This window comes from Borreliella californiensis, from assembly GCF_014205885.1.
Lineage (GTDB): Bacteria > Spirochaetota > Spirochaetia > Borreliales > Borreliaceae > Borreliella > Borreliella californiensis.
This window is the reverse complement of the sequence record NZ_JACHFB010000002.1, coordinates 221,965-435,328: the sequence shown is the minus strand read 5'-3', so window position 1 is coordinate 435,328 and position 213,364 is coordinate 221,965. Positions and strand designations below refer to the sequence as shown.

201 protein-coding genes, 5 tRNA genes, 1 other RNA gene and 1 pseudogene are annotated in these 213,364 nt (G+C 28.1%); 79 read left to right on the top strand and 129 right to left on the bottom strand.

Annotated elements, in window-relative coordinates:
* Positions 1-185: 185 nt before the first annotated feature.
* Positions 186-767: a hypothetical protein gene (locus tag HNP67_RS04245; RefSeq protein WP_184125253.1), complete on the top strand. Its 582-nt coding sequence runs from the start codon at positions 186-188 to the stop codon at positions 765-767.
* A 127-nt stretch (positions 768-894) separates the two neighbouring features.
* Here the strand turns inward: HNP67_RS04245 and HNP67_RS04240 are convergent, their stop codons facing one another.
* Together HNP67_RS04240 and HNP67_RS04235 are read right to left on the bottom strand one after the other, a co-directional pair.
* Positions 895-1,923 carry a glycoside hydrolase family 3 N-terminal domain-containing protein gene (locus HNP67_RS04240; protein ID WP_184125251.1) on the bottom strand — a complete coding sequence of 343 codons (1,029 nt, stop codon included), beginning with the start codon at positions 1,921-1,923 and terminating at the stop codon, positions 895-897.
* A complete protein-coding gene (locus HNP67_RS04235) occupies positions 1,911-3,377 on the bottom strand; it encodes a UTP--glucose-1-phosphate uridylyltransferase (protein WP_184125249.1) in 1,467 nt (488 codons plus the stop codon). The genes HNP67_RS04240 and HNP67_RS04235 overlap by 13 nt, the downstream gene beginning before the upstream one ends.
* A gap of 145 nt (positions 3,378-3,522) precedes the next feature.
* On the opposite strand from HNP67_RS04235, the gene HNP67_RS04230 reads away from it, so the two are divergent.
* Complete coding sequence (locus HNP67_RS04230; RefSeq protein ID WP_184125247.1) at positions 3,523-5,316, top strand: phosphoglucomutase; 1,794 nt, start codon at positions 3,523-3,525, stop codon at positions 5,314-5,316.
* Between the two features lie 68 nt (positions 5,317-5,384).
* Here HNP67_RS04230 and trpS read toward each other — a convergent pair whose 3' ends face one another.
* The 3 genes from trpS to HNP67_RS04215 form a co-directional block, all read right to left on the bottom strand.
* Positions 5,385-6,419, bottom strand: coding sequence for a tryptophan--tRNA ligase (gene trpS / locus HNP67_RS04225; protein WP_184125285.1), 1,035 nt, complete (start codon positions 6,417-6,419; stop codon positions 5,385-5,387).
* Between the two features lie 20 nt (positions 6,420-6,439).
* Entirely contained in the window at positions 6,440-7,525 is a 1,086-nt protein-coding gene (locus tag HNP67_RS04220) for an AI-2E family transporter (RefSeq protein WP_184125245.1), read from the bottom strand.
* Positions 7,526-7,586: 61 nt separating this feature from the next.
* Positions 7,587-8,444: an HAD family hydrolase gene (locus HNP67_RS04215; protein WP_184125243.1), complete on the bottom strand. Its 858-nt coding sequence runs from the start codon at positions 8,442-8,444 to the stop codon at positions 7,587-7,589.
* A gap of 112 nt (positions 8,445-8,556) precedes the next feature.
* On the opposite strand from HNP67_RS04215, the gene cdaA reads away from it, so the two are divergent.
* Genes cdaA through priA form a run of 7 tightly spaced genes read left to right on the top strand, consistent with a single transcriptional unit; the run spans position 8,557 to position 14,862 of the window.
* A complete protein-coding gene (gene cdaA / locus HNP67_RS04210; protein ID WP_184125241.1) occupies positions 8,557-9,327 on the top strand; it encodes a diadenylate cyclase CdaA in 771 nt (256 codons plus the stop codon).
* A gap of 4 nt (positions 9,328-9,331) precedes the next feature.
* Positions 9,332-10,336: a CdaR family protein gene (locus tag HNP67_RS04205; protein WP_184125239.1), complete on the top strand. Its 1,005-nt coding sequence runs from the start codon at positions 9,332-9,334 to the stop codon at positions 10,334-10,336.
* A complete protein-coding gene (acpS, locus tag HNP67_RS04200; RefSeq protein ID WP_184125237.1) occupies positions 10,333-10,707 on the top strand; it encodes a holo-ACP synthase in 375 nt (124 codons plus the stop codon). Before HNP67_RS04205 ends, acpS begins: the two co-directional genes overlap by 4 nt.
* A gap of 4 nt (positions 10,708-10,711) precedes the next feature.
* Positions 10,712-11,551 (top strand): DUF2225 domain-containing protein, encoded by an 840-nt coding sequence (locus tag HNP67_RS04195; RefSeq protein ID WP_184125235.1) that lies wholly within the window; start codon positions 10,712-10,714, stop codon positions 11,549-11,551.
* A complete protein-coding gene (gene truA / locus HNP67_RS04190) occupies positions 11,552-12,292 on the top strand; it encodes a tRNA pseudouridine(38-40) synthase TruA (RefSeq protein ID WP_184125233.1) in 741 nt (246 codons plus the stop codon).
* On the top strand, positions 12,285-12,884 hold the full coding sequence (locus HNP67_RS04185) for a uracil-DNA glycosylase family protein (RefSeq protein ID WP_184125231.1): 600 nt from the start codon (positions 12,285-12,287) through the stop codon (positions 12,882-12,884). Before truA ends, HNP67_RS04185 begins: the two co-directional genes overlap by 8 nt.
* Complete coding sequence (priA, locus tag HNP67_RS04180) at positions 12,877-14,862, top strand: replication restart helicase PriA (protein WP_184125229.1); 1,986 nt, start codon at positions 12,877-12,879, stop codon at positions 14,860-14,862. The genes HNP67_RS04185 and priA overlap by 8 nt, the downstream gene beginning before the upstream one ends.
* On the opposite strand, the gene udk is transcribed toward priA, so the two are convergent.
* Together udk and HNP67_RS04170 are read right to left on the bottom strand one after the other, a co-directional pair.
* Positions 14,859-15,479 (bottom strand): uridine kinase, encoded by a 621-nt coding sequence (gene udk, locus HNP67_RS04175; protein ID WP_184125227.1) that lies wholly within the window; start codon positions 15,477-15,479, stop codon positions 14,859-14,861. The genes priA and udk overlap by 4 nt on opposite strands.
* Positions 15,479-15,853 (bottom strand): rhodanese-like domain-containing protein, encoded by a 375-nt coding sequence (locus tag HNP67_RS04170; protein WP_184125225.1) that lies wholly within the window; start codon positions 15,851-15,853, stop codon positions 15,479-15,481. Before HNP67_RS04170 ends, udk begins: the two co-directional genes overlap by 1 nt.
* Positions 15,854-15,981: 128 nt before the next feature.
* Between HNP67_RS04170 and HNP67_RS04165 the strand changes: the two genes are divergently transcribed.
* The gene (locus tag HNP67_RS04165; protein ID WP_184125223.1) at positions 15,982-16,947 is read left to right on the top strand and encodes a YitT family protein; all 966 of its coding nucleotides are present in this window, start codon (positions 15,982-15,984) and stop codon (positions 16,945-16,947) included.
* Here HNP67_RS04165 and HNP67_RS04160 read toward each other — a convergent pair.
* From HNP67_RS04160 to ruvA, 6 genes are all read right to left on the bottom strand, one after another.
* Complete coding sequence (locus HNP67_RS04160) at positions 16,944-17,921, bottom strand: RluA family pseudouridine synthase (protein WP_184125220.1); 978 nt, start codon at positions 17,919-17,921, stop codon at positions 16,944-16,946. The two genes, HNP67_RS04165 and HNP67_RS04160, sit on opposite strands and share 4 nt — an antisense overlap.
* Before the next feature lie 4 nt (positions 17,922-17,925).
* Complete coding sequence (locus HNP67_RS04155) at positions 17,926-18,438, bottom strand: hypothetical protein (RefSeq protein ID WP_184125218.1); 513 nt, start codon at positions 18,436-18,438, stop codon at positions 17,926-17,928.
* A gap of 7 nt (positions 18,439-18,445) precedes the next feature.
* Complete coding sequence (locus HNP67_RS04150; RefSeq protein ID WP_184125216.1) at positions 18,446-20,113, bottom strand: diphosphate--fructose-6-phosphate 1-phosphotransferase; 1,668 nt, start codon at positions 20,111-20,113, stop codon at positions 18,446-18,448.
* A 71-nt stretch (positions 20,114-20,184) separates the two neighbouring features.
* Positions 20,185-21,225 (bottom strand): tRNA preQ1(34) S-adenosylmethionine ribosyltransferase-isomerase QueA, encoded by a 1,041-nt coding sequence (queA, locus tag HNP67_RS04145; RefSeq protein ID WP_184125214.1) that lies wholly within the window; start codon positions 21,223-21,225, stop codon positions 20,185-20,187.
* Positions 21,200-22,243 (bottom strand): Holliday junction branch migration DNA helicase RuvB, encoded by a 1,044-nt coding sequence (ruvB, locus tag HNP67_RS04140; protein ID WP_184125212.1) that lies wholly within the window; start codon positions 22,241-22,243, stop codon positions 21,200-21,202. The genes queA and ruvB overlap by 26 nt, the downstream gene beginning before the upstream one ends.
* A 42-nt stretch (positions 22,244-22,285) precedes the next feature.
* Positions 22,286-22,879, bottom strand: coding sequence for a Holliday junction branch migration protein RuvA (gene ruvA / locus HNP67_RS04135; RefSeq protein ID WP_184125210.1), 594 nt, complete (start codon positions 22,877-22,879; stop codon positions 22,286-22,288).
* A gap of 70 nt (positions 22,880-22,949) precedes the next feature.
* Between ruvA and HNP67_RS04130 the strand changes: the two genes are divergently transcribed.
* Positions 22,950-24,095: a PQQ-dependent sugar dehydrogenase gene (locus HNP67_RS04130; protein WP_184125208.1), complete on the top strand. Its 1,146-nt coding sequence runs from the start codon at positions 22,950-22,952 to the stop codon at positions 24,093-24,095.
* 6 nt (positions 24,096-24,101) lie between these two features.
* Here the strand turns inward: HNP67_RS04130 and HNP67_RS04125 are convergent, their stop codons facing one another.
* Positions 24,102-24,833, bottom strand: a complete 732-nt coding sequence (locus HNP67_RS04125; protein WP_184125206.1) for a YebC/PmpR family DNA-binding transcriptional regulator — start codon at positions 24,831-24,833, stop codon at positions 24,102-24,104.
* Positions 24,834-25,739, bottom strand: coding sequence for a bifunctional 5,10-methylenetetrahydrofolate dehydrogenase/5,10-methenyltetrahydrofolate cyclohydrolase (locus tag HNP67_RS04120; protein WP_184125204.1), 906 nt, complete (start codon positions 25,737-25,739; stop codon positions 24,834-24,836).
* 150 nt (positions 25,740-25,889) lie between these two features.
* On the opposite strand from HNP67_RS04120, the gene HNP67_RS04115 reads away from it, so the two are divergent.
* The gene (locus tag HNP67_RS04115; RefSeq protein ID WP_184125202.1) at positions 25,890-26,528 is read left to right on the top strand and encodes a BB0027 family outer member beta-barrel protein; all 639 of its coding nucleotides are present in this window, start codon (positions 25,890-25,892) and stop codon (positions 26,526-26,528) included.
* Between the two features lie 7 nt (positions 26,529-26,535).
* Positions 26,536-27,585, top strand: a complete 1,050-nt coding sequence (gene bamB, locus HNP67_RS04110) for an outer membrane protein assembly factor BamB (RefSeq protein ID WP_184125200.1) — start codon at positions 26,536-26,538, stop codon at positions 27,583-27,585.
* Here bamB and HNP67_RS04105 read toward each other — a convergent pair.
* The 3 genes from HNP67_RS04105 to HNP67_RS04095 are packed head-to-tail and all read right to left on the bottom strand — an operon-like array spanning position 27,571 to position 29,615.
* Positions 27,571-28,002 (bottom strand): DUF188 domain-containing protein, encoded by a 432-nt coding sequence (locus HNP67_RS04105; RefSeq protein WP_184125198.1) that lies wholly within the window; start codon positions 28,000-28,002, stop codon positions 27,571-27,573. The genes bamB and HNP67_RS04105 overlap by 15 nt on opposite strands.
* The gene (lepB, locus tag HNP67_RS04100; RefSeq protein WP_184125195.1) at positions 27,992-28,633 is read right to left on the bottom strand and encodes a signal peptidase I; all 642 of its coding nucleotides are present in this window, start codon (positions 28,631-28,633) and stop codon (positions 27,992-27,994) included. The genes HNP67_RS04105 and lepB overlap by 11 nt, the downstream gene beginning before the upstream one ends.
* Before the next feature lies 1 nt (position 28,634).
* A complete protein-coding gene (locus HNP67_RS04095; RefSeq protein ID WP_184125193.1) occupies positions 28,635-29,615 on the bottom strand; it encodes a S26 family signal peptidase in 981 nt (326 codons plus the stop codon).
* A gap of 70 nt (positions 29,616-29,685) precedes the next feature.
* Here HNP67_RS04095 and HNP67_RS04090 point away from each other — a divergent pair, with 70 nt between their 5' ends.
* Complete coding sequence (locus HNP67_RS04090; protein WP_184125191.1) at positions 29,686-31,158, top strand: SUMF1/EgtB/PvdO family nonheme iron enzyme; 1,473 nt, start codon at positions 29,686-29,688, stop codon at positions 31,156-31,158.
* 11 nt (positions 31,159-31,169) lie between these two features.
* Positions 31,170-31,622, top strand: a complete 453-nt coding sequence (gene smpB / locus HNP67_RS04085; protein ID WP_184125189.1) for an SsrA-binding protein SmpB — start codon at positions 31,170-31,172, stop codon at positions 31,620-31,622.
* Positions 31,623-31,691: 69 nt separating this feature from the next.
* Here the strand turns inward: smpB and HNP67_RS04080 are convergent, their stop codons facing one another.
* The 6 genes from HNP67_RS04080 to HNP67_RS04055 all read right to left on the bottom strand — a co-directional run bounded on the left by HNP67_RS04080 (position 31,692) and on the right by HNP67_RS04055 (position 39,794).
* Entirely contained in the window at positions 31,692-32,231 is a 540-nt protein-coding gene (locus tag HNP67_RS04080; RefSeq protein WP_184125187.1) for a P13 family porin, read from the bottom strand.
* Between the two features lie 67 nt (positions 32,232-32,298).
* Complete coding sequence (locus HNP67_RS04075) at positions 32,299-34,179, bottom strand: DNA topoisomerase IV subunit A (protein ID WP_184125185.1); 1,881 nt, start codon at positions 34,177-34,179, stop codon at positions 32,299-32,301.
* Positions 34,179-35,978 carry a DNA topoisomerase IV subunit B gene (locus tag HNP67_RS04070; RefSeq protein WP_184125183.1) on the bottom strand — a complete coding sequence of 600 codons (1,800 nt, stop codon included), beginning with the start codon at positions 35,976-35,978 and terminating at the stop codon, positions 34,179-34,181. Before HNP67_RS04070 ends, HNP67_RS04075 begins: the two co-directional genes overlap by 1 nt.
* A gap of 16 nt (positions 35,979-35,994) precedes the next feature.
* Positions 35,995-36,741, bottom strand: coding sequence for a 1-acyl-sn-glycerol-3-phosphate acyltransferase (locus HNP67_RS04065; RefSeq protein ID WP_184125181.1), 747 nt, complete (start codon positions 36,739-36,741; stop codon positions 35,995-35,997).
* An 8-nt stretch (positions 36,742-36,749) separates the two neighbouring features.
* Positions 36,750-38,279 (bottom strand): pallilysin-related adhesin, encoded by a 1,530-nt coding sequence (locus HNP67_RS04060; protein ID WP_184125179.1) that lies wholly within the window; start codon positions 38,277-38,279, stop codon positions 36,750-36,752.
* Positions 38,280-38,291: 12 nt separating this feature from the next.
* Positions 38,292-39,794 carry a peptidylprolyl isomerase gene (locus tag HNP67_RS04055; protein WP_184125177.1) on the bottom strand — a complete coding sequence of 501 codons (1,503 nt, stop codon included), beginning with the start codon at positions 39,792-39,794 and terminating at the stop codon, positions 38,292-38,294.
* A 187-nt stretch (positions 39,795-39,981) separates the two neighbouring features.
* On the opposite strand from HNP67_RS04055, the gene HNP67_RS04050 reads away from it, so the two are divergent.
* On the top strand, positions 39,982-40,833 hold the full coding sequence (locus tag HNP67_RS04050; RefSeq protein ID WP_184125175.1) for a protein-glutamate O-methyltransferase: 852 nt from the start codon (positions 39,982-39,984) through the stop codon (positions 40,831-40,833).
* An 87-nt stretch (positions 40,834-40,920) separates the two neighbouring features.
* On the opposite strand, the gene phoU is transcribed toward HNP67_RS04050, so the two are convergent.
* From phoU to HNP67_RS04030, 4 genes are read right to left on the bottom strand one after another with little or no spacing between them, the layout of a single operon-like run.
* On the bottom strand, positions 40,921-41,592 hold the full coding sequence (gene phoU, locus HNP67_RS04045; RefSeq protein ID WP_184125173.1) for a phosphate signaling complex protein PhoU: 672 nt from the start codon (positions 41,590-41,592) through the stop codon (positions 40,921-40,923).
* Positions 41,593-41,602: 10 nt separating this feature from the next.
* Complete coding sequence (locus HNP67_RS04040) at positions 41,603-42,640, bottom strand: hypothetical protein (RefSeq protein ID WP_184125171.1); 1,038 nt, start codon at positions 42,638-42,640, stop codon at positions 41,603-41,605.
* Positions 42,637-43,038: a hypothetical protein gene (locus HNP67_RS04035; protein ID WP_184125169.1), complete on the bottom strand. Its 402-nt coding sequence runs from the start codon at positions 43,036-43,038 to the stop codon at positions 42,637-42,639. Before HNP67_RS04035 ends, HNP67_RS04040 begins: the two co-directional genes overlap by 4 nt.
* A gap of 25 nt (positions 43,039-43,063) precedes the next feature.
* Complete coding sequence (locus HNP67_RS04030; protein WP_184125167.1) at positions 43,064-45,511, bottom strand: chromosome segregation SMC family protein; 2,448 nt, start codon at positions 45,509-45,511, stop codon at positions 43,064-43,066.
* Between the two features lie 91 nt (positions 45,512-45,602).
* On the opposite strand from HNP67_RS04030, the gene HNP67_RS04025 reads away from it, so the two are divergent.
* Positions 45,603-46,148, top strand: a complete 546-nt coding sequence (locus tag HNP67_RS04025; RefSeq protein WP_184125165.1) for a ribonuclease HII — start codon at positions 45,603-45,605, stop codon at positions 46,146-46,148.
* Positions 46,149-46,169: 21 nt separating this feature from the next.
* Here the strand turns inward: HNP67_RS04025 and bpuR are convergent, their stop codons facing one another.
* Complete coding sequence (gene bpuR / locus HNP67_RS04020; protein ID WP_184125163.1) at positions 46,170-46,538, bottom strand: transcriptional regulator BpuR; 369 nt, start codon at positions 46,536-46,538, stop codon at positions 46,170-46,172.
* A 150-nt stretch (positions 46,539-46,688) separates the two neighbouring features.
* Between bpuR and HNP67_RS04015 the strand changes: the two genes are divergently transcribed.
* Positions 46,689-46,760 (top strand) — tRNA-Gly (locus HNP67_RS04015).
* Between the two features lie 84 nt (positions 46,761-46,844).
* Here the strand turns inward: HNP67_RS04015 and ssrA are convergent.
* Positions 46,845-47,206, bottom strand: a transfer-messenger RNA (tmRNA) gene (ssrA, locus tag HNP67_RS04010).
* Positions 47,207-47,318: 112 nt separating this feature from the next.
* Here ssrA and HNP67_RS04005 point away from each other — a divergent pair.
* Together HNP67_RS04005 and HNP67_RS04000 are read left to right on the top strand one after the other, a co-directional pair.
* On the top strand, positions 47,319-47,993 hold the full coding sequence (locus tag HNP67_RS04005; protein ID WP_184125161.1) for a queuosine precursor transporter: 675 nt from the start codon (positions 47,319-47,321) through the stop codon (positions 47,991-47,993).
* 76 nt (positions 47,994-48,069) lie between these two features.
* Positions 48,070-48,759 carry a queuosine precursor transporter gene (locus HNP67_RS04000; protein WP_184125283.1) on the top strand — a complete coding sequence of 230 codons (690 nt, stop codon included), beginning with the start codon at positions 48,070-48,072 and terminating at the stop codon, positions 48,757-48,759.
* On the opposite strand, the gene HNP67_RS03995 is transcribed toward HNP67_RS04000, so the two are convergent.
* Positions 48,756-49,412 carry a TrmH family RNA methyltransferase gene (locus HNP67_RS03995; protein ID WP_184125159.1) on the bottom strand — a complete coding sequence of 219 codons (657 nt, stop codon included), beginning with the start codon at positions 49,410-49,412 and terminating at the stop codon, positions 48,756-48,758. The genes HNP67_RS04000 and HNP67_RS03995 overlap by 4 nt on opposite strands.
* A gap of 81 nt (positions 49,413-49,493) precedes the next feature.
* On the opposite strand from HNP67_RS03995, the gene ung reads away from it, so the two are divergent.
* Positions 49,494-50,165, top strand: coding sequence for a uracil-DNA glycosylase (gene ung / locus HNP67_RS03990; protein ID WP_184125157.1), 672 nt, complete (start codon positions 49,494-49,496; stop codon positions 50,163-50,165).
* Between the two features lie 93 nt (positions 50,166-50,258).
* Here ung and secG read toward each other — a convergent pair whose 3' ends face one another.
* The 8 genes from secG to trxA form a co-directional block, all read right to left on the bottom strand.
* On the bottom strand, positions 50,259-50,621 hold the full coding sequence (secG, locus tag HNP67_RS03985; RefSeq protein ID WP_184125155.1) for a preprotein translocase subunit SecG: 363 nt from the start codon (positions 50,619-50,621) through the stop codon (positions 50,259-50,261).
* A gap of 17 nt (positions 50,622-50,638) precedes the next feature.
* Positions 50,639-51,400, bottom strand: coding sequence for a triose-phosphate isomerase (gene tpiA, locus HNP67_RS03980; protein WP_184125153.1), 762 nt, complete (start codon positions 51,398-51,400; stop codon positions 50,639-50,641).
* Position 51,401: 1 nt separating this feature from the next.
* The gene (locus HNP67_RS03975) at positions 51,402-52,583 is read right to left on the bottom strand and encodes a phosphoglycerate kinase (protein ID WP_184125151.1); all 1,182 of its coding nucleotides are present in this window, start codon (positions 52,581-52,583) and stop codon (positions 51,402-51,404) included.
* 19 nt (positions 52,584-52,602) lie between these two features.
* Positions 52,603-53,610: a type I glyceraldehyde-3-phosphate dehydrogenase gene (gene gap / locus HNP67_RS03970; RefSeq protein WP_184125149.1), complete on the bottom strand. Its 1,008-nt coding sequence runs from the start codon at positions 53,608-53,610 to the stop codon at positions 52,603-52,605.
* 72 nt (positions 53,611-53,682) lie between these two features.
* The gene (locus HNP67_RS03965) at positions 53,683-55,653 is read right to left on the bottom strand and encodes a tetratricopeptide repeat protein (protein WP_184125147.1); all 1,971 of its coding nucleotides are present in this window, start codon (positions 55,651-55,653) and stop codon (positions 53,683-53,685) included.
* Positions 55,650-56,429, bottom strand: coding sequence for a hemolysin family protein (locus HNP67_RS03960; RefSeq protein WP_184125145.1), 780 nt, complete (start codon positions 56,427-56,429; stop codon positions 55,650-55,652). Before HNP67_RS03960 ends, HNP67_RS03965 begins: the two co-directional genes overlap by 4 nt.
* On the bottom strand, positions 56,430-56,897 hold the full coding sequence (gene ybeY / locus HNP67_RS03955; RefSeq protein WP_184125143.1) for an rRNA maturation RNase YbeY: 468 nt from the start codon (positions 56,895-56,897) through the stop codon (positions 56,430-56,432).
* 83 nt (positions 56,898-56,980) lie between these two features.
* On the bottom strand, positions 56,981-57,334 hold the full coding sequence (trxA, locus tag HNP67_RS03950; protein WP_184125141.1) for a thioredoxin: 354 nt from the start codon (positions 57,332-57,334) through the stop codon (positions 56,981-56,983).
* A gap of 73 nt (positions 57,335-57,407) precedes the next feature.
* On the opposite strand from trxA, the gene HNP67_RS03945 reads away from it, so the two are divergent.
* Positions 57,408-58,124 (top strand): 16S rRNA (uracil(1498)-N(3))-methyltransferase, encoded by a 717-nt coding sequence (locus tag HNP67_RS03945; protein ID WP_184125139.1) that lies wholly within the window; start codon positions 57,408-57,410, stop codon positions 58,122-58,124.
* Between the two features lie 49 nt (positions 58,125-58,173).
* On the opposite strand, the gene HNP67_RS03940 is transcribed toward HNP67_RS03945, so the two are convergent.
* From HNP67_RS03940 to HNP67_RS03920, 5 genes are all read right to left on the bottom strand, one after another.
* A complete protein-coding gene (locus HNP67_RS03940) occupies positions 58,174-59,181 on the bottom strand; it encodes a PASTA domain-containing protein (protein WP_184125137.1) in 1,008 nt (335 codons plus the stop codon).
* Positions 59,182-59,244: 63 nt separating this feature from the next.
* The gene (gene fmt / locus HNP67_RS03935) at positions 59,245-60,183 is read right to left on the bottom strand and encodes a methionyl-tRNA formyltransferase (protein WP_184125135.1); all 939 of its coding nucleotides are present in this window, start codon (positions 60,181-60,183) and stop codon (positions 59,245-59,247) included.
* Positions 60,180-60,677, bottom strand: coding sequence for a peptide deformylase (gene def / locus HNP67_RS03930; RefSeq protein WP_184125133.1), 498 nt, complete (start codon positions 60,675-60,677; stop codon positions 60,180-60,182). The genes fmt and def overlap by 4 nt, the downstream gene beginning before the upstream one ends.
* Before the next feature lie 36 nt (positions 60,678-60,713).
* Positions 60,714-61,403: a hypothetical protein gene (locus tag HNP67_RS03925; RefSeq protein ID WP_184125131.1), complete on the bottom strand. Its 690-nt coding sequence runs from the start codon at positions 61,401-61,403 to the stop codon at positions 60,714-60,716.
* Entirely contained in the window at positions 61,400-63,178 is a 1,779-nt protein-coding gene (locus tag HNP67_RS03920; RefSeq protein WP_184125129.1) for an aminopeptidase P family protein, read from the bottom strand. Before HNP67_RS03920 ends, HNP67_RS03925 begins: the two co-directional genes overlap by 4 nt.
* Before the next feature lie 113 nt (positions 63,179-63,291).
* Here HNP67_RS03920 and HNP67_RS03915 point away from each other — a divergent pair, with 113 nt between their 5' ends.
* The 13 genes from HNP67_RS03915 to HNP67_RS03855 all read left to right on the top strand — a co-directional run bounded on the left by HNP67_RS03915 (position 63,292) and on the right by HNP67_RS03855 (position 77,845).
* Positions 63,292-64,182, top strand: coding sequence for an HAD family hydrolase (locus HNP67_RS03915; RefSeq protein ID WP_184125127.1), 891 nt, complete (start codon positions 63,292-63,294; stop codon positions 64,180-64,182).
* A complete protein-coding gene (locus HNP67_RS03910) occupies positions 64,183-65,424 on the top strand; it encodes an aminopeptidase (protein WP_184125125.1) in 1,242 nt (413 codons plus the stop codon).
* 14 nt (positions 65,425-65,438) lie between these two features.
* Positions 65,439-65,900 carry a divergent PAP2 family protein gene (locus HNP67_RS03905; RefSeq protein ID WP_184125123.1) on the top strand — a complete coding sequence of 154 codons (462 nt, stop codon included), beginning with the start codon at positions 65,439-65,441 and terminating at the stop codon, positions 65,898-65,900.
* A gap of 15 nt (positions 65,901-65,915) precedes the next feature.
* On the top strand, positions 65,916-67,388 hold the full coding sequence (locus HNP67_RS03900; protein ID WP_184125121.1) for a hypothetical protein: 1,473 nt from the start codon (positions 65,916-65,918) through the stop codon (positions 67,386-67,388).
* 7 nt (positions 67,389-67,395) lie between these two features.
* A complete protein-coding gene (locus tag HNP67_RS03895; protein WP_184125119.1) occupies positions 67,396-69,714 on the top strand; it encodes an RnfABCDGE type electron transport complex subunit D in 2,319 nt (772 codons plus the stop codon).
* Positions 69,711-70,271 carry a hypothetical protein gene (locus HNP67_RS03890; protein WP_184125117.1) on the top strand — a complete coding sequence of 187 codons (561 nt, stop codon included), beginning with the start codon at positions 69,711-69,713 and terminating at the stop codon, positions 70,269-70,271. Before HNP67_RS03895 ends, HNP67_RS03890 begins: the two co-directional genes overlap by 4 nt.
* 15 nt (positions 70,272-70,286) lie before the next feature.
* Positions 70,287-71,364, top strand: a protein-coding gene (gene prfB, locus HNP67_RS03885) for a peptide chain release factor 2 (protein WP_184125116.1) whose coding sequence is annotated in 2 segments (ribosomal slippage) — positions 70,287-70,342 and positions 70,341-71,364 — 1,080 coding nt in all. Because the reading frame shifts where the segments join, the coding sequence is not laid out codon by codon here.
* The gene (locus HNP67_RS03880; protein WP_184125114.1) at positions 71,346-72,755 is read left to right on the top strand and encodes a hypothetical protein; all 1,410 of its coding nucleotides are present in this window, start codon (positions 71,346-71,348) and stop codon (positions 72,753-72,755) included. Before prfB ends, HNP67_RS03880 begins: the two co-directional genes overlap by 19 nt.
* A gap of 36 nt (positions 72,756-72,791) precedes the next feature.
* A complete protein-coding gene (gene ftsY / locus HNP67_RS03875; protein WP_184125112.1) occupies positions 72,792-73,637 on the top strand; it encodes a signal recognition particle-docking protein FtsY in 846 nt (281 codons plus the stop codon).
* On the top strand, positions 73,634-74,662 hold the full coding sequence (locus HNP67_RS03870; protein WP_184125110.1) for a hypothetical protein: 1,029 nt from the start codon (positions 73,634-73,636) through the stop codon (positions 74,660-74,662). The genes ftsY and HNP67_RS03870 overlap by 4 nt, the downstream gene beginning before the upstream one ends.
* Positions 74,663-75,913, top strand: coding sequence for an ABC transporter permease (locus HNP67_RS03865; protein ID WP_184125108.1), 1,251 nt, complete (start codon positions 74,663-74,665; stop codon positions 75,911-75,913).
* Between the two features lie 4 nt (positions 75,914-75,917).
* Complete coding sequence (locus tag HNP67_RS03860) at positions 75,918-76,598, top strand: ABC transporter ATP-binding protein (protein ID WP_184125281.1); 681 nt, start codon at positions 75,918-75,920, stop codon at positions 76,596-76,598.
* Positions 76,595-77,845, top strand: a complete 1,251-nt coding sequence (locus HNP67_RS03855; protein WP_184125106.1) for an ABC transporter permease — start codon at positions 76,595-76,597, stop codon at positions 77,843-77,845. Before HNP67_RS03860 ends, HNP67_RS03855 begins: the two co-directional genes overlap by 4 nt.
* Before the next feature lie 9 nt (positions 77,846-77,854).
* Here HNP67_RS03855 and HNP67_RS03850 read toward each other — a convergent pair whose 3' ends face one another.
* Positions 77,855-79,153: a hypothetical protein gene (locus HNP67_RS03850; RefSeq protein ID WP_184125280.1), complete on the bottom strand. Its 1,299-nt coding sequence runs from the start codon at positions 79,151-79,153 to the stop codon at positions 77,855-77,857.
* On the bottom strand, positions 79,143-79,463 hold the full coding sequence (locus HNP67_RS03845) for a hypothetical protein (RefSeq protein ID WP_184125104.1): 321 nt from the start codon (positions 79,461-79,463) through the stop codon (positions 79,143-79,145). Before HNP67_RS03845 ends, HNP67_RS03850 begins: the two co-directional genes overlap by 11 nt.
* A gap of 179 nt (positions 79,464-79,642) precedes the next feature.
* Between HNP67_RS03845 and HNP67_RS03840 the strand changes: the two genes are divergently transcribed.
* From HNP67_RS03840 to HNP67_RS03830, 3 genes are all read left to right on the top strand, one after another.
* Positions 79,643-80,911: a cysteine desulfurase gene (locus HNP67_RS03840; protein WP_184125102.1), complete on the top strand. Its 1,269-nt coding sequence runs from the start codon at positions 79,643-79,645 to the stop codon at positions 80,909-80,911.
* A 208-nt stretch (positions 80,912-81,119) separates the two neighbouring features.
* The gene (locus HNP67_RS03835; RefSeq protein ID WP_184125100.1) at positions 81,120-81,545 is read left to right on the top strand and encodes an iron-sulfur cluster assembly scaffold protein; all 426 of its coding nucleotides are present in this window, start codon (positions 81,120-81,122) and stop codon (positions 81,543-81,545) included.
* Positions 81,542-83,077 (top strand): YifB family Mg chelatase-like AAA ATPase, encoded by a 1,536-nt coding sequence (locus HNP67_RS03830; RefSeq protein WP_184125097.1) that lies wholly within the window; start codon positions 81,542-81,544, stop codon positions 83,075-83,077. Before HNP67_RS03835 ends, HNP67_RS03830 begins: the two co-directional genes overlap by 4 nt.
* A 29-nt stretch (positions 83,078-83,106) precedes the next feature.
* Here HNP67_RS03830 and HNP67_RS03825 read toward each other — a convergent pair whose 3' ends face one another.
* The 14 genes from HNP67_RS03825 to murI all read right to left on the bottom strand — a co-directional run bounded on the left by HNP67_RS03825 (position 83,107) and on the right by murI (position 98,788).
* Positions 83,107-84,057: an L-lactate dehydrogenase gene (locus HNP67_RS03825; protein ID WP_184125095.1), complete on the bottom strand. Its 951-nt coding sequence runs from the start codon at positions 84,055-84,057 to the stop codon at positions 83,107-83,109.
* 125 nt (positions 84,058-84,182) lie between these two features.
* Positions 84,183-85,982: a translation elongation factor 4 gene (lepA, locus tag HNP67_RS03820; protein ID WP_184125278.1), complete on the bottom strand. Its 1,800-nt coding sequence runs from the start codon at positions 85,980-85,982 to the stop codon at positions 84,183-84,185.
* 25 nt (positions 85,983-86,007) lie between these two features.
* On the bottom strand, positions 86,008-86,994 hold the full coding sequence (locus HNP67_RS03815) for a hypothetical protein (protein WP_184125093.1): 987 nt from the start codon (positions 86,992-86,994) through the stop codon (positions 86,008-86,010).
* Between the two features lie 72 nt (positions 86,995-87,066).
* Positions 87,067-87,501: an ATP synthase subunit K gene (locus tag HNP67_RS03810; RefSeq protein WP_004790144.1), complete on the bottom strand. Its 435-nt coding sequence runs from the start codon at positions 87,499-87,501 to the stop codon at positions 87,067-87,069.
* A 16-nt stretch (positions 87,502-87,517) separates the two neighbouring features.
* Positions 87,518-89,344 carry a V-type ATP synthase subunit I gene (locus HNP67_RS03805; protein ID WP_184125091.1) on the bottom strand — a complete coding sequence of 609 codons (1,827 nt, stop codon included), beginning with the start codon at positions 89,342-89,344 and terminating at the stop codon, positions 87,518-87,520.
* Complete coding sequence (locus tag HNP67_RS03800) at positions 89,341-89,949, bottom strand: V-type ATP synthase subunit D (protein WP_184125089.1); 609 nt, start codon at positions 89,947-89,949, stop codon at positions 89,341-89,343. Before HNP67_RS03800 ends, HNP67_RS03805 begins: the two co-directional genes overlap by 4 nt.
* 2 nt (positions 89,950-89,951) lie before the next feature.
* The gene (locus HNP67_RS03795) at positions 89,952-91,256 is read right to left on the bottom strand and encodes a V-type ATP synthase subunit B (RefSeq protein ID WP_184125087.1); all 1,305 of its coding nucleotides are present in this window, start codon (positions 91,254-91,256) and stop codon (positions 89,952-89,954) included.
* Between the two features lie 21 nt (positions 91,257-91,277).
* Positions 91,278-93,005: a V-type ATP synthase subunit A gene (locus HNP67_RS03790; protein WP_184125085.1), complete on the bottom strand. Its 1,728-nt coding sequence runs from the start codon at positions 93,003-93,005 to the stop codon at positions 91,278-91,280.
* Positions 93,006-93,018: 13 nt separating this feature from the next.
* Positions 93,019-93,564 carry a hypothetical protein gene (locus HNP67_RS03785; protein WP_184125083.1) on the bottom strand — a complete coding sequence of 182 codons (546 nt, stop codon included), beginning with the start codon at positions 93,562-93,564 and terminating at the stop codon, positions 93,019-93,021.
* 9 nt (positions 93,565-93,573) lie between these two features.
* A complete protein-coding gene (locus HNP67_RS03780; protein ID WP_184125081.1) occupies positions 93,574-94,173 on the bottom strand; it encodes a V-type ATP synthase subunit E in 600 nt (199 codons plus the stop codon).
* 188 nt (positions 94,174-94,361) lie between these two features.
* A complete protein-coding gene (locus HNP67_RS03775; protein ID WP_184125079.1) occupies positions 94,362-94,748 on the bottom strand; it encodes a hypothetical protein in 387 nt (128 codons plus the stop codon).
* 5 nt (positions 94,749-94,753) lie between these two features.
* Entirely contained in the window at positions 94,754-97,096 is a 2,343-nt protein-coding gene (locus HNP67_RS03770) for an endonuclease MutS2 (RefSeq protein ID WP_184125077.1), read from the bottom strand.
* Entirely contained in the window at positions 97,086-98,009 is a 924-nt protein-coding gene (gene rsgA, locus HNP67_RS03765) for a ribosome small subunit-dependent GTPase A (protein ID WP_184125074.1), read from the bottom strand. The genes HNP67_RS03770 and rsgA overlap by 11 nt, the downstream gene beginning before the upstream one ends.
* Positions 98,006-98,788: a glutamate racemase gene (gene murI, locus HNP67_RS03760; RefSeq protein WP_184125072.1), complete on the bottom strand. Its 783-nt coding sequence runs from the start codon at positions 98,786-98,788 to the stop codon at positions 98,006-98,008. Before murI ends, rsgA begins: the two co-directional genes overlap by 4 nt.
* A gap of 163 nt (positions 98,789-98,951) precedes the next feature.
* On the opposite strand from murI, the gene asnS reads away from it, so the two are divergent.
* Positions 98,952-100,340 carry an asparagine--tRNA ligase gene (gene asnS, locus HNP67_RS03755; protein ID WP_184125070.1) on the top strand — a complete coding sequence of 463 codons (1,389 nt, stop codon included), beginning with the start codon at positions 98,952-98,954 and terminating at the stop codon, positions 100,338-100,340.
* A gap of 22 nt (positions 100,341-100,362) precedes the next feature.
* The gene (locus HNP67_RS03750) at positions 100,363-100,884 is read left to right on the top strand and encodes a hypothetical protein (RefSeq protein WP_184125068.1); all 522 of its coding nucleotides are present in this window, start codon (positions 100,363-100,365) and stop codon (positions 100,882-100,884) included.
* Here HNP67_RS03750 and HNP67_RS03745 read toward each other — a convergent pair.
* From HNP67_RS03745 to HNP67_RS03715, 7 genes are all read right to left on the bottom strand, one after another.
* A complete protein-coding gene (locus tag HNP67_RS03745; RefSeq protein WP_184125066.1) occupies positions 100,881-101,474 on the bottom strand; it encodes a phosphoribosyltransferase in 594 nt (197 codons plus the stop codon). The genes HNP67_RS03750 and HNP67_RS03745 overlap by 4 nt on opposite strands.
* 184 nt (positions 101,475-101,658) lie before the next feature.
* The gene (gene htrA / locus HNP67_RS03740; protein WP_184125064.1) at positions 101,659-103,083 is read right to left on the bottom strand and encodes a DegQ family serine endoprotease HtrA; all 1,425 of its coding nucleotides are present in this window, start codon (positions 103,081-103,083) and stop codon (positions 101,659-101,661) included.
* Between the two features lie 66 nt (positions 103,084-103,149).
* Complete coding sequence (gene map, locus HNP67_RS03735) at positions 103,150-103,905, bottom strand: type I methionyl aminopeptidase (RefSeq protein WP_184125062.1); 756 nt, start codon at positions 103,903-103,905, stop codon at positions 103,150-103,152.
* Positions 103,898-105,565, bottom strand: a complete 1,668-nt coding sequence (locus HNP67_RS03730; RefSeq protein WP_184125060.1) for a tetratricopeptide repeat protein — start codon at positions 105,563-105,565, stop codon at positions 103,898-103,900. Before HNP67_RS03730 ends, map begins: the two co-directional genes overlap by 8 nt.
* Entirely contained in the window at positions 105,552-105,983 is a 432-nt protein-coding gene (gene nusB, locus HNP67_RS03725; RefSeq protein ID WP_184125276.1) for a transcription antitermination factor NusB, read from the bottom strand. The genes HNP67_RS03730 and nusB overlap by 14 nt, the downstream gene beginning before the upstream one ends.
* A gap of 37 nt (positions 105,984-106,020) precedes the next feature.
* Positions 106,021-107,031: a peptidylprolyl isomerase gene (locus tag HNP67_RS03720; protein ID WP_184125058.1), complete on the bottom strand. Its 1,011-nt coding sequence runs from the start codon at positions 107,029-107,031 to the stop codon at positions 106,021-106,023.
* 79 nt (positions 107,032-107,110) lie between these two features.
* On the bottom strand, positions 107,111-108,307 hold the full coding sequence (locus HNP67_RS03715) for an acetyl-CoA C-acyltransferase (protein ID WP_184125056.1): 1,197 nt from the start codon (positions 108,305-108,307) through the stop codon (positions 107,111-107,113).
* Positions 108,308-108,444: 137 nt separating this feature from the next.
* On the opposite strand from HNP67_RS03715, the gene HNP67_RS03710 reads away from it, so the two are divergent.
* Entirely contained in the window at positions 108,445-109,809 is a 1,365-nt protein-coding gene (locus HNP67_RS03710) for a hypothetical protein (RefSeq protein WP_184125054.1), read from the top strand.
* A 3-nt stretch (positions 109,810-109,812) separates the two neighbouring features.
* Here HNP67_RS03710 and dnaB read toward each other — a convergent pair whose 3' ends face one another.
* The 6 genes from dnaB to HNP67_RS03680 all read right to left on the bottom strand — a co-directional run bounded on the left by dnaB (position 109,813) and on the right by HNP67_RS03680 (position 114,745).
* Positions 109,813-111,180: a replicative DNA helicase gene (gene dnaB / locus HNP67_RS03705; RefSeq protein ID WP_184125052.1), complete on the bottom strand. Its 1,368-nt coding sequence runs from the start codon at positions 111,178-111,180 to the stop codon at positions 109,813-109,815.
* 24 nt (positions 111,181-111,204) lie between these two features.
* Positions 111,205-111,702, bottom strand: a complete 498-nt coding sequence (gene rplI / locus HNP67_RS03700; protein ID WP_184125050.1) for a 50S ribosomal protein L9 — start codon at positions 111,700-111,702, stop codon at positions 111,205-111,207.
* Between the two features lie 17 nt (positions 111,703-111,719).
* Positions 111,720-112,010: a 30S ribosomal protein S18 gene (gene rpsR, locus HNP67_RS03695; protein ID WP_184125048.1), complete on the bottom strand. Its 291-nt coding sequence runs from the start codon at positions 112,008-112,010 to the stop codon at positions 111,720-111,722.
* A 14-nt stretch (positions 112,011-112,024) separates the two neighbouring features.
* Complete coding sequence (locus tag HNP67_RS03690) at positions 112,025-112,474, bottom strand: single-stranded DNA-binding protein (protein ID WP_184125046.1); 450 nt, start codon at positions 112,472-112,474, stop codon at positions 112,025-112,027.
* 11 nt (positions 112,475-112,485) lie between these two features.
* Positions 112,486-112,905 carry a 30S ribosomal protein S6 gene (gene rpsF, locus HNP67_RS03685; RefSeq protein WP_184125044.1) on the bottom strand — a complete coding sequence of 140 codons (420 nt, stop codon included), beginning with the start codon at positions 112,903-112,905 and terminating at the stop codon, positions 112,486-112,488.
* A 142-nt stretch (positions 112,906-113,047) separates the two neighbouring features.
* The gene (locus HNP67_RS03680) at positions 113,048-114,745 is read right to left on the bottom strand and encodes a PTS transporter subunit EIIC (protein WP_184125042.1); all 1,698 of its coding nucleotides are present in this window, start codon (positions 114,743-114,745) and stop codon (positions 113,048-113,050) included.
* 202 nt (positions 114,746-114,947) lie between these two features.
* On the opposite strand from HNP67_RS03680, the gene trhA reads away from it, so the two are divergent.
* Positions 114,948-115,649, top strand: a complete 702-nt coding sequence (gene trhA / locus HNP67_RS03675) for a PAQR family membrane homeostasis protein TrhA (protein ID WP_184125040.1) — start codon at positions 114,948-114,950, stop codon at positions 115,647-115,649.
* Here the strand turns inward: trhA and rseP are convergent.
* From rseP to HNP67_RS03595, 16 genes are all read right to left on the bottom strand, one after another.
* Positions 115,646-116,947, bottom strand: coding sequence for an RIP metalloprotease RseP (rseP, locus tag HNP67_RS03670; protein ID WP_184125038.1), 1,302 nt, complete (start codon positions 116,945-116,947; stop codon positions 115,646-115,648). The two genes, trhA and rseP, sit on opposite strands and share 4 nt — an antisense overlap.
* 19 nt (positions 116,948-116,966) lie before the next feature.
* Positions 116,967-117,830 (bottom strand): phosphatidate cytidylyltransferase, encoded by an 864-nt coding sequence (locus HNP67_RS03665; RefSeq protein WP_184125274.1) that lies wholly within the window; start codon positions 117,828-117,830, stop codon positions 116,967-116,969.
* Positions 117,820-118,512 (bottom strand): polyprenyl diphosphate synthase, encoded by a 693-nt coding sequence (gene uppS, locus HNP67_RS03660; RefSeq protein WP_184125036.1) that lies wholly within the window; start codon positions 118,510-118,512, stop codon positions 117,820-117,822. The genes HNP67_RS03665 and uppS overlap by 11 nt, the downstream gene beginning before the upstream one ends.
* 4 nt (positions 118,513-118,516) lie before the next feature.
* Entirely contained in the window at positions 118,517-119,071 is a 555-nt protein-coding gene (frr, locus tag HNP67_RS03655; RefSeq protein WP_184125034.1) for a ribosome recycling factor, read from the bottom strand.
* Positions 119,072-119,108: 37 nt separating this feature from the next.
* Entirely contained in the window at positions 119,109-119,948 is an 840-nt protein-coding gene (gene tsf, locus HNP67_RS03650; RefSeq protein ID WP_184125032.1) for a translation elongation factor Ts, read from the bottom strand.
* A gap of 3 nt (positions 119,949-119,951) precedes the next feature.
* On the bottom strand, positions 119,952-120,734 hold the full coding sequence (gene rpsB, locus HNP67_RS03645; RefSeq protein WP_184125030.1) for a 30S ribosomal protein S2: 783 nt from the start codon (positions 120,732-120,734) through the stop codon (positions 119,952-119,954).
* Between the two features lie 213 nt (positions 120,735-120,947).
* Entirely contained in the window at positions 120,948-121,226 is a 279-nt protein-coding gene (locus HNP67_RS03640) for a hypothetical protein (protein WP_184125028.1), read from the bottom strand.
* A gap of 20 nt (positions 121,227-121,246) precedes the next feature.
* On the bottom strand, positions 121,247-121,969 hold the full coding sequence (locus tag HNP67_RS03635; protein ID WP_184125025.1) for a hypothetical protein: 723 nt from the start codon (positions 121,967-121,969) through the stop codon (positions 121,247-121,249).
* A gap of 60 nt (positions 121,970-122,029) precedes the next feature.
* Entirely contained in the window at positions 122,030-122,641 is a 612-nt protein-coding gene (locus tag HNP67_RS03630) for a tetratricopeptide repeat protein (RefSeq protein WP_184125023.1), read from the bottom strand.
* On the bottom strand, positions 122,641-124,296 hold the full coding sequence (locus HNP67_RS03625; RefSeq protein WP_184125020.1) for a 30S ribosomal protein S1: 1,656 nt from the start codon (positions 124,294-124,296) through the stop codon (positions 122,641-122,643). The genes HNP67_RS03630 and HNP67_RS03625 overlap by 1 nt, the downstream gene beginning before the upstream one ends.
* 2 nt (positions 124,297-124,298) lie before the next feature.
* Complete coding sequence (cmk, locus tag HNP67_RS03620) at positions 124,299-124,964, bottom strand: (d)CMP kinase (RefSeq protein ID WP_184125018.1); 666 nt, start codon at positions 124,962-124,964, stop codon at positions 124,299-124,301.
* Entirely contained in the window at positions 124,948-125,697 is a 750-nt protein-coding gene (locus HNP67_RS03615; protein ID WP_184125016.1) for a pseudouridine synthase, read from the bottom strand. The genes cmk and HNP67_RS03615 overlap by 17 nt, the downstream gene beginning before the upstream one ends.
* Positions 125,684-126,451: a hypothetical protein gene (locus HNP67_RS03610; protein ID WP_184125014.1), complete on the bottom strand. Its 768-nt coding sequence runs from the start codon at positions 126,449-126,451 to the stop codon at positions 125,684-125,686. The genes HNP67_RS03615 and HNP67_RS03610 overlap by 14 nt, the downstream gene beginning before the upstream one ends.
* 14 nt (positions 126,452-126,465) lie before the next feature.
* Complete coding sequence (recA, locus tag HNP67_RS03605; protein ID WP_184125011.1) at positions 126,466-127,563, bottom strand: recombinase RecA; 1,098 nt, start codon at positions 127,561-127,563, stop codon at positions 126,466-126,468.
* Between the two features lie 13 nt (positions 127,564-127,576).
* On the bottom strand, positions 127,577-130,282 hold the full coding sequence (greA, locus tag HNP67_RS03600) for a transcription elongation factor GreA (protein ID WP_184125009.1): 2,706 nt from the start codon (positions 130,280-130,282) through the stop codon (positions 127,577-127,579).
* Between the two features lie 37 nt (positions 130,283-130,319).
* Positions 130,320-131,264, bottom strand: a complete 945-nt coding sequence (locus HNP67_RS03595) for a tetratricopeptide repeat protein (RefSeq protein WP_184125007.1) — start codon at positions 131,262-131,264, stop codon at positions 130,320-130,322.
* A 183-nt stretch (positions 131,265-131,447) separates the two neighbouring features.
* Between HNP67_RS03595 and HNP67_RS03590 the strand changes: the two genes are divergently transcribed.
* Positions 131,448-132,575, top strand: coding sequence for a tetratricopeptide repeat protein (locus HNP67_RS03590; protein ID WP_184125005.1), 1,128 nt, complete (start codon positions 131,448-131,450; stop codon positions 132,573-132,575).
* Between the two features lie 46 nt (positions 132,576-132,621).
* On the opposite strand, the gene hisS is transcribed toward HNP67_RS03590, so the two are convergent.
* Positions 132,622-133,992, bottom strand: a complete 1,371-nt coding sequence (gene hisS, locus HNP67_RS03585; protein WP_184125003.1) for a histidine--tRNA ligase — start codon at positions 133,990-133,992, stop codon at positions 132,622-132,624.
* A 132-nt stretch (positions 133,993-134,124) separates the two neighbouring features.
* Here hisS and HNP67_RS03580 point away from each other — a divergent pair, with 132 nt between their 5' ends.
* On the top strand, positions 134,125-136,014 hold the full coding sequence (locus HNP67_RS03580; RefSeq protein ID WP_184125001.1) for a penicillin-binding protein: 1,890 nt from the start codon (positions 134,125-134,127) through the stop codon (positions 136,012-136,014).
* A gap of 9 nt (positions 136,015-136,023) precedes the next feature.
* Here HNP67_RS03580 and HNP67_RS03575 read toward each other — a convergent pair whose 3' ends face one another.
* The 5 genes from HNP67_RS03575 to HNP67_RS03555 form a co-directional block, all read right to left on the bottom strand.
* A complete protein-coding gene (locus tag HNP67_RS03575) occupies positions 136,024-137,916 on the bottom strand; it encodes a long-chain fatty acid--CoA ligase (RefSeq protein ID WP_184124999.1) in 1,893 nt (630 codons plus the stop codon).
* 578 nt (positions 137,917-138,494) lie between these two features.
* Positions 138,495-138,803: a PG0541 family transporter-associated protein gene (locus tag HNP67_RS03570; RefSeq protein WP_184124997.1), complete on the bottom strand. Its 309-nt coding sequence runs from the start codon at positions 138,801-138,803 to the stop codon at positions 138,495-138,497.
* 1 nt (position 138,804) lies between these two features.
* Positions 138,805-142,017, bottom strand: a complete 3,213-nt coding sequence (locus tag HNP67_RS03565) for an efflux RND transporter permease subunit (RefSeq protein WP_184124995.1) — start codon at positions 142,015-142,017, stop codon at positions 138,805-138,807.
* Positions 142,018-142,035: 18 nt separating this feature from the next.
* The gene (locus HNP67_RS03560) at positions 142,036-142,983 is read right to left on the bottom strand and encodes an efflux RND transporter periplasmic adaptor subunit (RefSeq protein ID WP_184124993.1); all 948 of its coding nucleotides are present in this window, start codon (positions 142,981-142,983) and stop codon (positions 142,036-142,038) included.
* Between the two features lie 11 nt (positions 142,984-142,994).
* Complete coding sequence (locus HNP67_RS03555) at positions 142,995-144,230, bottom strand: TolC family protein (protein WP_184124991.1); 1,236 nt, start codon at positions 144,228-144,230, stop codon at positions 142,995-142,997.
* A 127-nt stretch (positions 144,231-144,357) separates the two neighbouring features.
* Here HNP67_RS03555 and yidD point away from each other — a divergent pair, with 127 nt between their 5' ends.
* On the top strand, positions 144,358-144,648 hold the full coding sequence (gene yidD / locus HNP67_RS03550; protein ID WP_184124989.1) for a membrane protein insertion efficiency factor YidD: 291 nt from the start codon (positions 144,358-144,360) through the stop codon (positions 144,646-144,648).
* On the opposite strand, the gene HNP67_RS03545 is transcribed toward yidD, so the two are convergent.
* From HNP67_RS03545 to fliD, 5 genes are all read right to left on the bottom strand, one after another.
* Positions 144,637-145,512, bottom strand: a complete 876-nt coding sequence (locus HNP67_RS03545; protein ID WP_184124987.1) for a glycine betaine ABC transporter substrate-binding protein — start codon at positions 145,510-145,512, stop codon at positions 144,637-144,639. The genes yidD and HNP67_RS03545 overlap by 12 nt on opposite strands.
* Positions 145,513-145,526: 14 nt before the next feature.
* Positions 145,527-146,426 carry an ABC transporter permease gene (locus HNP67_RS03540; protein ID WP_184124985.1) on the bottom strand — a complete coding sequence of 300 codons (900 nt, stop codon included), beginning with the start codon at positions 146,424-146,426 and terminating at the stop codon, positions 145,527-145,529.
* Positions 146,427-146,432: 6 nt separating this feature from the next.
* A complete protein-coding gene (locus HNP67_RS03535) occupies positions 146,433-147,551 on the bottom strand; it encodes an ATP-binding cassette domain-containing protein (RefSeq protein WP_184124983.1) in 1,119 nt (372 codons plus the stop codon).
* A gap of 159 nt (positions 147,552-147,710) precedes the next feature.
* Complete coding sequence (gene flaB, locus HNP67_RS03530) at positions 147,711-148,721, bottom strand: flagellin FlaB (RefSeq protein ID WP_002661938.1); 1,011 nt, start codon at positions 148,719-148,721, stop codon at positions 147,711-147,713.
* 125 nt (positions 148,722-148,846) lie between these two features.
* Positions 148,847-150,844, bottom strand: coding sequence for a flagellar filament capping protein FliD (gene fliD / locus HNP67_RS03525; RefSeq protein ID WP_184124982.1), 1,998 nt, complete (start codon positions 150,842-150,844; stop codon positions 148,847-148,849).
* Positions 150,845-151,019: 175 nt separating this feature from the next.
* Here fliD and nagA point away from each other — a divergent pair, with 175 nt between their 5' ends.
* Together nagA and nagB are read left to right on the top strand one after the other, a co-directional pair.
* Positions 151,020-152,225: an N-acetylglucosamine-6-phosphate deacetylase gene (nagA, locus tag HNP67_RS03520; RefSeq protein ID WP_184124980.1), complete on the top strand. Its 1,206-nt coding sequence runs from the start codon at positions 151,020-151,022 to the stop codon at positions 152,223-152,225.
* A gap of 27 nt (positions 152,226-152,252) precedes the next feature.
* Positions 152,253-153,059: a glucosamine-6-phosphate deaminase gene (gene nagB / locus HNP67_RS03515; protein WP_184124978.1), complete on the top strand. Its 807-nt coding sequence runs from the start codon at positions 152,253-152,255 to the stop codon at positions 153,057-153,059.
* Between the two features lies 1 nt (position 153,060).
* On the opposite strand, the gene HNP67_RS03510 is transcribed toward nagB, so the two are convergent.
* Together HNP67_RS03510 and secA are read right to left on the bottom strand one after the other, a co-directional pair.
* Positions 153,061-153,672, bottom strand: coding sequence for a superoxide dismutase (locus HNP67_RS03510; RefSeq protein WP_184124976.1), 612 nt, complete (start codon positions 153,670-153,672; stop codon positions 153,061-153,063).
* Between the two features lie 14 nt (positions 153,673-153,686).
* Complete coding sequence (gene secA, locus HNP67_RS03505) at positions 153,687-156,386, bottom strand: preprotein translocase subunit SecA (RefSeq protein ID WP_184124974.1); 2,700 nt, start codon at positions 156,384-156,386, stop codon at positions 153,687-153,689.
* 61 nt (positions 156,387-156,447) lie between these two features.
* On the opposite strand from secA, the gene HNP67_RS03500 reads away from it, so the two are divergent.
* From HNP67_RS03500 to alr, 6 genes are all read left to right on the top strand, one after another.
* Positions 156,448-157,584 (top strand): LIC_12708 family protein, encoded by a 1,137-nt coding sequence (locus tag HNP67_RS03500; RefSeq protein ID WP_184124972.1) that lies wholly within the window; start codon positions 156,448-156,450, stop codon positions 157,582-157,584.
* A 28-nt stretch (positions 157,585-157,612) separates the two neighbouring features.
* A complete protein-coding gene (locus HNP67_RS03495) occupies positions 157,613-158,041 on the top strand; it encodes a hypothetical protein (protein WP_184124970.1) in 429 nt (142 codons plus the stop codon).
* Positions 158,042-158,044: 3 nt separating this feature from the next.
* Positions 158,045-158,461, top strand: coding sequence for a hypothetical protein (locus tag HNP67_RS03490; protein WP_071891972.1), 417 nt, complete (start codon positions 158,045-158,047; stop codon positions 158,459-158,461).
* A gap of 157 nt (positions 158,462-158,618) precedes the next feature.
* The gene (locus HNP67_RS03485; RefSeq protein WP_184124968.1) at positions 158,619-159,335 is read left to right on the top strand and encodes a S2/P23 family protein; all 717 of its coding nucleotides are present in this window, start codon (positions 158,619-158,621) and stop codon (positions 159,333-159,335) included.
* A gap of 23 nt (positions 159,336-159,358) precedes the next feature.
* Complete coding sequence (locus HNP67_RS03480) at positions 159,359-160,033, top strand: S2/P23 family protein (protein ID WP_184124966.1); 675 nt, start codon at positions 159,359-159,361, stop codon at positions 160,031-160,033.
* Positions 160,034-160,080: 47 nt separating this feature from the next.
* A complete protein-coding gene (alr, locus tag HNP67_RS03475; protein WP_184125272.1) occupies positions 160,081-161,199 on the top strand; it encodes an alanine racemase in 1,119 nt (372 codons plus the stop codon).
* Here the strand turns inward: alr and HNP67_RS03470 are convergent.
* Positions 161,191-162,792: a hypothetical protein gene (locus HNP67_RS03470; RefSeq protein WP_184124964.1), complete on the bottom strand. Its 1,602-nt coding sequence runs from the start codon at positions 162,790-162,792 to the stop codon at positions 161,191-161,193. The two genes, alr and HNP67_RS03470, sit on opposite strands and share 9 nt — an antisense overlap.
* Positions 162,793-162,868: 76 nt before the next feature.
* Here HNP67_RS03470 and HNP67_RS03465 point away from each other — a divergent pair, with 76 nt between their 5' ends.
* Entirely contained in the window at positions 162,869-163,036 is a 168-nt protein-coding gene (locus HNP67_RS03465) for a hypothetical protein (protein WP_002657037.1), read from the top strand.
* A gap of 26 nt (positions 163,037-163,062) precedes the next feature.
* Here the strand turns inward: HNP67_RS03465 and HNP67_RS03460 are convergent, their stop codons facing one another.
* The 4 genes from HNP67_RS03460 to malQ all read right to left on the bottom strand — a co-directional run bounded on the left by HNP67_RS03460 (position 163,063) and on the right by malQ (position 169,389).
* Positions 163,063-164,811, bottom strand: a complete 1,749-nt coding sequence (locus tag HNP67_RS03460) for a hypothetical protein (RefSeq protein WP_184124962.1) — start codon at positions 164,809-164,811, stop codon at positions 163,063-163,065.
* A gap of 79 nt (positions 164,812-164,890) precedes the next feature.
* Complete coding sequence (locus HNP67_RS03455; RefSeq protein ID WP_184124960.1) at positions 164,891-165,877, bottom strand: calcium/sodium antiporter; 987 nt, start codon at positions 165,875-165,877, stop codon at positions 164,891-164,893.
* Positions 165,878-165,904: 27 nt separating this feature from the next.
* Positions 165,905-167,749 carry a putative glycoside hydrolase gene (locus HNP67_RS03450; RefSeq protein WP_184124958.1) on the bottom strand — a complete coding sequence of 615 codons (1,845 nt, stop codon included), beginning with the start codon at positions 167,747-167,749 and terminating at the stop codon, positions 165,905-165,907.
* A gap of 119 nt (positions 167,750-167,868) precedes the next feature.
* Entirely contained in the window at positions 167,869-169,389 is a 1,521-nt protein-coding gene (gene malQ, locus HNP67_RS03445; protein WP_184124956.1) for a 4-alpha-glucanotransferase, read from the bottom strand.
* A 140-nt stretch (positions 169,390-169,529) separates the two neighbouring features.
* On the opposite strand from malQ, the gene HNP67_RS03440 reads away from it, so the two are divergent.
* Positions 169,530-170,699, top strand: coding sequence for an OmpA family protein (locus HNP67_RS03440; RefSeq protein ID WP_184124954.1), 1,170 nt, complete (start codon positions 169,530-169,532; stop codon positions 170,697-170,699).
* Between the two features lie 9 nt (positions 170,700-170,708).
* On the opposite strand, the gene HNP67_RS03435 is transcribed toward HNP67_RS03440, so the two are convergent.
* Positions 170,709-171,086, bottom strand: a complete 378-nt coding sequence (locus tag HNP67_RS03435; RefSeq protein WP_184124952.1) for a TraR/DksA family transcriptional regulator — start codon at positions 171,084-171,086, stop codon at positions 170,709-170,711.
* A gap of 165 nt (positions 171,087-171,251) precedes the next feature.
* On the opposite strand from HNP67_RS03435, the gene infA reads away from it, so the two are divergent.
* Positions 171,252-171,473, top strand: a complete 222-nt coding sequence (gene infA, locus HNP67_RS03430; protein ID WP_002556767.1) for a translation initiation factor IF-1 — start codon at positions 171,252-171,254, stop codon at positions 171,471-171,473.
* Between the two features lie 47 nt (positions 171,474-171,520).
* Here infA and HNP67_RS03425 read toward each other — a convergent pair whose 3' ends face one another.
* From HNP67_RS03425 to mnmE, 10 genes are read right to left on the bottom strand one after another with little or no spacing between them, the layout of a single operon-like run.
* The gene (locus HNP67_RS03425; protein WP_184125270.1) at positions 171,521-173,524 is read right to left on the bottom strand and encodes an SH3 domain-containing protein; all 2,004 of its coding nucleotides are present in this window, start codon (positions 173,522-173,524) and stop codon (positions 171,521-171,523) included.
* A complete protein-coding gene (locus HNP67_RS03420) occupies positions 173,518-174,105 on the bottom strand; it encodes a tetratricopeptide repeat protein (RefSeq protein ID WP_184124950.1) in 588 nt (195 codons plus the stop codon). The genes HNP67_RS03425 and HNP67_RS03420 overlap by 7 nt, the downstream gene beginning before the upstream one ends.
* Positions 174,087-175,073: a vWA domain-containing protein gene (locus tag HNP67_RS03415; protein ID WP_184124948.1), complete on the bottom strand. Its 987-nt coding sequence runs from the start codon at positions 175,071-175,073 to the stop codon at positions 174,087-174,089. The genes HNP67_RS03420 and HNP67_RS03415 overlap by 19 nt, the downstream gene beginning before the upstream one ends.
* Positions 175,070-176,071: a vWA domain-containing protein gene (locus HNP67_RS03410; RefSeq protein WP_184124946.1), complete on the bottom strand. Its 1,002-nt coding sequence runs from the start codon at positions 176,069-176,071 to the stop codon at positions 175,070-175,072. The genes HNP67_RS03415 and HNP67_RS03410 overlap by 4 nt, the downstream gene beginning before the upstream one ends.
* Positions 176,058-176,963, bottom strand: coding sequence for a hypothetical protein (locus tag HNP67_RS03405; RefSeq protein WP_184124944.1), 906 nt, complete (start codon positions 176,961-176,963; stop codon positions 176,058-176,060). The genes HNP67_RS03410 and HNP67_RS03405 overlap by 14 nt, the downstream gene beginning before the upstream one ends.
* A 3-nt stretch (positions 176,964-176,966) precedes the next feature.
* The gene (locus tag HNP67_RS03400; protein ID WP_184124942.1) at positions 176,967-177,842 is read right to left on the bottom strand and encodes a DUF58 domain-containing protein; all 876 of its coding nucleotides are present in this window, start codon (positions 177,840-177,842) and stop codon (positions 176,967-176,969) included.
* Positions 177,843-177,856: 14 nt separating this feature from the next.
* The gene (locus tag HNP67_RS03395; RefSeq protein ID WP_184124940.1) at positions 177,857-178,849 is read right to left on the bottom strand and encodes an AAA family ATPase; all 993 of its coding nucleotides are present in this window, start codon (positions 178,847-178,849) and stop codon (positions 177,857-177,859) included.
* A 56-nt stretch (positions 178,850-178,905) separates the two neighbouring features.
* Positions 178,906-179,532, bottom strand: coding sequence for a 16S rRNA (guanine(527)-N(7))-methyltransferase RsmG (gene rsmG / locus HNP67_RS03390; protein WP_184124938.1), 627 nt, complete (start codon positions 179,530-179,532; stop codon positions 178,906-178,908).
* Positions 179,529-181,394: a tRNA uridine-5-carboxymethylaminomethyl(34) synthesis enzyme MnmG gene (gene mnmG / locus HNP67_RS03385; protein ID WP_184124936.1), complete on the bottom strand. Its 1,866-nt coding sequence runs from the start codon at positions 181,392-181,394 to the stop codon at positions 179,529-179,531. The genes rsmG and mnmG overlap by 4 nt, the downstream gene beginning before the upstream one ends.
* A 2-nt stretch (positions 181,395-181,396) precedes the next feature.
* Positions 181,397-182,791, bottom strand: a complete 1,395-nt coding sequence (gene mnmE, locus HNP67_RS03380; protein WP_184124934.1) for a tRNA uridine-5-carboxymethylaminomethyl(34) synthesis GTPase MnmE — start codon at positions 182,789-182,791, stop codon at positions 181,397-181,399.
* Positions 182,792-182,874: 83 nt separating this feature from the next.
* Here mnmE and HNP67_RS03375 point away from each other — a divergent pair, with 83 nt between their 5' ends.
* From HNP67_RS03375 to csrA, 5 genes are read left to right on the top strand one after another with little or no spacing between them, the layout of a single operon-like run.
* On the top strand, positions 182,875-183,369 hold the full coding sequence (locus tag HNP67_RS03375; protein ID WP_184124932.1) for a flagellar protein FlbF: 495 nt from the start codon (positions 182,875-182,877) through the stop codon (positions 183,367-183,369).
* Between the two features lie 11 nt (positions 183,370-183,380).
* Positions 183,381-185,264, top strand: coding sequence for a flagellar hook-associated protein FlgK (gene flgK, locus HNP67_RS03370; RefSeq protein WP_184124930.1), 1,884 nt, complete (start codon positions 183,381-183,383; stop codon positions 185,262-185,264).
* A gap of 2 nt (positions 185,265-185,266) precedes the next feature.
* Positions 185,267-186,538 (top strand): flagellar hook-associated protein 3, encoded by a 1,272-nt coding sequence (locus HNP67_RS03365; protein ID WP_184124928.1) that lies wholly within the window; start codon positions 185,267-185,269, stop codon positions 186,536-186,538.
* Between the two features lies 1 nt (position 186,539).
* On the top strand, positions 186,540-186,941 hold the full coding sequence (fliW, locus tag HNP67_RS03360; RefSeq protein WP_184124926.1) for a flagellar assembly protein FliW: 402 nt from the start codon (positions 186,540-186,542) through the stop codon (positions 186,939-186,941).
* Entirely contained in the window at positions 186,935-187,180 is a 246-nt protein-coding gene (csrA, locus tag HNP67_RS03355; RefSeq protein WP_014023437.1) for a carbon storage regulator CsrA, read from the top strand. The genes fliW and csrA overlap by 7 nt, the downstream gene beginning before the upstream one ends.
* Here the strand turns inward: csrA and tsaB are convergent.
* The 6 genes from tsaB to infC all read right to left on the bottom strand — a co-directional run bounded on the left by tsaB (position 187,164) and on the right by infC (position 189,845).
* The gene (tsaB, locus tag HNP67_RS03350; protein WP_184124924.1) at positions 187,164-187,817 is read right to left on the bottom strand and encodes a tRNA (adenosine(37)-N6)-threonylcarbamoyltransferase complex dimerization subunit type 1 TsaB; all 654 of its coding nucleotides are present in this window, start codon (positions 187,815-187,817) and stop codon (positions 187,164-187,166) included. The genes csrA and tsaB overlap by 17 nt on opposite strands.
* Entirely contained in the window at positions 187,810-188,223 is a 414-nt protein-coding gene (tsaE, locus tag HNP67_RS03345) for a tRNA (adenosine(37)-N6)-threonylcarbamoyltransferase complex ATPase subunit type 1 TsaE (protein WP_184124922.1), read from the bottom strand. Before tsaE ends, tsaB begins: the two co-directional genes overlap by 8 nt.
* On the bottom strand, positions 188,220-188,480 hold the full coding sequence (locus HNP67_RS03340; RefSeq protein WP_002556785.1) for a hypothetical protein: 261 nt from the start codon (positions 188,478-188,480) through the stop codon (positions 188,220-188,222). The genes tsaE and HNP67_RS03340 overlap by 4 nt, the downstream gene beginning before the upstream one ends.
* A 213-nt stretch (positions 188,481-188,693) precedes the next feature.
* Complete coding sequence (gene rplT, locus HNP67_RS03335; RefSeq protein ID WP_184124919.1) at positions 188,694-189,041, bottom strand: 50S ribosomal protein L20; 348 nt, start codon at positions 189,039-189,041, stop codon at positions 188,694-188,696.
* A gap of 20 nt (positions 189,042-189,061) precedes the next feature.
* Positions 189,062-189,262 (bottom strand): 50S ribosomal protein L35, encoded by a 201-nt coding sequence (gene rpmI, locus HNP67_RS03330; RefSeq protein ID WP_184124917.1) that lies wholly within the window; start codon positions 189,260-189,262, stop codon positions 189,062-189,064.
* Positions 189,263-189,284: 22 nt separating this feature from the next.
* Positions 189,285-189,845, bottom strand: coding sequence for a translation initiation factor IF-3 (gene infC, locus HNP67_RS03325; protein ID WP_184124915.1), 561 nt, complete (start codon positions 189,843-189,845; stop codon positions 189,285-189,287).
* A gap of 202 nt (positions 189,846-190,047) precedes the next feature.
* On the opposite strand from infC, the gene HNP67_RS03320 reads away from it, so the two are divergent.
* Positions 190,048-190,701: a hypothetical protein gene (locus HNP67_RS03320; RefSeq protein ID WP_184124913.1), complete on the top strand. Its 654-nt coding sequence runs from the start codon at positions 190,048-190,050 to the stop codon at positions 190,699-190,701.
* A gap of 1 nt (position 190,702) precedes the next feature.
* The gene (locus HNP67_RS03315; RefSeq protein ID WP_184124911.1) at positions 190,703-191,443 is read left to right on the top strand and encodes a hypothetical protein; all 741 of its coding nucleotides are present in this window, start codon (positions 190,703-190,705) and stop codon (positions 191,441-191,443) included.
* Positions 191,444-191,455: 12 nt separating this feature from the next.
* On the opposite strand, the gene HNP67_RS03310 is transcribed toward HNP67_RS03315, so the two are convergent.
* Entirely contained in the window at positions 191,456-192,268 is an 813-nt protein-coding gene (locus HNP67_RS03310) for a TatD family hydrolase (protein WP_184125268.1), read from the bottom strand.
* Positions 192,265-193,404 (bottom strand): tetratricopeptide repeat protein, encoded by a 1,140-nt coding sequence (locus tag HNP67_RS03305; protein ID WP_184124909.1) that lies wholly within the window; start codon positions 193,402-193,404, stop codon positions 192,265-192,267. The genes HNP67_RS03310 and HNP67_RS03305 overlap by 4 nt, the downstream gene beginning before the upstream one ends.
* Before the next feature lie 337 nt (positions 193,405-193,741).
* On the opposite strand from HNP67_RS03305, the gene prfA reads away from it, so the two are divergent.
* Genes prfA through HNP67_RS03285 form a run of 4 tightly spaced genes read left to right on the top strand, consistent with a single transcriptional unit; the run spans position 193,742 to position 199,892 of the window.
* The gene (prfA, locus tag HNP67_RS03300; RefSeq protein ID WP_184124907.1) at positions 193,742-194,815 is read left to right on the top strand and encodes a peptide chain release factor 1; all 1,074 of its coding nucleotides are present in this window, start codon (positions 193,742-193,744) and stop codon (positions 194,813-194,815) included.
* Positions 194,816-194,817: 2 nt separating this feature from the next.
* Positions 194,818-195,678, top strand: coding sequence for a peptide chain release factor N(5)-glutamine methyltransferase (prmC, locus tag HNP67_RS03295; RefSeq protein WP_184124905.1), 861 nt, complete (start codon positions 194,818-194,820; stop codon positions 195,676-195,678).
* A complete protein-coding gene (gene spoT / locus HNP67_RS03290) occupies positions 195,635-197,638 on the top strand; it encodes a guanosine-3',5'-bis(diphosphate) 3'-pyrophosphohydrolase (RefSeq protein WP_184124903.1) in 2,004 nt (667 codons plus the stop codon). Before prmC ends, spoT begins: the two co-directional genes overlap by 44 nt.
* Entirely contained in the window at positions 197,628-199,892 is a 2,265-nt protein-coding gene (locus HNP67_RS03285; protein ID WP_184124901.1) for an RNA polymerase beta'' subunit family protein, read from the top strand. Before spoT ends, HNP67_RS03285 begins: the two co-directional genes overlap by 11 nt.
* Positions 199,893-199,898: 6 nt before the next feature.
* Here the strand turns inward: HNP67_RS03285 and HNP67_RS03280 are convergent, their stop codons facing one another.
* Positions 199,899-200,984, bottom strand: a complete 1,086-nt coding sequence (locus tag HNP67_RS03280; RefSeq protein ID WP_184124899.1) for a D-alanine--D-alanine ligase — start codon at positions 200,982-200,984, stop codon at positions 199,899-199,901.
* A gap of 1 nt (position 200,985) precedes the next feature.
* A complete protein-coding gene (locus tag HNP67_RS03275; RefSeq protein ID WP_184124897.1) occupies positions 200,986-202,512 on the bottom strand; it encodes a UDP-N-acetylmuramoyl-L-alanyl-D-glutamate--2,6-diaminopimelate ligase in 1,527 nt (508 codons plus the stop codon).
* A 114-nt stretch (positions 202,513-202,626) separates the two neighbouring features.
* Here HNP67_RS03275 and HNP67_RS03270 point away from each other — a divergent pair.
* From HNP67_RS03270 to HNP67_RS03235, 8 genes are all read left to right on the top strand, one after another.
* A tRNA-Cys gene (locus tag HNP67_RS03270) sits at positions 202,627-202,699 on the top strand.
* An 84-nt stretch (positions 202,700-202,783) separates the two neighbouring features.
* Complete coding sequence (locus HNP67_RS03265; protein ID WP_184124895.1) at positions 202,784-204,022, top strand: hemolysin family protein; 1,239 nt, start codon at positions 202,784-202,786, stop codon at positions 204,020-204,022.
* Between the two features lie 48 nt (positions 204,023-204,070).
* The gene (hflK, locus tag HNP67_RS03260) at positions 204,071-205,006 is read left to right on the top strand and encodes an FtsH protease activity modulator HflK (RefSeq protein ID WP_184124893.1); all 936 of its coding nucleotides are present in this window, start codon (positions 204,071-204,073) and stop codon (positions 205,004-205,006) included.
* The gene (gene hflC / locus HNP67_RS03255) at positions 205,007-205,978 is read left to right on the top strand and encodes a protease modulator HflC (RefSeq protein WP_184124891.1); all 972 of its coding nucleotides are present in this window, start codon (positions 205,007-205,009) and stop codon (positions 205,976-205,978) included.
* Between the two features lie 293 nt (positions 205,979-206,271).
* A tRNA-Phe gene (locus tag HNP67_RS03250) sits at positions 206,272-206,344 on the top strand.
* Between the two features lie 25 nt (positions 206,345-206,369).
* Positions 206,370-206,439 (top strand) — tRNA-Phe (locus tag HNP67_RS03245).
* Between the two features lie 22 nt (positions 206,440-206,461).
* Positions 206,462-206,534, top strand: a tRNA-Phe gene (locus HNP67_RS03240).
* Between the two features lie 28 nt (positions 206,535-206,562).
* Positions 206,563-208,113, top strand: a complete 1,551-nt coding sequence (locus tag HNP67_RS03235) for an HD-GYP domain-containing protein (RefSeq protein ID WP_184124889.1) — start codon at positions 206,563-206,565, stop codon at positions 208,111-208,113.
* 3 nt (positions 208,114-208,116) lie between these two features.
* Here HNP67_RS03235 and rsmD read toward each other — a convergent pair whose 3' ends face one another.
* Complete coding sequence (gene rsmD, locus HNP67_RS03230; protein WP_184124887.1) at positions 208,117-208,686, bottom strand: 16S rRNA (guanine(966)-N(2))-methyltransferase RsmD; 570 nt, start codon at positions 208,684-208,686, stop codon at positions 208,117-208,119.
* Between the two features lie 52 nt (positions 208,687-208,738).
* On the opposite strand from rsmD, the gene HNP67_RS03225 reads away from it, so the two are divergent.
* The 4 genes and pseudogenes from HNP67_RS03225 to HNP67_RS06880 form a co-directional block, all read left to right on the top strand.
* A complete protein-coding gene (locus HNP67_RS03225) occupies positions 208,739-209,575 on the top strand; it encodes a UTP--glucose-1-phosphate uridylyltransferase (protein ID WP_184124885.1) in 837 nt (278 codons plus the stop codon).
* Positions 209,562-211,307, top strand: a complete 1,746-nt coding sequence (locus tag HNP67_RS03220) for a BB_0208 family protein (RefSeq protein ID WP_184124883.1) — start codon at positions 209,562-209,564, stop codon at positions 211,305-211,307. The genes HNP67_RS03225 and HNP67_RS03220 overlap by 14 nt, the downstream gene beginning before the upstream one ends.
* A 26-nt stretch (positions 211,308-211,333) precedes the next feature.
* Complete coding sequence (locus HNP67_RS03215; protein WP_184124881.1) at positions 211,334-212,101, top strand: tetratricopeptide repeat protein; 768 nt, start codon at positions 211,334-211,336, stop codon at positions 212,099-212,101.
* Positions 212,094-213,364: pseudogene (locus HNP67_RS06880) on the top strand (hypothetical protein); the annotation flags it as partial. The gene HNP67_RS03215 and the pseudogene HNP67_RS06880, both read left to right, overlap by 8 nt.

The following is a 213,364-nucleotide window of genomic DNA, read 5'->3' as shown; positions in this document are numbered from 1 at the left end:
ATCTATTTTTTTCTATATTTATACTATTAAATAATATTATAAAATATTATTTAATAGTATAAATATAGAAAAAAATAGATAGATAGAATAGAAAGGATAAAAAAACAAATCAACCTAGAAAAAACCTGTTAATTTGTATATACTTATACTATTAATTACCATAAATAAAGCAACTTTTACTACTAATGAAATATACTGCTATATTATCCATTTTTTTTTTATTAATAAATAGTGTTAATTTATTTTGCCTTCAAAATAAATTAACTACTTCTCACTGGGAATTCCCTAAAGAGGATATTATAAAAAAAAACTTAAAAATAGGTATAATTTGCCATAATTACATAAATCCTATCTTTTATAATGAAAACTATAAATACATTCCCTTTATAGGAATATTGACATCTTATAATGAATGGATTGAAATACAATTCAGTCCCATAAATTTTATTACCATCCCAATAAATAAAGACTTTATTTCAAATACTTATTTCAATTTAGCTTTCACTATTTACATTGCTAAATATTCAATTTTGACTGATACGCTTACCATAAAATTCTTCATTGGAACTCAAATCGATTTAACCCTAAGAACTACTATATTTATAGGAAAAACAACTAACGCATTTCTCTATCCAACTCTTCCCATAATTGCCTTCAAATTTGAAATTGATTTCATACCTAATAACTATAGCATTTACTATAAATTATCAACTTCTTTTAAAGAATTTATTCTTTTAGATCTAGGAATTTCTATATTTATACCATAAAAATTTAAACACCTTTGTCATTTTTTTAATAATTTCTAACAAAACAAGAAATTACATAAATTATTGAAATTAGCTATTTAATCAACAAATTGCCAAAGACCAAAACCAAATCTTTAAAACAATTTCACTAGGGAATAAGAACTATATTTATACCTGAACTTAAAGACTTCTTAATAGCATTTTCAATATTAGAAAAACTTCTTGTAATTGCTCCCATATCATAAGAATCTGTCATCATAATACTAGTAATATTTAAATTATCCCTTATAATATTAACAATACTTCTAGACATACTAGTTATATCTTTAGAAATTTTAGGAACATTTACATGACCAATCATAATAAATCTAGCAGCTTTACCAAAAACAAATGGAACAAAATTATTTAACATTAAAAAACTTTTACTATAAGGCAAAAACGCTAAATATTTGTGTGTATCTGTAGTTGTTCCTCCTAATCCAGGAAAATGTTTGATTGCCGAAAATACCCCATAATTCTGCATCCCATCAATAAAAGCTTCTACCATAAGTCCAATATTATAAGCGGAATATCCTCCAAATGTCCTATTTAGCAAAGGAGTATGTGGTACAAATTTTATGTCAGCAACTGGAGCCATATTCAAATTAATACCCAGTCTTCGCAATTGCTTAGCAAGAACTTCACCAATTTTATAAATAAGATGCAAATCTTTAACACCCCCTACGCGCTCCATGGCCGGAAAATTATAAACCCCCATTTTCTTATTTTCACTAGCCCTACTAACTATCCCCCCCTCTTCATCAATAGCAATAAAAATATCATGTCCAATATGACTCTTTATTGCACTAATCAATCCTATTGTCTGCTCAGCATCTTTTAAATTTTCTCTAAATAAAATTATACCAATTGGATTAATCTTTTTTATTCTATTAATATCATTGCTATTAAGACCTTGAACATTATTGAAATTTGTTAAATTTCTAATCCCAATAAATAAGTTTCTATCTTTTAAAATAGTTTGAAAATCTAATTCACCTAAAAATTTTATCAAATCTACAAGATCTGATTTATCCTTGTTAAAATATTCATAATCTATTTCTGGTAAAGATTCTATTGCAAATAAATTTAAACAAAAAAAGCTAAAAAATAAAAAAAATAGGGCTTTCAAAAAGTCCATTTATATAGCCCATAAAGCAAACCATAATCTTTTGATAACAAATTAGAAAGAGCACTAAAATTCTTAGCAGAATTATCGATCCTATTCTTATAACAATATCCACATCTATCTTCAAGATTACTATTAAGTAACATATCAACAAATAACTTTGCAGGAAGAAATCTTTTATTTCTATCAACCGCTAAAATTAATGGATTTTCCATTAATTTTAGCACTTCCCACGTTATTTGCTCAACCGAAATATATTTACCAATTTCTTTATCTTGCTCTATAATTCTAATGGGCATTTTTTCTATTATTTCATCAATATTTTTTATCAAATACTCTAAATTAAAAAGCCCGGTTGCACAATTAAATAACAGTCCATTACCCTTATTTTCAAAATCTTGCACAATTTCTGAAGAAATCCCCCCGCCAATATCAACACAAGTTAACCGATTTTCACCGTTTACTGCCAATATCCCTCCCTTAAAATCCGCCTTGCTTTTAAAACTAAATTCAAACCCAGAAGAACAATTGGTCAAAGCCATTACAGCAAGTGCTTTAAAATTAATTGTAAAGCCCATATTGTCAACATTGCCAATGTATATAAATCTTTTCCCAGACTCATAAAGCTTTAAATAAATATCTTTTAAAATTTTGAAATTTTGACCATGCCCGGCAGGCAAAGCCAAAATAGAATTAGCATTTTTATTATCTTTGAGAGTAAAATATTGATAATTAGAGCTATTCAATTTTTCATAACAATAAACTAAAGGTTGAACAGCTGTGAAAACATCTTCTTTTTTAAGAGAACAAAAATTTACACTTCTAATCAAATCATCCAAAAATAAATCATCCAAAAATTTTGAAATAAATTCATCCGTTTTGCAACTAGTCATTTGAAATATTGAGGGCTTGATCATTTTGCCATAAAAAGATTCATATCTTTTAGCAACCATTAAAAGATGCCTGATTTTCAAAGCCAAAAATGAAAATCCAAAACTACCATCTTTATTAATATAGGCTGGTGTTATCCCCTTTGGGAATTCTCCAAATTTTTCTTTAAATTCAAGTATTTTAGATTCATATAGCATATATAAATCCTCATTTAACGCCCTATTTTTAGTCAAATCAAAATAACTTGTTGCAGAACCCCCATTTAAAATTCCAAAAGAAAGATACGGGAAAAGCATTAGTCCTAAATTTTCAAGATCACAAGAAGAAAAAATATAACAATCATCTTCTTCTGAGCACAAAAATTTAGAAAAATCATGAAAATATTTTTTTAAATTATCTTCAACCAACCCTTTGTGAAACTTAAACCTCAAAATTTTATCTGAAATATTTAAAATATTTTCATGGCTATCGCAAGGAAAATATTTAATGGATTCAAAATTATTAATTCCTAACTCACCAGAATTAAGTTTTTCAAGTATCATTTCAGAAAAAATTTTATCAACTTTAACATTCACCAATTAAAACCAAAACCCTTAAAGAAAAGCTTATTAATATAACCCAAAAACCATATTTTTAAGTATAATAATATAAGTGACCATATTATTATGTTTATTAATTATAGCAATAATATGGCTAGAATATCAATGAGAAGAAATTTAAATGCTTAAACAATATTCACTTAACATGAAAAATTTTAAAAAAGCTTTTGATGAGATGATACTTTCTCCTTCAGGTTTTAGAAAAATTTTTGCAAAATCAAAATACGAAGATTCAATAGAAAACGAAATAAACAATGAAGATAAAGCGCTAATAGCACTAATAATCTTCACAATATCAAATTATTTTAAAAATGAACCTAAGCCCTACATTGGATTAGGATTAGATTCAAGACCAACTGGCAACATTATTGCAGAAATAACAATAAAAATATTAATAACAAACAAAGAAAAGATTAAGTTTTTTGGAATACTTCCGATAACTGAAATTTTAGCTTATACAAAAAACAGTAAAGATTCAAAGGGCTTTATTTACATCTCTGCAAGTCATAATCCAACAGGATACAATGGGATAAAAATAGGATTAAACGATGGTGGTGTACTAAATTCCGCAAAAACTCACGAAATAATAAAACAAATTAAAAACAATAGCCAAAATGAAAATCTAATAAACCATTTAATTAACACTCTAAACAAATTTGATGAAGACAAATCCCATTTAGAGAATTATAATAAAATAATAAAATCAGAAAGAAAAAATAAAAACCAATCTTACGAAACATATAAATTACTAATACATAAAATAGCATATGAAAACGACATTAACAATAAAAATATCGAAATTTTAAAAAAAAGAATACTAAAAAATCCAATTGGAATAATAGCAGAAATGAATGGAAGCTCTAGAATCAATTCAATAGATAAAGAATTGCTAGAATCTTTAGGATTGAAAGTAAAATTATATAATAAAGAAATAGGTATTTTTAAGCACAATATTATTCCTGAAGGAAAATCTTTAAATGAATGTAAAAAATTGCTACAAAATAAATATATACAAGACAATTCTTTTGAGCTAGGATACGTACCAGATTGTGATGGAGATAGGGGTAATCTAGTGTTTATAGACAAAGCCAATAACACTGCAAATATAATCGAAGCGCAAAAAATATTTGCACTTGTAGTAATTTCAGAGCTTAGCTATCTTCATTACATAGGAATAAAAAATAATGTAGCAATAGTAACCAATGATGCAACATCTCTAAATATTGAAAAAATTGCAAATTTTTTTAACGCCAAAGTTTATAGAGTAGAGGTTGGAGAAGCTAATCTAATAGAAATGGCGGATGATTTAAGGGCTCAGGGATTGATTGTAAAAATCTCAGGAGAGGGATCAAATGGAGGCTGCATAATCCACCCTTCAAGGGTAAGAGACCCAATTACTACTTTGCTTAGTATAGTAAAATTATTAAAAATGAAAGAACTTTACCAAGTATGGTGTAAATTGTCTAAAAACTACTATAAAGAAAAGTACGACTTAAAAGATATTTTAAATACAACAAATTTTTATAGTAATGTAATAGTATCATCCAAGAAAGCCAATTTAACAAATCTAAAAATAAAAAATCAAGAAATTTTAAAAAGCAATTATGAAAATCTATTGATTAAAGAAATAAAAAGCAATAAGTTATTTCAAGAATTATCAGTGGTTGATTATGAAATCATTAACTATGAAGGCAAAATACAATCTAAGATTAGAACAGGAGATTCTTCGGGAGGATTAAAGGTATTGTTAAAAACTAACAAAGAAATTGTTGCAACCTTATGGATGAGAATCTCAAAGACAGAACCAGTAACAAGAGTACTCAGCGAAGTTATTTATGCAAAAAGAAACATTTTACATAAACTACTAGAATTTAATAAAAGATTAATAAAAAAGGCAAATCTACCTAATAATTAATATTGTTTGATTTAAATAATAAGTTAATTGTCAATATAAGTCTAACATAAAATCAATAATTTTCATTCTTAATTTTTAAATTTTTTCTCAGCACTACATTTTATTCCATTCCAAGTTTTTGAAAGTCCTATTAAATCCTTAACATCTTTTACTACTTTATTTGCAACAAACCTTGCCTTGCTTGTTCCATCAAAAATAATTTCATCAATGTAATCTTTTTTTTTGGATTCATAAAAACTTCTTTTATCCCTTATTGGTTTTAAAAAGCTATTCAAAGCTAAAAACAATTTTTTCTTAACCTCAACATCACCTACTTTGCCCTTCTTATACCTATTTTTAAGGTCCTCAACTTCTTCATGATTACTATTAAAAATACCATGATAAATAAAAACAGGATTATCTTCAACATTACCAGGAATATCTGCCCTTATTCTATTTGGGTCTGTATACATAGACATAATTTTTTTTTCTAACAAATTTTCATCATCGTTTAAAAAAATTGCATTATTAAGACTCTTACTCATTTTATTTTTACCGTAAATACCTACCAAAGGACGAGAATCCGTGAAAACAGATTCGGGTATTGGGAAAAAATTATTTTTGTACAAATGGTTAAACCTTCTTGCAAGTTCTCTTGCAAATTCAATATGAGATTCATTATCACGCCCAACGGGAACTAAATTTGCTTTTGTCATTAAAATATCTGCACTCATAAGAACGGGATATCCCAAAAGACCATAAGGAATCTCTTTAAGTCCAGCCGCAATGCTCATATCTTTTATACTTGGAATCCTTTGCAAGCGCGCAACAGTAACAATCATTGAAAATATTAAATGGAGTTCAAAAAGCTCGGGTATGGCTGATTGCAGATATATACTAACCTTATCAGGATTAATTCCACAAGCAAGATAATCTAAAACCATTTCCCTAACATTAAAAGGTATTGCATTAATGCTCTTCAAGTCGGGCCTTGTAGTCAAAGTATGCAAATCGGCTATAATAAAATATGTTTCATACTCTTCTTGAAATTTTAACCGATTTACTACAGATCCCACATAGTGCCCTAAATGAAGAGCACCAGTAGGCCTATCTCCCGTAAGCATAACCTTTCTTCTTTCCAAAATCAAATCTCCTTGCCTTTATCCGAAATGCTAACATTACTTAAGATCTCAGAACCACCTAAAAATACAGAAAAAGACTTAAGCCAACTTACATTGTCAACTATCACCTTTACAATCACAGTAAAAGGATAAGCTATTAAAAGACCCACAATACCCCAAAGCCATCCCCAAAAAAACAAAAAACATAATAGCAAAAATGGTGAAATATCAAGTCTTTTGCCCTGCATTTTTGGCTCAAGAATATTTCCAATCAACATTTGAATAGAAGTATTATATATAAAAATATAAAGCACTATATTTAAATTTGGATAAAATTGAATTAAAGATGTGATTACAATAAAAAATACAGCTAATATGGACCCAATACTGGGAATAAAATTAAAAACAAAAGAAAGAACTGCCCAAACAAGAGGAAAATCTTGTCCAAACAAAGTTAACCCAATAAATACTAAAATGCCTGTTAAACAGCTCACAAGAATTTTTATCCCCAAATATTTGCCAATTTGATTATTAATGGTATCTAAAGCTCCAATAAATCTAGTAGATATTGGCTTTTTAAAAGCTTTATCAAGCTTTATCCCAAAAACATGTATTTCTGAAAGCAAAAAATACAACAACAAAAAGACTATTACTAAACTACTTGTAAATCCAATTATCTCATTATAAGCTCTTGTTAGAAATGGATAAATATAACCAGAAAAATTCATATCATTAATAACAGAACTATCAACTTTATATCGACTGAGCACATCTTTCATAATAAATGCCAATTGATTTTGATAGTAGGGCAATTGCTTCATTAAAACAGTAACGCTGTAATAAACAAAACTAAAAATCAAATAAGAAAAAGAAAATAATAAAAAAAATATAATAAAAACTATTAAAAATTTGGGAACTTTAAATCTTGCTAAAAAAGTATAAACGGGATACACCAAAAATCCCAACACTATGGAAATAGCCAAAGGTTTAAATACGGCTTCTGCTATTTTAAAGGCCCCAATAAATATTAAAACTATGAAAATACAATAAAAAACAGATTCCACTCTCCAAGGCTTTAACCCTTGATTTGTATTTAAATCTTTAAGCATATTCCCCCTCTTTTCGTTTTTTAACTGCTTTTATCGACTAAACAAAAGTAAGTTAAATAACCTATACACTCAAGCAAATTTTCTCCATTATCCAATTATACAATTTAGTGCCCTTGCTATAATTGGCCTCAGCAAAATCTCCCACTCTATTCTCATAAAACAATTTTTTTGCATTCTTATCATTTCCATGATACACTGTTAAGGTATTTCTACAATGTTTTAAAATATTATTTAAGATTTCAAATGCCGGAATATCGCTAAATCCATCTGCAATGTAAAATATATTTTTAAAAGGAATTTGTCTTTTACTCTTTGGCACTCTCTCATTAATCTTCTCATAAGACCCTTTATTGATTTCAAAAATAACTCTAGTTTTTATTGTATGATCTACAAAGTAGCAAACACTGCTTAAAATCTTATTTTTAGAAAATTTATCATCTCTGAGTTCGTAAAAAGGCATCAAATAAGAATCTATAAACTCACATGCCCACACTTTGCTCACATAAGGCGCAACCTTGCTTCCCAAAATCATTTGTCTAAATCCACTTGAAACAATGTAAATTTTAACCTGCGAATTATTACCTTCTAACTTCTTATTTATTTTAGATATCTCATCAAATAAACCAATAACCCCTTCAAAAAATTTTAACTTAGCACCCAAATTAAATAATACTCTATTATCCAGTCTTTTAAAAAACCCCTCCCTTACGTAGGTTAAAAAATGGGATAAATATATCATTTCATTAGAAATTATATTATAACCATTTTGTTTATAAACATACTCTAAGCCTTCAACTTCTTTCCAAAAGGAACAAGAATCAACACAATACTCATCAAACAGTACTTGCTGCATATTACCATAAATAAGAGTATTATCAAAATCAAATATTAAAGCTATAATATTTTCTCTTTCATTCATAAATTAAAAAACAATTTAATTTAAATAATTACAACCCATGCTTATTTATATATTTTATATTATACTAATATAGGTTAATAAGTACAGTGTTTCCACATTGAGTAGAAAATTTATGATAGACATAAATGATTTAAATCAGATAAAAGATACTTTTTCAAGAACTTTAGATCTAAGCTTAATCAGCATCCTAGTATACTACGTATATAAAAACGTAATCAATTCTTATTCTACAAATCTATTAAAAGGAATGTTGATCATCATCTCTATAGGAATTATCTCATATTATTTAAATCTCTATACTATTAGTTGGCTGTTAAATTATATAGCCAATATATTACCAATAGCAATAGTCATACTTTTTAATCAAGAAATAAAAAAAATAATAATGCAAATTGGAAATTTCAATTTAGCCTTTAAGCTTTCAAATAAAAAAGAAGAAACTTTAAAAGTTATTTCTGAAATCCTAAAAGCAGTCAAACACCTGTCTGAAAACAAATCTGGCAGCCTGATATGCATTGAAAAAAAAATACAGTTGGAGCAAATAATAAACAAAGGAACTAAAATTGATGCGCTAATATCTAGTGAACTACTAATATCACTATTTGAGCGCGAAACTCCTCTTCACGACGGAGCTGTAATAATTAGTAAAAATAAATTAAAATACGCAGGCTCATTTTTACCATTATCTAATGTTGATTCTATTAGCAAAGCGTTTGGAACAAGACACAGAGCAGGGCTTGGGATTTCTGAAAATTCGGATGCAATAACAATAATAACTTCCGAAGAGACTGGGTCTATTTCTATTACAATCAATGCAAAATTGGAATACAATTTAAGCTTAAGTGAAATTAGAAATAAGTTAAATCTCGAGTTAATAGAGTAAAATAATGAAAATGGGCAAAAAATTAATAAATATAATAAAATTACTATTTGATGATTGGCAAAACAAAGCTATTTCCATTTTAATAGCTATTCTAATGTTTGTAGCATTTAATTTCAACAAAATAGAATCAATAACAACTGAAAAAGAATTCAAAATTATCTTGAATGATCAAATAACTCTTGGGAAAATGCCAGACTTTAGCAAAGTCAAAATTACAATAAAACTCAATAAAGATGATTTAAAATACCTTGATCTTAATAAAATAATATTATTTATTGAAGCATCAAACATAAAGATTCCTGGAAACTATAAGCTACCAATAAAAATAAAAAATCTTAACTCAATACACATTGCAGAATATAAGCTTTCAAAAACAAATATATTGCTAAATCTTGATAACAAAATCTCTAAATTAGTCAAAATAGAACCCAAGTTTAAACTTATAGAAAAAGATGGCAAGGGAGAATATTTTATTGCAAAATACAATATATTGCCTGAAAATTTATTAGTATATGGACCTGAACAAGAACTTAAAAAAATAAACACTATTCAAACCAACGTAAAAGAGTTTGACACAAGAACCCTATTTGTATCAGATTATCTTGAAGTAGTTCCACCAAATCCTCTAGTTATGTTTGAAAAAAGCCATGTGGTAGTCAATATTTATTTAAACAAAAAATATTCAAATACAACAATTAAATCTCCTAATCTTATTTTTAATAATCTTAAAAATGGCCTTGAAATTAAAAATAAAGAAAAAATAATAAACTCAGAAAACAAAATGTTTGTAAAAATAAAAACAAGACTTTCTGAAAAACAAATTAAAGCTCATATAAACAATCAAAATATAAGTCTTGCCTTTGATTTAGCAAATATAAAAACTCCCGGAATTTATAACATTGCTACAAATATAATTCTTAAAGAAAATATCAATGAAACAGAAATATATGATTATGAACCTAAAAAAATAAAACTAGAAATAATTGACAGCTCAGAGATCAAACCATGAAGTCAATAGGATGTGATATAATAAAAGTAGCAAGATTTAAAAATTTTTTAGAAAATAAAAAAAAAATGGAGAGGTTCTTTACAAATAAAGAAATTGAAAATTTTAAATTAAAAGGGGGCAACATTATAGAAAGTTTAGCTGGAAAATTTGCAGCTAAAGAATCTTTAATTAAAGCATTAAGCCCAATGTTGCAATATAAAATAAATTATACCCTTAAAGATATTGAGGTAATAAAATCTTTAAAAGGAAATGCAGAATTTCATTTGCATAATGAAATTGAAAAATTTGTAATAAAAATGAATTTAAAGCTATACCTAACAATATCCCATGAAAAGGAGTACGCTATTGCATTTGTAATAGTAGAAAATTAAATTCATGAAAAAAATATCATATTTTACAAAAGAAAAAATTGAATGCCCTGTATGCTCTTTTAAATTTCAAAAAGAAGAATTTTTGACTGGAAGTAGCAGATTAATAGCTGGAGAGTTAAAAATTGATCTAAAAAGAGAGTATATAAAAAACGACAAATATGGCATCATTTATCCTAGAATATATTCTGTAACAGTATGCCCAAAATGCTACTTTGCAGCATTTCCAAGCGAATTTAATTCAATCCCTAAAAATAAAAAAGAATTTTTGCAAAATAAAAAATCCGAAAGAAAAAAAATAGATACGATTTTTGACAACATGATCAACTTCAGTAAACCTAGGACATTAAAAGAAGGAGCTGCAAGTTATATTCTTGCCATGCTATGTTATGAGCATTTAGACAAGAATTACAGCCCCACGTTAAATCAAGCAAAATCAGCAATAAGAGCCGCTTGGACATTTGAAGACCTTGAAAAAGAAGAGCCAAACAAAAACTATAATTATCTTCAAAAAATATTTTATCACAAAGCTGCATATCTTTATAAACTAGTTATTGAAAAAGATAAAGACAATTCAGAACCTGTTAGCACATCAACCATATTTGGCCCAGATACAGATAAAAATTATGGCTATGACAGTGTGCTATACTTATCAGGTCTTCTAGAATACTTTTATGGGAACAAAGACAATAAGGAATACAGATACAAACAATTAAGCGACATAAAAACCACTCTTTCTAAAATAGCAGGCATGGGTAAATTTTCAAAAGAAAAGCCTTCAATACTTTTAGATAAAATCAAAGAAGTTTACTTTAAAATATCAAAGGAAATGAAAAATCTTAAATAAATGAAAAAAATACTGGCTGAAATCGCTTACGACGGATCTATATACCATGGATTTCAAATACAACCAACAAAGTCTACGGTTCAAGGAGAAATTGAAAAAGCTCTAATGAAAATCAACAAAAAAAAAGTAAAAATTCATTCATCTGGAAGAACAGATAAGGGCGTTCATGCAAAAAGACAAATAATAACTTTTGATATGAGTATTAATATTAAGCTAAACAATCTAAAAAAAGCTTTAAATGCAATATTATTAAAAAACAGTATAAAAATACTAAAGCTCAAGTATGTGAAAAATTCATTTCATCCACGTTTTAGCGCCCAAAAAAGAAAATACAGCTATTGTATATTAAACAGCGACAACTACTATCCCTGGGAAAGCTATCAAGCTCACTATGTAAATAAAAAACTAAACATAAGCAATTTAAACCAAATGGCTAAAACATTGATTGGCAACCACGATTTTACCACATTTTCATGCATAAAAGATAAAAGCAAATCTAAATTCAGGCATATACATTTTGCCAAATTTAAAAAAAGGGGGAAATATATTATTTTTGAAATAATAGGATCCTCTTTTCTGTGGAAAATGGTAAGGTCAATAATAGGCACAATGCTGGACATTGAAATAAAAAACGAATCGATTTCTACTTTTGAAACAATACTAAAATCCAAAAATAGAAACCTTGCAAGAACAACTGCACCTGCAAATGCTTTATTTTTAGACAGGGTTTACTATGAATAATAATATTTTAACTAAAAAACTTTTTTTACTTAAAATATTAACAAATAATATCGAAGGCAAAATTACAGAAAATTTTGAAGAAATAAACAATGAAATTAAACAAAAAATAGAAAAAGCTAAAAACACTAAAACTTATCAAAAAACCGAAAATAGCAAAGAACCTAAAAAATTACCCTTAGAAAACAAAAATTCAACAAAAATATTGCTAAATAATAACTTACAAGAAAAAAGTATAAACGACCATATCATAATATATGTAAGCAAAAACTATCTAAACGAACCTTCAAGGGACATTATAACAAAATGGTGCAAAAGCATAAACATACATAATTATAAAATAATAGATACTATTGAATCACTTAACTTAGAAATAAGCAACAAAAATCCTAAAGCAATTTTATCTTGCGAAGAAATAGATTTTTTCTTAAATCAACCGTTAAGAATTCAAATTGTAAGAGGAATAGAACTAAGATTTAAAGGCATTCCATTAGTTTTTACATATCTTCCTACAAATCAAATAAAAAATCCAGAATTAAAAAAAGAAATATGGCAAGATTTAAAAATAATAAAAGGCATAATAAAATATGGTTGAGCATTATAATTCAACTTATTACTATGAAATTGCAATAAATATTCCTTTAAATAAACTTTTTCTTTACAGATTCAACTTGAATCTAGAAATTGGAATAAGAGTAATGGTTAATTTTAATGGATCTAACAAAATTGGAATAATTATTAAAAAATATTTTGAAGACAAATTCAAAGAAAAATTTGAATTCAAAATAAAAGAAATTATTAAAATAATAGATACAACTAAAATAATAACAGAACACAACATTAATTTAGCACATTGGATTAGTAAAAAAACATTTTCGGGATTTGGAGAAACTTTATTCTTTGGATTGCCCAAAAATTCAAAATCTAAAAACAACTCCCAAACATTTTCTTCAATAAATGAGCATTCAGATCATAAAAAGCGCCTTCAGCTAAACAGTGAACAACAAAATATTTACAAAGAAATTATAGAGTCAGAAACAACTAATGTTTTTTACCTTTTTGGAATACCTGGATCTGGAAAAACTGAAATATTTATCAAATTGTGTGAATACTATTTAGCACTAGAACAACAAGTACTTTTTTTGATTCCTGAAATATCATTGGGATATCAAATAATAAAAAGAATAAAACATACATTAAATATGCGCCATAAAATTTATGAATATAACTCTAAAGTTCCAAATTCTAATAAAAATTTAATATGGAATAAAGTCAAAAATGGAGAAAGCTTGGTTGTAGTTGGCATCAAAAGTGTTCTAATGCTACCTTTCACCAAATTAAAATTAATAATTATGGACGAAGAACACGAAACTACATACAAATCTGAAAATATTCCAAGATTTCACTCAAGACATATATCATTTTTTTTGCAAAAAAAATTTAATGCCAAATTTGTAATGGGAAGCGCAACACCTTCTCTTGAAGCATACCATGCAATGAAAAATAACCAAATAAAAAAAATAATAATGCAAAACAAATTCTCTCAAAGCAAAATAGAAGATATAAAAATAATAAACATGAAAAAAGAACCTAGCACAATTTCATCAGAGCTGTTATACAGCATACAAAAAAGTTTAAATGAAAAAAGACAATCTTTAATTTTCATTAATAAAAGAGGATATCTAAAAAATCTCGAATGTAACGAATGCGGGCACACAATCTATTGTCCAAATTGCTCATTTGGATTGATTTACCACAAAAAAGAAAACAAACTTTTATGCCACTATTGTAGTTATAAAACAAAAACAGCAAGCCATTGTCCTCAATGCAAATCAAAAGACATTAAATACAAAACTTATGGAATTCAACTTGTTGAAAAAGAATTAAAAAAATTTTTGCCAAATGCAAAAATTGCAAGAATCGATTCCGATATTAGAAAAATAGAAAATATAGATTCAATAAATAAGTTCGAAAATAAAGAAATAGACATACTTATTGGAACACAAATAATCGCAAAAGGATTCAATTTTGAAAATATAAAAACACTAGGTATAATCAACGCAGACATTGGAATGGGACTACCTGATTTTAGAAGTAGCGAAAGAATTTTTACAACACTCTCACAAATTATGGGAAGAGCCGCAAGATTTAAAGATGACAACACAATTATTATACAAACAAAAAATCCCAATTATTACGCCATAAAATATGCTTATAAAAACCAATATGAACAATTTTACGAACAAGAACTAGATATAAGGAAAAAATTGAACTATCCTCCGTTTAACAAAATTATTAGAATTATATTTAGAAGTAAAAATGAAGAATCTGCTAAACAAAAATGTTGGGAATTTTTTGAAAAATCTAAAGAATTTTTGCAAGAAGGAATTGAACACTTAGGCCCATCAGAAGCTATTATGAAGAAAATATCTAAAAATTACAGATACAATATAATATACTTATCAAAATCCTACAGCCTGCTTGAAAAATTAGTTAACAATACAAAAGAAAAGGTAAAAAAGACAAATACTGTTTACATTGAAATAGATTATTATCCAATATCATTAATTTAGGTAAAATCTAGTCCCTCTTTACTTAAAGACTTAAGAAACGTTGAAAGCACATAAAGCGCTTTATCATTATGACCTCCCTCAGGAATAATAAGATCAGCATATTCTTTAGTAGGCTCAATAAACCTATAATAACCCCATCTAGTGGTGTTTAAATACTGATCAATCACCGACTCTACAGTACGTCCTCTTTTAGAAATATCTCTTCTTAAGCGCCTAATAAATCTAATATCATTTGGGGTGTCAATATATATTTTAAGATCTATTAAATTTCTTACTCTCTCTTCAACAAAAATCATAATACCCTCAACAATAATAACAGGTGTTGGAACAACCAAAACCGTTTTAAGCTGTCTTTTATGATTAATAAAATCGTAAAGGGGCATATCTATTGGACTATTTTTTTTTAAATATTTCAAATGCTCGTAAAACAAATTATTATCAAAAGCGTCTGGATGATCAAAATTTACCTTAGAAAATTCATGTTCATAATCACCCACGCTCTTATAGTAATTATCTTGAGAAATAAGGACAAATTCTGGAATAAATTCACTAATCTTGCTTACAACTGTAGTTTTTCCACTTCCAGAACCACCAGATATCCCAATAATCTTAGCCATCAACCAACTTCTTTTTTTTTCGTTTGTGGCATGTCTTTCAAGGTACCAGCCACAAACACATTCTTAAATCCCATACTTTTTAAAACTTTTTTAGCCTCGTAAGACTTATTAAAACTTTTACCATAAACAATTATTTGAGATTCAAAATCACCTAATTTATCCTTTTTAGCAAATAAATTATTAAAAGGAATGTTAATTGACTTCAAATAATGAGACTTACTATATTCTTTGGGAGATCGAATATCCAAAATTTTTGCTCCATTTTGGATTTTTTCCAACAAAAACAGATTAACTCTTTTCATCCTAAGGATAATAAAAAACCAAATATAAAAAAAAAGCAGAACTATTAATACTGTAAATCTTGCATAATTCATCGCCATAGTTTTATGAATATAATATCAAAAAATATAAAAAAAGTGAATAAAATTGTTTTTTTTGCAAAATTAATATAGAATTCAAGTAAATTACTAGCTTGTAGCTTAAAAGTAACTCTAACATTAAGATGAAAAAGAAAAAAAAGATACGTTGTCGTAGAATTAAAAAAAAACTCAAACTATTATTCATAATACTAATAAAAAAAATAAAGACTATAACTAAAAATCCCAAATTAATTTTTGATAGCACAATACAAATAACTTTAGGATCTGCACTAATGGCAATTTCCACCAATGTTTTGTATATTCCTCATGGACTTCTTAGTGGAGGGATTGGAGGCATTTCATTAATGCTACATTACCTGTTAAGCTTCAATTTAGGATGGACAATATTTGCATTAAACATACCCTTATTTCTTATTGGAATAAAATTTTTAAACATAACATTTATAATTCAAAGTTGGATTTCAATGGGATTATATTCTATTATCATAAACTACTCCCAGTTTTTACAAAATAAAATACATCTTAACGATATGATGCTTGTATCAATACTAGCTGGACTTATTTCTGGACTTGGGCTTGGGCTAGTATTTAAAGGCAAAGGATCTTCGGGGGGATCAGATATAATTGCTATGATTATTAAAGAAAAATATTCAATTAGCATTGGAACAACAAACTTCATTGTCAATCTAGCAGTATTAATACTTGCAACATTTTTCTTTAATATTGAAATTGCCCTTTACACACTAATAGCATCATTTGTTACATCTATCATGACAGACAAAACAAGCACTGGATTTGGCAATCAAAAAGCAATATTAATCATTTCAGATAAAGGAAAAGAAATTGCTTATCTTCTTACAAACAAGTTGAAATTAGCTGCTACATTAATAGGCGGAAAAGGGGCATGGGCAGGAACAGAAAAAACTATAGTATTTATAGTAGTTCCAATAATGCGTTTATCAAGAATTAAGTATATATCACAAAAAGTTGATCCAAATTGTTTCATTACTGTTATTAACACTAATGAAATTACTGGAGGCAAAATAATAACTGATCCAATCCCATTAAAACAAGAAATTTTAAATTAAAAATCTCTTAAAAAGAGAACCAAATTATCAATAATCAAATTCAATTCATCGCTCTTGTAAAAATTTGACAAAAAAATAACAAATCTTTTAGGAAATTCCGAAATGAATTTCCTAAAAGATTTGTTTCCAATATCAATTTCAAGCTTATAAGAATGAAGCATCAAAGTGATTTTTAAACTGCCGTCTACTCTGCCATAAACCTCATCTCCCAATATTGGAAAATTAAGATATTTCATATGAACCCTCAATTGATGAGTACGCCCGGTTTTAGGCTTTAAAGCTAAAAGAGAATATTCCCCAAAATTGAGCAACAATTTATATTCAGTTAATGCCTTTTTACCTCTATCTTTAGAAACACTAAATCTTTTCCTATTGTGCTTATCTCTATCTATAAAAGATTCAATACTTCCAAAAAAACTATTAAAATTACCCTTAACAATTGCAATGTAAACTTTATTTGTCCTTTTATCTTTAAACTGCTGAGCTAAAAATCTTAATGTGCTAATGTTTTTTGCACAAATTAGTACTCCAGAAGTATCTTTGTCTAATCTATGAACAATTCCAGGTCTAATTTTTTCTTCATTAAAATTAACTTTCAAACTTTTTATATGATATAAAAGAAAATTCACAACAGTATCATCCCAATGCGATATTCCAGGATGACTCAAAATTCCTTGTGGTTTATTTAAAACAATAACATTAGAATCTTCATAAATTATAGCAACGGGGATATTACTCGGCCTAAGGCAATCAATTTGACTACCTTCCTCGTCAAATTCAATTAGTATTTCATCGTCTTTAAAAACAGGCTTGGACAATTTTATCTTCAAAAATTTTCCATTACTCTTTTTAAACGCTTCTACATTTCTTCTTTTGATCTGACTTCTAGTAAAAGCCTCTAAATTGCTTGACAAGTAAAGATCTAATCTTAAAGCATTTTCTTTAACAATAAATTCTTTCTTAAGTCTTATCATATCATTAAAGAAAATAATCAATTAAAGCAATAGTTAATGCGACTATTGCTCCAATGGAAGCTGAAACAACAAATTTTTTATAAATCTCATCTTTTGAAAAACTAGGACCATTTGAAAAAGGATATGGAACGTAATTTGAGTTCATTCCACTATAAAAATAGTAGCCCACATCAAAAAAAAACAAGCTCAAAAATAAAACTATTGGGAAAGATCCAATACTAATAGCTGAAAATCTAAACAAATCTTTTGCTGATTTTGACTCAAGATCATTTTCAAGATTTAAAGCTTTATTCTCTTGAATATTTTTATAAAGAAAAGAATCGTCATTATCAGCAACAGACATATTATTATGTTTTTGATGAGAAACAAAATTGCCACTGAAAGTTGATTTGCCTTGCAATGACAAACTTTTAGCAATACCTAACTTTAAATAATTAAAATTTGGCTTGTAATAATCAAGTGAATTTGAATAAATATTCAAAACACTAAAAAGTAACAACAAGCTTCTAATAAGCATAAACTTTCTACTTTAATAATTCTAATTTTAAAGTCTCAGTTATTTCATCAACAATTTCAGAAGAACCAAAATACTGTACAGGACCTGGACATAAATACAAATTATTCAAAGCCCACTTATCACGATTTTTAACAAACTCTCTAAATGGTCTTCCTTCTAAATCAACTAGAGTTTTTTTTATAACAGGCTTTTTCTCTCCATACCTCTCTTCCATGTTCATAAACATTGTTAGAGGCACTCCTCCTGCAATCCAATCTGTTGGTTTTAAATTTAAATTTTTTATACAAGACATATAGCCTGTAAGACCATTTAAAATAAGAACAACAGCATTATATCCTAAGCTATAACAATAATCACTATCAAAATTAGAAGGAAAAGCACTTCTACCTTCATAGCCAAAGAAATGATCGACTGGGATAAAACTTCCCTTATATTCTCCACTTTTTTTCAACTCATTTAATCTTGATTGAACCATTTCAATAAACAATTTTTCAGTAGGAACTCTTGAAACATTAAAATTCCCATGGGGATCTCTTTCCAAAATTGAATTTACAAGTTCAAATTGAATAAACAAAGGCAAAGACAAATAAACTCTCTTCATATAATCACTAAGCTTGGCAACGAAAACTTCTTTCATCCCTTCAATATTAAGCCCCTTAAACTCACCTTCATTTTTATCAAAAATATCACATAATTCAACCATTAAAGACTTAACTTCTGGAATAAACTCAATCAGACCCTCAGGAACTATAACTATTCCAAAATTATCCCCATTTAAAGATCTCTTTAAGATAACAAATACCATTTCATCTACAATCTCAGACAAAGTTTTCTTTTTAGCCAAAACTTCTTCAGACACAATACAAATGTTTGGATGAGTTTTTAAAGCACATTCTAAAGCAACATGAGATGCACTCCTACCCATAAGTTTAACAAAATGCCAATATTTTTTAGTCGACATAGCATCTCTACACAAATTACCTATCAACTCAGAATAAATTTTTGTAGCAGAATCAAACCCAAATGAAATTTCAATATAATCATTTTTAAGATCAGCATCAATTGTCTTTGGAACTCCAATAACTTGAATATTCTCTCCCTTCTTTTTGAAATACTCAGCAAGAATAGCAGCATTAGTATTCGAATCATCACCACCAATAATAATAATCGCATTAAGATTGTTTTCTTTGGCAACAAATAGAGCTTTATTATAATGTTCTTCGGTTTCTATTTTTGTTCTTCCAGAAGATACAATATCAAAACCCCCGGTATTTCTATAAGAATTTACTAGGCTTTCAGTAAGTTCAATTTTGTCATTTTCCAACAGGCCCAAAGGGCCCCCTTTAAACCCAAAAATCTTTGAATTTGCATTAAATTTTTTTATTGCATCAAAAACACCAGATATAACATTATGCCCCCCAGGAGCAGGCCCTCCAGAAAGAATAATTCCGATATTTAAAGCTTTTGAAAAAGATAAATTGGACTTTCCTTCGGTAAAACTTACAATTGGCAACCCATAAGTATTCTTAAAAAATTCTTTTAAAGCCTGTCTATCTTGAATTGCTTCAGTCTTTTCTCTATAAACCAAGCTAATATTATTAAAATCTTTTTTTAAAATATTTGGCAATTTAGGAACATAATTTTGCCTTTCTTGCTTAAAAAGAGAAGTATTCATACATTTTCCTCCTAATGATTTAAGTTAAGCCTTATCATAACTTAAATATTAAAATAATTCACAACTAATATCTATATATGATTTAAAACTAACATAGCATCACCATAAGAAAAAAATTTATAACCTGTATTTATAGCTTCTTCATAAGAACTAAACACAAAATCTTTACCTGCAAATGAAGAAACCAACATCAAAAGTGTAGATTGTGGTGTGTGGAAATTTGTAAAAAGCATGTCGACAAACTTAAAACAATAGTTCTTGCCAGGATAAATAAAAAGATTTGTACTTTGCTGACCTGTTTTAAACTTCTTAAGTTTATTATCATAAGATGCCTCTAAAGCCCTAAGAGTTGTAGTGCCAATTGATAAAATTTTTTTACCAAAAAATTTCGCATTTTGTAGTCTTTTAGCCACACAATCTTTTATTAAAAAAGTTTCAAAATGCATATTGTGTTCTTCGACCTTTTTTGATCTTACGGGAAGAAAAGTGCCAAGCCCCACATGAAGAGTAATAAAATCATATTCAATATTGTTCCTTTCAAAAGCAAAAAACAAATCCCTACTGAAATGCAACCCTGCAGTCGCAGAAGCTGCAGAACCAACGTATTTAGAATAAACAGTTTGATACCGATCTTCATCTATTTTGTCATAATCTCTTTTAATGTAAGGAGGTATGGGAACAAAACCATGTTTTTCAAAATAATCTTCTCCAACATTAACATCAAATTTTAAAACAATCTCACTACTATTTTTTGACAAAATTTTACCTATCAATCCTTCAGGAAATTTGTAAAGATTTCCAACAATTTGTTTTTTAGACTTAGAAATAAGCGCAGTAAACAAATTAGTGTCAATTCTATCCAAAATTAAAAACTCAACATTACTGCCCATATCTGATTCTGCATACATTCTTGATTTTCTAACTTTTGAATTATTAAAAACAATAAAAATGTCGCTATTTATATATTTTAAAATATTGTTTACAGAATCTTCATGGTAAATTTTTTGCAATTTAGGATCTAGCACCATTAGTCTTGAAGATCCTCTTTTTTCACTTGGATATTGAGCTATTAAAGAATAGGGCAAGTTAAAATGAAACTCTTTGGTTTTCATTAAGACCATCCTCTTTCATCTCTAAGTTTAAGTGAAGATACGCAAACTCAGTAGCTTTGCGCCCTCTGTGAGTTCTACTGATAAATCCTTTCATAATTAAATAAGGCTCATAAAAGTCTTCAAGAGAATCTGCTGTTTCCCCTACAGAAATAGCTAAAGTGTCAACACCTACAGGCCCCCCATTAAATTTCAATATTAAACTTCTTAAAATATTTCTATCCTGCTCATCAAGGCCTTCTCCATCAATTCTAAGCATTTCAAGTCCAATTGAAACAATATCACCTGTAATAACCAAACTTCCGGTTACCTGAGCAATATCTCTTATTCTCCTTAGCAATCTATTTGCTATTCGAGGAGTCCCTCTTGAACTTCTTGCAAGAAGAAAAGCAGCATCCTCTTCTATTTCAATATTTAAAATAATAGAATTTCTCCTTATTATCTCAACAAGCTCTATTTCGCTGTAAAGTTCAAATCTTGCAGTAATTCCAAATCTCGCATAAAGTGGAGATGTTACTTTTCCCGGTTTAGTAGTAGCTCCAATCAATGTGAATTTTGGAAGTGGCATTCGAACAGTTCTTGCATTAGCTCCTTGCCCTATTACCCAATCCAGCTCATAATCTTCCATGGCAATACAAAGCATTTCTTCTATTATTGGCCTGAGTCTATGTATTTCATCAATAAATAAAACACTCTTTTCATCAAGACCTGTTAAAATTCCAATAATATCTTTGGGCTTGTCAAAAGCCGGAGCTGAAGTAATCTTAATCGAAGCATTCATCTCAAAGGCAATAATACTTGCAAGAGTAGTTTTCCCAAGACCTGGCGGACCACTTAAAAACACATGGTCTAAGGCCTCATCTCTTTCTTTGGAAGCTCTTATAAAAATACTAAGGGTTTCTTTAACATTAACCTGACCTTTAAAATCTTCAAAAACTTTGGGTCTAAGCTCATTTTCACCCTTATCATATAAATAATTTTCATTAGAGCTTAAAAAGCTTATATTATTTTCTTCTTTCATAAATACTCCTTAAAAACTATTTTTCTCTATAAAAACTAACAATTAATTCGACATTCTTTTTAAAACCTCCTTAAATAAAAACTGCTCCTTTTCAGAATCTTTTAAATTTGAAAATTCAACTAAATTGAAAGCCTCTCTAATCTTGATATTAACAATTTTTCTATCAAATCCCATACTAACAATTGATTCTTCTAATTCTTTAAATCTAAAAAGACTAGTAGATTCAAGCTCACTATTAATCAAAAGCTTGCCTTGAAGATGTAAAAACATTTTACCAGCCATTTTTTTGCCAATGCCTTTGATTTTAGAAACAAGCTCAACATCCTCTCTATCAATAGCCTCCTTAAACTCATTATACCTTATATGGGATAACACTCTTAAAGCGGCCCTTGGCCCTATCCCACTTACTCCAATAAGCTCCTTAAAGATTTCTCTTTCATCTGAATTCAAAAATCCAAAAAGTTTTAATTCATTTTCTCTCATATAAAGATAAGTAAATAGCTCTACTTTGTCTGACAAATTATAATTAGCAAGACAAAATGCACTAACTAAAAGCTCAAATTCAAAAACAGTAGTCATTAAAACCAAACTAGATTCTTTTTTTTCTATAACTTTACCATGAATCTTATTTATCATATAATTAAATTATATTACACAGAAACATCCAATTTAAAGCAAAAGCCTTAAGTAAAAAAAAGGACACTAAATGAACAATAAATTTTTAAATAGCTATTTTCAATTAATTACAACAACTATCTTCTTAATCTCATCTATAACCATAGCAGCAATAGAAACAACAAACACACTAAAAGTTCCAAATGGATTTAAAGTCGAAATTTTTTTAAACAATACAATTAAAAAACCCAGAGGAATCACAAGCGATCAAGATGGAAACATATTCATAGGATCTGGGAGCACTTTTGCATACCTTGTAACAAAGAACAAAAAAATTTATACCATAGCAAAAACCCTAGAAAAACCTATTGGCATTGCTTATTGGGATAACAAACTCTATATATCTTCTGTCAATAAAATATATGTAGTTGAAAATGTAAAAGAAGAAATTAATAAAAGCATAAAATCAAATAAAGACTATACATGGAAAATGCAAATTTTTTCACTTTTACCAAAAAATCATTCTAAAATGCATGCAGGGCGTTACATTAAAGTGGATCCTAAAAATAATAAATTAATGGTAAACATAGGATCCCAACACAATGCTGAAATTCCTCCAAAAAAAGAAGCAATAATCCTTAGCATTGATTTAAAAACAAAAAAAGAAGAAATAGTGGCTTTTGGAGTGAGAAACTCAGTTGGGTTTGATTTTCATCCAATCAGCAATGACATATATTTTAGCGACAATGGCCAAGACGGATTAGGAGACAACATTCCCCCAGATGAAATAAACGTAATAGCCGAATATAAAGAACATTTTGGATTTCCCTATGTTTTTGGGAAAAATCAAAAAAAAATTTACAGTTTGTATAACAAAGCACCCAAAAACACTAAGTTTAGCCCACCTATTTACGAACTTCCCGCACATGTAGCTCCACTTGGAATACACTTTTACCAAGGAAATAACTTCCCAAAAGAATATATAAATAAATTATTCATAGCAGAACACGGCTCGTGGAACAGATCTTCTCCTGTTGGCTACAGAATAACTACACTAGACATTGATTCTAAAACTAGAACAGCAAAAAATTACAAGACTTTTTTATATGGGTTTTTAAAACCTGATAACTCTAAATTTGGGCGCCCTGTTGATATAATCACATATTATGATGGTTCAATTCTTTTTACAGATGATTTTGGAAATAAAATATACAGAGTCTACTACGAAAAGATTTAAATAAAATTAACTTAATTCTTCTGGGACCTCCAAATTATGAATTACTTCCTGAACATCATCAAAATCTTCAAGCTTTTCAACAAGAAGAATTATTTTTTCTGCTTGCTCTTTATTTAAAGAAATTTTATTTTCAGGAATTAAAGCTATCTCTGCAACTTCTTCTTTAAATTTAGTTTTTAAAAAAGATAAAACTTTATCAAAATCATCAGGACTTGTTATAACTTCCGCTTCATTGTTTGAAACTAAAATATCTTCAACACCAACTTCTAATGCAAATTCCATTATTTCATCCTCACGATATTTTTCTAAATTGTAAACAATAAGACCCTTCCTGTAAAACATATATGAGACTGAACCTGGAGTACCAAGAGATCCTCCACCTTTTGCAAGAACACTTTTTACATCACTAGAAGTTCTGTTTTTATTATCTGTTAAGCATTTAATCATTAGAGCCACCCCATAAGGAGCATAGGCTTCATAAGTTATTTCAAAATATTCAACCCCTTCATTACCGCCAATACCCTTTTTTATTGCCTTCTCAATATTATCTTTAGGCATATTGGCAACTTTAGCCTTATTAACAGCTACCCTTAGTCTTGGATTAGATTCAATATCTCCCCCCCCTATTTTAGCTGCAATAGTTATTTCTCTTATTAACTTTGTAAAAATCTTATTGCGCTTTGCATCAAGAGCACCTTTTTTCCTCTTTATTGTTGACCATTTACTGTGACCAGACATTTACACCTCCACCAATTTTTCCAACCGATTTAAAACGTCAAACATCTTATTATTAATCAAATGAGCTTTAATTGTATTAAACATTAACATAAGAACCGTAACAGGACCTATTCCCCCCTTAACAGGAGTAATAAATTCAACACACTCTTTAATATTGTCAAAATCTGTATCACCTGAGAGAATTTTTCCGTTATCAGTCTCAATTTCAGAAATGCCAATATCAATCACATAAGGTTTTCCGCACAACATACTTTTATCTATTAACCTGGGTTTACCAACAGCAGAAATAACAATATCTGCTTGTCTTAAATAAACATCTAAATAAATACTCTTACTGTGACAAGTGATAACAGTTGCATCATAAGGTTTTGATGAGAGCAATATTGAAATAGGCCTTCCTACAAGAGGACTTCTACCAACCACAACAACCGTTTTTCCAGCTGTTTTTATCCCTTCATCTCGCAAAATCTTTAATACAGCAAGAGCTGTACAAGGAATAAATCCTTTTTTATCGCCCAAAATCATTTTCCCCAAATTAACAAAAGATAAGCCATCAACATCTTTTGAAGAAACTATGCCATTTAAAATAGAATTTAAATCCATACCTTTCAAAAGGGGCAATTGAACAATAATTCCATCTGTACTTAAATTTTTATTTTCTCTATCAATTACTTGTAAAATATCACTTTGAACAGGACTTGTAGAAAATTTAATTACTTCAACATTCAAGCCAATCTCTTTTGCAACTCGACTCTTGATTGAAACATAAAGCTTGCTTGCAGGCTCATTATTTGCTAAAATAACTTTTAATGCAATTTTATCTCTCAAGTCATGCTGCTTTAAGAATTCTTTGAGCATTAAATAATACTTATTCGCAAAATCTTTCCCATTAAATACAGTATTCAAAACATACCCCTTAAAACCCAACAAGATTACCTTAATATTATACTTAGATTGTCAATATAAGGAAAGCCAAATGACCAAATTTCAAATTGTAATTAAATTTATTTTCAACTATAATAAACAAGAATAATAATTTTAAAAGAATGGAGAATAATGAAAAAGTATCTTTTTATAACACTAATTGCAGTTTTGCTAATTGGTGTAAACATAAAAAAAATTGCGGCCGCAGTCAATATTGATAGGCATACAAACTCCACTTTAGGAATAGATTTAAGCGTTGGAGTTCCTATTTTTTACAACGACTTATCAAAAGCTTATCCCACTAATTTATATCCAGGAGGTATTGGGGCAATAAAATATCAGTACCATATTTTAAACAATTTGGCAATTGGACTCGAACTAAGATATATGTTTAACTTTGATATTAACCATTCTTTTAACATATTAAATCCAGATTCAAGCGTGGGTAAAATTTTTTATAGTGTACCTATTACATTTTCATTAAATTACATATTTGATATAGGAGAATTATTTCAAATTCCAGTTTTCACAAATATAGGGTTTTCTCTTAATACATATGGAGATAGAAACAATAATATTACAAATTTAAGAACTTTTGATGCACTCCCTACAATCTCTTTTGGATCTGGAATTTTATGGAACTTTAACTATAAATGGGCTTTTGGAGCAACAGCATCTTGGTGGATGATGTTTGAATTTGGAAATTCTGCTAAAATGGCACATTTTGCACTTATATCATTATCAGTTACAGTGAATGTAAATAAATTGTAGGATAAAAATGAAACAAAAATATGAAAACTATTTTAAAAAAAGATTAATTTTAAACCTATTAATATTTTTACTACTAGCATGCTCAAGCGAATCCATATTTTCCCAATTAGGCAATCTGCAAAAAATAAAACATGAATACAATATTTTAGGCAGTTCAAGTCCAAGAGGAATTTCTCTAGTAGGAGAAACTCTCTACATTGCAGCCATGCATTTATTTAAAAAAGAAAACGGCACAATTGAAAAAATTGATTTGAGCAATTCTTATGAGTTTATAAATGACATTGTAAATATATCTGGTAAAACCTATCTTTTAGCACAAAACAAACAAGAAGAACTAGAAGTTTGCGAGCTAAATGGAAAAGACTGGAAATTAAAATTTAAAAAACCGCTAAAAGCATATAAATTCTTAAAATCTGTGGGAAGAGATGGCGTAAAAGAAGCATATATTTTAGCTATAGATAAAAATAATCGTGAGAAAATTTTTGATCTACAAGGAGTTGACAAAACACCATCACAAACTACTGAAAATGACAAATTTTATCAAATATCAAATGAAGACAACTTAATTACAGGAAATTCACTTAAAATATGGCAAATGAATGCCAATACATACACAAACATAGACTATCAACAAGCCAAGGAAATAATGCCTATCATTAAAACAAACATTAGAGGTTTTTCTGAAACTTTAGTAATGACTGGTGGTTATAATAATTTAGATACAAAATTTAAAGTGTACTCAAGTGCAAATAATTACACAACACCAATATTTAATCAAGACGAAGTAGGCGAATTTAGTGGCTACTTTGCAAGAGAATTTAATGATGCAATATTAATCGGAAGTAATAATGGATTTGCAGAATTTGCAAAAAATAAAGAAGGGATCTTTAATCTACAAGCACCCTCAAAATCTGTAGAACCTGGAGCTTATAACGGATCTCAGCTAAGCAAAACGGGACTTAATGATATTATTCCCGTATCAAACAACACGATTTACATATTAACTCAAGGCAAGGGTCTGTGGAAATTGGAAAACAGAAAATTAACTAAAGAATAAAAAATAAAAATTCGTTATAAATTTCTCATATCTAGATTTATTAAAATCTCCATCATAATATTTTTTAATCTTAATTTTCAAATTGAAATTAATCTTAGATCTAAAATATAAATAATTTATATTATTCATATCAAAAATTCGACCCTCATCATTCATAACCTTAGCCTCAATATCTAAAAGAAGTTTGGCAAAAACAATATCTCGAGTAATCACAAGGCTATACCTATCTGCTGAATCCAAAATAAATGAATCAACATTGTCTACCACTTCCAAAGCAACATTTTCTGTTTTTTCTAAATTTAAAAACTTATTAGAAACTACAATAAGTTCTGATTTATTATGTAATATAAATTTTTGTAAAAATTTTACTATCTTAAAATTACAAGAATCAGCATCAACAAAAATTTTATTTAACAATCTTATAGTCCACTACCTTAAAGGCCAAAAAAGAAACAATAGCATTTTTATTAATAGGTCCAAATATTCTAGAATCATTTAAAACACTTAAATTGTCGTTTAGTAAAAAAAATTCATTTTTTTTTAAAGTAAAACACTTGATCACTTCGTCTGCATCTGTATTAAAAAAATTATTCAACTTATAATAGCTAACCAAATTGCCATTCAAATAAAAAAAATTTGTATCCTTTTTATTTACCAGAACATTTAAACCTCTAACATACACAGAATCACCCTGAACAGCTACTATTCTTGATACTTTATAGCTTGCTCTTTTAAAAATTTTATTTAAAAAAAAGAAATCTTTTATTAAAGTTAATAAAAAATTATTACTTAACCTAAAATCCTCATAAAGAACAATATCATTCATTTTCAATGGAATAAAAAAAGAAGTCATATGTGTTGCTACAAAAAATAAACTAGCATTTTTTGTTATTGTTGGCAACATCTCATTACTTTTAATCATAAAAATTTGCAAAACAAACTTTGTGAAAAAAAAATTTAACATTAAAAATGTTACAATATATTTTAAAAAAACTTTCCTTTGCTTTTTCCTCAAAAGTCTTTGCTCAAAAGTTAAATATGGAGCCACTTTAAATAAACCCTACTCTAGAAAATGGAAGATATATTATCAAGGTTCTTCCAAGCACTTTATTCTTATTGATTACTCCAAAAAATCGCCCGTCATGAGAATTATCTCTGTTGTCCCCAATTGGCAAAACATATCCATAAGGAACATAAATTCCACAATCTCTTATTATAGCTTTTTCCATATAATAATCAACATAAGGCATAAAAGCAGATAAATACTTATATTCCAATCTTTCAAACTCAAACCTATCAATCATTCTAACATCAAAAAAGGAAAAATCGGGAGTACTACTTAAATTTATATTTAACTGGCTTAGAGCAACAAACATAGCAAAATCACCATAAATCCCATAGTCCTCATTCGCCACAATTTTTTTAATTTTAAAATTTTTATCAACCAATTCCCAATAAGAATCTTCTAAAATAAAATTTTCCTCGCCCTCTCTTTTAATATAAGCTTTACCGTTATTAAATCTAACAATTTTACCATCTGCAAACACACCCCTTTTCACAAGAAACCTAACATTAGGATTGCCATATTCATCTCTATCAAGATCAATAAAAGATAACGTTAACATGTAAAGTATTCTTTGAAAGATATCAAAAAAAACACCCTTTGATTTATACTCTGGATTTTCAAAAATAATAATATCGGATTCTTCTGGGACTTTAAAACCATTAATCTTAAATAACCCTGGCAAAAGCTCAGGACCATAAGAAAATTTATCTACAAATAAAAAATCCCCTATTTGAAGAGCATTTTCCATTGAACCTGATGGTATTTTATAAGCTTGAACAAAATATTGATTTATCACTAATACAAAAATTGCTGCTGCTATAAAATCAAATAAAAAGTTAAGCAAAAACCCTCGTTTCTTAGCCCTTAATTTGCAAAAATACTTCTTTCTTTTTCTATATGTCAAATATTTCTCAACAATGTGTACCAAAAAAGATGCAAATTTATCCAATCTTCTTAAATACATAATCTAACCTCAAGAATTAAATCATACAAAATATTGACACTTATTTAAATACTTTTCTATACTTTAAAAGATGAAAGAGGTTGACGAGAATTCAAATATTGAGCTTTTTGAAGTTAAATTAAAGCCAATTCTAGGAGTAGCACCTAAGGTTTACATATTTCTTGCAACAATAATATTGCTTTTAAGTCTAGCATCAATTTTAATAATCATACCTAAGTTTAAAAATCCAGGAGCATATTTAAAAATAAATTCCAATATTGCAAACACTTACATATATTTAAACGAAAAATATATTGGCAGAACTCCACTTAACAAATATATAAATGCCACTGAAGGAATTATTAGAGCAAAAAGGATGGGATTTAAAACATACGAACAAAAGATAAAAATTCACAACAAATTTTTTGGAAGCTACAATTTGCAAGTAAATTTAGAACTGGTTGATCCTGAAAAGATTATTAAACAAAGACAAAAAGAGCTCTCTATAATGGTAAAAATAAAAAATACTAACGAAAATACAAAACTAATTCCTGTATTTTCATTAATATCTAGTGAACTCAAAGAACATCCTAAATACATTAAAAAATTTCTAAAAAATTCCATACCTTACTTAAATTCAATCGAAATGTTTAAGGATTTTCTAAATTCATATAAAGTTGTATATTCAATAGACCAAAACAATAGCAATCAAGAAGAAATATGGAACTCTTTGAAAACAAATTTTAATTTAGAAAATAGAGCTATCTTTTGGTTTTTAGAAAATTTAGATAAAGATTTAAAAATGCTAACAAAAAATGAACCATGGGTTAAAACATTAACCAAAACTTTAGACAATGAAAATATTCAATTAATTTCTAAAAATGAAAAAATCAATATAAAATTACCTGGATTTAAAAAAATAAATTCAAATAAAATCGAAAAAATTCAAAATTATGAATTAGATTCATTAGATTCTAAAAATATTTCACTAAAATCTACCTATAGTATAAAAGAATTTCTTATTCAAGAACAAAATGTTACAAAATACGAGTATCAAGATTTTTTAAAAGAAAATCCAAAATGGGCATTAAATAACAAAGAAAATTTAATTAAAGAACAACTTGTAGATGAAAATTATCTTAAAAATTTTAATCAAATAGGCTTAAATGAAGCTATCACGGGAATATCTTATTTCTCAGCAATAGAATACGCCAACTGGTACTCTAAAAAACTTCCCAACGGGTTTAAAGCAAGACTGCCTATATCACAAGAATGGGAATTGTACCAAAAAGAACCAAATAGAAACCCATTAAATATTAATGAAATATCAAAAAAAGTTGGATTTTGGAATTTAATGCAAAATTCATCCTTTAATGATATCGCAATATTCAAAAACGAAAAAGATTTTTATAACGAAAATTCAAATTTTTACTCATTGATAACAGAAATTAGAACATACTCTCATCAAAATAATAATTTACTCAATCCATCAACTAAAGCTTCTTTTTTGAAAAATTGGAGTTCTCCAAACATTGGTTTTAGGTTGATTGTATCAAAGGAATAAAAGGAATAGATTTGAACACAAACACTTTGATTCTTGAAAACAAAAAAGCTAAATTTAATTACTTTATTGAAGAGAAAATAAGTTGTGGAATAGTGCTAAAAGGAACTGAAGTAAAATCAATAAAGGCAAAAAAATTATCATTTAATAATAGCTTTGCAAGCATAAAAAAAGAAGAATTGTGGCTTGAAAACTTGCACGTATCAAAATATAAAGAAGGAAATATCTTTAATCATGATGAATTAAGATCTAGAAAACTTTTAATCAAAAAAAAGGAATTACAAAGGCTAAAAAAATTTAAAGAAAAAGAGGGATATACTTTAATTCCTATTAGTTTTTATTTAAAAAAATCAATAATCAAAGTAGAAGTTGGAATATGTAAAGGAAAAAAATTGTATGATAAAAGAGAAATACTAAAACAAAAAAGCATAAAAAAAGATCTTAGTAGAGAAATAAAATATAAATAAAAGCTCTTTTAATTACAATGAGCAATCACAATACAAAATTGCAATCACTCATTTCTGTAATAAATAAAATTAATAGCTTTTCTTGAAAGATAGTTCAAACCCAAGAGCACTTGCTTGACTCATAGCAATATCAAAGCTAGGCTCAAATCCTCCTAAAGCTACATTAAGGCTATTTTTTAGCTTCCTATTATAACTATTGGCAAATGTAAATGGAAGAATAATTTCTGTCAATCTTGTCACAGCCATAGTAACTACACCTGCCAATATAACTCCCTTACCCCAAGTCCATTGAAAAGCAGCTTTTTTGGCATTATTATCAAGAGCTTTGATATCCAAATAAGCTCCCGTAAGTATAAGTCCTATACCAACCGCATCAAATCCAAGAATAAGAGAACCTCCTAGAATATCACCTTGAGCAAAGGAGCCTATTCCAAACCCTAAAAATAGGTTCAATAAAAATGGTACAATAGGATCTTGCTTGCTAGTTTCATAAACCAAAAGTTTTTCTCCAGCACTCATACCAAACGCACCACTTTTAGAATCATCAGCTTGAGCAAAGCTAGAAAAAACACAAAAGGTTACCAAAACAAAAATTAAAAATTTATTCATAAAAACCCCTTTATTAAAACTGGTACTATGGTAGCATATTAATGAAATTAAAAAAAGGTTTTTAAAATTATTTAAATTTAACTTTTTTCAAATTATTACTTGAAATTCGCTTCCCAATAGAGCTTCTTGACTTCACCATAAAATTATCAATTTCAATTCTTTTAACAATGTCTTTATTTGTCAAAAATTCTACAAATTTGGGACTCAATGAAAAATCGACAAATTCATCATTTTCTCCCAAAAATTCATAAACTTTATCTGTAATAAATTTGTCTATTTTAAACCTTTTAACATAATAAAAATTGTCAAGTCTATTAAGATAAATTATTGAAAATATTTGCTCTTTTGAATTATTTATATCATAAATTAAAGCCCATACATTCTTTTTATCTATAAATGTTTTGTCTTCAATATTTTTAAGAACATAACTATTTTCTCTAAAAACTAATATTTTATCATAATAACTAGCATTCCCAATAAATTCACCATCAAAAAGACTAGTTCCTACAAAACCTTCTGCCAGGTTTAAATAAACTTTCATATTTTTTGTAGCTATTTCTTTTACATTCTTTGATTTGATTAAAGAAATTTTAGTCTTTCTTGGATGCTCTTTAGAATACTTTGCAAGTAATAAATCAATAAAGTTTATTGAATATCCTCTTATTGAAGAAATATTGCTATTTATACTCTTTAATTCTTTATTTAAAATTTTAATATCCTTGGAATTCTTATCAATATCAAAAAGACTTATTTTTCTAATTGGAATTTTAAGCAAATTTTCAACATCTTCTTTTAAAACTTCCCTTGAAAAATACTCTTTATACCTTAAAACCTCTGACAATATTATACTTACAATATTTTCTTCTTTAGAAATTGTTTCAAGAAACTTATAAATCTTTTTTTCAATAAAAATTTGTTCTAGTGTTTTATAAAATATCTTTTCAAGAATCTTACTTTTTTGCAATTCAAGTTCCATCTTTAAAATTTTTTGAAGATGGGCTGCATGAAACTTGACAAGATCTTTAATAGTATAGACAACAGGATATCTCTCACTAAGCAACAATAAATTAACAGAGATTGATATCTGACAATTTGTATAATGATACAACTTTTCAATCACTTCACTTGCATAAACACCTCGAGGCAAAGAAAGTTCTATGGCCACATTTTCAGCAGTAAAGTCATTAATGCTTGAAACTTTAATATAATTTTTTCTAATTGCTCTCTCAATCGAAGATATCAAACTCTCAGTAGTCTCACCAAAAGGCAATTCCCTTATTACAATTGTTTTTTCATCTATGGTTTCAATTTTAGCTCTAACTAAAACTTTACCATTACCATCAGCATATTCATTAACATCAACTATTCCTCCTGTTGGAAAATCAGGATAAATATTGTAATTCTCTCCAAGAAGCTCGCTCTTTACTGCATTTAAAATCTCATTAAAATTGTGAGGCAATATTTTAGCTGCCATTCCAACAGCAATTCCCTCACTTCCCTGAATTAAAATAACAGGAATTTTGGCAGGATAAAGCAAAGGTTCATTATTTCTTCCATCATAAGAAGATTCATAAATTGTTATCTCTTTGCTGTAAAGAACATCAAAAGCCAACGGAGTTAACCTACATTCAATATATCTAGAAGCAGAAGCAGGATCACCTGTAAACAAATTACCAAAATTGCCCTGCTTTTCAATAAATAGGTCCTTGTTAGCAATATTAACAAGAGCCTCATAAATTGATGTATCGCCATGAGGATGGTATTTCATTGTATTACCAACAACATTTGCAACTTTATGAAAGTTGCCATCATGCATTTCAAAAAGAGAATGTATAATCCTCCTTTGAACTGGTTTAAACCCATCAACAACACTAGCAATAGCACGATCTTTAATAACATAAGATGAATATTGTAAAAAATTATCTTTAAGTACAGTTCTAATATCCATTAAATCAAATTCTCCATAATAAAATTCCGCCTCTCAGGAGTATTTTGCCCCATATAAAAACCCAATTTCTCTTTTATTTCTTTAATATTAAAAAGGTCCACCTTTGTAAGCTTAATGCTATTAATATCAATAAAACCTTTAAATTCATTTGGAGAAATTTCACCAAGGCCTTTAAACCTTGTTACTTCACATCCCCCTTTAAGCTCTAGAATGGCTTTTTGCTTTTCTTCCTCAGAATAACAATAGATAGTGATTTTTTTGTTCCTAACCCTAAAAAGAGGAGTTTCTAAAATATACATATGACCATTTAAAATTAAATCTTCAAAAAAAGTCAAGAAAAAAGTTAACAACAAATTTCTAATATGAAATCCATCAAAATCTGCATCGGTTGCTATTACAACCTTATTGTACCTTAAATTTTCAATTGATTCTTCAATGCCAAGAGCTACCATCATGTTATAAAGCTCTTCATTTTTGTATATCTCAGATTTATTCTTTTCAAACATATTTTGAGGTTTTCCTCTAAGAGAAAATATAGCCTGAGTATAAACATCTCTACAAGACACCATTGAACCTGTTGCAGAGTCCCCCTCTGTTAAGAAAATCATGGTTTGTTCTGACTGCTTACTGCTGTCATTAAAATGAAATTTACAATCCTTAAGTTTGGGAATTTTAAAAGATATTTTTTTTGCTCTCTCTCTTGCTTCTTTTCTTACACTACTTAGCTCTTTTCTAAGTCGCTCATTATCAACTACTTTTTTCTCAATTAATTTTGCAAGTATTTTATCTTTATATAAAATCTCAGAAATTATCTTCTGTACTTCCTTTGCAACATTGCCCCTAGTTTCAACATTTCCAAGCTTATTCTTAGTTTGACTTTCAAATATTGGATCTTTAATTTTAACAGAAAGAGTTGCAACAAGTCCTTCCCTAATATCTGTTGAGGAATATGTTTTTTTAAGAAAATCGTTAATAGCTCTTACAAAGCCCTCTCTAAAACCAGTCTGATGGGTACCTCCATCGTTGGTATATTGCCCATTAACAAATGAAAAATAAGTTTCCCCATAATTATTTGTATGGGAAAAAGCAAATTCCAAAGTTTTACTAGAATAGTAAACAATATCATAAAGTAAATCATCACTTTTAATTTCTGAATTCAAAAAATCTAAAAGACCATTTTTAGATTCAAAAATTTGTTCATTATAGTTTATAATAAGTCCCTTATTCAAACAAACATAATGGAAAAATCTCCTCTTGAGAAAATCTTCACTATAAGAATATTTTCCAAATATTTCTAAGTCTGCTAAAAACTCAACATAAGTGCCATCTTTATCAGAAGATTTTATTTCTCTAGATTCCAATAATTTCCCCTTAGAAAACAAAGCCTCAAAAGATTTGCCATTTCTTGTTGATCTTACTAAAAATTTTGAACTTAAAGCATTAACTGCCTTAGTCCCAACCCCATTTAGCCCTACAGAAAATTGAAAAACATCATCATTATACTTGGCTCCAGTGTTAATAACCGAAACACTCTCAATAACTTTTCCAAGAGGAATTCCTCTACCATAATCCCTAATAGAAATAAGATTATCTTCTTTTTTTATAAAAATTTCATTTCCATAACCCATAATAAACTCATCAATTGAATTGTCTATTATCTCTTTAATTAAAACATAAATACCATCATCAATATTAGAGCCATCTCCCAAACGTCCAATATACATACCAGATCTTAATCTAATATGTTCAAGAGAAGATAAGGTGATTATTTTACTTTCATCATAATTTTGAGTCTTCATCTAAATCCTTGCTTAATTAAATTTTAATAGTTTTAATAGTTTCAAGCTTTTTAACTATTTGATCTCTAATAATACTGGTTAGATTCTCTTTTTCATACTCATTTAATTTTAAAATATCTATCAAAGGATGAATATGAATATAAACAGATAGCCCAGAATTAAAAATAATACTTTTAATAAAAAAGTTATTAGTATTATAAAGAGTGACAGGAAGAATTGATGTTCCTGTCTTTAATGCCATCTTAATTGCACCTTTTTTAAAAACCTTAGTATCCCCCCCTCTATTTCTAGTACCTTCAGGGAAAATTCCTATAGATCTGCCTTCTCTCATAACCTTTATTGCCTTAGCCTCAGCAGCAGCAGCAGATCTTATGCTCCTTCTATTAACAAAAATAACGCCCATAACAATCAAAACAATATTCACAAAAGGAACCCTAAGCAAAGAATGTTTTGCCAATATTACAAATGGACAGGCAAAAGTATAAATAAAAATTAAAGGGTCCATAGCCGCAATATGATTTCCCATTATTATTACATTGCTTTTTTTAGGAATATTCTCAGAACCCGTAACAATAATTTTAATTCCAGCAAGCCATAAGCTAATTTTAATGCAAGCCCGCATCATAATGAAACTAAGTCTAACAACATAACTCTCAAGTAAAAAAATTTTACAAACCAAGTAAAGAGGAAATAAAAAAAAAATTAAAATCAAAAAAAACAACAAAACATTAAAATAAGTTATAATACTTCTCAATATTTTCATAAAAACTATTATCCTATTTTTTCTATTCGCTCGAGCTTTAATTTTTGCCCTTTAACTAAGCTTACATCATCTTTTAAAATTTTAATAGGATTTAAAATGATTGTAGAAAATTTTTGCTTTTGAACAACTCTTTCATTATGCTCAAGAAAAAAAGATTCAACAAGTTTGTAACTACCCATGTCAATCTCATATTCAAGAACAAAATTATTTTTTAAAGGAAAAATATTAAAAATACCATAATAAATTTTATTCTCATCAATATAAGTTAAATGGGGGTAAGAAAAATCATAAATTTTGTCCTTATACACGTAATTTCCACTAGGAATAAAATAAACATCACTACCCCCTTTTTTAACATTTAAGACATTCTCATCAAATCTCTTAAATGCCCCCGAAAATCCACTATTATCATAAGAATTCGTACTAGTGTCAATTTTGATTTCAATATTTTCTTTATCTACAATTTTTATCCAAAAGTTGTAAACTATCAAATCTGAAAAAAGAGACTTTGCACTAACATTAAGAGTATTGTAAGCAGGTTTTGAAATATATTCAATCTTTGCAACTTCTTGAGAATTTTTTCTAAAAAGATTAATCTCGCTTGATTGCCTTTCAAAAGACAAGAATAAAACTTCCTCAATATCTCTGCTATGCTTTTTATTATAGCCATGAACATCATACCAAACTCCATGCAAAAATTTATAAACTTCATCTTTTCTTAAATTCTTTAAAGTTTTATAAATATTATTATCAATTTTACCAACTTTTTCACTCACAGAAGAAAGATAATATATGCCCTGAACATGAGAATATTCATATTTTTCAATCTTGCTGATTATTAAATCTTCCCCCACTTTTTCATATTTTTCTAAAGAAATAGAATAGCTTTCTCTTGATCTGTTTTCTTCATAAGCCGACGATCTTGCATACTTATTGATAAGAATAGTTCCATTAACTTTGTCAAAAAATATAGGCTTATAAGAAGAAACATCATTTAAAACAGATTTTTGAAAAACATACAAAACAGATTTATCTTTTAAAAATCCCTGAACAACTATATTGAAATCATAATCGCCTGTAATATCTTCAAGATACATGTTATAAGAATTTTTTGGATCAATATCTATTTGAGTTTTAAAAAGAATCTTTCCGACTTTAACTTTAGGATCAAAACCAATAATAAACAAATACGCATTAAGATTTGAAAAATTTTGAGCTAAAACCACCTGTTCAAAATACACATCTAAATTTAAATTTTCCTGCTGAACTAAAAGAATCTTATAACCTTTTAAATCTATAATATCTCCAAAAAAATCTTCCATTTTATTAACTTCTAAAACATTAGAATTTGGATTATCGATTCTGGAAGAAGATTTTACATCTTTATTAAAAACAATAAAATCTTTGCTCACTTTGGTACAAGCAAGCAATGTAAAAAAAAAGAATAAAAATAAAAATTTATAAAAATAATTATAAAACCGAATTAACGCTTTATCCTTACTCAGAGCAATTACACTAACAACCAAAACCTTTGTCATAAAATTCATTTCTTAATTTTGACTAAAGTTTTGCAAAGCAAAAAACGACTCATTAAAATTATTAACAAAATCTTTTTTATTTAGCAAAAAATCTGTAATCAAACCACTATTTGCAATGTTAAAATTGTCAATAAGTTTTTCATTTTTGATCTCTTCTTTGAGTCTATTAGATCTTTTTTTGGCTGACTTAAGAAAAAATAAATAAACTTTTTTATTTGCTACAAAAGGCTTAGACCAAGAATTTTCTTTTAATCCAAAAATAATACTATAAAAAGACTTGCTATTATTAAACTCAACCAACTCTTTTAAAGTATTGGGATAAATGTTAACATTATAAGATAAATTAACAATTTCTTCTTTTAAGCTAAGCTGATATTTTTCAAGAACTTGGCTTAAACTGCTAAATTTAACGTCACCAAGAAAATCATTTAGCTTATTTTCCAAATAACCTTCAATAACTCTTGGTTCATAAGTTTCAATGTAATTTTTAATAGAACTAATATCACGATCTGAATTTTTATCAAAATCATGAATATTACCAAATGCCTTATATATTTGATATTCATTTTTATTTCTAATCTTAATAGGCTTACTAAATTCACCTTCTCTTAAAGAAAAAATGGAATTTAGATCTTCTTTCTTTTCAACATTAAGATCTAAATCAAAATAATATTTATCCAAAGAAACAACGCCCTTGAAATTAGCTATATCATCTGAATAAAGCTTAGCAAGCTCTTCAAATGGGGTTTTGTTTAATAGCTTATCATAAGCATTCCGAGCATCATTCATATTTTTAAAACGAATAGACGCAAGCGATATACGTTTGAATAAATTTAAATTTTTCTCAGCATAAGATATTACCTCTTTATTAGAAAAATCCTGATAGGAAAGAGAAAGATATGAAATATGCCTTTCTACAGTGCTCATATCTTTAATCAGATCAAAAAGAGAATCGGGAAATATCAAATTACTATTTAAAAAAATTTTCACATTAGAAAACAATATATTTTCCACCATATCATCATAAATTTTAACTTTTTGATAATCAGAAACTTTATTATATCTTTTAGAACTGAAATTTCCACTAGAGTCTAAATATTCTGGAGATCTGAGTAGATTTTTATTCAGCATTTCCTTAGAAATATAAAAATTATATTTTTTTACTAAGTCTAAAAAAGCAAGATCCTCAACATATTTCATAAATGCCAAATACCAGGCATTATAATCTGTATTAATATTTTTAGCATTGCCCTGCAATCTAGAATAAAGATTTGAATAATATTTAACATATTTGGCAAACTTACTATCTTTTTTATAGTAAATAGGTTGACCTTTATAAGAACCAAATTTTAAACCCGATGAATGAGCATTATCAAATATCCCTGGAAGTAAAGGTGCAATAATAAATCCGAAAACAATTAAAATAAGAGCAAAAATACCCCACATACCAACTTTTTTTTCTTTAGATTCAAGCTCAAGTAAATCATTTTTGACTTTTCTACTTCTTTTTCGCATAAAACAACCCTTAATAAGTAAGCATACTAATAATTTAACTACTAAATTATCACAATTGAAAAATTATTGCAATTGAAATATCTAACTTAAGCTATACGCTTAAGTATTATAGAACTAAAAAAATATTTACATTTCTAATATAAAAACAAATCTCTCTGGATAAAAAGGAGAATAAAATCAAAAGTATATGAATATGAATCAAAACAAATTTAACCTTAATATAAATATAACTAAGGACGAACTTTTAAGATTAATAAAAATAGTTTACAACAATTTTGGAATCAATCTCAGCGAAAAAAAAAAGCTGCTAATTGAAAGCAGATTATCATCCCTTTTGAAAGTTAAAGGTTTTAAAAATTTTACTGAATACATCAACTTTTTAGAAAAAAGCAATGGGAATATTCAATTAATCGAATTAGTAGATAAAATATCAACAAATCATACCTATTTTTTCAGAGAATCTAAGCATTTTGATTTTTTAAATAATAAAATATTACCCAAACTTACTGAAAAAATATTAAACTCAGAAAACTCAGAAATTAGAATATGGTCAGCCGGCTGCTCAAGTGGTGAAGAGCCTTATACAATTGCAATGATACTAAAAGAATACATGGAACATAATAAAGTAAATTTCAAGGTCAAAATCTTAGCAACAGACATTTCAATTAGTGTTCTAAATGAAGCTAGTGAAGGGATTTATCCTGAAGATCGTATAATAAATTTGCCCAAATATTTAAAAACTAAATATTTAAATCAACTTCAAGATGACAAATTTCAAGTTAAAGAAATTTTAAAAAAAATGGTTTACTTTAAAAAATTAAATTTAATGGATGAAACATTTCCATTTAGCAAAAAATTTGACCTAATATTTTGCAGAAATGTTATGATCTATTTTGATGAAAAAACTAGAAACAACCTTGCCAATAAATTCAACTACTATCTTAAAAAGGGCTCTTATCTTTTAATTGGACATTCAGAAACAATCAGGGGAAACAAAAATCTTGAATACATAATGCCTGCCACCTATAAAAAGAATTAATGCTCATGAGCATTAATTCTTTTTATAATAAAATAAATTTTATATTACGTAAAATTTATTTAGCTAAAAGGTGTAAAAATAGTGCTGCTAAGTTAAGTTTACTTTTTCACCTATTCTAATAAAATAGAGCAATTCGCCAATTGTTGCTACATGATCGCCTACTCTTTCTAAGAAACTATTCAAAAATAAAATATTTATAAGATAATCCAAATTTTCAGGATTTTTTTTCATTGCATCAATAACAATACTTTTCTGCTTTGAAAATAATTTATCTATAATATTGTCATACTTAACTATCTTTAATATTTTGGTAAAATCTCCATCAAAATATGCGTCAAAAATATCAGACAACATTTCTTTAGCTGTATCGGCCATTTCTCTTAAAGGTTTAAAATACAGATTAAGAAAATCAAAATCATCTAAATCTGATTCAAGTAGAAGAACAACCCTTACAATCTTAGTGGCATGATCTGCAATCCTTTCAAGAGAACTTATTATTTTAATAATTGCTAAAATTTCTCTAAGCTCTGTAGCAACAGGATGCTCAGTAGCAATTATTCTTCCACACAAATCCTCGATATCGTACTGATAATCATCTATTATTTTTTCATCTTCATTGATTATTTTTTTAGCTAAATTTTTATCTTTAGATTCCAAGGCTATTAAAGAATCATCTATAATCTTAAGCACACATTCTTTCATATCCCAAAGATAATCTTTTATTATTTCAAGTTGTTTAGTAAGCCTTCTCCTTATCATATCGTATCTCCTAAAAAAACCGCTTTAAAAACAAATATCTTATCTTAGCTCTCTCATAATAATAACTAAAAGGGTAATTATCAATAACCAATTTATAGTAATACAAGGCCTTTAAAAAATCTTTATGCTTGCTCTCAGACTCATAAAGTTTTCCCAACAAATAACTATATTTGTCTGAAAAGCTTGAATTAATATACTTAGGAAAGTAAAGAGAACTAAAATTTAAAGCAAACTCATGCTCTCCCCTTGTTACTAAAAATTCAAAGATCTCAAGATAAATACTCTCAGAAAAATCAACATTCTTTTCAACTAAATATCTGGCGTTTTCCAAAACCTCTTCTTTAATATTTAATTCTATACCAAGCTTAATTAGATTAAAAACAATGCTGTGGAAGCACCTGTTCTTCAATTTCAAATAATTTTCATAAGACTTTAAATAATCCCTATTTTTATAATAAATTTCTGCCTTCAATAAAATATATTTATCGTCATTAAAATTATACTTATTAAGCAAATCTATTGCTCCTTTATAATCATTTATGTAAGATAAATTCAAAGCCCTGGCAATAATCTCTTTAGAGGTTACTCCATTAATACTATCCCTTCCAAGTTCAAGACTATTAACACTTCCAATGTTCTTGTCCTTGTTAGGGCCGACGCCGCTATGTGGAATTCCAACTTCAAACTTCTTTATAATTTTCAAGATAATTATTTTATTAAATTCACTTGAATCTTTAACATTTTGATAACTGAAAACCAATTTAATTTTGCCTTCTTTTTTAAAAGTTTGAAAAGTAAAAACAACGCCGTTATTATAAGATTCTCTAATCAACTTAATAAAAGCTTCATTTTCAATGCTTTTAATATAAATCCAAGACTCATCTTTAAAAGAAAGATTAAACTTTGAATTGGTATTTACATTAATATCTATCTCTCTACTACTAAAATCAAGCTCATATGAATCACCTTGACTTATAAAAGCCGGCTTAGAACAAACTTCAAAAACAATAAATAGCAAACTTATATAAATCAAATATATTTTAATCATTTGGAAATTTCTAAAATCTTATCTATTAATTTTTCATTCTCCTTCTCAATATCAACCCTAAATAAATTTTCCTTTTTAATCCAAAGATCCTTGAAAAAATTCTCATCAAGAAATTTATTTTTAATCAACCCATCAACAACCAAATTCTTATTTAAATTTTCATTTAAAAAATCAGGCCTTGGAATAAAAAAATCATCCATATTTAGACATTCATTTAAATCAAAATAAAAATCTTCCATATCAACTAATTTAACCTTAGCATCTAAATTGTCTTCAACAAACTTTTGAGATTTTTCTAACATTTGTGTTGCATAGAAATAAGTAATGCCCGAAACAATAAAAATCAAAAATATTAAGATTAAAAAATATTTTCTAAAACTAAACTTTCTGTCTTGCATGTTAATTTCCTTGAATCTAACTTAATTATATATTAAACACCCTGCTTTCACCATTATCAAGTGTAATACCTATTAAATTTTCACTACCCTCAGAAACATATACATTATGGGTTATTACTAAGAGTTGGATCTTTTTCCCCAATTCTTTTAAAAGTAAAGAAAGTTTTTTGCTATTCTCAAAATCAAGAGCCGCATCTATTTCATCAAGCATGCAAAAACAAGCGGGAGAATAATAATAAAGTGCAAATAAAAAAGCCATACTAACCAAAGTACTCTCGCCTCCTGAAAGCATATTATTGGTTTTGACGAACTTGTTTGAAAAATTTATTCTAATCTCAACATTATCAGTATTTTCATTATAAAAAAGACTGGCAGTTCCTTTAAAAATTTTTTTAAAAAAATAAGAAAAATTTTTATTAATCTCATCAAATGATTCTCTAAATTTTTTATAAATCTCATTTTTTATTTTTTTTTGAAGCTTTTGTAATGAATATTTTGAAAGCTTTAAATCTTCTACTTGTAAACTTACTTTTTCAAAACGATCCTTAGTTTCATCAAATTCTTTATCAATATTGAAAAATACATAATCACCCAGATTGATTGCATCGATCTCTTTGCACAACAACTCTCTGGTTGCAAGATCTTCTTCCAATTTAAATTTATCAGACATTTGATTAGAAATATTGAAATTTTCTATTTCGCTCTTAATACTTACATTAGAATTTAAAAGAAATTCGTATTCTGTTTGTTTTTTTATATATTCATAATAATTAGTTTTTTTAAAATCATTTAAAAAAACTAAAGAACTAAAATCTTCCTCCTTAAAAGGCTCGCTACTGAATTTTGAAGTACCAATAAGATTACTTAAATTAAGCTGGATATCGCTCTTTTCTATATTCAAATTCTCGAGCTTTAAATACAAATCTTTAAGCTCTTCATCAAGACTATTCTTAGATTCAAATAAAAATTCTAAATTACCATCTATAAGTTTAATTTCATCTAAATTTTTAAATTTAGAAAGCTCTATATACTCAAGCTCACCTAATACATCATTTAATTGAAGAGTCTTTTCTTCAATTAATCTCTCGATATTTGCTATCTCTTTGGCAAAATTCGATTTTAAAGCATTTTTTTCAAGCAAAAATTTTTTTAAATTAACATTTTGATCGAAAATAGGCTCAATTTCATCCCTCAATAAAGCCAAAAGATTCTCATCTTTACTTATATACTTGATTAAATTTACTCTAATCTCTTTAATATATTTTATACTCAATGATTCTTCAAAAAGTTTAAGGGAGTCTAATATATTCTCTTTTAATAAAACAAACTCTTCTGATTTGGCGCTCTTTAATACAGATACAATTAAATCAACAAGTTCAAAAAAACTTTTAGTATACCTATTAATCTCGTCACTTAAAGAAAAAAATTCATTTTTCTTTTCTTTAAGTAAACTATTTAATTGATATAAATTGTTATTTATAGAATTTTTCTTCTCTTCGGACTCAGATTTGCTCTTGACAAACTTATCTTCCAAATTCATCTTTAACTTCTTTTCTTGCTCTAATTTTTGAATTTTAATATCTAGCCCAAGAATTTTAGACTTCATAAACTCAAGATCTTTTTCTAATTCTTGAATATTATTGATAACATTTTTTTCTCTAAATGAATAAAATTCTAACTTTTCCTTAAAACTAGAAGACAAAAATTTACTCAACCCATCTAAATTTAATTCACCCTTCAAGACATTAAGATCAAAATTAATATTGAAAAGCTTTTTTAATGTTATTGTTTTTTCTAAAGCTTCTAATTTTTGACTTAATTCTTGATGTTTTTTTCTCAAAAGGTAAACATTTTTTATGTTGTTATACTTTTGCCTTAAATTTTCTTGCAGGGACAACAAGGATGACAAATTTTGATTAGACTGCTTAAAATTTTTTAAGGCCTCTTCTTCTTCAATTTTTAAAACATCTATTCCACTTGCCTGTTCAATTAAAGATTTGAGACTTACATTTCTTCCCAAAGAAATGTCTTCAACCTTACCTTGAGTTATAAACATATAAGGTGATTTTTTGAACTTAAACCTGTTCAAAAGTCTATTATAATCCTGAAAATTTAAAATTTTATTATTAAAATAATATTCACTTGAACCATCCCTATAAAGACGCCTACGAATATAAAAATCTCCTTCAAGTTCCTTTAAAGTCACTTTTTCAGAGTTACTGTTGCTAAAAAAAAGAGTTATTTCTGCAAAATTTGATTTTCCTAATTTTGAAACAGAAATTAAATCAGAAATATCTTCGACCCTTAAAAATTTTAAATTATCTTCTCCCATACAAAAACGTACAGCATCAATAAGATTACTCTTCCCACATCCATTAGGACCCACAATAAAACTTAAATTTTCACCTATTTCAAACTCTTGTCTATTTAAAAAAGATTTAAACCCTAAAAGCACTATTTTTTTTAAAACCAAACTAACTCCTAATTAAAATTAAAAACCAATTACTGATAAATCTACAATTTCATATTATAATAAATAAAAATATTTTAAAAAAAGGTCTATTATGATTTGCGGAATAGATGAAGTTGGAAGGGGCTGTATTTTTGGACCTATTCTAAGTGCTGCTGTAGTTTTCAAAAAAAAACCTAACTTTATAAAGGAATTGGATGATTCTAAAAAACTAACAAAAGAAAAAAGAGAGTACCTATCCTCATTGATACTTGAAAACTCATATTATGCATTTGCTGAAATTTCAAATGTAATAATAGAAAAAATAAATATTCACAACGCATCCCTACTTGCAATGCAAACTGCATACGAAAACCTAAAATTAAATTGCAACTTAGTTCTTGTAGATGGTAAATTTGTCCCCAAAATAACAGCAAAAAATGTAAAAGCAATAATTAAAGGAGATTCAATAATAGACGAAATAAAGGCTGCTTCAATTATTGCTAAAGTTAAAAGAGATAAACTAATGGATGAATACGATAAATTTTATCCATTATATTTACTCAAAAAAAATAAAGGATACCCCACAAAAGAACATAAAAATGCAATAAAGAAATATGGGGTTTTAAGCCTTCATAGAAAAAATTTTAAACTAATTTAAAAAAATAAAAATAATAAATATTTAATAATCCTTCTTTTTAAATCGACCGCCTGATAAATGAGATTTCTTATCAAATCTAGAATCGTCTAATTTAGATCTCTCTCCATATTCACCATACACTTTATTATGCCTTTCAGAAGAACCACCAGACCCTGTAGATACTTTCTGCTTAATAACCGCTATTGCTTTAAGCAAATTGGATTCAAACTCACTTATATTCTCTTCATATACAAAAATAGAATGTCTTTCAAAATCTCCACTTGGACTTCTTTTACTCTCTACAATATTTAAAAAATAATCTCCTTTTCTATTTTCCTTGACATTAAAAAAATAAGTTCTCTCAGACTCTGTAAATAGTTTCTCAGAGTATACTTCCCCTCTCTCTCCCATCAATTTCCTCCACACAAGTTTTTGTACTTGACTACATTTAAGTTAAATTAATTGTACTTATTTAAAAAAAAAATTACTAGCTAAAAATAACATTATAATAAATCTTATTGACATAAATTGATTTTTTTTATATAAGTAAATTATTGTATTGCGTCCTTCGTATAATGGCTATTACCTTAGCCTTCCAAGCTAATGATGTCGGTTCGATTCCGATAGGACGCTTAAAATAATGTCTTCACGTTTTCTAAATTCAGCGATGCTTTTTAAGAATAAGAATTATTATATTAAAAGGATAAGCAAAGAAATAAGTGGAGATGGCGGGAATTGAACCCGCGTCCTAAAAACAATACTATAAGCTTCTACAAGCTTATCTAGTATTTTATTAAGCAATATGGTTTGGAAATACTAGCAAACCGCCAAATTGCTCTCAAGTATAAAAGTCCCTAAAAATCACCTTGAAAACATTTTTAAGCAAGCTTCGATGTCAAAAAGAGTATAAGTGAACCTCAAAGCCAAATTCAACAAAACCCTCTGCTAACTTAAGCAGCCATTACAAGATTTGAGCTTGTAAAGTTATTATTTTTTGCATTTATTTTAGAAGTTTTAAGAGATTCCCTCTGCCTGCAACTTACAATATTAGCATTTTTAGTCAAATCCAAAACATCCCCTCATATAGGGCCACTATAACATAATTTTAAGAAAACAACAATACTACCTTATTTGAAAAAAGTAAGCTAAAATTTTATAATAAAAAATCCGATATTAGTAAAAGGTAATTTTATGTTTAATGAAATTTTATGGTTTGCCATGCTACTTACTACTTATTCATTTTTAATTATTGTGTCCCTTTTTTTTAAAAAAAACGGATTATTTGCATGGGTTGCAGTAGCAATTATTATAGCAAACATTCAAGTTTTAAAACAAATTACAATATTTGGAATTAATGCTACATTGGGCAACATTATTTATGCATCATCATACATTGCAACAGACATTCTCTCAGAATTTTATGGGAAAAAAACTTCAAAAAAAGCCGTTTATATTGGATTTATTAGCTTTATTGTCTTTGCAGTATTAACAAATGCACAAATTCACTTTATATCAAATAGAACTCAAGAAAATTTTAAAAGTTTAGAAAACATTTTCTCTTCAATACCAGCTTTACTATTAGCCTCTCTCACTGCATACCTAGTATCCCAATTAAACGACGTATATCTATATCAGTTTATTAAAAAAAAATTCCCTAAGTTTTTATTTATTAGAACCAATGGATCAACATTAATAAGTGGCTTAATAGATACAACAATTTTTGTAGGCATAGCAACATATTTTAAAGTATTTCCAAGGCAAGCTTTCCTAGATATAGTAATTTCCACATATCTAATTAAAGGTTTAGCGGGAATTTTGGGAACGCCTTTTATATATTTTGCAAAATATATAAAACTTCAAAAATGAAAAAGTTAATTTGCATAAATAAAAAACTTTATCTGAGGTAATTAATCTGATACAATTAAATGTCATGAATAAAGATATGTTTGATTTAAGCTTGTGGATAGGAATGTTTCTATTTACATACATAACATTGGGAATTCTTTACCGATTTTTCGGAAAATCCGGACTTTTTTGTTTTAACGCAATTATTTCTACAATATCAAATATTATAATATTAAGAAATTTAAAAGCATTTGGAATGTCCTTAAATTTATCAGGCATTACTTTTTTATCGGCATCATTCTCTTTAAACTTAATGATAGAAAAATACAGCAAAAAAGAAGCAACAAATTCAGTGATATTAAGCCTTTTGTTAAACATAACTTTCACAATTATGATTAATTTTATGATATTATTCAATCATAATAAATTAGACACCTCAGATATTCATTTTAAAATACTGTTTAATAACTTTACATACATTTTAACAATATTAATTGGAACGTATGTATTTTTTCTATCCCAATACATAAACATTTTACTATATAATTATTTTAAGCAAATAAAAATAAAATCTTTATGGATAATTCACCCTTTATCAAGACTAATTTCTGGATATCTGGCTAATTTGCTAGTTTCAATATCTATAAATACAATACTTAAATTCTACCCTGAAACAAAAAATATCGAGCTTACAAGAGGCTCTCTAATTATTACATTAATAATAATTGCAATCGATACCATTTTTTATCTATTTCTAAATTCTTGGAAAAAAATAAAAGAGGTTTAAGGATTAATAAGATTTTCAATAAATTGATAATTTTTAACAACTTGTCTATAATATTTTAATCTCAAATTTGATTTTTCAACTTCATTTAACAAGTAATCAATGCTACTTTTTCTTAAGCGAATCAATAAAGAATACATGACTATAGCAACAGCTACAGAAATATTATAACTTTGAGTAAATCCATACATAGGTATTTTTACATATAAATCAGCAGCCTGCAATACTTCTGCACTAAGCCCTGTTAATTCAGTCCCAAAAAATACCGCCATTTTATTATTAATTGCAAAATTTTCAAGATTTATTGATCTGGGATTCAAAGATGTGGCCACTATACTATATCCATCAGACTTTAACTTATCAATTGCAAACTTAGAATTTTTATACTTATTTAAATTTATCCATTGTGAAGATCCTAAAGTAACATCTGGATTTAAAGTATGCTTATTCTTTTTTTCAATAACATGAACATCACTAAGTCCTAAAATTTCGCCTGTTCTAATAGTAGCACTTGCATTTTGAGACTGAAAAATGTCTTCTAACACAAATGTTAAATAATTAGTGCGAATACTTAATACTTTCTCAATCCTAGCTTTTTTTTCATCTGTAATAAATTTAGACAAAACACCTATTCTTTTTAATACATCATTATCCATAATAAAAATTAAATTTTAAAAATAACAAATACGTCCTTTAATATATTTCAAATTACAAACTATTTCTTATATAATACAAAAATGAAAGTAAAAATTGAAGAATCTTGGAAAGAAGTTTTAAATAATGAATTTAACAAAGAATACTTTAAAAAACTTGTGAGATTTATAAAACATGAATATAAAACAAAAAATGGGAAAATATTTCCTCCTCCAAAACTTATATTCAATGCTTTTAATTCTTTACCATTTAAAGACATAAAAGTGGTAATAATTGGACAAGATCCATACCATGGGAAAAACCAAGCAAATGGACTTGCTTTTTCTGTAGATTCAAAAATCAAAATTCCACCATCTTTGCAAAACATATTTAAAGAAATAGAAAAAAGTTTAAAAATAAAAACAATCCCAAACGGAGATTTAAAAAGATGGGCAATTCAAGGTGTGTTTCTAATAAATACAATCTTAACAGTCGAGGAAGGCAAGCCTTCTTCTCATAAAGCTATTGGATGGGAAATTTTTACAGATGAAGTAATAAAAATAATCTCTAAAAATTTGAAAAACATTGTGTTTATGCTTTGGGGCAATTTAGCAAGAAGTAAAAAAGGACTAATTGACCCAACAAAGCATCTAATTCTTGAAACAAGCCATCCATCTCCATATTCAGCAAACAATGGGTTTTTAGGATCAAATCATTTTAGTAGTGCTTTAAATTATTTAAAAAACCACAATAAAAATATAATAAACTTTCAATAAAATTAATATAAGTTATTTAAAATTCCTTTATGTAAAAAGCTTTGCGCAAATATATTCATAGCACATGCAAATAATAACAGTAAACAATTTAAATTATTTTTCTTTCAAATTGTTTTCTTTAATTTCATTAATATTAGTATCTGATTCATTACTCTCATCATCCCAGAAAGTTGAACTATTCTTGTTTTCAGTCTTTATATCATTTAAAAAGCTATTATCTGCTCTTCTGGTATTTAGAAAAGATAACAAAACTACAAAGATAAAAAAGAGTGCTATAAAAAATCCAGTAATTTTTACAGCAACACTTGAAGACTTTGCTCCAAAAATAGAAGAACTACCGCCTCCAAAAACACCGCCTATTCCATCACCCTGCTCATCTTGAATTAAAACTAAAAGGATAATAAAAATTGAAACAATCACAAAAATTATAAAAATAAAAAATCTAACCAAATCCAAAACAAAAACCTCTTTAACTAAAGAACATTATTAATTATAGATAAAAAAGATTCAGCCTTTAAAGATGCTCCACCTATTAACGCACCATCAATATTGGGCTCATTCATAAGCTCCTTTATATTGCTTGAATTAACAGAGCCTCCATACTGAATTATAATACTATCTGAAGCTGACTTTGAATAAAGCTTCATGATCTCAAGTCTAATTGCCTTATGAACCTCTTCTGCTTCCTCTTTAGTTGCGGTTTTACCCGTTCCAATTGCCCAAACAGGTTCATAAGCTAAAATTATCCTTTTAATATCTGATTCAGGAACACAGTTTAACCCCTTTTTAACCTGATTTAAAACAACGTCCAAAGTTTTTCCAGAATCTCTTTCATCAAGAGTTTCTCCAACACAAAGAATTAAGTATTTAAAAGGATGCTTAAGTCCTGCAAGAATCTTTTTATTTATTATTTCATCTGTTTCTGCTAAATACAATCTACACTCAGAATGACCAAGGATAACATATTCTACTCCAAATTCTAAAAGCATTGAAGGTGAAATTTCACTTGTCCTTGCTCCACTTTCCATATAAGACATATTTTGAGCACCAAGAAGAATATTACTGCCCTTAATACATTCTGAAACCTTAGATAAAGCCGTAAATGGAGGAGTTATCATTATTACAACATCATCTTTTAAGGTCTTAACCTCAGTTGCAATTTTTTTTGCAACAATAGAAGCTTCTGAACTTGTATAATGCATTTTCCAATTTCCCGCTAAAAATGTTTTTCTCATTTTAATCCTCCAAAACCTTAATGCCCGGTAAAATTCTCCCTTCAAGGTATTCAAGTGATGCACCACCACCTGTTGAAACATGGGTAATCTTATCAGATAAATTAAATTTATTAACAGCTGCAACAGAATCTCCACCACCAACAACAGTTAAACCTGAGCAAGATGCCACCATTTCGGCAACCTTAGCAGTTCCTTTTGAAAATAAATCAAATTCAAATACACCAAGAGGACCATTCCAAATTATAGTTTTGGCGGTTTTTACAACCTTTTCAATTTCTTTTAAAGTATTGACTCCAATATCCATGCCAATCTTGTTTTCAGGAATATTAAAGGAATCAATATACTCAGGAGTTGAATTTTTATCAAAATCACTAGCTACAATATGATCAAGCGGTAAAATTACTTTAACACCCAGCTCTTTTGCTTTCCTTAAAAAAGAAGAGGCTATATCAATATATTCATCCTCTAAAAGAGATTTGCCTATAGAATATCCTTGGGAATGCAAAAAAGTATAAGCCATTCCACCACCAATCATAACTACATTTGACTTTGACAAAAGTGATTCTAATACCGCAATCTTTGAAGAAACCTTAGAACCACCAATAATTGAAACAAATGGCCTTTCAGGATTTTTTAATACTCCGCCAAGAAATTTATCTTCTTTTTCCATTAAAAATCCACCAAAAGATGGCAAATAATCAGAAACCCCTACAGTTGAAGCATGAGCTCTATGAGCTGCACCAAAGGCATCATTTACAAAAACATCTCCATTCTCAGAAAGTTTTTTTGCAAAATTTTTATCGTTTTTCTCTTCTTCTGCATAAAACCTTACATTTTCAAGTAATACAACATCCCCATCCTTCATTTGCAAGGTACTATTTACAATTTCACTTCCAATACAATCAGAAAGCATCTTGACATCTTGGTCTAAAAGCTCTGATAATCTATTGGCAACGGGTTTAAGAGAATATTTAGGATTTTTCTTTCCCTCTGGTCTACCCAAATGACTTACAAGCACAATCCTAGCTCCTCTTTCTTTTAGATACTCTATTGTGGGCAATGCAGCCTTAATTCTAGTATCATCACTAATGTTCCCCTCTTTTAGGGGAACATTAAAATCACATCTTACTAAAGCTCGCTTACCCGCAAAGCTACTAAAGTCTTTTACTGTTTTTATTGACATTTTATTACCTTAAGCCTACTTATCTTAAAAGTTTTTGAGCAAGATCTACAACTCTTGTAGAATATCCAAATTCATTATCATACCATGACAGCACCTTTGCAAATCCATTTTCAAGAACCATTGTCTCAAGGCCATCAACAATAGAAGAATGAGAATTTCCCTTTATATCTGAAGATACAATTGGATCTTCCGTATACCCCAAAATACCTTTAAGCTCAGACGTTTCTGATGCCTTCTTGAGTACAGAATTAATCTCTTCTTTTGTAACATCTTTTTTCTTGAGTTGAACTGTAAGATCAACAATTGAACCTGTTGGCACGGGCACCCTCATTGAAGTCCCATTTAACTTACCCTTAAGTTCAGGCAAAACAAGTCCAACTGCTTTTGCAGCACCGGTTGAAGTTGGAATAATAGAAAGTGCAGCAGCTCTTGCTCGTCTAAGATCAGAATGAGGAAGATCCAAAATTCTTTGATCATTAGTATAAGCATGAACAGTTGTCATAAGTCCTTGTTCAATTCCAAATGATTCATGAAGTACTTTTGCAAGAGGAGCCAAGCAATTGGTTGTACATGAAGCATTTGACACAGCCTTTAAATCAGAATTAATATCGTGATCATTTACACCAAGAACTATTGTTTTAATCTCGTCTTTAGCAGGAACTGTTAAAATAACTTTCTTAGCCCCAGCATGATTCACATGATCAAGATATCCCCCTTTATCACTAGTTGCTGATGAAAAAACACCTGTTGCCTCAATTACAACATCAATTCCAAGCTTTGCCCAAGGAAGATTTTTTGGGTCTCTCTCAGCAATAATTTTTATTTCTCTTCCATCCACAACAATAGCACCATCTCTTGACTCAACTTTTTTATTATATACTCCAAAAGTCGAATCATACTTTAAAAGATGTGCAAGAGTTTTAGGATCTGTTAAATCATTTATTGCCACAATATCAATTCCTCTTTCAAAAGCAATCTTAAAAACATTTCTACCAATACGACCAAAGCCATTAATAGCCAATTTCATACAAAATCCTCCAATTTTTTGATTTTATTCTTACTAAAATTATTAAATCATAAATTAATAACAAGTGTCAAACTATCTTTTTATAAGCACAGTAGCTCCTTCTTGGATATAATCCTTTAAAAAAGTAGAAGATTTTATAGTGCCTCTAGAAATATAATCACTTATATCCTCAATTAAAATCTCTCCTAAAATATCTGATTTTTTGTAAACAATAAAACCAGAATCTCTAGTATCACTGTTTAACGCGCCCTCTTTAAGAATCAAAAAAACATCCCCCTTTACAACACTGTTTACTTGCCCAAGATTAATAAGAGCATCGTCATTTTTAATTTGAAGAATCTTTCCTTTCTTTGGCAAATAATCATGAAAATCTTTTGAAAGAGAATTTAAAGCATTGCTTAAATAATTAATACCCCCCACATCATAAGAGAAAGAAACAACCTTAATCCCTGTTTTACCTGAAAAAATATTCACTACCAAAGTGGCTGTATTTTTTAAAATATCTGCCTTAAAATCAAAAATTAAAAATAAATCCAAATTATTATTTCTTGAATAAGAAAATCCTTCGGAAAAATTATTAATCAAATAGTCTCTATTTTTATTGTAATCAAAATTATAGTTAACTATTTCCATATTTAAATTACGTTCAAGCACCCTTTCAGCGTATCTTAATATCAAATCATTTGCCCCAAAAAACTTATTCTCACTTTGAGTAAAAATTGCCATTTTATAAACCACTCTGTCATCGTAAAGCTTATTAAAATCAGCAATGCTTTTATATCCATATTTATAAAATAAAGACTTCCTAATATCAAAAGACACAACGTCATAAAAATCTAAAATTCTAGAATCAATAGAATTTCTCTGTTTTGCTAAATAAAAGAGCTGCTCATAGGCCATAATATCTAAATTCATCAGCTTATATATTTTTGAAAGCAAAAACCTAGCACTATCATTATCGGGCCAAATATCAACAGCATTTTTTGCATTAAACAATGCCTTATTTAAATTTAAAGACTTAAAAGCTTTAAGACCCTCATTTTCATAATGCTTAGAAATTTTAGCATTGGAATTATTTTTCAAAAAATTTCTAAAATTAGATGCAAAAAAACTCTCCTCAAGAGCAATATTATAAAATTCTAAGTCTTTTTTAAGATTTTTAGCTCGCTCCAAATTTAAAATAGCCTTTTCAATATCTCCAAATTTTAAGTAAGAATACCCCAATAAATAATAAAGCTCATCAGAATCCTTATTAACCAAAATAGCTTTCTGCAAGGCTTCTATTGCATCCTCATATTTAAATTCATGCAAATAAACAAGCGCAAGCAATCGATACGCATCAACAACCCCAAAATCTTTATAAGAGCTTTCAATTAAAGCCAAATAATTTAAAGCATACTTTTCAGCAAGCCCCAAATTATTAATACTAATGTAAAATTCAGCCACTCTTTTATGAAAATCTGGAAAAGATAAAAAATTTACCCTGACTTTATTTATCAAATGCCTAATCTTGTCATGCATTCCTAGCCTTTGATAAATATCAATAAGATGTTCAAAAGCACTATAATTATTTTGACTATAATCAAGAATAGATAAATAATAATTAGCAGCGGCTATAAATAATCCATTTTTTTCAAAAATTGAAGCAAGTCCAACCAAAGCATCAATATTATTTCTCTGTTTAACTAAAACCTCAGAATAGATTTTTTTTGCTTGAGCAATTTTATTATTTTTTAATAGTATATTTGCATAAAGAATTTTATACTCAGTATCCTCATTAGACATTTTAGAAGCTTTCTCTATAAAAAATTGTGCTTGAGTATATATCTTAAGGGAATAGTAAATTGATGCAATAAATTTATAAGCTTCATAATAATTAGGATTAATTTTTATAGCCTCAACAAGCTCATCAATAGCATCATAATACCTTTTAGATAAATAATACTCACGGGCCTTTTGATAATGTCCTAATGCTGTAGCATCACTTCCCAATAGTACACTAAAATTAAAAAGGAATAACATTAAAAACCGATTAAAATTCATAAACCTTCCTTCTCGGAAATCTTTATTACCTTAATATTTCTTTGCTGCATATTTTTAATCGAAAAAACCAAATTGTTATATTCCACCTTTTCATTTTTCAAAGGAATCCTCCCAAAAAGATCATAAACGAAACCCCCAAGAGTATCAAAGTCTCCATTTGGCAAATTTAAATTAAGTTTCTCATTTAAATCCTCTATTAAAATTCTTGCATCGCAAAGATAAGACCCATCATCAAGACAAACAATTTCATCAAGCTCATTGTCAAATTCATCTTGAATGTCACCTACTATCTCTTCAAGAATATCCTCAAGAGTTACAAGCCCTGAAACCCCACCATACTCATCAACCACAATTGCAATATGAACATGATTTTCTTGAAATTCTTTTAAAAGAGAGTCTGTTTTTTTGCTTTCAGGAACAAACATAACCTTTCGCATAATATCTTTTAAGTCTATTTCGTAGAAATCTTTCTTACACATATGCAATAGTATGTCTCTTGTATGAATTATCCCAACAATATTGTCAATAGTACCATGATACACAGGAAATCTTGAATGACTGCTAGATGTTACAACCTTTAAAAGCTCGTCCTTGCTCTTAGCATAATCAACAAATATAACTCCTATCCTAGGAATCATAATCTCTTTTACAATAGTCTCTTTCAGCGCATTGAAATTTCTTATCAAAGAAGTTCCAATATTCGACTTATCTTCAAGATCATTTTCTGGGCTTCCTTTTTTCTTCTTTTTGCTTTTAAAATTAAAAAATCCCAACATCTAAAATACCCTTTTATTTTCTCTTAAGATATTTTCTTGAAGAATCAACATACCTTCCTTTTGAAAATCATTAGTTTCATGTTTATACCCCATTAAATGCAAAATCCCATGAATAGTGACACGCTGAAGTTCTTCATAAATTTCAACATTAAACTCTTGCGCGCTAAATTTTAAATATTCAAAAGATATGACAAGATCTCCTTGTATTTTATAATTTATACAATCAACCAAATTTTCGTTATGCTCATTATGTTCATTATAATTAAAAGAAAGAACATCGGTTGGCTCGTTCTTGTTTCTAAATTTCTTGTTCAATTCTTGTATATAAACATTATCACAAAGAATCACTGAAAGTTCAAAATCGCTAATAGAAAGAGCATTCAAAACAGATATAATAAAATCATAAAAAACACTAAGATGTTCAAATTTAACATTTTCTACAAATAAATTCAAATCAGATCTGGACAAATTAAATATACCCTAGAATAATCCATATATAACTTACAAATATGATTAATCGCTATAGCAATCAAATTATTTTATTTTGCAAACTAAAAACCAAAAAAGTCCTTAATTATGTTTTCAAAAGCATCTTCTTGTAAAAAGCCAACAGAAACCTTTGGCTTACCATCAATAGGAATAAAAAGAATAGTTGGAAGACTTTGTACTCCAAGCACAGAAGAAATATCGTGCTCTTTGTCTGTATCTACTTTGTAAAAATCAATGCTATCCTCGTACTTTTTAGAAAGTTTTTCAAAAATCGGAGAAAGCATCTTACATGGACCACACCAATTAGCATAAAAATCAATTATTGCAGGCCTTGAGCCTCTAAAATTCCACTCTTTATTATTTTTATAATCAAAAACTTTAACAACAAAATCTTCTTTGGTTAAAGAAATAGCCATATATTTTACATGCCCCCCTATCGACTTAAAATTATATCACAAATACAATATTAATAATAAGGAATTATAAGAAATGAATCTAATGTTAATAACTTTCAATGAATTTAAAACAGGAATTTCACTAAATGATACTAGGGCAGAACATCTTGTTAAAATCTTAAAATTAAAAGATAACGACAAATTTAAATTTGGTATTCTTGGAGAGAAAAACATTTACCATTGCATTTACAAAAAAGATAAAAAACTATTTTTCAAGAAAATCTTTAAAATAGATGAATCTAATAAACTTAAAAAATTAAATGTACTAATTGGAATGATAAGACCAATCGTTGCCAAAAGAATCATAAAAGAACTTGCTAGCATTGGAATATACGAAATAATTTTTTTTAACACTGAGCTTACTGAAAAATCATATTTAAATTCTAAAATTTTTAAAAACAATGACTGCGAAAAACATTTAATAGCCGGAGCAATGCAAGGGAGAATAACGTACTTACCAAAAATAAAAATTATGAAAAATTTGAAAGACAGTCTTAAATATATTAAACAAGAAAATTTTGAAATAAAAATATTGCTTGAAAAAAATAGTGAAAAAAATTTAATTAATATAGAACAAATAAACAATGCAGCCATTATTGTGGGTCCTGAAAGAGGATTTACGGAAGAAGAAAAACAATTAATAGCGCAACATAATTTCTCCCCTTATAGCATATCCTCAAACATCTTAAGAACAGAAACAGCCATAATTGCTGCATCTATTATTGCAGCATCAAAACTAATTAATATGTGATTTTATATTAGATTTTTTTATCATTTGAAGTCAATCTGTTTGAGCACAATTAATTTATAACTGTTTGATTGATCAGCTTATCATAAATATAAAGCTCAATCGTAGAACCTTTTTGAACCTCATAGGGCAATTTAATCAATCCTCCTTTTGACTTAAAAGAATAAATTAAAGAATTTTTACCATCCAAGCCTTTTAACCTAACAGATATATCAACATAAGATGGATGTTGCCTTAATTTATAAGTTAAAATTCCAAAAACAATTTTATTGTCAACCTTGGGCCTTGCAATAGTAATTAAAATTTTATCTGATTCACTTATTTTAGTTTCGGGTGGAATAGACTGAAAAATAATATTTCCAAAATCACTAGTATTTGCCAAATCAATGTCAAAGTTAATGCTATCATTTAAAAGAGAAGCAATTGCATCTTTATAATAAATTCCAATATAATTTTTAACATGTTTTTCCAAACGATCTTTACCCTTACTAATTAAAAATTGAAGATCCGTTAAACCTGATATTTGACTACCTGGTGATGGATTTTGACGAATTATTATGCCTTTTGGCAATTCACTCTCAACCTCAAGAGGCTTAACAATATGATAAAGTAATTTAGAATTATCAAAAGAATTAGCATTTAAATTAATAATAACATCGTCAATGTTTTTGCCAATAAAATTATCAACTCTGTTTATTATAGCTCCTTTGCTAATGAAAATTATAACCTTATTGCCATGTCTTAAAACAGTTCCTGGTTTTGGGCCCTGATCTATTACTTTCCCTTTATCAAGAGCGCTTGAAGAAAATTTAAATTCAATATGCGGGATCAACTCTTTTCTCTGCAATTCAAGAACAGCATCCTCAATAGTAAGAGAATACAGATTTGGAACTACTGTAATCTCGTTATTTTCTAAAACCACAAAGAAAATTGCAAAAGAAACAATTAAAGATCCAAAAATAACTAAAAGCAATGCCTTAATTGTGGGTTTGGGCAAAATCAACATCTCATTATTGCAATTTTTATTACTCTGAGTCAGATCTAATTTATTTTTAAACAATTCGTCTTCATTAGAAAATTTATTTTCTAAATTGCCATTATTATTAAAACTAATATATCCCTCCTATTCTATTGAAGAAAACACTTGCCCTATTAGCTGCCTGCTCCCGTTATAAAAAGACTTAAAATCCAAAACCCTTCTTCCAGGTCTTTGAACTTCTAAAAGTAAAAGAATCCCCTCCCCGGTATTAACAAATAATCCTTTTTCGGGATTAAAATCAACAATTTCTCCTACTTTTCTCTGCTTATATAAATCTACTTCCAAAAAATCGGCGCGATGAAAAATAATGTCGCTATAATTAAGCCTAGCTCTTACAAGTGGCCAAGGATTGCACGCATTAATTTTGTTTTTAATCTCAAATGCACTTAGATTAAAATCTATAAATCCAGATTCTTTTTTAAAAAAAGAACAAAAAGTAGCTTCGCTTGATTTTTGAGGAATTCCCAAAAACCCCTTACTAATTTTTTCCAAAGCTTCTAGCACAAGGCTTGGACTGAGACTTGATACAAGTTTTGAAATATCATGACTTGTATCATAAGATCTTATTTTAAAATTTTTTTGCACTAAAATATTGCCACTATCCATTTCTAAAGCCATCCTCTGAATAGTAATACCACTAACACAATCACCATTTAAAATTGCAGATTGTATCGGAGAAACACCTCTATATTTGGGCAAAAGAGAGGGGTGGACATTAATACACCCCTTTGAAAAAAGATCTAAAAATTCTTTTTTAAAAATCTTGCCATAAGAAAAAACTACCATTAAATCTGGATTCAAATCTCTAACTAAATTTAATGTATTATCATCAAGAATCAAGGGATCAAAAACTTTAATACTCCTAGCAATAGCCTCTGCCTTTATTATATTTTGGCTCAACTTTTGTCCTCTACCCTTAGGTTTATCAGGCAAAGTCAAAACCCCCACCACTTCATAATGCTTTACAATCTCCTTGAAAACTTCTAAAGCAATAGAAGAAGAGCTTACAAAAAATATTTTCATTTTGCCTTAAGCCCTCTTTCTCTCATATAAGGCTTTAACAATTTATTTCTTAACTTTTCTTCGTAATAATCAATAAAAAGAACTCCATTTAAATGATCCATTTCATGCTGAATAATTCTTGCCAAAAAATCAGAATTTTCTATAGTAAAAGATTTACCATTCTCATCATGAAAATTCACCACAATGGCCTTAGGCCTCTTTAAATCATAATAAACTCCTGGTATACTTAAACACCCTTCTTTGTAAGAACTAAGCTCATAAGAAGTTTCTATGATTGAAGGATTAATAAAAACCAAAGGCCTTGCCATTTTATTCTCTCTAGCTACAAAAAGCGACAAATCAAGGCCTACTTGAGGAGCAGCAAGCCCAACCCCACCGCTAATATCCATCAATTCTATCATCTTTTTAGCATAATCTCTAATCTTATTGTCAATATTAGCAATTTGCTTTGTCTTAACGCGAAGCAAATCATTAGGATAAAATACCATTTCCATAAAACTCATCCTCCTTCAAAAAAAAAAAAAAGACACTTATTTTATTTTTCCAAAAAGCTTCCACTCCTCATTCCCCAATAATGAAAAATAAATATTACCGTTCCTGGACTTAGGAATAGCATAAAGCTTGTTTTCATTAATATCTTTAAAAACTAAAAATTCTTTAAGACCTGTATCAAAAAGAACAAGCTTTCTATCTTTACCATTAAGCTTTAATCGCCAATCACCTTTTAATGTCTTGTAAAAAAAGACTCTCTCATCAGCAGTATTAATCTCATAATCTTTTTGCTTTTTTAAAACACTTGTTGATTTTATAGCTCCCATAACATAGTTTAAAAAATCCTTATCAAATTGAACACTACTTAAAACAGCTCCTACATAAGCTGCCTTTATTTGCTCATTTTTAGAATCTACAAAAAAAATAGTTGGACTTTTTTGTAGATTAATTTTATTAAAAATTTCATTATCCTTATCGATAACTAAAAAAACACTTTTTCTAGATACCCTGTGAATAATTTCATCATTTGCAAAAGAGTTTAAAAAATCTTTTATTAAATTTTCTTTAATATCTCTGCCAACCAAAATTAAAACATTTTTACCTAATTTTTGAGCTTTTTTAATTGCAATCTCATAAGAACTCTCAAAAATAATATCTTCAGGCGGCAAAGAAAACAAATTTGAAAATCCTTGATTTAAAACCATTAAAAATGCAATTATAAATCTCATATTTTACTTGTTAGCTTTGCTAAAAATTCCAACTCTCCTTCATCAGCAAAACGCTCTTTTAAGGTTAAAAACACGAATTCATGATAATCATTGATATAATTTAACTCATCTTCTAAGAGCATTTCTTTTACTATTAATTCTTTTTCAAAAGGAACAAGAGTTAAATTCTCAAACTCTAAAAAAGCTCCAAAGTCATTTGTAAAAGCTTGCCTTACAAAAACTAAATTCTCAATTCTTATTCCGTGACTAAATGTTCGATAAAGACCAGGCTCAATTGAAACCACCTCAGATCCTTTAAAAAGATAATTAGAATTAGGACTAATCGAAACCGGAAGTTCATGAACATTGAGAAAAAACCCAACACCATGCCCAGTGCCATGAATAAAATTCAATTCATTTTTTAAAAGCGGCAATCTACAAATTCCATCAAGAAAAGCTCCAGAAGATCCATATGGGAACTTTAAAGAAGAAAGGTTAATGAAAGCCTTAAGAACCAAAGTATAATCACGCTTTTCTTCATCAGAAGCATCACCTATTAAAAAAACTCTTGTAACGTCTGTGGTACCAAGTCCAAAATACGAACCCCCAGAATCAATCAAAAGAAGTCCATTGGTATTTATTTTTTTGCCCCTTTTAGGCTTATAATGCGGAAGAGCTCCATTTTTTCTAAAACCAACTATTGAGTCAAAACTAGAACTAAAAAAATCTTTATTTAATTTTCTAAAATGCAAAAGCATATCAGCAATATCTATTTCATCTAATTCAGCCAATTCAACCTTGCTAAGACTTTTAAATTTACGTAAAAATTTAATCAATGCAATAGCATCAATAATATGCGCCTCTTTTATCTTAAGAAGTTCATAATCGGTTTTTAATGCCTTAAAACTGCTTATAATACTCTCTGCTAAAATGATATTAGCCTCTCCAAGAACTTTTAAAACCCTAACATTGGCATAAAATGAAACAAAAAATTTACCTTCGTGCTTTATTTTGTCCAAAAAACAGTAAAAATTACTGTAAGATTCTATTTCAAAATTTTCCATCTCAAGCGCTTCTTTAACGCTTAAATCAAGTTTTTTTATATCAACAAAAAGAACGTTTTTTCGATCTTTATTCCTAGATATTAAAAGAAATGAATAAAACAATGCTGATTCTTTAACATCAGAGCCTCTTAAATTCAATATCCAAGCAATCTCATCAAGAGCAGTAATAACATAAAAATCTGACAAATTCTTTTCTAAAATCAAACAAATAGATTTGATTTTTTCAGCTCTTTTATTATTCTTCTGAACATCATTCAATTCAAATATATGACTAAACTCAAGCTGGGGTCTAGATTTCCAAATTAAATCAATTAAATCTTGATTTAAAGACCTGATATGTGTATTTTTACATTTTTCAGACAACTCTTTATAAAACTTTATACTAATCTCGTCTGAATAAATTCCAAGCTTTGATTCTTGAAGATTTGAATTTATATACGTAAAAATGTCAGGGAATCCTTTTACTCCAAGCTTTATTAATACAACTTCAGTTCCCTTAAGCTCTTGCTCAGCCTGTAAAAAATACCTACCATCCGTAAAAAGAACAGCTTTGGATAATGTTACAATTACCGTACCAAAGCTACCAGAAAAACCTGTAATAAACTTACGAGTGCTATACCTTTCATGAGAATATTCACTAAAATGAGGATCATAGCCTGCTACCAAATAAGCATCAACTCCATTATCCCTCATATGATCTCTAAGTAAAGCTAATCTTTTATTAATATCCAAAAAAATCCCCTTTATACAACCTATTAATACTAGTATACCAAATAATTATCAATTTAAAAAAAATTTTTTATTTGATATAATTTAGCTTGAAATTAACTCCTAAAGGATAAAACATGAAAAATATTAAAGCGGTTGCTTCTGATCTTGACGGCACTCTTTTACTATCAAAAAGCTATATTGGAGCCTTTACAGAACTTGTAATTAAAAAATTAACAAAAGAAAAAAAGAAATTTATAATAGCAACAGGAAGAAGTAAGAATGAAATCATTCAAATTACAAAAAAAATAGATCAACTGCAAGTTTCATTTTTCATCACATTAAACGGAGCAAAAGTTTACAACCAAGAATGGAAATTAATAAAAAGCCATAATTTATCTGCTGAAGTGGTAAAGAAAATTTTAAATTTAAGAAACGAAAAATTTAGTCATATACCTCATTTTTTACATAAAGCAGATCAAAACGACGACCAATTAAATATTGACATCAAGACTAAAATTGCAATTGATCAATGCAAAAAATTGCAAAAACAATCCAATATCTTCAGACATGAAATAGTCAGCCCACTCAATAAAATTCAAGAAATTAAGGACTTTAGCGAACTTGAAAATTTTGAAAATGTTGCAAAAATAATATTGGCTGGCAGAGAAGAAAGCCTAATAGAATATGAAGCAATGATTTTAGAAAAATATAAAGGGGAAATAAATGCATACCTTTCCACTCCAAATTCACTAGAAATTGTAGATCATAAAGTCTCTAAAGGTAATGCATTAAAAGAAGTTCTTAAAACTATAAATATTGATTTAAGCGAAACCATAGCTTTTGGAGATGGATTTAATGATACTGATATGCTAGAAAATGTAAAAAAGGGATTACTAATGAGAAATGCAAATTATAGATTAAAAGCAATGCTTCCTTACTTAGAAGTAATAGGAACAAATGATGAAGAAGCTGTTGCAAACTACATTAATGAGAATGTTTTAGAAGAACCTATTCGGGAGGAATAAATGGAGAAAGATTTAATAAAATATGCAGAGCTTATAATTTTAAAGGGAATTAATTTACAAAAAAATCAATGTGTTTTAATTCAAGGTTCAATCGACAATTATAATTTTTTGAAAATATTAGCAAAAAAAGCTTATGAACATGGGGCTAAGTATGTCAAGCTAAATATTAAAGACATTGATATTCTAAAATCAAGATTAAAATTCTCACAAGAAGAAAGCTTGGTATTTATTCCAAATGCCGAAAAGAGCTTTTTAGAAGAAATGGTTCAAGATAAATGGGCAAGAATAAACGTCGATGATACAGAAAATTTTGAAGATTTAAAAGAAAGCAGCATTGGTCAAAAAATGTCAATTTATCAAAAATCCTTAAATCTGGCAAGCAAAACCTTGTCGCAGGCAATAATGAGTAACGAAATAGCTTGGTGCGTTGTTTGTGCGCCAGGTCCAAAATGGGCTTCCAAAGTTTTAAATAAAAAAGAAGGAAGTCAAACTTTAGAAGAATTTTTCAAAATACAAAAGAAAATATTGCTACTTGATAGAGAAGATCCAATCAAAAATTGGGAATCTCATGGGGAAAAGCTTCACAAAAGATGTAAAACATTAAATGAACTTAATCTAGAAAAGGTAATTTTTAAAAATGAAAAAACAAACTTGGAAGTATATTTGCTTGAAACTTCCCTATGGACAGGCGGAAGCGAAAAAGTAAAAGGAACAGAAATAGAATTCAATGCTAATATGCCAACAGAAGAAGTTTTTACAACTCCAAACTATAAAAAAACAAAAGGCATTGTGTACGCCACCCGCCCCGTTATGGTTCTTGAAACACTAATATCTGGGATATGGCTAAAATTCGAAAATGGAAAAGTTGTTGACTTTGGCTGTGATGATGAAAAGCAAAAAGAAATATTAAAATCTCACATTGAAACCGATATTCAAGCAAAATATATAGGAGAGGTAGCATTAGTTGACAGCAGTTCCCCTATTTATCAAAGCAATCTTATTTTTTACAGTACATTATATGATGAGAATGCAAGTTGTCACATAGCACTAGGAGCTGCATATCCGTCTTGTTTAAGCAATGAAGAAGATTTAAAGACCGATGTCGATAAACTAACTTATGGATGCAACGTTTCATTAATACATACAGATTTAATGATTGGAAGCGATGACTTGAATGTCATTGGCATGGACAAAAATGGAAAAGAACACACAATCATAAAAGCTGGTAAATTCGCAATATAAAAGGAGGCTTAATAATGATAAGGGCATTGCTTACCAATGATCTTTTTTTATCTTGTCTTGTATCAGGAATTTCTGCTCAAGTGATTAAATATGGTATCCAAACCGTAAAAACAAGAAAGTTAAAACTAACTCCCGCACATCTTCTAAAAAAAATTTTTCTAGAAACAGGGGGCATGCCAAGTAGTCATTCATCAACAGTCACCGCTCTTTCAACTTCAATTGCACTAACTGAAGGAATAAATACAAATTTTATAATAGCCCTTGCATTTGCCCTTATTACAATAAGAGATTCTTTTGGAGTAAGATACATGTCTGGAGTTCAAGCAGAATATTTAAATGCATTATCAGAAAAATTAAAAAAAGAAATCAAAATTGACACAACAACAATAAAAGTGGTCAAGGGGCATAAAAAGAAAGAGGTTCTAACGGGCATAATAATAGGAATAGTCTCTGCATATATTGTGTGCTATTTTTAGCATAGGAAAAAATACATGGTGCGTTTTTTAGGTTTTTTATATTTAATTACAACAATACCACTTATCACTTCCTGCGATGTAGCTCAATTTGGAGACTACAAACCTTTATACTTTGAAAATGAAAATGATCTAAAAACTGCCAATGAATATATAAATTCACTAGGATACAAAACAATATCAGAATATACAACAAAAATTGACATTTTAGACTTTCCCGAAAATAAAAAAATCACAATAAACGAGATAAACAAACTTAACAATCTTGACCTTAGAAAAAGTATATTTTTAAAAAAGCTCCCTAATCTTTTCAACATAGAACATAAAAAACTTCTTTATGTTGAAAACAGGTTCAAAACTATAAATTTTAAAAACCTAAAAAAAGAACTCAACATTAATGCCAACATGCATTCTCTTGACCACAAAACAAAAATTAACTTTATTTCAAGCATAATATTTCTAACCATAATAATTTTATTAATTTTTTTAGACCCAACAAACTCTATATTTACTTTAATTTTTCTATTAATTTCATCTCTTACTTTTATGATAAGTAAAGAAATACTGTATTTTTATCCATTTACAGTTCTCTCTTATTTGTTATTTTCAATAATCAGTAATTTTAACAAAAATTACAATAAAATATATTTAAAAGAAATAAATTTTTTAACACTAATGACAAAAATAAAACACTTATTATTTTTATTTATATTCACAACTCTATATTTCATTACAATCACAACCTTTTTTACTATAAATATTGATCCCACTTTTATTGCATTTGTTGCAATACCAACCCTTTGTATCTTCTTAATTTTCAGCTGGATTAAAACAGAAAGCAATTTTAAAGACACATTCTTATTCCCAATTGAAATTAAAGAAAAAAAAATAGAAGGTAAAAAAACTTTAAAATCAAAAATAGCAATACATCTACTGCTATTTACACTCTCATTAATTCCTTTCGCTTATTCAAGCTATATGCTAAATTCTTATGAAAACATTAACTATCTTTACAGTAAAAAATTAAATTACTTTGATTATTTAAATCCTAACAACATTTATATAATGCTAGGATACAACAAAAAAATACCCAACATTATAGGATATCTGTCCCACATTCTTTATCAAAACGAACTAAAATACAATCTTAGTGCTAAATATGGAAAAATTCCTAAAGATATAAAAGAAAATTACTTTGAAATCAAAAACGACAAAATAGAAATTAATCCTAAAACTGTTTATGAAGTAGATAAATCATTTATTGATGAAATTCTTAAAAAAGATCTTGCAAGTCTGTTTTTAAAAAATAAAAATCCAATCTTAATATATAAAGAAAACAAGAATAATATCAACACAGATAAAAAAAATTACAAAATACTTTTCTTTTTCTCTTTACCCTTCTTTGTATTACTATTCCTATTTAAAGCAATAAGATTTACAATTCTTTTAAACATAAATGAAAAAACCTATAAAAAATATATTCAAGGATAAATAGCTAATGCTAGATTTAGAAAAAGTAAAAACAATTTTTAAAAAATACAATAAATACGAGGTAACAATTAACGAGATTCAAATACCTGAATATGCCCTAATACCCCTTGAAACAGAAAATTCAAAATCCATAATATATATAATTGAAAAACAAAAAATAGAAGAAAATCAAATTTTATCTAAAAACTCAAACATAGAACTATACACATACTCTCCAATATCTGGAATAGTAGAAAAAATATATACAGCCAATTTTCCAGATGGAAAAAAATTAAAATCAGCATTGATCAAATTTCAAGGGAAAATAAAAACCGAAAAAACACCAATTGAAGAAGAAATCTCAAGAGAAAAAACCCTGGAAAAATTAGTTCAACTGGGAATTCCTTGGTTTAATGAAAATTCTTTATTTCAATTCATAAACAAATGTAAAAAAATAGACAAAATGATTTTATTAACAAATGGAAAAGATATATTTACAAATATTTCAGAAGCACTCATGGCAGAAAAATTAGAAGAAATTTTTTCAGGATTCCAGATAATCGACAAAATATTTAAATTCAAAGAAATAATAATAATATCAAATAAAGACAAACTTAAACAAGAATTCGAAAAATTGAGTATTTTTAAACACAGAAAAATAAAAATTAAATCTTTAGAAAATGCATATCCTTATACAAATCACGAAATGATAATGCACTTTTTATACAACAATAAAAACACAAAAGATGATATAAACCCCCACAATAATATTTTATTAGCAAATATTGAAGATCTATACAATGCAAACCTTGTCATAAAAAATAACAACCCTTATAAAGAAAAATTTGTAGCTATAAATGGAAATAAAAAAATAAAAAGCAGAATACTGAAAGTAAAAATTGGGACTTCTTTCAGCCAGCTAATAAATGAAAAAATTGATACAAAAAAATATGAAATTTTTTTAAACAACCCAGCAAATAAAATAAAAATCAAAACATTAAACATACCAATAACAAGAGATATTTATAGCCTCACCATATTAAAGAAAAAGTCAATATATGACAAAATTAAAGCATTGTTTATATCCAGTTTTTCGCCACTGCAAATGGAAAATATTATTTTTTCATTCTTAAAGAATGAAAAAATAAATAATAACAACAAATTAAAAGTATTTAATTATACAGACAAAGAAATAGAAGAAGAAATACATAAGGTTCAAAAAGAAATTAAAGGTAAAATTCTAAATGAAAATTTAACAAATGAAATAATATACACTGAAAACAATTTAAAAGACATATACTTTGCTATCATACTATCACTATCGCCTAGCCTGATATTTTCTTTCCTAAATAACACAAAATTCATGACAGACACTTTGCTGTTAATATTTATTAGTGTAGTAGTCTATATTCCCATAATGCTAAAAATTAATTACAAATGTTTGTCTTTTTTTGTTTATGCCGCTTTAATGATGAGCATTATATTGCCCTTGGATTTAGAAATTATACTAAAAATAACCTCCTTGTTATTTACTTTTTTAGTATTCTTTTACTTTTTCAGACTATCAGCATTTTTAGCAAACCCTATATTAATTTCTTTTATGTTTTTTGTATTAAATTTTCCAATAAGTTTTAAGCAAGCCTATCAAGAGGAACTTAAAAACTCAAATTCAATAATTCCAACCTGGAATGAAATAATTAAAGCAAATCCAAACATAAAAAATTTAAAAAGTTTAAATACCTTGACAAGATATGAAAACAAAAAAATAGATGCAATTGAAAACTTTATAAATCAAAACATTTTTTCTGCTTTTAATATAATTGTCACAAGATTTCATATTGAAAGTCTTTTGGGGGTTAATAATGAAAAAAAAATATCTCCTATCTTGCTTTATTTTGGCCTCTTATTAATAGTTGGCAAATATATAATCAACAAATTAATACCATTGTCATTTTATATAAGCTTGATGGCAATCTCATACATAGCACATAATATAGGAATGCTAAGCCATATCAGCTCCGATATGTTAACATTACTTATTTCTCCAATCCCAATGCTGTTAATATTTACAATGGCAACAGAATTGCAAATAACACCACACTTTAAATTTGAGCAAATACTCTACGGATCAATATTGGCATTTATATACTTTTTAACATTAAGCTATATTCCTTTTGAAACCTTGTCAGTCATAATATCTATTTTTATCTTACAAACAAGCTCAAACTTAATAAAAAAATATAGCTTAACCTTCAAAATTAAAAAAATAATGCATGTTTTGAAAACAAATAAAGAAAAAGCACTCAAAACCCCTCTTGAGAATGAAAAGGATATAATAAAATTATGACTAGTAATTTAATTACATGCTTAATTATTAACAACTTAACTTTAATACACTTTGTTGGATTTGAGGACATAAAAATAAAAAACAATGTATCCCTAATAAAAAAATACATCATAATAACAATTACTTCTTTATTAATATATTCAATGTCGTTTTATCTCTATAAACAGTTTACAAAAAATAATTTACTATTCTTAATGCCAATTTTTTATGTAATTTTAATTTACATGTTGATATCATCATTTAAAGTATTAAATGATATATTTATTGTTTATAACAAAAAATCAAATTATTCAAACGATTTCATGCTTTCAAATAACAGCTTAATTGCAATAACATTTTTTGCACTTGATAAAAACAACGGATTTTTTGAAGGATTAGAAATACTTATCCTATCTGCACTTGGCATACTAATAGCCTTAATGTCAATAACATCAGTAAAAAAAAACTTTGATAAAAACCCTAAAATCAATATATTGGGAAACGAATCAATATATTTTTTTATAATGTTTATTTTATCTTTAATTCCAAATATAATTATATTAATATACAATCAATAATAGCGAGAAATAAAAATGAAAGAAAAAATAAATGTGTTGTTTAAACAAGCGGAAGACATTTGGAGGAAGCTTTGACAAAAATGAAATTCAAACTAAAATCGAAAAATATGAAAAAGAAATAAACCAGAAAAATTTTTGGAATAATCCTAAAAGAGCTCAAGAAGTAATTAAGGCTCAAAGTATCTTGAAAAACAAAATTGATCCATGGGAAGAGCTAATAAATAAAATAAAAGACTTAAGTGATTTGTCTGAAATTGTTGAAAATGAAAAAGATACTAGCAGCTTGGAAATCGAATTTAATGCACTTGAAAAACAATACAAAGATTTGCTCACAATTTCTTATTTTAAAGAAGAACTTGACGCAAACAACGCTTTTTTAACTATTCATTCTGGAGCAGGAGGCACTGAAGCATGTGACTGGGTTACAATGCTTTACAGAATGTATTCAAGATACGCCGAGAGAAAAAAATACAAAACAGAACTTATTGATTTACTTGAAGCAGAAGGTGGAATTAAATCTGTTACAATAGAAATAAAAGGAGAGTATGCTTACGGGCTATTAAAAAGTGAAGTTGGAATACATCGTCTTATAAGAATTTCTCCTTTTGATACTGCTAAAAAAAGACACACCTCTTTTGCATCCGTATTTGTTGACCCTGTTATTGATGACAAAATAGAAATAATAATCAAACCAGAAGACATAAGAATTGATACCTACAGAGCGTCGGGAGCCGGAGGACAACACGTCAACAAAACATCTTCTGCTGTAAGAATCACTCACATTGAAACAGGAATAGTTACTCAATCTCAAAGCGATAGGAGTCAACACAAAAACAAAGACTTGGCAATGAAAGTTTTAAAATCAAAACTTTACGAATACTATAAGAGTAAAGAAGATGAAAAAAACAAATCCAAGCAAGACGAAAAAAAAGAAATTTCTTGGGGCAACCAAATAAGATCTTACGTATTTCAACCTTACAATTTGGTAAAAGACCACAGAACAAAATTTGAAAATTCAAACACCACTTCAGTTATGGACGGCAATATAGACAATTTCATAGAAGAGTATCTAAAATGGAAAAGCTTAAACTAAAGCTAGTAATACCATTGTTAGTATTTACAATATTCAAAATACATTCTCAAAGTAACATTGAGTACAACTTTTCCTATATCATTAATACAAAAAAAGAAAATATTGACCTTAAAAAAGGAATTGAAAAACAATTGGACAAAATCTATGATAAAATAACAGAACATATAGTAAACAATGACGACAAGAACATCATTAAAGATATTTACATAAACCAAGATATAATAAAAACAGAACTTGAAATTAGCAAATTAAAAAAAGAAATGGATAAAAAAAAACTTCAAAACATAATAACCGCAAAAGAAAAATATAACACCAAAACCAAAATTGATGATCTTAAAAAAGATATTCAAAATATTAATAGTAAACAAAAAAAATTTGAAGAATACTTTAATAATTTAAACAAACTAAAAGTAAAACATAAAAAAATTGAAGAACAAACAAATATATCAAATTTAAATAAAGAATTTTTTATAAGAGAAAAATTATTTTTTATTAACTATATTGACCTGAAAAAAATAGAAAATTATTATTTAATAGAAATTAACAACATCACTCCTGAGAAAATTGAGACTAAAAAAGCGGTGTTTAAAACATCATCTTCTGTTAATGAAATTGCAGATCAAATAACAAAACACAGCTTTAAAGAAATATTAGGTAGAGAATTTTTAAAAATCAACATTAACGTCAAAAATAACCCAGATGCAAAAATCTATATAAATGAAAAATTTGTTTCAAAAGGAATCTATTACGATAATATTTTTGACATTTCTAAGCTTCCAAACAAAGAAATTGAAATACAAATCACAAGCTCAAATTTCGAAAACTACTTTATTAAAAGAACAGTAAAAAATGCAGATTCAATAATATTAAATATTGACTTAAAAAGAACAATCTCTAAAAAAGTATCAATTACGAGCAATGTACAATCTAAAGTTTTTAAAAAAGGCATATTTATAGGTGAAACTCCAATTGAAATTGAAAAACCAGAAAATCAAGATATTATTTTGCTTAAATCTAAAGGGTATAAAGATAAATTCAAGTTAATAAATAAAGAAGAAGATCAAGTAAAAATAGAAATGATAAAAACTAACAAAAATAGACTTATTAATACAAGAGACAAATTTTATGTCAATCTGACTATTTTTACATTAAGCACAATAGGAAGCATTTTTGCAGGAACATTGCTTAACAATTCAGAGAAACTTTATACAATAACGGGCAATCACTTTATTAACAAAAGATTAACGGCAGAAGATGTTTATACAGCAAAAGCAGAACAAATGACTGCAACATTTCTATTTGGAGCAAGCATCACTTTAACTATTGGCAGCTTTATCTCATTAATAACTCATTTGGTAGAATATATTAAAGAAGCAAATATGGGAGAATAAGCTTAATAATCTGCAATAAAATAGGAGAACAAACTTTTGGGCATTTTAGAAAAAATAAAAAATTTATTTAAAAATAAACAACAAGAAAATGTTATTGAAAATTTAGAAGACATTTTATTAGAGTCAGACATTAATAATGAAATTGTAATAGAAATAATAAATAAATTAAGAAAAGAAAAAAATAAAACTGAAAAAACTATTATTGAAAAACTAAAAGAACTTTTAAGCAATTATATTAACACAAAAAAATTTGCTCTAGAAAATAACAAATTAAACATTTTGTTAATAGTCGGTATAAATGGAATTGGGAAAACATCAAGCATAGCAAAACTTGCAAATAAATTAAAAAATGAAGGCAAAAATATTTTAATATCGGCCGCCGATACATTCAGAGCAGCTGCAATTGAACAAATGAAAATTTATGGAGAACAAATTGGGATCAGAATAATATCTCAAAACCAAGGAAGCGATCCATCAGCTGTAATATTTGACAGCATATCAAGTGCTAAGCTTAAAAATTACGATGCATTAATTATTGACACAGCCGGAAGATTGCAAAATAAAGAAAATTTAATAAAAGAGCTTCAAAAAATAAACAATGTAATATTAAAACAAATAAAAACCACCGACATCAATTACCAAAAATTACTTGTAATAGATTCTACTATCGGGAAAAATGCAAATAGCCAAGCAGAAATTTTTAATAAAGCAATAGAAATAGACGGAACAATAATCACAAAACTTGATTCATCTTCAAGAGCAGGCACAATAATAAATATTTCCAAAATTCTTAAAAAGCCCATATACTTTGCTACATTTGGAGAAAAACTAGAAGATATTAAAGAATTTGATATCAATGAATATCTTAATAAATTGCTATGAAAAAAACCCAATTAATACTTCTTATATTTATACCACAAATTATTTATACAAAAAGCTATTTTGCATCTGATGCATTTTTCAATAAATACCAAAAATTAACCGAAAAACCAAAAACAGGATTTTACATTGAGTATTACTTTATTGATAACGCTGAAAAGCTCTACTTATACAAAGAAAATAACTTAATAAAATACAAAACAATTCAAATCACAGAAAACACAAAAAAAATTACATTTTATGATACAAAAGATACAAAAAAACAAGAAGAGGTTTACGACAATTTAAATAATAAAGTACAAGAAATTGAATATGACAACAAAGGAAAAATTCTTGAAACAGTAAATTACTTTTATGAAAACGGAAACTTAATATCTAAAAATATAAAAACAATACACCAAAGCCCAAAATTAATATATTATTCTAAAGATGAAAATGGTAAATTACTAAAAATAACAGGATCAAATTTTCAAATTTGGAACTATGGAATTAATGGCGACATAAAATCTACATATTTTGACATCAAAAAAGCAACAACAAAAGTGATAAAATATGATGACAAAAAAAGAAATTCAGACAGTACAATAATTGTTAATAACAAAATAAAATCCAAAGAAAAAAACCAATATCTAGATGAAGGGGAAATAGTAAATACCTTTGAAGAGGGAAATACAAAAATCATATCTACCTACAAGGCAAACAATCTGATTAAAGAAGAAACATATAAAAATAATGAACTTATAAAAATAAATGATTTTCAATACAACGAATCTGATATGATAATTTTTAAAAACACTAAAGAAAAGGATAAAGACCAATACACTAATACTAAAATTGAATACGAATATAACAAAGACAATCAATTAAAAAGCAAAAAAATTTATGAGAACGATATAATCTATCTAAAAACCGAATACCACAATGATAATGAATATGAAGAAGAAATATACTACAATAAAAAACCTGCTCTTAAGATAAAACACAAGAACGGCAAAGCCACCGAAGAAAAACCAATGGGTACTAATTAAATGGGTATAAGAAATTTTTTACTTAAAAGATTAATACTAGAAGAAAAAAATAGCCTAGCTCTTACAATTGTCATAATATTAAGTATTACCTTAGGTGAAATAATAATTATCCTAACAATATCAATTATGAATGGTTTTCAAAACGATTTTTTTCTTAGCATTACAAATGTAGAAAGTGGAAACTTAAAAATAGAAAATGAACTAACTCAAGAAGAAATCAAAGAAATTAAAAAGATTGAAGGAATAAAACATATAAATAAAATATACGAAACACAAGGCATTGGAATTCAAAATTATTATTATCCAACTATTTTAAATATTATTGCAATCGATATTAAAGATCTAAAAAACGACCAAAATTTTATTTCATTTACAGGACTTGAAAAAGATGAATTGGATCTTAAAGATAATGAAATCATTATTGGAAATGTACTTTCCCACAATTTCAACTTATTTGAAAATGACCTACTAGAATTAATAATAACCGATGAAATAAAAACACTTATATCACTAGGAAATAATATAAAAAGCTTTAAAATAAAATCGATTTTCAAAAGTAATTATGCAAAAATAAATGAAACTTTAATTTTTATGAATATAGACTATTTCATTAAAAATAAAATTTTACATAATTCTAACATTAATTACCAAGTAAAAACAAAAAATTTAAATCCAAGTAACAAATTAATTGAAAAGATCAAAGCTGTTAATCCAAACATTAAAGCAAAAACTTGGAATGAATACAATAAAGAATTCTATAAAATATTGAAAATAGAACGAAATACAATGTTAATTATTTTAGCAAGCATTTTTATTGTTATTGCCGTTAATGCATATTATCTTCAAAAAAGAATAATAATAAACAAAAATAAAGCTATTTTAATATTATTAGCTATGGGGCTTAGAATAAAAAAAATAAAGCAAATTTTTTTTATTCACTCAATAATAATTTGCACTGCGGGGGGACTTCTTGGCTTGGCACTGGGAATTTCCATTTCCCTAAATATAAATGAAATTTTAAAAATAATTGATAATCTGGTAAATATTTTAATAAATTTTTTAAATCAAATATTGGCTTTAAAAATAGATGGCATTAAAATACAAATAGTAAAAAATATAATTACTCCTAAATTATTTTTAAGCGATTTGGCATTTACTTTTTGCTTTGCATGCTTTTCTACAATGTATTCAAGCATGAAAGCAACAAAAAAAATTGGAAATCAAAAAAACATTGAAACTATTAATGGGTAGTAAAATGGACAATATCTTAATCATAAAAAATCTTTGCAAAGCATATAAAAAAAATAAAACAAAAATTCAAGTAATAGAAAATTTAAACTTAACTGTAGAAAAAGGTGAATTTATTTCAATTCAAGGAAAAAGTGGTTGTGGAAAATCAACTCTTTTTAACATGATCTCAGGAATTGACAAAATAGATTCTGGAGAGATAATATCGTGTGGAATATTTTTGAAAAATGCAAATGAAAAAACATTAAGTTTGTACAAAAACAGACAAATAGGTTTAATATTCCAAAATTATAATTTAATAAATGAATTTAGTGTAATTGAAAATATAATTTTACCTCAAATTATTTCAGGCCAAAAAAGAAAAGAAACAATAAATAAAAAAGCTTTCGATCTAATGAAAATATTAAAAATAGAAAACAGAGCAAATCATTACCCTTCAGAGCTATCAGGAGGCGAATCACAAAGGGTTGCTATTGCTAGAGCGTTAATCAATGAACCTAATATAATATTGTGTGATGAACCTACGGGAAATTTAGACTTAAGCACAGCTAAAACCGTAGAAAATCTACTTATCAATACAGCAAGAAATTTTAAAAAAACCTTAATACTAGTTAGTCACAACCCACAATTTGCAAACAAAGCAGATTCAAAATACGAATTCAAAGATAGGACATTAAAAAAATTATGATACTAAAGCTACCAGAAATTACAAAAATTGCGTATTTAATTTTTAAAAATTCAACAAATAAAATAGCTTTAATAGGTTCTGGAATATCATTAAGTTTAGTAATGATCCCATTAATTATTGTCTACTATATGTCTAGCAACATCATGACTTCTACTATTAATAAATATATTGAAAGTGAAGGATTTTCAATGCAAATAGAATACAACGATACAAATAAAACTCATTATCTAAAAGACAGATTAAGCTTTCTTAAAAAAAAATATAATTACAAGGATCTAAATTATTTTTTCGAGAAAAGAACTTATGGAATTATTGGAAATAATAAAAAACAAGGTGTATTAATAAGAGCAATAGAAAATAAATTCATATTGGAAAACAAATCAATAAAATTAATAAAAGGTACTAAAAATTTAAAAAAGGATTCTATACTCATTTCAAATCAAATAAAAAATAAACTTAAATTAAATCTTAATGAAAAAATTGATATTTTGATTCCAAATACAAAAAACAACAAAATAATGCCCAGAATAAAAAAGTTTAATATATCAGGAATAATTGAAACCGGATTAAAAGATATCGATAATAATTTGGTGTTGATTTCTTTTGAAAACGAAAATTTAATGTCAAAAAAATTTTCAAAAAGCATACTTGGACTTAAAACAAATTCCAATTCCATAAAAAACAATGAAATCTTAAAACAAAATTTAGAAACCGAATTTCAAGAATTCCAAATAAAAACATTCTATGAACTTTATTCAAATAAATACAATAATCTAGACATAAGTAAAAAACTTTTAATGTTCATTATGGCTTTGATTATAATATTTGCAAGCATCAATATATCTTCATCACTTTCAATGCTTATTTTTGAAAATAAAAAGAAAATTGCAATACTAAAATCAATTGGAATGAATAATTTAAACATAAAAATAATATTTCTTTTGATATCGCTCACATTAAGCACTGCCTTTTGTGGAATTGGAATAATAATTGGAAATTATTTAACACTTAAAATATCTTATTTAATAAACTTTGTTGAAAATGTTTTAAATTTTTTTTTAAAAATATTGGGAGAAGAAAATTCTGAAATATTAAACTCAGAATATTACGTATCTGAATTTCAAATACATTTAAGTCTAAGCTTTAGCTTAACAATTCTTGGCTTGTATATGTTAATAAACATTTTAACTACACTAATTCCACTTAACATTGTCTCAAATCTAAAAGAAAAAGAAATCTTAAGATAGTTTAAAGCTCTATTTAATAGTCACATTATAAATTTTAATAGAAGAAAAATCCTTTTCAATTGTAGGATAAATCTCATTTGGGAAAATCGTACTAATTGTAAAACTCTGCTTGGATTTAGATTTTAAAAAAGAATTAGCAGAAGAAATTAATTTGCGTCGCAAAGACCTAATGATACTGCCCTCCTTATCAATATAACCAATTTCAATCTCCAAATTTTTAATAACATCTTTTGAAGAATTGAAAACTTCTATCACGGTATTTGCCTTACAAATCCCAAAAGACTTTTGAAAATAATTTCCAATATATTTAAATTTTAATATAAAAGAATCTGAGTCAAGATTTACACCAATTCTATCATCAACATTTTCAAAAAAATCAATATCAATAATATTTAATACTATTTTTTTAGGATTAAAATCGATAGCTCTTGGTATACTTGATATAACATCAATTGGAACATAAACATCTTTGCCCCATTTTGCAGAAAAATCACTTTCTTTGCTAAAAACCTGATTAAATACAGATTTACCAAGATCATCGTAAACTGTAACTCTATAGGAAATCTTTTTAACAGGATACGTTGTTGAGACAACCCCTGCCTTAAGCTGATACAAATGTGCATCTTCAAACACCAAAACTTTAGCATCCTCTATTTCTATGTAATAGAACTCTTTGGGACTTGAAATAAGATTAACAGCTTCAACTACTAAATCCGTAGCCATAGTAATAGGAGGAAGACCTTGCGACGCGAAAGAAGGTGCAAATTTTTCTTTTAAAGCTATTTTACCATTTCCATTCACACCCATGAAACTCTGAAAAGATCTGTAAGTAATCAAAGAAATACAAAATATTAAAATAGAACTTATAATTAATATTAACATTCTGTTCTTAGATTTCTTAAATTCATAATAGTCGATTAAATCTAAATCATCTCTTATTCCAAATTCTCTTGCTTGTAAAGTTACATGAATCATTTTTTTTTTAGATTCTTTAGTATTTACCTTATCAGCAATTTCTTTAAAAAGAAAAAAAAATAAACTAAACATTGATTTGTCGTGAAGAGAATAAAAATAGATAGATTCAAGCTCTCTAAAAGCAACATCTATCTTGCCTATATCAACAAATTTTTTGACTCTTGCATAAGATCTTCTAAAATGGAGCCCTATATTTTCAATATCATTATCAGAAATATCTGATACTTCAATAATATTTTTAATACTCTTTTTGCTTAAAATTTTGTTTTTATGCTTCCTAAGTTTTAACAAATAAATCTTAATTCTATCTTCAGATGTTTTACTATTCATTATCTTCTAATTCATCAACTTTTTTTAAAAGCCAATAAGCAATATTTCTAGCAGTAGTCTTTGTAATAGAAATTCCTATAAAAGAGTTGATTAATACTATTTTTCCCTCTTCTCCACTTTTAAGTTCTTTTGAAGCCTCTTCTAAAATACCTTCTTTGGTTTTTGTATAAGCAATCTCCTCAGAAATCTCTGTGGACTCAAAAACAAGATCACAAAAAATCTCTCCTGTATTAGTTACATTCCCATAAATATTATTAACAGGAACTAATTTATAATCTTCAGCTTTTTCAAACCTATAAATTACTTCTTTCATATAAACGAGTATATCATAATCAAAAAACATAACCAATAAACAAAATTTATACAAAAAAAAATTATAATTTAAAAAAATGATTATTAATTAATAATCATTTTAAACTTTTTTAGTGAAAGAAAAAATAATGATATAATAATTAAAAACTAAAAATTAACACAAAGGAACTTATAAGAATTATGGATTTCAAACAAATAAAAAGCAATGTAGAAAAGGTTAAATTTTTAAGAAAAGATTTTCCTATTTTAAATAAAAAGTTTGACAATAAGCATATAATTTATTTTGACAATGCAGCAACCTCTCAAAAGCCTAAAAACGTAATTTATTCTAACGTTGAATATTATGAAAATTACAACGCAAATGTACATAGAAGCGGGCATAAATTTGCAATTCAATCTAGCATAAAAATAGAAAAAACAAGAGAACTTGTAAAAAATTTCATTAATGCAGAATCTACAAAAAATATAATATTCACCTCTGGAACTACTGATGGAATTAATACTATTGCAAGCTCATTTTTTTACTCAAAATACTTTAAAAAAAAAGATGAAATTATTCTTACAACTCTTGAACATAACAGCAATTTGCTTCCTTGGGTAAATCTTGCAAATTTAGCTAATTTAACAATTAAATTAGCTAAGTTCAATGAAATGGGAATTATTACCCCTGAAGAAATCGAAAAACTTATTACAGAAAAAACAAAGCTAATTAGTATTTCAGGAATAAATAATACCTTAGGAACAATTAATGATTTGGAATCTATTGGAAAAATCGCAAAAAAATACAATATATGTCTTTTTGTAGATGCTGCACAAATGGCACCTCATATAAAAATAGATATTAAAAAAATTGGCTGTGATTTTTTGGTATTTTCTGGACATAAAATGCTTGCTCCAACAGGAATAGGAATTTTATACATTTCAAATAATATGGCCGAAAAACTTCATAGCTCAAAATTAGGAGGAAATACTGTAGAAGAAATATTTATAGAAAATGAAAAAATTAAATTCAAATCATCTGATTGTCCTAATAAATTTGAATCGGGAACCCCAAATATTGCAGGAATTATTGGACTTGAAGAAGCAATAAAATATCTCAATAATATTTCCATGAATTTTATTTTAGAGCATGATCAACAGTTAATCGAATATGGGGTAAAAAAATTACAAGAGCTTGATGAAGTTGAATTTATACTAAACACAAATCTTAAAAGAAATTCAATAATATCATTTACAGTAAAAAATATTCACTCACACGATATTGAAACCTATCTAGATACAATGGGAATAGCAACCAGAGCCGGAAAAACTTGTTCCTATGTAGCATTTTTCCCAGAAAATTTAAATAAAAACCATCTTTTAAGAATTAGCTTCTATTTTTATAATACTCAAGAAGAAATTGATAATTTCATATTGGGATTAAAAAAGGTAATAAAAGAGCTTTCATAAAAATTTATAAAATAAAGATATTAACAAAGTTAATCAAAAATCTTATTTTTGATTAACTTTGATTTTGGAATTAATAAGCATTATTTTAATTTTTAAAAAAATTAAAATAATTTCCACTGTATACTATATTTTTAAAGTTTTTTATTTAAAAATCTTTATATTATCTTTTATTATTGATTTAATAAATCAAAGAAAATAAAATTAAATTATGCTCACTGAAAAAACTAAAAAAGAATTAATAAGGCTTAGTAAAGTAAATAATTACATAATAAAAGTAGAAACAAACCAGAATTTCAAGCATCAATCTAAATGTGGAGATCAAATCTTATTCCAAATAATAGAAACAAATACTGGACAATTTAATTTAAAACATCATGCATCTGGATGCATGATTTTACTTGCAAGCGCCAACGCTTTAAATAAATTGTGTAATAACAAATCAAAACCCGAAATACTAAATTTCGTGCAAAAAGTAATAAACAATGATTTTGCAAATCTAGAAGAAATTGATGCAAGTTTAAGAATTTTTAACATATTTACAAATACAAATAGAAAAGACTGTTTTTTGCTGCCATACAAATCATTAAAAGATAGTTTGGAAAACTACAAGCCCTTAAGGAGAGCTATTAGATGAAAATCTATTCACACTCATCAATCGGATATGAAGGAGAACTAATTGAGATTGAAATAGACATAAAAAAAGGAATTTCTGGAATTGATATTGTAGGACTTGCTGGGAATGAAATTAAAGAATCAAGAGAAAGAGTAAAATCAGCTATCAAGAATTCAAATTTTAATTTCCCTAAAGATAGAATATTAATAAATCTTGCACCAGCTGGAATTAAAAAGCTTGGAACAGCTTTTGACCTCTCTATTGCTATTAGCATTATTAAAATCCAAGAAAGCAAAGATAATAAAAATTTAGAAATCTTAATATTGGGAGAATTACAATTAGATGGCAAAATAAGATCAATAAAAGCAGTTTTACCAGCAATTGCTCTTGCCAAAGAGAAGGAAATAAAATTTGCAATAGTTCCTTTCGAAAATTTAGAAGAAGCCACTCTAATAGATGGCTTGAATATTTGGGGTGTTAAAGATTTAAAAGAAACTATAAAAATCATAGAACAATTAAACGAAAATACACTTCCCCCAAGAACAAATGCAAAAGCCCAATCATCAATTGAAGAAGATTATATTATAGATTATGACTTTAAAAATATAAAAGGACAACAAAGAGCAAAAAGAGCAATTGAAATAGCAATTGCCGGTGGACATAACATCATGTTATTTGGTCCACCTGGAAGCGGGAAAACACTTAGTATTAAATGCGCCCAATCTATTCTTCCTCCACTTACAAACAAAGAGCTTATAGAAACAAATAGAATATGGTCAATATCGGGAAAATTAATAGACAGAAAGATAATAAAACAAAGACCTTTTAGAAATCCTCACCATACTGCTAGTAAAGAGGGAATAATCGGAGGGGGTCCTAATCCTTTACCTGGAGAAGTGTCTCTTGCCCACAATGGTATATTATTTCTAGATGAAGCTTTAGAATTTAAAAAATCTATTTTACAATCTTTGCGCGAACCTATTGAAGACAAATTAATTTCAATCTCAAGGGCAAGTTCTAAATTATTCAAATACCCTGCCAATTTCCAACTAATGCTTGCAATGAATCTTTGTCCTTGTGGAAATCTTGGCAAAAAATTTACAGACTGTTTTTGCTCACAACAAGAAATTTCAAATTATTGGAAAAAACTTGGAGCTGCAATGCTTGATAGAATTGATATTAGAGTTCCAACAAGAGCAATTAATAATGAAAAATTACTCAACGAAACAAGCGAAAGTTCAAGCGAAATAAAACAAAGAATATTAAAAGCGAGAAACATTCAAAATATAAGATACGAAAATTTTGCAAACATAAATAAAAATTCCGATCTTAATTCCGATCACATTGAAAAATTTTGCGAATTAAGTGCAATCTTAAAAAATGACTTAATTTACATCCTAAACAAGCTCAATATATCTTCAAGAGCAACACATTCAATACTAAAAATTGCAAGAACAATCTCCGATTTAAAGGAAGAAAAAAACATTTCAAAAGAAGCCTTGCTTGAAGCAATTGAACATAGAAAAAACGGAGAAAATATGCTTGAAAAATAAAAACCCCAAATATTTTAGGGGTCTTTGAACTAAAATTCTATTTTATCAATATAGCTTTTAAGCTGATTAGCAGAACTGTTAAACCTCTCAAGCTCTTTAGGGCTTATCTTAAAGTTTAAAACTTCTTTGACCCCTTCTTTGCAAACTATGGCAGGCGCTCCAATATAAATATCTTTAACTAATCCCCCATACTGACCATTAATATAAGAAGATATTGGCAAAATAATATTCTGATCTCCAATTATTGCATTTACAATATTCTTAATACCAAGTCCAATAGCATAATAGGTTGCCCCCTTAAGCTTAATCACCTCATAAGCAGCATTTACAACCTTCTTATGAATTTCATCAAGCTCAGGCTCAGTTATTTTGCCTTCAGCAAGATATTCTGATAAAGGCTTCATTGCTATTTTTGTTTCATCCCAAGTAGCAAAAGAACTGTCACCATGCTCACCCATAATATATGAATGTATATTTTGTGTGTTTACATTAAAACGATCACTTAAAAAATATCTAAGTCTTGAAGTATCAAGAATAGTACCAGTCCCAATAATCCTATGAATAGGAAATTTGGAATATTTCATTGTAACATAAGTCATAATGTCTACAGGATTACTTGCAACTACAAAAATACCATCAAAACCACTAGATACAACATTAGTTACAATATCTTTAAAGATTTTAGAATTTTTATCAACTAAATCAAGTCTTGTTTCACCAGGTTTTTGATTAAGTCCTGCTGTAATTACAACAATATCTGCATTAGCACAATCTTTGTAAGTCCCAAACAATACATTAATATTCTTCTTTAAAAACATTTGGCCATGATTAAGGTCCATGACCTCACCTTTTGCTTTATTTTCATTAACATCAATAATCACAAGTTCATGTACAAGCGAATTGTCTATTGTCAAAGCATAAGCAAAGCTTGAACCCACTCCACCAGCTCCAATAAGAACAACTTTATTAGACTTAAGCATAAATTACTCCATATACACATAAATTAAAACTATGTAAACTAATTTTAAATAAGTAATGATAAAAATATTCTATCGCATTTCCAAAGACTTTGCCAATCACATGCCTTTAAAAATTAAAAACAAATTTAATTATCATTGGCTTTTAAAACTGCAAGAAAGGCTCTTTGTGGAATTTCAACATTTCCTACCATCTTCATTCGCTTTTTGCCTTCTTTTTGCTTTTCTAAAAGTTTCCTCTTGCGAGTAATATCACCACCATAACACTTAGCAGTAACATCTTTTCTAACAGGAGAGATTGTCTCTCGAGCAATAACATTAGAGCCAATAGCACCTTGAATAGCTATTCTAAACTGTTGCCTTGCTATTTCATCTTTCAACTTTTTACAAATCCCAATAGCCTTAGTTCTGGCACTATCTTTAAAAACCAACTGAGAGAGTGCATCAACTCTATCTCCATTGACTAATATATCTAATCTTACTAAATCTGTATATTCATAGTCTAAAAGCTCATAATCAAAAGAAGCATATCCACGGCTCACAGATTTAATCTTATCATAAAAATCAAAAAGGATTTCAGAAAGAGGCATTTTATAAATAAGTTCAACACGCTTAGTATCAAGATAAATCAAGTTTGTCTGAACTCCTCTTTTTAACAAACACACACTCATAATATTTCCTAAAAATTCAGTAGGAACAATAATATTAGCCTTAATATAAGGTTCAAGAACACTTTCAATAGCTTCATTTCCAGGAAATTGCTCAGGAGTTTCAATAAAATAAGACTCTCCCTTTTTAGGAATTATTTTGTATCTAACAGAAGGAGAAGTTAATATCACATTTAAATTAAATTCACGCTCAATGCGTTCTTGAATAACTTCTAAATGCAAAAGCCCAAGAAATCCGCATTTAAAACCATGTCCAAGAGCAGATGATGAATCTTTTTCAAATGTTAACGACGCATCATTAAGCTTTAATCTATCCATTGCCTTTAAAAGATCATCATATTGATTAGTATCAACAGGATACACCGAAGAGAAAACTACAGGTTTAACTTCTTTAAATCCCTCAAGAGGAGATAATGCAGGACAATCACAAAGAGTTACTGTATCTCCAATCTTCACATCTGATATATTTTTTATTCCTGCAATAAAATACCCAACATCTCCTGCTTCTAGACTATCTTTTCTTTCAAGTGATATTTTAAAAATTCCAATCTCCTCGATTAAATGCTCGCTATTAGTATGCATTAACCTAATCTTATCGCCTGTTTTGATTTGTCCTTCGAAAATCCTAAAATGAACAACAACTCCTCTATAAGAATCATAATGTGAATCAAAAATTAATGCTCTTAATGGGTCCTTAATATTTCCTTTAGGAGATGGCACATACTTACAAATAGCTTCAAGCAAATCATCAATTCCTATTCCATTCTTAGCAGAAATCAAAATAGCAATTTCTTCATTTAATCCTAAATCATTTTTTATTTGCTTTTTTACAAAATCAACATTAGCATTTGGAAGGTCTATCTTATTAATAACAGGAATAATTTCTAAATCGTGCTCAAAAGCCATATAAAAATTAGAAACTGTTTGGGCTTGTATTCCCTGACTTGCATCAATTAATAAAAGAGCACCCTCACAAGATGAAATTGCCCTTGATACTTCATAAGAAAAATCAACATGGCCTGGAGTATCTACAAAATTTAACTCATAAAAATCACCATCATTACTTTTATAAGTAATTGTTACTGCCTGACTTTTTATTGTAATTCCTCTTTCTCGCTCAATATCCATACTGTCAAGCATTTGACTTTTAAAATCACGATCAGATATTATTTTAGCCTTTTGGATAAATCGATCAGCTAATGTAGATTTACCATGATCAATGTGTGCAATAATACAAAAGTTTTTCTTACGAATACTAATACTACTTCCCCCCTTGAACTACAAGTCAAGATTTAAAAATTATTTTTTTTAAATATGCAGAATTTTTAATTTGACTTCTTGATTTAGCAATATAAGGAGAAAATCCTGGTGCAAGATCTACTATTAATTTCCAAGTATCTATTGCTCTAGATTTATAATTGCCATTAGAATATGCATAAGTAGCAGTAGCAACATTATAAACTATTTCCCAAAAATCTGTAGATTCAAAAGCATTTTTTATTGCCTTATACTTATTAATTTTTTGAACAAAAGATCTTAGATTTTTAAACTGATACACAGGTTCATAATAACAAACATAATCATACATTCTTGTTAAAATTCCTACTGCGGCTATTAGTCCATGAGTAATTGAAAGTTCATAAGCTTTTAAGCGCAAATAAACTTTTGACAATAATTGATGAGTATCAATAACATTGTAATTTTTAAATCTGTAAAGATTAAAAGTAAAATCAATGCCAAAAGCTCCCCTTACTTGTTTTAAATAAGAGGTTAAATAAAATGAAACATTAAATTCACTGTTTGGCATACTATTTTCGCCTTGAGAATAATCATGATAACTATAATAATCTTTTTTAGTTGAAAACTTGTTTAATATGTCATTCAAATAATCAATCGTATCAACATAATTATTCTCAAGTTCAGCCATTTTAGCTAAAGAAAAAAGTATTTTTTTTTCAAAAGATTCATCTAATAAATAATCTTTATCTTCAAAAGACTTGTAAAGGTTTAATTTTTCAAGAATAGCATTGCCAGACATACCATAAGCTACTGACAAATAATAACTAGCTTCAGGATAAACGCCTTTTCTAAGCAAAGCTTCCTGCAAATAATTAATAGCCTGTGTAAGATTAGATTTACTAAATTCAGATTTAGAATAAAGAAATTGCCTGCCCTTTTCAAGTAAAATCCAATACGGAAAATTTTTATTACTTGAAGAATTCAAATAAATAGAAAAAGGCAAAGCAAAAAAAAATAAAAACACATTTCTCATAATAATAAATACTATTAAATTAACTCATAAATTACGAGAAAATTTAATATTAAAAGAAATAATAAATCAAAATTAAACAAACTTAAATATCATTAAGAATACCATTACAAAAAGAGCAACGGATTCTATTAATCCTAAAACTAATAGATATGTAGCAAATCCTTTCCCGGTCTCAGAAAATGCATCACAAGCGCCTGCTGCTGCTTTACCTTGAGCAAATCCAGAAACAGCAATAGCAAACCCACCACCAAGACCAGCTCCAAGTAACAACCATGGATTTGTCTGCATCATTACCTCATATAATGTGTTCATCAAAATATATCCATATATTATTTGGGTCAATGGTGCTGAAACAAAAACAATCAATAAAAATGGTGCTGGCTTTCCTTGCATATAGCATCTCTTCCATGCTCCAATAGCAGCACTACCTGCTGCTCCCATACCCAACGCAGAACCTATTGCTGAGATTGTTAAAGCTGAATTAACCCCTATTAAACCTATATCCATAAGTACTCCTTTTTATTTATTTTTTAATTTTTCTAAAAGGCTTATAAGCATATCCGCTCCATTCTTGCCCTAAATGGTTTGAAAATTCAAGCATATTAAGCCTTACTCCATGAACAATTACTGAAAGTAAAGATAACATTATATTTAAAACATGCCCAAAAAGTATAACAATAATTCCAGCTACTACAAGACCAATATTAGAAGATTTTAACAAAGGTATTGACATGGTATTAAAACTTGCTGAGATTGAAAGTCCTGCAAGTCCAACTGCAAAAAGCCTAATATAAGATATTATATCTGCGAACCCCGAAACAGTGGTTAAAAATTGCTCTATAATACCCCCAAAACTTTTCAATATACACTTGAAAAAATTTGAACCATCTTGTTTGCTAAAAACAAATACAAGTGCAACACCAAAATATATTACATTATAAACAGCATTATACATGGGAAATCGAGATTGACTTAGTATTAAATTCAAAACAAGATAATAAAGTCCAAATATACACATAAGCCAACCAATCTGTGCAATTGAATGAATATAAGGCTTTTCTTTTACTTGTCTTAAAAAATTCCAAGCATGCGCTAATGAAATTTGCAAAACTCCTATTGAAAAACAGATAAAGATAATATTTTGCACACTATTTTTCTCTGTCAAATAACTAACTTTAAATGAATTTAAAATAGGAAACATTTCAAGAATTAAAGGGCTACCAAACCAAGTCCCAGTCATAGCACCATAAAGTATCGATGATACGCTTAGATAAAATATTAACCCATGAACTGATGTTAGGGGCTTGCCTTTAATAAGAAAACTTAAACTAAGTAAAATTCCTATCAAAAAAAATATCACTCCATAAGCCGCATCACCTATTATCATACCAAAAAACACAAAGAAAAATAACATAAAGATAAAACTTATATCCCTTTCTTTATACCCGGGAATTGTCTCTAAAATATTAAAAATAGGTGCAGATAAATTGGCAATTCCTTTTCTTTTTATATAAGTTGGAATAATATCATTTTCTTCGGGATCTGCAAATTGAGCTGCAAAACCTGCTTTTAAAACTGCGCTTTTAAGAGATTCTTGACTTTCTGCTGGAACAAATCCTGTAATATACGAAAAATCATCAAAATCAGTTTGCATATCAGCTAAAACTTGCTCAAACTCTACTATTTGATCGTAATTTTTTATCTCATCTCTTAAAATATCAATATATTTATTAAAAAGAGAAATTTGAGTCAATTTTTGATCTAAAATCTCATCAACAACCTTTAATTTATTATTAATATAATCAAGATCAAAATTAAACTTAAACTCATCAGCAATTTCAATTTTTTGCTCAAACTCACCAACACTCACAAAATAAGAAGTGTTTTTTACATTTTTAATCAAAAATACATTAACACTAGAATCTCTTAATAAATTTTTATATTCACTTTTTTGGATTTTAAAAAATTGAATATAAATGTTAGACTCTTTCAATTTGTCAACATGCTCTAAAGAAAAATTTCCCCAAACAGAAATCAAATTCCTTTCATGCAATAAAGATCGTTTAATATCTTGAAATTCTTTAATTTCATTGCCTAAATTGACTATGCTTTTTGCAATATCTAAAAAATTTCCATTAGAAGATTTTAAAGCTTTAACACCTCCATCTTCTCTAAGCAGGGAAAAAGCTTGTATTAAAATTCGCCTATTATCAATGCTTTTTTTTAAAGAATCTGAATTTTTATTGCAAGAATTAATGTGAACTGCTCCAAAATCTCTTAAAATCTCTAATGATTCTTTTTTATATTTTGATAAAGTCAAAAGTAAAACTTTTTTCATTTTTACAATCATAAGCTATTCCTATTTTTTTTAATCAAACTAGATTTAGCAATTTTACCTCTTACAACAGCTGCAGTTTGCTGATCTCCAAGATATATATTAATTTTTTTTATATTAGTCTTAGCTGTTGGTATCATAACTTTCTCAAATAAATTAACTCTCTGAGATGTTATTCGAAACTCTTTTAAAAGCAAATCAATCTGTTTTTTTAAAATTTTAAGTTCTACATCAATTTGAATCACAATTTTAAGAACTTCAATCCCCTTATCTACCCAATAAGGAGAAAAAAGTAAATCATGCCTTATGTCTTCATATTCAATAGAATCGAATATAGGAATTGCAACCCCTGCAATATTTAAAGACTTTTTGACTACTGTTTTTACTTGAATCCAACTCTCAAAAGGAAATTTTTCGCTAAAAAGAGCAATCCAATTAGAAATACTCTCTTTAAGTTTTTGTTGCTCAAGATTTTTAATTCTGTAAGCATTCTCAATTTTAACAATTTCCATATAAAGTTGTTGCTTCTTAAGCTGCAAAGTAGGTAAATATCTTTTAAACATTTTAAGTTCGTCTTTTTGCTTTTTAAGATCATTTTTTGTCAATTTAATTTTAGACATAATCAATAAGTCTCTTTTTTAGGCCAATATTTTTCAATAAGGTCTGTTTTTATTCCCGTTTCTTTTGGGCTAAAACAACTAGCAAGAATATCCCAACCCAAATCTAAAGCCTCTTCTAGAGGAATATTAACAGATAAATCCATCATCTTGTTTTCAAACATATTGCTATACTTAAGCAATTTTTCATCCCACTTAGTCATATTAAATCCCATAGCCTTTTTTTCTACAGACTCTTTTGAAGACGCATAAAGCTTGATCATTGAATCCATTATAGTTCTATGATCGTCTCTAGTTCTACTATTTACCATTTGCTTAAGTCTTGAAAGCGACCCAAAAGGTTCTATTCTGCCACCTTTTAAATAATACTGACCTTCTGTAATATACCCAGTATTATCAGGAACAGGATGAGTAACATCGTCACCCGGCATTGTTGTAACCGCAAGTATTGTAATCGATCCTGCACCTTCAAAATCAATAGCTTTCTCATAACGATATGCAAGCTGAGAATATAAATCTCCAGGATAACCTCTGTTAGAAGGCACTTGTTCCATTGTAATAGATATTTCTTTCATCGCATCGGCAAAATTCGTCATGTCCGTAAGAAGCACTAAAACTTTTTTACCTTTAAGAGCAAACTTTTCAGCAACAGAAAGCGAAATATCAGGAACAGTTAAAGATTCAACAACAGAATCATTAGCAGTATGAACAAAAAAAATTGCCCTACTTAAAGCACCTCCTTTTTCCAAAGAATCTTTAAAAGTCAAATAATCATCATTCTTAAGCCCCATTCCACCAAGAATTATTAAATCAACTTCTGCTTGAAGTGCAATTCTCACAAGCAATTCATTATAAGGCTCCCCAGAAACAGAAAAAATTGGTAATTTTTGAGATTCAACAAGAGTGTTAAAAACATCTATCATTGGAAGCCCTGTCCTTATCATATTTCTAGGAACAATACGTTTTGTAGGATTTGCAGAAGGCCCCCCAATCTCAATCAAACTATCATCAAGAGTAGGACCCCCATCTCTAGGATTTCCAGAACCATCAAAAATTCTGCCTAACAAATTATCAGAAAATGAAACCTGCATTGAATGCCCCAAAAACTTTATTTCGTCTGATGTGGAAACACCTCTTGTACCACCATAAACCTGAAGAGAAACTTTTTCTCGATCAAGTTTAATTACTTCGGCTAGAGAACTTGTATCTTTTGCTTTTACAATAGCAAGCTCACCATACTTAATACCTTGAGCTGTAACAGTTATTACATTGCCTGCTATAGACTCTATTTTACTATAGACTCTTTTCATATATATATTTCTCCAAACCCCCTAAATTACCTTTTTAAAATTTATCAATTCACTCAAAGCATGCTCCAATTTATTAAACTTATAATCTTTAAAAGAAGAAAGATTCATATCTAAAAGATTTTGCCTTAATTCATTTATAAAATCTCTTGCTTGAAGCTTATCGGGAAACTCAAAGTTGGTTTTAAGAATGTTGTAAATTATATCAAACATATAATTTTGACGCTCAGAATTTACAGCAGCATCAACAGAATCAAATGAATTTTGTTGTAAATAGCATGAATCAAGAAGTTCAGATTTTAAATAAATTAAAAAATCCTCATTACTTATGCCCTCCTCTCCAACAACTTTCATCATTTGATTAATTTCGTTACCTTTTGCCAAAAAAGATCTTGCATATTCGGTCTTTTCAGAATCAATAACGCCTTTATATTTACTCCAAGATTCAAGAGGGCTAATCGCTGGAAATTTCCTAGCATCAGACCTTTCTCTTGTAAGCCCGTGAAATGCTCCTACAACCTTTAAAGTTGCTTGAGTAACTGGCTCTTCAAAATTACCACCAGCAGGACTTACAGAACCACCAACTGTTACAGATCCAATATCACCATTATTAAGAACTACAATGCCTGCCCTTTCATAAAAAGAAGCAATAATAGATTCAAGATACGCCGGAAAAGCCTCTTCACCCGGAATTTCCTCAAGACGCCCAGACATTTCTCTCATAGCTTGCGCCCATCTTGAAGTTGAATCTGCCAAAAGAAGAATATCAAGTCCCATTTGCCTGTAATACTCACCAATAGTAATAGCAGTATAAACAGAAGCTTCTCTGGCTGCAACTGGCATTGAAGATGTATTACAAATAATACAAGTCCTATCCATTAAAGATTTACCTGTTTTTGGATCTATCAATTCAGGGAATTCCTTAAGAGTTTCTACCACCTCTCCTGCTCGCTCACCACAAGCTGCAATAATCACCACATCAACATCAGCATTTCGACTTGTAACCTGTTGAAGAACCGTTTTTCCAGCTCCAAAAGGCCCTGGAATGCAAAAAGTTCCACCCTTGGCAACTGGGAAAAATGTATCTATAATCCTAGTTTGAGTCAACATAGGCTCACTAGGGATAAGTCGTTCCTTATAATTAGTAATAGGGATTTTAACAGGCCAATGAAAAGACATTGTAATATCATGCTTCATGCCAGAATCATCTTCAATTACAGCAATTTGCTCATCAATCGAATAGTCACCATCATTTACAATCTCCACAATTTTATAAGAATCTCTTTTATAAAATGGAATCATTATTTGATGGTGAACAGTTCCCTCAATCACAAAACCTAAAAAATCTCCCGCAATAACGGTGTCTCCAACCTTGGAGGTTCTTTTAAAATTCCACTTTTTATCTTTATTCAAGGGCCTTAAGTATACTCCCCTTTCTAAAAAAAATCCACACTGAATAGCCAATTCAGGCAAAGGATTTTGAAGCCCGTCATACACTTGAGTTAAAAGACCTGGTCCAAGTTCAACTGTTAAAAGCTTGTCTGTAAATTCAACTAGATCTCCAACAGATATCCCTTTTGTCAATTCAAAAATTTGTGCATCAACTTCATTGCCTCTAATACGAATTACTTCTGCTTTTAAATTTCTACCAGCCGTCTTTACAAATAAAACTTCATTCATAGAAACTGAACCTTCCACCTCAATGGTAACTAAGTTTCCAGTAACTCCAACGACTTTTCCTTTTGTATTCATTTAAATTCCTTTTCTAAACTTTTTCATTAGTGCTATCAATTAAATTTTTACAAATATTGTCAAAATTTTGAATACCCAATTTTTCTTTAAATAAATTATGCCTTAAAAATAACCTTAACTTTAAAAAGTAAATTATTAATTTCTCAAAATCAAATTCATGCCCAACCTCAAGATCAGTTAAAAATTGCCACTTAAGAAGGTCAAAACTTAATTCTATTTCAAAAGAATTTTCTTTCAAGCAGATGTTTTTCAAAATACTTAAATAGTAACTTGAAAAATAAGTGGATTCTAAATAAAAATCCCTAGACAACCCCAATTTTTCTGCCCGTAAAGCCGCAAGTGTATATCTTATTGTATCTTCAAAATCAAGAAAAAGATCAATAACCCTTGACTTACCCCTATCTACCTTAAATTCTAACAAATCTTTTAAAAAATCGAAGTCCTTTTTACTTAAAGAAATTTCGACATTATTCAAGAAGTCTGAAACACTATAATTTTTCAAAGATTTTAAATCAATATAAGGCAAAGAAGATAAAACATAATAATATGAATCCAACACAAAAGTCTCCTAGACCACTTTTATAACTTCCTTAAATCTTGGATTAAGATAATCAAAAAGAATATCTGCAATAGTTTCAGCTGAAAAATCATAATGCAAACCAATATTCTTTTTTTGAATCTTAAAACCTTTGCTTATGCCCCTGAAAGGCCTAAGTTCCACCCCTTCCTTAAACTTATTGCTAAGCTTTAATTTTAATATCTGCTCTAAACTAGAAAAATCAGATTCATTTAATTGAACAACTAATTTTTCTCCCTTAGCCCATGAATCCGTTATTTTAATTATAAGATCTGCTAAGAAATTATTATCACTAAAAACTTCTGATACATTATCTTTTAAAACATTTTCAAAAAGAGATTTAAGATTCTTTTCAACGCCAATAATTAAATCTCTAATAGCCTGACGAGAAGCTTCAAGGGCATGACATTTATAATCATTAGCTTCTTTTTCTGATTTTGCCTTTAACACTCTAGCAGCTTCTTCTGCTCTAGCAACTATTTCTTCCGCCTCTCTTTTAGCCTTCAAAATAATATCATTAGATGCTCTCTCAGCTTCTTCAAGCCCATCTTTTTTAATTTTATTTATCAGATCCTTTACTTCAAATTGCATTAAAACTCCTTATCATACAACATAAAAATAATAACTTAACACTTATTAGCAAGCAAAGCCTTTTAAAAAACATGCAATAAATTTTTTAATATCAAAAATTTTAAAATCTTAAAAAAGATATCAAGTTGACGCAATAATACTTCTTTCAAGAATATATTTACTCTCAATTATTAGAAATAATACAACCATTAAAAAAATGACCCAATAATTTTATAAACATTGCCGTCAAGCACTATATCAAGATTTTTGCTTGGAAATTTATTTTTAAGTCCTTCTCTAAAGATTTCAATACCTCTTTTATTTATCTTATCCCAAAATTCACTACTAACAAAATTTAAAGTTAATATCTCAATAATAATCAAATAACCTCTTCCAAAATTAGATCCATAACCTGATGTAAAAGTTGTTGTAACACTAAAAAGGCCATCTAAAAGACCATTCGCAGCCTTACCCCTAAAAGGTCTGTTGGGATGAATATCATAAGAATTGCCAAATTCATTCTCAAGAACAAAATCAACATCAAGGCAAATGTGAAACAATACATTTTCAAATTCATTAAATTTTGATATATTCATTTAAATTAAATCTCAACTATAGTTTTTCCAGCCCCTCCATCACCGGGATGAGCAAAATAATATTTTCTAATAAACTTCAATTCTTTTAGCAAATTGTGAACTTCTTTCATAAGATGGCCCTCCCCTTTTCCATGAATGATTTCAAATTTATTAATACCATTTAATATAATATTATCTATTTTCTTATTCAAAAAGTCTAGAGCATCAACAGCCCTCATGCCCCTAATATCAATAGTAAAACTTAATAAATTTTCCTTATTATAATCAATTGAAAAGTTAAAATTTTTACCACCCTCTTTTTTTTCTTTAAAGTTTTCCAAAGATATCTCTGAGCTAGAAACACTAACATTAAAAGCACCTACATTAACAGTAATCTTCTTTTTTGATATCCCGACTATTTTTCCTTTTGCATTAGAATTAACTATCCTAACCCTGTCTCCTATTTTAAAATCTGAAACCATATTCCTCTTATTGTTAAGAGAATTTACTTTATTTAACTTGAAGTCTACATTTTTTTCCAAATCTGATATAAAAGCTTTATTCTTTGCAACATTAATATTGCCCTCTTTTATCTCTCTAACCAAATTTTCTAAAACTTTTCTTGAACTTTTTAAAAATTCATTCTGCTCATTTAAAAGCTCTGTCTCAATATTTTTTCCCTTTAATAAAAGATCCTGATAAAAATTTTCTATCTCTTTTTCTCGCAATTCTATTTGGATTAATTTCTTATTCATACTTTCTTTAATTAAAAGTAAATCTTTTTCTTTTTCTATTAATTTTTCTAAAATTTTATTTATTTCTGTTTTTTGAGATGAATAAATTTCATTAGCACGAATTACTATGCTGCTGTCAATCAAAACCCTATTAGCAACATTAAACGCGTAACTTTCACCAGGAATGGAAAAAATTAAATTATAATTGGGCTGCATCGTTTCTAAATCCATCCGCATAGAAGCATTAACAACACCTTTATGAGTATATGCAAAATATTTAAGAGCATTATAATGAGTTGATATTAAAACATAAGAATTAATATTGATTAAATATTCAAGAATTGAAATAGCAAGCGCCTGACCCTGATCAATGTCTGTCCCTGAACAAAATTCATCAAATATTACAAGGCTATTTTTTGTAGTATATTTTAAAATATAAGAAATATTACTCATGTGGCTTGAAAAAGTTGAAAGGGAATTAGAAATTGACTGCTCATCACCAATGTCAATAAAAATGTTATCAAAAATTTTAAAAGTGCTAGACTCACCAACAGTAATAGGAATCCCAAATTGAAACATTGCACTAAGTAGTCCAATTGTCTTTAAAGTTACCGTTTTTCCACCAGCATTAGGACCAGTAATAATTACAACACGATTCTCAGAAGGAGTAAAAGTTATTGCCTTTGAATTCTTTAACAAAGGATGATGTGCATCAAAAATATTTAATACATTTGAAATCTCAGGAAATACCCCTTTAGTTTTGATTCCATAAATCGCTCGTGCTTTTAAAGAATCATAATACAAAAAATTATTATAAAGATTATCTAAAAGAACAATGTTGCTATGAACTTTAGCAGAAAGATTTTGTAAAATTTTTAAAATTATTCTTTCTTTTTCTAAACTTAAATAATTTATCCTGTTACTATCATTTATAATATCATTTGGTTCAATATATAATGTTTCACCCGATGACGAAATAGAAATAATATTGCCCTTAATTTTGCCTTTAAAATTAGACTTAAGGGCCAGGGTATATTTATTCGATTTATAATAAACAAAATTAGAAGTCAAATATTCTGCATTCAAACTAATTATTCTTTTTATCCGATTCTCAACTCGCCTATTTAAATTTTTAATTTCAAATTCAATCGAATCATATTCTTTTACAACACCACTTTTCAATTCAAGAGCATCAACATCTATATGCTCTTTCAATTCATTAAGCAAATTTTTTAAATCTGGGTTTAAAAACAATAAATCAGATAAAATTTGAACATTAAGATGCTTGATATCACTATTTTTATGTAAAAATAAATTTATTCTTAAAACCTCATCTAAAAACACTATAATATCTTTCAAATTTTCAATAGAAACTCTTGAATTTTCTTTTGATAATAATGAAATGGGATATTTTAAACTATTTATAAAAGAGTTTGGACATCCTTTAAAACCCTCAAAAAGCGTCCTAATCAGACTTACAGAGGAGAACATTTTCTCTAAACTTTCTCTTGTTTTTAATATTTTTTGATTACTTAGTAAATTAACAGTGTCTGGATTAGAAACGTATTTAGATACTAAAGATAAAATTTCATAAAAGTCAATATTTTTTAAATATTTATCTTGCTTATCTTGCATAATTTTTATAATTTTTAAGCTCTGCTAAAATCTTTAAATAGCTTTCGTATCTAAGTTTAGAAATCCCATTGCCCAAAGAACTTATAACAGAACAACAAGGTTCGCTAACATGTAAACAGGATTTATATTTACAAAAACTAGCAAAATTTTCAAACTCCTTAAAATAATACTTAAGATTTTCAAAGGGCAATGTTTCAATTCCAAACTCCTTTATTCCTGGAGTATCAACTATTATTCCACTCTCAGAATGAAATGATATTGAATAAACGGTGGTATGCTTTCCCCTAGAATACTTATGTGAAATTTCATTTACCGATTGAGAAGCTCTTGAATCAATCAAATTTATCAAAGAAGATTTGCCAACACCAGACTGGCCAATAAAAGAAGTTCTTGAATTTTTCAAAACCTCTTTTACTTCTTTAATCCCCTCATAAGTTTTAACAGAAGTTTTTAAAACCTTGTACCCTAGATTTTCATAAATTTCAGAAAATTCTTGCGCCCTTTGGCTTATTCCTTTGTCAACTTTATTAATCACAATAACAGGAACAATATTTTGCTCTTCTGCAACAACAAGAACTCTGTCAATAAAAAAATTTTTCATCTCGGGAAAATTAGCAGAACTTATAATCAAAACATTATCAATGTTAGAAACAATTGTCTGTCTAAGATCTGCTTTTTTGTTGTAACGCCACAGAATATTTTTCCTATTTAATCGCTTATCAATATACACTTTGCGAGAACCATAAATATTCCCTAAGACTATATCCCCTGGAACTAAAGGACTATACTCCTTGCACCTTGTTTCTAATACTTTACCCTTAAAAATTCCTTCATAAATTAACTTGCTGTTAAGTTCTAAAATAGAGTATATATTATTCACTCCCCAAATAACTTCAAATTCAAGATAATTCAAACTATCATTCCTTTAAAGCGGAGATTATATTTTTTGCAAAAATTTTGATAAAAAGTCAAATTTTTATTTTCGGTCAAATAAAACTCATCTACAAAATCAACATCATTTTTATAATAATTACCCTTACGTTCAGAGAAATTCATTGATCTAATAAGATTTTGTACCACTAATTCACGATTCTCATAAACAGGAATTTTTAAAAAATCTTCTATCATTACCTTAAGATGTAAATAATGCGTGCATCCAAGAAAAACAATTTCTCTACCAGTATTTATAACTTCAAATTTTAAATCTTCCAAACATCTAAGAGCATCTTTTTTGTACCTCTCTCCATACTCAACAAAATTAACAAGCTCTCCAGCAGATTTTGCAATCAAATCATTGTGTATATTTACTTGATCCTTAACAAATTTGCTTTCAAGGGTAGTATTTGTTGCAATTAAAAGAACTCTTTTTAAAGCAAGATCTGAGACTGAACTTATCTCTGGCAAAGTATAGACTACTGGAAAAACAAAATTTAATTTGTTGTATACACTGACAGAAATTGTATTACAAGCCAAAATTAATGCACCAATATTATAGATTTTTTTAAGTTTTTCAAGTAAAAATAAAACTACTTCTAAAAGATATTCAGGACTTTTTTCTCCATAAGGAAAGTTTTTATTATCGGCAACATAAACATATTGGCATCCCCCTATTTTACTTTTAATATATTTAAAATAAGAAAGTCCCCCTATTCCTGAATCAAAAACAATTATTACTTCTTTGAAATTTTTCATTACAAAATAATAATCACCCCTAAAAAGTAAAGTATAAATATTAACAAAGTTAATATCAAGAATTAAAATAATAAAAATTGTTAAATGTTTTTTTTGAAAAAAGTTTCAAGCTATAATAAAATTGATTTAACAATATTAATAAGTATTTAGGATGATAAATAAAATGTTTGCAAGCATTAAAGATATTTTAAAAAAGCCAATTTTAAACAGCAATGTTACAATAAACGGCTGGATTAGAACAAAAAGAAGTAATGGTAAGATTGGATTTATAGAAATTAATGACGGCTCAACACTTAAAGGAATTCAAGCTGTAATAAACGAAGAAGAAAATCAATTTAGTGAAAAAGATCTAAAAAAATTAACAACAGGAGCAAGCATATCGTTGACGGGCCTATTAGTGGAAAGTCCCGCAAAAGGGCAAAATTATGAAATAAAAACACATAGTTTTAACGTAATCGGAGAAACAAACCCGGAAACTTACCCATTGCAAAAGAAAAGACATTCTTTTGAATTTTTAAGAGAAATACCTCATTTAAGAATACGAACCAACACATTTGGAGCCATTGCTAGGGTAAGAAACAAAATTTCATACAAAATTCATGAATATTTCCAAAAAAATGGTTTTTTTTATATTAATACACCAATAATTACATCAAATGATGGAGAAGGTGCTGGAGAACTGTTTAGAGTTTCCACACTAAAATTTAATACACCAAACAATGCGCTTAGCAATATTGATTTTAAAGATGATTTTTTTGGAAAAGAAGCTTTTCTATCTGTCACTGGTCAATTACACGGGGAAGCATATGCTATGGCTTTATCTAAAATATATACATTCGGCCCAACATTTCGGGCAGAAAATTCTAACACTACACGACACGCTTCAGAATTTTGGATGATAGAACCAGAAATGGCTTTTTATAAGCTTAACGACAATATTACACTAGCAGAAGATCTTTTGAAATATCTTTTAAGTTCAATTTTAAACGAATGCTCACAAGATATGGATTTTTTGGAAAATTACATTGAAAAAGGTTTGATTAAAAAACTAGAAAATGTAATAAATTCAAATTTTGAGGTTATTGCCTATACTAAAGCAATTGAAATTCTTGAAAACTCAAAAAAAAATTTTGAAATAAGGCCTTACTGGGGAATAGATTTGCAAACAGATCATGAAAGATACCTAACAGAAGAAATTTTTAAAAAACCGGTAGTGGTCATTGATTATCCAAAAAATTTCAAAGCATTTTACATGAAAACAAATAAAGACAACAAAACCGTTAAAGCAATGGATATACTTGTTCCAAGAATTGGAGAGATTATAGGGGGAAGCGAAAGAGAAGATGACCTTCAAAAATTAGAAAATAGAATAAAAGAATTAAACCTAAACATTGAACATCTAAACTGGTATCTTGATCTAAGAAGATTTGGCTCGACTCCTCATTCTGGTTTTGGACTTGGACTTGAAAGATTGGTGCAATACTCAACAGGAATATCCAATATAAGAGATTCAATACCATTTCCAAGGACTCCTAAAAATCTTTATTTTTAATCAAACTAAAGGAACCAATAAGATGAAATTAACAAAACTTTACAAATTAATACTGCTCATTCTTTTTGCAACAAGATTATTTTCAGCAAAAGATGAAAAATTAAACAATAAATTGGAATTATTTTCAAACGTAGAAACAAAAATAAAAAAAAATTCTAAGACTTACAATTCAAATTTAAACAGCAAAAAGATCCAAAAAAATTCAATTTTAAAAAGAGATACAAACAATAAAAAAAATACAAATTTCAATATATACATACAAAAATCAAAAAAAATTAATTACCCTAACAGAAATTTAGGAAATAATATAAATCAAAAAACTGAAAATGGTCTAAATTTTACAACAACTAGTTATGTTAAAGTTTATCCTAGCTATAAAGATGATAACTTTCAAGAAATTAAAAATGATAATAAATTTCCAGTTAAAACCGAAAAAACTCACATGCTAATAGGCCCAATATTAAAAGATAATCTAGGAATAATAATTAAAATGTTAAAAACAAAGGGATACACTTTAATAGAATATATAGAGAACAATAATTAAGATTTATTTTTTGCCAAAAATTTTAAAATCTCATTAAACTCATCATCTATGTATTTAAAACTATTCTTATATTCACTTTCATTTAATCCTGTCAGCTCGTGATTTCCATAATGAATCCAAGTATTTAATTCTTCTTGGTTAGAATATTTATTAACATAATAATCGGGAATATAATCTACAAATCCATGATCCTTATAATCGTAAACTGCTATTTTAACATTTTTACTCTCTATACCTTTTTTTAAAACTTCACTTCTCAAATAAACAATAGTACGACCCGTATCAAAAATGTCATCAACAAATAAAACTTTATCGCCTGCCCTTAAATATTTAGGATCATATGTCCAACCATCTATCATTATCTTTTTTTGCTCATTAAAAATATCATAAGATCTAGCAACAACAGCAGCATATAAAAGAGGTTTATCTACTTTTACAAATTTAAAAAATTCGCTAATAATATTGCCAAGATAGGCTCCTCCTCTCAAAGAAACATACATAATATCTGGAATAAATCCATCTTTATAAATCTTATAAGCAAGCTTAAATCCATTAATTCTTATCTCTTCATAAGAAACATATTTCTTCATAATTAAAACTTATTCCCTTTACTCTTTCTTAATAACAATAAAATCTATTTAATCAAAATATTTTAATTGCAAATTAATAAATAGATATTTACATAAAATAAAAACATTAAAATCTAAAAGCTTTGCAACTATACATAAAACAAAAAAGGGCTAAGATCAACTCTTAACCCAAAACTAAAACTTACTAAAATGAAATTTTAAAAGAATCGTTTCCTCTTAAAATTTTATAAGTATTTTTTCCAACCTCAAGAGCATCATAAAATTCTCTTAAATTAGAAACACTTTTTGAATTTACAGAAAGAATTACATCTCCCGACTTCATCTTAATATTTGATGCTAAATTTTTATCAATATAATCAACAACAACACCTTTAATCCAATTTCTTAAATTAAGCTGAGCTTTAATATCATCAACTAATGGATATACAACAAAACCTGGAAGCATCTTTGAAGAAGAAAGCTCTTTATCCTTAGGTCTAACAGCAAGAACAATCTCAATATTTTTTTTGACATTACCTCTTAAAATTTCTACATTTACTTTCTCACCCGCATAAAAATCACTAATATATGACGTAACATCTTGAAAAACGCTCATGGACACCCCATTAACCTTAGTAATAATATCCCCTGCCCTAAGCCCCGACTTAACAGCAGGTGAACCTGGATAAAGAGAAGCAATAATTGCAGCTGAAACATCATTACCTTCAACCCCCAAGCTTTTTAGCACCTCAGAATCTCTTGTCTTTAACGGATAAAAAGAAATTCCAAGCCAAGCCGATTCAATTTTTTTACCTTTAAGGAAAAAATCCACAGTGCTTTTAATATTGTTAACAGGAATTGCAAAACCTAACCCAATATTTCCACCAGAATTTGAAGCTATCCAAGCATTAATTCCAATAACCTCACCCTTTATATTTACAAGAGGACCACCTGAATTACCTCTATTGATTGCAGCATCGGTTTGAATAAACAAATTTCTTGATTGCAAATTAGGATTTGCAGAACGTTGCAAACCACTTACAATACCTGCTGTAACTGTAAAACTAAATTGAAAAGGACTGCCTACAGCCATAACCCAATCACCTATTTCAAGCTTATCACTATCTCCAAGATCAGCTACTTTAATAGTGGCATCATCACTTTCAAAGCTAATAAGAGCGATATCTTTTTTTTCATCTTTGCCAATTAACTTAGCCTTATGCTTTTTCTTGTCGTAAGATACAACTTCAAGTTCAGTTGCCTTATCTACTACATGACTATTTGTAACCACATAAAATAATGACCTTTTTTGAGAATCTCTACCAATTATTACTCCAGACCCTGCCCAATTGCTTTTTCTCTCAGAATCAAATTCTGGCATATCAAAAAAGAAAAATGGAATAGGAAAACTCTGCTTGATTACCCCTGTTGCATGAACTTCCACAGATGATGGTAAAATTTTCTTGGAAACTTCTCTAAAAGAATCTTGTAAGGCTCGTACTGTATTGTCCTTTTCTTCTGCAAAAACAATATTGCTTCTATTAGAATCCAAATAATGCATTCCAACAAAAAACCCAATACCCAAAGCCAAAAAACTAAGAAGAAATCCAGAAAAAAACTTTTTTTCCACTTTTATAACCTCCACATAATTACTCAATTTTACTAATAATATTTAAATATTTGATTAATTTAAAATTTAAACTTCGCTTAAAATTAAAGGCAATCCATCAACAACAGCAACAGTATGTTCAAAATGTGCAGAACAACTAAAATCAGATGCAAAAACAGTCCAACCATCACTTTTTATTGAAACCTCATGCCCCTTTAAGTTTACCATAGGCTCAATAGCCAAAACCATACCCTCTTGTATTCTAATATTTTTTAAAAAAGGTGCATAATAATTAGGAACACTTGGTTCTTCGTGAAGTTGGAATCCAACACCATGACCTGTATATTCTTTAACTATTCCAAAACCAAACGGTTTTATATAATCTTCTATTGCTTTTGATATATCTAAAATTCTATTTCCCACTTTCATCTCAGCAATACCTTTGTAAAGAGAAGCATTTGTAACTTCTAAAAGTTTATCAATACTAGGATCCACATTTCCCACTTTAAAAGTTTTTGCCATATCGCTATAAAACCCATCAAGAATAACCCCACAATCAATACCAACAATATCCCCAACAGCTAATTTTCTTTTTCCGGGAATGCCGTGAATAACCTCTTCATTAACAGACGCACAAATAGTGCCCTTAAACCCACGATATCCCTTAAAAGCAGGCTTAGCTCTATTTTTAATAATAAAATCATAGGCTATCAAATCAAGTTCCTTAGTACTAATACCAGGAACAATATTCCTCTCGACTTCTAACAAAGTAAGCGCCAACAAGTTTGCTGAAGCTTTTATTTTTTTAATCTCATCTTTGGATTTCAATCTTAGTTTAGTCAAAATTCAACTTCCTTTCTCTAAGTGTATCTATCATATTTTTATAAAGTCTTCCTTCATCAGTTTCGCAAAAAGAATAAGAAGCCAAAATAGACTCTTTACCTTTTTCCATTTTCCCCAAATAAAGATAATTAATTCCTTGTTTTAAGTAGATTTTTGATACAAGCTCACGTTCATAGTGAGTACTAGAATCTTTATCATAAAAACTACTAGGCAACAAAGATATTCCTTTATTAAAATATTTTTCCGCTTCTTTATAATCTTTTTCAGAAAAGCTCAAAACTCCAAGATTATAATAAATTCCAAACATATATTTTGGGGATTTATTGTCAAAAATTATCCTTTTTGAACTAATAAAATCTCTTTTAAGAAAAAAATAATAAAATTTATAAAAATCATACCAATCTTGTTTATTTTCAGAAAAATTATAAATTCTAAAAAATAAATCCAAATCCTTTAAATCTGAATAAAGTAGCAAATTCCAAGCCAAAAATTGAGCAATACTAGAATTGTATTCTGTCTTATAAAATAGTCGCCACAAATAAGATTTTTTTGCCTCATACTTAGAATTTGTATAATTTAATGCAAAATAAAGTTTAAAAAATAACGGATCTTCCTTGTAATTAGCTATAATTTCATTAGCTTTCAAATAATTTTTAATTCTAAAATATATGCTTGCTAAATAATAACTTATTATCTTATTATCTTTAAAGACCTCATTGGCCTTATTTAAATAAGAAATTGCTCTTTTATGATCATTCTCACTATTAGCTATGAGCGCAAGATTTAAATAAACAAGAACATTGTAATCAGGAAATCTTGTATAAAGCTTTAAATATTCATTCTTAGCATTCTTAATATCTCCTTTTTTAAAATAAGCATCAGCAAGCAAAAAAAGTAAAGTAGGGTCTTCCTCATTTTTAATGGACTTGAGATTGGAAATTGCAAAATCTAAATCATTAAGATTATATGAAATATATGCAAGCTCTTTTAAAAAATTTTTGTCTTCTTTAATTTTAAAAAGTATGCGCCTAGCAGCATCCATGTTTTTTTTCTCTATATACAAAAGCATTGCATTTACTAAAAATGCATTATTTTTAAGATTTAAACCTATTTCTTCAAAAATACGAGCATCCTTTTCTTTATAAATTTTATCAATAAATTTGTTAAAATCTAAAATCCCATTATCTGCACTTAAATTTTTAATAAAAACTTCATCGTAAAGACCTTGATACTCTTCGCTATTTAAAAGATATTGATTTGCAATTCTATAAGCGTCTTTTAAAAGTCCAATTTTAAGTTTAGAATAAACTTCTAAAGCCCTTAGTTTCAAATTCCCCGGCAAAGCTTTAACACCAAGATTTACTATCTCCCCCATAAGACGATAATTACCTGTATTTAAAGCCCAAAGCTTAGCTCTTTTAACAAGGGCTAACCATTTAAATTCAGTATTAGCATAATATGATGAAAATAGCATTGCTTTTTTAGCGTCAGTGAATTTTTTTTTATCAATATAAAAATCAATTCCCATAATAAGCTTGCTAAAATCTTTCTCACCTTTTAAAAGGTATAAAATATTGGGATCAAAATATAAATAAAAACCCCCTAAAAAAACTGATACTAAGAATAATAAAATGAACACTAAAGTTTTATTTTTTTTCAATATAACTCTCCATATTTTTAAGTAAAGCATCAAGTATGCCATTTATAAACTTATAAGAGTTTTTACCGCCATATTTCTTGGCAATCAAAATTGCCTCATCAATTACAACACGTTTTGAATTTTCAAAATTTTGGAACTTTAAAGAATAGACACTCATTCTAAGTATTGCAAGATCAACCTTATCCATGCGATCTAAAGACCAATTCAAAGAAATATCCCTAATCAAGCTATCAATATGCTCTAAATTATTGAAAGTGCCATTTACTAAAGAAGAATAAAACGACTTAATAGATTCATCTTTTATGTCCAATCCTTTACTATCTTCAATATTAAAAATATCAAAAATATCATTCATTGCACTTTGATTAATATCAATGCTATAAATCTTTTGAAAAGCCAAAACTCTAACTTCATGCATTAAGTCCATAATAAAATTATATAAATAAAAATATGTTTTATTTTAGATTAGCATCCAAGATTTGTATATTTGCAGACTTGTTAAGCTTGCCATACATATCTTGCTGCACTTGAACAACAATTTGCTGTTGTTGAACATTAATCATGTTATTTCTTATTGCATCTTTGACAATCAAATCTGCAGTAGGAGACACTTTGTCATTCAAGCCTAAAAATCTCTGAGCATATTTTTCTGTAACCTTAATAATATGAAACCCTTCCTTTGAAGCAATAGGCGAAGATATATCACCCTTATTAAAATTAAAAACCTCTTTCACAAAATCGGCACCAAGAAGATTTTGAGCACCTTGATCACCCCTTGACAAAAACCCAAGATCGCCATTTTTAGCCTTAGAAGACTCATCATTTGAATATTTTCTTACAGCTTCTTCAAAAGTAATTTTTTTTGATCTTATTTGGCTTAAAATATTTTTTGCTTGATCGAGAACATCTGATCTTTTTTTATCTTTAGTAGAAAAAAATACATGACTAACTCTTGAAATATCAGGATTTACAAATTTAGTTTTATTGGCCTCATAATACTCAACAATTTCTTTCTCACTAGGGGTTTTAATTTCAGAAAACTTTGGCTGAGCTTGCTTTAAAACAAGTTTTTGAGAAGACAGAGATCTTTTCATTGAAGACAAAAGCTCACCCCAATTTGTACCTTGTTTTTCTATCATCTGCTTGATTTGCTCATCAGTAAAATTTACAAGTCCAAATTGAGTTCTAATTGTTTGCATAACCTCATCATCTGAAATTTTAATTCCTTGTTTTGAAGCCTCTTGGCTAAAAAGAACATCTGCTATTAAAACTTGCAAAACTTGCTTTTTCTCAGCAGCAGTCAAATCTCTACCTTGAGTCTTTTTAAATATATCAACCTTAGAATCAAAACCGGTTTTAGTAATAATTTCATTCTTATATAAATTAATAATAGCAACAGGAGTATTTTGAGCAAAAGAGTTAATCCCCACAATTCCCAATATTACCCAAAATAAAAAACTCTTCATAACATAACCTCTTATTAAAGAATCACTTACCCACTAATTTAACAAAATTTTACATTTAAATCTAGTTAATAAAAAATTTTCATCTATACAAAAAACTAGAAATTCCTTGTCCGCCGCCAATACAAATAGATACTATTCCTTTTGTTTTATTCTTCATTTTCATAGAACGAGAAAGTGTTAATAAAATTCTTGAACCACTAACTGCAAATGGATGTCCCAAAGCAATAGCACCGCCATTTACATTAATAATATCGCTGGTTATATTATATTTTTTAAACAAGGCCTTTTCAATGCTTAATGCTTGAGCCGCAAACGCTTCGTTAACCTCAATCAAATCTATTTCGCTAGGGTTTAAACTTAATTTACTAATAATGCCTTCAATAGCCATATAAGCTCCAAAACCCATATAAAGCGGATCAAGACCAACGCTTTTAAATCCCCCAATATAAGCTAATGGGCTTATCCCTAAGCTTTTTGTTCTTTCCTCGCTTGCCAAAATTAAAAAACAAGCTCCATCATTTAAACTAGAGGAATTTCCAGCAGTTATTGTACCCGATTCTTTAAAAACAGAATTAAGAGATGCTAGCTTATTTAAAGTTAAATTATCTCTTATTTCCTCATCACTTGAGACAATCCGGCTAGAGTTGGTCTTCTTATCAAAAACAGCCAGAGGATAAATTTCATCTTCAAAATATCCAAGTTCTCTTGCCTTTAATGCCTTTTTATGAGAATTATATGCAAATTCATCTTGCATTTCCCTTGTAATTTTATATTTTTCTGAGAGATTTTCTGCCGTAAGCCCCATGGAAATAAAATTTAGAGAATCTATTAAAGCATCTTTTTGGATTGAATCTTCAAGTCCAAAATTACCAAATTTAAGGCCATCAAATCTAATCTTTCTGGGCAATAAATAAGGAGAATTGGTTAGATCTTCCACCCCTCCAGCCAAAACAATATCATTATCCCCAAGAGCAATAGAATTAAATGCAAGCTCCAAAGCCTTAAGACCAGAACCACAAACTTTATTAACGCTAAATGCAGGTACAGTATCGCCCAAACCAGACTTTAAAGCAATTTGCCTTGCAATATTTTGGCCAAGCCCTGCAGATATTACATTGCCAATAATAACCTCATCCACTTCGCATAACTTATTTCTTTCAAGTAAAGCTTTAACAACTTTTGAAGATTCATCAACAATATTCAAACCCCTAAAAGAACCTCCAAACTTAAAATTAGGGGTTCTAAGTCCACCAATAATAGCTACCTTTTTTATCACAATTACTCCTAAAGTCTTATTAAACTATATTGAATTATACAATACAATAATCACTATAAAAACTAAGTTTATTTTTATTAAATAAACTATTTAACTTAAATTATTTAATAAATAAACTAAAATGCTATAATTTTAAAATGCAGTTTAAAAAAAAAATTTTAATAATATTTATAATTTCTGCTTTAAAAGCTTATTCTTATAATTATGCAATTCAATACAAAAATGAAGGTATTGATAAATATTATTTTGAAATACTAAATGACGGATTCGGATTTTCATTAAGCGATTTTTTTGATGATTTGAGAAGTGGATCTCTAATTTTTACCTATGCCTCAAAATACAATTTTATAATCAATCTAGAAGCACACATGTTAACTTATAGAGGCTACAAAGACTCACCAAAATCTTTAATTAGTAGAACAGACTTAATTGAAATAGGTTTCATGTATTATTTTCCAATCTTATTGATAATTAATGGAAAAAATTTTGGAGAAATAGACTTGGGAACTGGGATTAAAAACTTATTATTTGGCGACTGGGGAGGGCACTTAATGCAAAATATAATTCATCTCATTTTAAATCAACGCCGCCCAATTCCAAGTATAAAAAGCTATGACAGCTACAATTATAGAGGATTTTTAAGCTTTGCTCTCAATTACTCATACATGAATTTCTTAAATTTAGAAAATTATATGGATTTATCTTATTTTGCAGATTATTTTATCAAAAATAGTATTGGAATTACTTTAAAAAATGAAAATATTGGATTTGATATAAAAATTTACTCCCAAATTCAAAATCAAATCAAAATCCTTAAAACATATTCAAAAACACAAGAAGCAGAAACAGGAATTGGAATAAATTATCAATTTTACTCTAAAAATTTTTTCATAACCAATAATTTAAACATTAAAAATTTTTCAACTAAAGAAAATTTCTTAAGCGTTGGAGGATTTGGAATAATAATTACACCTGAAGAATGCAAAAAAATATCAGAATCAAATAATGAATTTAATGTTGTAAGTAATAATTTTTATTTTGGATTTGACATTATGATCCCATTAAAAATAAGAAATTCATTATTTTATAAAATAAATGAAAACATCAACAATTACTTTTCAATATCAACAAATTATTACACTAATTATAATGAAACTAATAGCTTTACAAATCAATTATCATCAGGCATCATGTATGAATTTTTACCACAAAAAACATTCAATCCTTACATAATTTCGGGATTGTTTTTTGCCTATAATCAAAACAACCAAGACATTAAAAGCATCTTCAGACCAATAAGAATAAAAAATATTCTTCAGGTTGGAATTGAAAATGAATTAGGATTTTTGTTCAAAATGCTAAAATACCGCAACACCGAGTATATTTTCAAAATATATTCAAAAGTTAGTTATATCCCTCTAGCTTATAACTTAGACGAAAAAAAATTAGAAAAACATTCTATTAACTTTAATTATTTAGGAATTGGATTGGTCGTTAAATAACAATTAATACTGATGATCTTTGTTAACAAACTTAGTAATGTGCGGCAAAAATAATATATCTGCTCTACCTGTAGGACCATTTCTATGTTTCGCTACAATAACCTTAGTTTCTATTGGCTCTATCTCAGCAGAAGACTCAAATTTAAAATCCTTATCCCTGTGAAGCAAAATTACAATATCGGCATCTTGCTCTAACGCTCCTGATTCCCTTAGACTGGCAAGATTGGGCTCACGTCCTTCTGTATCTCTTGTAAGCTGAGATAATGCAACAATAGGAATCTCAAGCTCTCTAGCAAGCTCCTTGAGAGATTTACTAATCGAAGCAACTTGTTCATGCCTTGGAAGATTTTTTGTTTCAAAAGAAATCAGACTAATATAATCAACAAATATTATATCTATACCATAAAATCGCTTAAGTTTTCTAGCTTGAGTTGCTAAAGTTAGTAAACTAATATTGGGAGTATCTTCAATATAAAGCTCAGAATCACTAATCTCATTTACAATATCATTTAGTGATTTTATCTCTTGCCCAGATAAAATGCTATTTTGAACTTTAAAGCTATCAATACAAGATTGAGAAGATATTATTCTTTTTATTAAAGCATCTGCTGTCATTTCAAGAGAAAAAAATCCTACTTTTTTCTTTCCTTCTTTTCTCAATGCTATAGCAGAAGCAATATTTAAAGCAAATGCCGTTTTACCGATGCTAGGACGAGCACCAACTATAATAAAATCACTGTTTCTAAATCCCCCAATAAGAGAGTCGACCTTTCTAAAGCCACTTGGAATGCCAAAGTTTGCTTCTTTTTTCTTCATACTACGCTCATATATCTCATTATGAACACGTTCTGCAATAACTTTAGCATGATAGAGGTTTTTACTAGAATAATCTAACTCAATTGAAAGAATCTTTTGTTGAGATTCTTCAACAATCTCATTAATAGATTTTGTAGAATCATTAATATAGTCATTAAGCTCTTTAGACACATTTAAAATGCCTCTACGAACACTCTGCTCTTTTACAATTTTCGCATAAACATTTATAGTTCTATCTGTTGGCAAATAAACTGAAAGTGAATCCAAATAATCTGGCAAATTGATTAAATCTTTTTTAATCAATAGTTGACTTTTTGAAACATTCTTAGATACTTCTTCAAAAACGGTAATAGGGTCAATATTTTCCCTTTTTTCATAAAGCGAAACCATTGCTTTAAAAATTAACCTATGAGTTTCATTGTAAAAATCATCGGCTCTTACATGAAAAGCAATTTGCTCTAATTTATCTGAATTATAAAATATACTAGAAATTACTGCTTTTTCTGCACCATCATTAAAAAGAAGTGCAGAATTTGAAAAAGCTGCTAAAGCCACAAACTACACCCTTTCTTTCTAAGCCTACTCATCCGTATTATTTAACTTATTTAAAGACTTTTTATCCTCTTGCTTTTTCTCTTTTTTTATCTCTACTTTAATAATAGAACTAATACCCTCATAAAGCTTGATTGTCACATCATAAGTTCCAAAAGTCTTTAAAGTTCCATGATGTATATCTATTTTTCTTCTCTCTATGTCAAAGCCAAGTTTTAAAAGTTCATCAGCAATATTTAAACTGTTAACACTATGAAACAATTTTCCAGAATCATTAGATTTCATAAAAAATTCTAATTTGACAAGATCAAGCTTAGATTTCAAATCGTTGGCCATTTGCTTTTTTGTTTCTTGTTTTTTTAATATTGATCTTCTTTTTTGATTAAAAATCTCAACATTATGTTTATTTGAAAAAACTGCAAAACCTTTGGGCAATAAATAGTTTCTTGCAAATCCATCTCTTACCTCTACGGCATCTCCTTCTTTTCCAAGATTGATAAAATCTTCCTTTAAAATCACTTTCATAATTACCCCCCAAATAATTATTTTTTTACAAAAGGCAACAAAGCCATATATCTTGCCCGTTTAATTTCTAATGCCAAACGCCTTTGATGTTTAGCAGAAGTTCCAGTAATTCTTTTGGGTAAAATTTTACCTTGCTCAGTAATAAACTTTTTAAGAAAATCAAAATCCTTATAATCAGGATGTTTGCCAGAATCACAAAATTTACATGACTTTCTCTTAAAAAATCTAAAATTTGAATTTTTCTTAAAACCATCCTGCTGACTTTCAAATCTTGAATCTCTTTGATTTGCATCTCTATCTTTATACATAAGCTTAAACTCCATTAAAAAGGTATATCTTCGTTAAATTTATCATCAACAATATCAATATCCTTGACTACGTCTTCTTTTTTATAATTTGTTAAACTATTAATATCTGAATCTTGCATTTGCACAGTATTAGAACCTGAACTAAACATTTGCAAATTATCTACAAATATATTTACTTTACTCTTCTTATCACCAGTATTCCTATCTTGCCAGCTTTCATATTTAAGAGATCCACTTACCACAACTTGTTTGCCCTTTTTCAAATAATCGTTGAGACTTTCGGCTCTTTTTGAAAAAATAACACAATCAAAATATTGTGGATAATCAATCCATTCATCATTTTTCTTCATTCTTCTATTATTAGCTACAGAAAACCTAAGAACAGCCATGCCACTTTCTGTATAAGAAAGCTCAGAATCTCTTGTAAGCCTGCCAGACAATACCAACGAATTAATATCAGCCATTCAAAACCCTCTTATTTTTCCTGAATATCTGTGCTTTCAGAACCTGTTATTGTTTCAACTTTAGAGGCGCCTTTAAGACTGTCTTTGTCAGAATTGTCTCTAAATTCTCTAAAATTTCTTCTTTTGATTTTTTTAGTATTAATCTTTCTAACTATCTTAACCAAAATCATATACCTAAGCAAATTTTTAATTAACTTAAGCCCTGATTCAAATTCTTTTAAATTATTACTTTCCATACTAAACTCTATTATTTCATAACGACCTCTAGCCTGCTTTTTGATGGGATATTCTAAGGCCCTCTCTCCAATAAAATTGCTAATAATATCGGTTGCACCAAAAAATTCTAAAGATTTTTTAACCTCTTCTAAAGAACCCTTATATTCAATTTCTTCACTTTTAAACAAAAAACATGCCTCATATCTTTTAATCATTACTCTAAAACTCCTTATGGTCTATCGCATTGCAAAACATGCAACAAAGGCTACTTAGTTAGTATATAAAAGAGACCAATTTTTTTCAACAATAAAAACTTTTTATAATATACAAAAGGTAACTAAAAAATATTCTTAATCCTTAATCTTCTTCTAATTCACTAAGCTTATAGGCTTTTCCCGATTTGCCTTGCTTTTCAAGTTTTTTATCTTCTTTCATTTCAATATAAGTCTTAAAGCCTTTTTTTACATTATCAACTGCAACCATAACACTAGCTTCAAAAAGACTCTTTGGAGAATAGGTATCAATGGCCTTTTTAATATAATAAACATTAGATCCGTAAAAGAGCTGAACCTTGCCATTAACAAGCACCACTTTAAGAACTCCAGCTTCTTTAAGTAAATCATTATCAACAAGCTCAGTATTAACAACATCTACATGCAATCTTGTAGAACAAACATCAAGCTTTACAATATTATCAAATCCACCAAGCCCCTGAATTAAAAGATGAGCAATCCCGAGACCCTCTAGCTTGCCTTCTTGTCCTTCAAAAAATGGATCGTCTGTAACAAATATCTGAAAATCAAAATATCTATAAAGCCAACTAAAAGTAAAATAATAAAGAGCAAAAAATATTGCCCCTAAAGGTACTATACTAATCCAATTTGTCTTAGAATTTCCTTGAAGTATTCCAAACATGAAAAAATCCAAAAACCCAGTAGAAAAGGTATTGCCAATAGTAACATCAAAAAAATTAGCAAGCAACAATGCAAATCCCGAATAAGCAGCATGAACAAAATAAAGCAAAGGCGCTGTAAAAATAAATAAAAATTCTAAAGGCTCAGTTATTCCTGTTAAAAAAGCTGTCAAAGCCCCAGATAAAAGAAGTGCTGAAACCTTATCCTTATCTTCATGAACAATGCCCTTGTAAACTCCTAATGCTGCTCCAGGCAGTCCAAACATAATAGAGAGATAAAATCCACTACCAATCTTGGCAAAACCTGATGAAAATTTAACAAGTGATGGGTCTAACAACTGCTCATAAAATATATTCTTAAGCCCTCTAACAGTATTGCCATTAACTATCTCCACTCCCCCCAAAGAAGTAAACTCAAAAGGAAAAGATAAAATAGAATGCAATCCCAAAGGCAATAAAAGCCTATTTAAAAATCCATAAAGAAAACTACCAAAATATTCAAACTTAAAGACAAACACACCTAAAGATGCAATCAACTTGTCAAAACTTGACCAAATCAAACAAAAAAATATAGCCAAAATAATACAAAAAGGCAAAATTATTACTATGGGAACAAAATGACACTCTGAAAAAAATATAAAAGGCTTGGGCAGCTTCATATTATAAAATTTGTTATGCAAATAGCCAACTACAAGGCCTACTGCTAAAGAACCTGCAATTCCCGTATTTAAAGTTTGAACACCAAAAAAATTTATACGCCCCACAGAAGACATTGTCTCTGCTTCAACAAGTCCTCCTGAGAAAGTCTCAATAAAATAATTTCCAGTAATATTAAATGTTAAATAGCCAATAAGACCCCCTAAAGCCGCTGTTCCTTGCCCCATTCTTGCAACTCCAATAGAAATTCCAATAGAAAAAATTAAAGGCATATTGAGAAGAATAGCATTGCCTATAGCCTTCATTAAACCTAAAACATCTTGAATAAAAATTTTATCAACATAAAGAACACTAGAAGAATTTGAAAATACAGATCCAACACCAATCAATATACATGAAACTGGTAAAATAGAAATAGGTACTCGTAGTGCTTTAGAAAATTTTTGCAAACTTGAAAAGTTAATTATTTTAATAAAATTAATCATGCTAAGCCTCTCCAATGCTAATTTCAGCAAACACTATTCATTATAAAGCTTTTTTTGAAAAAAAAAACTTTACTTACCAAACAAGCCTAATAATAAGATTAAATAAATCAAGTAAGATTTAATTTGATCTTGTGAAAAACTTACAATTAAAGTAATGTATTATATATTTTTTATAAATAAATGATAAAATGGAGGCAAAGTTGTGCCCAGAGAAACCAAACATAAAAATTACTCATTAAGCGATGTTAATACAAGCAAAATACCAAAAAATGAACTTTTCAGTTCAATATCGCATCTTTTTGGAATTATTTTGTCTATCATTGGAACAACAATTCTTGTTACAGTATCTACTCTTAAGAAAAAAGATTTACATATACTTGTATTTTTTATTTACGGATTTTCAATGACCCTATTATATGTAATGAGCACTCTTTACCACATATTTCCAAAAGGAAGTAAAATAAAAAAAATATTTAGAAAATTTGATCATATTTCAATATTTATCCTAATAGCAGGAACATATACTCCTGCATGTGCAATCCTTGTACCAAACAAATCAGGACTAATAATCTTATGTATAGTATGGGGTGTGGCTATAATTGGAATCATTTTTAAAGCAATATTTACAAATAGCCCCGGATGGTTTAATGGATCCATATTTATAATCATGGGATGGATCATCATTTTTAAAATTAACCCCATTTACAAAGCTCTTAATGGAAAAGGATTTTTTTGGCTAGTTTTTGGTGGAATCGTATATACAATAGGAGGAATAGTATACGCATTAAGTAAAAAATTTAATCCAACAATTAACATGAAAATGCATGATGTATTTCATATATTAATAATAATCGCATCAGCGTCTCACTTTTGGCTTATGCTAAAATACATTTCTAATTTTTAATTAAATATATTTAAAAGACCTTTCAAATCGTTAAAAAGGCCTAAGACAAAAAGAAACAGCCCCAAAAAAATGCCAAAGCTATAAAAAGAATAAATGGTTTTTGCCTTAAATCTTTTTCCACGTAAAAGTTCAACAAAGCTGATAAAAATTTGTCCTCCGTCAAAAATAGGTATTACAATAAAAAACAGATTCATACTAGCAAGAATTAAGCTCAAGAAAGAAATGCTATTGATCCAATACAATAGCCCTAAAGAATAAGATGAAGAGAGAATGCTCACAATTCCAACAGGGCCTGATACACTCTTAGAAGTATTTAAAAAATTTGTGAGTAAGAAAAAAATAGAATACAAAATGTCTTGCAAAGCATTTACAATCTTAAAAAAAGAATTTTTAATGGCACTTGAAACATTTTCTACTTTAACTACCCGTTTTAAAGGTGGCGAAAAATATATACCAATCATCTTATTTTTATCATGAAATACCAATTTTGAAGAAAAAATCTCTCCATTTCTAGAAAACTTAATCTCCACAACATCCGAATTTAAATTCTTAAGAAGATCATCTAAATCTCTTTTATTTCTCAAAAGAATATTATCAATGCTAATTATTTCGTCACCCGACTTCATTCCCGCAATCTTAGCAGGCGAATTTAAAACCACATCTGCTATCACAAGATCAATCCAAGGGCCAATTTCTTTTAAAAAAGATTGCAAACTAACGGTCTCTTTAAAAATAATATTTTCTTTTCCCCTTAAAACATCAAATGTAACCGTAGATTTTTCCTCAGGAATAACTTTCCCTAAATCAGAAAAATATTCGACTTTGTTATTATTAACCTTTAATATAACATCACCGTCTCTAAATTTATCTTTTAAAAAAGAATCTTTATTTAAAACACTAATCCTTGCAGAATAATCAAAATATATAACACCCACCATACTTATGAAAATGAAAACAACAAATGAAAAAATCAAATTAAATAAAGGACCTGCAAAATATATTAAAATTTTTTTAAAATGTGAAATTCCAAACAAAGAATCTTTATCTGCTTCTAATTCTTTATTTGCTTTAAGCTCCTTTTCTAAGTGATCAAATCCCTTAAGTTTACAATATCCTCCTAGAAGAATTGGAGAAAGTCTATATTCAGTATTATTAATTTTAAACTTTAATATGCTAGGACCTATGCCCACAGAAAAAACTTCAACTTTAACTTTGAAAAGTTTAGCAAATAAAAAGTGACCTAGCTCGTGAATAAATATTATAAAACTAAGAGCCAGCACACTAAAAAGAATATACATAAATTCCCTCCAAAAACCACTAAGATAAGTATAAATAAAATATCGGACCTGTCAAAAGAAAAGAGTCAATAGAATCAAGAGCCCCACCCCTACCAGGAATAATTTTCCCAGAATCTTTTACTCCAGCACTTCGCTTTAATCCAGATTCAAACAAGTCGCCAATAATGGTAAAAACTCCAATTAAAATGCCCAAAATAACAGACTCTCCATAGCTTAAATTTATTAATCTAAAACCTGCCGCAAATATAGCAGTAAACACAGAAAACAAAATGCCACCCAAAAACCCCATTAATGTTTTATTTGGGCTAATAATAGTGGGACGATAACTGTTTTTACCTAAAAAATAACCAAAAAGATATGCAAAAGTATCATTTCCACTTACCATAGCAAAAAGTATTAACATTAAAAATGGCGCCTTAGGTAAAGTTGTAATAGAAACTGTAAAAGACATTAATGTTCCCGGATATATAAGTATAAAAAGTATTGAAGTTGCTTGAGACAAAAAGTTTCCAATCTCATGTTCTTTAATAAACACCAAATTAACAATCCAATTGCTAAAAACTAAAGCTATAACCAAATAATATATTACATTCATGCCTAAATAAAAAACATTAAAATGAATATAGGTTAAAATTGGAGGAACAAACCCCAAAAAAAAAGATAATATGCTTGAAAGTCCTGACGATTTGAATTTTAATTTTAATAAATCATTAACCTCTTTTGCCGCAAAACCACTAAATATAAAAATTAAAACATTAAGGAATAAATAATTTTTAAAATCTAAAAATATTAAAAATAAAATCAAAGGAACAAAAAATAGAAATGTTCCCAACCTTGCAAAAAAAGCAAATCTATTAATCTTACTCAATAAATCATCTCCCAAAATTTCTTCTTCTAAATTGGAAACATTCCAAATCCTTACTATATCTATCGTCATAATATTCAGGCCACAAAACATTTGAAAAAATCAATTCAGAATAAGCAATTCTCCACAAGAAAAAATTACTTATTCTAATATTTCCACCTGTACGTATTAAAAGATCAAGATCAGGCAGCTCTGGATTGTCCAAAAAACTGGAAAAAGCATTCTCATTTAAAGACTCTAAATCAAAATCACTTAAAACAAATTTTTTAACAGCTCTAAGTATTTCATTGCGACCCCCATAATTGATTGCTAAATTTAAAATAAGGTTGTTGAAATTTTTAGAAAAGCTAATAGAATCTTTTATAGAACTTTTTACTTCCTCGCTTAAAGACTCAACATCTCCTGAAGCTATTATTTTTATTCCATTTTTTTTGTAAAAATTAAATTCAGCTCTCAAATAGTTAGCAATTAAAAACATTAACTTTTCTATCTCACAATCATCCCTTTTCCAATTCTCAGTAGAAAATACATAAAAGGATAAATACTTAATACCTATCCTTAAAGAATGCTTAACTATTTCTTTTGCTCTTTTAAGACCCTCTTCATAACCCTCCAAAGAAGACAATCCTTTACTTAAAGCCCACCTTCTATTGCCATCCATAATGATTCCAACATGACTTGGAAGAGAACCTTTATTCATGAATTTAAGCTTCCATTATTGCTTGAATTTTAGATTCTAAAATAGAATCTATCTTTTTAATATAAATATCTGTAGATTTTTGAATATCATCTAAAATTCTTTTTAAACTGTCCTCTGTAATTTCTGATTCTTTTTCTTGCTTTTTAACTCTATTGTTTAAATCCTGCCGTATATTTCTAGTTGAAATTTTATGCTCTTCTGCTATTTTTTTAGCATGCTTTACAATGTCTTGCCGCCTTTCACTAGTTAAAGTCGGAACTTTAATTCTAATAACTGAACCATCACTTGAAGGATTCATAGAAAGATCAGAATTAAGTATGGCTTGTTCTATTTTATTCAAAATACTTTTATCCCAAGGTTGAATAACAACAAGCCTTGCTTCAGGAATTCTAATACTTGACACCTGAGTTATAGGTGTTCTTTGGCCATGGTATTGAATAAAAATTTTATCAAAAATATTACTACTAATTCTGCCTGTTCTTAACGTTTTATATTCATTATCAAGTGATAAAAGAACTTTGCTCAACTTTTCATCTAGAAAAGCCTTATAATCTTCCATATAAACTACTCCTTGCTGATAAAAAGCAGTACATTACTTACCCTATTCTTAAATATTTAAACTCAACTATTTCTATCTTACTTGAAATTGATTTTGAAATCTCTTCAAGCATTTCCCTTACAGTGATTTTATCATTCTTCACAAAACTTTGTTCAATAAGAGAAATCTCAGCAAGATGTTTTTTGATTTTTCCTGCAACTATACCTTTGACTATACTTTCTGACTTGCCGCTAGATTCTAATTGTTTAGCAAATATTTCCTCTTGTTCTTTAATATAATTTGGACAAACATCTTCATTTCTCAAATAAACAGGAGCAAAAGCAGCCACGTGCAAAGCTAAATCCATAGCAAAATTTTGAAACATTTTATCTTCAGTTTTAGAAAAATCATCTACCTTTAATTTAACTAAAACACCTATCTTGGATTGTTCGCCATGCAAATAAATTTTTACAAACTCATTAGATTGAATTTCGGTAATAAAAATTTTTTTAACCTGAATATTTTCTTTTATTGTAGCTGCTAAATTTTTAAGCTCTAACTCTTGAGAAGTAGTTAAAGAATCTCTTCCACTTTCTACCAATTCCTTAATCAAAGAGCTGCCAAAATTAACAAAATTATGATTTAAAGCAACAAAGTCTGTTTCACAAGAAACAAGTAAAAGCCCAGCATGAATATTATTTGAATATGAGAATACTCTGCCTTCTTTTGCATCTCGATCAAGTCTTTTCTCAGCAGATGCAATTCCCATTTCTCTAAGTTTCTTTTTAGCCAATTCAAAGTCTCCACCGACAGCAGACAAAGCTTTTTTACAATCTCCAAAACCAGCATTGGTTTCTTCTCGAAGCTTTTTTACATCTTGAGGACTAATAATGCTCATAAATTACTCTCCCCTTTCTTGAATAGAATCACTTTTATCATTTTTAATTTCAATTTCTTTCATCAAATCTTCTTCATTTAAATTTTCAATTATTTGAATACCAACCTCTTTATCACTTTCTAAAATAGCATCAGATATTATTTTAGTAAACAAAGCAACAGAACGAATTGCATCATCATTACCAGGAATTGGACAATCAATAACATCTGGATTACAATTCGTATCAACCACAGAAATAATGGGGATTTTTAATTTTCTAGCTTCATTAATAGCTATCTGCTCTCGCTTAGGATCAATGATAAAAATAGCACCAGGAAGTGTTTCCATATCCTTGATACCTGTTAAATTTTTTGCTAATTTTGATTTTTCACGATTAAGTTGCGAAATCTCTTTTTTACTTATCATATCAAAAGTTCCATCAACTTCCATCTTTTCTAGCTTTTTTAATTTTTGAACAGATTTTCTAATCGTATTAAAATTAGAAAGCATACCCCCAAGCCATCTATTGTTTACATATGGCATATCACTTCTTCTTGCTTCTTGTTCTATTATCTCGCTAGCTTGCTTTTTGGTTCCAATAAAAAGTACCTTTTTACCATCTTTTATTACCTTTTGAACAAGCTCATAAGAATCTTTAATGCCTTGCAAAGTCTTTTGAAGATCTAAAATATGTATTTCATTTCTCTCCGAAAAAATAAATCTTTTCATTCTAGGATCAAGTCTTTTTACTTGATGACCAAAATGAACTCCGGCCTCCAATAGGCTCTTCATCGTAACAATTGCCAAATCAACCTCCTATTATCCTTCTCTTTTACTCACCATGAAAACACACGGCGGAAATTATCCCTTCTTTTATAAGAATAATAATAAAACAATCCAATTAATAAGTCCATCTCATTAAAAATAAACATTATTCTCTTTAATAAAATTATCAACAAATTATATTAATAAAAATATTAAAAGCTAAGTTAATATCCAACTCTTTTAAAAATCATTCTTTCACAAATCATTCTTATTTCTTTCAGAGAATTTAATCAAACCTATTAAAATAACTGACCCCAAAATAGGAAATAAATAAAGAACAAAATCTATTTGCCTTTCATAATAATCAGAATAAAAAAAAGGAATAAAAAACAAAAATACAATACCACCTAAAAAGCTTATTAAATAAACTACTAAAAACTTAAAATTCAATATGTTTAAAAACATAACAAAAAAGCTTACAAGAAAAGAAATAACAATGTTTGTTAAAATCAAATGAGAAAAAAATACTATCATACTCCCCCTCTTAAAAAGAACTAATTAGATAAACTAAATCCTGACAAATCCCCAAGATTAATAAGAACGCTATAAGCATCATCAACAATACTGCCCACACCCATAACAAAAATTGCCAAATTATACTTGGGGGCAATATCTTTTGTAAAAAAATCCTCATTTATATGTTTTAGATCAATTGGCCTTTTCTCTTTGTCTGAAAAATTGAACTTTTTAATAGATTTTGAAAAACCCACATATTCTCCTTTGTCAATATAGGACCTATATATGTTTTTCTTCTCAAGAATATCAGATGAAGCAGTACTTCCATTTCTCACAATAATAATAGCTTCACCAGGAACATCCTTTCTTAATTCTCCAAAATTTATTTCAAAATATAAAGGCAATTTGCTATCTACCCATTCTTTATTTAATTTAAAAACAGGTTTACCTGAATAAATAGTAGAACTCAAATTTATCTTATAAAACCCTCTATTATTAAATTCACTAACATTGTCAAAAACACCCTTTAAGGCTTCAAAATCTTTTTCTACGCTTTTTTGGAAACTACTTATGTGATAATTAGCACCTTCTGGATAAAACTTGTAATATATATCAAAACCTCTTAATTTATCAGCTGCTTGATTGGAAAAATAGCCTGCTGGTAAAAAAAAAGCCAAAGAATCTCTTGAAATTCGACTGTCAACCTTTTCTGGTGAAGGAAGTATTAAAATATTGTCAAGACCACATCCAAAAAACCCCATACAAAATATAAAATAAAAAATAAAAAAAATTATAAAACCTCCCCCAAAATATACAAATTATTAATTTTGTTTAAGTTCTAAAATTTTATTATTTGCTATGTTTATATATAAATTATTTTCATATGGAAACTTAACAATCTCTTCATATACTTTCACAGCAAGATCCTTATCTTTTTCCTCAATCAATATTGCCTTACTCAAAAGGGCTCTTACCTTTAAAAAGCCCAAACTAGTACTATTGATAAGATCTTCATAAACTAACAAAGCATCTTCTTTTAATCCCATTTTTTCATAAACTACAGCTTTATTAAGAAAAGCAATGTCACTTTCAATACCCTTTGCTTTAATGACAATATCTAAATTTTTAATAGCTTCATCATACTGTGCTTGGCTTTGGAAATAAGCAGCTCTGGCCAAATAAAACCTTGAAATAAAATAAGATGAAATTTCTTTTTCCTTTGAAATAAGTTCCCTTATCCTAAGAAATATTCTTTCTCTCTCTTTGACATCATTTTCTTTTAAATAATCATTTAAATCTTTTTCAAGATTTTCTACTATTTCTCCACCACTTTTCACATAATCTTTACTTAAAAAATTATAAAAAACAACAATAACAGATACAAACACAAAAATAATAGCAATAAAGAAAAATAAAAGTTTATTTTTAGCCATCATTTATCCCTCTTTAGCAAATTTTCAAATGGCTTATACGATTCCTCATCATTACCCTTAAATAAATAAGAAGAAATCTCTTCTCTTGATCTTTGATTTTCATACTCCCTATAAGAAAGCAGTACTGATTTATCCTTAGAATCAATACTTGTTATTACCACTTTAAGCTTGTCTCCAACATTTAATTTTTCGAAAGTTTCTAAACTAGATTCTTTTGTATCCCCTAGTTGAATTTTACTAATAAATCCCATTATTTTATTATAAACTCTTACTTGAAAGCCTTTTGATTTTTTCTCTACAATCTCAACCTCAATAGCATCGCCTTTTTTATAGCTTTTAGAAAAATCTTCCCAAGGACTCTCTTCTAGCTGTTTAATTCCTAATCTAACATTTCTTTTGCGCCTGTCAACCTCAAGCACTTTACCATTAATTAAATCACCTATCTTGAAATATTCTTCAGGATCAATCTCCTCAAGCCAAGAAATATCAAACTTACTAACATAAGCATCTATACCTTCTTCAATATTTACAAAAGCGCCCGCTTTTGTAATATTAGTAACAACTCCTTGAACAACTCTTCCAATAGGATATTTCTCAGTCAATCTCTCCCAAGGATTTTCATTAATTTGTTTAATACCTAGCGATATTTTTTGATTTTCTTTATCTATCTCTAAAATCTTAACTTCTACAATCTGGCCAAGTTTTATTAATTCTTGAGGGCTTTTTATTACTCTTATCCAAGAAAAATTACTTATATGCAAAAATCCTGATAATTCGCTGTCAAGCTCAATAACAGCTCCAAAGGGCAAAATTTTTACAACTTTCCCTTTTACAATGCTATCAATTTTATATTTAACATCTACAGAATCCCAAGGATTTGCTTTTAAAGCCTTAAGAGACAATTCCATCTTGCCTGTTTGTGGGCTTATCTTAATAATTTTCAACTTTAACTTATCACCAACTCTAACAAAATCTTCAATATTTTCAACTTGATTAAAGGCAATATTTCTTTTATGCAAAATTCCTGTAACAAAATTTTTAATTTTTACAATAGCACCATATTCTGTAATACGCTCAACAACACCATCAACAACATCTTCTTCGTTGTAATAACTTACTAGCTCTATTCTCTTAGCAAGATCTCTTTCTTTTTCTAAAGTGCGCCTATCAAGAATAAGTCTCAAACCATCCGTTTCGCTTGCTTCAAGGATATAAAATTCAACAACAGTCCCTCTCTTTAATTTCTCATCCTTAGATTTAGAGCTTAAATAAAAAGGCATAAAGCCAGAAACATTTTCATTAATTTGAATCTTATAGCCATTTGGAAGTTCAACCAACACTTTGCCTTTAATTATTTTTTTATTTTGAATATATTCATACACTTTATCTTTAAAATTTAAAGAATCAAGCTTTTCAACACTTAAAATAAGGCCCAATTCTCCACCAATTCTTACAACAATTGCTTCAAGTTTATCACCAATTTTGGGAACATTTTCAAATTCTTCAATCTTGATAAAGCCTTCCGATTTATAACCAATATCTACTAGAATATAATCCTTCATAATGTTAACAACCGTCCCAGAAACACGACTTCCAAGTTCTACTTTTTCAAGTACTTTCAAATAATTTTCTTGTAAATCTTTTTGATTTTCCATTCTCACCTCTCTCTTACTTTTTTCAAATTAAACTTTTCTATTATAATATTACACACATCGTCTAATCCTTTGTAGCTTGTATCAAGGTAAAAAACCCCTTTTGATAATTTTAACTTACCATATTGTTTTTTCTTGTCAACATCATCTCTTCTTTTAAGAGTACGCTCTAATTCTTCTAAAGTCTCATTCCCATTTCTTTGCTTATATCGCCTTAAAGCTCGAACTTTAACAGAAGCATCAAGATATATTTTAAATTCAGATTCTGGAAAAACTACAGTAGTAATATCTCTACCTTCTATTATATAATTATCATCGCTAAATTTAACAACCTCTCTTAATTTTTTATTCACAATGTTTCTTATTCTAATATAAGAAGAATAAAAAGAAACTTGAAAATCAATCTTATCGTTTAAAATTTGATTTTCAACATTCTCCCCATTAAGCAAAAAGGTAGAATTGTTAAAACTTATATCATTCTCAAGAATCAAATTTAAAAGACTATTCTCACTAATAAAATCGCTGCCACCCATAAGAGATCTTTGAGCAATTAAAGTTATTATTCTATAAAGATGTCCAGAACTGATAAATTTATAGTTCAGCCTTACACCAAGCTCTCTTGCAATTGAGCTTTTTCCTGATGCTGAAGGCCCATCAATTCCTATTATCATTTAATTTCTCCAGCTTGGATTTCAAACTATTTATCTTAGATAAAGGAACAATTTTTACTTGACCTTCCCTTAAACTATCCAAATTAATATTGCCAATTCTAATTCTATGTATTTTTTTTAAAAAAATATTTTTACTCAAAAACACTTTTCTTATTTCTCTATTTTTCCCTTCGTCTAAAATCAATCTAGCAGAATTTTTATTTAAAATTTCATAAGATTTTAATTTAAAAAATTCTTTTTTTACCTTTATACCCGATTTAAAAGAAACAAGCAAATTTTCATCAATATCTTTTTTTGACTCAATAATATATTCTCTTTCAACTTTTTGCCTAGGATGAATAATATCATTTGCAAATTTACCATCATTGGTGAATAATAAAAGTCCAGAACTTTTAAAATCAAGTCTTCCAATTGAAAAAACACGCTCTTTAAATAAAGGCTGAACCAAAGATATTGCCAACTTTCTCCCATTAACATCAAAATTAGAACATAAATAATTTCTAGGCTTATTAAGAGCTAAATAAATTTTATTATTACTTTGTAAATCTTTAAAAACAAATATCTGTTTTTTATAAATTATTCTATCTCCTAAAGCTACTTTATCTCCAAGCTTAGCAATAGCGTTATTAACTCTTATAAGCTTCTTTCTTATCAGCTCCTCACAAAATCTTCTTGACCCTACTCCCTTTTCAGCTAAAAAAACGTGAACTCTTAGGGTTTTAAGTGCAATCATTAATTTTACAACCTCGATACAATACTAATTTATGATTCAAATATCCTAAATTTACAATATTAAGCATTTTGCACTCAAGAGATACTAAAAAATAAGAAAATCTCTCAAAAGAATAATTATCGGCATTAAAATCTAAAAGAGAATCAAAAATTACACTGCTCTCTTTATTTAAAATAGAAATAATTTTCATCTTTTTTTCAAAAATTTTCAATTCATATTTATTGTAAACAACTTTAAATTTTTCATCACACAAAAAATTTTTATTAATAACTTTTTTCTTTAATGCGCCAGACTTTCTCTTCAAATTTTTCTTTTTATTATTATCATTAGCAATAGAATTAATATTTTTAACAAAATTATCACTATCACCAGAAATAAACTCTTCAATAATTTTTGAGTCATAGAATTTAAAATTCTTTGTTTGATTTAATTGTAATTTTTCATTTTCTCTATTTTTGCTATAAAATACTAAGCTTTGAATAACTTTGCGCTCAACTTTATCTTTGTATTCAAGCTTCAGTGGAAATAAAATTTGAGTTTTCCAATAAAACAAATCATTGGCAAGACAAAAAAAATCAAGCAATCCCCTAATGCTTATGTTAAGGTCATCTGAAACAGCTATAAATTCTTCAATTATTGGATTTAAACTCAAAGTCCTCAGAATATGCCTATTCATACTAACATATTCAAAAAAAAGCTCTATTCCGCCTGTAAAATTATCAAGACTGATAGAGTAACTATCCAATTCAGACATTTAAATTTTCCATATTACTCAGATTTATCTTCTTTAAATTCAATAAAATTATCATCCTCTTGATCAAAATTATTAAAAATTATTTCTCTAAGTCTCTTATCCAAATCATTTGCAAGTGCTACTTCTTTACTAAGATACTCAATAACACTCTCTCTCCCCTGTCCCAACTTATTATCTCCCAATGAATACCAAGAACCTGTTTTTTGTATTAAATTATGCTTAATAGCGGCATCTAAAATACCAGCTTCTCTTGAAATACCTTTCCCAAAATAAATTATCAATTCTACTTTACGAAAAGGTGGAGCAACCTTATTCTTCACAATCTTAACTCTAATCTTATTGCCAATAACATCATCACTTGAGCTTGATCTGGTTACTTGTTCGATCTTTCGAACCTCAAGCCTAAGAGATGCATAAAACTTTAAAGCATTCCCGCCAGTAGTAGTCTCGGGATTGCCAAACATAACACCAATCCTCATCCTTATTTGATTAATAAACATAATGCAAGCATTGGATTTGGAAAGTATACCAGTAATCTTCCTAAGAGCTTTACTCATTAGCCTCGCTTGAAGACCAATCTGAGAATCTCCCATTTCTCCATCTATCTCTAATTTAGGAGTTAAAGCTGCTACAGAATCAACTACAATTAAATCAACACCACCACTTCTGATTAAATGCTCAGCAATTTCAAGGGCTTGCTCTCCAGTATCGGGCTGACTAAGCCAAAGTTCTGCAACATTAACTCCTAAGGCTTTTGCATAAACAGGATCAAGAGCATGCTCAGCGTCAATAAAAGCAGCTATCCCCCCCTCTTTTTGTACCTCGGCAATCGCTTGAAGAGTCAAAGTAGTTTTGCCAGACGACTCGGGACCAAAAATTTCTATTATGCGCCCCCTAGGATATCCACCAATGCCAAGAGCCTCATCTAATACAATAGATCCACTTGACATAATCTTTATACCCTTTCCGACAGGAGATTCTCCCATCTTAATAAGACTTCCCTTTCCAAAAGCTTTTTCTATTTGAACTCTTGCAAGCTCAATAGCTTCCTCTTTATTTGCTCTTTCTGTGCCAACAACAACTTTTTCCCTTTTTTCTTTTAACTTTGACATTCTTAAATTTTTCCTAGCTAAATTTTATAGGTTCTATTTTCTTTACAAAATATTTAAAGTTAGTATTATTTATAACAAAATTGAGACTATCCCCTTCCTTAGAATCAAGTAAATTTTCTCCAAAAGGCGATTTATATGAAATAATGCCTTCATCGGGGTTTGATTCCCAAGGTCCAAGTATCAAATAAGATTCATCTTTACCTGTAGCTTCATTTAAAATGATAACCTTCGTCCCAAAACCAACAACAGAACTTTGAAGATCCTTAGTATCTATAACTTTCGCATTCTCTATTTCCAACATTAAGGAGTTTAATCTTTTTGTCAAAAACTGTTGTTTTTCCTTAGCAGAATGATATTCAGCATTTTCTTTTAAATCACCAAGTTCACGAGCTTTTCCAATTTCTTTTGAATTTTCTGGAATTTCAACTTCCTTTAAATGCTTAAGCTCTTTTTGCTTTTTGTTCAAAGAACTTAATATGGTTAAAAATCCAATTTCCATTCTCTCGCCTGCAAGCTGCATCTTTTCATCTTCAAACTCAACCGAATCAAATAATTGCCTTATTATTGATTTAATCTCTAAAAGATCCTTTGGGGGGAAATCTTTTACATAAAAACAAGTCATATAAACTCTTTTTGCAAATTCTTCATCTCTTGCAACCTCTAAGACCGATTTAAGATATCCATCTTTAACTAAAAGATTAATTACCATTTTATAAATTCTTTTACTTGCAACAGAATTATTTTTATTATTAATTTTGATAACACTATCTGTTAAAATTTTAATCAAATTAGATAAAAGATCTGAATCTGAATAACTCAGTTCTATAGAATAAGTTTTACAGTGCTTCAAAATCCAAATATAAGCATCTTTATAGATCTTATAATTTTTTATAACATAATTAAATAATTTTTCCACTTCTCTGGGATCTTCTTTATAAAGTGATTCAACCAATCTCTTATTAACAGAATGAGGAAAAAGTTCTTTGTAGTACAAAATCCAATTGCTAAGCTCTTTTTTAATTAAAGCAACTAATTCTTTTTTGATTTCTGCATTCAAAATTGAATTAAAAAGATCCACTATCCCTTTTGGATACTCTTTTAAAAGAGATTCTAAATTAACATCTTTTTCTATATTAACTTTTGATGACAATTCTTCAGAAAAATTACCTAAAGATTTAAGAATAACGTAAGAGCTTATAACATGATGATCGACTTTTGTAAAATTGTTAACATAAATTAAAAAATAGTTAAGCATCTCTTCTTCAATATGTAAATCCTTAACAATTCCCTTAACATTACAATAGTTTATAAATATCTCGTATCTTTTATAAAAATCTTTCTCAATCTTAAATTTATCATACATTTTTTCATTTAAATTGGAAGATCTCTCATTATATATATAGCAATCAAGCTTGCCAGAATCCATAACAAAATGGGGATTATCCTTTAAAATTTGCTTTGCTTTCAAACTCCATGAATTCCACGAACTTTGAGTCATCAAGCTTGGCACCAACTCTTTTTTTATTCCCTTTAAATCAATAGCTTTATAACTTTTTATAATAACCTTTATAGCCCACTCAATATCTTTTTTTACTCTATCTGCAAGTTCCTCTCTAGGCGTTACAGCCTTTAATACTCTAATATCTTCTCTGCCAAGAGGAGACAAAGCCGACATAGCCATATCAAACCCAATAAAATGGCCTCTTTTGGAAACAAAATCAACCATAATGCCATTGTCATTTACATCCCTTACTATTCCAACAGACCAAGTCTGATGATAAACAAAATTACCCTTTGCAAAAAACAAATATTTTTCAAAGTCTAAATATACATCAACAAAATTTTTATCTAAGTTTTCAATATCAGACTTTAAAAGATAATCCTCAATATTTTTAACATCTTTATACCTTTCTCTTAAAAATTTAACTAAATTTTCTCTTGCCTTATGATTTTTGTTATCAAGCTTTAAAATACCTTTTAAAATTTCTATTGTCTCATCAACATTATCAGTCAAAGAATAATGATCAAATAAATCCTCATAAAGAACTATAGCCTTTTTAAATCCAAGATCTTTTTCAATTTTTTGTAAAATAAGCAAAAAAGAATCAAAATCACCTGAAACATAATGAATAAGCTTAGCCCATACTTCCCTGATTCCCGACATTTGTTTTTTATCAATAAAACGATAAATAGCTTTTCTAAAATAGAAAATTGACTTTTGCAAATCAATAGTTTCATAATAAGTAGCAAGTTGTCTAACAAACACAGTGTCATCAATATCTGCTTCAATAATTCTAGTCCAAATACTTGGAAGCTTATCATTTTCATTGTTCTGAGCATATATTTTTGCAAGAGTATAAAGAGCGTGCTTATTCTCAGAAATTAAAAGCATTTCATTGCATATATGCTCAACAAGAGCCCATTTTAAATTTTGAGAAAACAAATCAATAACAGCAAGCAAATTCATATCATTTAAAGGTCGCCTACTATATATGAGCATTCCAGAAATATAAAGACCTGCTATGCTTTTTTTAACGTCCTTTAAATGCCTGCCGCAAATATCAAGCACATCCTCTGTTAACCCCTCATCAATTATATTGTCTATCAAATCATCCAATTCTTTTATTTTGGCAAGAGAATAATTATTAACAACTATTCTTGTCCACTTATCTTCTTGTAAAATACTATCTAATTTCTCTATGGTAGTAATATTAGACATCAAACTCTCCTAATATCGATTTTTTAGCATCAAGCAACTAATTTACATACTGTTGATAAATACCCAGGTCTATTTCTTTTATATATAACAAAATCTCATCAATACGTGCTCTATCTTCTTTTATCCTTACATAATGATCAATAAGCCAAAAATATTTATTAATAAGCCTAGGAAGCAATATGCTCTCATTTATTGATCTATAAGACTTTTCTTTAAGTTCATTACGCAAACTGTAAACAGACTGCTTTAGCTGTCCAAGCTCTATAGGCCTTAACTCTCTTTTAATATTAAAAACACCATTAAGAGAGCCATAAACAGGAATCCATTCTTTTATAAGATCATCTGAAATATCTCTGTCAGACTTAATAAGATCTATTAATTTTAAAATCATATCAGACTCAAGAGAATATATATCTATCTTTTGAGGATTGATAAAAAAAGCTTCTCTGAATAAGACTTTAGCCTCTTTAATTTCATCAACCAACGCATAAGAATCAGCAAGCTCTGCAACAACATCTGAATTATCTTTAAAATCTCCTAATATTTGCAAAAAAACATTTATTGCTCTCTCGTAATTTCCCATACCTTTATAAGACTTAGCAATTTTTATTAAAAGATCCAAATTTTCTGGATGCATTTTGTATATATTTTTATATATATAAAGACAGGTCTGAAACACAAAATATTTTATAGAATTGCGACCTTGTAAAAAATTAAAGCCCATCTTTTTCAAATATCGTCCTGCAAAATTATTCCACTCTCTTATTAAAAACTCTGCCTTTTCATAATCTTGCCCTATCCTATCAAGGCTTTCAACTTGACCATTCCAATACACAGAACTTTTCAAAGCTGTTAGAATTTCAATATTATCAAAATCAAGAGAATGGGCCTCTTCGGATTTTACTAAAGCTTCTTTGAAATTGCCTCTTCTAAAATCTAAATAAATCTCTTTAATCAATTCAACGATTCTTTCTGATGACACATCCCCACCATTTTAAACAATATATAAAAACCCCCGTTACACTTTATACAATTATATCATTTATCAATTTTTAGTCAAACAAGAAATTAGGGCAAAATAACAATATTTTATTTATTATTCTTTTAAAATAAAATCTTATATTATAATATTAAAAAGAAAATTGTGGGGTCAAATTCTAGCTATATGGAACCTAATAAAATTATCAATAAGTCTATTTATTACTATAATTCAAAAAAATATTCACAAGCAATAAAACTCCTTGAAAAAGAAATTTTTTTCTACAAAAATTACTATTTGTATCACTATGTCTTGGGAATGTCTTATCTTCGTATTGGAAACCTTGGCAATGCTCAAACATATCTTAAAAAAGCTTACACTTTAAATCCAAGTGAACCAAATATAAAGCAGGCTATTGCTATACTTTTAGTAAGCCAAGGAAAAGAAGAAAAAGCTATTCAGATATGGCTTAAAATGATAGAAGAAAATCAAGAAGTAGATAGGTCAGAGCTGTCTCTTGAAATTATTAGAAAAAATCCTATCAAAGGTTCTGCCTTTTTAAAAAATAACAACCTATATGAAAAATTGTTCCCAACAATTAAAGCAATGCCTGATAAAAATTTAACAAAGTTAATCATAATAATTATCATGGGGGGAATTATATTTATTTCAATGTTAGCAATCTATTTTATTTTTTATGAACAAAAAACAACAACATCTGCAAATCTAAAAGCAGAAATAAACAAAAATTTAAACAATATTGCTGCTTACATTGATGACATTAAAATAAATAACAAAGAAAAAATAAAAAATGAAGAAGGCCAATTCATATTAATACTAACCAGCGACGAAATTAAAAATTCTTTCGAAAAAATAAAAATTTATTTGAAAAAAGGAAAAGATAATTTTGCAAGAGTAGAAATAAATAAAATATTAAATTCAAATGCATCAGAATCTATTAAACTAAAAGCCAAAAATCTTGCAAGTTTTATCTCAAGACCAGATTTCATTAGCTTCAATGAACATCTAAACCTAAAAGATATTAAAAAAGATCCATCAATATATTCAAACGTATATGTAAAATGGGAAGGAGTAGTAAATAACATTGAAAAAAAAGACAACATAATTCAATTTGACTTTTATGTAGGATACAACAAAAATGTACTCTCGGGAATTATTCCAGCAAAAACAACCTTTGATATTGATATTGATTTTAAAGACCATGTTGAAATACTTGGACAAATAGAATACAAAAAGAATAAACTTACCCTAAATGCAATAACAATTAGAAAAATAGATAAAAATGCAAATTGATCCTAATATCTTTGCCAAAATTTTAAAAAATAATTAACATTTAAGATTAAAAAGGGGTGCACAATAACTTTTCATTACATTTAATAAGATTTATTGATTCTTCAAAAGAAAGTAGCAACTCTTCTTTTTTTGTTAAATCTCTTACTTTCATTTTATTTTCTTTATATTCTTCTTGACCAACAAAAATTAAAAATCTTATTTCTTTGCTTAAAGCATATTCTATTTGCTCTTTAATATTTTTACCATTTTTATTTTTAAAATAAACTTCACAAGAAATATTTTTAACCTTGGAATAATCATGATTTCTAAACCTAGTAGCAAGTTCATAATAATAATTTTGCAAAGCACTGTCTAAATTTACAATCAAAACTTTAGATCTAGCCTTAGTGACAAATATTTTAATATAACTAAACTTTTCAAGATCAATTATATCCTTTATTCTGTCAACACCAAAAGATCCCCCAACTCCTGAAACTTTTTGAATAGAGGTTGAAAACGAAGAAACCAAATTATCATATCTTCCCCCACTACAAACACTACCCATATTGCTACCAAACACCTCAGATTCAAAAACAATCCCTGTATAATAATCAAGCCCCCTCGATATTTTAAGATTTAGGTTAAAAGAATCTTGAATTTTTAACAAACTAAGATGCTGGAAAACATCTTCTACTCTCTTGACAGCCTCATTATCGCCTAAAATACTTTTTAAAGCTTGTATTTTGTCTTTAAAAGCGCCTCGCAAGCTCACTAAACTTAAGATTGAATCTACTGCTTCTTTTTCAATCTCAAGAAGCAACGCTTCTTTAACCTTGTCAATTCCTATTTTATCTATTTTATCAATATTTCTTAAAATAAAAATAGATTTTTCTTTAAGTCCCAATTTTTCAAAAAAAGAATTCAATATACCAAGATGAGAATAATGAATAATAAATTTTTTATTAATGCCTTCTATAAAATTCAAAAAAATCTCTTCAAGACCATAATATACAACAGAAAGAATCTCAGCATCGCCCCTAAAACTATCCTCTCCAACTATATCAAAATCGAATTGCATAAACTCTCTGTATCTACCCTTTTGAGAATTTTCTCCTCTGAAAACTTTTCCAAATTGAGAACGTCTGAAAGGGAATTTTAAATTAGAAATATTTGTAGCAACAAATCTGGCAAAAGGCACGGTTAAATCAAATCGCATGGAAACATCTCTACCTCCATTATCCTTAAACCTATAAATTTGCTTTTCGGTTTCATCCCCACTCTTTTTCAAAAGCAAATCTGAATATTCAAGAACTGGAGTATCTATTAAGTCAAAATTATAAGAATTAAGAACGCTAAATATCTGCCTAACAATATGAATTCGAATCAAAGAATCCTTAGGTAAATAATCTTTAAAGCCTTTTAAAGTTTTAATATCCATTATATTGTGCCCTCTGCTATATAGTAATTTACTTTTTCAGAATATAATAACATATAATAATATAGATGCAAAAAAAAATGAATAATTTTTTCTTTTATATAGTCATAAAATAATTTAAGAGGTCCAAAATTCATGACCAAAAGAATACTTAATAACAAGTATCGAGCAAAAACAATATTAACAATCTTCTTAGGAATAACTTTGTTAACTATTTACAAATATTTCACACTAATGGTTTTCAATAACAGTCCAGACAACATGATATCTTTAAAGTCAAATGATATTGCCAAAAGAGGAGCAATTTACGATAGAAATGGCAAACCAATAGCATTCTCTTCAAAGTCCTACTCAATCGGAACAAATCCTCAAAAAATAGAAAATATTGTAAGCACATCTGAAACTCTTGGAGCAATACTCCAAATTGATTCAAGAATTTTAAAGGAAAAGCTTTCTTCTAACAAAGGATTTTTATATATAAAAAGAAAAATAAAAAGGGAAGAATCAGATTTAATAAAAAGAATCCAAGCCGAGGGTAGACTTTCTAACATTGCTTTATATCCTGATTATACAAGAATTTATCCCTTTAGACATACCACAAGCAATATTACCGGTTTTGTAGGAACAGATAATCTTGGCCTTGAGGGCATTGAATTTTCTCTAAATAGCATATTGGGAAAAGATAAAACAAAACAACAATTTTTAAATCAAGAGCTAGAAACAAATAATATCTACTTAACAATAGATATGAATCTACAACAAGGTGTTAGCAAAATAGCTAAAAAATACTTTAAAGAAAATAATCCTGAAAGTTTAATTACTTTAGTAATGAACTCCCAAAATGGAGAAATATTGTCCATGGTTCAATTTCCTCAATACGATGCAAACTTTTATTCTGAATATCCTGAAGAAATACGAAAAAACCTTTCATCATCTCTAACCTATGAGCCTGGAAGCATTAATAAAATTTTTACAGTTGCAATAATATTAGAAAGTGGAAAATTAAATTTAGAAGAAAAATTTTTAGACAATGGAATATATCAAAAACAATTTCCATCAGGAGAAAAAATTACAATCAAAACATTAAATCCTCCCTATAAATATATCAACTCTACAGAGATTTTAATTTATTCATCAAATGTTGGAATAGCTTACATTACTGAAAAAGTTAGCAATGAATACTTTTATAAAAAACTTTTAGATTTTGGGTTTGGAGAAAAAGTTGGATTTCCATTCCCCGGAGAAACAAAGGGACTTTTAAATCATTATTTAAAATGGTCAGGACGAAGTAAAGCTACAATTGGATTTGGACAAGAAATAGGAGTGTCAGCGATTCAAATATTACAAGCTGCAAGTATACTAGGCAATAATGGAATAATGTTAAAACCTAGAATAATAAAAAAAATAAGCAACGATAAAGAAGAAAATATTAAAGAATTTGATAAAGAAGAAATAAGAAGAGTAATATCCAAAAGTTCAGCACAAAAAGTTTTAAAAATGATGAGAGAAGTTGTAAATAAAGGTGGAATTCCAAATCTTAAAATTAAAAATCTTGATATTTCTGCAAAAAGCGGAACATCTCAAGCTATTGATAGGAAAACGGGCAAATACTCAGAAGAAGACTATACATCCTCTATATTGGCAATATACCCTACAGAACAACCAAAATATATTATTTATATTGTATACAGATACCCAAAAAAAATAATATACGGAACAAGAATAGCGGCTCCAATGGCAAAAGAAATAATAGAATTTATTGAGCACCAACAAAATACAATGGCATATAAAAAAATTAAAATGCCATCAAAAATTAAGATCCCTAAAACTGAAACTAATTATAAAAACAAAACATATTTGCCAAATTTTATCAACCTTTCCAAAAGAGAAGTAATAGAAATACTAAAATACTATGAAAATACTATGAAAATAAAAATAAATGGCGAAGGATTTGTTTACAAGCAAAGCATATCCCCCAATACAAAATTAGAAGATATAGCAGAGCTTGAACTGTATTTAAAATAATTGGGTTAATTAAATAAATAAATTTTTAATTTCATTTTTATAAAAATTCAAAATATAGCTTCGCTTAATGTCCATTTTAATCGACATTTCTTTACCAACTTCAAATGGTTTTTCTAAAAGAGCAAACTTTAATATCTGCTCAAAAGGCTTAAATCCATTAGCTTTATTGATTAATTTTTTTATTTCATCATTTATAGCCTTAAGAACAATATTATTTACAATAATTTGACGCCTATTATTAGCATCAAAAATTTTTTGCCCAACACTTTCTAGATATTTATTTATTTCTTCAAAATTTGGAAGAATAAGAGCGCCTAAGAATTTTTGATCTTGGCCTACAACAACCGCTTTTTCTATTAATGCTGATTCTTCAAGCTTAATCTCAATTGGAGCAGGCTCAACATTCTCTCCATTATTTAAAACAATTGTATCTTTTTCCCGACCAATAATTTGAACAACATTATCCTTAGACAATTTTGCAATATCACCTGTATTTAAAAACCCATCAGAACCAATAATCCTACAAGTTGCTTCTTTATCCTTGTAATATCCAAGCATTACTTGAGGCCCTTTTACAAACAAAATTCCCTTTCCGGGTTTTTTAAGATTATTCCCATCGGCATCTCTAATCTCAGCGACAGTTCCAGGTAAAATTTTACCACAAGTCCCAATAATCACTTTTTTATGCTTATTAGAAGCTACTCCGGGTGAAGTTTCTGTCAATCCATAAGCATTGGCAAGTTCAATGCCAATTGAATTAAAAAATCTAACAGCAGACAATGGCATACTCCCACCACCAGTAATCCCAACAACAAAATTATTGCCCAAGATCTTATTTATTTTATTAAAAATTAAAACATTCCCCAAAGCCTTAAAAGGGAATAAACAGATTAATCCAAATATTCCTAAAATTTTCTTTATAGGGAAAAATAAACTAAACCCGTTGTCCGGATAAAGTCCCATTACCACCCTATAGCAAATATCACTAAGAAATGCCGATTTTACAAAAAAATGAAAAATCATTCTAGAAATAAACGGTTTTTTAGAAACCTCCTTGTAAATATTTTGTCTTATTGCAATCCAAAGCCTAGGAACAGCTGCAATATAATGAGGATTAATATTTTTAATATCATCAAGCATTGCCCTTGGAACAATGGTAGAAAACAAACAAACCATACCCTTAAGGAAAATATTGTAAGAAAAAGACCTTTGAAAAGAATGCCAGATTGGCAAAATACACATAAATATTTGTCCCACCTGCGTATCAACCATTAAACTAAAACTAGAAACCTGATAAAGAAGATTAGCATGGCTGAGCATTACCCCCTTTGGATGGCCTGTTGTTCCAGAAGTATATATTATTGTTGCCATATCATTAAAATCAACTTTGCTTGCAATCTCAATAATTTCTGAATCTTTTCTTAAGTTGTCTCCAAATAAAATACAATCGCTATAAGTATAAATTTCAAAATCATTATATTTTAATCTATCTTCTTGATTTAAATTTTCAATAATAATAAATATTGGCTTTACTGTAAATTTAATTTGAACAAACATATCAAGAAGATTTAAATTTTCTAAAACAACTACACTTGGAAGAACGGAATTAAAAATAATTTCAGCTTCAAAAAGAGTAACATCAGAACCCTTTGGAACATCAACGGCACCTAAAGATAAAATTGCAAAATCTATCACGGTCCACTCGGCTCTATTCTCAGAGCAAATAAATATTTTATCTTGATGCTTAACATTGATTGACTTTAAAAAGGAAGCAAGCTTTAAAACATTGTTTTTTAAGTCGCCATAAGTAACATGGGCATATCCATTGCAAACTTTATACATTTGAGCAATTTCATCTTTTTGCTGATCAGCCACTTCAAAGAATGCCTTTGCTATTGACATATAATCCTCCTTTTAACAAAGTTAACATAGTTTATTATATCATTATTAACATAAATTCATAAAGATTATTCATAAAGCCTCCTGCTGTAAAAAGCATATAGAAAGCCAATGAAAATAACACTCCAAAAAATCAAAACAAAGTTTAAAAAAATTATTTAATAAAAAAATAATTAAAAATCTAACAGCAAGTCTCAATTTTAATATTTTAGCAATTAATATTTTTTTCTCAAAATACCTAAAACATTAAATATTACCCAATTATTTTCACAAATATAAAAACGGTGTTTGGAGCCTATTTTATATCCTTTAAAACAATTAGTCACTATTTCTTCTGGAAAATCTTCTTATTTTTTCTTAATAAATAGAAGAAATACATTTTTCATAGTCTTTAAAATAAAATTAATTCATTTAAAACAAAATGCCCAAGACCTATCAACATGAATTTGATTGCTTATCTATAATATTCTAAGTTTTTTTGAAGTATTACCACCTTTTGCTTCTCGTATTAATAACTTCAAAAAAAGCATTAACTACTCCTTTGTTAATCAAAACAGCAAATAAAATTTTGACTTTAAGAATTAATTTCTCAAAACAAAAAAATTAATCCCTTCTGTAGGATAAGAACGATTCAAATCATCTACAATATCCTTTAATCGATTAACAATAAATTGATTAGAGGTATAAATAATCAAAATAAAATTTTCTTCAGGCCAAACACCATTACCATGCTTTTCTCCCTTCTTGCCTTTTCCATAAACATTTTCTATCCTAGAATAATATATGGGCTCTCCTAGCTCTTGCTCTATTTTTTCTATACATTCAAAAACATCAAGCTCTAAAGATAAGTTAGAAACTATTTCAATCCTATAACTATAAAATTTAGTCATATCATTCCCCATCTTCTTCAAATAAATTATCATAACTACTTTTATCTAAATTATTAATTTTGGATGATTTTTCAACATCTACATTGGACGTCACTTTTTTTAACCTGGATTTGAAACTTGAAACAATGTTAGAAAAAATTTCAAAAAGCATGGGAATAAAAAACAAAGTAAGAAATGTGCTGGCTGTCATTCCGCCAATAAAAGTAAATGCAATCGGTTTAAGAAGTTCATTTCCACTTCCACTAGAAAATGCCATTGGAATAAGCCCTATTATTGAGGTCAAAGAAGACATTAAAATTGGCCTAAGCCTTGAACGACAAGATTCAATAATTGCTTCTCTTAGGCCAAATCCCCTCTTGATCAATAAACCAGTATAGTCTACAAGAACAATTCCCGTATTTACCACAACACCAACAAGCATAAGCATGCCAATTGCAGCAAAAATAGAAAGTTTTTCTCCTGCAAGAAAATGTATAAGCACAACCCCTATTGCCGTTAAAGGAATTGTAAAAATAATAATAAAAGGCTTTAAAAAAGATTCAAATTGAGAAGCCATAATACCAAACACAACAATAATAGCCATCATAATGATTATTTTAAACTGATTCATGATATTTGAAAATTCATTATATTCCCCTTCAACCTTAAGCACTATGCCTTCTTTATGAGGCACCTTATTATCAATAAAATCTATAACTTTTGCGGTTATTTGGGTTAAATTATCATTTGGAGAAATACCTGCATTAAGATAAACAGTTAAAGCTTGATTTTCTCTGTAAATAGATTCGGCTTTATTGGTTTTTTCAAAGGTAGCTATTGATGAAAAAGGAATTTTAACCCCAGATGAATTTGTAATAAATATTTTTTCTAAATCTTTTAAATTTTTAACATCCATTCTATCAAGCTTAAGCACAATATCATAATTAAGTCCATTCTCTACATATTGCCCAGCAACAACACCATTAATATTGGCTTTTAACTCATTTAAAATGGTGTTCATATCAATGCCATAATTATAAGCTAGAGCTCTATCTATCTCAACACCAATTTGAAGTTGAAAATCACTTATACTAAGTCTTGGATTTACAAGTTCAGGAATTTCCTTTTTTAACATGGAAACTAAAATTTTTCCATAATCTTTTATATATTCGAAATCATTGGCCGAAATTTTAATTTTAATAGAATCTCCACCACCTAAAGCATTGCCACTAGATGGCTCAATATTAAATTCAGGATAAAGATTTCCAATACGATTCATAATTTTATATTTAATAGCATCGTAATCTATGCTTTGAGTTAACTTATCTCTTGATTCTTCTTTAAGAGGAAACAATACATTAAACATTATTCTATCAGCATGTAAAGTGGCAATAATGCTTTTATATCCCTTAGCCTCACTTTTTACAATTTCTAAAAATCTATTAGAATAAAATTTTACATATTCCAAATTAGTTTTATGAGGAAAATTTAAATTAATAGTAATTGAGTTCTCTTTGCCTCTAGCAAAAGTTGTCACATCTAGCAATAATCCTAAAAGCAAACTACCAACAAAACTAAAAAACACAATTAACCCAAAAATCAATTTGTGATTTAAAACTATATTTAATAAATTGATATACAAAAATTCTAAAAAATAATAAATGCTAGCAAAAAAAGCATCAATTTTCCTAATAAAAGCATTCTTAATATTTTTTTGAAAACTCGTGTACAAACCAACATAATGGCTTGATAAAACAGGAACCAAAAAAATTGCAACTAAAAGAGAAACCCCCAAGGAAATAACAATCGTAAATGAAAAGTCTTTAAAAAAATCTCCATATACTCCAAGTTCTGATTTGAAAATAAGAAATGGCCCAAAAACACAAATAGAAGTAAAAGTTGAGGATGTAATAGGCAGCATCATTTCTTGGGCTCCGAGAATGGAAGATGAAATAAGCTTTGCCCCTTTTTGTCTATATTTATATATATTGTCTATTACAACAATTGAACAATCAACAACCATCCCAATTCCAAGTGCAAGCCCTGCAAGACTCATGATATTAAGAGAAATATTTGCAAAATACATTAAACAAAAGGTCAAAACAATTGCTATTGGAATAGAAATTCCAATGATTATTGTAGCCCTAAAGCTTCTTAAAAAGAAAAAAATAACAAATATTGCAAGCATGGCTCCAAAATAGGCTGAATTTACAACAGTTGAGATGGACGCTTTAATAAAATCAGTACTATCAGAAGCAATCTCTAATCTCATATCTTTAGGCATAGATAATTTCAATTTTTCTATTTCCCTCATAACAACATTAGAAACGGCAATAGAATTGGCATCACTACGTTTTTGAACCGACAAAGAAATTGAAGGCAACCCATTATATTCAACATATTCTGACAAATCTTCAAAATCGGTTTTAATATTAGCAATATCTTTTAGCTTTATCTCAATAGGAGATGAATTTATGCCAGAAGAAATGTCGGGAATCTTATAAGCTATAACCACATTGCCTATCTCTTCAATTGATTTAAATTTTCCAGAAACTTCAACCAAATATTCCAAGTTGCTCTCCAATATATTGCCGGCTGAAAGTTCCAAATTTTGAGATGCTATAATTGAAGATATTCTTGACAAAGAAAGCCCATAAGACTCCAATCTATTTTGAGAAACTTCAACTAAAACACGCTTTTTACTTCCACCATTAACAGTAACAATTGCAACTCCATCAAGCCTTTCAAGCCCAGGTTTAATAATATCATCAGCATATCTTTTAAGCTCAGAAACTGGCCTTACAGAATTAATAACAATTTCCATTACAGGAATATTTTTAAGATTGTATCTAAAAATTCTAGGTGTCTGTGATTTACTGGGCAATGAAGATTTTACCAATTCAAGAGCATCTCTAATTTCATTTAAAACTAAATCTAAATCGGTTCCATGATAAAATTCAAGTGAAACGGTGCTGCTTTCTTTAGAAGATACGCTATATATATTTTTTAAATTTTTTACCGAACTCAAGCCACTCTCAAGAATTCTAGAAACACTCTCTTCAACTTCCCTAGGAGAAGCGCCAGGATAAACAGTGAGAATGCTTATTTGGGGAATATCAATTCCTGGCAAAAGGTCTACTTTTAATCTTGAAAAGGTGTATAAACTTATCATCATTAACAATGAAAACAAAATTAACATTGTTATTGGCTTGCCAACTATTCTCTTTACCAACATAACACATCCCCCAATAAATTAAATATTGCTTTCAGCTGAAAGACCATCTTTGGTATCTACCAAATTTATTAGAGTTCCATTAGAAAGAGTAGACATACCTTCTACTACAATTAAATCACCCTCTTCAACCTCGCCCGAAAGAGCTACAATGTTGTCTATTTCAAAAAGCTCCGTAATGGGTAACATTTGAACACTTTTACTCTCTAAATCAAGCTTAAATACAAATTTCTTGCCCTCTCTCTCAACAATAGCCTCTCTTGGAATCTTAATTACATCTCTAAAGCGTTTAGTAATAAGTTTGATTTTAGAAAACATACCGATAATCAGTTTATCTAAATTGCTGCCAATAGGCGTAAGATATACTTCGATAGTTCGGCTTTTAGAATCTAAAATAGGAGATATTTCTGAAACTTTAGCTTTAAACTTTTCATTAGGATAAGCTCCAACCTCAATAATAGCATCATTTCCAACTTTAATATTTGAAATGTATTTCTCAGAAACATAAGTCAAAATTTGCTTTGTATCTATTCTTCCTACCACTGCTATGTTGGACTGAGGATTAACTGTTTCACCAATTTTTTTTGTAATATTTAAAATATATCCTGAGATTGGCGCTCTTACAGGACTTTTTAAATATACAGAACCAGGCCTTGAAGGATCAAGAGTTGCAACTATTTGCCCCTTTTGAACATAAGCTCCAAGTTTTATTCTCAAAGAAGTTATTTTGCCCACAGCATCTGGAAAAATATCTGCCTTAACTTTTGTATCTATATCTCCATTTAAAGACAAATAATCACTTAAGATTCCCTTTTTAACCTTCATGGCAATTACTGGAAATCTATAAGGATCTTCTTTCTCCTTATTGGTATCAACCAGCTTGTTCTTACTCGCACAAGAAACTAAGACTAAAAATAAAACTAAAAAATATTTTTTTAAATAAAAGTTAATATTAAAAATCAAATTCATCAAAATACCTCTTAGTCTAATGAATTTATTAAATTTTTATATTCAAGTATAGAATTAGCATAATTTAATTTATCTTCAATAAACTTCAAATCACTCTGCTTATAAGCAAGCTCAATATCATTCAATTTAGAAAGATCCATGACCCCGGAATTAAAAGCATTAAATGCCATTTGATAATTTTTATTCGCTAATTCTACATTAATTTTAGAAGCATCAAGAATCGATTTATATCTTCTAATATCCTTTCTTTTTTGCACAATACTAGATTTTAAATTCCTAATTTTACCTTCAACATTGTTTTGTAATATTTTTAGCTGATAGTTGTTATCTTGAATTTTTGTAAAACTCTTTGAAAATGGAAATATTTCGGTTAAACCATAATTTAAACTAAAGGACGCTAAAAACCCAGTTGAAAAACCTTTAGAATTTTCATGAAATGATTTATAAGGAGAATAAGAAAATGACAAAGAAAGGCTTGGCAAATAAGTATCCAGCCAAATCGAACCAATAAGCTGTTCTGTCATTTTTAATCGCATATTCAAATCCTTAATCTCTAATGATTCATTGAAATTTAACTCTTCATTAAATAAAGAAAAATCTATTGTCTCATCTGGCAATTCTCCAATAATTTCAAAATCTTGATCTGGATCTAATCCTATTAACAATTTGAAAATTTCTTTTGATTTTTCAAAATTAATAATTTGACCATCCAAATCTGGTTGAGATTTTTTATACTTAAGCTGTGCATCAAGGAAATCTATTTCTGATATTAGTCCATTATTATAAGCAATTCTAGCTTGTTCAAATTTAAGTTTATTATTTTGTATTTGACTCTCAAAAACTTTTAAAGTACCCTTTAAAGCTATCAATTGATTGTAAGACTTAAGAACATTTAACTTGATATTGCGAACAGCGCTTTCTCTTTCTATTTTTGCACTTTCATACTCCAACATAACAAGTTGCATTCTCTTTAAAACAGAAGGAGACAAAACAAGACTAATCCCAACTCCAAACCCAAAACCCCAATAATCTCTCTCAAGTTCACTCAAAGCAGAAGAATTTCTACTAAGTGTAGAGCTAAGGTTAACATTTGGAATAAAAACATTCCACGCATTATTTTTATAAAGTTTTTTTATATTTTCTTTGTATAAAGCATTTTCTGAATCCAAGCTATTTTCTAAGGCCATATTTACAGCTTGTTTGGGTGATATTTGAATAATTTCAGCAAAAGAAAAAGAGACGGTCATAAAAATTAAAAAAAATTTTTTAATTTGAAGCCCCCTTATAATAAAAATCAAAACTTTAAAGTTATAAAACTTAATTAATATTTTCAATCCATTTGATTAATTATTATAATATAATACAATTCTAAGTATGAACATTTTCAAGATTTTATTTATCTTAAATTATACTCTAATTTTTTTAATAAAAATTTACCAAAATACTTTATCCAAAATATTTGGGCTACAATGCATATACAAACCTACTTGCTCAAAATATTCAATTGAATGCCTTAAAAAATATAACTTTTTAACGGCCCTCATATTAATGACATTAAGAATAATAAGATGTAACGCATTATTCAAAGGAGGAAACGATTTTATTCCTAAATACAAACCTATTTCAAAATCTTTAAAAGAATTTAAAAAAAGATTAATCAAATAAAGTCTTATATTTTTCTGGAACCCACGTCTTTACTACTTCTTTATTCTTTTCAACAAATTCAACTGCATTACGATACTCTTTGCCTGGCTCTTTATCATTTCTATCCATTAAAGGCAATATCAAATCATCACTCCAATAAAAATGATCAAAAACATAATATGCATCAAGATCGTCATTTTCAAGACCAAGCCTAACAAGAGTATGCACACTCTCAATTCCCCCCATAATTAAATCAGGATCATCAAGAAACTTAATATCATACCTAGAAAAAGCCCAATGAGGCTTCCATAAAGGAACCAAAATCCACTCGTTTCTCTTTATTGAAGAATCCAAGCTTGTAAGCATAACACTCTCGCTTGAAGGAACTAACTCATACTCTTTACTTAATCCATAATAATCAAGTGCTTGCTCTGTAACAATTTGAGTTCCCGCACCAGCATCTATGCCAATCATTTTGTTTTTAAACTTAGCACCCTTACCTTTAAGCTCACTAATGCTAGAAATTGGAACATAACTTGGCACCACAAAACCCTGAATGGTTCCTTCATAATTTGCACCAAGATCAACAAATTTTGTTTTTAGCTTTTCGTAATAAAATTTGTCGGCTGTAGGAACCCAAGAAGATACCGTGCCATCCACCTTTCCAGATGCTAAGTATTGATACATTATAGATGTAGTAACTGAAAATATTTCTGCATCATAGCCCATTTTTTCAAAAACAACCTTTAATACATTTGTAGCTGCTGTTTCTCCGCCCCAATTCACATACCCAATTTTTACCGATTTCAAATTCTTTGCACTCTTTTTTTCATCACAAGACAAAAAAGTTAGAAAAATACAAAAGATAATTAATAATTTATTCATAAAATAATCTCCGTTTATTTATTATATATTTCCAAAAATCTTTTAAATTTATTTTCTCTCTTTCCACTATAATGATCTGTGTTTAAATAGCTAAATTTAATAAAAATAGATTGCATAATCCTATCTAAAATAATAGCTATAATAACAACTGCCAATCCAGATATTAAACCCTCACCAAAATTTAATCTTTCTATAGAGTAAATTACAGTCCTACCCAAACCAGACGATCCAACCATTGCAGCAATTACTATCATAGATATCGCCATCATTATTGACTGATTAATACCTTCAATTATACTCTGAAGAGAAAGAGGAAGCTGAACTTGAAAAAGAATGCGCAAATTACTACTACCAAAAGACTTCGCAGCCTCTATTACTTCATCTGAAACTTGAACGATCCCAAGCCTTGTATATCTAATAACAGGAGGCATAGCAAAAACTATTGTAGCAAAAATAGCAGAAGCTGTACCCATTCCAAAAAAAGGAATAGCGGGAATCAAGTAAATAAAAGGGGGCATGGCTTGCATTAAATCTAAAATGGGTTTTAAAAAAACATAAAACTTTGGGAAATATCCCCCCAAAATACCTATAGGAATTCCCAAAATAACAGAAACTAATACAGAAACAAATATAATAGCTATTGTATCCATTGAAGCTTCCCAAAGATTAAAATACAAAATAAAAAAGAATCCGGGTAAAATTAAAAATATTAATCTCTTTTTTAAGAAAACAAAACTTAGCAAACATACAGTCAAAATAAAAAAAAGTGGATTAACAAAAAGAAATAAATTTTTCAAATTTTCATATAAAAAAATTATACTTTTGGAAAAACCTACCCCATCAGAAATTGAAAAATTATCAACTAAAAAATCAAAAAAATTATCTATTTTTAATATAAAAAAATCTTTATTCATAAATTCCTATCTTGATAATAAATCGGAGATTTCATTTAAACTAATATAGCCTACAATAGTTCCCTTTTCTTTTATTATTAAATAATCTTGCTTATTCAAATATTCAACAATTTTTTTTATCTCATCATTTAGATCTAAATTTAAAGATACAAGATTATCATACCTTTTATTTAGAACTTTGTCATACAAACTAAAATTTTCACCTTGACATTTAATAATAACATTTAAACCATTATCACTACCAGAGTTTAAATCAAAATCATCTTTTAAAATATCTTTTATTTTTAAAATATTTAAAACAGGTAAATTTTTAATAAAATCAGATATAAAATCTGTACTAGGATTAGCTAAAATTTCTAAAGGTTTACCAACTTGAATAATTTTTCCATCTCTCATAAAAGCAATTCTATGTCCCAATTTAAAAGCTTCAATTAAATCGTGAGTAATAAACACAACTGTTTTTTTAAGTTTAGCTACCAACCTTAAAAGTTCTTCCTGCATTTCTCCTTTAATTAAAGGATCAAGTGCCGAAAAAGCTTCATCCATTAAAAGAATATCTGGATTAACCACTAATGCTCTTGCTATTCCAACTCTTTGCTTCATTCCTCCAGAAAGCTCATTAATATACTTATATTTTGAATCTTCAAGCCCTACAAGGTTTAATACCTCAATAGCACGCTCTTCTCTGATCTTCCTGGGAATATGTTTAACTTCAAGCCCATAAGTAACATTTCTCAATACATTCATATGGGGGAAAAGCCCAAAGTTTTGAAAAACCATTGCAAATTTATCTTTTCTCAAATTAGAAAGATCTTTGCGATTTATAGCATTCATTTCCATATTATTTACCAAAATAGATCCTGAATCTATTTTATAAATACCATTTAAACACCTGACTAAAGTAGACTTGCCACAACCTGACATACCCATAATAACTAAAATTTCATTTTCATAAACATCAAGATTAATATTGGCATTTGCAATAAAAATAGAAGATTCTTTATAGATTTGCATTCTATCTTTGCCATCTTCATAGTCTTTTATAGCTTGACTTATCCGCTTTTTGTCAACATAATATGAAAATACTTTATAGCAATCTTTAATTTTAACAGTAACCCTACTCAAAGCAAACTCCTTAATAAGCCTGCATTATACTTTATAACACATCATTATAAATTATACTAAAATTATTTAATTTTTGCCGATCTGAAATAAAAAACAAAAGACCCTTTAAAGGATCTTTTGTTAAAAATTTGTACCAATTATACCAATTAAATTAGAATCTTATCTAAGCAATGATAAAACATACTGAGGGACTTGATTAGCCTGTGCAATCATTGCCATTGCAGATTGTGTTAAAATACTATTAGTTGTTGCTGCCACAACCTCATCTGTCATTGTAGCATCTTTTATTTGAGCATAAGATGCTTTTAGATTTTCAATTGCATACTCAGTACTATTCTTTATAGATTCAAGTCTATTTTGGAAAGCACCTAAATTTGCCCTTTGATCACTTATCATTCTAATAGCATTTTCTATTTTAGCAAGTGATGTATTAGCATCAACTGTGGTTGTAACATTAACAGGAGAATTAACTCCGCCTTGAGAAGGTGCTGTAGCAGGCGCTGGCTGTTGAGCTCCCTCTTGTTGAACACCTTCTTGAACAGGTGCAGCCTGAGCAGTTTGAGCTCCCTCACCAGAGAAAAGATTTGCAACATTGGCTGCATAAATATTTACAGCAATAGCTTCATCTTGATTTGCTCCAACATGAACTCTTAAAGTCCAAGAAGCCTGAGACCCTGAAAGTGATGCTGGTGTGTTAATTTTTGCAGGTTGCATTCCAAGCTCTTCAGCTGTTCTTACATTTTGAGAAGCAGATTTATTTGACAACATGTGCATTTGGTTATATTGAGCTTGATCAGCAATTCTATTAATTTCGTCTGTAAGTTGCTCTATTTCAATTTGTATAGAACCTCTGTCTGCATCTGAATATGTGCCGTTGCCTGATTGAACTGCCAATTCTTTCATTCTTACTAAAACTTTTTCTACTTCATTCAAATTCCCTTCTGTTGTCTGAATAAAATTAATGGCTTTTGAAGTATTTCTAGAAGCTTGTGACAAGCCTCTTATTTGAGCATTAATCTTACCAGAAACTCCCATGCCAGCAGCATCATCAGAAGCTCGATTAATTCTGTACCCACTAGAAAGCTTTTCTTGAGTTTTGCTAAGATTAGCAGCATTAATACCGTTATTTCTTGAAGCATTAATAGCTGATGTATTATGATTTATAATCATATATCATTCCTCCATGATAAATTTAGTTATTTATTCTTGGCAAATCCTTTTGCCTGTTAAAAAGAATAGCACAAAAATTTAAAAAAAAGAAACACAGACAGCAATAGCATTAAAAATTATTATTATTATTTATTTCTTTGGTTAAAATCAAAAGCTCTTAATGTATTTTCCTGATCTTTCATGCGCTTAACAGTAAAATCCAAGGTATTAAGCTCACCTTCTACTTTTCTCTCTCTATCTTCGTACTTCTTTTTATAATCTTCAACTTTATTTTTTTGATTAAAAATTTTCAAGTCGTAATTTTTTAATTTATTATAAATAACTCCTCCGGAAGCTACAAGGGGCGACAGACAATCTCCTAGCATTTTAGCAATTCCATTATCATACACTCTGTCACCATTAAGGTCAAATAAAAAGAGTTCTCTAACATTATCAATGTTATTATGAATTGATTCATCAAACTTTTTCTCATCAAGTCTTAAATATCTAGAAAGTCCACCAGAAGAAGAAATGGAATTAGTAAACACTCCTATCTGATTAATTATTGAAAAATTGGGATCACTAGTAACATAAGGCTTAAAAATTATTGACTCTAGTCTGGACTTAAGATTTTTCAATAAAAATTCAGACCTTAGAATACCTAAATTTTTATATGCCTCTTCTTTTTGAGAATCACTAAGATATGTCAGCTCTTCAACTATATTAGACTTTTGATTGCCAGGTTGATCTTCATTGGAGCTTACAATATTAATCTCAGCAAGAACCTCATTATAAGCACCAATAAAATCCAAAAGAACCCTCTTAATCCCCTCATAATCTGGTTCAACTTTAGCCTCAACCATATCACTTGAGGCTTTTTTTAAACTTAATGTCACATTTGGAACTAAATCGTTAATAACATTTGAATCTCTCTCAACATCTACTCCATCAAATTTAATTTTTGCATTCTCAGCAAAACTTTTAGCATTTATTGGTAAATGACCATCTCTATTTTTTGGATCAAAAATTTCAACATTACTAATAACAATTACCTTATTATTTGCTTTATTTTCAATATTTATTTCTTCTAGATTAGAAAAAGCTCCAACATCAACTTCAACTTCTTCAAAATTATTTGAAATATTTATTAAAGGAAGATCTAAAGAACCCTCCTTACTATATATTTTAACCATATTCATTTGAACATATTTTTTTTCCAAAGGAGTTTTAAAATCAGATCCAAGATCAACTACACTATCTTCACTGTCAACCTTTGCATCCTTAAATGTAGCCCCTCCGGGATTAAAAATAATCCTGCTATCAGACTCTTCTAAACCTGTATCAAAATACTTAACCTCAAATTTAATTTTACTCCTAGATGTAATTTCAATGTCTTCAGGAATTTTAATTGATACTTCTGAAAGAGGATTTAAAACAAGACTATTATTCTCAAAAGCAAGTCTATTGTTACTGCTAGATTGATTTAAAGCAATATCTGAAAGATTGGGATTAAAATTGGTTTTAAGTTCACTTAAAATGCCAATTTGCTTAGCAAAAGACAATCCCTCCCCTTTGATAACAAGCTTGTTTTCCTTGCCTTCTTTTAGGGATTGCAAAACAAAACGACTATTTCCACTTTTATCACTTTTTACTATTTTAGCAGATAAAAAGCCCTTTCCCTTATTATTAATATCCCTTACAAGTAAATCAATGTTACCATTACTTTTTATATTAATTTCCTTCTTGCCAACTAAAAATATATAATCTCCCTCTGGAATTGTAACTTTTTTAGGATCAAAATTTGCAGACAAAAACACATCGGCTGATGCTATTTGATCAACAATTAATTTGTGAGTCTCATTCTTAGATCCATATCTAGTAGACAAGGTTAAAACCTCACTATTACTAGAATTTCCTGACATTAGATTAAAAGGACTGTTAAGCGATGTAATTTCTTTTGCAAGAGAATTTAAAGTGGAGATTTTTCTATTAATTAACTGCCAAGCACTTTTCTCTTGCTCTAAAGATTCAAGTTTTTTGAAAGAAGAATCGATTTTAGCTTTATCGGACTTAAGCATGGATTCACGAACTTCTTTAGTATTATATTTGCTCTCAAGTCCAGGAACAAAAAATCCTGATGCCAAAATAACGCCCTCCAGGATAAATTATATCATTAATAAAATTGAAAATAAAACATAATATGTAATAAAAAAACATAAACTTCAAGCATCTAAACAATTTAAAATAAAAAAGTATAAAAAGCAAAAACTTTAAAAAAAATTAATGTTTATAGTAAAATAAATTAAAAGGAACATAAAAATGCCAAATTTTTGCTTATTCAACTCAAAATCCGTTTTAACTGGTAATGATAAACTCGATAATTCAGCGGTTCTCATTAAAGAGGATAAAATTTTTGATATTGTAACATCTGATAGACTTAAAAAAATGGATCTCAAAGAATACCAAATGATTGACACAAAAGGCAATTATATAACTCCTGGACTTTACGACAATCATATTCATGGATTTCACGGGCATGGAACAGACCAGTGTTCAACAGAATCAATACTTAAAATGTCAGAACATTTAGCACAATACGGTGTAGTAGGATTTTTACCAACCCTTTATCCAAGACCAATAGACGAAATGGTTGAAGCAATAAAAGCTTGCACAGCAGCAATTGGTAAAGAAAAGGGAGCCAAAATTCTGGGACTTCACCTTGAAGGACCTTTTTTTTCTCCTGAAAAAAAAGGGGCGCACCCTGTTTCTCATCTTCATGAACCTAGTATTGAAGTTATGCAAAAACTAATAGATGCAGCTGGTGGAGTATTTACAGGATCAAACGGTAAAAGAAAAACACACATAAGTACAATGACTGTTGCCCCTGAGCTTAAGGGCATGAGAGAGCTTGCAATATTTTGCCTTGAAAACAATATAAACCTTCAAGCAGGACATACAAATGCAACATATGAGAATATGATAGAAGGATTTCAAGTTGGGATACTTCACACAACCCATTTTTTCAACGCAATGTCAAAACTTGACCACAGAAATCCAAATGCAATAGGAGCAGTATTAATACATGGTGATGTTTCTTGTGAAATTATTGCAGATGGCCACCATATACACCCAAAATTAGTTTTAATGCTTAGAAAGCTTAAAGATATAAGTAAAATAGTGCTTGTAACTGACGGACTTACTCCAAATTGTCAAACTTGTGGAAAACTAATTGCAAACGGAGATGAAGTTTATATTGCAGAAGATGGATTATTCCATAGCGTGAAAAGCAACACAATAGCTGGATCAACACTAACAATGATACAAGGTCTTAAAAATTTAGTAGAATTCGGATATAGCTTAAGCGACGCTGTTCAAGCAAGCTCCTACAATCCAACAAGAATCCTAAACATTGATAAAAAGGGATTAATATGCCATGGATATGATGCAAACATCAATGTCTTAGATAAAGATTTTAATCTAAAGTTAACAATGATAGAATCTAAAATAATTTTTAACAATCTATAGCTTTTAAGCCATTTTAAGGAGATCAAAATGAGATTAATAGTCAGGCCTACATATGAAGACGTATCAAAGTGGGCAGCCAATCACGTAGCACAAAAAATTAAAGAATTTTCCCCAACGAAAGAAACACCGTTTATCCTTGGACTTCCAACAGGAAGCTCTCCAATTGGCATGTATAAGAATTTAATTGAATTAAATAAAGATAAAAAAATTTCATTTCAAAATGTCATAACTTTTAACATGGATGAATATATAGGAATTGAAAAAAATCATCCTCAAAGCTACCATTCATTTATGTGGAAAAATTTTTTTTCTCACATTGATATTAAAAAAGAAAACATAAATATACTAAATGGAAATGCTTTAAATCTTGAAAAAGAATGTGAAGAATATGAAAAAAAAATCAAATCTTTCGGGGGGATCATGCTTTTTGTAGGTGGAATCGGACCTGATGGTCACATTGCTTTTAACGAACCGGGCTCATCCTTAACATCAAGAACAAGAATTAAAACTTTAACCCAAGATACAATCATTGCTAATTCAAGATTTTTTGAAGGCAATCTGAAAAAAGTTCCCAAAAGTGCACTAACCGTTGGAGTTGGAACAATTATGGATTCACAAGAAATTTTAATAATAGTAAGCGGACATAGCAAATCAAGAGCACTAAAGCATGCTATTGAAAAAGGCATTAACCATATGTGGACAATTAGCACGCTTCAATTACATAAAAACGCAATTATAGTATCTGACAAAAATGCAACTTATGAATTAAAAGTTGGAACATTAGAATACTTTAATGACATAGAAAGAGAAAACTTTAATAATGAATTAAAATAAACTAATTGTTAACTTCATTGTAAATTTTTGAAACTTCTTCCCAATTTAAAGCCTTTAAAAATGCATCAACATATTCAATTCTTCTATTTTGATATTTAAGATAATAGGCATGCTCCCAAACATCAATACCTAAAATTGGCTTATAAGACTTCATTAAAGGACTATCCTGATTAGGCATTGAAATCACTTTAAGCCCACTATCAGGACACAATACTAACCACGCCCAACCACTTCCAAAAATTTTCATCGCAGTATCTTTCAAATCAGCCTTAAGAACATCTAAGCTTCCAAAAGCCGCATTAATATCGTCTTTAAACTTTTCAAAAAGATTATCCTTGTTTCCTGGCCTTAAAGTTCTAAAATATAAAGTATGGTTAGAATAACCTCCAGCATTATTTCTTATTAAAGTTTGAAATTCTTCTGGAAAATCATGAATATTTTTTAATATGCTTGATACATCTGTTAAATGAATTTTCCCCATTTTTTCCAAAATGGAATTCAAATTCATTACAAAACCATTATGATGCTTGCTATGGTGAATTTCCATAGTTTTAGCATCAATATAAGGCTCAACAGCATCATAATCATAACCAAGTTCTGGCAGCTTAAACATAAAAAACCTCCTTTTTAACTTTTGCCATGACAATTTTTGTATTTCTTCCCACTTCCACAATAACAAGCCTCATTTCTACCTATTTTAGGAAAACTTCTAACCACTTGAACATTAGAATCTCTTTTATTCTCATTAATAACAATTTCAGAAAGTTCTTTATGAATTGACTTAACATTCCTAGATTTCTTTGTTGACTTAAAATCGGAAGAATTGCTATCTAATTTTAACTGAAGAACACGCCTTATAGTAGAAACTTTAATGTCTTTAATAAGTTCGCTAAATATTGAAAATCCCTCTTCTTTGTATTCTGTAATTGGATTTTTATTAGCATAAGATCTTAAATAAACAGCCTCTCTTAAAGAATCTAAATTTGCAAGATGTTCTTGAAATTTAAAATCAATATTTTTCAAATATTCATATCTTAAAAATCCATTAAAAAGATCCCTACCAATCAAATTTTCCTTTTCATCTAAATTTGCCTTTGCTATTTGCATTAGCTTAGCCTTTAAATCAAGAGAATTAATATTTTCAATAGGGCCAAGACTCTCAAGCATATAGGCAAAAATTGAATTTACTTCATTTAAAAAAACATTTGAAACTGTACTGCTTTTTGTCCCTTCAAGTAAAAAACTAAGATATTCTTCTAAAGCAACAAGAATACGATCCTTAATGGCTGTATCTTTAAGAATAGAGTTTCTCTGGGCATAAATAAAATCTCTTTGCTTTGTAATAACATCGTCATACTCTAATAAATGCTTTCTAATTTCAAAATTTCTGTCTTCTACTCGTTTTTGAGCATTAATCAAAGATTTGGTTAAAAGAGAATGTGTAATAGGCTCTCCTGTTGCCATTCCAAGCTTGCCCATTAATGATCTTAGGTTGTCTCCAGCAAAAAGACGCATTAAATCATCCTCAAGCGACACATAAAATCTTGAGCGCCCAGGATCACCCTGTCTTCCACTACGCCCACGAAGCTGATTGTCTATTCGCCTTGATTCGTGACGTTCACTACCAATAACATATAGCCCACCAAGACTTTTAACCTCATTATAATCTTTTAGGTAATTTTCTCTCTCATTTTTAACAGCCTCTTGAAATTCTTCAAGACTTACATTAGTTCCGATTTTTTTTCTAACTCTGTGTTCAATATTGCCCCCAAGTTTAATATCCGTACCACGACCAGCCATATTTGTTGCTATTGTAACCGCATGTTTTGCTCCAGCCTCAGCAATAATAAATGCTTCTCGAGAATGATTTTTTGCATTAAGAACTTCATGCTTAATCCCCCTACTTTTAAACATGGCTGATAAAATCTCAGATTTTTCAATAGAAACAGTTCCCACTAAAACCGGTTGTCCCTTTTTGTAAGTTTTATAAACTTCATCTGTAATCGCATTAAATTTAAATTCTTCCGTATAATAAATAGTATCATTCTCATCTATTCGTGCTAACAATCTATTTGTTGGAACTACAACTACATCAAGATTATATATTTTATGAAATTCCTTAGCTTCTGTATCAGCTGTACCTGTCATACCAGAAATTTTATCAAACATTCTAAATAGATTTTGAAAAGTAATAGTTGCCATAGTTTTATTTTCATTAGCAACTCTAACTCCTTCTTTAGCCTCAATAGCCTGATGAAGCCCATCAGAATATCTTCGCCCTGTTAAAACTCTCCCGGTAAATTCATCTACAATCTCAACCCCAGAATCACCAACAATATATTCTCTATTTTTTAAAAAAAGTAAATGTGCTTTTAAGGCTTGAGTCATGTAATGAACATAATTAAAATTTGAATCAGTATACATAGACCCACTAATAATGCCCTTAGAAACTAAAAGCTGCTCAAGGTTATTAAGCCCCTTAGCAGTAAAAGAAATTCTTTTGGCTTTTTCATCAATGGTATAATCACCATCAAGGTCATCTATTTCTAAAGGATAATCACCTGTTTTAGAATCTTTGGAGCACTCTTTTAAAAAAGATACAAGAGAATTAACTTCAAGATAAGCATTGGTGTTGCCTTCAGTAGGCCCTGAAATAATTAAAGGGGTTCTTGCCTCATCGATCAAAATAGAATCAATCTCATCAATAATACAGTAATTAAACTTTCTTAAAGATTTTTCATTCAGGTCATAACGCATATTATCTCTTAGGTAATCAAATCCAAGTTCATTATTTGTAACATAAGTAATATCTTTGGCATATTGAGCCTTTCTTAGCTCATAATCCATATTAGATAGAACAACCCCCACGCTAACACCCAAAAGATCAAAAACCGGCTTCATCCAATTAGAATCACGCTCTGCAAGATAGTCATTAACAGTAACAATAATAACCCCATCTCCTGTCAAACTATTTAAATACGCTGCTTGAACTGAGGAGAGAGTTTTTCCTTCCCCTGTTTTCATCTCTATTATTTTGCCTTTGTGAAGAGCAAGTCCGGCAATGATTTGCACATCATAAGGTCTTTCTTTAAGACGCCTTCTAGCAGCTTCTCTAGACAAAGTAAAAGCTCGCTCCAAAATATTCTCTAAAGAATTGCCCGATTTTAATTCATCTTTAAGCTTTTCTGTTTCCTTTGAAAAATCTTCATCTGCCAACAATAATGCCCAACGCTCAAGCTTATTAATATTTCTTAAAGTTGGAAGATAATCTTTTAAATCTCTTTTACTTTTTGAGCCAATAGTTGTCTCAAGTACTGCTTTTAACATGGTAGGTATTAATTCTCCTAAATAATTGACTTAAAGTCATTTTAAATAATAATATAAAAATATGAAAAAACACTACAAAGCTTTTATTTTAAGCCTGCTTTTTGCAATTATATCATGTAATACTAAAACTTTAAACGAACTAGGAGAAGAACAATTTAAAATACCATTTGGAACACTTCCTGGTGCAATAATGCCTCTAAATAACAAATTTACAAATTCAAAATTTGATATCAAAACATATAATGGACTAGTGTACATTGCAGAAATAAAAACAAATAAATTAATGATTTTTAACTCATACGGAAAACTAATACAGACATATCAAAACGGAATATTTAAAACAAACCCTGATTTAAAAATAAAAAAAATAGATTTTGAAGGAATTCAAGCAATATACCCGCTAAAAGATTTTATTATTGTCGCAGACAAATTAAATAATAAACAATCAAAATTCAATCAAAAAGAAAATATTGCTTACTTCATGAGAATACTAATACTAAACAAAAACTCGTCTGTAGAAATTTTGGGTCAAGAAGGCTTAAACGGGATGCCATTTCCACAAATTTATGATGTTAATGTTGATGAGCATGGCAACATTGCAATAATATCAATATATAGCAAAGGATATATAATATATTCTTATGATAAAGAATTTTCTCCACTTTATAAAATTTACATCAACAAAAATCTACTAGAAACAATAGATAATCAAAAGAAAAAATACAATATTTCAATAGACAGGGTTTTTTTTGAAGTTAACAAAAAAACTCTTTATGTAAAAACTACTTACTATGAAAACATTAGTGACAATGAAAATATAAATGATCTTGGAATTAAAATTAAAGATCAATATATCTATAAAATGAGTTTGAAAAAAAACAAAGAATTAGAAGTAATAAATAAAATCGCTCTTCCTAAAAACTTACTAGATGATAAACAAGAAAGCTTTATCAACATTATAAAAATACAAAAAGACAAAATAATAGCATCTACTAACATGAAAAATTTATCTAACAATTTAATATGGAAATTAGACAACAAAGGTTTAATTAAAGCACAAATAGCTATAATTGAGCCTCCAAATTTAATATTTCTCTCTGAAAGTTTATCTAAAGATGGAATACTTAGCATACTTTATGGCGGGAAAACTGGTGTTAGTGTTTACTGGTGGAATTTAAATGCACTATTAAAATTATAATTATAAGAGAGTTGAATTTGCAAATACAATGAAAAAGATTAATTGCGATCAACAACTAGAAATTGAATACCAAAAAAAATTGAAAAAACATATCATTATTGGAATAATCTTTGTTATAATTCTTTTATTTTTTAAAATTTTTCTAATTCCTAGAATTCAAAATCACGAAAACAATAAAAATAATATCAAAATGATAATAAACTATAAACAAGACAAAAACAGATTATCATTAAAAATAAATATAAAAACAAAAAACCCATCCAACCTAGGAAAAGCCACGCTAGATATTTATCTGGACAGTAAATTAATTGAAAGTAATATGTTTTACATAAGCAGTAAAAACTTTACAACATATGCTAATATAATCTATCAAAATGAAAGTTTATTAAGTATAATACTAAAGAGTAGTAGCAATAATACTGTCTTTTATAGTAAAAGGATAAAACCTAGAGGATAAAATATGATACAAATATACTTCATGTCCGTTTTGCTTAACATCTTAGGGGGAATAATACTTGCATTTCCAATATTAATAGAAAGAATGAGCTTTTTCAAAATTTTTGAAGATTTTGTAAATTTAATAAACGATAACAAAAAGGTAAAAAGCATTTTTGGATTATTATTTTTAATAACTAGTGCCCTTGAAATAATCAGGCCCTACAAATTGCCAATAATTGGAAATTTGATTCCAGCTATAAGTTTATTTTTAATTGGGTTTATCTTGTTTTTAAAACAAAAATTACCAACAGAGGTTCAAAATAATAAAAAATATGGAAAATTTAAATCAATACTTGAGAGCAATCAGCAGTTAATTGGCATTATATCAATCATTATAGGAATCATTCATTTTTTAGCAGCAGAAATACCTTTATTGTAAAATATTGCAAGATTAAAAACAAAGATACAATTTTTACAAAACTACTAAAAAGCAACTTGACTTTGATATAAGCATTCTATATTATTACTATGATTTAATGTAAATTTTAATTACCGGCCCAATAAAGGCCGTAAATGGTATAAAGGAAAAAGATATAATGATATTTAGAACATATAAACATTTGAAATTAATAATACTGCCTATGTTAATGCTAAGTTGTGCCTTTTTTAAAAAACCACAATCTGTATATCAAGAAAGTAGTACTGGCAAACCAATAAGCGATGAAAAATTAAATTTAATATCGGGTAAAATTTTAAATAAAAAATTACCAATCATAAATGCTAATCATGACGTAACTTGGATAAAAACAAAGGCAATGACAATCTTGGACGAATATGGAAAAGAAATACCAGAGTTTAAAAACAAATTTGGATATTCCTATATACTATCTCCTATAAAAATGGACGACAAATATAGTTATTACACATCACTATTAATACTTTTTGAAACAACCAAAAATGGAGATAAAGAATATGAAATTGAAAATATTAAATTTATAACAGCTGGTTCCAACCTAGAGCTTAAAAATTCTCTTCTGGCTGTTGAAAATTCACAAGAAGAAGGATATATTACTGCATACCCATTTGGAATATTAATGAGCGATGAAATAAAAAATGCTTTTAAATTAACATATCAAAATGGTCATTGGAATTATATGCTTGCAGATTTAACTGTCAAAAATAAACTTACTCAAAAAACTAAAATTTATAAAATTTCTCTTAATTCAAAATTAATTATTGAATTTTTAAAAGAAGTACTAAAAGAAAATTCTATCTTAAAAGACATAACTGGAGATTTATTTGAAGATATATAAATACAAATAAAAGGAAATATCTTATGAGCATTAAAAAATTTATTTTAACAGTGATAATTCTTTCTCTAGCTAAAAATATTTTTTCTGAAAACGAAATTAATATCTTCGGAAATGAAAATTATATTGTAAAAGAAAATATAAAAACAAAAATTAAAAAACTAAAACAAAGTTTTTTACTTGCATCTGTTGATGTAGCTATTAGCCAACCCTACATGGAATTAGTAGATTTAAATGGGAACCTCATACAAGAACTTGTTGGAATTAGTTATTCATTTATAAATGTATTTTCAAAAATTGGATCTTCTGCTATTATTTCATTTGATCTATCAAACGAGGCTTCAAAGAAATACAGAATCACAAAATTAGAATTTTTAAGTACAGATAAAGGCAATTTTATTAATAGACTAAGCAATCTTACTAGTGGAAAGCAGCAATCAAAAAAAGAACTTGCAAAAGACGCTTACTCATTTGGCACATTAAGAACTGAGTCTCTTTCAACAACAATTGCAGAATATTACAAAGATAACAACTGGTATTATATTTTAGCAGCAATAACAGTAGAAAATAATATAAATAAAGAAACTAAAAAATACGAAATTAGAATTAACCCTAAAATATATAATGATTTTCAAAAAAAATTGAGATTACATTTTAAAGGCAATCAAATAAAAAAATTTCCAATACCCGTTATAGAATAAGCTAAAAATTAATAGAAAAAAGATATTTACTTCTCTAAGAGAACTAAATATACAATAATAAAACAATGAGTAGCAACAAAACAATAATAATAAATTTAAATAATTTAGAACATAACTTAAATTTAATTAAAAATAAAATTGGCGATAAAGAAATAGTGGCCACCTTAAAAGGTGACGCATATGGTCACGGACTTATAAACATCTTTAAATTTTTAAAATCAAAAAAAATAAATTATTTTGGACTTTCTAATATTGAAGATGCTAAAAAACTTAAAAAAATTGATAAAAATATAAAAATATTGATGTACATTAAAGTGGATAAAAAAGAAATTAAACATTTAATTAAACTTGAGTTAGTACCATTTGTTGCTGATTTTGAATATCTATTTTTACTAGAAAAAGAATGCTCATTGCAAAAAATTAAAATAAAAGTCCACTTAAAAATTGATATTGGAATGAACAGATATGGAATAAAAATGGATAATGCTCTTGAAATAGCCAAATATATTCAAAATTCAAAATTTCTAGAACTAGAAGGGGTCTGCTCACATCTCCCATCAATAGAAGATTTTAAAACTACACAAAAACAAATAGAACAATTCTTATCTTTTTTAGAAACACTAAAACAAAAAAATATTAATCCCAAATTTGTCCATATTTCTAATTCGGGGCACATTGTAAACTATAAACTAAGTTCACAATTTAATATGATAAGACCGGGTCTTATTCTTTACGGTTATTGTCCATTTCTAAAAAACAAAAAGACTTCCCTAAATTTTAAGCCTGTATTAAGTTTATTTTCAAAAGTAATATTTATTAAAAATGTCAAAAGAGGTGAAAAAATTTCATATTCGGGCATATTTCAAGCCAAAGAAGATATGAAAATAGGAATTATTCCAATCGGATATTTTGATGGAATACCTCAAAATATAAGTAATGATTTTTATTTTTTAATAAACAATAAAAAATGTAAAATACGAGGAAAAGTTTGCATGAATCTAACAATAGTAGAAATTCCCAAAGACCTAAAAGTTAAAACAGGCTCAAAAGTAGAAATTGTATCAGAAAAATTAAGTATAAATGAAATGAGCAAATTTTCTAAAAGAAGTAATTATGAATTACTATGCAATATAGGCAAATATGAGAAGAAAAAATACTTAGATTAAATTACCTAAAGAATCAAACTTTTGAAAATCTATTAAATTGCCTCTAGAATCATAAATCCACTTATAAATTGAAAACCCTCCAACATCATCTCTTAATCTCAAATCCGGACCATGATTTGACTGCTTTGATATTTTACCAAATTTATTGTATTCATACTTATAAACACTAACTCCATGAATATCGTCTTGCAATTGCCCCAAACTGCCAAAATTTTTTTGAGAAATAAGCCTATTTTGTTTATCATATTCATATAAATATTCAAAAACAAAATTACAATCAGCAACCAAAACTCCATCCTTAGAATAATTTTTCTTTGAAATTATATTACCATTAGAATCATAACTAAATTTATACTTTGAAACTCCTTCAAAATCATCTATTGGATTAACAAAATCTCCACCAAAATGTTCTTGAGCAATCAAAAATCCTTCCTTGTCGTAAGAGTATCTGTAAATCATCACGCCTTTAAAATCAGCTATTAAATTAAAATTTTTATCAAAAAAAATATTTTCTATTAGATAAAAATTATCATCATATTTATAACTATAAATAGCAACACCTTTAAAATTATCCATTATTTCATACTTTTCCTCATAAACAGTCGGAATATCTCTATTATAGTTTTTATTGATCTTATTACTGTAGTTTATTATCCTTTTTTCATTATTTTGAATATAAAAAATAGTCTTCTTCATGGCATAACCATTTTGACTAATCGTTAAATTATTATTATTGTTATAATTATATTCTTTGTAATAGCAATCTTTATCTTTAAAATAATATTCATAACGATAAATTGCTACATTATTTTCATCAGGAGTCAAATTGTTATTAATATCATAATTTAAAATCTCAATAACCTTTCCATCAACATCATAATGATATATTTTAGTAGCTACAGAAAATGAATTTGAAACAGTATGAGCTGATTTATCAAGATATTCCTCTTTAATAAGATTATGATTAGCATCATAGGTTAATCTAAACCCACAAGTACCATTTTTTGATCTTACGATATAACCATTCTCATCGTAATACAAAACCGTTTTAACAAATTTGGTATGATCATAGCTAATCTTTGTAAAATATACATCATTTAAATCTTTGATTTGAATCCCTGATTCATTAAATCTGTAAACACTAAACTCTCGCTCATTATCGTATAAAAAATGGTAATAAGAAACATCATATTTATCCCTAACCATTTCATTAGACCTATTATAATTAAAAATATTTTTAATCCTGCCATCACTCATATATTCTATATGTTCAATATAAACATTATTATTATTTTTAAAAGCAAGTCCCCTATTTAGAAATATTCGCCTTTCACTGCGCTTAGATCTTTCTATTTTAATTTGGTTTGCATTAAAAAAAGAAGGCATTAAAATACTAAGCCTACCAATATAATCAACTAAAATAAGATTATTATTGCGATCATAAGTAAATTTATATCCATACTCTTCTTCAGACTCTTCTTTTGTAATCTCATATTTACCCACTATACTGTAATTAACAGAATAATCTGCAAACCTATAATAAACTTCTTTTGAAAAAAGAGGAGCACTAATAAAAAATATTATAAATAACATGAATAAATTCCTTGATAAATCAACTCTATTTTGATAGATTTTATTATACAATAAATCTATCGAAAGGAGCTTTAAAATGGCTAAAATTTCTAAAAACGCTCAAAGAGTTGGCTCAAAAGAGCTAATAAGTCGATGGGGAGGAAAAATTATAATGAAATCAAAATTTGAAAATGGGAAAATAAAGCATTATGCAGAATGTCAAACTTCAAAAAATACAGCAAGAAAGCCAAGGGATTTATTTTAACAAATAAATCCACTTACTTATAAATGCTATTTTTTTTGTATCCTATCACTAAATTTGACCCAAGCTTCGTCTTGCTCTTGTTTTGTATAGTTCTTATTTACTGCTTGCTTCGTTGTTGCGCCCTTTTTGGGGAAAGAATTTCTAACTTGCTCTTTTATTTCCTCTCTTTGTTTTCTAATTTTTTCCAACTGTCTTTTAACTCTTTCATTTGAATCAAAAAGACCACTTCCACTTTTATTCAAACCGGCTCTAAAATCTAATCTGGATAAAGCCTCTTTATAGCTTTGATGCTTGCCTGTTAAAAACAAAACAATTCTTTTAAACAAACTTAAATCTTTATAAGCAGCATTCAAAATTGAATACAAATCAAGTTTATATATTTTATATAAGGGCAAAAGTTCATTACTATTCTTAAAATATTTAGCTGCTTCAACTTTAATCAAATCTTTAAGATGAACCTGAACACTTTGTGTTTTACAAATTCTCCTGTAATGAGAAACAATAATGTCAAGAAACTTTACTTTATTTTTTAAGCAATACTCATTAATAATATATCTAGATACCAATCTACTGAGAACTTCTTCTAAGCCTTCTTCTGTGAAAATAGAAGAAGAATCATCTCCAAAACTAAGAATTTTAAATATACTGGCCTTCAATTCACTATTAAGAAATTGCAAAACCTTTTCATATTCTTCTAGAAAAAACTCATATGCAAAAGGCTTGTACAAATAAAAATTTTCTTTTACTTGAAATATTTTTGGCAAAATATCATGAATTTTAGATTCAAAAAAGTACATATTAGCAACTAACAAAAAATTTTCAGGATCACTTAGCCCTTCAGAATAAACTTTTAAAATACTGGAAAACTCTTCTGTATCAATTGAACCTTTTTTAAACTCTAAAGTCTTTTCAATTGCTTTTAAAGATTCATCAATTTTAATAGCTTCTATAGCCTTAAGCTCTTCTAAGTCTTTTTCATTTTTAATAAAAAGATTAAGAAACTCCAAAAAAACAAAATAATTTTTTGAGAAAGTAATTCCTTTCTTACCAAGAACTTCATCCTTGATTTCAATTATGCCAGAGAGAATCTTGGAAATAGCACCAATAATATTCTTGCCTTCTTCTAAAATCTTCTCGTAATCAATAAGCTTTAATCCTTTTATTCTAACGAAAACATCTTTTACAACATTATTAGAAGCAATATTAAAAAATATTTTTTTAACAAACTCAATAAAATATAAAGCCCTGCTAGATGGAATTATCAATGATTTCCAAACTAATATTTCCTTCAATTGTGATTTTGTTTCAAAAAATTTATAGTTAATATTTGAATCTGAAATAGTTATAAATTCATTCTGAAAAACCAACAAACTATATTCTATATTCTTAACAGTAAGCAAAGAACTAAAAAGCTCTATTCCTATGTAAGTTTTTAAAAATAAATCATCAATAGAATAATAATAAAAATCATAACTGGCCTCATCGGTCAAAATTATGCTGTCTGGTAAAAATTCTCCATCGGTTGCTATTTTATTAGTAACTATTCCTCTTTTAACTTCATAAAGTTTGCGAAATAAAAAATCAAGCTCCCCTTTTAAACCTCGTATTCTCACAGAGTGCTCTTCTATAAAAGAAGAATAATCTATAGCCTCCTTTTTATAAGACAAAATAGTTTTCAAAATTGATTTTTGGGTATCAGAAGATATTCCTAATTGAGAAATTAAAATATCCACTTCTTTGCTACTCATATAAAAAATTTCTGGTAATTTTTTCATATTGTTCCTTATATTACATTAAATAATAAAACATATTACATTAAAAATATATTAACAAATCAAAATTAAGATCAAATAATCAATAAAAGTTAAATAACATTAAATTATATAAAAGATATAAAAGCAAAAAAATTAAAGAAATGCCTCTGCTAAAAACCCCTTTAAACTTAACCACTAAAAATAAAACTAAAGTTATAAACACCATTATACTAAAATCTAAAATATAAATATCTTGCAACAAGATAGGCCTGAAAAAACTGCTACTAGCTAAAATAAACCCAATATTAAAAATATTACTACCAATAATGTTGCCAAACGCAATGTCTGCTTCTTTTCTAATTATTGCAAAAAGAGATACAACAAGCTCGGGAACACTTGTTCCAAAAGCTACAAGTATAATTCCAATCAACTTTTCACTAACATTAAAAACATTGTTGGCAATGTAAAGAGCTCCATCTACCAATAATTTTGATCCCAAATAAAGAAAATACATGCTAATAACAAAACTTAACAAATTAAAAAATATAAAGTTAAAACTCTGATTAAAATTGCCTACACCTTCTTGAAAAGAATTTTCCAAGCTGGCGTGCGCTTTTTCTTCTTTATAAAAAAGTAACAGATAGGATAAAAACAAAATTAAGATACTAAATGAGCTAAAACGATTATAAGGCGTTACAAAAAAAGAGTAAGATCTAAAATCAAATGAAAGCAATAAAAGAAGAAACATTAATAAAAACAGAAACATAAAAGAAAGCTTAAGTCTTTTAAAATCTGCCTTAATCTTTAAAAAGAATCCCGCTAAAGGCAGCGCAAGCAACATATTAATGATATTGCTACCAATAACATTAGAAACAACAATTTCGTTTTTACCCTTAAAAGCCGCCACCAAACTTGTAAAAAGCTCCGGAGCACTTGTTGAAAAAGATACTATTGTAACCCCTATTAAAAGTGTTGGAACTTTCAAATAAGTAGCAATGCTAACTGAACTTTTTAAAAGCAAATCACCACCAAAATACAATAAAAAAATCCCAAATCCTACGTAAAAAAATTGAACTAATTGTTCCAAATGAATCTCCTTTACAAGAAACAACAATTAAAAAGAATCCAAATATTCTTTTAAACTACCTTTAATCATATAATAAACATTAGATGCATTCCAAAGACTAAAGCCACTACCAAATGACTCTTTGATTCCTTTAAGCTGAAACTTTAAATACTTCAAATAAATCTCGTCATCCACCAATCTTTCTTTTCCCAATAAAAAAGCTTGAACATAAGGCCTAATGACAACTCTATCTAAAGAAAAAGCAAGTGCTCTATCACTTCCCTCTTTATAAATCCTATAAGCTCTTTTTGTATAATAAAAATTGCTTGGCAAAAAATCATCAGTATAATGCGAAGGATAAAACATAGGAGATATAACGTCAACATAATCTGATAACATTGAAATATTTTGTCCAATACTATTAGTAGGAAACCAGCCATTGTACCCATAAATATCAACAGAAATGGGAACATAAAGCTGTTCTCTTGCCATAATTAAAAAAGATTCAAGAGCATCAACAGATTGCATCTCATGCTTATTTACTCTTGAGATTGCAAGAGACACAGGCCCATCTGATGGAAATCTAATATAATCAAACTGTATCTCGTCAACTCCAAAAGATTGAATTTCTTTTGCAATAGAAATATTGTATTCCCAAGTAGCAGGAGAAAAAATATCTACCCAATGCTCTACTTGCACATATTTCACAAGACCACTAGAATCAACTTTTTTAATAAAATGAGCCCAAGGCTTATTGATCTTCTTATTCCAAAGAGCATGCTTAAAATTATCATAATAATACAATTTTGCATCCTTAAATACAACACATCTAGCAATAACATAAATTCCAAGCTCTTTGGCTTTTTTAAGAATATAAGAAACATCAATAACGTTTTTAACAGAACCTAACTTATTGGGCAAAGAAAGCTTACTAGAATAAGTCAAATTGCCATTATCATCTTTAAAATCAATTACAACGGCATTCATACCTGAATCTTTAATAAATTTAAATTTTTCATCAATTGCCCTCTTATTACGCAATGTATATGCTGTTAAATAAATAGACCCTTTGTTTTTAGCAAGCTGCATCCTTTGTGATTTTTCAACAAAATCTTGATCTTGCAAAGATAACTTCCCAATAAATACCCATTGTCCATTAATATAAGAATAAAAATAATTGTCATATGTTCTCACTAAAATTTTTTCTACATTCTTGCTAGATAAGTCTAAAATACGTATTATTTGCTTTTTAAAAGGAAAAGAAATTTTTTTAATAAATCCACTTTTCTGACTAATTAAAAAAATATCTCCATAAACTCCAGAAGAAAAATATAAATTATTTGCCTCTTCTTTTGAAAATTCAATAGCACTAATAATGTCGTAATATCCTGCACCTAAATAAATCTGTGGAATTAAACGATTCAAATTTTTAAAACTAACAACCCCATTAACACTAAGATAAATGCCATGAATCGCGGTTCCAATAGCAATACGCTTACACTCTCCTTGAGAAAAGGCGCTTGAGGTAATATATGCGCCGCTGTTAAATTTGTCAATTCCCACCAATTTTCTAAAATTTTTTGAATAATCGTAAGAAACGTAAAGATTGTTACTTGTAGTCAAAAATGAACTTGAAGAATAAACATCTTCATAAATAGAGGTAATTCGACTTGGAGAAGGCTTATGAAAAGGGTAAATCCACCTAGAATCTATCCCACTCACTTTAACTTTGGTTATTTTCCCATTAACATTTTTACTTAAAAATCCTTTATGAACAAAAAATAAATTATATTTTTTAAAAAATTCTTCATTGACTAATGGATATATACTAAAAACTTTAAAAACAAAAAAGAAGAAAATAACTATCCAATAGATAAAAATTTTCATATACATTAATACATGATACTTGCAAATCAAAAAATATTAAATAACAATGACTTTTACTTGACCACTTGAATCTCAATTAAATTCAAAAATACTTAAATTTTATAATAATTTTGCTCTTAAAAATCTTAAGCCCTGCCATAAAGTCTTGTAATAAAACTTATATTTTGACTCAAAGCAGCATCTAAATCACTTTCTAATAATCTAAAAATACAATTATCTGGGGTACTTTTTGGGATATTTGCCCTAAATTCATCTCCTAAATTAATATAATCTTGCATTGGCACTATTACGTTATCAGAAACACTGCCCATAGCACTTCTTATCATGTCCCAAACAACAAAATTTTCATTCGTATTTAAATAATCAAAAATATACTTTTTATGCAAATCATCTAAAGAGTCAACAAATTCTCGTATTGTACCATTATCACCACTTCCTGTGTAAACTATACAATTTTTAATATAATTATGAGGAAGATTCTGATTACCTGAATCAAAATCAAAGGCAAGCTTCATTATTTTCATTCCTGGAAAATTAAAAAAATCTCTTAATCTTGAAACATCTTCAAGATCATTTTCAAAATCTTCAACCCAAATTTTTAAATCTTTAATTTCATTTAAAATAAAATTGAAAAAATCTCGTCCTGGAGACTTTACCCACAACCCATTAAAAGCATAAGTCTCACCCACGCTAACTTCCCAAGTAGAAACAAAACTCCTGAAATGATCAATTTTAATTATATCTGCACACTTTCTTAAAACCCCAATCCTTTTTAACCACCATTCATACTTAAATTTCTTTAAAACATTCCAACTATAAGCTACGCTATCCCAAGCTTGCTCTTGTTCTAAAAAATAATTTGGAGAAATTCCTGCAACCTTATCTTTGCTTGCATCAAATCTTAGCTTAAAATATTTTTGGTGTGCCCAAACATCAGCAGAATCATACGCTATAAAAAAAGGCACATTCATCACTAGCTCAATCCCCTTATCATTTGCATAGCGCTTTAAAGCTTGAAACTGTGAAAAAAAGAAATACTGCAACACCTCTTGCACTTTAATCTCTTTTGAAAGGATATTTCTCAATTTAAATAAATCTTTTTCATTTCTTTTAAGAATTCCTCTATCAAAAAGAACATTAAAAGCATCATTTGATTCTTTAAAGAAATATTCTTTAAATGCAACAAAACTTGCAAAATCTAAAAGCCAATAAGAAGACCTTTTTTTAAATTTTTCAAAACTTCTAACCTCATCAGTCGAAGCTCTATTAATAAAATTTAAAGCAGCTTCTTTAAGAAATTTATCCTTAAAACTTAATTTTTTTAAATCAGAATATCTGGTTTCATTTTCCCTTAAAAGGCTCAAATCTGAATCTATAAATTTGTCAAGGGCTTCTAAATCAATATAATAAACATTACCAGCAAAAGCCGAAAAAATTGAATAAGGAGGAGATCTTTTAAAATCAATAGGAGAATAAGCAAACATTTGCCAATAACTTTGAGAAGATGCAAACAAAAAATCTATAAATTTATAAGCTCCTTTGCCTAAATCTCCAATGCCATATTTAGATGGCAAAGAGCTTATGTTAAGCAAAATACCACTTTTTCTTTTTAAGTTTAAATTAATCCTTAATTTTTCATATTTCATATAAAACCTCTATTAATTAATAATTTAAATAAATTCCCACTGTGTTATAAATTATAATAAATATCAGACCAGAACAACACATTAAATAGCAATTTTAAGAAAAATTTAGAAATTAAATACTTTTATGATAGAATCTATTAATGAATGCCAAAGCGACTACGTCATTGTTGCTATTATTTTTAGTTCAAAACTTAGCTTTTTCTTCTGAAGTCTTTGAATTTAAATACATTAAAGGTTCAAAGTTTAGATTAGAAGGCACGGATAATCAAAAAATATATTTCAACGGCCACTATAATTCAAGCTCTACAACCAATATTCAGATTTCAAGTGAAATAAAAGATAAAAAAGAAAAATTTGCAAACATTAAAGCTTTTTTTAGAATCTTAAAAAGAGAAAATATTAATGAACCTTACCTATTAAATGAAGAGTTTGAAGAAACCTTCAGCATAAATAATCAAGGAGAATATATAATAGGAGCAAATCAAAAAAGACCCTCTGTTAGAGGTATTCCAAGATTTCCAAAAACACCAATCAAAATAAATGAAAAATGGACATATCCTGCAGAAGAATATATAGAAGCCTCAAAAATAGATACAAACATAAAAGATTTCGTTGTAAAATTTAATGTTAACTACCAATATAAAGGCAAAGAAGAGTACAATGGCAAGCATTACCACATAATTCTTTCAAATTATGAATCACAATACAACGTAAAAAATATCTCTTTCTATCAAAAAGTAGACCAAAAAATTTATTTTGATAATGAAATTGGCAATACATATAAATATAGCGATAAATACATATTTGAAATAAATCAAAACAACAATCAAAATTTTAAAATAATTGGAAACTCTCTTGGCAAAGTAGTTTCAATTGAACTTCCAAATGATAATCTTATTGAAACTGAAGTTGAAAATTACATCCGAGAAAAAAAAATAAAAGCTATTGACGTTGAAAAAAACAATAAAGGCATTAATTTAAGTTTCGACATTGAATTTTATCCTAATTCATTCCAAATACTACAAAAAGAATATAAAAAAATTGACCTTATAGCTAAACTTCTTGAAAAATTTAAAAAAAATAATATCCTAATAGAAGGACATACTGAACAATTTGGGCTAGAAGAAGAGATGCGCGAACTCTCTGAAAAAAGAGCTCGTGCAATTGGAAATTATTTAATAAAAATGAAAGTAAAAGACAAAGATCAAATACTATTTAAAGGATGGGGGTCTAAAAAACCAAAATATCCGAAATCTTCCCCATTAAAGGCTAAAAACAGGCGAGTAGAAATTACAATATTAAATAACTAACAAGATGTCTCATCTTTTGTTCTTTTTTTCTTTTTTTGTCTGACAACTAATACATAAAAAAGCATAAGGAATAGCTAAAAGTCTCTCTCTAGCAATCTCTTTTTCACAAGCCAAGCACTTACCATAAGAATTTTGAGAAATTCTATAAAGAGCTTGATTTATTAAATTCAACTTTCTCTTTTCAACAAAACCCAAAGCTTCAAGATTATTTCCATCCATATTATCAAAAGCAATGTCAACAACATCCTTTGGATACATGTCGTTATTAATTATTTCCTTTTTGCTATTTTCTACAGACTTAATAGAATCTAATATTTCTCTTTTTTCAGCTAAGAGAAATTTCTTTATCTCTTCAATAAACTCATGCTCAGAAATAGCTTTTTGCATGATACCTCCCTATAAATTACATTTTTAAAAAACTTCGTGTAATTATATACACAATTTCTTATAATGTAAACAAAAAATAATGCTTTTATTCTTAAAAAGAATAATTGAAATGATATGTTTAATCATGTAAAATTTATCCTATTAGAGAAAATTATGGAGGTTGTCTTGAATATTAAAGAAGAAGCCATTGAAACTGAAGGAATTGTAAAAGAATCCCTTCCAAATACCATGTTTAGAGTAGAGCTTAAAAACAAGCACATTGTACTTGCCCATCTATCTGGCAAGATGAGAAAACATTTCATAAAAATAGTTCCTGGCGATAAAGTAAAAGTTGAACTATCTCCTTATGATCTTACAAAAGGTAGAATAGTATATAGGGAAAAATAAAATTAAACCCTTTTAAAAAATTTTCAAGTGTTGTAAATATTTATTTTTTAAATCAAATCATCTTTTAAAGACACAACAAAATTCTTGTGAATCCAGCCTTGAAGTCCATAACTTGTTTCAATAAGAACAAAATCGTCTTTGCTGTCAAGAATATAAACACTTGCATTTCCTTTTAAAAATCTCCAACTCCTTGAAAAATTGTCAGGAACTTTATAAAGAGAGACTAAATCACCTTTAATTATTCCTACCTCAGATTGTTGATCAGAATAAAAATAATATGTTTCAAATATAGTAAAACAAACCGCGGAAAAAAGCAAAAATATAACTATTTTTTTTAAATTTTTTGCCAAAAATCTATAAGAAATAGATACTACTAAAAAATTGATCAAAAACAAGCTAATAATAAAAAAAATGTTAGAAAAAATAAAACTATTGTTACGAACATTATCTGTAACTCCATTTTTAGCTTCAATCAAATCAATAACCTTGTAAGAGGTCTCATTATTCGGAGAAGCCAAAAATGCCTTATAAGCTGAATAAATAGCATCAAAATCTCTATCCATTTTACTTAAAACAAGAGCTCTATTTAACCAAAGTCCTGAATAATTTGGATATTTTTTAAGAATATTGTCAATCTTGATAAGTGCAGCATCATAATTTTCAGTATTATAGCTTTCAATCAAATCATTTATATTTTTCTCCGACAATAAGCCATCATTTACAGCATTTAAACTAATGCCAACAGCCAATATTAAAATAACCAGTCCAAAACTTGATGCTGCAAAAAATTTTTTATAGTTAATCAAAATAACTAAAGATAATAAAAATCCTGGAATCAAAAGTAAATAATAGTATGAAACAAAAAATAAAAAAGTTTTATTTTTGTAATTCAAAATATCAGCATAAGATAATAGTTTAAAATCAGAATCTAAATTATTTTGTATTTTGTTTATACTGTTAAACTCTCCCGAATACTCATACTTTAATTTTTTTCCTTTAAGAGTATAAACTGTATCATTATCGGGATTTAAATAATTAAAATCACCAATATTTAAAAATACACTACCCTTAGTGTCAGGCTTAACTGTATAAATTTGAGAAATACTACCTTTGTATCCACTTTTAGAAGGTTTAAAACTATAATTTTTCTTTTTATTAAGAATTTTAGAATTATAAGTTTCAATCTCTGGAAAGTAAAAATGTGGAAAATTCCCTTGACCTGTAATTTTTATTAAAATAGTAAATATATCTTGCTCAATTGTCGAATAAGTTGGAGTCTCATAATCAATTCTAAAAGTTCCTACTGCTAAAGATTTAACTTCTCCAGGAATCGGTTTGACTTTTAATAAAAGCTCTGGAGCATTCCTAACAAGGCCAGAATCAATATTAAAAGAAAAACTAGGAATCAAAACACTTTTTGAACCTTTAAGAGGAGTTAGCACAAAGTTATAAAAAGGTACATCTAAAATTTCTTTATTATGAAAAGTTCTATATTTAATATCCCCAAATATAGGCATCTTTTCAACCATTGCATCCTTAATAGCAGGCAAAAATCCAGACATTTCATTAGAATTGCTATCTGAAAGCCAATTTGAACGCAAAACAAGCCCAATACTTTGATATTCATAAACCTCTTTTTTATCAAGATCCCAATATAAATCAACTGGCAAACCAAAAGAATTTATTTCATCAGCTCTTAAAACACTAACTTCAACTTCTGAAGATAGATAAAAATCACCCTTATAAATTACTTTTAATGGAGGAATCTTAATAAATCCCAAACTCTCAAAAAGATATTCAACTTTGATCTCAATAAAATAAAAGTTATTATCCGTTGTCCTAGATATTGATAAAACATTAGAATTGGATTGAACTTCTTTGTTTATTTCAACTTTTAGCAAACTTATGTCAATATCTTGCAAAGGATTATTAAGCCTTACAATCTGAATAAATTTATCGCCCTTTAAAACTTTAATATTTTTAACAAAATCAATACCCGTAAGCGAATAAAGTCTTGCGATTGAAAAAAAATAAATAAAAAATATTACCAATCTTCTTTTGGAACAACTAAATTCTCGTCTATTTTTCTCAACCATACAACCCTCTCAAGATTTTCAATATACCTTAAAAAATTTTCATTACTTTCAACAAAATTTTTACTTTTTTCTACACTTAAAGAATTCAAACTATCACGCACCGTTCGTTTTTTTATTATTGCAAGCTCAAGATTATATTTAGCATTATAACTACCAGGATTAATCTTTAGGGCTTCCTTAAAAGCCATCTCGGCCTTATGATAAAGTCCTTGATTATAGTATATTATCCCCTCGTTATAATTGACATTAAAATTTAAAAAAACATCATTGATCTTCTTTGCATAAGAGAATATTCTAAGAGAACTTTCATACTCACCTAAAGAATAATATACAACACCAAGGTTGTAATATCCCCAAGCAGAATATTTTTTATCCTCTACAAGATTATAATAATTTGAAATTGCATTTTGATAATTTCCTCTAACATATTCGTAATTGCCAATAGCCATTAAAGACATAGACTTAACATTTGAACAAGACAAAAAACCTAAACACAAAAAGCAATAATATAAAATCGCTAAAAAGTTTCGTCCCACTTTATCATCCTGACAAATAAATACATAAAAATAAACAACAATGAAATAACCAAAAAAATTTTATATCTTGATACATCAACAAGTATAATGTCGTTTGACGTTCTTCTTATTATACCATTTCTTATATCATTGACAACAAAGTTAATCCCTTTTAAATACAAGTTATAATATGATCCCTTAAGAGAAGAGGCAAGAAGAAGTAAATTTTCTTCATTTAATCCAGTTTTAACAAGATTCCCATTTTTATCTTTAATACTTAAATTTTGATTAAATAAAACGGGATTACTCACGCCAATCCCAACCACAAAACTTTCCAACTTTAAATTATTTACAAATTTAGAAAACCTATAATAATTATTTTCCCCCCAATCATCACCATCTGTTAAAATAACTAAAAAATTATAATAAGAGTCATCCTGCACATTAGAGATTACACTAAAAACAGCATCTCCTAAAAAACTACCCGGAGAACTTATTAAATCAGGCTCTATATAATTTAACATCTTGTTTAAACTGTTTTTATCCTTAGAAAAAGGTAAAACCAATATAGACTTGCCTTTAAATATAGTAAGAGAATACTCTGCATTCTCAAAATTACTTAAAATTAAACTAATCATATTTTTAGCACTCTCAAGCCTATTAATAATTTTACCTTCATCTACACTTAACATGCTACGAGAAATATCAAAAATAAAAGAAATTCTTAATTTACTTCTCTCATCCTCAACAGCTCTTTGTCCCCAAGAAATATCCAAAATGGATAAAATTAAAAAAACCAAACTAAAAATAAAAAACATTGTCATGAGAACTTTTTTAATGTAGTAATTTTGAATATAGGAATTGTCTGCATACATAAAGCTTAAGGTTTTAAAAAATGGAATATTTCGTCTAAAATCAAGCACACATACAAAAAAAATAAACAATAAAATTAAAAAAAAGTATAAAGCACTATAATTATTTATACTCATAATATCTCTTTTAAGAAAATTTTTGAAAAAATAAAATACATAAGTAATAAGCAAAGCGCTAAAACTAAAAATTCTTTATAAATATCTTTATTGTCCACAGCTATTTTAATTTTTCTCTCTAAACTTTCCTTTTTTGAAAAATCTTGAATTGCAAATTGAAAAGAAAAATCATCATTAACCGAATAAAAAAGCCCCCCCGTTTTATTTGAAATCTCAACAAGCATACTAGGATCATAAACCTCTTTAAGACTTCCTTGATAAAATTTTCCAGATCTTAATTTAAACTCAACACTAAATTCCTCAGAACTTCCAATACCAATAGAATAAATCTTAACATTTAAACCTTGAGCAAGATTAATCACTTGATCTTTATAAATCTCATCTGAATTAACAACCCCATCTGTTAAAACTACTATTGATCTTTTAAGAGCCTCAGAATGCTTTAAATGAGAAAGTGCAATAGAAATACCTAACCCTAAAGCAGAGCCATTGCCAAGATCCATAATATAAATATCATCTAACTTTTTATTGAAAAATTCCCTATCTGTTGTTATAGGCACTACTACTGAAGCATCTTTTGCAAAAGCTACTAAACCAATATTATCATTTTCGCGTTGAGAAATAAAACTTCTAATCAACTCTTTTGAAAACTCAAATCTATTCTTAGAAGAAAACTCAACAGCCCCCATACTAGGCGATATGTCAAGTACAATGACAATATCAGCACCAGCACTAAGATGTATCAACTTCTTTTTTGAAACTGAAGGACCTGCTAAAGCAAACACCATAACCATTGCGGCTAAATATAAAAAAGAATAAGTAAAAAAATACATAAAATTTAATCTATAATCCTTAAGTTTTAAAGAGTTAAAATTGCCATAAAGCGATATTGGAAACTTTATCTTGCCCCCTCTATTTTTAAAAAAATGATTAAAGTAAATTATTAAAGGCAAAATGGCTAATAAAAACAAATATAAAGGCTCATTAAATGTTAACATTAGCACCTCTATTAAATTCTTCAAAATTCGATGCTGCAGTTCTTAAATCCTCTAAAACAAACGACAAGCTATCAAATACCAAATCAACACCACTAAATTTACTAAAATCAGAAAGTCTTAACGTATTAATAAAAGTTGAACGAATCTCGTAAGGAACCTTAAGATCTTGCAAAATTATAGAAATTTCTGTTGTGGTAATCGCATTAAAATCAAAACCGGTTTTTTTAGATAAATAAACTCTTAAAGAAGAATTTATTAAATTATAAAATGCACTTTGATCCCCACCTTCTCTAACGTATTTAGACAAAATAACAAACTGCCTCTGCAATACTTTGTAAGGCTTTTTAAGTCCATGCTTAACTATCAAATAAATCAAAAGTCGATTTAAAAGCTTTAAAAGCTTAATAATCAAATAAGGAATCAGAAACAAAACAAGAATGAATAAAAATAAATAGGTGCTTGTCCCAGGAATAAATAAAACGCCTTCTATATTTTTAATTTTAAAATCAGAATTATTAGATACTAGTTTATCTGTATTTACTTTTATATTCTTTAGAATAACCTTGTTTTTTTTACCATTACTAATTACATCCCCAATATAAATAGAAGGAAGAGGGCTGCTTCCAATATAAAAAGAAACAAAATTAACTATTATTTCATTTGTTGTGTCATTAAAACTAATCGAATTTACTTCAACAAATTCATCTTTAATATTAATATCTTTAAAATCTACAGGAAAAAACTCTTCACCATCATTTAAAATTAATGAAACTTTAAAATCAACAGAATCACCCACATAATAACGAGTTGGCATAAATATTTCATTTTTTATTTCATAAGAATACAAAGATAAGGTTAAAAAAAGAAAAAGATTTGAAATAGCTCTCTTCAAAATCTATTGTCCCTTTTTAAGAAGAATTTTAAGTTTTTTAAAAACATCTTCTTTAGTATCAATCTCAATAAAACTAATATTTTTTTTAATACATTCTTTTTTCCATTTTATTTTATCAAGCGTCCAATAGTTTTTATAACCACTTAATGTTGATTTACTAAACCCTGAAACTAAAAAATTTTCTCCAGTTTCAATATCTTCACAAATCAAAGTCCCAATTTTAGGAAAATTTTCATCAAAAAAATCTGAAATTCTTATAGCAATAACATTGTGTCTTTTGCTTAAAACATTTAAAGATTTAAAATAAGAATTTGCCTTAAAATCAGAAATAATTATAACTAAAGATCTTTTTTTATAATATTCTGCCGTATTTTTAAAAATATATGCCAAACTGCTACCCGGCTTAAGATTTCTATTAACAGTTTCACTTAATATCAATCCTAAATGCGAATGGCCCTTGCTAGAGGGTATAAACTTGTCTGTTCCACTTGAAAAAAAAGTAACGCCTATTTTATCATTATTAAAAAATGCCATATGTGCAAAAATAGAAACCAACAAATCCTGAACATCCTTTTTATTTATCTTGTCTCCCAAGCTCATGGAAAGTGAATTATCAACAAGAAGATGAAGATTCATTCCCCTATCTTCTTTGAAAACCTTTGAAAAAATGCTATCGGCTTTTGAGCTCACATTCCAATCAATAAATCTAGCATCATCAGAATCCTCATACGGTCTAAATTCATGAAATTCAAGACCAAGACCTTTAAAAATTGAACGATAACCACCAAAATTAAGCTCTGAAAGCATTTTCCTTGAAAAGAATTTTAAAGCTTTTATTCTAGCTTTAGTACTACTACTTATCTCATTATCTTGTATCATTTCAAAATTATTTCCTAAGGAAGGGCTACAGCAGAAAGAAGCATTCTAACAATATCATCAATGCTCATTTCCTCTACCTCTGCCTCATAAGATGGCGTAATTCTGTGCCTTAAAACACTGCAAGCAACTGCTTTGACATCTTCTGGCAGAACAAATATTCGCCCCTCATAAAGAGCATTAACACGAGCACACTTTAATAAACTAAGAGAAGCCCTAGGAGATGCCCCAAATTCAATATATTTGGCAAACGGATAAGTTTTCTTATCTCTCTCGCGAGATGCCGAAATTAAAGTAACAATATAAAGCATTATTTTATCATCAACTTTTACTCTACCAACCGTTCTCTTAATATCTGCCAAAGAATAAGCATTCATCACCTTTGCAACTTTAATATTCTCAAGACGCCCATCTACTGAAAATATTTTCAAAAGCCTTACTTCATCTTGCACTGATGGATAATGAACATTAACTTTTAATAAAAATCTATCAAGTTGAGATTCTGGCAAATTATAAGTCCCCTCTTGCTCTATTGGATTTTGAGTGGCAAGAACAAAAAACGGATCTGGAAGTCTATGCGTTTCATCTCCAAGAGTTACTTGTCTTTCTCCCATAGCTTCAAGAAGAGCAGACTGAACTTTTGCAGGAGCCCTGTTGATTTCATCTGCTAAAATAACATTTGAAAATACTGGACCCTTTCTAACTTTAAAAGTGCCTGTAGTACTTTTATAAACCATATTACCAGTAAGGTCGGATGGCAAAAGATCTGGAGTAAACTGTATGCGCTTAAATTCAAGATCAAGAACATCAGATACAGTTTGAATTGCAAGGGTCTTGGCAAGACCTGGAACCCCTTCAAGCAAAACATGCCCATCTGTTAAAAGACCCATTAAAATAGCATCAATCATTTCTTTTTGACCAAGAACTCTGCTTGCAACCTCTCTTCTAAATTTATTTATCAAATGCAGCGCATTCTCTACTTCTGAATCTATCTGAAAACTACTCTTCATAATACTCCTAGTCAAAACCACTCTAAAACATAAATTGAACTTAAACGATAATAATATTATCTGTAAAGCAAAACCAAATTTCTGTCTACTCTTAATTTTGAGTTTAAAGACTTTACTTCTATTTTACTAAATAAATCTTTAATCTGATTGACTTCAAGGTTAATTCTATCAAATTTCCCCTTATATGCCATAATCAATCCTCCACTCTTTAAAAGATTCTTTAAAATTAATGCATACTCATTCATACTTCTAAAAGCTCTAATTGTAATAAATTCATACTTCTTTTTTTCTCTTTCAATCTCATATTCTAAAATTTTTACATTTTCTAAATCAAGTTCTAATTTTATCATTTTCAAAAAAGTAGACTTTTTTTTACTTCTCTCTAAAAGATAATATTTTCTAGAAGTGTCAAAAATAGACAAAATAATACCTGGAAATCCAGCGCCACTTCCAACGTCAAGAATTTCAGAAGGATTAATCTCTTTAACAGTAGACAATCCCAAAAGAGAATCTATAACATGTAAATTAAGAATAGAGCTAAAATTGCTATTACTATTTGAAATTAAATTGAATCTGGTATTTAAAAGTAAAATTCTCTTTATATATAAACTTACTTTCTCAAGATCTTTGTAAGAAAACTGGAAATTATGTTTTGACAAAGCAAATTCAATATCGCTTATCATAAAGAAAAATTTATAACTACCTTATTTTTAGGATTTGAAAAGTATATTAACAAAACAGTAATATCTGTGCTTCTTATTCCAGGAATTCGACTTGCTTGAGCAAGAGTAGCCGGCTGAACCTTGGAAAATTTCTCTCTAGCTTCTCTTGAAAGACCTTCAATAATCTCATAATTAAAATCAAATGGTAGTTTAACAAACTCTAGATTATCAAGTTTTTTAATCAAATCTTTTTGTCTATTAATATAACCCTCATATTTAACATCTAATTCAACTTGTTCTAAAATTACTTTTGAATCGCTTAAACTTGGATCAATCTTTATAAGATTATCCAAACTAATAGAAGGATCTTTTAAAATATGATAAAAATCTTTACTAACATGTTTTTTTAATTGTTCATCAACAACATCTTTTAAACTAAGGCGCCTTTGCCTTAAAAGCTCTTTTATCTCTTCAACTCTCCTCTCTTTAAAAAGATATCTTGAATATCTCTCCTCATCAACAAGCCCAAGATCATATCCAATCTTAATTAAACGCTTGTCACTAGTATCGTGCCTTAAATTAAGTCTGTGCTCAGCTCTAGAAGTAAACATTCTGTAAGGCTCTTTAGTACCTTTGGTAACAAGATCGTCAATAAGAACTCCAATATAAGAACTAGTTCTTGTTAAAATCATTGGCTTTTTATTTTGAAGTCTAAGAGCAGCATTAATTCCAGCCATTAACCCTTGAGCTGCTGCTTCTTCATATCCTGAAGAGCCATTAGTCTGACCTGCTATAAAAAGTCCTTTGACTCTTTTACTCTCAAGATTTGGATAAAGTTCAATTGGATTTATGTAATCATATTCAACAGCATAACCAGGCCTTGTAATAACAGCATGCTCAAGACCTTCGATACTGTTAATCAATCTTTGCTGAATATCTTCAGGCAAAGATGAGCTAAGCCCATTAAGATACATTTCTTCGGTATTAAACCCTTCAGGCTCAATAAAAATTTGATGTCTATCTTTATCTTTAAATTTTACTATTTTATCTTCAATAGAAGGACAATATCTTGGACCATTGCCCACAATCTCACCAGAATAAAGAGGTGATAGGTGCATATTTTCGCTAATTATTTTGTGAGTTTTTTTATTGGTATATGTTACATAACATGAAAGTTGAGATTTGTCTAACTTGCCATTTGAAAAAGAGAAGGGAATAATATCTGAATCTCCAAATTGAACCTCCGTCTTTGAAAAATCCACACTTTTTTTATGAATTCTTGCTGGAGTACCAGTTTTAAGCCTGCCCATTTCAAATCCAAGACTAAGCAAAGTTTTATCAAGCCCATAAGCAGAAAATTCAGCAAGCCTGCCCATATCAGCTCTATACTCACCAATAAATATTTTACCTCTAAGAAACGTTCCTGTTGTAAGCACCACAACGCTTGATCTAAACTTATTGCCTCTCTCTGTAATAACACCTTCAATTTCATTCTTCATAGAATTAAGAAGAAAATCAACAACTGTATCTTGAAAAAGATCAAGATTGTCTTGACGCTCTAAAGTTTCTTTGGCCTTGGTTTGGTACATTAATTTATCAGCTTGAGCACGTGGAGCTTGAACTGCAGGACCACGACTTTTGTTTAAAACTCTAAACTGAATCATGCTAAAGTCAATAATACGACCCATTTCGCCACCAAGAGCATCAATTTCTCTAACCATATTACCCTTAGCAAGCCCACCAATAGCAGGATTACAAGAAAGCTTGCCTATTGTATCTAAATTTTGAGTAATCATTAAAGTTTTAAAATTTAACCTTGAAAGAGCAAGAGCAGCTTCAATCCCTGCATGCCCTCCTCCAATAACAATTGCATCAAAATCCATATTTATTTCCCCAAACAAAAATTCTTAAACATATTGTCAAGAACATCTTCACTACTAACTTCTCCTGTTATTTCCCCTAAATAATTGATAATCTCATAAGCATCAAATGCCAACATATCATAACTTACTTGGCGATCAATTTTACTCAGTAAATCTAAAATTAAAGCATACGCTTTCTCTAAAAGTTGCATCTGACGACTTGATGATATTATTATATCATCAATACCAATCTCGACTCTCTCATAAGAGATTAAAGCCTTCATTTTGTCATAAAGAATATCTATTCCTTCTAAATTTTTAGTACTAATCATTATTAAATTTGAAGAATTTAAAACCTTTGAACGAACAAATTCCTCAGTGGACTTATTTATCTTTAAATCTATCTTATTTAAAACGAACAATATTTTACTATTAGATTTATTTGAATCAATAAATAATAAATCATCTCTTGTTAAATTTGAACTAACATCGATCACATAAATTACTAAAGATGCTTCCTTTATTAAAGAATTACTTTTTTCAATTCCCAATCTCTCAACAAAATCATCAGCATCCCTGAGTCCTGCTGTATCAAAAAGATTAAATAAAATACCATCAAGCTCAAAACTTGCTTCAATATAATCTCTTGTAGTACCCGGATATGAAGAGACAATTGATCTATCTTTTTTAAGAAATAAATTAAATAACGAAGACTTTCCAGCATTAACAGAACCTGCTAAAACCAAAGTAACACCATGATCAATTTTTTCATAAACCTTATAAGAATTAATTAATTTTTTAAGTTCAACTTTGCTACTTAAAATTAAGTCAAAAGGAATACTAATCTCATTATCATCAACCTCATAATCAAGATAAACACTAACAGCTGAGAGAAAATTTAAAATACTTTTTTTTATTGTATCTATTTTAACAAACAAAGCTCCAGAAAGTTTATTAACTGCAAGAGAATAAGTTTTATTGGTCTTGGCAAAAATAATCTCATGGATTGCTTCTGCCTTTGTAAGATCAATTTTCTTAGCAAGAAACGCCCGCAAAGTAAATTCGCCAGGTTCAGCCATTCTAAACCCACTTTTTAAAAACAAATCTATAATCTTTTTAATCCCAATCACAGAACCATGCGCCATAACTTCAATAGCATCTTGCCCTGTAAAACTCTTTGGTGCTCGATATAGACAAACAACAACTTCATCTACCTTACAACCATTCTCATTATCTAATATATAACCGTAATGAATCGTATTCCCAGGCGCTGAATTGAGAGCTGAATGATTTGAAAAGATTTTAGAAAATTTAGATATAGAAGAAGCACCACTACTACGAATAACACATAAAGCGCTGCTTAAAAAAGGAGTTGCAAGAGCTACAATATCATCATCTCTCTCAAAAAACTTACTCATACTTTAATGTATTATAACACAACAAAAAAGACAAAATTGATTTGTAAATATGTTTATAATGGCTTATAATTAATTTTATAAAAATGAAAACAAAACTTGAAATTGAACTAAGAGAAGTCTTAAAAAAAGAACTTCTCTTAGTAGAGGAAATATATAATTCATATTTAAAAATAAAAGAAAATATTGATAATAAAAATGAAATGGGACTTAAAGAGGTTGCAAACAAAACAAAAATGTTACTTGAAAGTTTTAAAGAAATTGAAAACAAAAGAGATGAAATTTGGAAAAAATTTACCAAAAATGAAAACTTTAAGTCAACTTACGAAGCTGTAGAAAAATTGACTACAATTTACAAACAAGAAATATACGACTATCTACACAAATTGAAAATTGGAATACTGAATATCAAAAATTTAAACTACATAATACAAAACTATGTAAACATATCCCTTGACATGTTAGCAATAATATTTCAAGATGTCCAAGAAAGCGTAGAAAATATAACTTATAAAAACCCTTACGGGCCAAAAATTGGGCGCTCAAATGAAGCTTCCGTTTTAATAAATAAAAAACTTTAAAGGAGTTTAGAGTGGATTCAACATTTTCAGGAATAGAAATTGGCAAAAGAAGTTTATTTGCACATAAAGATGCTATGAATACAGTTGGACACAATTTATCCAACGCTACAAAGCCTGGATATTCAAGGCAAAGAGTAACAATGAAAACCGAAATTCCTCTTTATGCTCCACAATTAAACAGAGCCAAAAAACAAGGACAATTGGGCCAGGGAATCGTGGTTCAGTCTATAGACAGAGTAAAAGATGAACTACTTAACACAAGAATCATTGAAGAATCACACCGACTAGGATACTGGACCTCACAAGACAAGTTTATATCAACATTAGAAGATGTTTATAACGAACCTGAGGATCAATCGATAAGAAAAAGATTAAATGATTTTTGGGAAAGTTGGCACGATTTAGCAAATCAACCACAAGGTTTAGCAGAAAGAAAAATAATTCTAGAAAGAGGCAAATCTTTTTGCGAAGGAATAAGAAATAGATTCCACTCGCTTGAAAGAATTTACATAATGGCAAACGATGAAATAAAAATTACAACAGATGAGGCAAACAATTACATTAAAAACATTGCAAATCTTAATAAACAAATTTCAAAATCCCAAGCAATGAAAGACAATCCAAATGACTTAATGGATGCAAGAGATTTAATGATTGAAAAATTAGGCAATATAATAAGTATATCAATTGAAAACAAACAAGATCCCAATGAATTTTTAATACACTCAGAAGGAAGACACCTCGTACAAGGTTCAATTGCAAACGAATTCAAGCTAGAAGCTACAAACGGACCCACCAGAACTAGATGGAACATTTTATGGGCAAATAATGACAAAGCTTACCTTAAAACGGGAAAGCTGGGATCTTTGCTTAACATAAGAGATGAAGAGATTAAAAATGAAATCGGCGAACTAAATAATATGGCTGCCAACATTATAGAAATTGTTAACGAAATACATGAAGTAGGACATGGAATGGACAAAAAAAATGGAAGAAGCTTTTTTTCTCAAGAACTAAAACTAACTGATGATCGAGGCAGATATGATACTAACGGAAATGGCCAGTTTGATTCCGTTCATATTTTCAAAATTAACAGCACAAACGAAATATTTCCAGAAGAAAACCTAGGATTTTACGGAACTCTTAAATTTGAGGCTACAAATAGCAATGAAATTGTAGAAATACCCTACAATGCTCCAGATACAGTTCAAGATGTAATAAATAGAATAAACAATTCCAACGCACAAGTTACAGCAAGAATTAACTCAGAAGGCAAACTTGAAATCAAAGCAGTTAAAGAACAAGAAGATGAAAACATAACATTTAAAATCAAACATATAGAAGATTCTGGATTATTTCTAACAAAATATACGGGGATATTAAATGCATCTGGACCTGAGGGAGCTTATGATTATAAAAATATTGACACAACAGACAAATTGGCACCCGAATCAACTTATTCAATCTCACCTCTAAAAAATCCTGCAGCATGGATAAAGGTTGCAGACACAATAGACTCAGATCCTTCAAAAATAGCATCGGGAATTGAAAATCCAACAAATAAAATATCTATTGGAGATAACCAAGCAGCACTAAGAATCTCCTCTTTTGGAAATTCTCAGATTATGATTGGCAAAAATTTAACACTAAATGATTACTTTGCAAATACAGCATCAAATATAGCAATAAAAGGACAGATTTCAGAAATCACAAAAGAAAGCCAATCTCAAATATTAAAAGATTTAACAGATCTAAGAATGTCTATTTCTGGGGTAAACAAAGATGAAGAACTTGCAAACATGATCGAATTTCAACAAGCATTTATTGCAGCAAGTAAATTTATCACTGTTTCTGCTGAACTAATAGACACAATAATAAATAAAATGGGAGTATAAGCATGATAAATAGAGTAAGTCATCCATTAACATATGAAAATTTCAAAACCTCTACAGCAGAGCAAGAGTCTAAAATTACAAAACTTTTACAAAACTTGTACAAAGGTAAAAGGATTGTAAAGCTAAGAAACGACCCAACAGGCGTTACTCACGCAATAAGGCTAGATAGTGATATATTTAAGCTTAATGTATACATAAAAAATATTGGTACTTCTAAAGGCAATCTAAGGTATACGGAAGGATATTTACAATCTCTTACAAATATTTTAACACGGGCTAAAGAAATTGCAATTCAGGGAGCAAGCGGAACTTATGAGGCAGATGACAAAAAAATGATATCAAAAGAAGTAAATGCTTTACTTGAAGATGTTGTTGCAATAGCAAACGCTAAAGGACCTGATGGATACAGCATATTCTCTGGAACCAAAATTGATAGCGAGGCTTTTAAAGTGACTAGAGAGAACAAAATAAGCAAAACAAACAAAGACGGTGCGGGCCCCCAAATAATTAAAGTAGAATACAGCGGCAACCAAGCTGAAAAAAAAACAGAAGTATACAATGACATTCATATATCAAATAATTATCCTGGAAATGTAATATTTTTCTTACAAAACCAAAATATTATCTCATCAATAAACACCAATGGATTTGCCGTAAAAGAAAATACAAAAATTTATATTGACAATATTGAGATAGGACTAACAGCAGGAGATACTGCTCTTGACATTGTTGCAAAAATAAATGAATCTTCAGCGCCCGTTGAAGCAAACATTGATCCGGTCTTAAACTCATTGTCTATTAAAACTACAACCCCACACCAAATTTGGATAACAGAAGAAAAAGAATCAAATGTTTTGCAAACACTTGGAATACTTACCAAAAACAATGATACCAAACTGCCTCCTTACAACCTTTCTAGCAGTACAGAGGTTAGAAGCAGGTCTATTTTTGATGCACTTATTGAGCTTAGAGACACACTTTACAATAACAAAGAAGAGCTTGTTGGAAGCAGAAGCCTAGCAGAAATTGACGAGAGCTTAAAAAGATTGCTTATATCTGTTGCGGATCTTGGAGCAAGAGAAAATAGACTTGATAGAAGCTACGAAAGAATAAGTAAAGGGGCTGCAGATATGAAAGAAGATATGGTTCAATATACAGATCTTGATGTTACAAAAGCAATAACTAATTTAAATATGGCAAGCTTAGCTTATCAAGTATCTATAGGAATCTCTGCTAAAATAATGCAAACAACTTTATTAGATTTTATAAAATAAAATGATAGATGAAAAATGTATAGAATTTGATTTTCCCGAAGGAATACTTGGATTTGAAAACATTAAAAAATTTATAATAAAAGACTCTAAGCATAAACCTTTTTCTATTATGCAATCCATCAATAAAGAAGTAAGTTTTTTGGTAACATCTCCCTTTAATTTTTTAAGCGAATACTTGCCAAATATCCAGGAAAAAGATTGGTCGGACATTAAAGCAAAAGCAGAAGATGAAAAAGTTATACTATGCATAATTAATATGCATGTCAATGATTATAAAGACATTACGGCTAACCTAAAAGCACCAATCATAATAAACAAAAAAAAATTACTTGGAAAACAAGCTATATGCACAAATGAAAAATATTCACTACACCATAAAGTTTTCAAGGAAGAAAAATGCTAGTATTGTCAAGAAAAGTAAATGAAAGTATTAAAATAAATTCTGACATTGAGGTTTTAATATTAGAGATAAAAAAGGATACTGTTAAAATAGCAATCAAAGCTCCTGAAAACATTAAAATATTTAGATCTGAAATTTATGAATTTATTATAGAAGAAAATAAAAAATCACTACTAAAAGACAAACACAATATAAGCAAAATTAAAAGCCTATTCAATCATTATTTCAAGAATGAAAATTAACCTCCGCATCACTTTGTCTTATGTAAAGAGGCCCTGACAAAATATCATCACTTTTGCGATTTTTTAAGTATTTAGCTATCCCGAGTTCTGTCAAAATTTTTCCAAACGAACTTAAATTTTCAATGATTTTAAATTTATAATTGGATTCTTTGAAAACATTCTCAAGATTGTTCCCAATAAGCACTGAAGTTGGATCAATCTGATTCAAATATTCAAACAAATCTTCCTTAGAAAAACACAAAATCTTTCCTATCAATTCACAATTTTTATAATGCCCAAGAAAACATTTACCTGCAGTAAAAGCTAATACAATTACACTAGGACTATTTTTAACTAAATTTGCAAAAACATCTAATGTAGGAATGTTAACAAAAGGAATAGAAAGACCTAAGGCAAGGCCTTTGACAAAACTTAAACTAATTCTAAGGCCAGTAAAAGAGCCCGGTCCACAAGAATTTATTATTAATTTAATTTGATTAAGATCTATATTATTTTTAATTATAAAATTATTGAAAATTTTTGGAACACTAAAATTAAAATTTGATTTAAGCTCAACCAATGAAAAATCCTTATTATTAATTCTACAATAAACTATTAATGCTTTACATGAATATTCAAATGCAAGTGTATTAATCATTAAATTCTACAACCCTGCCTGAACCGACTATTTTAAAAGTTAAAGAAAATAATCTGTCTTTTGGAACAATGCTCAAAGCAATTTGTGGCCATTCAATAGCAATAATTGAATCAAGGTCCATAAGCATTTCTAATCCCCCAACAAGCTCAAATTCTTCTAAGGAAAACACCCGATATAAATCAATATGATAAAATTTAAAATCTATAAAATCATAAACATTAACAATGTTATAAGTTGGACTTGCAAAATAAGAAATTCCAAGGTTAAGTGCAAGTCCCTTTAAAAAACTAGTTTTTCCAGATCCCATATCACCACTTAAAACAAATATTTTACCAATTGGCAAAGGATAAAAAAAAGATTTGGAAAAATCTAACATTTTTTTTTCTGATTTAAATTCTAAAATCAAGGAAGCTTACCTTTAAACTCCAAATCAATTACACGCCTTTTAATTGCAACCATTAGCTTTAAAACAGGATAATTTAAAAGATCTATAAAATCAATGGTGACATGCTTTTCTCCTAAAGGCGTAGCCTCAATTACAAACTTGACTTTTTTTATTTCTAAAATGTCATTATACTTATAAATAACATCAGCAAAATATACATTTCTATAGTATATAAAACTCTCTTGCTTTTCAATATTATTAAGAGAAATAAGCTGCACAACAACAATCCTTAAAATAAACTAAACTCCCAAAAAGCCAACATAAGAACATTTTTATTTAGCGCTATTTTTCAAGGCGGAATTTTTATTCTTAACCTCTGAATTGCTTTTGGCTATCATTGACTAAAAATCCTCAAATTCCTAAATTTTATGAGATGTCGCAAAAAAATAACTCTAATTCTTAAAATTAAACCTCCCAGGAGTTTTGATTTTTTATCTTCTTATTTCTAAAACAATTTTTTTGAAAGCTTCAGCATCTTCAATAGCCAAATTAGACAAAATTTTTCTATTAATTTTTATATTAGATTTCAATAAACCCTCAATAAATCTTGAATAACTAACCCCAGTATCACTTAAAGCAGCCGAAATTCTTGAAATCCACAGGCGTCTAAAATCTCTTTTTCTAACCTTTCTATCTCTTGTGGCATACATCATGCCCTTTCTCAAGGTATCCTTAGCTTTTTTATAATTGCTCTTTTTTGTACCCCAAAACCCTTTTGTTTTTTTTAAAATTCGCTTACGCCTTGCAACGTGAACTGTGCCGTTTTTAGCCCTAGCCATATCTATCTCCTAAAATTATTTTAACCATAAGGTAATAAAGTTTTAATTCTTTTAGCTTCAAAACAAGAAAGATTGCCCGATTTCCTTAAATTTCTCTTGCGCTTAGAAGATTTTTTTGTCAAAATATGCCTTAAATTTTGTTTTTTATACTTAACTTTACCATTTACAGTAAAAGAATACCTTTTTTTTGCACTTTTACGTGTTTTCATTTTATTTGCCATTTCATCCCCTTTAATTTAATATTTATTTTTTAAACTTAGGCGCTACAATCAAAAACATTGTTTTGCCTTCCATTTTAGCCGCAGATTCCAAAACATAATTCACATCCCCTACTTTTTCAAGAATGCTATTTAAGATACCATATCCTAAATATGTATGAGCAAGTTCACGACCTCTAAATCTTATTGTAACTTTAACCTTATTGCCATCTTTGAGAAAACCTAAAATGTTTTTTGATTTAAAATCAAGATCATGAGCATCTATTTTGGGCTGCATTCTGACTTCCTTAAGCTTAATTACTTTTTGATTTTTCTTTTGCTCTTTTTGACGCTTTTCTTGATGGAATTTATATTTACCATAATCAATAATCTTACAAACCGGAGGAGATACATTAGGAGAAACCTCAACCAAATCAAGTCCAGCTTCTTTTGCTTTTTTAATAGCATCTTCAATTGATAAAACCTCTTGTGTCCCATTTTCAAAAATAACTCTTACCTCACGAGCCTTAATTCTGTAATTAATTCTCAATTCCTTGTCATTTGATCTGGACCTATCCCTGTCTCTATTGGCATTTCTATTTATCATTTAAAAAATATATACTCCTAAATCAATTAATAATTAACATTAATACTTAATTCTATTATACATTCACTAAAAAGTAAATTCTAAGAATACTGTTTGCAAAAAGTAATAAATCAACACATTGATAAAACAAATACCCAAATCACGCAAGTTTTTAGTCAATCAATTGATTTAAAAAACGTTTAAAAGTAGAATTGTACTTACAATGAGTTTATTTTTATTAACAAGTCTACCGCTAATATTAAAAATTTATATGAATATTCGGTTAAAACAAAGTCAAACAAAAAATACCCAAGCCCATGTTTTAGTAATATTTCTTGCAATAACAATGTTTTCTTTTCTTTATTTAACTCAGGAATTTATTCTATACAGATCATTTGAATTAGATTACACATCAAGAATAAATCTAGGAATTTCAATATTTATCAAAGAACATTTATACTACTATATATTCCCACTATTAATATTTATATTTTTTTTTACTCTAAATGATAATTCTTTATTTAAAAAGAATTTAACAATTCTTATATATTTTGCATTTGGATTAATATTTTCTAAAAACTTAGAAATAATACTGCTAAATAGCAAAATTTTTGGAATCTATGAATATATTGAATTACCAATACTTAATGCAATAGAGTTAATATTTTCAGCCACAATTTTTGAAAAGAAAATTAAAAAATGTCAAAAATACTCGGCAAAAGAATACAAAACGATTTTGTCTCCTATTCTATATTTAGGATTATTTATTGCAACTTTAAAAACATTAATTCTAACCAATATGAGCATCTATGCACTAATATTACTTGGATTGGTTTTAATATCTATAGCTATTAATAATAAGTATACTAGGAAATAAAATGTCTGGCCCAAAAAAACTTGCTATAATAGCAATCTTAGCAATTTTAACACAAGGATGCAAAAAATCTTCCATTACTGAAAAACAATTTAATTATTCAATAATTTTTTCAGATGCAACTGAATATTTTTTTGAAATTCAAAAAACTCCATTCATAAAAAACGAAATACTATTTATAAATGATAAAAATTTAGAAATTATAAAAGACAAGCTTAAAACAACAAAAAAAATACTATTAACCCACAAATCAAATAATGAAATACTAAATAACGAAATTCTAAAAGAGAAAATTTTTTATCTGTCAAAAATAAAATTTTCTCTAAAAAAGTCTATTGATTTTCTGCTTAACGAAAAATCAATAAACTTGCAAAAAACATTATTATTTAGAGACAAATCTCTAAATAACGAAGACCTTGAATACTTGGAAAAAAAAGGCAAAGAAAAAAATGTTAATATTACCCTAATAAACGAAAAAAACATATCCTATATGCAAACATTTATTACTCCTCAAATAAAAACAATAATATTATTCTCTTTAAGAGATAATAATATTATTTTAAAAAAAATATCAAATTTGCCTTTTTTCAAAAATATAAAATTTGTATTAATTGGCAATACAAGAAAAGACTTAAAAATCATTAAGCTAAAATATATAATCACTCTTAAAGAGCCCGATTTAATAAAAATAGTAAAAGACATTGAAAATAATTTCCAATACGAATTTAGCATTTATAAACAATAAAAATGATTAAATTTAATGCAGCAATAAAAAAAGATCTTTAAAGCTATTGTATACTGCAATAGCAACATCATTAACAGAGCAATTTTTAATCCTTGCAATCTCAAGACATACATATCCTAAAAATAAAGGTGAATTAATTTTACCTCTCAATGGCACTGGAGCTAAAAAAGGACTATCCGTTTCTATTAAAAGATCATTGATATTTAATTTGTCAACAAGAATCCTTAAAGGTTGTGCATTTTTAAAAGTTATATTACCTGAAAAAGAAACTTTAAATCCCAAATCAATAAATTTTTTAGCATGCTCATAAGTTCCTGAATAACAATGTAATATACCCCTATTAAAAAAATTTAAAGACCTTACAATATTATAGACATCATCATAGGCATCTCTTATATGCAAAATAACTGGCTTTTTATATTTATCAGCCAAATACAATTGCTCTTCAAAAACCTTAATTTGGAATCTCTTGTTATCTGCTTTAAAATAATCAAGACCCATCTCGCCAACAGCAACAACATTTTCACTAATCAAAATTTTTTCAAGCTGTTTAATATCATCTTTAAACTGATCACTTAAATTTAAAGGATGAATACCCGCTGTTAAAAACACATTAGAAAAAGGGCTTAAAAGATCTTTTCTATCATTAAAATCACTAGGATGCAAGCCGACATCAAGAAAATAAGAAAAGCCGTTTTTAAAACATTCATTAATAATGTAATTAACGTCCAAAGATCTTTTCTTTAATTCATAAAAATGAACATGGGTATCTATTAATTTATCAAAAAAAATAGATTTTTCAGTTTCAAGCAAAGAATCCATTATCCCATTTTTTTCCTAAGAGCTGCAAGGTAGTCAATAACAACAATATTTTTCATACCAAGATGTAAAAAGCTTGATAAAATATCAACAGCATTTCCAATCTGCCCTAACGCTTCATAACATTCAGCAGCACTGACATATAGTGCTGAATTTTTAGGATTATTTTTAATTAAACTTTTAATAGCTACTAATGCTTCTTCATATTTGCCCTGATCCTTTTGAAGAAGAGCAAGTCCAAATATGGCAAACATATCAAAATCAACATCAAGAGCCCTTTTATAATAAATTTGAGAATTTTCATAATCATTCAAATAGCGATAAGCATCTCCTACTCTTGTAAGAACCAAATTATTTTTTGGATCTTTTTCGATAATATCAAGCCAATATTTTAAAGCCTCTTTGTACTCCTTATTTCCCCTATAACAATCGGCAAGTCCAAAAACCGCATAAAAATTGCTAGGTGAAATTTCTAAAGCTTTTTTAAAAAAATAAATTCCTCTGGTAAATTCCCTTAGCTTGCGATAACAATTACCAATTGAAGTTAATACCCTAACGTCAACTTTGGATTGATTTAATTCATACATTTTAAGCCAATACTTTAAAGCCTCTTTATATTCTTTAAAGTCATAATACAAATGGCCAATGCCTACAAGCGCATAATCATTCTCGGGCATTAATTCCATTACCTTAAGATAAGTTTGCTTAGATTTTTGAAAATTTTTTAGTTTTCTGTAAGATGCTGCAACTCTTGTTAAAACCGTTATATTCTCAGGATCATATTTTAAATATTCTTCCCATATGTCTGTAGCTTTTTTATAATTATCTAAATTTCTGTAACAATCTCCAAGTCCAAAAAGAGCATAATTATTGCTTGGATGCTTTACAAGACATTTTTGATAATAAACTATCGCTTTATCGTAATTATTCTTCTTCCTCTCAATGTCTCCAAGCCCAACAAGAGCATAATTATTCTCATTATCCTTTTCAAGGATATCAGAAAATAAACTTTCTGCTTCAGAAAGTCTTTCTTCTTTGATCAACTGATACCCTCTTTTTGATTTTTCAGTGACATCAAGAAGCTGGTCATCAGAAACATTCGAGAGATCTTCTAAATCATCCAAAATTTTTTCATTTAACATAAATACCCCTTTTAAATCGGTTTATTAAAGATATAACTTTAACTACCGCAAGCACACCACAAATAATAATACGCAAAGCTCAATTTTTATATAAATACAACAAAACCTAATCTAACTTTAATATCCAACTTAATAACATTAATTATATAAAAAAACATGAAAAAATATAATTGATTTTTTTCAATCAAGCTTATTCTATTTATTTCATAAAAGCAGTTTTAAAAAAAAATATTAAAATAAAACATAAACACGAGCATCCACACAAAACTTATTAAAAAGTCTAACAAAAAAATCTAAAATTAATATAAACTATTACTATCTTTCAGGAGAAATCATAATGCTTTTAGAAAAATTAAATTTAGCAACAAGTAAGATTAAGTTGATAGAAGAAAAATTGCAAGATATAAATCTAATTAAAGATCAAAAAAAATATTCAAAAATAATAAAAGAATATACATATTTGGAAAAAATAAATACTAAAAAAAATGAATACGAAAAAATACTAAGTCAAATTAATGATAACAAAACCATCTTGGAAGAAGAAGAGCAACAAGAAATGAAAGAACTGATAAAGCAAGAACTAATTGACCTGATCAAAAAAAAAGAAGATCTTGAGCATCAAATAAAAATACTACTTTTACCTCAAGATGAAAATGATAGCAAAAATATAATAATTGAAATTAGGGCTGGAACAGGCGGAGAAGAAGCTGCTCTTTTTGCAAACAATCTTTATGGTATGTATATAAAATATTCAGAGAAAAAAAAATGGAAAACAGAAATCATAAACTTCAATGAAACAGAACTTGGGGGATTTAAAGAAATAATCTTTGAAATTAAAGGAAAAGATGTATTTAAAAAATTAAAATACGAAAGCGGTGTTCACAGAGTGCAAAGAATCCCTATAACAGAGTCTAACGGAAGACTTCAAACCTCGGCTGCTACTGTAGCAGTGCTACCTAATATCGAAGAAACTGAAATTGATATCAATGAAAAAGATTTAAGAATTGATGTTTATAGATCATCTGGAGCTGGCGGACAACATGTCAATACAACTGATTCTGCAGTCAGAATAACACACCTGCCAACAGGAATTGTTGTACAGTGCCAAAACGAAAGAAGTCAGCATAAAAACAAAGATCAAGCAATGAAAATATTAAGAGCAAGGCTTTATGAATTTGAAGATTCCAAAAAACAAGAGCAAAGATCAAGCAATAGAAAACAACAGGTCGGCTCAGGAGATAGATCTGAAAGAATTAGGACTTATAATTTTCCTCAAAATAGAATAACAGATCATAGAGCAAACATTACTCTTTATAAATTAGAAGAATTTATGCAAGGAGAACTTGATCCACTTCTTGATTCCTTGATGATAGAGCTTCAAGAACAAAGATTAAAAAGCAACAACATATAGCAATGAATATAAACGAAGTTATAAATTATGCTAAAAGTAAAAATTTAAATACAATAGAGGCGCTACTAATACTTGAATTAATTTTAAAAACTAGAAAAGAATTCATAATTGCAAATATAAAAAAAAGCTTAACAAAAAAAGAAAAAAAACTTTTTTTTGATCAAATAGATAAAATAGAAAAAGGAACTCCTATTCACTATATACTTCAAAAGAAAGAATTTATGGGGATTGAATTTAGCCTAAACAAGCATGTATTAATCCCAAGATTTGATACAGAATGTTTAACTGAAGAAGCCTTAATTCAAATTCAACAAAATGGCTTTAAAAAAATATTAGATCTGTGCTGCGGCAGTGGGTGCATAGGGCTTTCAATTGCCTATTACACGAGAGAAAAAGTAATACTATCAGATATTTCAACAAAAGCTTTACAAATAGTTGAAAAAAATACAAAAAAGCTCAAACTTGAAAAATTTGTAGAAATAATTCACTCTAATTTGCTAAAATGTATAAAGGGAAAGCTTGATATAATTATTACAAATCCTCCTTATTTAAACAAAGAAGAATTAGAAATAAAAAATAAAATAAAAAAAGAACCCACAAAAGCTCTTTTGGGATTCGGAAAAGATGGGCTTAATATTTCTAGAAAAATATTAAGCCAAGCAAAAGAAAAGCTTAACCCAAATGGACTCATAATAATAGAATCAGCTCCTTGGCAAATAAAAAGTTTGAAAGATTTTGCAATCAAAAAAGGATTTTTACATTTAAAAACAATTTATGATCTTGAAAAAAGAGCAAGGGCACTAATATTAGGACAAAGAGATGATACAAGCATACGAGATTGCACATTTAATAAAGATAAATGATCTTGAAAAAGCTAGAAATATTTTTAAAAAAACTGTTGAGAATACTTACAAAGATGAATTTGAACGGAAAAACATATTCAAAGCTCTAGAAATAGCAGAACAGCTCCACTATGGTCAATACAGAGAAAGTGGGGAGCCTTACATTATTCATCCAATAATGGTTTCATTATTCCTTGCCAAATTTCAACTAGACTTTAAAGCAACTATTGCTGGGCTACTGCATGACGTACTTGAAGATACAAATATTGAAAAAGAAGAAATCGTAAAAGAATTTGACGAAGAAATTTTAAGCCTAATCGACGGTGTAACTAAAATTCATGATTTACATAATAAAACAAGAAGCATAAAAGAGGCTAATACTATCTCAAAAATGTTTTTTGCAATGACACATGACATTAGAATAATAATAATAAAACTAGCAGATAAACTTCATAATATGACAACTCTCTCTTATTTGCCCAAAAACAGACAAGATAGGATTGCAAAAGATTGCCTTTCAACTTACGTTCCAATAGCAGAACGCCTTGGAATATCATCTCTTAAAACATATCTTGAAGATCTTTCATTTAAGCATCTTTACCCTAAAGACTATAAAGAAATAAAAAATTTTTTATCTGAAACAAAAATAGAAAGAGAAAAAAAATTATACAAAGGCAAATTATCAATAGAAAAAGAACTTCAAAAAAGCGGAATTGAAGCAGAAATTACAGTAAGATCAAAACACTTTTATTCGATATTTAGAAAAATGCAAACAAGAACAAACAAGCTTACTCAAATTTTTGATACTCTAGGAATAAGAATAATTTGCAAAAAACAAAAAGAATGTTATGAAATATTAGAAATTGTTCACCGAGTGTGGAAACCAATCCCAGGAAGACTTAAAGACTATATTGCAAGCCCCAAAGAAAATAAATATCAATCACTACATACCACCGTAAGAATACCTGAGGATAACCAGCTTATTGAAATACAAATTCGAACAGAAGAAATGGACAGAATTGCTAATTATGGAGTTGCAGCCCACTGGATATACAAAGAACAAATTGAACTTAAGGCTGACGATCTTTCATTTATAAACCGAATAAAAAAATGGCAGCAAGAATCGGCCAACAAAAGCCAATATTCAATGAATGACATACACAAAGAGCTATTAAATACATTTATATATGTTTACACTCCAGAAGGAGAAGTAGTAGAGCTTCCCTTTGGATCAAATTCAATTGATTTTGCATACATAATTCACACAGATATTGGAGATCAGGCTCTTTATGCAAAAATAAATGGAAAAATAAGCTCAATCACAAAACCACTTAAAAATGAACAAATTGTTGAAATATTCACATCAAAAGACTCAAAACCGGATGTAATATGGCTAAACAGCGTAAGAACAAAAAGGGCTCGATCAAAAATTAGATCGTGGCTTAACAAAAATGACAATACAATTTTTGTAGACAACAATATTATTGCGTATCTTGTTGGAGCAAACAAAGAGCAAAGAAAGCTTTTCAGCTTATTTAAATCTTATACCAAAACCAAAATAAAAAGAATTGCAATAGATCCTGAATGCAGCCCAACAACAGGTGAAGATATTATTGGAATAATACATAAAGACGAAATAATAGTACACAATGAAAATTGCCAAAAGATTAAATTCTATAAAAAACCCCAATTGATTGAAGTTGAGTGGGAAGCAACACCAACTCGAAAAGTGCATCACATTATTTTGCTCTTAAAAGAACTTAAAGGGATATTTAGCTATCTTGAAAACATTTTCACACTCAATGACGTAAGACTTATTAGCGAAAAAATAGAAGACTGCGGAAATGGTCATGGAATAACAAATATAATAGTCTCATCAAATACTAAAAATATAACAAAAATTATTTCTGCTTTAAAAGAAAACCCAAATATCTTACAAGTAATGCAAATAGAAGAAGATATTAAAAATTATGATAATTAATATATTGTTATCATTTTTATTGCTTGGCTCAACAGGCTCCTCTATTGTACCAAATAAAATGGAAAAAAATGTATTCAATTCAAGCAATAAAATTACAAACATAGTAACTGAAAAGAGCATAAAAACGCATATTAGGAAAATTCATCAACTAAATGAAAGACAAGAAAAAATAATAAACACTTTTAATTATATAAAAAAATATTTTAATACAAACGAAGTTAAATATATGGAATATTCTTTACAAGAAATTGGATTTATTGGATATTCACAAAAAATAATACATTCTAAAATCAAAGGAAAAAACGCAAATACTTATAATATGATCATTCCAATTAAAATACAAAATAATTTAAAAAATAATTTAGCAATTGGAATTGCAATTGAGCTTTTAAATAAACTTAAAAATACTAACCCTAAAAACAATATAAATTTTTTTTTTGTTGAGGATGATTCTTTAGAGCAAAATACAATAATTAGCAGCAGGATTCTACTTAGCAATAAGTATTTAGGGAAAAATACAAATACAATATACTTAATGTTAAATGAAAATAGAATAAAAAATAAAATTTACTTAGAAAATGAATCTTTCATAACAAATTCAAAAACAAATTTGGAATTTTTAAAAGCTATTATAAAAACCTTTGAAAAGAATAAACTTGATTTTAATACATCAAAAATAACTGAGAAAAAATCAAACAATTTATACAATCTATATCGTGATGAATCTATACCTTTTTTAATAATAAATAACAATTTAAATCCTATATTAGCTCGAAATAAAAATACTATTTTTGAAATTTACAAATCAATCGAAGAAGCATTAACCAGTGAGTACAAAAGTAAAAATGTCAATGAAATACACTATATTGTAATTGATACGCCTTTTAAAAAAATAATAATTAATGAAATTGCTTTAATATCATTAATCTACATTTGCTATAACTTAATTATAATTGTATTTATTAGAAAATTTAAAGAAGCCGGATTGGTTATGAAAAAAGTAAAAAATAATTACTACAAATTAGTAAGATTGTTTTTTACTTTATTTGTAAGCACTTATTTATCCTTGTTGCTTACAAATAAAATATTTGCTGGCTATGAAAACACAACTCTTTACAGCATAACAAATCCCAAATATCTAATAACCTTTTTTGCAACTTTACTCATACATAATATTTTGTCTCTTTTTACATATAATTTCACAATATATTTAAATTACAGACAACTTAAATACCTAGCAATATCAACCTCTATTATTGAACTAATAATATTAATGTTTGTTAAAATAGAATTTATCTTAATAATTATCATAAAAAGCATTTTATTGTTAATAAAACCAAACAAAAATACTATTATTCGAAAAATAATCGTATTAATCATTTGGATAATCAATTTTGTATTAATAACATTAATACAAAATACTACATCAATCAAAAATACACTTACGCTAAGCTATCTAATATCAATTTGTCTCTTCTCTACCATATTTATTAATATCTCAAAACATTTAAAATCCAAACTCCCAAAAATTAAACAAAATTTAAAAAAAGTTGAAAAACTTGGTCTTGTAACTTTTTTTTTAATAACCATAATCATAATATCTAGCAATATTGATAAAAAAGAGCATGCAATACAAATAGAACAAACGGTTAGCTTTCCAGAAAAAATAAATAAAATAAAAATTGAATATCCAAAAAGCAAGAAACATCCTATTCAAATAATTTCAAATGACTTTAATCTAACCTTACAAGCAAACGAAAAAACATTAGAAACCAACATTGACGCTGATGACGAGCTAATGAATATTGATTTTAAAAAAATAGATATAGCAGAAAGAGCTGTTTATAGCATCGATTTGGTTACTCAAAAAATTGCAAATCAAATCGAGCTGCATTTTAAAAACGCATCCAAACTAATAATTTATCAAAGCAATACTCCTTATAAAATACTAGCTAATAAAATTATTTTTTCACTTAAAAACATTAACTCTAAAAAAACAACAATTGCATTTACTCTTAAATCTCAAGACGATATAGCATATGAAGCATTTGCAAATATCCATATTAAAAAAAATCAAGTTAAAATTTACAATAAAACTAATAATACAGAAGAAAAAAATATAAGAATAAATTACTCTTATAAAATAAAATATTCAGGAATATTGCCTAAAGCAGAAAAATATAAAAATCTTGAATACTTCAAACTAAAAGATGATAAAGAGATTGAAAATCTAAAAAATTTAAAATTAAATTAATCTAAATTAATCTTCAAAATTAATCCCTTTTTTCCTATTAATGTAACTTTGAAAAGCATAATCGATTAAATTATCTACTAGATCTTTAAACTGAAGACCATCATGACTACACATTTTAGCAAACATAGATACATCGGTAAATCCTGGAATAGTGTTTATTTCATTAAGATAAATAGTTCCTGATTTTTTTTCCACAAAAAAATCAACTCTTGCCATACCTCTGAGTTCTAGATTCTTATAAGCAAGAAAGGCATATTCTTTAATGCTTAACAACTGATTTGTCTCAAGATGTGCGGGAATATTAAAAATAATAGAATTTCCAGGAATAACAGAATATTTAGCATCATAATCATAAAATATAAAATCTTGCACAACAACTTCCCCGGGAGAAAATATCTTCATCTTTTCATTCCCAACAATAGAACATTCAATCTCTCTAGCCTCAATAAACTTCTCTATTACAATGGTAAGATCATACTTTAAAGCTTCTTTAATAAAAGATTCAATCTGATTTTCACTGTAAGCTACATTTATTCCAATTGAAGAGCCTAATACTGCAGGCTTAACAATAACAGGATAGCCTAAAGCCTCCTTTACATTTCTTTTTACTTCTTCTTTATCTAATAAATAATCATGTTGTCTAAATCCAATAAAAGGCACCAATGGGATATCAAAACTTTTAAGTAAAAGTTTGCAAAAATACTTATTACTAGAAATAGCACTTCCCATAATACCAGCACCAACACAGGGAATGTCCATAACTTTTAAAACTCCTTGAATAGCACCATCCTCACCGGTCCTTCCATGGACAATGGGAAAAACAACATCAATCTCAAGGTTTTTATTATTTGAAAAAATGCCAATACCTGGTAAGAAACTAACAATGGGCAAAACATCTATATTAATAGGCTTTGGGGGATCAGAAACAGAATCTAATAAATACCAAACACCTGTACACTTATCAATATAAACAGGATAAATATTGTATTTATTTAAATCTAAAAGAGCTAAATAAATGCTATAAGCAGATTTGCAAGAAATTTCATGCTCAAAAGAAACGCCACCAAATATTAACATAAGATTTTTCTTCACATCACTTCTCCTTTTCTGATTTTTCTAAACTTAAAATAGCATTTTTAACTACCTCTTCTTCATTCCAAAGAACTTCTCTATTTTTATAAATTATTGAACTTTCATGACCTTTTCCCAAAGCCACAACCAAATCTCCTACCTTTGCAAGACTTATTGCTTTTTCAATAGCCTGCTTTCTATCAGGAATAAAAAATAGATCCTGATTTACAACTTTATTCACAATTCCCTTTGCAATGTCTTCAATTATACACATACTATTCTCGCCTCTTGGATCTTCATCGCAAAGCACTATCAAATCAGAATAAATATCTGCAATTTGCCCTTGCAAAACTCTTTTTTCAATATCTCTTTCTCCTGCAGATCCAAAAACAGAAATCAATCTATTGACAGCAAATCTTTTAAAAATAGGAAAAAGTTTAGAAAAAGCACCAGGAGTGTGAGCATAATCAATTATTACAGAAAAATTTTGACCTAAATTAATACTACCCATACGCCCATTAAGACTTTTAATGTAAATAAGCTTATCAACAATATCTTGAATATCGCTATTTAAAATTTGAGAAACCAAAATAAGAGCAGCCATTACATTCTCAACATTAAAACTCCCCAGCAGGTTAACATTAGCAAAATATTTAACCCCCTTGTGATAAAATTCAAACCTGGTAGAATTGGTTTTCTCATCAATAGAACTGACAAAAAAATCTGCTTTACTGCTTTTTAAGCTATAAGTAAAAGATTTTTTAACAGCATTTTTAAAATCAGAAGAATAAAAGTCATCAAGATTAATAACTCCAAAACCAGCAGCATCACTAACAGACCGGAAAAGACCTAACTTGACATTTAAATAATTTTGAATTGTACCATGAAATTCAAGATGTTCATGCCCAATATTAGTAAAAACAACTGCAAAATAATTAACATCAATAAGCCTTGCTGTTTCAAGGTCAAGTCCATGAGAAGTAGATTCAAGAATTGCATATTGAGCTTCATTCTTAACCATGCTGCTTAAAAATGAATGTATTTCTGTAGACTCAGGAGTTGATTGTCTGTAAGGATTTTTAATCAAGCTCCCACTCCCATCATCAAAAAATACCGTCGATATAAAACCCACTTTAACACCCTTTTTCCTTAAAAGCAGATATATATAATAACAAACAGAACTTTTACCGTCAGTGCCAGTGACACCAATAACTTTTAACTTTTTTGAAGGCTCATCATAAAAAATATTTGAAAAATTAGACATAAATTTTCTTATGTTAAAATCATCTACCTTAATATAAGTAACATTGGGACTGTAAAAATCCACATCTCGTGAACACACAACAACATTGCTACCCTTTTGAATTGCGATTTCAATAAAATCATGCCCATCAAAATGAACTCCTGGAAGAGCAAAAAACACAAACTTGGGCAAAACCAATTTAGAACTATAAGTAACTCCCGATATTTCTAAATCAAGAGAACCTTTTATACATTTTATTAAATTTTGATCTAACTTTAATAAAACTTCATTAAGTTTTTTATTCATACATTAAAATTTTACATAAAACTAATAAAAATAGCTAAGAAATTCAAAATTATGCTTCAATAGAAAATATATTTACAATTTTTTATTTTTTTAATAAACTAAGCAATGTTACAAGGCGCTGTACCCAAGTGGCTAAGGGAGAAGTCTGCAAAACTTTGATTCGCCGGTTCGATTCCGGTCAGCGCCTTTTAAGGTCAAGTCAAAAATATTTTTATACTTAAGGGCATAACTTAAAGCATTTTTATTAAAGATAAATTAAAATAATACATATATGTTAGAATTAATCGTAATACTACTATTTATAATATTATCTGCTATTTTCTCAGCATCTGAAACAGCTTATACTTCTTTAAGCATAATTCAGATACAAGATATAAAAAAAAAAGGAAAATCAGGAATATCGGTGTATAATTTGCTTCAATCTCCTTCAAAATTAATTACTACTATTCTTATTGGCAACAATATATCAAATATTGTTGCAAGTACACTTACAACAAAATTTGTACTTGAAAAATACGGAAACAGCGCACTTGCAATATCAACGGGCCTAATAACAATAATCGTTCTAATTTTTGCAGAAATACTTCCAAAACAAATTGCAATTCTAAACAATGAAATCATTGCTCTATCTACTTCATTTTTTTTAACACCACTAATTTTTATATTTACTCCACTAATATATATAATAAACAAAATAATAAAAAAAATATTAAATCTCTTTAAAGTTAAGGCTAGCTATCAAATGACTAAAGAGAGCATAAAAAATATGCTCTCTTTAGCAGGAAGTTTAGGGATTTTAAAAAACGACTCTAGAATATTTATGCAAAAAATGTTAGACATAGATCAGGTAAGAGCTTCTGAAATTATGACTCACAGAACAGAGGTTTTTTCACTCTCAAGCTCATCAAAGCTAAAAGATGTAATCAAATTGATCAAAGAAGAAGGATATTCTAGAATCCCTATATACAAAGGACAAAGCAGAGAACAGATAATTGGAATTTTAATAGCTAAAGATCTAATAGAAGTTAATAAAAAAGATATGAATAAAAACGTTTCTCAATTTATTAAACCGGCTGTATTTGTACAACAAAACAAAAGAATAAAAGACATACTAGATATTATGAGGAAAAAACAAAAAATAATGGCAATCGTAATAGATGAGTATGGTGGTTTTTCAGGAATACTTACAATAGAAGACATTGTAGAAAAAATTTTTGGAGCAATATCTGACGAATACGACATTACAGAGGAAAAGCCTCTAATTACCCAAATTAACGACAATACTTACTCAATACTTGGAGAAACTACTTTCGACGAGATTGAAGAGGCAATTGGAATATCTATTAAACATAAAGAATATACAAACACAATTGGGGGATATTTAATAGATTTACTGGACAAAATACCAACAAAAAATGAAACCGTAAAAACAACTGATGGAGAATATTTTATTAAGGAAATTCAGAATAATAAAATCGAAACAATAACTTTTATCAAATCTAAAAAGTAGTGATAAAATTCGCTTACTAAAAATAATTTAAAACATTAGGAGAAGCAAATGTTTGACATAAAACAAATTTTTAATAAAACTTACGAATATTTAATAATTATTATTACTTTAATACTAATATCAATAATAGTTATTGCAAACATATTCATAGTGGGGCCATCAGAAGAAGCGATTGTACTTCGCCTTGGCAAGCTTAACAGAACTCTTGATTCAGGAATACATGTCAAAATTCCATTAATTGAAGAAAAATTTATTGTACCCGTAAAAATAGTCCAAGAAATTAAATTTGGGTTTCTAATATCTCCAAACGATATTAGAGAAAATAATAATGCAAGCGACGAAAGCATGATTATTACTGGGGATTTAAATATCATAAACATTGAATGGTTAGTACAATACAAAATAAGAGATCCTTATTCATTCAAGTTTAAAGTAGAAGATCCTGAGACAACGATTAAAGATATTGCAAAGTCGTCAATGAATAGATTGATTGGGGATAATACTATTTTTGAAATAATAAATGACAACAGAGTGGGAGTAACAGAAGGTGTAAAATCTTCTATGAATGAAATAATAGACAATTATAATTTAGGAATTGACGTAGTGCAAGTACAAATTAGAAATGCCCTACCCCCAAAAGGAAAGGTTTACGAAGCTTTTGAAGATGTAAACATTGCCATTCAAGACAAAAATAAATACATAAACGAAGGAAAAAAAGAATTTAATCAAATAGTTCCCAAAATTAAAGGTGAAGCATTAAAAGTCATTGAAGAAGCCAGGGGATACAAAGAAAGCAGAATAAACAATGCATTAGCAGACACAGAAATTTTTAATGCCATACTAGAAGCTTACTTAAAAAATCCCGATATCACAAAAGAAAGACTTTACAATGAAACCATGAAAGAAATACTTGAAAACAAAGATAACATTGAATTAATTGACAAAAACTTCAAAAATTTTCTACCATTTAAAGAGGTAAAATAAATGAAATTTATAATAAATCTTTTATTATCTGCTGCAAAAATTATAACCTTTACAGTAATAGCTTGCTTGGCTATTTTGTCTATTTTTCAACCAATGTATATTTTGAAAGAAAATGAAATTTCAATAACCACTCGACTTGGAAAAATTCAAAGAACTGAAAGTTTAGCCGGGCTTAAATATAAAATTCCATTAATTGAAAATGTACAAATATTTCCCAAAATCATTCTTAGATGGGATGGAGAACCCCAAAGAATCCCAACAGGGGGTGAAGAAAAGCAATTAATATGGATTGATACAACTGCTAGATGGAAAATAGTAGACATAAATAAATTTTATACAACAATAAAAACAATGAGCAGAGCTTATATTAGAATTGATGCAGCAATTGAACCTGCTGTTAGAGGAGTTATTGCAAAATATCCTTTGCTTGAAATTATAAGAAGCTCAAACGATCCTATTCAACGTTTGTCCAATGGAGTGCTCACGCCACAAGAAACAAAAATTAATGGTATTTATAAAATAACAAAAGGAAGAAAGATAATCGAAAAAGAAATAATTCATATAGCAAACAACAATACCAAAGATATCGGAATCGAAATTGTAGACGTACTAATAAGAAAAGTTACTTATGATCCAAGCCTTATTGAATCTGTAAACAACAGAATGATTTCAGAAAGACAACAAATCGCAGAAGAACAAAGAAGCATAGGATTAGCTGAAAAAACAGAAATTCTTGGAAGCATAGAAAAAGAAAAGCTAACAATATTAAGCGAAGCAAAAGCCACTGCTGCAAAAATAAAAGCTGAAGGAGATCGAGAAGCTGCAAAAATCTATTCAAATACATACGGCAAAAATATTGAATTTTACAAATTCTGGCAAGCATTAGAAAGTTATAAAGCAGTATTAAAAGATAAAAGAAAAATTTTCTCAACAGATATGGATTTCTTTCAATATCTTCATAAAAGAAATTGAAGGTTTATTAGTATAAATTTTTTCTTTAAATATCTGTAAAATATAAAATTCTATTATTGTAAATTACATAGTAATGCAAATCTTTATTTAAATTTTAAAAAAAACAAATAAAACCATTTGAAAACATATATTGCTGCACACATTAAAAAATTAATTGAATTTTTAGAATTGTCCATTTTAAAATCTCAAAGCTAGCTATAAATCATTTTTTAGTATATATCCAAAAGCTAAAATCTAAAAAGAGTTGACAAACATATATACTTATGAAAAAATTAAGGTACTAGAATAAAAATGCTGCTGTAGCTCAGTTGGTAGAGCATAGGACTGAAAATCCTTGTGTCAGGAGTTCGATTCTCCTCGGCAGCATGCATTTATTTAACTTACAATTGTCGCTGTAGCTCAGTTGGTAGAGCATAGGACTGAAAATCCTTGTGTCAGGAGTTCGATTCTCCTCGGCAGCATGCATTTATTTAACTTACAATTGTCGCTGTAGCTCAGTTGGTAGAGCATAGGACTGAAAATCCTTGTGTCAGGAGTTCGATTCTCCTCGGCGACATTCATTTAAAGATTAAAAGGATCTCAAAGTGATACTTAAAGAAATAAAGCAAATAAAAGATCTAAGCGAACAAGACATAATTTTTGCAAGAATAGGAAACTTATCAAAACTTGGCACAAGAGTAAATGAAAAAATCATTAAAATACTTTCTAAGGGCAATATCCCATACATTCCTGTACTTAAAAAAGAAGAAGATGAATCATATGAAGACCTCATAAAAAAAATAAATGAAGAAATTTTAAATGATGATCTTAACTACTTAAGAGAAAAGCTTATAGATAATCTAAAAGACATATATAGACCCTTTAAAGAAGATGACCCAATATTTATTACCAAGGGCAAAAAACCGCTCATGAAAATAAATACATTAATGGAAGCTGAACCTAATCAAATTTATTGGAAAGAAATATTGGAAGGAAGCCTTAAAATACTTCCAAGACACAAAATAATATCTTTACAAAAAATTTTATTAGAAATATATCATTATTTTGATGTTCAAAAGCTTAGAACAAAAGAAAACCTTAAAGATAAAAAAACTTTAAAAAAATTATATTTATATTCTGCTAGAAGAGACTATGAATTTTTTAAAGGAAAAGTCAAAACAGAGGGTGATTCAATACTACTACATTCAGTTGATACAACAATTTACTTTCTAATTACAATTGCAAATTTAAACAAAATAAGGTCTTTAAAAAATGCACCTCGTTCAACTATCAAATTTTTTCTTGATAAAACTGAATATACTGAATTTACAGAATTTTTTTATGCAGAAGACATGATACTACAAGCTGCACTTGGATCATTGCTGCATTCAATAGGATTAATGCATATAACGATATTAGAAAATATGGGAAATAAAATAAGCCTTAAAGACAAAAATTTTAAAGAGCAGCATAAATTAAAAATAGAATACTTGGAAAAAAATATTAGCATTGCTAAAAATTTGTTTAGAATGCGGGAAGATATTTCAGCTATTACAAAAATGATAATCAATGGGCAAAAAGACTACCTTGATGCTACAGGACATCCACAGCTAAAAATCAACAAATTTATTCATGAACTTGTTAGAATTTTTTGTATAGTAGATACTTACGATGAATTGGTAAATCCAATAATAATAAAAGAAAGCACTAACCCCTTAGAGGCTGTTAAATTTCTAAGAGAGAATAGTGGAAAATACTACTGGAGTAGAAAAGAACCAAACGAACAAACAAAAAACAAAAAATTTGACATTAAAATGTTAGAAAATTTTTTAACAATACTTGCACCTTTTGATTATGGGCAAATAGTAAATGTAAACAAAAAAAATAATAATGAAAATCTTTTTCAAGCTGCTGTTATTGAATATAAAATGGGCATTATGCCAAATCTATCTATAATAAACAAAAAAACCCAGACTTACAAAATAGAAGAAATAATAATGGATCTTGAGAATAAAGAAATCTTAATAAAAGATGCAAACGGAAATTACAAAAAAAATCCGTTAAAAAATGTGGATGACTTTGTAATAAAAAACAGCATTCCAGAATTAAATAAAAATGAAATTCAACTCATTCTCTTTAGTTATGGGAAAAAATAAATCCTACAATATTCTCAAAAAAATAAGTTTTGATCCCCCATACCTTTTTAAGTTATAAACTAAAAATTTTGACGTATTTATCTTTAAATCTTCACCAGAAGGATAATGCATAATGATATTAACTTTATCATTTAAAATTTTACCCTTTAAAATAATCTCAAGCAAATTAATCTTATTTTTATAATTAAAAGGGGGATCAAGATAAATAAAATCATAAAAAAGATCTTTTTTACCCAAAAAATCCTCTGCTTTTTGAAAAAAAAATTTATAAAATTCCTCAACAAAACTAAAATTCTTAATTAATGTAATTTTAATTTTTCTATTACATTCAACAAGATGAGCAAGACTAGCCCCCCTGCTAAGAGCTTCAACAGACATTATACCGGTCCCTGCAAAAACATCCAAAAACTTTGAATTAACAATATCCTTGAAAATAATAGAAAAAAAGGCTTCTCTAACAAGAGACATCACAGGGCGAACAGAGCCATTCTTGGGAAACAGAATTTTTTTACCTTTATATTTACCCGAACTTACATACATAAATAAAAATTTTAAAACAATTTTAAAAAACAATGAATATATAAAATTAAATTTTTGCTATAATCTTATTTCAAGAGAGAAGAATATGAAAGGCATTATTCTGGCAGCTGGGTATGGTACAAGATTTTTACCAATAACAAAAACAATTCCAAAAGAAATGCTACCAATTTTAAACAAACCCGCCATAGATTATATTATTCAAGAATTTATCGATTCAGGAGTAAAAGACATTTTATTAATAAGCTCAAGACGAAAAAAAGTTCTTGAAGATTATTTTGATAGAGAAATTGAACTTGAAAATATCTTTTTAAAAGAAAATAAAAAAAATGAATTAGATAAGATTAAAAACAAAAAAATTAACATAAGCTTCATAAGGCAAAAAGAAATGCTAGGCACAGGAAATGCACTACTTTATGCAAAACCCTGGATAAATAGAGAGCCTGTAATTGTAGCTTACCCTGACGATCTTTGCATTGGAAATCCACCATTAAGCTTGCAATTGATCAAACTTTATGAAAAAACTGGAAAGAGCATAATATCTATCATTGAAAATCCAGAAAATATAAATAGATATGGTGTAATAGAACTCTATAAAGACGAAATCCATGTAAAAAACATTGTTGAAAAACCAAAAATTGGAAGTGAACCTAGCAATAAAGCATCTATTGGAAGATTTTTGTACAATTATGAGTTTTTTGAACATTTAGAAGAAGGATTCAAACTACATCAAAAAGGTGAGTACTATCACATTTATGCTTTAAAAAAGCTAATGGATCAAAAAAAAGTATTATATAAAAATATTGAAGGGAAAAGAATTGACATAGGAACTATTGAGGGTTACCTAGAGGCAATAATAAATTCTGCCAAAAAAGATAAAAACTTAATGGAAATTATAAAAAAAGGAATAAATGAAAACGATTAAAAAGGATTCGGAATTTTATGATTCCCTTGCCACATTAAAAAAGTATATAAATAAATATATAGAAGAAAAAGTTTTAAAATATAGTATTTCTTCCAAGCTTTACAAATTAGAAAAACCTGAAATAATTGAACTTATAAAAATTAGCAATGCTTATGAAAAAGAAAAAAATATATTAAATGCTTCTCTTGAAGAATACTACTACAAAAAAACTCAAAATGAAGTAATTAAAAAATGGATATTAGAAATAATAAAAAGCAAAAATTTTACCCAAATAACCAAAGAAGCCAATCTCAACACCAAAAAACTAGGAACAACATATAAACTAAAATCTAGCAACTTTTTAAAACTAATTGAAATACAAAATAACCCTTATTATTCTCAAGAAAAAAAAGACATTTACAAGCAAATCATATTAAATTTTTCCAGCAATATTAACATTGACAACCTAGAAGAAACAATAGACATTCTTGTAGCTGTAAGAAACAAAAATAAAATTAAAATATTAAATATTTTAAATAAGAATTTAAAATATCAACTGGAAAATCAAAAAGTTTTTAAATCTAGCTTAACCAATAAAGAAAGTAGACTAATAAAATTAAAAAGAATGTTAATACTTACATATTGGCCAGTTGGGTGTTTGAGTAAAAACATTTTTATTAAAATTTTAATAAAGCATTATAAATACTTGGAAGAAGAAACTCTAGCACTAAAATATAATGAAATTTTAAACTACTTACGTGCACTAAAAACCTTAAGTCTTAATGAAATTTTTTATAAAGGTTCAAGTAAAAATATTAACTTCAATTATTTTTTCAGTGATTTTACACAATACACTCCAAAGGATTTTCAAGACCCATTAAAGTGTTATTTATATGTAATTGAAAAAACAATAACAAAAAAATACTTAACTTGGTTTTTCAAAGACAAAATATCTAATAATTGGGAATCTTTCATAGATGCACTTGAATACATTGAAAAACACAAATTAATCAACATAAAAGAAAAAATAAAAGAAATTATAACTGCAAAATTTCAAACAGAAGATTTTTTTATATCTTTTGACAAAACAAATTTCAATCCCTACGAAAGCTCAATCTTTAAAGAAAGATACGTTAAAAGTGCATTCTTAGAAATTATTATGTATTATATCAAAAAAAATTCTCATAATATAGAAACTTATGGATGGATTGCATTTTATATTTATGCTGACAAAAAGGATAAAAAAATTTTTTGTCAACACATTAAAGAATTTTTCGAATCTAAAACCTTTGAAATACAAAACCAAATATTTGTATATTTTTTATCTTTTTATCCAAATATTGAAAATAAGCATTTCAAATTTATATCAGACATACTGCTCTACCTTGACGAAAATAAAATTACAATACCTAAAAAAATAATAAAAATACAAAAAATAAATCCCAACCAGCTAGATTACCAAAAATCATATCTTTTAATAAAATCACTAAAAACAAGATCAAGGATTTTAAAAATTATTCTAAAAAATATAAGATTTAATCTTATTGAAACACTAGAAGATGAAAATGAGAAAAAATTATTACCTGCAATATGCTATTTAATATATTATGAGAATCTGGTAGAATTAATAAGCAATAGAAAGATAAAACCTAATGAAAAAAATAGTTTATTAGAATTTATTTCTTTTTTCAAAACAAAATTGAAGCAAAAAATAAATTTTAAAAAAGAATTTATGAAATCTAAAGACATTTAATCTAAATTAAGTATAATGAGAAAAGAATGAGGATTTATTTATTTTTAAATAAAAATTGTAAGATTTTTATTTTATTTTTAATTTTAATTTTTAATTCAAAATTGGCATATTCTCAAAGACTAATTAGAATCGGCAAAGAAGAGATGAAAAACAAAAATTATATTCAGGCAATCGAAACACTAAGCGATGCTATTAAAAAATACCCAAAAGTACAACTCGGCTACTACTTTTTATCAATAGCATACAGAGAAAATAACCAACTAACAGAAGCAGAAGGAGCATTGCTTGATGGAATTGCAGTAGGAGGTGAGATCGATTACATACTATATTATGAATTAGGCAACATAATGTTTAACAGAGGAGAAGGTTACTATCCTTTAGCAATAAAATATTATTCTAATTCTATTAAAAGCAGACCTAATTATGACAGCGCACTACTAAACAGAGCTAATGCCTATGTTCAACAGGGCAAAATAACATCTAAAGAAAAAGAATACCAAAAGGCTTGGGACTCTTATACTATGGCTATCCACGACTACTCGCAATTTATTACCCTTAGATCAAAAACAGAAAAAAAAGACAGCATTTTACTTATAATAAGTTATTTAAGAAATGAAAAAATTAATCTTGAAAAACTTGACAAAAGTTTAAAGGGACGAGCCGAGCATGTTGTATACGCAAAAGAAGATAAAAATCAAATACTTAAAGATAGTTTTAAAGACAATCTAGAAACAAATTCTTTAATTGAGCTAGAAAAACTTAATTGGCAAGAGGAGTTATACATAGATGAATAAAAAACATACAAATTTTTCGGTATTATTGCTTTTAATTTTCTTACTTATCTTATCATTTGGAGGTTTTGGTTATTATATATATCAAAGCAAATTAAATGACAAAAATCGAGAAATAATGCTAAACGAAGTTAAAAATAGCGTAATAGATCGAAACTATAAAAAAGCATATTCTGTTGCAAAACTTCTGCAAGACAAATACCCTCAAAATGAAGACATTACAATGCTTACAAATACACTAGCAGAAATTGCTAACAGCAGTCCTTTTGAATCAAACGAATTACAAAGAGATTCTGCGAATCAAATTTTAGACAAGATCAAAGGGGAAGACAAGACAAAAACAAATGTAAACGAAAATTTTGATATAGCATTTAATAATAGATACATCAAAGACAGCACAATAACAGAAAACTATTCTGACAGAAACGATGATATTGGCATTGAAGATGAAGACATATCTGAATTTAAAAAAAGCAAAATACCAGAAAAAATAAACCCAAATACAAACCCAAAAGAAGAAGATCAATCAATACAATCTCCAAATCCCAAATTAAGCGTTAATGATCAAAAAAATTTATTTAATTTGGAAAAACTAAAAAGAAACTTAAGTGAAAAATCAAAAAATGAAAATATTTTAAACAACTCTCAAAAAATAGAAAGTGATACACAAAACACAAATTCTTCCAAAGAAAACAATTCAGAGCATATTTTAAAAACTCCAGACAACAGCAAATATTCAAACAATAACAATGCTATAACTTTTAAAAAAAATCCTTCAAATTCCCAAAAAGAAAGTAAACTTTCTACACCCAATCAAACAATAATAGGGAAAATTAATAGGCCATATAGTTACTTAATAAAAAAAGAGCTCTATGAAATATTAGACGATATTAATACCGGTAGAGTCACACTTGGAAAAAACAGATTAAAAGAATTAATTAAAAAAGGTCTAAGCAACAAATTTCAAAAAGTAAATGAGTTGATTGAAAATTTAAAAAATAAAGAAGCATCAAATTTACTATTAACCTTAATAAAAAAAGATATTGAACCAAATCTAATTAATACACCAAAAGAACCTTACAAAAAAAAAATTTTTCAATTAAGTAAAGAAAATAAGAAGCCCCAATCCTTAGAGGACCTTAAATCTAAAGTTTATTCAATAAAACCTATTGATCTTGAAAACACAAAAACTCGCCAACAAGCAATCAAAGATCTAAACGAATTCTTGAAAACCAATCCTAATGATGCCCATGCCTCCAAAACCTT

Bases quoted from the DNA above. Each gene is read 5' to 3' on its own strand.
- HNP67_RS04245 (WP_184125253.1), top strand. From the start codon at position 186: ATGAAATATACTGCTATATTATCCATTTTTTTTTTATTAATAAATAGT.
- HNP67_RS04240 (WP_184125251.1), bottom strand. From the start codon at position 1,923: ATGGACTTTTTGAAAGCCCTATTTTTTTTATTTTTTAGCTTTTTTTGT.
- HNP67_RS04230 (WP_184125247.1), top strand. From the start codon at position 3,523: ATGCTTAAACAATATTCACTTAACATGAAAAATTTTAAAAAAGCTTTT.
- trpS (WP_184125285.1), bottom strand. From the start codon at position 6,419: ATGCTTACGGGAGATAGGCCTACTGGTGCTCTTCATTTAGGGCACTAT.
- HNP67_RS04220 (WP_184125245.1), bottom strand. From the start codon at position 7,525: ATGCTTAAAGATTTAAATACAAATCAAGGGTTAAAGCCTTGGAGAGTG.
- HNP67_RS04215 (WP_184125243.1), bottom strand. From the start codon at position 8,444: ATGAATGAAAGAGAAAATATTATAGCTTTAATATTTGATTTTGATAAT.
- cdaA (WP_184125241.1), top strand. From the start codon at position 8,557: ATGATAGACATAAATGATTTAAATCAGATAAAAGATACTTTTTCAAGA.
- HNP67_RS04205 (WP_184125239.1), top strand. From the start codon at position 9,332: ATGAAAATGGGCAAAAAATTAATAAATATAATAAAATTACTATTTGAT.
- acpS (WP_184125237.1), top strand. From the start codon at position 10,333: ATGAAGTCAATAGGATGTGATATAATAAAAGTAGCAAGATTTAAAAAT.
- HNP67_RS04195 (WP_184125235.1), top strand. From the start codon at position 10,712: ATGAAAAAAATATCATATTTTACAAAAGAAAAAATTGAATGCCCTGTA.
- truA (WP_184125233.1), top strand. From the start codon at position 11,552: ATGAAAAAAATACTGGCTGAAATCGCTTACGACGGATCTATATACCAT.
- HNP67_RS04185 (WP_184125231.1), top strand. From the start codon at position 12,285: ATGAATAATAATATTTTAACTAAAAAACTTTTTTTACTTAAAATATTA.
- priA (WP_184125229.1), top strand. From the start codon at position 12,877: ATGGTTGAGCATTATAATTCAACTTATTACTATGAAATTGCAATAAAT.
- udk (WP_184125227.1), bottom strand. From the start codon at position 15,479: ATGGCTAAGATTATTGGGATATCTGGTGGTTCTGGAAGTGGAAAAACT.
- HNP67_RS04170 (WP_184125225.1), bottom strand. From the start codon at position 15,853: ATGAATTATGCAAGATTTACAGTATTAATAGTTCTGCTTTTTTTTTAT.
- HNP67_RS04165 (WP_184125223.1), top strand. From the start codon at position 15,982: ATGAAAAAGAAAAAAAAGATACGTTGTCGTAGAATTAAAAAAAAACTC.
- HNP67_RS04160 (WP_184125220.1), bottom strand. From the start codon at position 17,921: ATGATAAGACTTAAGAAAGAATTTATTGTTAAAGAAAATGCTTTAAGA.
- HNP67_RS04155 (WP_184125218.1), bottom strand. From the start codon at position 18,438: ATGCTTATTAGAAGCTTGTTGTTACTTTTTAGTGTTTTGAATATTTAT.
- HNP67_RS04150 (WP_184125216.1), bottom strand. From the start codon at position 20,113: ATGAATACTTCTCTTTTTAAGCAAGAAAGGCAAAATTATGTTCCTAAA.
- queA (WP_184125214.1), bottom strand. From the start codon at position 21,225: ATGAAAACCAAAGAGTTTCATTTTAACTTGCCCTATTCTTTAATAGCT.
- ruvB (WP_184125212.1), bottom strand. From the start codon at position 22,243: ATGAAAGAAGAAAATAATATAAGCTTTTTAAGCTCTAATGAAAATTAT.
- ruvA (WP_184125210.1), bottom strand. From the start codon at position 22,879: ATGATAAATAAGATTCATGGTAAAGTTATAGAAAAAAAAGAATCTAGT.
- HNP67_RS04130 (WP_184125208.1), top strand. From the start codon at position 22,950: ATGAACAATAAATTTTTAAATAGCTATTTTCAATTAATTACAACAACT.
- HNP67_RS04125 (WP_184125206.1), bottom strand. From the start codon at position 24,833: ATGTCTGGTCACAGTAAATGGTCAACAATAAAGAGGAAAAAAGGTGCT.
- HNP67_RS04115 (WP_184125202.1), top strand. From the start codon at position 25,890: ATGAAAAAGTATCTTTTTATAACACTAATTGCAGTTTTGCTAATTGGT.
- bamB (WP_184125200.1), top strand. From the start codon at position 26,536: ATGAAACAAAAATATGAAAACTATTTTAAAAAAAGATTAATTTTAAAC.
- HNP67_RS04095 (WP_184125193.1), bottom strand. From the start codon at position 29,615: ATGTATTTAAGAAGATTGGATAAATTTGCATCTTTTTTGGTACACATT.
- HNP67_RS04090 (WP_184125191.1), top strand. From the start codon at position 29,686: ATGAAAGAGGTTGACGAGAATTCAAATATTGAGCTTTTTGAAGTTAAA.
- HNP67_RS04080 (WP_184125187.1), bottom strand. From the start codon at position 32,231: ATGAATAAATTTTTAATTTTTGTTTTGGTAACCTTTTGTGTTTTTTCT.
- HNP67_RS04075 (WP_184125185.1), bottom strand. From the start codon at position 34,179: ATGGATATTAGAACTGTACTTAAAGATAATTTTTTACAATATTCATCT.
- HNP67_RS04070 (WP_184125183.1), bottom strand. From the start codon at position 35,978: ATGAAGACTCAAAATTATGATGAAAGTAAAATAATCACCTTATCTTCT.
- HNP67_RS04065 (WP_184125181.1), bottom strand. From the start codon at position 36,741: ATGAAAATATTGAGAAGTATTATAACTTATTTTAATGTTTTGTTGTTT.
- HNP67_RS04060 (WP_184125179.1), bottom strand. From the start codon at position 38,279: ATGACAAAGGTTTTGGTTGTTAGTGTAATTGCTCTGAGTAAGGATAAA.
- HNP67_RS04055 (WP_184125177.1), bottom strand. From the start codon at position 39,794: ATGCGAAAAAGAAGTAGAAAAGTCAAAAATGATTTACTTGAGCTTGAA.
- HNP67_RS04050 (WP_184125175.1), top strand. From the start codon at position 39,982: ATGAATATGAATCAAAACAAATTTAACCTTAATATAAATATAACTAAG.
- phoU (WP_184125173.1), bottom strand. From the start codon at position 41,592: ATGATAAGGAGAAGGCTTACTAAACAACTTGAAATAATAAAAGATTAT.
- HNP67_RS04040 (WP_184125171.1), bottom strand. From the start codon at position 42,640: ATGATTAAAATATATTTGATTTATATAAGTTTGCTATTTATTGTTTTT.
- HNP67_RS04035 (WP_184125169.1), bottom strand. From the start codon at position 43,038: ATGCAAGACAGAAAGTTTAGTTTTAGAAAATATTTTTTAATCTTAATA.
- HNP67_RS04025 (WP_184125165.1), top strand. From the start codon at position 45,603: ATGATTTGCGGAATAGATGAAGTTGGAAGGGGCTGTATTTTTGGACCT.
- bpuR (WP_184125163.1), bottom strand. From the start codon at position 46,538: ATGGGAGAGAGAGGGGAAGTATACTCTGAGAAACTATTTACAGAGTCT.
- HNP67_RS04005 (WP_184125161.1), top strand. From the start codon at position 47,319: ATGTTTAATGAAATTTTATGGTTTGCCATGCTACTTACTACTTATTCA.
- HNP67_RS04000 (WP_184125283.1), top strand. From the start codon at position 48,070: ATGTTTGATTTAAGCTTGTGGATAGGAATGTTTCTATTTACATACATA.
- HNP67_RS03995 (WP_184125159.1), bottom strand. From the start codon at position 49,412: ATGGATAATGATGTATTAAAAAGAATAGGTGTTTTGTCTAAATTTATT.
- ung (WP_184125157.1), top strand. From the start codon at position 49,494: ATGAAAGTAAAAATTGAAGAATCTTGGAAAGAAGTTTTAAATAATGAA.
- tpiA (WP_184125153.1), bottom strand. From the start codon at position 51,400: ATGAGAAAAACATTTTTAGCGGGAAATTGGAAAATGCATTATACAAGT.
- HNP67_RS03975 (WP_184125151.1), bottom strand. From the start codon at position 52,583: ATGTCAATAAAAACAGTAAAAGACTTTAGTAGCTTTGCGGGTAAGCGA.
- gap (WP_184125149.1), bottom strand. From the start codon at position 53,610: ATGAAATTGGCTATTAATGGCTTTGGTCGTATTGGTAGAAATGTTTTT.
- HNP67_RS03965 (WP_184125147.1), bottom strand. From the start codon at position 55,653: ATGAATTTTAATCGGTTTTTAATGTTATTCCTTTTTAATTTTAGTGTA.
- HNP67_RS03960 (WP_184125145.1), bottom strand. From the start codon at position 56,429: ATGTTGGGATTTTTTAATTTTAAAAGCAAAAAGAAGAAAAAAGGAAGC.
- trxA (WP_184125141.1), bottom strand. From the start codon at position 57,334: ATGGCTATTTCTTTAACCAAAGAAGATTTTGTTGTTAAAGTTTTTGAT.
- HNP67_RS03945 (WP_184125139.1), top strand. From the start codon at position 57,408: ATGAATCTAATGTTAATAACTTTCAATGAATTTAAAACAGGAATTTCA.
- fmt (WP_184125135.1), bottom strand. From the start codon at position 60,183: ATGAAAATATTTTTTGTAAGCTCTTCTTCTATTGCTTTAGAAGTTTTC.
- def (WP_184125133.1), bottom strand. From the start codon at position 60,677: ATGGAAATGGTATTTTATCCTAATGATTTGCTTCGCGTTAAGACAAAG.
- HNP67_RS03925 (WP_184125131.1), bottom strand. From the start codon at position 61,403: ATGAGATTTATAATTGCATTTTTAATGGTTTTAAATCAAGGATTTTCA.
- HNP67_RS03915 (WP_184125127.1), top strand. From the start codon at position 63,292: ATGAAAAATATTAAAGCGGTTGCTTCTGATCTTGACGGCACTCTTTTA.
- HNP67_RS03910 (WP_184125125.1), top strand. From the start codon at position 64,183: ATGGAGAAAGATTTAATAAAATATGCAGAGCTTATAATTTTAAAGGGA.
- HNP67_RS03905 (WP_184125123.1), top strand. From the start codon at position 65,439: ATGATAAGGGCATTGCTTACCAATGATCTTTTTTTATCTTGTCTTGTA.
- HNP67_RS03900 (WP_184125121.1), top strand. From the start codon at position 65,916: ATGGTGCGTTTTTTAGGTTTTTTATATTTAATTACAACAATACCACTT.
- HNP67_RS03895 (WP_184125119.1), top strand. From the start codon at position 67,396: ATGCTAGATTTAGAAAAAGTAAAAACAATTTTTAAAAAATACAATAAA.
- HNP67_RS03890 (WP_184125117.1), top strand. From the start codon at position 69,711: ATGACTAGTAATTTAATTACATGCTTAATTATTAACAACTTAACTTTA.
- HNP67_RS03880 (WP_184125114.1), top strand. From the start codon at position 71,346: ATGGAAAAGCTTAAACTAAAGCTAGTAATACCATTGTTAGTATTTACA.
- HNP67_RS03870 (WP_184125110.1), top strand. From the start codon at position 73,634: ATGAAAAAAACCCAATTAATACTTCTTATATTTATACCACAAATTATT.
- HNP67_RS03865 (WP_184125108.1), top strand. From the start codon at position 74,663: ATGGGTATAAGAAATTTTTTACTTAAAAGATTAATACTAGAAGAAAAA.
- HNP67_RS03860 (WP_184125281.1), top strand. From the start codon at position 75,918: ATGGACAATATCTTAATCATAAAAAATCTTTGCAAAGCATATAAAAAA.
- HNP67_RS03855 (WP_184125106.1), top strand. From the start codon at position 76,595: ATGATACTAAAGCTACCAGAAATTACAAAAATTGCGTATTTAATTTTT.
- HNP67_RS03845 (WP_184125104.1), bottom strand. From the start codon at position 79,463: ATGAAAGAAGTAATTTATAGGTTTGAAAAAGCTGAAGATTATAAATTA.
- HNP67_RS03840 (WP_184125102.1), top strand. From the start codon at position 79,643: ATGGATTTCAAACAAATAAAAAGCAATGTAGAAAAGGTTAAATTTTTA.
- HNP67_RS03835 (WP_184125100.1), top strand. From the start codon at position 81,120: ATGCTCACTGAAAAAACTAAAAAAGAATTAATAAGGCTTAGTAAAGTA.
- HNP67_RS03830 (WP_184125097.1), top strand. From the start codon at position 81,542: ATGAAAATCTATTCACACTCATCAATCGGATATGAAGGAGAACTAATT.
- HNP67_RS03825 (WP_184125095.1), bottom strand. From the start codon at position 84,057: ATGCTTAAGTCTAATAAAGTTGTTCTTATTGGAGCTGGTGGAGTGGGT.
- HNP67_RS03815 (WP_184125093.1), bottom strand. From the start codon at position 86,994: ATGAGAAATGTGTTTTTATTTTTTTTTGCTTTGCCTTTTTCTATTTAT.
- HNP67_RS03810 (WP_004790144.1), bottom strand. From the start codon at position 87,501: ATGGATATAGGTTTAATAGGGGTTAATTCAGCTTTAACAATCTCAGCA.
- HNP67_RS03805 (WP_184125091.1), bottom strand. From the start codon at position 89,344: ATGATTGTAAAAATGAAAAAAGTTTTACTTTTGACTTTATCAAAATAT.
- HNP67_RS03800 (WP_184125089.1), bottom strand. From the start codon at position 89,949: ATGTCTAAAATTAAATTGACAAAAAATGATCTTAAAAAGCAAAAAGAC.
- HNP67_RS03795 (WP_184125087.1), bottom strand. From the start codon at position 91,256: ATGAAAAGAGTCTATAGTAAAATAGAGTCTATAGCAGGCAATGTAATA.
- HNP67_RS03790 (WP_184125085.1), bottom strand. From the start codon at position 93,005: ATGAATACAAAAGGAAAAGTCGTTGGAGTTACTGGAAACTTAGTTACC.
- HNP67_RS03780 (WP_184125081.1), bottom strand. From the start codon at position 94,173: ATGCAATTTGAAGTAAAGGATCTGATAAATAAAATTAAAAAAGATGGG.
- HNP67_RS03775 (WP_184125079.1), bottom strand. From the start codon at position 94,748: ATGAATATATCAAAATTTAATGAATTTGAAAATGTATTGTTTCACATT.
- HNP67_RS03770 (WP_184125077.1), bottom strand. From the start codon at position 97,096: ATGCAAGATAAGCAAGATAAATATTTAAAAAATATTGACTTTTATGAA.
- murI (WP_184125072.1), bottom strand. From the start codon at position 98,788: ATGAAAAATTTCAAAGAAGTAATAATTGTTTTTGATTCAGGAATAGGG.
- asnS (WP_184125070.1), top strand. From the start codon at position 98,952: ATGTTTGCAAGCATTAAAGATATTTTAAAAAAGCCAATTTTAAACAGC.
- HNP67_RS03750 (WP_184125068.1), top strand. From the start codon at position 100,363: ATGAAATTAACAAAACTTTACAAATTAATACTGCTCATTCTTTTTGCA.
- HNP67_RS03745 (WP_184125066.1), bottom strand. From the start codon at position 101,474: ATGAAGAAATATGTTTCTTATGAAGAGATAAGAATTAATGGATTTAAG.
- nusB (WP_184125276.1), bottom strand. From the start codon at position 105,983: ATGCATGAAGTTAGAGTTTTGGCTTTTCAAAAGATTTATAGCATTGAT.
- HNP67_RS03720 (WP_184125058.1), bottom strand. From the start codon at position 107,031: ATGAAGAGTTTTTTATTTTGGGTAATATTGGGAATTGTGGGGATTAAC.
- HNP67_RS03710 (WP_184125054.1), top strand. From the start codon at position 108,445: ATGCAGTTTAAAAAAAAAATTTTAATAATATTTATAATTTCTGCTTTA.
- rplI (WP_184125050.1), bottom strand. From the start codon at position 111,702: ATGAAAGTGATTTTAAAGGAAGATTTTATCAATCTTGGAAAAGAAGGA.
- rpsR (WP_184125048.1), bottom strand. From the start codon at position 112,010: ATGTATAAAGATAGAGATGCAAATCAAAGAGATTCAAGATTTGAAAGT.
- HNP67_RS03690 (WP_184125046.1), bottom strand. From the start codon at position 112,474: ATGGCTGATATTAATTCGTTGGTATTGTCTGGCAGGCTTACAAGAGAT.
- rpsF (WP_184125044.1), bottom strand. From the start codon at position 112,905: ATGATTAAAAGATATGAGGCATGTTTTTTGTTTAAAAGTGAAGAAATT.
- HNP67_RS03680 (WP_184125042.1), bottom strand. From the start codon at position 114,745: ATGATTAATTTTATTAAAATAATTAACTTTTCAAGTTTGCAAAAATTT.
- rseP (WP_184125038.1), bottom strand. From the start codon at position 116,947: ATGTATATTCTTTTTAGTGTGCTGGCTCTTAGTTTTATAATATTTATT.
- uppS (WP_184125036.1), bottom strand. From the start codon at position 118,512: ATGAATAAAGGTTCTCTTCCAAGTCATGTTGGAATCATTATGGATGGC.
- frr (WP_184125034.1), bottom strand. From the start codon at position 119,071: ATGGAAGATTATAAGGCTTTTCTAGATGAAAAGTTGAGCAAAGTTCTT.
- tsf (WP_184125032.1), bottom strand. From the start codon at position 119,948: ATGAGCATTATTAGTCCTCAAGATGTAAAAAAGCTTCGAGAAGAAACC.
- HNP67_RS03640 (WP_184125028.1), bottom strand. From the start codon at position 121,226: ATGATAGTATTTTTTTCTCATTTGATTTTAACAAACATTGTTATTTCT.
- HNP67_RS03635 (WP_184125025.1), bottom strand. From the start codon at position 121,969: ATGGGGTTTTTTGGATGTGGTCTTGACAATATTTTAATACTTCCTTCA.
- HNP67_RS03630 (WP_184125023.1), bottom strand. From the start codon at position 122,641: ATGGCTAAAAATAAACTTTTATTTTTCTTTATTGCTATTATTTTTGTG.
- HNP67_RS03625 (WP_184125020.1), bottom strand. From the start codon at position 124,296: ATGGAAAATCAAAAAGATTTACAAGAAAATTATTTGAAAGTACTTGAA.
- cmk (WP_184125018.1), bottom strand. From the start codon at position 124,964: ATGATAATAGGAATTGATGGGCCTTCAGCATCAGGAAAAAGCTCAATT.
- HNP67_RS03615 (WP_184125016.1), bottom strand. From the start codon at position 125,697: ATGATTGCACTTAAAACCCTAAGAGTTCACGTTTTTTTAGCTGAAAAG.
- HNP67_RS03610 (WP_184125014.1), bottom strand. From the start codon at position 126,451: ATGTCTGAATTGGATAGTTACTCTATCAGTCTTGATAATTTTACAGGC.
- recA (WP_184125011.1), bottom strand. From the start codon at position 127,563: ATGTCAAAGTTAAAAGAAAAAAGGGAAAAAGTTGTTGTTGGCACAGAA.
- greA (WP_184125009.1), bottom strand. From the start codon at position 130,282: ATGTCTAATATTACTACCATAGAGAAATTAGATAGTATTTTACAAGAA.
- HNP67_RS03590 (WP_184125005.1), top strand. From the start codon at position 131,448: ATGGAACCTAATAAAATTATCAATAAGTCTATTTATTACTATAATTCA.
- hisS (WP_184125003.1), bottom strand. From the start codon at position 133,992: ATGGATATTAAAACTTTAAAAGGCTTTAAAGATTATTTACCTAAGGAT.
- HNP67_RS03580 (WP_184125001.1), top strand. From the start codon at position 134,125: ATGACCAAAAGAATACTTAATAACAAGTATCGAGCAAAAACAATATTA.
- HNP67_RS03575 (WP_184124999.1), bottom strand. From the start codon at position 137,916: ATGTCAATAGCAAAGGCATTCTTTGAAGTGGCTGATCAGCAAAAAGAT.
- HNP67_RS03570 (WP_184124997.1), bottom strand. From the start codon at position 138,803: ATGACTAAATTTTATAGTTATAGGATTGAAATAGTTTCTAACTTATCT.
- HNP67_RS03565 (WP_184124995.1), bottom strand. From the start codon at position 142,017: ATGTTGGTAAAGAGAATAGTTGGCAAGCCAATAACAATGTTAATTTTG.
- HNP67_RS03560 (WP_184124993.1), bottom strand. From the start codon at position 142,983: ATGAATTTGATTTTTAATATTAACTTTTATTTAAAAAAATATTTTTTA.
- HNP67_RS03555 (WP_184124991.1), bottom strand. From the start codon at position 144,230: ATGACCGTCTCTTTTTCTTTTGCTGAAATTATTCAAATATCACCCAAA.
- yidD (WP_184124989.1), top strand. From the start codon at position 144,358: ATGAACATTTTCAAGATTTTATTTATCTTAAATTATACTCTAATTTTT.
- HNP67_RS03545 (WP_184124987.1), bottom strand. From the start codon at position 145,512: ATGAATAAATTATTAATTATCTTTTGTATTTTTCTAACTTTTTTGTCT.
- HNP67_RS03540 (WP_184124985.1), bottom strand. From the start codon at position 146,426: ATGAATAAAGATTTTTTTATATTAAAAATAGATAATTTTTTTGATTTT.
- flaB (WP_002661938.1), bottom strand. From the start codon at position 148,721: ATGATTATAAATCATAATACATCAGCTATTAATGCTTCAAGAAATAAC.
- nagA (WP_184124980.1), top strand. From the start codon at position 151,020: ATGCCAAATTTTTGCTTATTCAACTCAAAATCCGTTTTAACTGGTAAT.
- nagB (WP_184124978.1), top strand. From the start codon at position 152,253: ATGAGATTAATAGTCAGGCCTACATATGAAGACGTATCAAAGTGGGCA.
- HNP67_RS03510 (WP_184124976.1), bottom strand. From the start codon at position 153,672: ATGTTTAAGCTGCCAGAACTTGGTTATGATTATGATGCTGTTGAGCCT.
- secA (WP_184124974.1), bottom strand. From the start codon at position 156,386: ATGTTAAAAGCAGTACTTGAGACAACTATTGGCTCAAAAAGTAAAAGA.
- HNP67_RS03500 (WP_184124972.1), top strand. From the start codon at position 156,448: ATGAAAAAACACTACAAAGCTTTTATTTTAAGCCTGCTTTTTGCAATT.
- HNP67_RS03495 (WP_184124970.1), top strand. From the start codon at position 157,613: ATGAAAAAGATTAATTGCGATCAACAACTAGAAATTGAATACCAAAAA.
- HNP67_RS03490 (WP_071891972.1), top strand. From the start codon at position 158,045: ATGATACAAATATACTTCATGTCCGTTTTGCTTAACATCTTAGGGGGA.
- HNP67_RS03485 (WP_184124968.1), top strand. From the start codon at position 158,619: ATGATATTTAGAACATATAAACATTTGAAATTAATAATACTGCCTATG.
- HNP67_RS03480 (WP_184124966.1), top strand. From the start codon at position 159,359: ATGAGCATTAAAAAATTTATTTTAACAGTGATAATTCTTTCTCTAGCT.
- HNP67_RS03470 (WP_184124964.1), bottom strand. From the start codon at position 162,792: ATGTTATTTATAATATTTTTTATTAGTGCTCCTCTTTTTTCAAAAGAA.
- HNP67_RS03465 (WP_002657037.1), top strand. From the start codon at position 162,869: ATGGCTAAAATTTCTAAAAACGCTCAAAGAGTTGGCTCAAAAGAGCTA.
- HNP67_RS03460 (WP_184124962.1), bottom strand. From the start codon at position 164,811: ATGAAAAAATTACCAGAAATTTTTTATATGAGTAGCAAAGAAGTGGAT.
- HNP67_RS03450 (WP_184124958.1), bottom strand. From the start codon at position 167,749: ATGTATATGAAAATTTTTATCTATTGGATAGTTATTTTCTTCTTTTTT.
- malQ (WP_184124956.1), bottom strand. From the start codon at position 169,389: ATGAAATATGAAAAATTAAGGATTAATTTAAACTTAAAAAGAAAAAGT.
- HNP67_RS03440 (WP_184124954.1), top strand. From the start codon at position 169,530: ATGAATGCCAAAGCGACTACGTCATTGTTGCTATTATTTTTAGTTCAA.
- HNP67_RS03435 (WP_184124952.1), bottom strand. From the start codon at position 171,086: ATGCAAAAAGCTATTTCTGAGCATGAGTTTATTGAAGAGATAAAGAAA.
- HNP67_RS03415 (WP_184124948.1), bottom strand. From the start codon at position 175,073: ATGAGTATAAATAATTATAGTGCTTTATACTTTTTTTTAATTTTATTG.
- HNP67_RS03410 (WP_184124946.1), bottom strand. From the start codon at position 176,071: ATGTTAACATTTAATGAGCCTTTATATTTGTTTTTATTAGCCATTTTG.
- HNP67_RS03400 (WP_184124942.1), bottom strand. From the start codon at position 177,842: ATGATACAAGATAATGAGATAAGTAGTAGTACTAAAGCTAGAATAAAA.
- HNP67_RS03395 (WP_184124940.1), bottom strand. From the start codon at position 178,849: ATGAAGAGTAGTTTTCAGATAGATTCAGAAGTAGAGAATGCGCTGCAT.
- rsmG (WP_184124938.1), bottom strand. From the start codon at position 179,532: ATGATAAGCGATATTGAATTTGCTTTGTCAAAACATAATTTCCAGTTT.
- mnmG (WP_184124936.1), bottom strand. From the start codon at position 181,394: ATGGATTTTGATGCAATTGTTATTGGAGGAGGGCATGCAGGGATTGAA.
- mnmE (WP_184124934.1), bottom strand. From the start codon at position 182,791: ATGAGTAAGTTTTTTGAGAGAGATGATGATATTGTAGCTCTTGCAACT.
- HNP67_RS03375 (WP_184124932.1), top strand. From the start codon at position 182,875: ATGAAAACAAAACTTGAAATTGAACTAAGAGAAGTCTTAAAAAAAGAA.
- HNP67_RS03365 (WP_184124928.1), top strand. From the start codon at position 185,267: ATGATAAATAGAGTAAGTCATCCATTAACATATGAAAATTTCAAAACC.
- fliW (WP_184124926.1), top strand. From the start codon at position 186,540: ATGATAGATGAAAAATGTATAGAATTTGATTTTCCCGAAGGAATACTT.
- csrA (WP_014023437.1), top strand. From the start codon at position 186,935: ATGCTAGTATTGTCAAGAAAAGTAAATGAAAGTATTAAAATAAATTCT.
- tsaB (WP_184124924.1), bottom strand. From the start codon at position 187,817: ATGATTAATACACTTGCATTTGAATATTCATGTAAAGCATTAATAGTT.
- rplT (WP_184124919.1), bottom strand. From the start codon at position 189,041: ATGGCTAGGGCTAAAAACGGCACAGTTCACGTTGCAAGGCGTAAGCGA.
- rpmI (WP_184124917.1), bottom strand. From the start codon at position 189,262: ATGGCAAATAAAATGAAAACACGTAAAAGTGCAAAAAAAAGGTATTCT.
- infC (WP_184124915.1), bottom strand. From the start codon at position 189,845: ATGATAAATAGAAATGCCAATAGAGACAGGGATAGGTCCAGATCAAAT.
- HNP67_RS03320 (WP_184124913.1), top strand. From the start codon at position 190,048: ATGAGTTTATTTTTATTAACAAGTCTACCGCTAATATTAAAAATTTAT.
- HNP67_RS03315 (WP_184124911.1), top strand. From the start codon at position 190,703: ATGTCTGGCCCAAAAAAACTTGCTATAATAGCAATCTTAGCAATTTTA.
- HNP67_RS03305 (WP_184124909.1), bottom strand. From the start codon at position 193,404: ATGTTAAATGAAAAAATTTTGGATGATTTAGAAGATCTCTCGAATGTT.
- prfA (WP_184124907.1), top strand. From the start codon at position 193,742: ATGCTTTTAGAAAAATTAAATTTAGCAACAAGTAAGATTAAGTTGATA.
- prmC (WP_184124905.1), top strand. From the start codon at position 194,818: ATGAATATAAACGAAGTTATAAATTATGCTAAAAGTAAAAATTTAAAT.
- spoT (WP_184124903.1), top strand. From the start codon at position 195,635: ATGATACAAGCATACGAGATTGCACATTTAATAAAGATAAATGATCTT.
- HNP67_RS03285 (WP_184124901.1), top strand. From the start codon at position 197,628: ATGATAATTAATATATTGTTATCATTTTTATTGCTTGGCTCAACAGGC.
- HNP67_RS03275 (WP_184124897.1), bottom strand. From the start codon at position 202,512: ATGAATAAAAAACTTAATGAAGTTTTATTAAAGTTAGATCAAAATTTA.
- HNP67_RS03265 (WP_184124895.1), top strand. From the start codon at position 202,784: ATGTTAGAATTAATCGTAATACTACTATTTATAATATTATCTGCTATT.
- hflK (WP_184124893.1), top strand. From the start codon at position 204,071: ATGTTTGACATAAAACAAATTTTTAATAAAACTTACGAATATTTAATA.
- hflC (WP_184124891.1), top strand. From the start codon at position 205,007: ATGAAATTTATAATAAATCTTTTATTATCTGCTGCAAAAATTATAACC.
- HNP67_RS03225 (WP_184124885.1), top strand. From the start codon at position 208,739: ATGAAAGGCATTATTCTGGCAGCTGGGTATGGTACAAGATTTTTACCA.
- HNP67_RS03220 (WP_184124883.1), top strand. From the start codon at position 209,562: ATGAAAACGATTAAAAAGGATTCGGAATTTTATGATTCCCTTGCCACA.
- HNP67_RS03215 (WP_184124881.1), top strand. From the start codon at position 211,334: ATGAGGATTTATTTATTTTTAAATAAAAATTGTAAGATTTTTATTTTA.